Consider the following 202,234-nt stretch of genomic DNA (forward strand, 5'->3'; position numbering starts at 1 on the left):
TATTGAACCGTGCTTCAAGTGACGTTACAAGTGAGGGGGACCAGGTCTCTTTTGAAGACATGTCACAAGGAGATGCTTTTTATAATGACGTCCAAGCAATAGCAGCGCACGATATTACAACCGGATATTCAGATGGAACGTTTGGGCCAAATGATGAAACAACACGTGCTCAGTTCTCTGTATTTCTAGCGAGAACCCTAGATGAATCCTTTATTTCAGATGAGAGTGATGCTCCTGCACAAGAACCAAGCAGTGGAAAATTGGAAGCTCATTTTATTGATGTAGGCCAGGGTGACAGCATTTTTGTAGAATATCCGAATGACCAAACAATGTTAGTCGATGGTGGAACGAAGTCAGATGGTGAGAAAGTCGTTTCTTATTTGCTAGATGAAGGCGTTTCGTCTATTGATTATCTTGTTTCCACGCATCCGGATGCTGACCATATTGGTGGTTTAACAACTGTGTTAGAAGAATTAGAAGTAAACAATGCATTGGGTAGTGGAAAAACGCATACGACAGAAACATATGATGAATATGTGTCTCTTGTGGAGCAGGAAGGGCTTTCCTTAAGCACCCCCACAGAAGGAGCAACACTTGGCATTGATTCGGCAGTTACAACAAAAGTGTTAAATGTAGAACCTTCTTCCAGTGATAATAATGAAGCTTCGGTTGTATTGAAACTCTCTTACGGAGAAAGTGATGTCTTGCTTACTGGTGACGCAGGTGTTGAACAAGAACAGGATATGGTTAATGAATATAATGTGGAAGCTGACATTTTGAAAGCTGGTCACCACGGGTCGAACACATCTAGTAGTGCTCCCTTCATTGAAGAAGTGGATCCAGAAGCTACCATTCTTTCCTATGGTGAAGATAACCAACACGGTCATCCAGTAGAGTCTGTTGTGGATAGGTTACGCAATGCTGGTTCTGATATTTATTCCACCGCTGAAGAGGGAGATATCGTTTTTTCTATCACGGAAGGGGATTATACCGTGACAGCAAGCCCATGGGAAGGTGACGGTACTCCAACTGATGCTCAACCTGAACCAGAGCCAACGCCTCAACCAGATCCGGAACCAGAAGAACCACAAGGTCAAATAAACGTTAATACTGCTGGTTATGAAGAATTGCAAGAAATCACTGGCGTTGGACCTACTATCGCAGAAAACATTATGAACTACAGAGAAGCAAATGGACCTTTTGAGTCCATTGAGGAACTGGATAACGTATCATATATTGGTCCAGCAACTATTGATGAAATGCGGCCGGATGTCACACTCGACTAAGCATCCTTTACAACGACTAGATTATTATGAAGAAGTGGAGCCAGGGCGCTATGACCCCCCTGGCTATTTTTTATTTCATACTGAAGAAAACAAGATAAACACTTCTTGCTAAATTGAACAATAAAAAGAGCAGAGGTTTTCCCTGCTCGACTTATTGATTGAAAGATGAATAAGATTATTTTAAGTACATCTGAAATTGTAAACTTAATAACCACCGGAGATCCCACAAGCAAAATTATTGGTTATCGGCTAACTCATCCCTGTCAGCTGCCCGTGGCGGCTCCTCCATCCATCCGTGTTTGATCATGATTTTAGCTCCACTGTTCGAGAATTTTGCGATTTCAGCCATCAGTCTGCCGTACATAACACCAATATCCCTCCGTGGACTCATCGACATGCCTGTACCGTAATATCCGAGACCAAGGGCGGTTAAGGTAGAAGAATAAAACATCATTTTTTTATCAGAAAACGTATAAATCGTTGAATCTGTGACTTCAGAGTCTAACATCACCGGACTGGGTAAATCATTTTTTTTCAAATAAGATTCAAATACCGCACAGTGTTTTTGAGCAATTTCCTTTCCTTTTATAAAATATTGAGCCACTTCGTCGTTTTGGGCAACTTGGCTGTATCCCATCATCGTAGCAGATCCCAACGCATTTCTTTGGAAATTGGCATAAAGATTCGATATTTCAATCCCTGTTAACGGTCTTCTTTCTCCCAAATATCCAGTTAAAAAACTTTGATCTTTAACATAGTCAAACGATTCTGGTATAGGAAGAGAAGGGGACCTGGTATACAATCCTTTTGACAATAGAACATCATTGGTCCATTTTATGATTTTGTCTGACTCTTTGAGGCAGGTGCTGAAAAAATGATAAATGTCCTCTCTCGTAACCAAGCTGACAGCCATACTGTAATTGGTTAATCCAATTTTTCCTAATTGATTAAGCGTATTTAAATAGTACGTGTCGGTAAATAAACGGGGAGCTGTGACATCAGCGTCTTCTTCCAAGGTAAACCCATGAGGAACTGGATAATTTTCCTCATTAAAAAACTGAGCAATGCTATTAACATGAGACTCAGAAATGTTTTTGGCGTATCGCAATACTTCCTTTATTTCATCATCTTTGACAGTGTTTAATTCGTGCGTCATATGACAAATTGCAGCACTGTCATTCATATATGTCACCCATAATTGTGAAATTTCTACGGAAGTTAATGAAATGTTACGTTTTGACAATGGAATCCCTACTTTTTAAGTGTGTACTTTAGTTATAGCCTGTACAGTTTTTAATACACTTATTCTTATAAAATTATTTTTAATATGAGATGTTACCGCCCGCATACTTATCAAAAAGATGTCAAGCGGTTATGTCATGCTGCATCCTTTTCTTATAAAGACATCTCTATATAAAGGAAGAAACCAGGAGAACAAATACATATAACAACAAAAGGGCAATGAGATTTCCCTGATCGATGTGCTTGAGGAAGATGGCCCGGATGTCGCTGATCTGATTCAGTTGAATATGGAAAAAAAGCAGGTCGCCGCTTTTATGAATGTGCTGGATGAACGTGAAAAAGAAGTCATTGTTTTCCGATTTGGGCTGGAAAACGAAAAAGAGAGAACCCAGCGCGAAATCGCAAAAGAACTCGGCATTTCGCGAAGTTATGTATCACGGATTGAAAAACGCGCCCTTCTTAAATTATTTCAGGAGTTTTATAAACAGCAGAAGTACGGTTCATCGGGAAAAGAAAATAGAATTAATTTTATGAACTGACTTCAAAACAGGACACCTATTTAGGCGCATGTGAATATCATGGAGCTGAAAGCATATCAAGAAAGGATAGGATGTTCATGCAGAACCATCAACACATGCAGTCAGACGAACAGCATACGATAGAGGAGCAGTGCAGGCAGTATATGTATCATGATGTCGTTGTCACATTCCGAGACGGAAGTACGGCAGATGGCATCATCGAGAGTGTAGATAATGAAAACATGCAGATGCTGGTCGGGGAAACGATGATGGAAAACAGCCATGCAGGCGGAGACAGCCGTCAATTCGGCGGAGGATACGGCTACGGGCCGCAGCGGAGGAGATACCGCCGTTTCCGCCGCAGACGGTTTCCTTTGGGAGCTCTGGCCGCCCTTGCTCTGCTGCCGTATGTTACTCCTTATCCATACAGCCCCTATTATCCTTATTACTAAAAAGAAGGAAAAGAAACAAAAGAAGCTCCCTCCGGAAAGAGGAAGCTTCTTTTCAACGCTTTTATAACAGGACAGGCTCTCGTGTGTATTTTCGGCTCTTTGGGTATGTTTCCGCTGCGTAAAAGAGAGCCTTATTTACCCTGATTAATTGACAGCGTCTTTAAGCTGCTTTCCTGGACGGAAGGCAGGGTTTTTCGTTGCAGGGATTTCAATTTCGTCCCCTGTCTGCGGATTACGGCCTTTACGCGCTGCACGTTCGCGGACTTCAAAACTTCCAAATCCAACGAGCTGAATTTTATCGCCTTTTTTTAATGTTTCTGTGATGCTGTCGAATACAGCGTCTACCGCTTTGGAAGCGTCCTTTTTTGAGATGTCTGCCTGCTCAGAGACAGCATTAATCAAGTCTGTCTTATTCATAACATAACTTCCTTTCTTTCCAAGAATATAGAGCCTTTACAATACAAATTTACTTACGAATCCTTGATATGTCAAGTAATGACGGGGAAATTACGCAAAAAATGCGTAAGATTTACGCCTAGTATCGTCAAATGTCATCATTTTATAACCCCTGACAAACAAGGGTTTTACATTTTCAGTAAATCAGAAGCGTGAAGAAGAGTTCTGTTTTCGTTTTTTCTCTTTTAACTGATCCCGGATGCTTGCGTCCCACAGCGTCACACCGGTGTGGTAGGCGGCCCTGGACATCAAATGACCGCCCACCGGCGCTGTAATGAAGACGAATACGACGCCGAGAAGAATGCGGGCACTGTACAGCCCTTCCACCACAGCAAAGAAGAGAAAAGCGGCCACCAGAATGCACATCACACTCAATGTGGAAGCTTTCGTCGCTGCATGGCTTCTTGTATAAATGTCCGGCAGGCGCACCAGACCGAAGGCGCTGATTAAACTTAATACAGACCCTGTCAGCACGATAATACCAATGATCCAGCTGCTAATCTCGTCTGCGCTCAATGACAACACCCTTTTCGATAAATTTAGATAAAGCTACGGTTCCGATGAAAGCAAGAATCCCGAGCAGCAGAAAAACTTCAAGATACGCTGTCGTTTCCTGAATGAGCGAAACGACGGCTACAAGGCTGATCAGGTTGATACCGATCATATCAAGAGCCAGTACCCGGTCCGGCATAGAAGGCCCTTTGGCTACCCTGTACAAGGCAAGAAGGATAGACAGGCTGAGGATGACGGCTGATACGGTAAGCAATCCCTGAATCATGTACGGCTCACCTCCTGAATGGCTTTTTCAAAAGAGTTTCGGATATCCTCTTTTGCTTTGTCGATATCGGGCAGGTGCATCGCATGGATGTACAATGTTTGGTTGTCCGGAGACACATCGACGACGAGGGTTCCCGGGGTCAGTGTGATTAAACAGGACAGCACCGTAACTTCCCAGTTTCTGTGCAGGTCGATATCCATGGCGAAAATACCGGGCTGGATGTTCAGTTTTGGCTGCAGAATCTGCCCGACGACTTCGACAGCCGAGAGGATCAGCTCTTTCAGAAAGATAAAAACAAGTTTCACAACCGCATAAATCCAGCCGATGTAAAAACGCTGTGGAAAGAATCCCCGTAGAAAAAACAGCACAGCCACACCGATGGCATATCCGCTGATAAATGATGCGAATGTCCAGGCATCGTTCATAAACATCCAGATCAGAGCCATAAGAAGGTTAATCATTATCTGAAATGTCATTATCATTACTCCTTTAGCACAGCATCAATATAGATTTGCGGGTCGTGCAGCGTCTGGGCAGCAGTAGCGGCCATTTGATAAACGCTTTCGGCACCGAGGCCGATGAAGGCGGAGACAGCGATGAGAAACGCGCACGGAAGCAGCAGTCCCTTTGTACTGCCGTGTTGATCTGCTTTCTCAAGCCGTATCCTCCCGTAAAATCCGTACAGAAAGATGCGGATCATCGAATAAAGAACAAGCAGACTGGCTGCCATCATGACAGCAATAATGATATACTGCCCGTCTTGTGCTCCCCCCTGAATGATTAACAGCTTTCCGACGAACCCGCTCAGAGGAGGCACACCGACAAGGGCCATGACGGCTGTGAAAAACATCCAGCCGAGCCGCGGATGATGCTTGATCAGACCGCCCATATTCCTTAAATGACTGGTCCCGGCCGCGATAATCATTGCCCCAAGCAGTAAAAAGAGCGCCCCCTTGATGACAATGTCATGAATCAGGTAGAATACCGCACCGGCCATGCCGGTTTCGGTCAGCGTAGAGACACCGAAAAGAACAAAACCGACGGCGACAATGACGTTGTACACGAGTATTTTTTTAACGTCCTGGTGCGCAACCGCCCCGATGACGCCTATCACCATCGTACATGCCGCAAGTACAGCGAGCAGCTGATGGGTGAATCCAGTGTCATGGGTAAAGATAATCGTGTACGTCCGAAATATTGAATACATTCCCACCTTAGTGAGCAGCGCACCAAAAACGGCTGCAATGGCGGACGGCGGAGCGGTGTAGGACGCAGGCAGCCAGAAATACAGTGGAAACAGGGCTCCCTTAAGACCGAAGACAATCAAAAATAATACAGCAATGACAGTCAGTATCGGAGCGTCCGAATCAAGACTCCCGATCCGCTGGGAAAGCTGTGCCATGTTCAGCGTTCCTGTTACGGCGTATAAATAGGCTACCGCAACCACGAAAAACGCGGACGAAATAACGTTTACGAGCACGTATTTAAACGATTCCCGCAGCTGTATTTTTGTGCCGCCATGCACAATAAGTATGTACGACGAAATCAACATCACTTCAAAGAACACAAACAGGTTAAAGATATCTCCGGTAAGAAAGGCGCCCATCACACCGGTGATCAAAAACTGATAAAAAGCGTAAAAGTAGAACTGCTCCCGCTCTTTTCCGATGGTCGACATCGCAAAGATAACAATCGGAAGACTGACGACAGCAGTCGTCGTCGTGAGCAGGGAAGCGAGCATATCTCCGACGAGAACAATTCCAAACGGTGGAGTCCATCCTCCGAGTTCGAGCGTTTGAATACCCCCGTCTCTGACCGTCAGAAGAATAAATACGGTAACAGCGATTAACCCCGCTCCGGAAATCGCGCTCAGCACCCGCTGAAAACGGATCTGCTTCGGCGCGAAAAGCAGCAGTATTCCTGTAAGAAGCGGCAGTAAAATCGGCCAAATCAACAAATTAGTCATAAGAATCCGTTCCTCTCATGTTTTCCGTGTTGTCCGTTCCGTTTTCTTTATACGCGCGGTACCCGAGCACGAGGAAAAACGACGTTACACCAAAGCTGATAACGATGGCGGTTAAAATAAGTGCCTGCGGCAGCGGGTCGGTGTAGGAAGATGCTTCAAGACCAAGAAGGGGCGGGGCACCTGTTTTAAGACCGGCCATGGTTAAAAGCAGGATGTGGGCACCGTGGCTGATGACAGAGGTGCCAATAATGATCCTGATGATATTTTTGGACAGGACGAGATACGTGCCACCCATGAAAAGGATACCGGCTGTGACAGACATTAAGATTTCCATTAACGATCCTCCCCTATGGTCTGAATAATCGTGAGGGTGATTCCAACAACCACGAGATACACCCCGACATCAAAAATCAATGCGGTGGCAAGTTCCAGTTCCCCGAGAACGGGGAAGTGAAAATAGTCGTATGTCTGGGACAAAAACGGAGCGCCAAAGAAAAAGGACCCCATTCCAGTTCCAACGGCTACAAGCAGACCGGCTGCTGTGACAAGTTTAAAATCAACCGGCAGGATTCGTTTCACCGTTTCCAGGTCATAGGCGAGCAGAAGCAGCACAAGGGCGGAACTTGTCATTAACCCGCCGATAAAGCCGCCGCCCGGTTCGTGGTGTCCGTTAAAGAAAAGAAACACCGAAAACATCAGAATAATAAACAGGACGATATTGGCAACTGTCTGCAGTATCACATCATTTGACTTCACAGTTCATCCCTCCCAGCCAGACGGAGTCGGATCATTGTAAATATACCGGCAGCCGCAATGCCGAGAACGAGTATTTCAAGCATCGTATCAAACCCGCGGAAATCCACGAGAATGACGTTGACCATATTCCGTCCACCTGCTTCTTTGTAACTGTATTCCTTGAAAAAGCCGGAGATCGATTCAAACATTCTGGAGCTGCCCGCAGAAATGCCGATCAGGGTGACAGTGATTCCCACAGCGGCGGAAATGATGAAATTACCGGCTTTAAAGCGGAGCGGCTCCAGATTTTTGGCAATCTGCGGCAGATGGTAAAAGCACAGTAGAAACAGTGCGACCGACACCGTTTCAATAATAAGCTGTGTTAACGCAAGATCCGGCGCCCGGAAGATCACGAAAAACAGCGCAACGGTATAGCCTGCGACACCGAGCCCGATAATGAGTGTCAGCCGGGAAGTCGTGAACATCATCACACCGACGGAGGCAACCAGCACAACAACAAGGACGCTTTCATAAATCGTAATCGGAGCCATGCCTGATGTGTCGATGACAAACGCGCCTTTATAAAACATCGTGATCAACAGGGCGGCTGCGACAAACGCGAATATATACACGAGGTAATTCCGGATGAAACCGTTCATATGGGAAGCCATGACTTTCTGAGACAGAACTTCGCCTTTGTTGAGCGTCTGGTCATACAGATTGTTAAACGATAATTTTTCCGGAAAGAGCTTGTACACACCTTTCCATTTTTTCATTCCAAGGTAAAGAAGAATACCGGCAGCGACAACGCCCATCGTCATAAACAGTTCGGTGTTCCAATCGTGCCAGAAATAAATGTCGACCTCGAACTGCTGGCCTTCCTGCAGCAGGGAAGGAAGGATGGAGGCCATGGCAGGCGCGATAATCGTGTAGGACAGCACGTTTGGGAAAAAGCCGATAACGATGACCAGGCTGACGAGCACAATCGGCGCAAGCAGCATGCCAAACGGTGCTTCATGCGGCTTCGTGTCCAGTTTTTCTTTCTGAAGCGGCCCCGCGAATGTTTTGAACACGAGAATCATACTGTAGATAAACGTAAAAACGCTGGCAATCCAGGCTACGACGGGAAACAGGATGCCGAATGTTTCCATATTAAACTGCTGGAACTCGGTAATGTTCACCATCGATGTAAAAAACAGTTCCTTACTTAAAAAGCCGTTGAAAGGCGGCAGACCTGCCATCGAGAAACTCCCGATCGCAGCGATGGTGAAAGTAATCGGCATGATTGTCATCAATCCGCCGAGGTTTCGGATATCACGTGTGCCGGTTTCGTGGTCGACGATGCCGACCATCATAAACAGACTGCCTTTAAAGGTGGCGTGATTGAATAGATGGAACAGCGCAGCCGTTGTTGCGCCGACAAATAAGTTGTTATCAATTTCCTGAAAATGAAAAGCAGCTGCCCCAACGCCGAGCATGGACAGTATCATGCCGAGCTGACTGACGGTCGAATACGCAAGAATTCCTTTTAGATCCGTCTGGCGGACGGCAGAGAATGATCCCCAGAACAGGGTGGTGATGCCAAACCCGGCAACGAGCCAGAGCCATTCCCCGCTGACAGCGAAAACCGGCGTCAGACGCGCAACCAGATAAATGCCGGCTTTTACCATCGTAGCCGAGTGCAAATAAGCACTGACCGGGGTGGGCGCCTCCATGGCATCCGGCAGCCAGATATGAAAAGGAAACTGTGCCGATTTTGTAAACGCGCCGAGCAGAATCGTCAGCATGGCCGGAAGAAACAAATCATGGGACACAATCTCAGACGACGAAGCAATTGTCTCCTGAATGCTGAACGTTCCGGTAATGGAATAAAGCAGCACAAATCCAACGAGCATTGAAAACCCGCCGAGTACTGTAATAAGCATGGATTTCAGGGCACCATATAGTGATTTTTCCCGTTCATACCAATAGGAAATGAGCAGAAAGGAAGAAACACTCGTAATTTCCCAGAACAGGTAGAGCACGATCATATTGTCAGAAAGAACGACACCAAGCATCGCGCCCATAAACATCAATAAAAAAGTGTAGAACGTATGTAAAGATTCTCTTTTTTTTGATAAATAGTATATGGAATACAATACAACGAGTGCGCCAATCCCTGTGATGAGAAGGGCAAACAGCAGTCCGAGTCCGTCTACATAGGCCCGGAAATTAATACCGAGAGAAGGCACCCAGGGAAAGGCCGCCGTAACCGCACCTTCCTGTGACGTTGTCGGTATGTGCTGTAGAAAGTAAATAAACAAAATAGCTGGAACGAAAAGAACAAACCAGCCGGTATGTATAGACGGTATTTTTTTGTACAGCAGGGGGACGAACACAGCAGCGATGAATGGGGCGATGATGGCAAGATGAAGTGCTGTAAACATATAGAACCTCCTTAGCAGTTTACGCGCTGCAAATTCTTTTCACATTATAACTTATATTCAACAGCCGTGCATCTGTCAGCATCTGTTTTTAAAGGGAAACGGGCACTACTGATAAATAGGTAGAAACATGAAAATAAAAATTTTGTGAATGAAAAAACGCCATTCGGTTCATAGTAATAAAAAAAAGAAAAGGAGCACACCATGAAGCAGACTCATCTTTTTCAGGGGGGCGTGTTTTTTCTTCTGTTTCTCTTTATTCTGGCCGGAGGCTGGATGGCTGACCTTTATGTTGAACAAAAACGGATGGAAGCATTCTACACGTACCCGGAAAATTCACAGACCCTGTTATTGTCCGACGAAACTGTCGAAAAAGACACGTTTGCGCCGAGAGAGTACGTAAAAATAAAAAGCCTTTCCGGATAAAATAAACACCGGAAAGGCTTTTTCTGTTCATCTACCGCTACATCGTAATAACTGGTTTCATGCATTTTTCCTGAAGCGAGCGGTTTTTGATTTCCTGTTCAAGCACTGAAATAAAGTCATCATTTAATTGAAGACGCAGGGCTTTTTCATACGCTTCAATCAACAATTCATCCGATAACTGTTTCATAAGAGGGCACGACACCTCCTTGACGGTCTTCCTGTTATTACAACCTGGGTACACGGTCTGCGGGTTGCGCGCAGGTATTTTCCATCAGGAATTTCCAGCGTAATGTAGAAATAGTGTACCATGATGCTGTTGTAAGAACAACCGTTCGTTTTATCCACAGATGCAGTGGATAAGTTGTTTATAATAACTGCGTAACACCTGAAAACCCTTCCTGCTTCAATTTTTTTTATAATAAGAAAGTTATCCACATACGTGCTGGTTCAAAATAATGTCGAAAACTTTTCCAGGGGCGGGTATCGTTTGAAAAAAAACTTTTTTAACGATATACTTTCCATTTAGCAGGTGTTTGTACGGAAAAATTGAGAGGTAAAAGGGTGTACACCGTGATTAAACAATTCATGCCCAATGAGTATCTGTCTTCGGTTTTCGAGTTGAATCTTGAAGATTTAAGCGAAAGGCGGATCAAAGGGATTATTACTGATCTCGATAATACGCTGGTGGAATGGGACCGTCCGGAAGCAACACCGGAACTGCTGGACTGGATGTATTTTGTGAAACAGCAGGGTTTTCACGTCACCATTGTATCTAATAATAATAAAGAAAGAGTCAGTTCTTTTTCGGAGCCGACCGGCATTCAGTTTATCCATTCGGCTAAAAAACCGATGGGTCATGCGTTTCGGAAAGCGTGTCGGAAAATGGGGCTGAAAAAAAATGAGGTAGTGGTGATCGGCGACCAGGTGTTGACGGATGTATATGGTGGAAACCGGGCCGGATTTTATACGGTGCTGGTTGTGCCGATGAGCAAAAGCGACGGACTCTGGACGAAAATCAACCGCAGTCTGGAACGTTTGGTATTACGCCGACTCAAGGAAAAAGGATTGATACAGTGGGAGGAATCAAAGTGAAGGAAGACAAGCTTATATGTCCCGGCTGCGGGGCGGAGATTCAGACCGAAGCCCCGGAAAAACCGGGATACGTGCCTCCGGCAGCGCTGAACAGGGAAGTAGTCGTCTGCATGCGCTGCTTTCGTCTGAAGCATTACAATGAGGTGCAGGAGGTTCCACTCCGAAAAACGGATTTTACGAATCAACTTCATGATCTGGCTAAAGAGAACGCCCTGATTGTAAAAATCGTCGATGCGTTTGACTTTGAAGGAAGCTGGATCCCTGGATTTCAGCGCTATATCGGACAAAATGACGTGCTGCTTCTTGTCAACAAAATGGATCTGCTGCCAAAATCCATTAATGAAAACCGGCTGAAAGACTGGATCCGCAGAGAGGCGAAAGAGCAGGGATTGAAACCGGCAGGTATTATGTTGATGAGCGCGGAAAAAAAACAGAGTGTGGAGGAAGCAGCTGCCAAAATGGATGAATTGCGCGGCGGTAAGGATGTCTATATTACAGGCTGCACCAATGTAGGGAAATCAACGTTTATCAATGCTCTCATTGAAGCGTTCGGCGGAGATGAAGAACAGCATATTACGGCTTCCGGTTATCCCGGCACGACCCTTGATTTAATTGATATCCCGCTTGATGACGGCCGCAGCATGTATGATACACCGGGTATTATTAACGAGCGGCAGATGGCGCACTATATAAGCCGGAGCGATTTAAAAGCCTTGACCCCGTCGAGGGAAATCAAGCCCAGAATTTATCAGCTTGAAGAAAAGCAGACGCTGTTTATTGCCGGACTGGCCAGAATGGATTTCGAGGAAGGCAGTAAAAATTCCTTTGTCGTCTATGTGAACAACGACCTGCTCATCCACCGGACGAAACTGGATAACGCTGATTCATTGTACGAAAATCATAAAGGAGAAATGCTGTCTCCGCCTGGAACCGAAACACTAAAAGAAATGCCGGCGTTAACGAGACATACTTTTCATATAAAACAGCCGAAAATGGATATCGTCATTTCCGGACTTGGATGGATTACGGTCGTTGAACCAGATGCGGTCGTGACCGTTTATGCACCGGAAGGAACAGGTGTCACGATAAGGGAGGCGGTGATTTAATGAGCCGTTTGTTACATGCTGAAAAGATGTATGGAGTGATCGGTCATCCGGTCGGCCATTCCCTGTCACCGCTCATGCATAATGACCAGTTTCAGCACCAGAGTCTGCCCGCGTTTTATCATGCCTTTGATGTGATGCCGGAGTATCTTGGTGATGCCCTGCAGGGACTGAAAGCTCTCGGTGTTTCAGGATTTAACGTCACCGTTCCGCACAAAATCGAAGTAATGCAGTATCTGGACGGACTGGATGAAGAAGCACGTTTAATCGGAGCGGTGAACACTATAGTAAAGGAAGAAAAGGGATGGATCGGTTACAATACAGATGGTGATGGCTACGTTCAGTCGCTGTTGTCAAAGGTCGGTAGTGCGCTTCCTGATTCCAACATACTGGTGATTGGCGCTGGTGGAGCGGCTCGTGCTGTAATAAGCGCCTTGACCGGCCACAAAGCGGAGCAGGTGACGATTACAAACCGAACCTTCTCAAAAGCGGAGGCACTGCAGGAACGAATGGCAGAAAGAGCCGCTGTCTGTGCCCTTCCAACCCAGCAGGCGGAAAAAGAAACGCCGTCTTTTGATATTATTATTAATACGACGTCTGTCGGTATGTCTCCGCAGACCGACCGTATGCCGTGGCCTGTGGACGGCCTAAAGCCGGGTTGTGTCGTGAGCGATCTTATTTACAACCCGCTGAAGACGAAATGGCTCCAGGAAGCCCAAAAAAGAGGGGCGGACATTCTGAACGGTACGGGAATGTTTGTCGGACAGGGAGCCATTGCTTTTGAGAAATGGACAGGAATACAGCCGGATACCAAACGAATGCATAATGTTGTGATGAAACAGCTTGGAGGGAATTAATATGTTGACAGGGAAGCAGAAACGATTTTTAAGAAAGCAGGCGCACGGGCTTAAGCCTGTATTTCAAATCGGCAAGGCCGGTATAACCGATAATCTTGTGAAACAGACGGCGGATGCGCTCGAAGCCAGAGAACTTATTAAAATTAATATGCTTCAAAATTGTATGGAAGATAAACATGATGCTTCCGATTCGCTTGCAGAAGGAGCAGGGGCAGACGTGGTGCAGGTTATCGGAAACACGATTGTTCTGTACAGGGAATCAAGCGAAAATAAAACGATTGAACTGCCGTCCTAGAAGGGATTTATGTTATGAAGAAAAAAATCGGTCTGCTTGGCGGGACGTTTGATCCGCCGCATCATGCGCATCTTATTATCGCCCAGGAAGCTTTGACCATCCTGGAGCTGGATGAAGTATGGTTTATCCCGGTGTATTCACCGCCTCATAAGTCCCGGGATGATATGGCCGGCCCCGGAGAGAGGCTGCAGATGACAAAACTTGCCGCAGAGGGAAACCCCCATTTTTTCACCTCTACTGTTGAACTGGACCGTAAAGGCCCCTCCTACACGCTGGACACGGTAAAACGGCTCAACGAAGAGTATCCCGGTACCGACTTTTATTTCATTGTCGGAGGAGATATGGCCGCCGGTCTTTCATCCTGGAAGAATATTGAGGAATTAATGCAGCGTGTCACTTTCGCAGTTATTGACCGTCCCGGCTGGTCCGCTCCCGTAAGCGGGGACAGCATGTGTCATATTGAAGTTCCTTCCATGGATATTTCATCGACAATGATCAGAGAAAGAATCCAGCAAGGCAGAAATACCAGATATTATCTCCCTGACCCTGTACGGACTTTTATTAAGGAGAATAAGTTGTATGAACAGAAAAGAAGCACTTGAAATGGTAAAGCCTCATTTGACAGAGCACCGCTATACGCATACATTGGGGGTAAGAGATACGGCGCTTACCTTGGCTGAAAAGATGGGGGCCGATCAGGACAAAGCGGAAATAGCAGCTATATTTCACGACTATGCCAAATTCCGCTCTAAAGACGAGATGCGCGGTATTATTAAAGAGCAGCAGTTGGATGAGGATTTCATTCATTACGGTGATGAGCTTCTTCACGCACCGGCCGGCGCCCATCTCGTGAAGAAAGAAATCGGCATTGCCGATGAAGAAATACTGTCTTCGATTTTTTGGCATACTACCGGAAGGCCGGAAATGTCCAATATGGAAAAAGTCATTTTTCTTGCCGACTATATAGAACCAAACCGTAAATTCCCCGGGGTGGAACAGGTAAGGGAAACAGCCGAGAAAGACATGGACGAAGCCATCCGGAACGCGCTTTCCAATACTGTTACCTTTTTACTTCAGAAAAACCAGCCAGTGTTCCCCGGAACACTAAAAGCCTACAACGATATAACGTTTAAAAAGCAGAAAAATAAAGGAGGAAAATGAATGGAAGGAAAAGAACTACTGGAACTGGCCGCAGGTGCTGCCGATGACAAGAAAGCCGAACAGCTCACGGCTCTTGATATGAGAGGTATCTCCCTGGTTGCGGATTATTTTCTGATTGCCCACGCGAATTCGCACAAGCAAGTACAGGCCATTGCCCAGGATATTAAAAAGCAGGCGCAGGAAGCTGGTAAAGATGTGAAGCGACTGGAAGGGTTCAATGAAGCAAAATGGATTCTCATCGATCTTGAAGATGTCATTATTCATTTATTCCATAAAGATGAACGCCCGTATTATAATCTTGAAAAATTGTGGGGAGACGCTTCCACGGTAGAACTGGAAACGGTATCCTCCTGAAAAGAGGCTGAAACATGGTGACTTATGCAGGCTTCGCCCAAGTTTATGACCACTTGATGGAAGAAGCCCCTTATGACGACTGGATCCGCTGGGTCAGCGGGCTCCTGAACATGGAAGATTCCCGGCCGGACAGCATTCTCGATGCGGGCTGTGGAACGGGAACCATCCTCCTTGATCTTCTTGAAAACGGATATGATGTTCAGGGACTGGACGCTTCTGTGGACATGCTTCACGTCGCAGAACAAAAAATCAAAAGCCGGGGGTTTACCCCTTCCTTTTATCATGAAGATATGCGTTCGTTTCGTCTCCCAAAAACTTACGATGCAGTGATTTCTTTTTGTGATTCGCTGAATTATGTGATAGAAGAAACAGACCTGCACCGTACATTCACCGCTTTTTATGAGCACTTGAACGATGGAGGAAACCTCGTTTTTGACGTGCATTCGACCGGATATGTGAAAGAAGTGCTCCAGGATTTCTCGTTTGCTGATGCAGCCGGTGATGCCGCCTACATATGGAATGTCATCCCAACAAACAGAGAGGCGGAGGTCCAGCATGACCTGTCGCTCTTTATCCACCGCGGCGGCAGCACCTATGAACGGTTTGACGAACGCCACCTGCAGCGCACGTTTCCTATTTCGACATATTGTGATGTGCTGGAAGCGTGCGGATTTGAAATCTGCGGCATTTACGGAGATTTCACCTGGAATGCACCGCAGGAAGATGCCGACCGTATTTTTTTTCATGCAAAAAAAGCTGTACAAAACCCCTCCCCCGGTATAAACTTATAAAAAAGCAGGTTATTCTTCTTCAAAGAGTACAGCCATTTCTTCTTTATCTTCTTCGTATTTTTGGTGGGTACGGCCTATCAGTTCTTCAAACATACCACCGCTGAATCTGCTCAGCACCTTCAGTCCTTCTCCCGTTACACCACCTGGTACATTCACTTTTTGGCATAGTTCCGGCAGGCTGTAGTGTTTTTCGGAAAGCAGCCGGCCGTATGCCGTCATCATTTTTTCCGCCAGCATTTCTGCATCATTGTATTCAATCTCTGTCTCTTCCGCTGCCGCATCAATGAAACACTGCAGAAGATAGCTCATAAATGCCGGACCGCAGCTTATGATATCACTGGATACCCGCAGCGTTCTGTCGGTGACCGGGACAGGGTCACTGAATGTTGTGAGCCACTGCCGGAACACCTCTTTTTCTTTTTCCGTCCAATGACTGCCGAAGGTTAAGAGCAGCGGCGCGGTTCCCGTTTTATTCGCGATGGTGGGAACGGTGCGCACGACTCTCCGGGCCGGAAGACGCTCAAGGTCTTCAAGAAGTACCGGGCTGGTGATGGTGGCGAGGATATGTTCCATCGTCAGGTATTTTTTCAGTTCGTTCAGAAGCGGACCGTATTGTTTCGGCCGCACACAAATGAAAACCAGATCCGTGCAGGCGAGCAGTTCTTTAATGCTCCCGGCTGCATGAACGAGTGGGTATGATGCCTGAAAATCACGGTTCCGTTCGTTTGTCCGGTTGTAAATGTATAAGTTCTCCGGCGGCACACTGCTTTGCTGCAGCAAAACGTCAGCAAGCATTCCACCCATGTTTCCGGTGCCGATCAATCCTATATTCTCCATGTTGATCCCTCCTGTTCGTAAACTTCCGCAGTCATTCTGCTTTCCCATCCTATGCGACAAATCTCTTGACTATTCCGCAAAAAATCGAATGAGGTGAAGACTATGGACCGGAATATGATGTATATGATTACAGCAGGAGGCGCTGCTGTCCTTGTACTGCTCGTTTTTCTTTTTCTTTTGTTGTTTGACAAAAACGGGGGCGAAGAAGACACAGAGAGTCAGGATGTGTTCTGGGATGAAGAAGCGGCAGAACCAAAAGATTCAAAGACGTCCGGGGAAAAAGAAATGGCTGAAGGCCCGGTACACGTCGTTATTGATGTGAAGGGGGCGGTGAGAGAACCAGGTGTGTACGAACTGAAAGAGGGACAACGTGTGATAGACGCCATTGATGCGGCAGGAGGTATGATGGAGGAGGCAGATCCTGCAGCAGTGAATTTTGCTGAAAAACTGCATGACGCCATGGTTGTCCGTGTTCCGGAAGAAGGAGAAAATGTTTCTGCAGCGGGATCGGGAGAGGGGGAAAGTGAAAAAGTCCGCATCAACTACGCGGAGGCTGAAGAGCTTGAAGCGCTGCCAGGAATAGGTCCGGCTAAAGCAGCGGCGATTATGGCCTACAGGGAAGAAAAGGGCTTCTTCGAAAAAGCGGAGGATCTGCTGAATGTATCCGGCATCGGCGAGGCATCACTGGAGCAAATGAAAGAGAGTCTGTCCTTTCATTAATCATAATACGTTTTAACTATGTGAATATTTTGATAATATAAAGAGGAACCATAATACGAAAGGGGACATAATAGTGAACGGAGAACAATGGAATCTGGAAACAAAAGCAGTCCATGCCGGCCAGGAAGCAGACCCAACAACCCATGCACGGGCGGTGCCGATTTATCAGACGACCTCTTATGAATTCAAAGACACCGACCAGGCGGCCAATTTGTTTTCCCTGTCGGAGTTCGGGAATATTTATACAAGAATCATGAATCCCACCCAGGACGTGTTTGAAAAACGGATGGCTGAGCTCGAAGGCGGCGTCGGGGCTCTTGCGGCTGCCAGCGGAAGTTCCGCTATCCAGCTCGCAGTGCTCAATATCTGCGGAGCAGGAGATGAAATAGTCGCCTCCAGCGGACTCTACGGCGGCACGTACAATATGTTTGTACATACCCTGCCCAAGTTCGGAATAACCGTTCATCTTGTGGATGGCACCAAGCCTGAAGCGTTTGCCGAAAAAATCAATGATAAGACAAAACTCGTCTTCGGCGAAATGATCGGCAACCCGAACGGGGAAGTGTTTGATATTAAAGCAGCAGCAGATGTCGCCCATTCCCATGACCTTCCTTTGATCGTGGACGCAACGGTTGTTACCCCTGCCCTCTGCCGTCCGTTTGATTACGGAGCTGATATCGTTGTACATTCGGCAACGAAATTTATCGGAGGCCATGGAACGACGCTTGGAGGTGTGATTGTAGACAGCGGACAGTTCAACTGGAACAACGGTAAGTTTCCGGAACTGAGCGAACCCGATCCAAGTTATCACGGTGTTGTGTATACCGAAGCTGTGGGAGAATCAGCGTACATTATTAAAGCACGTGTACAGTTGATGCGCGATCTCGGACCGGCGCTTGCGCCGATGAATTCTTTTCTGCTTCTGCAGGGGTTGGAGACGCTTCACCTGCGCATGGAACGCCACTGTGAAAACGCGGAGAAAATCGTTCATTATCTTGAAAACAGTCCTCACGTGGAGTGGGTGAACTACCCGGGGCAGCCGTCTCATCCAACGTTTGACAAAGCGGAAAAATACCTTCCTAAAGGTAAAGGCGCCATTCTTACATTCGGCATTAAAGGAGGAGTAGAAGAAGGGAAGGCCTTTATCAACGCCTGCCGTCTTCTTTCCCACGTGGCCAACATCGGGGACGCCAAGACGCTGGTCATTCATCCGGGAAGCACCACCCACCAGCAGCTGACCGAAGAAGACCAGAAAGCAGCCGGTCTTAGTCCGGATCTCATCCGGATTTCAGCCGGTATAGAGCATGCTGACGATATTATCGCAGATATTGAGCAGGCACTGGAAACAAGCCAGCAGAACAGGACGTGAAAAACGATACCGTGTGGTTTGTACTGAGTGGTGCAGCCGCCGTCCACCTCATCGTTTCACAAGAAATATGGGTGCTTGGAGCGGCGGCGTGCCCGCTCGTTCTTCTACTGGCAAGAAAGCGCGCTCTGCCGGCTGTTTTGCTGCTGCTTTTGTTCCTGCTGTTTTCCCTTCGAACGGTATGGGCGGAACATGCTCATGAGTCCTCTTTAATGGGAAAAGAATCCGTCATTCAGGGAACAATAGAAGAGGGACCGCACCGCGACGGCAGTCTTGTCCGCTATACACTTCAGATGATTAACCGCGAGAGAGTCCAGGTTCGTCTGATGCTTCAGGAGAAAACCGAAATACCTGTCTCTGCCGCGTACTCTCCAGGGCGTATATGTTCCATCCAGGGAACACTGCGCCGCCCTTCCAAAGCTTCCAACTTTCACGCGTTTGATTACCGGCAGTATTTAAAACAACAGCACACCTACTGGGAGATGAAAGTTGACTCTGTTAAAGACATTCGCTGCAGCGGGAGCAGTCGTACTCCTCCCCATGTATTAAAGACATGGCGGTATGACGGTATTCAGCATATTGATACGGTATTTCCGCAATCTTTGAGAGGTATCGCTGCGGCGCTTTTATTCGGGGAAAGGCATCTCTTGGACGCAGATACAGAAACCGATTATCAATCGCTTGGATTAATCCATCTTCTCGCCGTTTCCGGTCTTCATGTCGGTCTTCTTTCGGCGATGCTCTATTTTCTGCTGCTTAAAGCCGGTATGACAAGGGAGAAAGCGGAATGGATTCTGCTTATACTGCTTCCTATTTACGCTGTATCGGCCGGCGCCGCTCCGTCTGTCCTGCGTGCCGTCAGCATGGTATCGGCGTTTATTATCTGGAACAAAACAGGAAGAAAACGAATCGATCCTTTTTTCGTCCTCTGTTTTGCAGCGCTTCTTTTCTTATGGATCCATCCTTACTACCTCTATCATATCGGCTTTCAGTTGTCCTTTCTAATCAGTGCTTCTCTCCTTCTCTCCAGAACCATCCTGAGTCAAAAAAGTAAATGGAAAGCAGCTGTTTATGTGAGCGTTATTGCACAATGTGCCGGTCTTCCCATTATTTTGTATCATTTTTTTGAGTTTTCGTTTCTCAGTATTTTGCTCAACCTGGTATTCGTCCCCTTTATTTCTGTCATTGTTCTTCCGGGTGTTATCCTATTGTTTGTCCTCTCCTTTTTGAATACGTCTTTGTTTTCGGTGGCGGTGGTTCCATTAGAGGTATCCGTTTCGATGGTCCATCAGCTGCTTGCAGACGTCGGAAGCTGGAATGTGTTTACGTATACGAGCGGAAAACCAGCCCTTGTTGTAACCGGCATGCTGGCGGCTGCTGTTTATTTCTTTTTCCTTCGTCTCGAAGAAAAAAGATCGTACCGAAGGCTTCTTCTTCCGGTTTTGTTCGTCGCTGGTATCCTTACGTTCCAGAAAGTGCTGCCATACATGGACAGTCAGGGCCGTGTCACGATGCTTGATGTCGGGCAGGGGGACAGTTTCCTTGTGGAACTTCCGTATCGCAGGGCTGTATACCTGATAGATACAGGAGGCGTGCCGGAGTTTCCAAAGGAAGAGTGGAAAAAACGGGAGGCGCCGTACGATCCCGGGGAAGATGTTGTCGTACCGTTTTTAAAGGCCGAGGGGATAACAAAGCTTGATAAATTGATTATTACGCATGGAGACATCGATCACTACGGGGGAGCCCGGGCAGTAATTGAAGATATGGAAGTAAAAGAAGTGCTGTACGGGAAGGGCGGGGATTTTAAAAAAGCGGAATCCGCGTTTTTACACGGCATATGGAAACGGGACATCCCTGTTGTGCCAGTGAAGCAGGGCATGGCCTGGGATGAAGCGGGAGGTTCGTTTCAGGTACTCGCGCCACACGGGGATGAACCGGCAGGCAACGAGCGTTCCATTGTGCTTCAGGCGGAGCTTGGGGACAGAAAGTGGCTGTTCACCGGTGATATAGGACGGGAAGGGGAAGAAGAACTGCTTTCTGACTTTCCGGATATAGAAGCGGATATTCTGAAAGTCGGACACCATGGCAGCCGCACGTCCAGCTCCCCGTCCTTTATCGAAGAGCTGGGAATCAAAGCAGCTCTTATCTCCGCAGGACGCTGCAACCGATTCGGTCATCCCCATGAAGAAACACTGAAAACGCTGGAAACAGCAGGAGCACAGATTCACCAGACAGATGAAGCGGGGGCTGTGCAGATTTCGTTCACAAAAGATGGTATCCAATCGCTCCGTACGGCACTGCCGGCCGCTGAACCAAACTGTGAAGAAAGCTGAAAAGCAGCAGAATGCCGGAAAAGAAAAGCTGTCCCCGGATAGACGGGGCAGCTTTTCCTGCGGCGGAATATGAAGCGGGATATAGAGATCCGAGAGAGATCAATACGCACTTTTCGTTATTTTTCGTATTAAAATCCACCTGCTGTTTCAATAACTGTAGCTATTACCATAATTAAAGTGAAAAAAGCAAAAGGCACAACGAAACCGACGACAGAGTCGATCAGGTCATTACGTTTACTCTGTACGTCCCTTTCAAATTCATTCATGACCGATTCCCTCCTTACGCATACACTTCTATTATTATTATAGGACAAGTACAGAAAAAAATCTATATCCGCTGTACGATTCAGTTGGGTCGGGGAAGGATGACCCTGCCGCAGCTGTAAACAGTTGTCACCTATAACCCGCATAGACATAGGATAAACTAAAAAATGAACCCCGGTTATCGTTGATAAAAAGTTGTCCTAGGCCTTTTTATCAACGTTTATAATAAATGGAAAGTGCCATGCGTGCACTTTCCTTTTCCTTCCTTGTTGCGAAAAAAAACGAAGAAGCATAAGATGGAAAGAAACGAACATTCTATAGGGGTGCTGCATGGATGGACTACATTCCGCTGTTGAACGACATTGAAAATCAAAACATTGCGCCGCTTTACTTATTATATGGCACAGAGGCGTACTTCATAACGAATATTATCGAAAAAATAACGGCAAACACACTTGCCGAAGAAGAGCGGGACTTTAATCATTCCGTTTATGATATGAGGGAAGTCCCCGTAGAGACAGCTCTGGAAGAAGGAGAAACACTTCCCTTTTTTGGAGCGGGGCGGGTTGTTGTGCTGAAAAACTGCTATTTCTTAACAGGGTCAAAAGAGAAAGAAAAAGTGGACCATAACCTCTCCTATCTTGAAGAATACATCGACAACCCCCCGCAGGAAACCGTCATGATTTTCACCGCACCGTATGAGAAGCTTGATGAGCGGAAAAAAATTGTCAAAAAGCTGAAAAAGCAGGGAGTTTTTCTGCAGGCTTCTTCCTTCGATGAAAAAAATATGGATGAATGGATCGATCGCTTCTGCCAAACAAGAGATGTGTCCATAACATCCGGAGCGAAAGAGAAAATGATGCAGCTGGCCGGGAAAGATATGTTGATGCTCTCTTCAGAGATGGATAAACTGAATCTGTATGCCGGGGAGCAAAGGCAGATTACAGAAGAGATGGTGGAGGAACTGGTGCCGCGCAATCTCGAGGACAACGTGTTTGAATTGGTGGACCATGTCGTGCACGGGCGGGCGGAGCATGCGTTTCGTATTTACTATGATCTGATGAAACAAAATGAAGAACCGATTAAGATCCTGACCCTTCTCGCCAGGCAGTTCCGAATGATTCTGCACGTGTCTCAATTAAAAAAGACGGGCTACTCCCGTCAGAAAATGGCGTCGAGACTTAAAGTACATCCTTATGCCGTGAAAGTGGCAGAGGAACAGAGCAGAACTTATACAGAGCCAAAGCTGAAAGAGGTGCTTCAGAGGCTGGCGGAAGCGGATGAACGGATAAAAACGGGGAAAATGGACAAATACCTGCAGCTGGAACTCAGTATCGCCGGGCTGGCAGCATAAAAAAACGACTCTGCAGAGGAGTCGTTTTCTTTATTACTGCGCGATTTCGTTGAAACGCTGGTTCATTTTTGACTTGGCTCTTGCGGCTGTGTTCTTATGAATGATCTTTTTGTCCGCAGCTTTGTCCACTTTTTTCGTAGCCAGCGAAAGAAGTTCTTTGGCACCTTCTACGTCCCTGTTGTCCGCCTTCTTGTTGAATTCCTTGATGGCACTGCGCATAGCTGACTTAAAGGCATGCTGTTTGACACGCTGTGATTCATTAACAATCACACGTTTTTTCGCTTGTTTAATGTTCGGCATGATGTCACCTCCCTTGTTTTGTTCCATTTTGCGATTTCTGCAGAGAATGAAACACAAAGGGATTCTATCAAAAAACAGATAGACGTGCAAGACGAATAACAAGCTGATTTAGGTACATACTACATAACAAGGAGTCAGCATGATAGGGAAAGCAGGTGGATGAGATGGAACTGGATATGTCTTCGTACAATGTGCGCACGGATTTGGCAGTGGAAGAAAAAGAACTGCTGGAAGAACGGGAGCTGCAGCGCACTTCCAAACAAGACGTTGATACCGGTATCCGGGTTCACGAAAAAGAAGAAGACGGCGTTACGATTACGAAAGTGACGATTACCGAAACAGGTGCAGAAAACACAGGCAAAGAAGCAGGAGAGTATTTGACCTTTGAAGCGCAGGGGGTCCGCAAACAGGATACGAAGCTGCAGCAGGCTATGGAAGCTGTACTGGCCCGGGAATTTGCGCACTTTTTAAAAAGGCTCGGCATCAAAAAGGAATCTTCCTGCTTGATTACAGGCCTTGGTAATTGGAATGTTACCCCGGATGCTCTCGGTCCTATGGTTGTAGACAAGCTTGTTATTACCCGCCATCTTTTCAAGGAAGCGCCGGAGCAGGTGGAAAATGGTTTTCGTCCGGTCAGCGCTTTTTCTCCTGGTGTAATGGGACTTACCGGGGTGGAAACAAGTGAGCTTATTTCGGCAGCGGTGGAGAAAACCAAACCGGATTTTGTCATAGCCATCGACGCCCTTGCTTCGCGTTCCATAGAACGGGTGAATACAACTATTCAGATGTCGGATACCGGCATTCATCCCGGTTCGGGTGTTGGCAATCAAAGACGCGAGTTAAGCAGGAGAACGCTTGGCATTCCGGTCATTGCGATCGGTATACCGACCGTCGTGGATGCGGTGACCATCACGAGCGACACTATCGATTTTATGCTGAAGCACCTCGGCAGGGAGATGAAAGAAAAAGACGCGCCGGGGGATGCACTGGCGCCTGCTGGTATGGTCTTTGGAGAAAGAAAAGAACTTCACGACGAAGACCTCCCCGCTGACGACGAACGCCGGGCTGTGTTTGGTATGGTAGGCGGGCTGAAAGAACAGGAGAAAAGGCAGCTTATTCAGGAAGTTCTCGCTCCGCTGGGTCACAACCTCATGGTCACCCCGAAAGAAGTCGATGTATTCATGGACAACATGGCCAACGTCGTCGCTGAAGGGCTGAACGCCGCCCTGCACGAAAGCATTTCCCAGGAAAGCACCGGAACATATACAAAATAAAAAAATCTGGATGCAGCTGTCTTCCATAGAAGGCAGCTTTTTCTTTCGTAATCCCCCGTTCTAATCTATCAGCTTTTTCTCATAGAGTAGAACAGGGAGGGAGCAGTATGTGGAACGAGGCAAACCGAAATGAGAAACGTAGTATAGGGACGAGCATCCGGAAATGGGCGGCAGGCATGGCGGGCGGACTGTTGTTTATGCTGTTTTTTATCACCATCCTCACATCCGGGGGACAGGATAATCTATTCTCTTCCAAAAAACTTCATGCGTGGAGCTCGGAGATTCAGCAAAATCTTCTTTTGCCAGCCTTTGTGTTTGAGAACCATTACTTTGAAAGTGCTGTTCCCGATGAAGAAGAAAGCAGACCGGTGCCGACCCTGATGTTTGAATTCTTGACGAGACTGGACTTTCATGAGCCGCGGACGATGCTTGGTATGGAAATACCGGGTTTCGCCCTGTTTGATGGAAATATTGTAGTAGCAGGAGAGGGAACGGATTTTACTACGATGCCGATAGAATCCGCGCCGCCTATGGAAGTGTTGATGAAAGAAAGAGAGGCGGCTGATGATAGACTTCAGGTGCTCGATACACAGGAAGAAACAGAAAACAATGACGCATCCGGCCCCGCTGTTGCCCACATTGTTCACTCCCACAGCCGTGAGTCGTATTACCCGGAGCTTGAGGAAGGGGCGGACAGCGCTTTTCATCAAGATGTGAACATTACCATGGTAGGAAAGCGTCTTGGAAAGGAACTAGAAGAAAGAGGGGTCCAGACGTTTGTGGACACAACCGATATAACACAAAGACTGCATCAAAAGGGATGGACGTTTCCGAGATCGTACGACGTATCCCGCACGGTCATTCAGAATGATAGAAAAGAACATCCGGAGCTGGAAATGTTTTTTGATCTGCACCGTGATTCCCAGCCGCGCGACATTACCACCGTAACCATAAACCAAGAGACAATGGCGAAGACGTTTTTCGTCATCGGAGAGAATCACCCTGACTATGAAAAAAATCTGGCCATGGCAAAAGATTTGAACAGGAGACTGGAAGCCTCTTATCCGGGACTTAGCAGAGGGGTGCTGACAAAAGGCGGGGGCGGTGTAAACGGACGGTATAATCAGGACCTTTCCAAGCAGTCTGTTCTCATTGAAATCGGCGGCGTTGAAAACACCCTCGAAGAAACGTACCGTACGACGGAGGCACTGGCGGAAGTGATCAGCTCCTATCATAAAGACACAAACAAATGAAAGGGTGGCGCGTGATGCGGATACTGACCATAATGCTGGCAGCAGCGGTATTTTTTCTTGTTGGGATGATGACAGGCATACATGTTTCCGAGCAGTACGAGCAGCCGCAGAACAGGCCTTCTTCCTCTGAATTTGAGCAAAAAGACACCGCGGCGGAAGTGGGTCAGAAAGGATCAGATACCACAGCAGAAATGCTTGAACAGCAGAAACGTCTGAAAGAGAAGCAGGAAATCAATGTCTTTTCCGACATCGGAAAAAGCCTGGATGTATTTGCGCCTGCTTCCGAGCCTTCCCGGGAATATTGAAGTGCAGGTTCCCTGTTGATATAATGAAAGTTAGTGTGAGTGAGCGGCAGCCTTTGATTGGAAAGGTGCAGTGTTATAATTAGCAGGAGTGATAATAGCATGAGTGAGGAAAACAGAGAAAGCAGACAGAAAAACATCCGGAACTTTTCGATTATAGCCCATATCGACCACGGAAAATCAACGCTTGCGGATCGCATTCTCGAAACGACCCGTTCGCTGCCGGAACGCGAAATGAAAAATCAGATGCTTGACGCTATGGACCTGGAGCGGGAGCGCGGTATTACCATTAAACTCAATTCAGTCCACTTAAAGTATACCCATACCGACGGGGAAGAGTATACGTTCCATCTTATAGATACACCGGGGCACGTCGACTTTTCCTATGAAGTGTCCCGCAGTCTGGCCGCCTGTGAGGGCGCACTTCTCGTTGTGGATGCCTCCCAGGGAATTGAAGCGCAGACGCTTGCGAACGTTTATCTGGCTGTGGATAACAATCTCGAAATTATACCTGTCATCAATAAAGTGGATCTGCCGAGTGCTGAACCGGAGCGGATCAAAAAAGAAATTGAAGATGTCATCGGGATCGATGCCTCCGATGCGGTATATGCCTCAGCCAAAAGCGGACTCGGAACAGATGAAGTATTAGCGCAGGTGATCGACAAAATACCGGCCCCTGCCGGAAAAAAGGAAAACCCGCTTCAGGCTCTGATTTTTGATTCGATATATGATACATACCGCGGGGTTATTTCCTATATCAGAATTGTGGAAGGCTCCATCCGTCCGGGTGACAAAATTAAAATGATGCAGACGGACAAAGAATTTGAAGTGGCCGAAGTCGGTGTATTCACTCCGAAACCGGTCGCAAGCAAAGAGTTGACCGTCGGTGATGTAGGCTTTTTAATCGCCAACATCAAAAACGTCAGTGATTCCAAAGTCGGCGATACCATTACGCATGTCAATCAGCCGGCGGCACAACCGCTTCCCGGCTATAAAACGATGAATCCAATGGTGTTCTGCGGCATGCACCCGGTGGATGCGAGCGACTACAGCGCACTCCGGGATGCCTTGGAGCGGCTTGAGCTGAACGACAGTTCCCTGCAGTTTGAAGCTGAAAGCTCCCAGGCACTCGGCTTTGGTTTCCGGTGCGGCTTTTTAGGTCTTCTGCACATGGAAATCATTCAGGAAAGAATTGAAAGAGAATATGGCATCAGCCTGATTACGACAGCGCCAAGCGTTATCTACCATGTGTATTTGACGGACGGAGAGCTTATCGAGATTGACAATCCTTCCAATATGCCGGATCAGCAGAAAATTGAGCTCGTCGAAGAGCCGTTTGTAAAGGCAACTGTTATGGTGCCGAATGATTTTGTCGGTGCCGTGATGGAACTCTGCCAGAAAAAACGCGGAGAGTTTACCGATATGCGCTATCTCGATGAAAACCGGGTGAATATCGTGTATTATCTCCCTCTTACCGAAATCGTGTATGACTTTTTCGATCAGTTGAAGTCCAATACGAAAGGGTATGCTTCTTTTGAGTATGAGTTCACCGGCTACAGAGAATCCAACCTCGTGAAAATGGATATCCTGCTAAATGGAGAGCCGGTGGATGCTCTTTCTGTTATTGTCCACCGGGATATGGCTTTTGAACGCGGCAAAGCGATTGTCGAAAAGCTGAAAGACCTGATTCCGCGTCAGCAGTTTGAAGTACCGGTGCAGGCAGCGATCGGAAACAACATCATCGCCCGTTCTACCATTAAAGCGATGCGCAAAAACGTACTTTCCAAATGTTACGGCGGGGACGTCACGAGAAAACGTAAACTTCTTGAGAAACAGAAAGAAGGAAAACGCCGCATGAAGAGTGTAGGTAAAGTAGAAGTACCGCAGGAAGCGTTTATGTCTGTCCTGCGGATGGATGATGACCAATGATGAACGTACAGAAAAAGGTACCTGCATCCCCTGCTTCGATATATGTCCATATTCCGTTTTGCCGGTATATCTGCTTTTACTGTGATTTTAATAAATTTTTTATTGAAAACCAGCCGGTGGATGATTATATTGAACAATTGGACCGGGAAATGAAGCGGGTTCTTCCGGAGACGGCGCCGGTGGATACGGTTTATGTCGGCGGAGGCACGCCGACGGCCCTGGCAATGGATCAGCTGCGCCGGGTACTCCGGGATGTAAAGAAACGAACGGACTCTTCCCGGCCGCTGCGTGAATTCTCGGTTGAAGTAAATCCAGGCGAAGCGGACCGGGCGAAATTGGACATGATGAAAGAAGAAGGAGTCACCCGGCTGAGCATTGGTGTCCAGACGTTTAATGACAGTCTTCTTCAAAAAATCGGGAGGGGTCACTCGGCGGCAGAGGCGGAAGAAACGGTCCGTCTGGCTAGAGAGTCCGGGTTTGACAATATTTCCATCGATTTAATGTTCGGCCTGCCGGAACAGACGATGGCCGACTGGAAAGATACAATCACCCGGGCTGTGCAACTGGATATTGACCATGTCTCTGCTTATTCATTGAAAATTGAAGAAAAAACGATGTTTTACAACTGGTACCGACAGGGTAAAATAAAGCCGCTTCCGGAAGATACGGAAGCGGATATGTACGAAGAACTGGAAGAAGCTCTTGCCGGCGCCGGGTTTTACGCCTATGAAATAAGTAATTTTGCAAAGCCGGGCAAAGAAAGTGAACATAACAAAACGTATTGGCGGAACGAGGAGTATTACGGCTTCGGCGCAGGAGCCCATGGGTACAAAGACGGTGTCCGGTATGCCAACCTCGGTCCGCTTCCCCACTACCTGAAGGCGGTGAAAGCAGGCAGTCATCCGGTAAAAGATACGCACGAAGTGTCGAGAACAGAGAACATCGAAGAGGAGATGTTTATGGGGCTGCGGATGAAAGAAGGAGTATCGGCTGAGCGTTTTAACCGTAAGTTCAACTGTTCCTATTATGATATTTACCCTCAGGCGCTGCAGGAATTGACCGCCGAAGGACTGCTGTATGATTCCGGAAGCGGTCTGCAGTTGACAGAGAAAGGGAAATTACTTGGTAATGAAGTGTTTGCCCGTTTTCTGCTGGATGAAGAAAGCTGAAAAAGCGCTTCTTCTCTACATGGAAAAACATGCTGTTTTATTGACAAACATCATCCCTTTTGATAACTTTACAATAGATTTAGCACTCGGATATCCGGAGTGCTAACAGAGGTGATGTTGTCATGCTGACAGACCGGCAGTTATTCATTTTACAGGCTATTGTAGATGATTATATTCAATCTGCGGAACCTGTCGGATCCCGTAGTCTATCGAAGCAGAGCGGCATGAGCTACAGCCCGGCGACGCTCCGCAATGAAATGGCGGACCTGGAGGAAATGGGCTTTCTGGAAAAACCGCATTCTTCCTCCGGTCGGATTCCATCGGAGCGGGGGTATCGTCACTATGTGGATCATCTGCTGCTGCCCCACCAGCTCTCAAACAGGGAAATTCATGACCTGCGGTCGTTGTTTGCCCGGAGAGTGATGGAAACGGAACAGGTTGTGAAACAGTCGGCGACGATATTGTCTGAATTAACGAGCTATGCTTCCATCGTACTCGGTCCTGAAATTTTCGAGTCGAAAATGAAGCAGGTGCAGATTATTCCGTTAAATGACCGGACCGCTGTAGCTATTCTCGTCACCGATACGGGACATGTCGAGAATCATACCGTTTCGCTTCCGGAGGCGCTGAACAGCAGTGATCTTGAAAAAATAGCAAACATCCTGAATGACCGTCTGCGCGGCGTTCCGCTGTACCAGCTGCAGAATAAGATTACAACGGAAGTAGCCGGGCTGCTGAGGCAGCACATTTCAAGTTATCGTGAGGCGTTGTTATTCACCGAAGAAACTCTTCAGAAAAGCAGTGAAGAAAAGGTCTACTACGGAGGAAAAGCAAATCTGCTTTCCCAGCCGGAGTTCAGGGACGTTGATAAAGTCCGTATGATTTTTGAACTGCTGGAAGAGGATCACACGATGCATGAACTTCTGAAGCCGGAACAGGGTGGATTAATGATACGGATTGGTCAGGAAAATGCGAATCAGGCATTTGAAGACTGCAGTATCATTTCCGCTTCTTATTCCTTTAACGGGAATCCGGTAGGAACCATCAGCATTGTTGGTCCGACAAGAATGGAATATCCACGGGTGATCGGTCTTATCGAGCATTTATCCAGGGATTTGTCGAAAGTATTGACAAACCTGTATACGGACCGCTCCTAGGATCACAGGTCGTTTTTTGGAAATAATTGTGCACAGCGGGAGGTGAACGTATGAAAGAGAATCATACTTCCACGGAAGAAGAGGCGAAGGAAGAAGAGCAGGCGGCATACGAAGACACCGCCGAGGCGGCTGATGCAGAAGAAGCGTCAGTAGAGCAGGAAGATACCGGTGAAGAAGAGCCGGTTGAGGAATCAGAGCTGGAAAAAGCACAGAGAGAGGCCGGCGAATGGCAGGAGAAAGCGCTGCGCGTTCAGGCCGATCTGGACAATGTGCGCCGGAGGGCAAAAGAAGATAAAGAACGGGATGCCAAATACAGGTCCCAGTCTGTTATTGAATCCCTTCTGCCGGTTCTTGACAATTTCGAACGTGCGCTCGATACTGCAGCGGACCAGGAAGAAGACAGTTCCCTGCTGCAGGGCGTTAACATGGTTTATTCCCAGTTATTCGAAGCGCTGCAGCAGGAAGGTCTGGAAATGATCCCGACCGAGGGCGAAACTTTTGACCCTCATCAGCACCAGGCGGTCATGCAGGTCGAAGAAGAAGGGTTTGAATCCAATCAGATTGTGGAAGAACTCCAAAAGGGTTACAAACTGAAAGATAAAGTCATCCGCCCTGCGATGGTAAAAGTGAATGCGTAAAAATTAGAAAAGGTATTATAGGAGGCTGACGAGACAATGAGCAGAATTATAGGAATCGACCTTGGTACAACCAACTCTTGCGTAGCGGTAATGGAAGGCGGTGAAGCACAGGTTATCCCGAACCCGGAAGGAAACCGCACGACTCCTTCTGTTGTAGCGTTTAAAGATGGAGAGCGTCAGGTCGGCGAAGTAGCCAAGCGTCAGGCGATTACGAACGAAAACACTATTCAGTCCATCAAGCGTTACATGGGAACGGACCACACTGTTGAAATCGAGGGAAAAACCTACACGCCGCAGGAAATTTCCGCTATCATTCTTCAGAAACTCAAAGATGATGCAGAAAGCTACCTCGGTGAAACAGTAACCAATGCCGTAATCACCGTTCCGGCCTACTTCAACGATTCTCAGCGCCAGGCTACAAAAGACGCCGGTAAAATTGCCGGTCTTGAAGTAGACCGCATCGTAAACGAACCGACGGCGGCTTCTCTTGCTTATGGCCTGGATAAAGAAGACGATCAGACCATTCTCGTTTACGACCTTGGCGGAGGTACGTTTGACGTATCGGTTCTTGAACTCGGCGACGGATTTTTTGAAGTGAAATCAACGTCCGGCGACAACAAACTGGGCGGGGACGATTTCGACCAGGTTATCATCGACTACCTCGTTTCTGAATTCAAAAAAGAAAACGGCATCGACCTGTCTCAGGACAACATGGCCGTGCAGCGTTTGAAAGATGCAGCGGAAAAAGCGAAAAAAGATCTTTCAGGTGTTGCCCAGACGCAAATTTCCCTGCCGTTTATTACTGCAGACCAAAACGGTCCGAAACATATGGAAATCAGTCTGAGCCGTGCGAAATTCGATGAACTTTCCTCCGATCTTGTGGAAAAAACGATGGGACCTGCCCGTCAGGCGCTAAATGACGCTGACATGAAAGCGACAGACATCGACAAAGTTATCCTTGTCGGCGGTTCGACCCGTATTCCGGCTGTACAGGAAGCCATCAAGAAATTAACCGGCAAAGATCCGCATAAAGGCGTCAATCCAGACGAAGTGGTTGCTCTTGGTGCGGCTATTCAGGCAGGCGTTCTCGCCGGTGACGTAAAAGACGTCGTCCTTCTTGACGTAACGCCGCTTTCCCTCGGTATTGAAACAATGGGCGGTGTGACAACCAAATTGATCGAGCGTAATACCACCATCCCGACCAGCCAGTCGCAGGTATTCTCCACCGCGGCCGACAACCAGCAGACCGTTGATATCCATGTGCTGCAGGGTGAGCGCGAAATGGCCGCCGATAACAAAACGCTCGGCCGCTTCCAGCTGAGTGATATTCCACCGGCTCCACGCGGTGTTCCGCAGATTGAAGTAACGTTTGATATCGACGCCAACGGTATTGTGAACGTACGTGCCAAAGATCTCGGCACAAACAAAGAGCAGTCCATCACCATCACGTCATCGTCCGGTCTTTCCGAAGAAGAAATTGAACAGATGGTTCAGGACGCCGAAGAGAACGCGGAAGCTGACAAAAAACGCAAAGAAGAAGTAGAAGTCCGTAACGAAGCGGACCAGCTCGTCTTCACAACAGAAAAGACACTGGAAGATCTCGGTGAGAGTGTAGATCAATCCGAAAAAGATAACGCTGAAGAAGCGAAGAACAAAGTGAAAGAAGCGCTTGAAGGTGAAGACATTGAAGCTGTACGGACAGCGAAAGATGAACTTCAGGAAATTGTTCAGCAGCTTTCCACAAAACTTTATGAGCAGGCAGCCGAGCAGGCGCAGCAGGCTCAGGATGATGGTGAAGCAGGCGGCAATTCAGGCGATGATGTCGTAGATGCGGATTACGAAGAGGTAGACGATAACGACAAAAACAACAAGTAATTTCCGCCCTTCTGCGCATCACCCCGGCAGAATGACGAAATAGAAAACAGTCTGGATGAGGAGTTGTCCCGAAAGAAAGGTTAAGCTGAGCTTTGCTTAGGGTCAGCTCCTTTCTTTTTTTGTGCCTCTCATTGGAGCGCTCTTGAAGAGAAGAAGACAGGAATGATAAGATAACTCTTATGGATTAGTGAACGGGAGTGAATGAAAACGATGAGTAAACGCGACTATTATGAAGTACTCGGCGTCAGCAGTGATGCCTCTGACGACGAAATAAAAAAGGCGTACCGGAAACTTGCCCGTCAGTATCACCCCGATGTGAACAGTGAAGAAGGCGCGGAAGAGAAATTTAAGGAAGTCAAAGAAGCCTATGACGTGCTGAGCGACTCCCAGAAGAAGGCAAACTATGACCGCTTTGGTCATTCCGAGCCCAATCAGGGATTCGGCGGAGGCGGTGCCGGAGATTTCGGCGGTTTCGGCGATATTTTCGATATGTTCTTCGGGGGCGGCGGCCGCCGGGATCCCAATGCGCCGCGCCAGGGTGCCGACCTGCAGTATACAATGACGCTCAGCTTTAAGGAAGCGGCATTCGGAAAAGAAACCGAAATTGAAATTCCCCGTGAAGAAGAATGCGAAACCTGTGATGGCAGCGGTGCGAAACCGGGAACAAGTCCGGAAACGTGTACCAAGTGCGGGGGAAGCGGCCAGCTGAATATAGAACAGAACACACCATTTGGCCGTGTTGTGAATAGACGCGCCTGCGACCGCTGTCAGGGAACCGGTCAGACCATAAAAGACAAATGTACTACCTGTAACGGACGCGGCAGCATAAAACGCAACAAAAAAATCAAAATCACGGTTCCGGCAGGTGTGGATTACGGCCAGCAGATCCGTGTTGCCGGTGAAGGCGAAGCAGGAGCCAACGGTGGTCCGCCCGGGGATCTATTTGTTGTATTCAATGTGCAGTCGCACGAGTTCTTTGACCGCGACGGCGACGATGTGTACTGTGAAATGCCGCTCACGTTCGCCCAGGCAGCTCTCGGTGATGAAATAGAAGTGCCGACGCTGCGCGGCAAGGTTAAGCTGAAGATTCCTGCAGGAACACAAACCGGAACCAACTTCCGTCTGCGTGGAAAAGGAATCCCGAATGTGCACGGCCGCGGCCAGGGAGATCAGCACGTGAAAGTGCAGCTCATCACACCGAAAAAACTGGATGAAAAACAAAAAGAGCTGATCCGGGAATTCTCTGAATTAAGTGGAGACGACCAGGTGGAAGAACAGCACCAGAATTTTTTTGAAAAAGTGAAACGCGCGTTTAAAGGTGACTAATAATGATCGGCAGAGTCTGAAAAAAATGGAGCTGGTGTGAGTGAAATGGCTGGAGTTTCGAATTCATACAACACAGGAAGCGGTTGAACCGATTTCCAATATCCTGCATGAAAGCGGAGCAAGCGGGGTTGTAATTGAGGACTCCAAAGATTTGTACCGTGACTGGGACGGATCCGAAGATGAAATCTACAACCTGAAAGGGTCGGAGTATCCCGAAGAAGGAGTAGTGCTTAAATCGTACTTTTCAGAAAGCAGCTTCGTCAGAGAAACATTGGAGGAAATTAAACAGTCCATTAACGATCTGCTGCTGCATGACATCGACATCGGACGAAACGAAGTGACAATTACCGAAGTGGAAGAAGAAGACTGGGCTCACGCCTGGAAGCAGTACTACAAGCCGGTAAAAGTGACAGATACTCTTACCATTACACCGTCGTGGGAACCGTATGTTCCTGAAAACAGCAATGAAAAGGTGATAGAACTGGATCCGGGTATGGCTTTTGGAACCGGGACCCATCCAACAACCGTTTTATGCCTCAGTGCTCTTGAACACGAAATCAAGGGTGGAGAAAAAGTCATCGATGTCGGCACCGGCTCCGGTGTGCTGGCTGTCGGCGCAGCCAAATTCGGAGCTGCCGGCGTAACCGCTCTTGACCTGGATCAGACAGCAGTGGAAGCTGCCCGGGAAAACACGGCGGTCAATCAGGTGGAAAACACAGTGACGGTCAAACAGAATAATTTATTGGATCACGAAACGCACCAGGCTGACATTATTGTTGCCAATATACTGGCTGATATTATCATTAGACTCACCTCCGATGCCTGGAAATCTTTGAAGCCGGGAGGTCTGTTCATTACTTCCGGCATTATTTCGGGGAAGAAGAAAGAGGTTATGGACAATCTGGAAAAAGAAAACTTTGAGATACTCCGTACGCAGGACCTGGAGGATTGGACGGCTGTGACAGCCGTAAAAAAACAGGAGCGGGAAGTCCGGGGTGGATGACGTGCAGCGATATTTTGTAGAACCTGAACAAATGTCTGAAGACGAGGTTGAGATTACCGGGGAAGATGTCAAGCATATAGACAAAGTGATGAGACTCCAGCCCGGCAGCCATATCGAATGCCTGAATAACCAGGGGCGCCGAACGCATTGCAAAATCCGGAGCGTAAATAAAGAGTCGATCGAAGCTGACATTATGCAGGATCTCGAAAACAGCCCGGAACTCCCGGTGTATGCTGCGGTTGCTCAGGCTCTGATTAAAGGGGACAACCTTGATTTAGTTGTGCAGAAGGGAACAGAGCTGGGAGTGGGCTCTTTTCTGCTGTTTGCAGCAGGTCGATCTGTGGTAAAATGGGATAGCAGTAAAGTGGAAAAGAAAGTCCAGCGGCTCCGTAAAATTGCCAAAGAAGCAGCGGAACAATCCGGAAGACTATATATTCCGGATGTTTCGTATTATCCCTCCACCGGGGACATGCTCGAGGCGGCCTCCATGTATAATACGTCCCTTTATCTGGATGAGGAAACAGCAAAAAACGGGAAACACGAGACACTAGCGGAGATTTTTTCTTCCCGTCCTCCTTCCATTCTGGCCGTAATCGGTCCGGAAGGCGGCATCAGTCCTGAAGAGGCCCAGACTTTTGATAAAAGCGGCTTCCGCCCTGTGAGCCTGGGACCGCGTATCTTGAGAAGTGAATCTGCTTCTCTTTATTTTCTATCCGCCCTTTCCTACCATTATGAAATATTGAGGTGAACATATATGCCTTCTGTAGCCTTTCATACCCTTGGCTGTAAAGTGAATCATTACGAAACAGAAGCGATCTGGCAGCTGTTCAAAAATGCTGGATATGAAAAAGAAGAATTTGAAAAGAGTGCAGACGTTTATGTAATAAATACTTGTACCGTGACCAACACCGGCGACAAAAAAAGCCGTCAGGTTATCCGCCGTGCGGTACGCAAAAATCCGGAAGCCGTTGTTTGTGTAACGGGTTGTTACGCCCAGACATCGCCTGCTGAGATTATGGACATACCAGGTGTTGATGTTGTGGTCGGCACCCAGGACCGCTCTAAAATGATCGGCTATATTGAACAGTTTAAAAAAGAACGCCAGCCGATTAACGGAGTAGGAAACATTATGAAAACACGGGTTTATGAAGAACTCGACGTTCCCGAATTCACGGACCGTACAAGAGCGTCCCTGAAAATACAGGAAGGCTGCAATAACTTCTGTACGTTCTGCATTATTCCCTGGGCCCGCGGTCTTCTGCGCTCCAGAAAGCCCGAAGATGTCCTGCACCAGGCGCATCAGCTTATAGAAGCCGGCTACAAAGAAATTGTACTGACCGGTATTCATACCGCCGGGTACGGTGAAGACATGAAAGACTATAATTTTGCCGCCCTTTTGAAAGAGCTTGAAAAAGTGGAAGGTCTGAAACGGCTGCGTATTTCCTCCATAGAAGCCAGTCAGATCACGGATGAAGTCATTGATGTCATTGACCGGTCACGAAAAATCGTGAATCATCTCCATGTTCCGCTGCAGTCCGGTTCCAATACGGTGCTCAAGCGGATGAGAAGAAAGTATACGACCCAGTATTATGCCGAGCAGCTCGAAAAACTGAAACAGGCACTTCCGGGTCTTGCTGTCACCACTGACGTCATTGTCGGATTTCCCGGCGAAACAGAAGAAGAATTCCGGGAAACGTATCAATTTATCAGAGACAATAAATTCTCAGAACTGCACGTCTTTCCATTTTCCAAAAGATCTGGTACACCGGCTTCCAAAATGGACGGCCAGGTGGACAGCGAGGTCAAACAGCATAGAGTACAGCAGCTGATTGAGCTGTCGAACCAGCTTGCCAAAGAATATGCCGGTGATTATGAGGACAGAGAGCTTGATGTTATACCGGAAGAAAGGGATGACGAAACGGGGCTTCTTACCGGCTACACATCCAACTACCTCCGTGTTAAATTTGAAGGGTCTGAAGAATTAATAGGTTCCATCGTCAAAGTGAAAATCACAAAAGCAGGATATCCCTACAATATGGGCGAATATATCAGGGAAGCCCGCGAAGAAGAAGACAGAGTGCTTGCATAGCCCGAAGAAAGGATGAAGGATATGAGTTCACTTGCTTCCACTATCGACCACACGCTTTTAAAGCCTGAATCCACTGTCAGACAGATCGAAACGCTGTGCCGGGAGGCAGCAGAGTATGAGTTCGCATCGGTCTGCATCCATCCGTCCATGGTGCCTTCTGCCGTGGAAATCTTGAAAGATACCCCGGTAAAAGTATGTACGGTTATTGGTTTTCCGCACGGGGCAACACTTTCTTCTGTTAAAGCCTTTGAAACAAAAGAGGCGGTAAGACTCGGGGCTGCCGAAGTTGATATGGTAATCAACACAGGGATGCTTAAAAGCGGAAGGGAAGACGAAGTGCGCGGCGATATTGAATCCGTCGTGCAGGCTGCTTCAGATCAGGTGCTTGTGAAAGTGATTATTGAGACAGTTCTTCTAACCGATGAAGAGAAAGAAAAGGCGTGCCGTGCAGCCGTTCAGGCCGGAGCGGATTTTGTCAAAACATCGACCGGATTTGCAGGCGGCGGTGCCACTCTTGAAGATGTGAAACTGATGAAGCGGGTTGTCGGCAATCAAGCGAAAGTAAAAGCAAGCGGCGGTGTCAAAGATCAGCAGACCGCTCTTGCCATGATAGAAGCCGGCGCTGAAAGGATCGGCACCAGTTCCGGTGCTGCGATTGTTTCCGGTGAAAGCGGCACGTCATCCTACTAAACGGGGATGCCTGTATTATAGAAAGTATTGATTTTTCGAATATCATGTTATATAATTTGTGAAAATAGTTGTTTTTTCCATGATGGAAACGGCTGAGTGTCCGCGTGACGGATGGTCGTCGTAATAATCCTGATGGATGAATCAGCTGTACTGGTTGTTTGGAGGGAGGGATTCAGATGGCTGAGACCCGTGTTCGTAAGAACGAGAATATTGATGCTGCTCTTCGCCGTTTCAAGAAAGATCTTTCGAAAGAAGGAACAATGGCGGAAGTTCGTAAGCGCAAGTTCCATGAAAAGCCGAGCGAAAAGCGCAAAAGAAAATCAGAGGCAGCTAGAAAACGTAAATCCTAATTGAAAGAAGGTGCTTCACGCTGCAACTCATGGATCGTTTGAATGAAGATGTAAAACATGCCTTGAAAGCCAAAGATAAAAAAAGGCTTTCCGTTCTCCGGGGCGTCAAATCTTCCCTTCAGAATGAAGCGATTAAAGAGGGCAGGGAGCTGCAGGAGCAGGATGCCTTAAGTGTCCTGAATCGTGAATGGAAACAGCGGAAGGAATCCCTCCATGAGTTTGAAAATGCGGGAAGAAATGATCTGGCAGAAGAGATAGAAACGGAACTTACCATTCTATCTGAATATATGCCCGAGTCATTGTCTGAAGAAGAACTGGATCGTATTGTGCAGGAAACCATTACAGAAACCGGGGCTTCCTCAAGCAGTGACATGGGAACGGTCATGTCTGCCGTCATGCCTAAAGTGCAGGGACGGGCGGATGGAAAACTGGTAAACCAGTTTGTCCGGAATCATTTGACCTGAGAAAAACATTCCTCCGTGTTCGGGGGAATGTTTTTTAAAATGACGGAGAAGGTTTTTGGACAACGTCTGATGATCTAAAGTACCATTGTCGTAGGTGAACTCATCAAAACATGATATAATAAACATAATGACAGCCGGATTTGAAACCGGATAATGATTTGTTCGTATATAAAAGGGAGAACGGCCCGGCCGGCTTAGAGAAAAGGAAACATCAGAGAAAGAGGGAGTCAGATGGTTTATTTCGTGAGAAAATCAGCGGCCGTACTTCTGTCTCTGTTTTTGCTGTTTGCAGCACTTCCAAGCGGTGAAGCCGATGCTTCTGAAAATGATAAGGTGTTCGTCATTCCAGTGGAACAGACGGTGGAAAGCGGTTTGAAAGCGTTTCTTGAACGCGCGGTGGAAGATGCTGAATCAGCGGGTGCCGATCACATCATTTTTGAAATCGATACACCGGGTGGTGCTGTGGATGCTGCAGGCGACATTGCCTCCCTCATAGAGGATGCTTCCGTGCCGACGACAGCGTATGTCGTGGAGGAAGCGATGTCTGCCGGCGCGTACCTTGCGCTCAGCGCTGATGAAATCGCCATGGCGCCTGATACACAGATGGGGGCGGCACAGGTCATTACCGGATCCGGTAATGCCGCGGGTACCAAAGTTCAGTCGAGCTGGGAGAAAAACATGCAGAACGCTGCGGCATTGAACGGCCGTAATCCAGAGTTCGCGCTGGCCATGGCCGACCCTTCTGTTGATCTGCCGGAATACAGCGCCGGAAAAGGTGAATTGTTAACGCTTACGGCATCAGAAGCGGCGGAAGTGAATTATGCGGAGTACACACCTGAAAACAGGGAAGCCCTGCTGCAGGAACTGAATCTTTCCAATGCAGAAGTGCAGGAAATAGAGGTGAGTGCAGCCGAAAAAATCGCGCGCTTTGTAACCAACCCGGTACTTATTCCGATCTTACTGTCTGTTGGAAGTATAGGGCTGATTATAGAGCTTTACTCGCCCGGGTTCGGTATTCCCGGTATTCTCGGTGCATCGTCTCTGGGGCTGTTTTTCTTCGGCCACATGATAGCCGGTTTTGCAGGGTATGAAGCGTTAATTCTCGCCGGCGCAGGTCTGATCCTGCTGGCAGTGGAACTGTTCATCCCCGGTTTTGGTATTTTTGGTCTGCTTGGAGCAGGAGCCTTTATTGCCAGTCTGTTTTTTGCTTCTTATTCCACACTGAACATTGCCGTTTCGATTCTTATTGCGCTCATTCTATCGGTTGTGACCGTTATTATGATGTTTTCGGTCTTTAAAAAACGGGGACCGGTGAAACGTTTTGTGTTGGAAGACTCTGTGACGACAGATGAAGGTTTTATTTCCAATGAAAACCGTCCGGAACTCATAGGACAAACCGGAAAATCATTGACACCTCTCCGCCCTTCCGGTTCCATGCAGATGGGGGATGAAAGGCTTGACGTTGTATCGGAAGGAGGATATATTGAAAAAGGACGAGATGTGAAAATTGTGAAAGCAGAAGGTTCCCGGATTGTCGTGCGTGACATAAACGAATAAAGCTGAAGGAGGTTCTTCCATGGATCCGTCCGTGAATTTGACATTAATTATTGTACTGGTGCTCGCTTTTATTCTGCTGGCGCTCCTGTTTACGTTTGTGCCGATTGCGCTGTGGATTTCCGCGCTGGCCGCAGGAGTGAAAATCGGTATTTTCCAGCTGGTCGGTATGAGACTGCGCCGCGTCATTCCAAAAAGAGTGGTCAATCCGTTAATTAAAGCGGAAAAAGCCGGTCTTCAGATTGAACTGAACAAACTGGAGGGCCATTACCTTGCCGGAGGTAACGTCGACCGGGTGGTTAATGCTCTGATTGCCGCCCAGCGCGCCAACATTGAATTAACGTTTGAGCGTTGTGCCGCCATTGACCTGGCAGGCCGGGATGTACTGGAAGCGGTCCAGATGAGTGTTAACCCGAAAGTTATTGAAACACCGTTTATCGCCGGTGTTGCGATGGATGGCATTGAAGTGAAGGCGAAAGCCAGAATCACCGTTCGTGCCAACATTGACCGCCTCGTCGGCGGTGCCGGGGAAGATACAGTGATTGCCCGTGTCGGGGAAGGCATTGTGTCGACCATTGGTTCGTCCAAAGACCATAAAGCTGTGCTTGAAAATCCGGACTTAATATCTCAGACTGTCCTGAAAAAAGGTCTGGATTCCGGAACAGCGTTTGAGATACTCTCCATCGATATTGCCGACATCGACATCGGCAAAAACATCGGGGCCGGACTGCAGACCGATCAAGCCGAAGCGGATAAAAATATCGCCCAGGCGAAAGCCGAAGAACGCCGTGCGATGGCTGTCGCCCACGAGCAGGAGATGAAAGCCCGCGTCGAAGAAATGCGCGCCAAGGTTACCGAGGCGGAAGCGGAAGTACCGATGGCGATGGCTGAAGCATTCAAAGCAGGTAATCTCGGCGTCATGGACTACATGAACTATCAGAACATCAACGCTGATACAGATATGAGAGGAGCCATCGGCAGGGAAACGAAAGGGAACGATGACGATGGAAGCAGTCAGACTGACAACCCATTGTAATAGTACCAAGGCAGTCACTAAGAAAGGGTGGTCCCTTTGGAAGCCTTGATTGATCTGATTTTCGGAAACATTTTGATACTGGGGGCGGTCATCAGTGGTCTGATTGCCCTGTTCGGCCGGATTTCTGCCGGGAATAATGAATCCAAAGACGGGGAAAAAGGCCGGAATTCCCGGAACAACACCGGCCAGCATCAGAATGGAAAAAGCGAAGAGCCGCCGGACACAAGAACGTCCGGTTCTGTTCCGGAGACAGAACCGGCTGCTTCCCTCTCCCAGCCGGAAAATGGATATGAACAGCAGATGGAAGAATGGAGGAAAAAACAGAAAAGAGCCCATGAACTTACCAATGAAGCCGCCCGATCCTCGAATCCCCTTTCTGCATCTTCGGTTTCCGGTGAGAACCAGGAAAGGACTTCAGGCATTGCCCCCATCACGCCCGAAAATGCGAAACAGGGGGTGCTCTGGGCAGAAATACTCGGTCCTCCCGTTTCCAAAAGAAACAAGCAGCGCGGAACATTCTACGGCCCCCGCAGCCGCCGGTGACACTATACGAAATTCAGCACGTCCGGGAAATAATCCCGGGCGTTTTTTTGTACTGTAACGGGGATACATCCTGAATAACATCATAGGATGTGAATAGGGGTGCAAGAGATGCTGGAACAGTGGAAAAGCTGGCTTACGGAAAAATTAACAGTGCCGGAAGATGTCATTACGGATACGCCCAGGTTGACCATGATTGGTCAGCATCATTTACTTGTGGAAAATCATCACGGGATCCGCAGCTTTTTTGAAAACAGGATTGAGCTTCATGTACTGGATAAAGAGTTGATCATAAAAGGGGAGCAATTTGTCATAAAAAAAATACATCCGGAAGAACTTCTCATTGCAGGGGTTATTGAGGAAATCACCTATGGACAGAGAAAGGAGGGAGGAGCGGATGGGAAAACATAAAGGATGGCTCAGTGTCCGGGTCCGGATGACCGGTGAACGGGTGGAGGACGCTGTAAACGAATGTATCCGTACTTCTCTGGTACTTACAGATGTAAAAAGAGTAGACAGCCGCTGTGCACAATTTTATGTGACGTCAAACAGTTTGGGTACGCTTGAAGATATCGCACATCGCACAGGCTGTACCCTGGAAACAGTGTCGCCTTCAAAAACTGACAGAGTAAAAACCACCGCTACCCGCAGGTGGGGGATGGCTGCCGGACTGGGACTGTTTGTCCTCACTCTATTTCTGCTTTCGAAAATGATTTGGAATGTTAATATTTACGGAGCATCCCCTCCTCTGCAGGATGAGCTTGAAAATCAACTGCAGGAGATGGGGGTGAAACAGGGCGGCTTTCAGTTTCTCGTTCCGGATGCGGACATGATTCAATCCCGGCTGATGGAGGAAGTGGAAGGGGCGACGTGGATCGGTATGCAGCAAAATGGGACAACCTTTCAGTTTGAAGTCGCCCAGCAGTCGCTTCCTGAAGAAACAGACAACCCTTCTCCAAGGCATTTGACTGCTTCCAAAACGGCAGTAATCCAGCGGATTTTCGCCGAGAAAGGCAAACCGGTTGTTCAGGAAAATGAGCTTGTGCATGAAGGCGACCTTCTCATCTCAGGCTATATAGGAGAGGGAGAAGAAACCGAAGCAGTTGGGGCTGCTGGTGAAGTGTGGGGTGAGACGTGGTATGAAGTAACCGTCTCCCTTCCCCGGGAAAGGCTGCAGGAAACGCTGACAGGAAAAGAAGCTTCGGCATTTAAGCTGCGTCTTTTTCAATTAAATCTGCCGATCTGGGGATTCCAGGCAGATGAACAATTCAGCGACCATGTTCTGAATCAAAAAGAGTACCAGCTTTCTGTCTGGAACCGCAGTTTTCCTTTTTCCCTGCGTATTGAAAATTATCAGGAACGCCGGACAACCAGTCAGGACACGGAAGATATCATCACACAAACAAAAAAAGCAGCAACAACAAGAATGGAACGATATCTCCCTGAAGAGGCCAGTATTATATCTGAAAAAATTTTGCACGAGAACGCCCGTAATGGTAAAGTTAAACTAGTTATGCATTATAAAGTACTGGAAGACATCAAATCGGAAACACCGATCATCCAAGGAGAATGAGAAGATTGGCAGAAAAGCACGTCATTGAATTGGAAGTGAAGGATACGAATGAAATGCAGGATTTATTCGGTCCTCATGATATACACCTGAAGCGGATCGAAGAAAAGCTGGATGTTTCCATCACAACCCGAGGCGAATCACTTATTGTGACGGGGGATGCAGAAGCCGCACGGTTAATCGACCAGGTGCTGGATTGTCTGGTACGTCTGTTGCGCAACGGAATCAAGCTTTCAGAAAGAGACGTTATTTATGCGGTTCAGCTTGCCTCCGAAGATAAACTGGATCAGCTTGAAGATCTTTATCAGGAAACGATCGCGGTCAACGTAAAAGGAAAGCCGATTGTTGTAAAAACACTCGGGCAAAAAGAATATGTTGACACGATCCGGAAGAAAGATCTAATTTTTGGAATCGGTCCTGCGGGAACGGGCAAGACATACCTCGCTGTTGTTATGGCGGTAAATGCTCTGAAAGAAGGCGGTGTGAAGAAGATAGTACTGACACGCCCGGCAGTGGAAGCAGGCGAGAGCCTCGGATTTCTTCCCGGTGATTTAAAGGAGAAAGTGGACCCTTACCTCCGTCCGCTTTACGATGCCCTCCATGATATATTCGGCGTGGAACACACCGCCCGTCTGATGGAACGGGGGACTATTGAAGTTGCACCACTTGCCTATATGAGAGGAAGAACGCTCGAGGACGCTTTTGTCATTCTGGATGAAGCGCAGAATACGACCAGAGAGCAGATTAAAATGTTTCTGACAAGACTCGGTTTCGGGTCCAAAATGGTTGTGAACGGCGACCTGACCCAGGTGGATCTTCCGAAAGGACAGCAGTCCGGATTAAAAACGGCTGTCCATATTCTGCAGCACCTTAAAAATATCGGCTTTATTTACCTGCAGCCCAGTGACGTTGTCCGGCACACCATCGTCCAGCAGATCCTTGATGCCTATGAAGAGGCAGAGTCTCCGCGAAGCACCGGAAACCGGGGAGAACGCCCCGGTACAACAAGCGGCGGTCAGGAGGAAAAGAAATGAGTACAGTTGTAGATTTAATTGATGAAACTGAATCGGTCTCAGAAGAACTCCGGAATCTTCTGATGGACGTCCTGAAACAGGCTGCTTCTGCAGAAGGGGTGCCGGAGCAGGCGGAACTGTCTGTGACCTTGACGGATAATGAAACGATACAGGAAATAAACAGTCAGTACCGGGGCCTGGACAAGCCTACGGATGTCATATCGTTTGCTTTGAACGAAGGGGAACAAGACCATCTGCAGGCGGACATGCCGGAACTGCTCGGTGATATCGTCATCAGCCTCGAAAAAGCAGAGGAGCAGGCTGATACATACGGGCACAGTCTGAAAAGGGAAATGGCATTTCTGGCGGTTCATGGATTGCTCCATCTTCTCGGCTATACGCATGATGAGCCGGAACAGGAAAGGAAGATGTTCAGCCGTCAGGAATCGATACTGAGTGACTATGGACTTCAAAGATAGAAATCAGACAAGACGGCGCCGGCTCTCCCGCTCCTTCCGCTGTGCCTGGGCGGGATTGACGCTTGTCGTGCGGCAGGAACAGAATATGAAATTTCATCTTCTGACTGCTGCCGTGGTCATAACATGCGGTTTTGTTTTTTCCATTCCGCTGTTTCACTGGATGATTCTCGTTTTGGTAATAGGAGGTATGTTCGCACTTGAAGTGATGAACACTGCGGTGGAACGGGTGGTGGATATGATCACCGAAGAATATGACCCAGGCGCAGAAAAGGCAAAAGACATTGCCGCGGCAGCTGTTTTTGTATACAGCATTGCTGCTGCTGTCATCGGCATTCTTATTTTTTATCAGCCGGCAGTAAAGTGGCTTTTTTTATAACTAAAGGAGTGAAACAGACATGTCAGATCGAGAAATTATCGATAAAGCGGCTTCAGCCAGGGAGAAAGCTTACGTTCCGTATTCCCGGTTCGGAGTCGGTGCTGCTGTATGGACAGAAGATGGTCAGGTGTTTACGGGATGCAACATAGAAAATGCATCGTACGGCTTGACCAACTGCGCCGAGCGGACAGCGGTCTTTAAAGCAGTCAGCACCGGAGAAAAAAAAATCAGCGGCATCGCCGTCACAGCAGATACACCGGGCCCCGTCGCACCGTGCGGGGCCTGCAGACAGGTTCTGTCCGAATTTTTGGATCAGGATGCCCGTATTATTCTTGCGAACCTCAAAGGGGATGTCAACGTCACCACGATGGCTGCATTGCTTCCCGGAGCTTTTGAAGCGGAGGACATGCATAATGAGTGAAGGATTCAAGTCGGGTTTTGCCGCCATCATCGGCAGACCGAATGCAGGGAAATCCACCCTTTTGAATCATGTCCTCGGCGAGAAAATCGCGATTATGAGTGATAAGCCGCAGACGACAAGAAATAGAATTCAGGGCGTGTACACAAGTAGTGAATCCCAGATTATATTCATCGATACACCGGGGATTCACAAGCCAAAGCACAGACTCGGTGATTTTATGGTGCAGTCCGCTGTTCAGACGCTTCAGGATGTTGATCTTATTCTATTTATTATTGATGCAAACGATCGGTACGGTCCGGGAGAATCGTATATTCTTGAACAGCTTCAACAAGTGTCCACCCCTGTTTTTCTCGTGATGAATAAGATTGATCAGCTTCATCCGGACCAGCTTCTTGAAAAGATTGACAGCTACCGCCGCCGCGCGGATTTCTCGGAAGTTGTCCCCATCTCGGCGCTGCAGGGAAACAACGTCGATACCCTGATTGAACAGATTACCGGATACCTGGAGGAAGGTCCGCAGTTTTATCCGGAGGACCAGCTGACAGACCATCCCGAACGGTTCGTTGTCAGTGAACTCGTGCGGGAGAAAGTCCTGCATCTCACCGAGGATGAGGTTCCTCATTCCATTGCTGTTTACATCGAAGATATGAAAGAACGGGAGGAAGGCGCGGTGTATATTGCCGCGGTTATTGTCGTGGAACGCCCTTCGCAGAAAGGTATTATTATAGGAAAACAGGGCAGTATGCTGAAAGAAATAGGGAAACGGGCGAGACTGGATATTGAATCCCTTCTCGGCTCAAACGTTCACATCGATTTATGGGTGAAAGTTCAAAAAGACTGGCGGAACAGCCGCTTTCAGCTGAATGAGTACGGTTATTCGGATGAGGAGTACTGATAAGGCAAATATTACAGGGCATGTTCTAAAGCGGGGCCAGACATCCTAAGTCTTAAGCAGTCTACACGACAATCCGTGAAAGAAAGGGTGTCTGCCATGCTTGAGAAGGAACTGTTTCCCTGGGACTTATTTTATTTGACCGGAAATATAGATGCTTATCTGCTTACGAAAGAAATGGAACAGCATACCCTGGAAGACAGAGAAGAACATCCCGGGGAGAAACTGGAATAACAGAGCAGGGAAGGACAGCCATGCTGGAAAAAGCGGAAGGAATTGTACTGCGCACGTTTGCATACGGGGAAACCAACAGCATACTCAAAATCTTTACGAGGGAAGCCGGAAAAATATCGGTCATGGCGCGCGGTGCAAAGAAACCCAAAAGCAGTCTGGCCGCGGTCGCCCAGCCGTTTGTGTACGCTTATTTTATATACTACCCTTCAACCGGTATGAAAACACTCAACCAGGGAGATACAATCGATTCATTCCGGGAACTTCGGTATGATATCGTACGGACAGCGTATGCCTCTTATATTGTGGAACTTCTTGATAAACTGACGGAGGAACAGGAAACAAATCCATTTTTATTTGAACTGATTCTCCAGCTTCTGCGGCGTATGAATGAGGAAGATGATGCGGAAGTGCTCGTCCGGATTTTTGAAATGAAAATGACGTCCCAGGCCGGCATTCAACCGGTACTCGAAGAATGCGCGCGCTGCGGCAGCAAAGAGGGGACGTTTCATTTTTCCATCAAGGAGGCCGGATTTTTGTGCCACCGCTGTTTTCACGTGGACGAGCGGAGAATTGCGATTCAGCCGAAAACGGTACAGCTTCTGCGTACTTTTTTTCATCTTGATATCGGCCGTTTTGGTGATATTTCACTCGGGCAAAAGACGAAAGATGAACTCAGACTCGTGCTGGATTCCTATTACCAGGAATATTCCGGCCTCCAGTTGAAGTCAAAACGTTTTCTGGAGCAGATGCAAAGGTGGGAATAAGAGTCCAAAGCACTTGACAAGTACGTATTAAGTTCAGTAAGATGCAATATATGATTAATAGTGCGTCGAAGGAAAGTAGTAATCATTCCTCTGATTCCAAAGCGAGCGCAGGACGGTGTAAGCTGCGTGAATGATGATGATGAAGGCGTTCCGGAGCATACGTATTTCTAAAGCGGCCTGCCGGAAGAGAGCAGGCAAATAGGGTGGAACCGCGGATCATTAAGACCCGTCCCTATATACCCGTCTGGTATATAGGGACGGGTCTTTTTAGGCAGCAAATAAGGCACCTGATCATTGTGTTTCAGGATGCAGCTGCGGCGTCCGGATGCCTGGAAACCCGCGAAACGCGTGTCTACCACAGCACGAAGGTTTCCATCCGGATTTCCACTACCCGGGGCGCGTTTGCTTTTCTTAATAAAAGGAGGCTGGCTTATGAATGTACAGGATATGATTTTAAAGCTCCAGAATTTCTGGGCGGAACAGAATTGCTTGATTATGCAGGCATATGACGTGGAAAAAGGAGCGGGTACGATGAACCCGATGACCTTTTTGCGGAGCATCGGTCCAGAACCCTGGAATACAGCGTACGTGGAACCTTCCAGACGACCGGCGGACGGCAGATATGGTGAAAATCCGAACCGCCTCTATCAGCATCACCAATTTCAGGTGATTATGAAACCGTCGCCTCTTAACATTCAGGAACTGTATTTACGCAGCCTGGAAGAACTCGGGATTGATCCGAAAAAACATGATATCCGTTTTGTGGAAGACAACTGGGAAGCTCCGACACTCAGTGCATGGGGGCTCGGCTGGGAAGTATGGCTCGACGGCATGGAAATCACCCAGTTTACATATTTCCAGCAGGTCGGCGGGATCGACTCGGATCCGGTGGCTGTTGAAATTACATATGGGATTGAACGGATCGCCTCTTACATTCAGGACAAGGAAAACGTGTTTGATCTGACTTGGGTGGACGGCTTTACCTACGGTGATGTTTTTCTGCAGCCGGAGTATGAACATTCCCGTTACACATTTGATGTGGCAGACCATGACATGCTCTTTAAGGAATTCAGCGTGTATGAAAAGGAGGCAGAGCGCGCGTTGGAGGAGAAACTTGTATTTCCGGCCTATGATTACGTGCTGAAATGCTCCCACATCTTTAACCTGCTTGATGCCGGAGGGGCTATATCGGTAACGGAGCGTACCGGTTATATTGCCAGAGTACGAAACCTGGCCCGCAAGTGCGCAGCTGCCTATTATGAAGAACGGGAAAAGCTTGGATTCCCGCTGTTGAAAGAGGAGGGATCAAGTCATGAGTAATCAGCATTTTCTGCTTGAAATTGGAATGGAAGAAATGCCGGCCCGCTTTGTCACCGACGCGATGCAGCAGCTGCAGCAGAAAGTCGGCCGCTGGCTTACAGAAAACCGCCTCGCTTACGAATCCATCGATGCATTTTCCACTCCGCGCCGCCTTGCGGTAAGGGTGAACAACCTGGCCGGTATGCAGGAAGATGTTGTGGAGGAGGCGAAAGGCCCCGCCCGTCAGATTGCACTCGACGAGGAAGGAAACTGGACCAAAGCAGCGGCTGGTTTCGCCCGCGGTCAAGGAGCCGAACTCGATGATCTTTACTTTCAGGACGTCAAAGGCAGTGAATATGTGTTTGTCCGTAAAGAAGAAAAAGGAAAACCGGCGGCTGAACTTCTAAAAGGCATCGATGAAGTCATTACCGGTTTGACATTCCCCAAGAATATGCGGTGGAGTACGTATGATCTCCGGTTTGTACGTCCTATCCACTGGCTGACCGCTGTGCTTGGAAGCGACGTTATCCCGTTTACGATCACGGATGTTGATAGTGGGAGACTGTCCCACGGACACCGGGTGCTCGGCGGCCCCGTAGATATCCCGGACGCCGGATCGTATGAACAGGCTCTTCTGGAGCAGTACGTAATGGCAGAGCCAAAAAGGCGCCGGGAAACGATCCGGCAGCAGCTGCAAGATATGGCCGACAAAGAAAACTGGAACATTCTCATTACCGAGGATCTGCTGGAAGAGGTAAATAACCTCGTGGAATACCCGACGGCTCTTTATGGAAGGTTTGAGGAACGTTTTCTGGAACTTCCGGAAGAAGTACTCATTACGTCGATGCGGGAACACCAGCGTTATTTCCCGGTGGAAGACAAAAACGGACACCTTATCCCTTACTTTGTGACCGTGCGTAATGGAAACGCAGACTACCTGGAAAATGTCCAGAAAGGAAATGAAAAAGTGATCCGGGCGCGTCTGTCCGACGCCGTGTTCTTCTATGAAGAAGACCAGAAACTGACGCCGGACGGGGCAACCGCGAAACTCGATTCCATCGTCTTTCATGAAAATCTTGGAACAATCGGGGACAAAGTCCGCAGAGTCCAGGATCTTGCGTCGTCCTACGGAAGCCTGTTTCAATTGAACGAAAATATGGCTGCCGACACACAAAGAGCAGCGGCCATCTCCAAGTTTGACCTTGTCACGTTGATGGTTGACGAATTTACGGAACTGCAGGGGCTCATGGGAGAAAAATATGCTCTCCTGGCAGGCGAAAATCCGGAAGCAGCTCAGGCAGTCCGTGAACATTACAAACCAAAACACGCCTCCGATGATGTACCGGCCTCGCGTCCCGGAGCGGTGCTTGGACTGGCTGAAAAGATGGACACGATAGCAGCCTGCTTTGGTATCGGACTCATTCCGACCGGATCTCAGGACCCACACGGTCTGCGGAGGCAGGCTGCCGGAGCGGCCCGGATTTTGATGGAACACGAAGTCGCCGTACCGCTTGAAACGTTTGTCCATCAGGCAGTCCATGAAGCTGGAGAAACAGGATTGCTTCAGCAGGACGCGGGCGCGGTAGAAGAAGAAATTCTCTCTTTTTTCCGGCTGCGGCTGAAAACACTGCTCGATGAACAGGGAATCCGGCACGATATCGCGGATGCCGTACTTGAACACCCCGGCAGACAGGTGCGTGAAGTAACAGGAAAGGCAGCGTTTCTGCAATCCATATCAGATGATGCATCGTTTAAGGATACAGTCGAAGCGCTGAGCCGGGTGACCAACATTGCCCGGAAAGCAGAAGACAATCTTGTTGATGTGCAGGAAAATCTGCTGGAGGGTGATGAAGAAGTGCAGCTTTACCATGCTGCCGGGAAACTCGAAGAAGAGCTGACGGATGCACTTGATAAAGCGGACATCCAAACAGCCTACAATCAGCTGGAAGCGTTGAAGCCGTTGATTGATTCCTATTTTGACCACGTGATGGTGATGGCCGATGACGAAGCAGTGAAGAACAACCGTCTGGCTATGATGAAACAGCTTTCATCTGAAATCAGCCGCTTTGCCGATTTCAGGCAGATTGTGTTTTCCTAAAGCAGCCCCCGGCGTTTGAAAAAAGCGGGAACGAAAGGCATTTTGTCCTGCGGCAGCAGCATGGGAAAGAGACATCCGGTTCAAACATCTAAATAGTCATCTTTCACTGAGTAGGATATAATAGAGACAAGAAGCAGACCGCTGCAGGAAAAGAAGCGGCCTAAAGGCGGTGATGATAATCGAACTGTCGGACCGGCAGGAATATATTCTGAATATCGTAAAAGAAAATGGACCAATCACCGGGGAGCACATCGCAGACAGGTTATCGCTGACCCGTGCCACGCTGCGCCCGGATCTTGCCATACTCACTATGGCTGGATTCCTGGACGCCCGTCCGCGGGTGGGCTACTTCTTCACCGGTAAAACAGGGTCACAGCTTTTGACAGAAAAAGTGAAACAACTGACGGTTCAGGATTACCAGTCGATTCCAGTCGTCGTTAATGAATCCCATTCTGTGTATGATGCGGTCTGCACGATGTTTCTGGAAGACGTCGGTACTCTGTTTGTCGTCAATAATCAAGCCGGCCTTGTCGGTGTCCTTTCGCGGAAAGACCTGCTCAGAGCAAGTATCGGAAAGCAGGAACTGGAAGCGATGCCGGTGAGCATTATCATGTCCAGAATGCCCAATATCGCAGTGTGTAAAAAAGACGACCTGCTTATTGAAGTGGCCAACAAACTGATTGAAAAACAGATTGATGCGCTTCCCGTGGTGAAAGAGACAAAAAACCACCAGTATGAAGTGATAGGGAGAGTAACAAAAACAAACATGACAAAAGTACTTGTCGATCTTTCCCATGACCGGTTGGACGGATAGAAAATTTTGACGGCAAGGAGGAGTGGGAATGGAGTCGAATACGAGACAGCGTCCGATTGTATATGTCGTTTCTGATTCTGTCGGGGAAACGGCGGAATTGGTAGTAAAAGCGGCAGCCAGTCAGTTCGGAGAACGCGGCATGGAAATCCGCAGAATTCCTTATGTCGAAGATGAGGGAACCATTGAGGAAGTTATAGAGCTTGCCAGGGAAGTTCAGGCGATGATAGCCTATACCCTTGTCATTCCTGAAAAAAATGATTATCTTTTAAAACGGGCGCAGGAAGAAGGCGTCGAAACCGTCGATATAATCGGGCCGATGCTCGAGAAAATGACGACTGTATCCGGAATGAATCCAAAATATGAGCCTGGACTTGTTTACCGGCTGGATGAAGATTATTTCCGAAAAGTGGAAGCGATAGAGTTTGCCGTAAAATATGATGATGGACGGGATCCCGGTGGTATTCTAAGGGCAGATATTGTTCTGGTAGGCGTCTCAAGGACCTCCAAGACTCCTTTGTCGCAGTACCTGGCACATAAAAGGCTGAAAGTCGCCAATGTGCCGCTCGTTCCGGAAGTGGAGCCTCCGGAGGAATTGTTCAGAATCTCATCAAAAAAGTGCATCGGGCTCACAATCAGTCCGGAAAAACTGAATGATATCCGCACGGAACGGCTGAAATCCCTTGGTTTAAAGGCAGAAGCGAATTATGCCAAACGGGAGCGGATTGAACAGGAACTGGATCATTCACGGAGAGTAATGGATGAGATTGGCTGCACTGTCATTGATGTATCAAGCAAAGCCGTTGAAGAAACAGCGAATTTAATCGCCAATATGTTTCAGAAGAACTGAGCGCCGGAAGAAAGAAGAATTTTTTCCCGGTTCTTCGGCCTTTGTGCTTTACCGGGTATGTAATTGAAAAACCAGGGAATATTTCAATATTAAATATAGATTTTTTTCTTATAGGAAGCAGGATTTTGTACAGGATTGTCGAATGAGAAAGGGTGAATCGTAAATAGCTATTTACACAGATGCCGATGCGTGCCCTGTCAAAGAAGAAATTGATTCATTCGCCTTTGAGCACGGGATTCCATCCTATTTTGTATTCAGCCTTGCCCATGTTTCAAACAAATCATACCACTCCAGCCCGGTCGTTCTCGATAATGAACCGGAAGCAGTGGATGTCTATATCCAAAATCATACTTCACTCGGTGATATTGTCATCACCGGAGATAATGGTCTGGCTGCCATGATGCTCCAAAAAGGAGCAGTGCCCGTTTCCCCGCGGGGCACGATTTTTCGTGAACAGGATATGGATGTACTCTTTATCGGGCGGTATGAAGGAATAAAAGCTAAACGTAAAAAAACCAGAATAAAAGGGCCTCCTCCCATGACGAAAACGGATCGTCTCACATTCGTACAGGCTTTAAAAGAGCTTTACGGGAAGCATAAATAAACAATACAGAAAGGGAAGCTTCCAGGCAGCGGGGAGTTTTAGGGAGCCCGGCACCGGATAAAGCGGGGGATGAAGTGTTGGCAGGTTTAATACCGGAAGAAACAATCACCGAGGTTCAACAGTCTCTGGATATCGTTGATGTGGTAAGTGAACACCTGCAGCTGAAAAAGCAGGGAAAACACTATCTTGGATTATGCCCGTTTCACGGGGAAAAAACACCGTCCTTTTCCGTTTCACCGGACAAACAGCTGTATCACTGTTTCGGATGTGGAGCCGGTGGAAATGCAATAACGTTCGTCATGGAAGTGGAAGGTATTTCCTTTGTGGAAGCAGTGAAAAACCTGGCGGACAAAAGCGGGATTGCTGTTCCGGAAATGGATTCTGTTTCATCCGGTGCAGGAAAAAATGATGAATTACCGTCACAAAATGAGGGACACGAACTGGCGGCCAGATTTTATCATCATGTGTTAATGAATACAGAACAGGGTAAGCAGGCGTATGACTATCTTGAAGCACGCGGGGTTACGGCTGAACTGATGGAACGTTTTCAGCTCGGGTTTTCGCCTGACCAGCCTGAGGTGCTGAAAGGTCTGCTTGATAAACGAGGTTTCGATTTCGATCAGATGAACGAACAGGGGCTTCTCTACCGGACCGAATCGACAGGGGAACTTCGTGATAGATTCCGGAACCGGATTATGTTTCCCATCCGTGATTTGAGAGGCCGGACAGTTGGATTCGGCGGAAGAACACTCGGCGGGGCGGAGCCTAAATATCTGAACAGCCCCGATTCACCATTATTTCATAAAAATGAACTCCTGTATGGATTTGATGTGGCAAGAAAGGCAGTCAGACGAGAGAATGCGGCTGTGCTGTTTGAAGGATATGCCGACGTTATCGCTGCCCACAAGGCGGGTGTTGATAACGGCATGGCATCGCTCGGCACTTCTTTGACAGACAGACAGGCCCAGATTATCCGCCGTAACACCGAGCGTATTATTATCTGCTATGACGGGGATAATGCCGGGCAGGATGCGGCCTGGAGAGCAGGTGAAGTCCTTGAAAAACAAGGACTGAATGTGGAGGCGGCCATGCTTCCCGCCCAGACGGACCCGGATGACTACATTCAGATGTATGGGCCGGATCGTTTCCAAAAGGAAATTATCGAAATGGCTCTCCCTTTTATGAGCTTTAAAATGCAGGCGCTGAAAAAAGATAAAAATCTCCAGGACGAAGGAGATAAGCTCCGTTACATCGAAGAAGTATTAAAAGAGATGACTGCTCTTTCCCGGGCGGTTGAGCGGGATTTTTACCTGAGACAGGTAGCTGATGAATTCTCGCTGTCGCTTGATGCATTGAAACAGGAGCAGTACCGTATCTTTAAAGAACAGGGCGGAAAGAAACATTCTCCCGCAGGCGGAAGAGAACAGGAAAAAGAAGAGAAGCGCCGGGGATTTGACCACTACTCCGGAGCCAGGCTGAATCCGGCTCACCAAAACGCGGAACGGTATCTTCTCGCGCACATGATACATGACAGAGATGCCTGTATGGAAGTACAGGAAAAACTCGGCGGTGAGTTCAACCTGGATCATCATATCGCTCTTGCCGCTCATCTCTATGCCTACTACGGAGAAGGGAACCCGGCTGATACAGGAGCCTTTATCAACCACCTCAATGATCCGGAACTGATAAAGGAAGCATCCGACATCGCAATGCTTGACATTACAGAACACATGTCGGAAAATGAATTAGCTGACTATGTGGACAAGATTAAAAACTATCCAAAATGGGTAGAAATAGAACAAATACACCAAAAGCTGAAAGAAGCTGAACGAAATCAGGATGTTGAACTTGCTGCCAAACTGGGAAATGAAATGATTAACATGAAAAAAGCCTTGAAAAAATAAACTCCTTAGAGTACGATAGGGAGTTATTTTGAATTTTTTCTGGTACACTGCTGAGAATAAATATGGTACATTCCCACGGACACGACACGAGTTCAAAAGAGAAACAGCGGTTTGAAGATTGGAAGGAGGGATCGAGGATGGCTGAAAAACCAACGCGCCCGCTCGCGGAAGGTGAAATGTCGATCGATCAAGTGAAAGAGCAGTTACTCGAAACCGGTAAAAAACGGGGAGTTCTCTCGTATGCTGAAATAACAGAAAAACTGGCGCCGTATGACCAGGATTCAGAGCAGATGGACGAGTTTTTTGAATATCTCGGAGAACAGGGAATTGATCTGCTTAATGAAGGCGAAGAAGTTCCGAGCATGGAACAAGTGGAAAAAGAAGAAGAAGAGCTCGATCTGAATGATCTCAGTGTACCCCCGGGTATTAAAATCAACGATCCCGTCCGTATGTATCTGAAGGAAATCGGCCGGGTCCCTCTTCTTTCCGCCCAAGAGGAAATCACGTACGCCAAACAGATTGAAGAAGGTGATGACGAAGCAAAACGCCGTCTTGCCGAAGCAAACCTCCGGCTCGTCGTTTCCATCGCGAAGCGTTATGTCGGTCGCGGCATGCTGTTTCTTGACCTTATTCAGGAAGGGAACATGGGACTCATAAAAGCCGTAGAAAAGTTTGACTATGATAAAGGATTTAAGTTCAGTACGTATGCTACGTGGTGGATACGTCAGGCCATTACCAGGGCGATTGCGGACCAGGCCAGAACGATACGCATTCCTGTTCATATGGTGGAGACAATCAATAAACTGATCAGAGTGCAGCGTCAGCTTCTTCAGGACCTTGGACGCGAGCCTACTCCGGAAGAAGTGTCCAAAGAAATGGATTTGACCCCGGATAAGGTACGTGAGATTCTCAAAATCGCGCAGGAGCCTGTATCCCTTGAAACGCCGATCGGCGAAGAAGATGATTCCCACCTCGGAGATTTCATTGAGGATCAGGAAGCAACAGCACCATCAGACGCGGCAGCATATGAACTGCTGAAAGAACAGCTTGAAGATGTGCTGGATACGCTGACAGATAGAGAAGAAAATGTGCTTCGTCTCCGTTTCGGTCTGGATGACGGAAGAACCCGTACACTGGAAGAAGTAGGTAAAGTGTTTGGTGTAACCAGGGAGCGGATTCGTCAGATTGAAGCGAAAGCGCTCCGCAAGCTGCGTCACCCGAGCAGAAGCAAACGTCTCAAAGACTTTCTCGATTAAACAAAAATGGATGGATTGCCTTTCGAGCCGCCAGGGGCAATCTTTTCCTGTTTTATACTGAATGCGGCGTGTGGAAACTTCTGCGTCCGGACCGAGGGGAATTCGCATGGATGAACACAGAAGAGACATTGTGATAAAAGAAATAAAATACTGGAAGTCCAATCATTTACTGCCGGATGACTACTGCAATTTTCTGTTAATGCTTTATTCCGAAGGAGAGGAAGCAGAACAAGCAGATGATGAAGCATCTGCTGACCTCGTGTCCGCACCCTTGTATAAGCGGTTTGCAGTCATGCTTGGTGCGGCGGTTGCGGCAGTAATCTTAACATTTATTGTTATTCATTTTACTTCTTTTTCCCTTCTATTGCAAACGCTGTCGCACCTGGTGCTTGCGGCAATTGTCTTCGGTATGGCTTTTTATGCCCGGAAGCAGGACAGCGTCTTGTTTCATCTTCTTATATCAGCAGGCGCTGTCATTCTTTTTGCCGGAAGCACAACGACTGTCATGCGTTTGGAAGAGAACAATGTGCTGCTTTATGTGACGATTCTTTTAAACTGCTCCGTATGGCTTGCCGCGGGCTTTTACACGCGGCTTCCATATCTTTTATGGGCAGGAGGATCGGGTGTTCTTCTCACCGTCTTTACGATATTTATTTTGTAGTCGCCGCGGATATTTGATAACAGTATGACAAAAACTATAAAAGTACGCGCAGAGACTTTTCTTGACAGGCATAATAAAGTAAAATGAAAAGGAATGCACACTTGGTAAAGCAAAGTTCATGTACATAGGTAAAGGGGGAAAAGTCATGAAGGGAAAACCTCTCATTCCGTTTTTTTTGATTGCTGTCGCAGGTCTTGTGCTTACCGTGGGTCTGTCTCTTGTCGGTGTCGGCCAGCAGGCCAGTGAAGGAGAACAGGGCGGAGAAATGGATCCTGTCGCCAGAGGGGAACAGGTCGTGAATGAGAACTGTATCAGCTGTCACGGTGAAAACCTGCAGGGCGGAAGCGGTCCGGCCATTCAAAACGTTGGAAGCGATATGTCGGCCGAAGAAATCGCTAATATAGCCCAAAACGGTGTAGGGGACATGCCGTCCGGTGTCGTTTCATCAGCGGAAGACGCCCAGGCTGTTGCCGAGTATTTACTGTCACTTTCTGAAGAATAAAGAAGGAGGAACTGATGTCCTCCTTCTTTTCCCATGTAAAGAGAGGAATCCATGAAACCATGAATCATGATAACATACCTAAAAGACTACGGGTCGTAGCGGAACACATCCGTGCTGGTTCGGTCATTGCTGATATTGGCACCGACCACGGCGCCGTTCCGATTTTTGCCTTAAAACAGAACCTGGCAGCATCGGCAGCAGCCTGTGACGTAAATGACGGTCCGCTCGCAGCTGCCCGCAGGAACATACAGGAAGAACAACTGGAGGAGTGGATAAGCGTCTGCTCCGGTGACGGCCTTCATGCGCTGCAGGAGGGTGATGACGTTGATACGGTTATCATATCCGGTATGGGAGGTACGCTGATCTCATCCATACTGGAGGACGGCCAAACGATACTGGACGGAGTGGGGCATTTAATTCTTCAGCCTAATATGGGAGCCGTCAACATCCGCCGGTGGTTAAGGACAAATGGATGGAAGCTTGAATCGGAGGATATTATCGAAGAAAACAACCGCATCTACGAAATTCTGACCGCTATTCCCGGTAAAGCCGACAGTCCCTACAGCAGTACTCCTTTGATGAGAGAAGCGGAGATGTTATTCGGTCCTTTTTTGATGAAAGAGCAGAATGATGCTTTTAGAAAAAAATGGACACGTGAAAAAGAGCAATGGAAACGAGTGCTGCACCAGCTGAAAAAAGCAGGGCAGCCCGGACAGGTGGAGGAGAAAAAACAGGAACTGATGAGAAAAATCCGATTGGCAGAGGAGGTCCTTCCTGATGAAAACAGCTGACGGACGAATGATTGCAGAGATTTTTGAAGGGTGGGCGCCGCGCTCTCTTGCGCTGGAAAAAGACAACGTCGGCTTGATGGTCGGAACGTTGAACAAACCGGTACACAGAGTGCTCACAACACTCGATGTGTCCAATGAAGTGGTGGATGAAGCGGTCGAAAAAGACATAGATCTAATCATTGCGCATCACCCTTTAATTTTTAAACCGATGGCGTCGATCGAAACGTCCGGAGGAAAAGGGTCCATTATCGAGAAGTGCATGAAACACGATATCGCAGTATATGCCGCTCATACCAACCTCGATATCGCTGATGGCGGTGTAAATGATATGCTTGCTGACGCTCTTGGTCTTGAAAAAACCGAAGTGCTCGTTCCAATGACGGAAGTTCCTTTGAAAAAATTGACTGCGTTCGTGCCGGAAGGGCATGTCGAATCGGTCCGTTCCGCTCTGGGCGATGCAGGAGCCGGACATATTGGAGATTACAGCCATTGCACGTTTTCGACAGACGGAACCGGCACCTTCATTCCGGGGGATAATACCGATCCGTATCTCGGCACCCGGGGGCAGATGGAATTTGCGCCGGAAACACGCATGGAAACCATCGTTCCGGAAACGATTCTTCCTGACGTTATCAAAGTGCTGGAGAGCGCCCATCCATATGAGGAGCCTGCCTATGACGTGTACCCGCTCGATATACAGGGAGAAGTAATGGGTCTCGGCCGAATCGGTTATCTTTCTGAATCTCATTCGTATGAAGGGTTTATCGAACATGTGAAATCAGCTTTCGGGGTGCGGCATGTCCGCACAGCCGGCCCTGAACCGAGCGAAGTGCGTACTGTTGCCGTACTTGGGGGAGACGGTAACAAGTTCTGGAGCCATGCCCTAAAGCGTGGTGCAGATGTGTACATTACCGGAGACCTTTACTTTCATACCGCGCAAGATGCGGCTCTGGAAGGACTGAACACAATAGATCCTGGTCATCATATCGAACAGATTATAAAAGAAGGGGTCAGACGTAAAATGGAAAGCCTGATCGACATCTCCGTATACGATATCACATTTTACGCCTCCACCATTTCCACCGAACCATTTACATTCCGCTGAAAAAGATGAAGACCGGCTTTCCATAAAGAGAGCCGGTCTTTGTCTTTATTTGGCTTTGCTTTTTACTTTCGGAAGAATTCTTGATGTTTCCACTTTATTTTCGGTATTCCAGGTGGATGGGTCATTTTCGTCGTACTGCTTCAGAAAATCGATAACTTCTTTGGTGATCGGGGTCGGCGTGGATGCGCCGGCGGTTACAGCGATCGTCTCGATTCCTTGCAGCCATGCGAGATTAAGCTCGGTAATATCGGCAATCCGGCGTGCAGGAGTGCCTGCGTTACTCTCGGAAACCTGGGCGAGCCGGTTCGAGTTGTTACTTTTAGGATCACCGACAACAAGCATTAGATCAGCATCTCCGGCCTGTTCTGAGACGGCTTCCTGACGCACCTGGGTGGCCTTGCAGATTTCATTGTTAATTTCAGCGGTTGGAAAACGTTCCAGCGCTGCGTTCATGATATCAGAAACATCCCACTGGCTCATGGTCGTCTGATTGGTGATGGTGATTTTTTCAGTCGGAATCTCAAGTTCCTCGATATCCTCCTTGGTTTCCACCAGATGAACGATATCAGGACCCATGCCTACTGCACCTTCCGGCTCGGGATGACCTTTCTTCCCGATGTAGATGACATGATAGCCTGCTTCTCTATTGCTGCTTATTAATTCATGGGTTCGGGTTACATCCGGGCAGGTTGCGTCCACGGTGGTAAGTCCTTTTTCTTCTGCGAGTTCGCGGACCTCCGGGGAGACGCCGTGAGCAGTGAAAATGACAGTGCCTTTTTCCACCTCTCTCAGTATTTCAAGACGGTTGGGCCCGTCCAGAGAGATAATACCTTCCTCGTCAAACGCTTCGGTCACATGTGTATTATGAACGATCATTCCCAGAATATAAATGGGGCGCGGTAGGTCTACACTTTGGGCAGCCTGTTTTGCGATAACCATTGCATCCACTACACCGTAGCAGTATCCCCTCGGGGCGATCTTAATTACTTCCATAACAGCCTCCTCTGAAACTGATTCTATTTCATCCATATTTTCTTTCTTTCTTCGTTAACGCAGACTATACCACATCATAATTGAATGGGTACACTGACACCATTATACTATTTATCAAGATGGATGTAAAAGAGGAGGCCGCTTCTGATTTGTTATACATAAAGTTTTGGAGCAGGTGTTGTCCCTTTGTCTTCATCCTCGATCCATTCCTGCTTTTCCTCCTGCGAATAGGGTTCTGCATGTTTTGATGACGCAGATCCTGAGGAGGGCGGAGCAGCAGATAACATTTTCAAAAACACAGGCAGCTGACGAACGAGCGGGTAATACTGCTTAATATAGGGAGCGGCAGTTTGAGCCATTCGAAGTGCCTGCTGGACCTTGGGAAGAAGCGTCTGCAGCTCCGGTATTCTCTGTGTAATTGACGGTGGGACAGCTCCCGGAAACCCTCCCGGGACCCCTCCAGCATATGGATACCGCTGGGGCGGAGATGGAGGAGCGGGTGGATGCTCCGGTAAAGGGGCACGTGGATACTCATGAAAAAAACCTGGCATATTGTTCATCCTTTCTCCTTTGGAATGGAAAGCCGCGGCTGTGTTTTTGCCCTGTTTATGATAAAATATGAAGGCATAAAGGCAGTTGTGCAAAGAAGAAGCGAAGATCATTTTTGTATCATGGAAGGCGGATAGACATGAAAGGATTCAAAAGGTTTGAGCTCCCTCCTTTTTTATTGGAAGCTCTCGAAAAGCAGCATATCCATAGGCCGGCTGATATTCAGGAGAGGCTGATTCCGGCTGTTTTGAATAAAAGAGACGTTATAGGACAATCCCAGACCGGCACAGGAAAGACGCTGGCATTTCTACTGCCGCTTGCGGCCCGGATTGACCCGGAAAAACATCACATACAGGCTGTGATAACCGCTCCGACCAGGGAACTGGCTTCCCAGCTTCATCAGGAACTCGTGAAGCTGCTGGAGTACAAAGACGGCACTCCCATTTCTGCCAAAACACTTATCGGCGGCACCGATCGTCAGAAAACAGTAGACAAGTTTCAGCAGCCGCCTCATATTGTGACAGCCACACCCGGACGGCTGAAAGATATGACAGACAGCGGCGTGGTGGATGTCAGCAAAGTGGAAATGCTTGTCGTCGATGAAGCAGACCAGATGCTCGACATGGGATTTATCGAAGAAATTGATCCGGTTGCAGCCCAAATGCCGGAAACACTGCAGATGATGGTATTTTCAGCCACCATTCCGGAGGCGTTGCAGCCGTTTCTTAGAAAATATATGACATCCCCCCGGCATGTACATGTCCGCCCGGAAGAAGCCTCACCGGCTGATATCACTCATTACTTTGTTCCTGTCAGACACCGCAGCCGTACGGAACTGACCATGGAGATCGCAGCACGGCTTCAGCCCTACTTTGCCATTTTATTCACCTCCACGAAAGAAGAAGCGGATGAAGTGGCTGACGCGATGAGCATGAAAGGTATAGAAGCCGATGTACTACACGGGGATATCAGCCCGCGCCGCCGCAAACAGGTCATGCGTAATATTGATAAGCTCGACGTTCAGTATTTGATCGCAACCGATCTGGCGGCCAGAGGTATGGACATTGAAGGGGTTTCCCACATCATCAACCATTCTCTTCCCAAAGAACTCGGCTATTATGTACACCGTGCAGGCCGTACCGGACGGGCAGGTGCTGATGGAGAAGTCTATACCCTCATAGATGAACAGTCCGAATACCCGCGTGTCGCTAAGCTGCAGGATCAGGGTATAACATGTGAATTTCTTGATTTCAAAAAAGGGGAATTCACCCCGATGGATGATCCCCTTCATAAGTCTCTGAAAAAGAAGAACAAACCGTCTGATGCAGGTGCCGGGGTGAAAAAACCGAAGAAAGTGAAACCCGGATACAAAAAGAAAGCAGCACAACGTCCGGCCGGCAGACAAAACAAAAAACGAAGATAATAAGGAGGATACGAAGATGTTAATCGGATCCCACGTGTCCATGAATGGAAAAAAGATGCTTCTTGGCTCCAGTGAAGAAGCATTGTCCTACAATGCTACAGCTATGATGATTTATACAGGTGCCCCTCAGAATACACGCAGAAAAGCCATTGAAGATCTGAACATTGAAAAAGGTAGAGAACACATGCAGGAGCACGGTATAAAAAGTGTAGTGGTGCATGCTCCATATATCATTAATATCGCCAATACGACGAAGCCCGAAACGTTTCAGCTTGGTGTCGACTTTTTACGATCCGAGATAGAACGGACGGAAGCGATCGGCGCAGAACAGATTGTCCTCCATCCCGGGTCCCATGTCGGAGAAGGCGCTGATAAAGGAATCGCCAAAATCATTGAGGGGCTGAATGAAGTAATTGACCCTTCCCAAAATGTGCAGATTGCACTGGAAACGATGGCCGGGAAAGGGTCGGAATGCGGCCGTTCGTTTGAAGAACTGGCAGCCATTATAGAAGGCGTGACGCACAATGATAAGCTGTCCGTTTGTTTTGACACGTGCCATACCCATGACGCCGGTTACGACATTGTTCATGATTTTGACGGTGTATTAACATCGTTTGATAAACAAATCGGCCTCGACCGTTTGAAAGTACTCCATGTAAATGACAGCAAAAATGAAAAAGGAGCGGCCAAAGACCGCCACGAGAACATAGGTTTCGGCTGGATTGGTTTTGAGGCGCTGAAAGATATCGTCCATCATTCTGAATTCGAAAGCATTCCAAAAATTCTCGAGACGCCTTATGTCGGAACAGACAAGAAAAACAAAAAGCCGCCCTACAAACACGAACTGGAAATGCTCGCTGAAAAAACGTTTGACGAAACGATGAAAGATGAACTTCTTTCCCAGTAATTAGTAAAATATAGGGAAAATTCCCTCCCGATAAGGAAAATCCTTTTTTCGGGAGGATTTTCTTTGTGGAAGAGCGAAAATAATACACAAATACATATATCCCGACTGAGCTGCAAAGCCAAAACGGCAGCGGCTTACTACATTGGGCAGGTGCTGTACTGATCGACAACATTCAGCGCCGGCAGATTCTGCGTTTTCTTTTACAACATGTATTGGTTATAAAGCTGTTTGACAGCCTTAAAAGTTCCAGGTGACACTTTCTGCTGGATGGCATCGAATACAGGCTGATGGGTCGATGTGTCATCAAGGCTCCATGGGTGATTCCGCACTGTCTGCAGGATAACTGCTGCTTCCTCCGGCGTCATGGGAACACCAAATACCCGGGCATAGTGAAGGATATCCTCCGGCCGCATTTCGGCTATTTTGTATTTGATCCACTGCTCTTTGAAAGAATTCATGTTTGACACTCCTCATGCATAGAATCTCGTAAAGAACTGCTTCTATATCTATGCAGCAGTCCCGTAAATGTCACCGTATACGTGAATCTTCCATGTAGACAGAAATATACAAATGCTCGTACCGGGAAAAAATTATCCAAAAAATGTAGCAATTATTGAAAATTTTAGTATAATTGAAACCAGGAGCGAACAAGGAGGGGCACCAGGGAATGCATAGATGTATGGAACTGGTTTAATAAGGAGGGGTAACATGAATCAATCACTGCAGACCGTTGACACAAGTGACTTTCAGGAAAAATTTCAAAAGCTCAGGTCAGATGTGATGGAAATTCTACTGTCAGATAGTGGACTAATATTATCCGTCAATGAAACAGCAGCATCCTTCTTTTCCGAGTACGATTCGTTTTTCCGGTACGTACCGTCAAAACGACAGCAGCAGGTGAAGCAGTTTCTGGAGACAGTCAGGCGCCGCGGGGAATGTGAAGGGTTTCCGGTGCATCACTGTTTTCATCAGGACAAGCAGTATGTTCAATACAACGGGGAATGGGCAGAAGGTTACATTCTGTTGAGCGGCCGAAATATGTCCAGAAGTAGATTTTCCATCGAGACTTCGGAACTGTTGCAGCAGTTTGAGCATGCCGGAGCTATTATTAATGGGGATATGGGAATTGAAATGCATAATGAGGCCTTTGAATCATACATGCATCCTGAAACAGAAAACGGACATGGTATTATCCAAAACACAGGATATGAAAATTTATTAAACAGCTCGGCAAAACAGGATGTCATTCCTAAGCTTGTTGAAGAAGTGCTGGAGAAACAAAAGCCCCTTGAACTTGAAGTGAAAAATGATCAGGCGGAAAACTGGCTGTACCTGAAAGGAATCTATTTAGCTGAAACAGACTCCGTCCTTCTTATGATATATGACCTCACGTATGAAAAAAAATACCACCGTCTGCTTACGTATCAGGACCAAATGGAATCGGTTTCCTATTTATCGGCCGGTGTGGCACACGAACTCCGTAATCCTTTATCCGTCATAAAAGGATTTCTGCAGCTATCCTCTCTGACGGAAAGCTTTTATAAATATTCGGATACCATTTTGTCTGAAGTGGAACGAATGAATGAAATCATAGACAACTTTCTCTCTGTGGCCAGGAAAAAAGTTCAAAAAGAGTGGAAGATGCCCGGGGACCTTCTTGACAGCGTGATTGACATGATGCGTTCGGAATGTTTGATGCAGGGAGTATTGTTTGATTATCAGGTTGATCCGGTCGAAGGAGTTATAGAAGTGAACGAGTCGTCTTTTAAACAAATTATATTGAATGCGCTTCGAAACTCGATGGATGCCTTTCCGGACGGGCAGAAAAACAATAAATTTTCCCTGGAAAGCTTCGAACGAAACGGTCATTTGATTATTCAGTTGAAAGATAATGGTCCCGGTATTCCGGCGCATGTCCTTGAAAACCTGGGTAAGCCGTTTTTCACCACAAAAGAGAAAGGGACCGGAGTGGGGATACCATTGTGTAAAAAGATTATGGAAGAACATAACGGCACGTTTGAGGTGGAGAGCGGGTCTGGAAAAGGAACAAACATAAATTTGTCTTTCCCTATTTACCGCGAGGAATAAAAACGGGGATGATAGTACAAGGCGGGCATAACAGACCTCAAAAAGTACGTGCGAGCCCGTCACCACTCTTGTTCTAATGTAAAAATTTAATATTATTCATCCTGATGATCAATAAAGCGGGCGGCGTATTCGAACAGTCTGAGCTGGCTGTTTACAGGTTCTTCACTTTCACCCCGGACCACATAGTGGTATTTACCGTTACTGTCCTGCACCCGGGCTTTTTCATTATCATTCAATGTGATCTCAAGGATTGTCTCGAGCCGTCCCTTCAGCCTGTCATCCAGTATCGGAAACATAATTTCAATACGCTTTTCCATGTTTCTCGTCATCCAGTCCGCCGATGAAAGGAAATAGGATTCTGTCCCATTATGATGAAAATAAAAAATGCGGCTGTGTTCAAGAAATCTGCCTACAATACTGCGGACGCTGATGTTGTCACTGATACCTTCAATACCAGGTCTCAGGCAGCAGATGCCGCGCACGATCAAGTCGATTTTCACACCGGCGCGGGAGGCTTCGTACAGCTTGAGAATGAGTGGTTTATCGGTAAGAGAATTCATTTTGGCAATGATACGGCCGCCGCCGTTTTTCTCGTGATATCTGATTTCATTATCAATATGATGCAGCAGCTCATCGCGGATCTCCACCGGGGATGTGGAAATGTGATTCCATTCCGGCTTCGTGCGGTAACCGCTAAGGTAGTTGAAGAAGTTTGTCGCATCCTCTCCGATATCCTCTCTTGAAGTGATCCATCCCATATCCGTGTATAATTTGGCCGTGGAGTCGTTGTAATTGCCTGTCCCCAAATGGACAAACCGCTCTATCCCACGGGACTGTCTGACAACGAGAGTGATTTTGCTGTGTGTTTTCAGCCCGGTTATCCCGTAAATCACATGAACGCCCGCTTTCTCGAGTTTTTTGGCCCATTGGATGTTGTTTTCTTCATCAAACCGGGCTTTCAGCTCCACGAGTACCGTTACCTGCTTGCCGTTTTCCGCGGCTTCGGTGAGGGCGTGGACAACGGGAGAATCACCGCTTACCCGGTAAAGCGTCTGTTTGATGGCGAGAACGGCCGGATCTTTTGCTGCGGTTGTAATAAAGTCAATAACCGGCTGGAAGGACTCATACGGATGATGAAGAAGAATGTCCTTATTTCTGGCAGCGTTCAGCACATCTGATTCTTCAAGCAGGTCTTCCGGAGGCTGTGGAATCAATGTCTCGTAGACGAGATGCTCTGATTCTTCGGCCATCTGACCGTATAACTGGAAAAGAAATGTTTGATCGAGCGGTCCTCTCAGCCTGTACACATCATTCGGGTGAATTTCGAGTTCCTCCGTCAGATAATGGAGGATCCGCTCATCCATCAAACCAATCTGATATTCAAAACGTACGGCTGCTCCCCATTTCCGTTTTTTCAGTTCTTTCTCAATCTCTACAAGCAGGTCCCTCGCACCTTCCTCGTGGATGGTAAGGTCGGCGTTTCTTGTGATGCGGAACGGGGATACAGAGATAACCTGATAGCCTACGAACAGCTCCCCGATAAATTCGCTGATCACCTGTTCGAGCATGATGAACTGTTTACGGTTCGAAGATGTGCCGGGCATTTCGATGTAACGATTCAGTACGGCAGGAACCTGAACGATGGCAATCTGTTCATTATGTACCTGATTTGTCTCCTTGAGAAGTACAGCCAGGTTGATGGACTTACTCAACAGAATCGGAAACGGCCGGTAAGCGTCCACCGCCAGCGGCGTGAGTACGGGAAAAATGTATTCCTGAAAATAATTGCGGAGATATCCCATCTGCTCTGCGCTTAATTCTTCCATTGTCAAAAATTCAATATGCTCCTGATGAAGAAGAGCGGTTAAGGTTTCCGTGAAAAAATTGTCCTGCAGGTGAACCAGTTCCCTCGTTTTTTCGGTAATGTGTTTAAGCTGCTGTTTCGGGGTCAAACCTGCTTTGTTCTCCGGCTTATTATACCCGGCTTCCACCTGATCTTTCAGACCGGCCACCCGGACCATGAAAAACTCGTCCAGGTTGGAGCTGAAAATGGCGGAAAACTTCAATCGTTCGAGCAGTGGATTCGTTTCATCCAAAGCTTCCTGGAGCACTCGTTCATTAAAAGCAAGCCAGCTCAATTCCCGGTTATTGTAGTAAGCCGGATTGTTCAAATCCGGTTCAAACTGTTCATCAGAAGTCATCATTCGTTCACCTATCCTTACAATACATCATTTCATCTTCACTTTAACATTAAAATGTAAAGGTTTTGTTAAGCTCACTTATAGGATAGAAATGAAGTGCTATTTTTTGTTTCAATATTTTCTCGACGTGCTTTTTGTACTTCTGGCTCTTCATTTCTTCAAAGTAACTGTAAGCATCTTCTCTGCATCCTATGTACAGATCGATGGATTTATCATCATTCTGTACAGCTGAAACATCCTGAACAACCTGACGTTTCGTCCGATCCAGGGCATACGATAATTTCAGAATACTTCCAAGCAGTTCATAGCGTTTGAATTCTTTTTTGGAAACATATTTCTGAAAAGGCGGGGACAGACGTTTCATCCATGCTTTTGACTTGAAAGAGGCAATAAATGCCATGGCGAGCCTTTCAGAATGGGGAACACCATCAATAGAACGGTTTGTTAAAACATAAAACGTATGCTGGCTGCTTGTCTCATGGCTGATGAATTCCCCGATGTAAAGCACCCGTGCGCTTTTTTGCAGGAGTGGGACATTATCGGTTTCTTTCAATTGTCCGGGGATGCTTTCCTCAAGCTCTGCGTACAGCTTCCGGGCAAGACTTCCAACTTCCTGGACGTATTCCTCGTTCATCTCAAATTCCCGGCTCAGCTGAAAAAAGCTTTCTTCTGCCACATCAGGAAGCGAGTTCAATGAATGTTCGCGCAGCAGTTCTTCAAAGAACAATCCTTCACGAAGACCTTTGCTGCTCATCATGAAATAATCAGATTGGAGATAGGAAATCAATTCATGAATGACCCGCACGGCCGGAATAATGACGTCTGCGCGGTCTTTAGAGAGACCTTCCATGTTTTCCCTCTGTTTAAATCCGGCTTTTTCGAAATCCTGTAAGACATCCTGAATATCAGCCGGTGTCATTTCATACTGATGAAGGCCGGAAAGGGGATACTCAGACCGGGCTTGATGAACGAGCGCCATGTTTCTGGCACTTCCGCCGATTCCGATGACAGGAAGGCGGGATGCATCCTGAAGCCAGGGCAGGGATTCAAACTGCCCGCGCAGAAACTCGGAGAGCTTTTTTATATCCTCTTTCTGCGGGTCCCGGCCGGGAAAAAATTTCTTCTTTAACGTCAAGGCACCAAATGGAAAGCTGTGCGTGTGGATGAGGGATTTGTTTTTAAAGAAAGTAATTTCACTGCTTCCGCCGCCGATATCGATGGATATTCCGTCGGCCGTGTCTGTGGAATTAACGACGGCAAGGTAGCCGTAATACGCTTCTTCATCTTCTGAGAGAACACGGATATTCATCGAGGTGCTGTTGTGTATGTAATCCAGAATATCCTGCTGATTGGAAGCATTGCGCACCGCTGCTGTAGCAACTGCTTTTACACGATCCACTCCGTGGTGCATGATAACTTCCTCGAATTGACAGAGGGATTCTTTCAAGATATTCATTCCTTCATCTGTAAGTCTGTTATCGTTATCAATATGGTTATTCAGTCTGGCCACCAGTTTCAGATTCTGCAATTCCCTTGTTCCTGTTTTTTCATCCAATTCGTTAATTACAAGCCGTATGGAGTTGGATCCAATATCAATTACCGCCACTTTTTCTTTCGCTGTCATCATTTGTCCGATATCGCTCCCTGTTATTTAAATCATTTGTAATTTTATGATAAACGGTGCTGAGAAAAAGAACAAGCACGATAAATGTGTTACAGTTTACAATGGAATAAGGTTCTTGTATACTCATTCATATGTAAATCGTAATTATTACGATAGTTAAAAAAGAGAGGGTTCCGCTCATGGTCGATGACCGTATAAATACCATGATAAACATGAATAATATAGTGTTCCAAAGAGGACATCAAACGATTTTAAGTCATGTCGATCTTTCAGTGAAAAAGGGAGAATTTTTAGGGCTGGTCGGTCCTAACGGCTCAGGCAAATCAACGTTGATTCAAATTATGCTCGGACTGCTTGAGCCGGATGGAGGCACAGTTTCGTTATTTGAGCAGCCACTGGAAAAATTCAAACACTGGGAACGAATCGGTTATGTTTCGCAAAAGGCAGCTTCGGTTAATCTCGGCTTTCCGGCAACAGTGTATGAGGTTGTGTCGATGGGGATGTTTTCTAAAGTCGGTCTTTTTCGTTTTCTGAACCGGCACCATAAGAAGAAAATTGATGAAACACTCGAGCAGGTGGGTATGCTGGAGTATAAACACCGTAATATTGGAGAATTATCCGGGGGTCAGCAGCAAAGAGTGTTCATTGCCCGGGCGCTTGTCAGTGAACCGGAAATATTGATTCTGGACGAGCCTACGGTCGGTGTGGACGCTGCCACGGTACAGCATTTTTATCAGCTGTTGTCACGTCTGAACCGGGAGCAGGAGCTGACACTGCTGCTGGTGACCCATGATGTGGGAGTCATGACAAAGTATGTGAGTCATGTGGCCTGCCTGCAGCAGACTCTTCATTTTCATGGCTCAGCTGAAGATTTTGAAGAAAGCGATTTGACGTCCATGTATGGTGAAAATATTGAGATTCTGTCCCATCAGCACGGGGGGCACAGTTAAAAATGGAAGCATTTCTACAATATGATTTTCTGCGGAATGCGTTGATTGCCGGAATACTGATTGGATTCACAGCACCGGTTCTTGGTGTTTTTATAGTAGTGCGGCGTCTTGCCCTGCTTACGGATGCTTTGTCCCATATCACCTTGACCGGTATCGCTTTCCATTTATTTTTGTCCCAGACACTTTCTGTCCTAACGGGGCTCAGTCCGGTTTATATGGGAATGATTTTTGCAGCTGCGGGGTCCCTTTTTATTGAAAAACTGCGCACGGTTTACACCGCCTACCAGGAGCTGGCCGTTCCGATTATTTTATCAAGTGCTATCGGCCTGGGTGTTATTTTTATTTCTTTGGCTGACGGATTTAACCAGGATTTATTCGCTTATTTATTTGGAAGCGTCATTGCTGTGAGCAAAGGCGATCTTGGAGCGGTTACAGGAATAGCAATCTTTGTAACGATTGTGCTTATCCTGTTCTATAAACAGCTTCTTTTTATCGCATTCGATGAAAATCAGGCGCGTGTCAGCGGTATACCTGTAAAAAGCATGAATCTGCTGTTCATTATTATGACAGCTCTAGTTATTGCAACGTCCATGCAGCTTGTCGGCATTCTTCTCGTTTCGTCCTTGATGACACTTCCAGTTGCAGCGGCGCTCCAGGCAGCTAAAAGTTTCCGGCAGATGTTTGTGTATTCCGTTATAGTCGGTGAAGCATCCGTATTGATCGGCATGATTTCGGCATTTTATCTGGATGTTTCGTCCGGCGGAATGATCGTTTTGGCCGCCCTTGTGCTTCTTCTTGCATCCATGTTGTACCGTAAGGCATCGGGAAGAGCTGTTTTTCATCCCGGGCGCCAAAAGGAAGCTGCGGTGGAATAAGTTGCAGTTACAGAGACTTTTCTTTTACAATAATGACAATGAAGATGTGATAAAATCATGGACTTAACATTTTTAGAACGGGGAATCATCGCGGCACTGTGTATAGGAATGATTGCACCGCTTCTCGGTACACTGCTGGCGGTCCGGCGCTCTTCCATTATTGCCGATTCCCTCTCCCACGTGACGTTGACCGGTCTCTCCGCAGGAGTATTGATTGGTGGAACATTCGAATTTTTACCCGTTCACCCGCTTTATACAGGATTTGCTTTTTCTCTTGCAGGTTCGCTTTTCATTGAGAAATTAAGACAGGAATACGCATCGTTTCAGGAACTGGCTGCCCCGATTATTTTATCGGCGGGCATCGGATTGAGTGCGGTTTTTATGAGTTTGGCACCTTCAGGGCAAAATGAGTGGTATGATTATTTATTCGGAAGCATCGTATCGGTCGGGGAAGGCGATCTTCTTTTTATACTTGTCACTTTTTTGGTCTCGGTTGTATTGTTTATCGTTTTTTTCAAAGAACTGGTTTTTGTTTCTTTCGACCAGGAAGGTGCAGCGGTATCCGGGATTCACATGAAAACCATCAATTTTTTGTTTTCCTTTTTAACGGCACTTGTCATTTCGATGTCGATGAAAGTAGTTGGAATTCTTTTGGTCGGAGCTCTTATTGCGCTCCCGGCTTCTGCGGCGCTGCAGCTTGCTAAAAGCTTTCGGGCTCTTGTTCTTTGGAGTATTATTATCGGGGAGGCAGCTGTTATATCGGGCGTCATCGGTTCGTATCATTTAAGTCTTGCGACCGGCGGATCCATTGTCGTATCCGCAGCTTTAATTCTCGGAGCTGTGCTTTTATGGAAGCCGCTTGTACGTATTTTCAGCAGGAGGAATCCATTATGAATGTAAATCAGGCACTTTCGCTTTTAAAGGAAGAAGGATATAAATTTACCGGTAAGCGGGAGCAGATGCTTTCTGTTTTTGCTGAAGAATCACGTTACCTGTCCGCCAAAGAAGTTCTTACCGCTTTACAGACAAATTACCCCAATGTAAGTTTTGACACCGTGTATCGTAATCTGTCCCTTTTTGAAGAGATGGAAATTCTGGAAGTGACAGAGCTTGATGGGGAGCGGCGTTTTCGCTTTCACTGCTCCACAAACCATCATCATCACCACTTGATTTGTTTGGACTGTGGAAAGACGAAACAGGTTGATGCCTGCCCGATGGAATGGATCAGTGACAACAATGACGAAGAATTCGAGGTGACCGGTCACAAGTTTGAAGTGTACGGATACTGTTCTTCCTGTACTGAAGGCGCTGGGGCGTAATGCTGGATTTTGGCAGTGTGCCGGCCGGGCAGGCGGGCATACTAAGACTGCTCTTTCTTTTCATCTGTTCCAAAAGAGCTGATTTTTAAAGAGCAGGGAGGGGCAGCAGCATGGACGAAGATCGTCCAAACCAGCAGGACACCCGGACAATGGAAGAGCAGCAGAAAGAAAAAGGTCCTGACGATGTAGAGGTCGCTGAAGACGATTATACAATGGAAACAGCATCAGAAGTGGCTTCCCCGGGTATTGGAAGCCGTTCCAACCTGAGTGGGTCACAACGGGAAGAAGCGGAACAATACGAAACGATGGAAGCCGATATTACGGATGACTCCATCGGGAAGGGGCTGGGCGTGACAGCTCTGATCTTGAGTATCTGTTCCCTGTTTTTTCTTCCGGTTTTCACAGGCGGTGCCGGTATTATACTCGGCATCTTTGCTGTCAGAAGAGATGCGGCCGCTTTAGGATGGTGGGCTGCCGGAATCGGTGCTTTTTCCATCGCCGTGACGATGTTGTTTGCTCCATTGTTTTAACGGAGAGCGCCTCTGGTGCTTATAACACAAAAAAGCTGTTCCGATGTCATTATCGGAACAGCTTTTTTGTGTTATGCCGAAGGTTTTGTTATACCTGCGCTTCCTGAGCGGCATAATGCTCTTCAGCAATCTTGTCTACTTCTTTTTTCAACTCATCCACCATGATCTCTTCTGGAACTTTACGGATGATTTCCCCGTGCCGGAACAAAAGACCTTCTCCTTTTGCTCCGGCAATACCGATATCGGCTTCCCGTGCTTCGCCGGGACCGTTCACGGCACAGCCCAGAACGGCAACTTTGACTGGTGCTTTGATGGTGGAGATGTATTCTTCCACTTCATTTGCGATGCTGATTAAATCAATTTCAATGCGGCCGCATGTCGGGCACGAAATCAGTGTGGCAGCATTGGAAGCAAGTCCGAACGTTTTCAGAAGCTCGCGGCCGACTTTTACTTCCTCAACAGGGTCGGCACTCAGTGAAATACGAAGAGTGCTGCCGATGCCTTTACTCAAGATGGCTCCAAGACCCGCAGAACTCTTAACAGAACCGGCAAACTGTGTGCCTGACTCGGTAATACCAAGGTGAAGCGGATAGGAAAAGGCCTGAGCGGCTTTTTCATATGCTTCAATAGCTAAATGAACATCCGACGCTTTCATGGAAACAACAATATCATGAAAGTCCAGCTCCTCGAGGATTTTGATATGATGAAGGGCGCTTTCCACCATGCCGTCCGCTGTGGGATAGCCATATTTCTCCAGAATATGGCGTTCCAGTGAACCTGCATTTACGCCGATCCGGATTGGTATCTGTTTTGCTTTTGCAGCTTTTACAACTTCCTCCACTTTCTCACGGGTGCCGATGTTTCCGGGATTGATACGGATTTTATCGGCGCCGCCTTCAATCGCCATCAATGCCATCCGGTAGTCGAAATGGATATCCACGACAAGAGGAATATTGATTCGTTTCTTGATTTCCGGTATAGCTTCAGCCGCAGGAATATCAGGGCAGGCGACACGCACAATCTGGCACCCCGCTTCTTCCAGGCGGTGAATTTCACTTACTGTTGCTTCAATGTCATCCGTTTTTGTCGTTGTCATGCTTTGTACTACTACTTGGTCGTTACCCCCGATGACGAGGTTTCCTACTTTTACCTGTCTTGTTTCTGTGCGGTGGGTGATTTGGCTCATGAATCCATTCGCCCCTTTTTCCTAAAGTATATATCACTTACGGTAACAGTCTTCAATCAATTACTTTAACCAGGATCAACCTTTATTCTATCAGCGTTTTGAATGATTTGGCAAGCAAAGGGGATTAAAAAGACGAGTCCTGCTTTGGTGTGTAAAGTGGAAAACGATACGGGCTGTCCACCTGGATAAGATCCGGTGGAACTCCTTCATTTAATTCTTTGAAATCACGGGTTATTTTATCGACCGGTGCCGGAAGACTTCCGTCGTGCAGTTTTTTTGTTATCGACACGAGGGTCTGGCCGGATTCGACTGTAACTTCTACAGCCCGTCTGTCGTCTATAATGTCTGAGGACGAAGAATTGTCTTCACCCGGGCCTGCCAGAATGCCTTCTGTTAGATCATAATAAACAGAAATGGAAAGTAATATAAAAAGAATAAAGAATAATGTTTTTTTCATTGTTATACTCCTCCGGCTGGACGATAGAATATTTTAGTGTAATGATATGTTCAGGAACAGCGGTTTAGAACGACAGTGGTATATTTAAGTAGTCAAAAAAGGAGAATGGTATATGAGAAGATGGAAAGTTATGATTCTGTCGGCTGCGGCCGCGGTAATGGCGGCAGCAGCTCCAATGTCCTCATCAGCCGCGGAAGGCGATGTCATCGTCACACTGGGAGAAGATTTGAGCGAACAGCAGCGCAGTTCTATTCTTAAGGAAATGCAGGCCGGGGAGAATGCCGAGATTATAACCGTGTCCAATGAAGAAGAACGTCAGTACCTGGGGGAATACCTTGGGGATGAGATAGGCACAAACGCTCTTTCTTCTTCAAAAATAACGATAGCCCCCGACGGAGAAGGTATCACTGTGAATACCAATAACATTACCAAGGTGAGCGAAGGTATGTACGCGAACGCCCTGATTACAGCCGGGGTACAGGACGCCGAGGTATATGTCACTGCGCCGATGGCTGTTTCCGGAACGGCAGGACTGACAGGCCTGATTAAAGCGTATGAAACACAGACCGGGGCGGAAATTTCAGAGGAACAAAAGCAGGTGGCCAATGAGGAAATGGTGAAGACGTCGGAACTTGGTGAGAGCATCGGCACAGAGCAGGCAACTGAGCTTATCACCCGTATCAAGGAGGGGATAAGCAATCAGAATATTGAAACCGAAGAAGATCTGCGCAATTTGATTGAACAGATTGCAGGGGATCTTGGAGTGTCGTTGACAGAAGAAGAAATGAACGGCCTCGTCTCATTATTTGAGCGTATGCAGAATCTCAATATTGACTGGAGTCAGGTGCAGAGTCAGATATCAGATATCCGGAACAATCTTGACGAGTTTTTGAACAGTGAAGAAACACAGTCTTTCATATCCAGTTTTCTGGACTTCATCAACCAGCTGATTGATTCGCTCAGCGGATGGTTCGGAGGAAATGAAGAGAACACAGCATAATATTCATCTCGGCACCGCCTTTATCTGAAGGCGGTGTTTTTATTATAGAACTTATACTTTATGAGTGAAAAATACGGGAGAAAAAGGTAGAATGGAATTGAAACGGTTTATTATTGAAAACGTACAACAGATACAAAATGGTTCCGATGCTTGAAATTTATGCTCGAAAAGGAGCTGATGAATATGGATTGGCTGCAACTGCCCAGTATCGGGTTTCTTGTCGTATTTTTGGGAACGCTTTTCTTAATGGGGGAAATGCTTGTTAAAGCAAAAGGGCTGTTCGCGATTCTCGGCATTGCATTGATGAGCCTGTTTTTCACTTTTCATATCGACGCCGGGGGAAGCATGTGGATTATCATTCTTTATCTTCTCGGTGTAGCATTAATTATTCTGGACGGAAAAGTAATCAGTGACGGCACGATTGCCTTGTTTGGAGCACTGCTTATGGGGCTCGGCCTTGCTGTGCCGACACCATCCATAACATACGGCGTGTTGGTGGTTTTTGGTTACATTGCCGGATTATTTTCGTCCGGACTGTTTCTGAAAGTATTCACCAGCCGCAACCTGTGGTCGAAAATAACACTGAAAGACCAGCTTGGAAGTGAACAGGGATACAACTCTATGGATGATTCCTATAGAGAACTCAAAGGAAAATCGGCTAAAACATTGACACCGTTCCGCCCGACAGGAACGATTATTGTAGAAGGCAGGCATTTCAGTGCAACGAGTGGAGATCAATGGCTCGAAGCAGACGAAGCGGTCACGATCGCGGCCGTTGACGGTACCAAAATATTGGTCCGCCGCAGGGAAGAATATGAAGCAGACAGCAAGTGAGAAACTTTTCTCACTGCTGTCTCTTTTTTTTAGGTACGGGAAGCCTGCTGTAAATCACCGCCAGCCATACAAAGGCAGTAAACCAGTAAAGAATATTCTGCTGATAATCCGGAAACCGGCCGGGAAACAGGTTGACAACTGTCACCACCATCGTCGGCAGCGTTACCGCATAAGCGCACATGATCCAGATCTGCCGGTAGGACAAAGGAACCGGGGATCGTCTCCGTATCATAAGCCCGTAGACCGAAAGAAAGCTGATCCCGATAAATTTTAACGCTGTTGTGAATAAATACATTAATAATATTGTTACCGGAATGAATAAAAAGAGAAGGCCGTCTGCTCCCTGGATTAAAGACGTCATATCATTTTTGGATATGGTGAAACCGCCTGCCATACTGTAAGCAAAAGATCGTTGTTCTGAGCGGGTATTGAGAACAAATTCATCTTCAAGAAAAGCGGTAACCTGTTTTTGTTCTTTGATGACTGCTATGTCCTCCTCGGACAAAGTTCCCTCAGGATCAAACACAATACGCCGCCCGCTGTCGTCTGTCAGGTCTCGAGAAGCGGAATCACCGGAATCGATCGTTCTGCCGCTGATGGTGAAGGCCGGCATATCATCATGGGTAAGGGCGGATTCCAGCTGGTTAATTCCTCCGGTGATGGAGACAGTAAGGGTAATGGCAGCAGGTATACTTGCTGCAATCATAAGAAAAAATATGTAGCCGATTGTTTTACCGATGCTTTTAAAGCGGAACCGGCCGATATATACGGCGGAATAAAGACTTTTTATAAACGTTTGAAGTGTTGTCATTATGCACTCCTTTCTCATCTGCCTGTCTCATTTTACCGCAGTCCGTACGTTCTAAAAACAAATAATATAACTTTCTTTACAATTCTTAATAAAATCTTTACAAAAACTAAATGACATTCATGAAAAAATAAAGTAAAATGCAAAAGGTTTGTCTTAAAAGGGGATTTATAATTTATACAACTGAAGGGATGAAAAGGATTGGAAATTGATGTTCAGACGATCATTTTCTCATTTTTAGGTGGTCTCGGAATTTTCTTGTTCGGTATTAAGTTTATGGGGGACGGTCTTCAGAAAGCAGCAGGAGACCGGTTAAGGGAAATACTGGACAAGTTTACAAGCAATCCTCTGATGGGTGTGCTTGCAGGAATGATAGTTACCATACTCATTCAAACCAGCTCCGGTACTACGGTACTGACAGTCGGCCTGGTAAATGCAGGGTTTATGACACTCCATCAGGCTATCGGTGTCATTATGGGGGCAAACATAGGAACAACGGCGACGGCTTTTATTATCGGTCTTGACATAGAAGCATACGCGCTGCCCATTATGTTTGCTGGTACGGTAATGATATTTTTCCTTAAAAACAAAAAAATCAATAATATCGGTCAGATTCTTTTTGGGTTCGGCGGTATTTTCTACGGTTTGAAATTGATGGGCGAAGGTGTCGCACCCCTTGAAGGATTGGAATCCTTTCAGAACTTGACGGTAAGCATGAGTGAAAATCCGATTCTCGGCGTCATCATCGGTGTAACCTTTACTGTAGCGGTACAAAGTTCTTCGGCTTCCATCGGACTGCTGCAGGAGCTGTATCAGCAGGGAGCCATCATGCTTGATGCGGTCATGCCGGTTCTTTTCGGTGATAATATCGGTACGACAATTACCGCGGTATTTGCAGCTATCGGCGCTTCCGTTGCAGCGAAGCGGGCGGCCTTCGTCCACGTCATATTCAACCTGATTGGAACGACTATCATACTTATCCTGCTCTCGCCTTACACGCTGCTGATGGAAAATGTGCAGGACTGGTTGAACTTGAATGAGCGAATGACTGTAGCGTTTGCCCACGGCATATTTAATGTTTCCAACACGCTGCTGCAGCTGCCGTTTATCGGGCTGCTGGCTATTTTGGTTACAAAACTGATTCCCGGTAAGGATACAGAAATTGAAATGAAAGCCCGGCACCTTGACACGAGCTTCATCGAGCGGTCACCGGGAATTGCACTCGGACAGGCTAAATCGGAAACACTCAGGATGGCTGAGTTTGCTGAAAAAGGTCTGACAGAGTCGCTGCAGTATCTGAAAACAACTCAAAAACGTCATTCAGAACTTACGGTACAGTTTGAAGAAGCGATCAACAATCTTGATAAGAATATAACAAATTACCTTGTGCTCGTATCTGAACAGTCACTGTCGGATGAAAATTCCAGAATGCACTCCGTATTGATGGATACAGTGCGGGATATTGAACGGATAGGCGATCACATGGAGAATATGGTGGAGCTTGTCGATTATCAGCTTACTAATAAAGTGACATTGTCGGAAGAAGCGTACCAGGATCTCGATGAAATGTTCCGTCTGACAATAAACACACTGCAGCATGCAATCAAAACACTTGAAAACGATGATGTGGATGAAGCAAAAGAAGTTGTGAAGCAGGAAGAAGAAATTGACAAGCTGGAACGTAAACTTCGTAAAAAACATATTCTGAGGCTGAATGAAGGAAAGTGTTCCGGATCAGCAGGAATTGTTTTTGTCGATATGCTTAGTAATCTGGAGCGGATCGGTGATCACTCCGTCAATATCGCCGAAGCCGTCCTGGATGAACAGGAAGAATCTTAAAAGAAATGGCCCGGCCCTTCCAGGCCGGGCTTTATAATTGAAAAAAAGGATTGAAAAATCATCTTGACCCGGAGAGGCCAGCGTGATACGATGATTACTGTCGCTGAAGCAAGAGGACATATCAAAACATATTCCACAGTAGCTCAGTGGTAGAGCTATCGGCTGTTAACCGATCGGTCGCAGGTTCGAATCCTGCCTGTGGAGCCATAGGGCGGTGTAGCTCAGCTGGCTAGAGCGTACGGTTCATACCCGTGAGGTCGGGGGTTCGATTCCCTCCACCGCTACCAATTGAATGTTATTTAATTACATGTATTAATCATATGGCGGTTGTGGCGAAGTGGTTAACGCACCGGATTGTGGCTCCGGCACGCATGGGTTCGACTCCCATCAATCGCCCCATTCCATAATGAATCAAAAAGGTTAACGGACCCTTAGCTCAGTTGGTCAGAGCAAACGGCTCATAACCGTTCGGTCGTAGGTTCGAGTCCTACAGGGTCCACCACTTTCTTCTCACCATCATACAGTGGGTGCGTATTTTTCAGATGGAGGAATACCCAAGTACGGCTGAAGGGGACGGTCTCGAAAACCGTTAGGGGCTTTGCGGCCCGCGAGGGTTCGAATCCCTCTTCCTCCGCCATTGCATTTTAAATCTTAAAAAAACATGTTTATCATTTCCACCAAGGTGGTATAGTACGAATGGTGTTCAGAGGAGCGCCATTCATTTTTGTTGAAAAGACAAAATGAATTTGGTAACGTAAGACTTGCCGGATAGGTATTCACGGTTGCACGTCTGAATGCCTTTGCATGAAGGTTGCGTGACAACACGAATCAGCAGACACATAAATTTTTGAAGGAGGAGTTGCATTATGGCTAATCATCAACTACCAGAACTACCTTACGCATTTGACGCTCTCGAACCTCACATTGATGAAGAAACAATGAAAATTCATCATGGGAAACACCACAATACTTATGTGACGAAGCTGAATGGTGCGCTTGAAGGTCATGACGACCTGGCGGACAAAGACGTCAATGAACTAATCAGTGACCTGAACGCTCTGCCTGACAGCATTCGTACAGCTGTCAGAAATAATGGAGGCGGTCATTCCAACCACACTCTTTTCTGGCAGATCCTCAGCCCGAATGGCGGCGGTGAACCGGAAGGAGAACTTGCTGACGCAATCAAGAGTAAGTGGGGAAGTTTCGATGGATTTCAGGAAGAATTCAAAAATACCGCACTCGGCCGCTTTGGTTCCGGGTGGGCCTGGCTCGTTGTGAACAACGGCGAACTTGCAGTGCAGAACACCTTGAACCAGGATTCACCAATCATGGAAGGCAAGACTCCAATTCTCGGCATCGACGTTTGGGAGCACGCCTATTATTTGAAATATCAAAACCGTCGTCCGGAATATGTAGACGCATTCTGGAACCTTGTGAACTGGAATGAAGTAGCGAAACGCTATAAAGAAGCTAAGTAATAAATGAACCGCATGGCTGTCCCTGAAAAAAGGGGCAGCCTTTTTTTGGATCAAACAGCACCGAATTTTGAAGCAGAATGCTGGATAGAATGACCGGCATCTCTACAAAACGCTGCGGCTTGCGATGAAGACAGGACATGCCCGCTCATCCCTTTTTATTGAATAGCCTGCCGCCGCCCGCGGCACAATACGGAGAAGGGCGGTGGGGACATGTTACGTTCGATGACAAAAATGTTTTTAGGAAATGTTCCGGTAACCAAAAATTTATTGATGCTTCTTGTGATTGGAGGATTGTATGCTGTATCCATAGCGCTGTCCAATACATTTGTCAATATTTATTTATGGAAGCAGTCCGGAGAAATCCGCGACATAGCACTATATCAGCTGGCTTCTGTCCTCCTGCAGCCGCCGGCTTTTCTTCTGGCCGGTTATATAGCAAAAAAAGCGGACAGAATCTATACGCTGCGAGCCGGTGTTTTCATTTTAACCGCTTTTTTTCTTGCTGTGCTGATGGCTGGAAAAAATGTAGAAGACCTTCTTTTGTTTCTCGGAGCCCTTCTGGGAATTGGATTTGGGTTTTACTGGCTTGGGTATAATGTGCTCACCTTCGAAATAACAGAACCGGAGACGAGAGATTTTTTTAATGGATTTTCCGGATTGTTAACCAGTTTTGCAGGCATGATCGGCCCCTTCAGTGCAGGCCTTGTAATTACCTGGTTGCCCGAATCAAGAGGGTATCAGGTGATATTTTTTCTATCCTTTTTTCTCTTTATGATGGCTGTCCTTCTGAGCCTGAAAATGAAGCACAGGCATGCCAAAGGTCCGGTTTACTTTAAAAAGGCGGCTGGAGAGATTAGAAAAAATAAAGACTGGAGAAACATTCTGTACGCGCACTTCATGCAGGGGACGAGGGAAGGCGTTTTTGCATTTGTCATCATATTGTGGGTGTACACGGCAACAAACAGTGAACTTGCCTTGGGGACCTACGGGTTTGTGACATCTGCTGTATCATTTCTCGGGTACTTTCTGGTGGGAAGATTTCTTAAGCCGAAGTTCCGGAAACACGCGATCTTTACAGGCGGGGCAATCCTTGTCGGTTCCGTCTTTATCATTGTGTTTCATCCCACATTTCCCCTGCTGATAACGTATGGGATTGTCATCTCGACAGCTTATCCGTTGATGCTGGTTCCCTACGTTTCGCTTACCTACGACGTGCTTGGAAAAGCAGCTGATGCGGGTGCACTTCGTATAGAATATCTTGTAACAAAAGAATGGTTTATTAACATGGGACGGGCGTTTTCCATTATTTTGTTCCTGATAGGCACTGCTCTCTTTCCCGACCGGATTATTATTCCGATTCTTATGGTGGCAGCAGGGGCCGGACATTTTGCGGCGGCGTGGTGCATAAAAAACATTGATACGTCCTTCATTGTTGACAGGAAAAAAGTAAATAGTGGTATGCCGGAAAATGGAGGAGGAGACTCAGTAACATGAGTACTCCTTTTCTTTTTGACCTAAGCAAAAGTGTGCTAAAATATAGAAAGATACAGGAACGGTTACATAACAAAGGGAGAGGAATACAGGTGGGAAAAACGAAATCAGGAAACAGACACGTCCCTTTCCGCTTAAATTTGCTTTTTTTTGCGGTATTTCTTTTGTTTTCACTGTTAATTTTCAGGCTCGGGTATATTCAGATTGTGCAGGGGGATCAATTTGAAAGTGAACTGGAAGCCTCTTCTTCCGAGCAGCAGGCCCGTATTGATGCCCCGCGTGGTTTAATGTACGATCGTAATGGAAATATTGTTGTGGATAACGAATTGGCACTTTCTCTCACATACACGAACAAGCAGTCTGTCTCAACAGAAGAAAGACTTGAGATAGCAGAAGCGCTTGTTGATCTCATTTCGATTGAAACAAAAGAAAATGAAACGCTGGATGATAAAATTGACAAACGCACGAAACAGGATTACTGGATTGCCACTCATCCGGAAAAAGCCAAAAACCTGGTGACCGATGAAGAACGGGCGCAGGCTGAAGAAAATGATGAAAACGAAAATGAAATTTATAATCTGCAGTTGAGCCGGATCAGTGAAAAGCAGTTGTCGTCTCTGGATTCGGAACTGAAAAAAGTATACATCTGGGGGCAGATGGTCAGTGGTTATTATGATACGCCGTATCGTATTAAAAAAGATCTTTCGCGTAATGAAGCCCATCAGATCAGTGAGCGGCTTGATTCGCTGCCAGGGGTGAATATTCTCAGGGATGCCGAGCGCCAGTATTTGTATGAAGATGCCTTTCCAGATTATTTCGGGAATATCGGATCCATCCCCCGGGAACAGCTGGATAAGTACCTGGCTAAAGGGTACGCGCGTACAGACGAAGTGGGAACAAGCTTTCTGGAGAAGCAGTATGAGACGGATCTCCGTGGAAAGAAAGGCACTGTAACAAACGGAAATACGACAAATGGGCGCCGTGGGAATGATTTGGTTCTGTCTATCGATATGGCCCTGCAGCAGCAGGTGGATACCATTGTACAGGAAGAAGTCAATTCCATGAGCGGCAGCTTTATTAACAATCCTAATGCCTATATTGTAATGATGAAGCCGGACACGGGAGAAATTCTGGCGGCCGTGGGGCACCAGAATCAACTTGGTATTACGTCAAATTCCTATGCCATGGGATCCACTGTGAAACCGGCAACGGTTATGACCGGCCTGGAAACCGAAGCTGTCACTCCGCAGACAACGATCATCGACCGGCCGCTGGAACTTCCGTCCACGGAGCCAATCAGCTCTGTGTACAATATGGGACCGGTAAATTATTACGACGCCATTGTACAGTCCTCGAATATTTATATGTCTTACGTAGCGATGAACATGGCAGGATACAATCCGGGAACCGGTCAGAGCTGGTCGAACACAACGTATAAAAAGGCGTTTGATACGTTCCGTTATTACTATTCCCAATTTGGACTTGGGGCGAAAACCGGCATTGATCTTCCTACAGAATCGACAGGTATCACCGGGCCAGTGAACTATCCCGGGAGACTGCTGTATTTAAGCTTCGGGCAGTTTGACACGTATACACCGATGCAGCTTGCTCAGTATGTATCAACGGTTGCAAACGATGGATACCGTATGAAGCCGCGTCTTGTGAAAGAAATCAGACAGCCGAACCCGGACAAACAGCAACTCGGTGCGGTGAAAAAACAATATGAACCACACATTATGAATAAGCTGGATATCAATAATAATTACATCGATATGGTTCAGGAAGCCATGAGAGGTGTGGTTAATCAAAGCAGAGGGTCCGCCTATTCGGAATTCAACGGGGCGGAGTACGCTGCAGCAGGCAAGACAGGAACCGCCGAAGTTTCGGTCCAGCAGGACGGTTCCGGAGATTCCATTGATGGGATCAACCAGGCCTTCATATCCTACGCGCCGTATGATAACCCGGAAGTGACGGCGGCCGTCGTTGTGCCAGGACTGTACGAAAGTTCGAATGTAGCAAAAGTCATCGGAAGAAGAGCGCTCGATGCCTATTTCAATCTGAAAGAAAATCCGCAGGCTCCTGTTCCTGAAGAAAATCAGGAAGAAAACGCAGCAACCGGTGAATAAAAAAGCGGCAGTGTCCCGAAGAATACGGGACCTGCCGTTTTTTTATGATGTGATACGTTGGATGATGTCCTGAATGCTCATGGTATTGTTTAATTTGTACTGTCCGGGCTTGATAGATGATGCGCGGCCGCTTTCTTGAAGCTTCTGCGCAAAAAGAGACTCTTCCTCTATCATCTCCAGCTGCTGCAGGAGCGAAGCAACGTCACCGCTGGTCATTCCCTGTTCAATATGTAAAATGGCCGTTAGCTCGTCTGTCTGCCCGTCTTCAGGCGGCGTGTCTTCTTCCTGGACCGCATTGTATTCGTCCTGTGTCAATACAACATAGCCGTCTGATTCCAGAAAGGAAATGTGCTGCTCCGCGCTGAGGGCGGCCGGATTCGGTGCTTCGGTTGGTTCGCCTGCTTGAGATGAGCTTTCTGCTTCGTTTGGTCCGGGCTGGAGGATAAAATAAGCACCAGCTATGCAGCAGGCGGCAGCAAACCATCCGACAGCAAAAACCTGTATGTTTTTACGGGTCACATCTATCTCTCCTTTTCACGGGTTCCGGACAGCAGCTGCTGTACTTCTTCGGATTTTAATTCCATGGCTGCTGCAATTTCTTCGATGCTCATGTTCTGCTGGTACCATTGATGAGCTTCTTTGACAAGCTCCTCCTTCGAATGACGCCGCACGGAAGGAGAAGACGCTGACAACAGTTCTTCTTCCAGAATGCGCAGCCGTTGTTTCACCTGATACATGTCTCCCATTACCTGCAGGGACATCTGTTCTACTTCGTCATTCCGCTCTTTCTGTTTATCCCCGGCCAAAAATGAAAGACCGAACAAGCACACACTGAGCAGAATGGAAGAAAGAATGACCCATTCCATAACCTTCCTCCTTTCCAACAATCACGTCAGTCATATTATACATGCTTGAACACATATCGAGAATGCTTTCCCCTGATTCCGTCACTTTCTTTACTCAGATGCTTGATACGTTCTGCATTATTTGGTAACATAGTTAGGTATGAATAGAGATTAACAGTTGAGGAGGGACAACCATGCGTGTACAAGTAACAATGGCCTGCACGGAAACAGGAGATCGTAACTACATTACGACAAAAAATAAACGTAAGAATCCGGAACGCATTGAACTGAAGAAATTCAGCCCGCGTTTGAATAAGCACACCCTGCACAGAGAGACCAAATAAGCAGCTGGAGAGACAATCTCCTCTGCTTTTTTTCTTTATAATAGAGCATTTCAGCATAAAAAGGGCATTATAGTAGAGACAGCCGTCAGGTAAAGGTGGAAGAAGATGCACCAAAAAAAAGAGATAAGACGACATATTAGAAATCAGTTTCAACACACTATGCCGGAAAAACGGTACAAGGAGGCTGACGTTGTATATCAGCACCTATTTCAGTCCTCTGTATGGAAAGAAGCTGCCACCATTGCCGTTACGATGTCGACCAGAAATGAAATCGACACGGAACCAGTCATCAAACAAGCATGGAAGGAAAGGAAACGGACGGCGGTGCCGAAAACGAATCCGCTGCATGAAACGATGACGTTTTACCACATCACATCCTTCAAAGAGACGAAACAGGACTTTGCTGGAATATGGGAACCAGAGCCGGACCTTGAAGCGTATGTTTCCTCTTCGGATTTTGATTTGATCATCGTACCTGGAATGGCCTTTGATAAAGAGAAATATCGTATTGGATTTGGCGGCGGGTACTATGACCGCTTTCTTCAGACGGTTGATGCCCCGACTTGTGCTATATTGTATTCTTTCCAGTTTTTTGAACGGATTCCCCGTGAAGACCACGATATCCCTATAGATTTTCTCTGCGTAAGCGATGGAATTTTTTAAAATGAAAACACATAAAACAGCCGCTGGTGCAGAAAATAGAGAAAAAGGAGTGGCTGAATCGTGACTGGAACGACAAAAATCATCCTATTACTGCTGACCGTTTTATTGATCAGCTGTATGCCGAAATCCTTCTTACGGGGTCTGCGCAGAACCGCCATCGCAGCAGTACTGCAGATTCCATTCCTGCGCCGCGCGCTGCTTGGGGCATTCTTACATTAACAAATCACGACGGAAAATGCCGGTTCGCACAGAAAACCCTCGCTATGGTGAGGGTTTTCTGTTTTCATAACAAACTACTGGAGCACCGGCAGGAACACAATGATTCGATAAGAAAACGCTGTACTGCTATAATGAAGAAGAGTGGAGGGAATGAAATGCGCTGGAATACCATATGTTTTGATCTGGATAACACACTCTTCAGTCACGAAGATGCGTTTGAGCAGGCAGTAAAGCATACGTTTTATACGATGTATCAAACGGGCAGTACCGGGAATCCCTTTGCAGAAGTAGATGCAAAAGACTGGTTCCGGACTTTTAAATATCATTCGGATTTGTTGTGGGCTTACTATGAACAAAATAACTGGACACATGACGAGTACCGTAAAAAACGTTTTGACGAGACGATGAAAGCTTTCTCCCTGCCATACGCGCGCGGAGATGCAGAACAATTTCATGAACAGTATGAGAAAGTGGTCGCTGATTTCTGCGTTCCTTTTGAGGGAGTATATGAGCTGCTGGACCGTCTTCTTAAAGAAGGACTGCGGCTTGGGATTATAACGAATGGACGAACAAAAACCCAGCGGAAAAAATGGCAGAAACTGCAGCTTGATAGCTTTATTCCGGAATCACATCTTATTGTTTCGGAAGAAGCAGCCGTGGAAAAACCTGAACGGGAAATGTTCGATTATGCGCTGCAGCAGCTTCAAGGTGAAACTGCAGGATCTCTGTTTATCGGAGATTCCTGGGAGCTGGATGTGCAGGGAGCCATCCATGCGGGCTGGGACGCTGTGTTTCTCAATACGAGGGGGGAAGAACGAACGACGAGTGACGCACCTGCCGCAGAACATAAGTCGTTTCAGGAGACGGCCCGGTTTCTGCTGCAATCCCTCCGTTTGAAAGGGTGAACTGTAGTGGAAGCGATGCATCGATACTGGAAACTGATTTATCATCTGGTCATCAAAGAAGACGCGAGAATTCTTGAAATCAGTCAGGACAGAAAACAGATATGGCTTGAAACAGGAACAAAAAACCAAAAGGCGGTCGTACGCCTTGCCCGGATTGAATACGACTGGATGAACAAGGTCGAACATGATGCCAAAGAGGCGGAGCGGATGTATCAACGTGTCAAGCGTATGGTCCTTGGACGGAACGTCCCCTTTTATAATGTTTATATATCATCCTATCCGCCGGCTGATCTGACCCAGTCTCTGAACAGTTATCCGGCCATGCCCAAGAGCGGTCGGTTTTACCTCATTTCCCGGGATCCATCCGGGCGCATCGCCGAATCGGAGGAACAGGTGCTCAAAGACTTGGGGACACGTTTCACCTGGAGTCCTGCTTTGGAAGATGAATATTCTCACGAAGACTGGGGCCGGTATTACAGAGCGGAAGTAAAAGAAAGACAGGAGAAGCTGGAGAAAGAAGACCGGTCGCTGCTTCTTTTTACGAAACCGAGAATCGTGTATGTAATTCTTGCAGCCATCGTTTCGGTATTTGTATGGATGGAACAGACGGGGGAGAGCACGAATCTGGTGACGCTTATTGAATTCGGGGCGAAATATAATCCGGCGCTGCTTGAAGGAGAATGGTGGCGGCTGTTCACGTCTATGTTTTTGCATATCGGTGTCTTTCATCTGGTCATGAACTCCCTCGCGCTCTTCTACATTGGAGGAGCGGTGGAGCGGATGTATGGAACCCTCCGCTTTCTTATCATCTACCTGACGGCGGGGATTTTTGGTTCTCTGGCCAGTTTTACGTTTAATGAGCAGGTGTCAGCCGGAGCATCCGGTGCCATCTTCGGCTGTTTTGGGGCGCTGTTGTATTTTGGCCTGATCCATCGTGCCTTGTTCTTTCGTACGATGGGGCTGAATGTGCTTTTTATTCTGGGTATCAATCTTGTATTTGGTTTTGTCGTTCCAGCAGTTGATAACGGAGCGCATATCGGAGGACTGGCCGGCGGCTTTCTTGCTTCGGCACTCGTCCACCTGCCAAAGCACGGCCGCAGACGGACCCAGCTTCCCTTTATAATTCTCATACCGGGATTGGCCGCGTGTCTTCTTTGGTACGGTCTGATAAATGAGGACAAACAGGGATCGGCAATGGTGGATGTCCAGCTTGCCCAGCAGTACCTGGAGCGTGATAATGCAGAAAGGGCCCGTCAGATTTTAAACGAAGAAGGAAACAATGGATCCAATCCTTATGTGCCTTTTGTGCTGGGCAATACGTACATGGCAGAGAATCAATACGAGCGGGCCTTATCTTTCTTTCAGGAAGCCATCTCCATCAACGATGAGCTTGCCGAAGCCCATTACAATCTGGCTGTCGCCTATTCGGCGCTTGAACGATGGGAAGAAGCGGAACAATCCCTAAACAGAGCGAAACAGCTGGGCATTGAAAATCAGTCGGAGGACGTGGACGTTAAGAGCATGGAAGAAAGAGTAAATGCAAACCTCCCTTAGGTACTGCTGTAATGAATAAACAGAGATAACCTTTTCTGTTCTTTATTCCAATTTACGAAAGGCATAACTTTTTTTCGTTGTTTCCGTCGTGATGCCGTCACATCCTCTACAGTGTAGTAAACGTCCTGCCATGCTTTTTCCACCGCACGTGGATCAAGGCCGCTGACAGATGGACTCATGTATTGTTTCCAGCGGGTGATCGGAAACAACCTGGATGATTCAGAGAGACCGGCACTGTCTCTGATGAATCGTTTCACGTGCTGTTGCTGCTGATTAATAATGGTGTCCATCATTTTCCCGGCTTTTTTCTCTTCCTCGGAATCCGCCAAGGTGAATGAATGCAGATCCGAAATCGGAGTGTCCAAAACATACAATGAACTGCTGCTCCAGTCGAACGTATAGACTGGAGCATTTTTCATGCTGTAAAAGCCGGCGAGGTCATACCTTCCTGAATCTTCAGAGGGGGTCCGTTTAAGCGCTGTGAGATGGTCATCGCCTTCCAGCCAAGCGGCAGCGCTGTCTTTGACGTATCCATCTTCCAGTAAAATCATCTGTACCTGCTGTTTTTCAGCCGGAGATTTGGTTTTAAGCGTTCCTTTGGATTCCAGCACGTATTCATCATTATCAAGGATGTGGTGGATGGTAATGGTTCCTGTGGTTTTACTGAAATGATGGTCCGGTTCTTCATAGGACGGGTTCTCATGCTTTTCGAAAAAAGAGGCATCCGCTGCAGACGCTGCCGGCATCAGGAAAAGACCGAGAAAAAGACCGAGAAACAGAAAAATCCATTTTTTAACCATAACAATACTCCTGACTACTTGGAGATAGTAAAAGACAGCCGTTTAAAGCAAGTGAAGCTGTTATGTTGAAGTATCTGCACAAAAGCGGCAGTTCATTCCCGATTTTTGTGCATGAGCACCAGAAATTCCGGAGACGATGACCGGTAAGGAAGGAGGGGATAACGATGGCCAATCACAGCATTCCAGTGTCCCGATCTTTGGCCGGTGCTCCCATTTTCCGCTGCAAATTCAGGCGACATTTTAAGACGTAAACTGGTCCCTTTGAAAAAAAGAGACCCTCTGTGTCCGGTAAAGGAGATCCGGATCGAACGGCCTGGGATTAACATCAGAGCACCGGCTTTTACGGAATGGACGGAAAAAGACAGGCATAGGATAAGGATAAAAGCTGTCCAGGGAGGATCCTATGTTTATTACGTTGTTGGAACTAACCGCAGCCGGTATGACATTTGGTGCTGCAGCAATGTATAATCTGCATCACCAGAAGCGGATAACATTGCTCATTTTTTTGTTGTTTGTCTGCACGTTTTATATTGGCTTACTAACAGCCGGGTTTTCATGGCTTCAGACTGCGGAAACCTCTATTCTTTTTGACGTGCTTCGCTTTTTGACGGCTGCAGCGGCGGCCGTGTTCGGTTTTATGTTCTACCTTCCTTATTATGGTTTTTTTCATCAACGTTCCGGGTATTTATGGCTCGCACTGACCCTGCTTTTCTTTTACATCGGCTGGCACGCCGGCCACTGGGCTTCGTCTCTTATGACGGAGCTGCTTTTGATGTTTTTATTTGCAGCAGCATATGTGGCCGGGAATACGTTGCAGAGTATTCTCCATTTTAAAATGAGAGGCCGGTTTTTCGTTCCTTATATTCCGTTTGCAGGTCTGCTTTTCTTTTCTTTGCTTATGTTGCTATAATAGATGTATGAATACGGACTTTCAAACTCTCGCAGATATCAGAAAATGGCTCATACAGTTTCGTACCGTCATATACACCAAAGACCGGCGTATGGACCTTGAGCTTATGGAAGAAGAAGTAAAGGGAGCCCACGAGGCTGGGTTAATGGACAATAAGGACTATACAGCCGCGCTTATGATTATCAAAAACGAATACAGCCGCCTGTGCGATCAGGACAAGGAAGGATGAGAACGCTGCATATGGATGAAAAGTATCTTCTAGGGATTGATGTCGGAGGAACGTCAGTGAAAATCGGCCTGTTTACAGAGAGCGGACAGCAAAAGGAAAAATGGTCGATAGCAACCAATAAAGACAATAATGGTGAACATGTACTGGAGGATATCGCCCGCTCTATTTTAACAAAATGGAACGAACATGGACTGAGTGCTGCGGATGTAAAAGGGGCAGGAATCGGTGTGCCCGGTTTTGTCGATGTGAAAAAAGGAATGATTCAGTTTGCGGTGAACATCGGCTGGGTCGATTACCCGGTTGCTTCTATTCTGTCGGATTTTCTTCAGATTCCGGTCGTTCTTGATAATGACGCGAATCTGGCGGCTGCTGGGGAATACTGGCAGGGGGCTGGAAATGACGCCGCTGATGTCCTGCTGTTAACTTTGGGGACCGGAGTCGGTGGTGGTGTTATCGTTAATGGGGACATTCTGCACGGTGTGTCGGATATGGCAGGAGAAATTGGTCATGTGACGGTCGTTCCACGTAACGGTGCGCCCTGTAACTGCGGGAAAACGGGCTGTCTGGAGACTGTGTCGTCTGCTACCGGAATGGTTCGGATGGCAGAAGCAGAAGCTGTGAAACATCCGGATTCCATGTTATACATAAAAAAACAGCAGACACCGTTAACCGCTCAAATTCTTTTTGAATGTGCAGCTGCCTGCGATGAAACAGCAGCTGCAGTCGTTGATCAATCGATGCATTACCTTGGAATGGCAGCCGGAAACGCGGCCAACGTACTCAACCCGCAGAGAATCGTTATAGGCGGTGGCGTATCAGCCGCCGGTGAGCAGCTTTTGACGCCCCTGCGCTCCCATTACGCTGTACATGCTCTGCCCAGAGTGGCGGACCATACATCTTTTGCCACGGCAGAACTGGGCAATGACGCCGGCATTATAGGCGCTGCATGGCTGGCAAAACATAAAGCGGCATCCGGGGGATTATGACTCTATGAAACAAACCCAAAAAGATTAACAAGCATTGAAGGAGAAGATGACATGAAAGACTACCGCACAGAAAAAGACTTCCTTGGAGAAAAAAATGTACCTGAAGAGGCTTATTACGGTATTCAGACCATCCGGGCGAAAGAAAACTTCCCAATCACCGATTATCCGCCGCATCCTGAGCTGATCAAAGGATTCGGCTATGTCAAAAAAGGCGCCGCCATGGCGAACCGTGATGCGGGCATGCTGAACCGTAATATTGCCGGAGCTGTCATTGAGGCATCAGAAGAAGTCATTGAAGGAAAATTTAATGATCAGTTTATTGTTGATGCCATTCAGGGGGGAGCGGGAACTTCCTTCAACATGAATGCCAACGAGGTGATTGCCAACCGGGCCATTGAAATACTCGGCGGCAACAAGGGGCATTACCTCATGGTCAGTCCCAACACGCACGTGAACATGGGGCAGTCCACCAATGACGCCTTTCCAACGGCCATACATATTGCATGCCTGCACCTGGCCAAGGGACTTACATCTGCTCTGAATCATCTTCTTCAGACACTTGAACAAAAAGAAACAGAATTTGACGATGTCATCAAAATGGGGCGCACCCATTTACAGGACGCGGTGCCGATCCGGCTCGGGCAGGAATTCAGCGCTTACCGCCGGGTTTTGGCAAGAGATCTGACAAGAATCAGACAGTCTGTTGATCACCTCTATGAAATTAACATGGGAGCGACAGCCGTAGGTACGGGGCTGAACGCCAATACGGATTATATCTCAAAAGTTCCTGATTATTTATCGGAATTGACCGGTTTTCCGTTTTACAGTGCTGAAAATCTTGTGGATGCCACACAGAATACCGATGCGTATACCGAATTGTCCGCTGCCTTGAAAGTACATGCCATTAATTTGTCGAAAATGGCAAATGATCTCCGGCTTATGAGTTCGGGACCGCGTACCGGACTGAACGAAATTAATCTACCTTCCAGGCAGCCAGGATCATCCATCATGCCGGGTAAAGTAAACCCTGTCATGTGCGAAGTCATCAATCAGGTTTCCTTCCAGGTTATCGGAAATGACCATACCATCAGTCTCGCGTCAGAAGCCGGACAGCTGGAGCTTAATGTAATGGAGCCGGTGCTTGTTTTTAACCTGCTGCAGTCTCTGTCGGTTCTTCAGAACGGATTAAGTGTTTTCCGCGAACACGGCGTAAGCGGCATTACGGCCAATATTGAACACTGCCGTCATCTGGTAGAAAAGAGTGTCGGCATTATAACCGCCATCAATCCCCACGTTGGATACGAAACGGCGTCCCGTATTGCCAAAGAAGCGATCGACACAGGCAGAAGTGTCCGGGAGATCTGCCTGGAACGCGACATTTTAAACGAAGAAGAACTGGATAGAATTCTCGACTCCAAGGAAATGACGAACCCGGGGATCGCAGGATCGGAATTTCTGTAGCATCACTCTCGACATCAACAACGTCTTTTCGTTCAGGGAGGGAAAGGGAAAAGAATGTTCAAAGGAAATAAGCTCATTGTCCTCCTGCCGCTTACGTTAATGATTTTTCTGTTTATAGGAGGCGGCTTTTATATTAATCAGGCAGAAGAAGTGACAAATGAAAACCTATCGGAAGAAGTTCAGTGGGACAGTACGCTTGAACCAACAGAAAACGGCGCCAGGCTGACAGCATCATGGGAATGGGGACACATGCCCAGTGACGGACTGCACGGAACTGATTATATCGGCATTACGTTTCTGGACGAAAATGGGGAACCTATGACCGGTGATCAGGTGGAACGCGCCGAGCTTCTTCTTGATCTAAATAATGAGGAGGAACGGTCTATAGAACCGGAAACGACTTCAGACGGCGTTCTCTTTGCTGTGCCCAATGAGATGGAGGATAATCAGGCAATTGGGAGCAGCGGAACGATTGATGTCCGTATGAGCTCCAATCCGGAGAATAAACGGGTTGTTATGAGCTATCTTCATACTTGGGAAGAGCATGGCGGCCTGGAAACATCCAATACCCGCTTTTTTGATCCTTCTTTCCATGATAAAAATGGCAGCTCCTTTTACTGGGTCATTGAACACTTTGTCGAACGTGGGCCAAATACAGCAGAAGAGGAATCCGCATGAAAGGCTTATCTTATCAAAACGGCGTTATTTTTATCGGTGCGGAACACGCAGGATGGGCGCAGTGGAACAACAACCGGCCGGAAGCAGACGTTGTTCCATTGACCTTTTCTTCTATAATAAATGTGGCATCCCATGTTTTTCGCTCCATGCCTTTGTGGTATAGGAGTATATGTATGCTTCTTATCTGTGTAATCGTTCTTCCTTATATCGTGCGGTTGTTTACCGGTCTCTCTGTTCCAGGGCTGCCTTTGTACACTTTCTTGTATTTTCTGATGGGCACCCATTTCTTTTTTCCGAAAGAACTGCGTCAGTTTCACGGAGCGGAGCATAAGGTTTTCAGCTTCAAGGGAATCAAAAAAAGGAGGAACCTTTATCGAATCAGAAAGTCTTCGATTACGAACCGCTATTGTTCCACCAATACGGTTGTTCTTTACTTTTTGCTGACGGCGGGAGGGTTTTTAATTTCGCTGCCGTGGCTTCCATGGACGACGGGGCTTGCGGCTGCATCCTATACGGCATTCCCGGCGGCTGCCGTGTTACACCGGATAATACAGTTTCCTTCCATGAAAATTATCCGCGCTCCCGTGCTTTCTCTATCGTATACGGTGCAGCGTCATATTTCGTGCAAGGAACCGGACCGCCGCCATGTAAGGACGGCACTGGAAGCATACAGAGCACTGGCGGAAAAAGAGTTTCCCCATGTTCTGCAGGAGAAAAAGTCTAATCCAACAAAGGAGGATGCTCATATGGCAGTAGTAGATATTACGGTTGTTCCCGTAGGCACAGCTTCGACAAGTATCAGTGAAGATGTTGCCGCTATGCAGCAGGTACTTGACGGTCATTCGGAAAATATCCATTTTCAGCTCACACCAATGGGCACGGTTTTGGAAGGAAAGCTGGAAGACCTGCTGCCGATTGTTAAAGAACTTCATGACATTCCGTTTCAGCGCGGAGCAGGCCGTGTATCCACTAATATCCGGATAGATGACCGGCGTGACAAAGAAAATCACGGCATGGCAGAAAAACTGGCATCGGTGGAGAACAAACAACAGGACACGTCGAATCAGAATGGATAAAATAAAACAATCCGGACGATGCCGCTTCTCATGGCAGGAACGCATCGTCCGGATTGTTATGTAATGTATATCTGTTTTCTTAAAAACTTAGAAAAATGGCTGGGATGGCAGGGTTCGAACCTGCGAATCACGGAATCAAAATCCGATGCCTTACCGCTTGGCTACATCCCAGTTTCAATCATTAGGATGAGCAGAGCGGCAGCATAGTATACAAAATTTTTTTCAAAAAAAAGAAGGAAAATCGAAAACCGTGCCGAATAATAATATTATGTTAATAAAAAGGAAGGTGATGTTTTGGAAAATATGGAACAGGACAGTCAGCGTTTAATCGAGCAGGCGCTGCAGCTGCATGCCACCGATATTCATCTGCAGCCCGGCAGGAAAAGAACACGTCTGTTTTTCCGGATTCACGGACGCTTACGGTTGATGGGCAGTATGAGCATACGGTATGCCGAGAGGTTGACCGCCCATTATAAATTCAGAGCGGGCATGGACATCGGAGAACAAAGGCGTCCGCAGAATGGATCGCTGTCACTGAAATACACGAGTACCCCCGTAAACCTGCGCTTCTCCACGTTGCCGTCATTCCGCCGTGAAAGTCTGGCCGTGCGGCTTCTTCCTCAGCACGAGTATTTTCAACTCTCCTCTTTATCCTACACATCTGATGTAACCTCCCATTTTTCTTCTCTTTTGGATCGACGAAACGGTATGCTGATTTTGACCGGACCAACGGGCTCCGGCAAAACGACAACACTATATGCCTTTTTACATGAACTCACCGGACGCGGCGCACGTATCGTCAGTGTGGAAGACCCGGTGGAAATACAGAATGAATCCTACATTCAGACAGAAGTGAATGAAAAAGCAGGTTTAACGTACAGGGAACTGCTGAAATCTTCTCTTCGTCATGATCCTGACGTATTGATGATTGGTGAAATCCGGGATGAACATACCGCAGCGATGGCTGTCCGGGCCGCTTTGACCGGGCATCTTGTATTAACGACGATGCATGCAGGCTCGGCGCACGGGGCGGTACAGCGTCTGCTGGATTTTGGGTGCCTCCCCTCCGACTTAAGAGAAAATCTGCTCTGTATTACGTCCCAGGAGCTTGTCCCCCGCTACTGTCCGCTTTGCAAAAGACAGCCCTGCTCCATCTACTGTACCCACTACAAACACACCTCCCGTACCGCTTTATTTGATATTCTGACCGCAAAAGAACTGCAGCAATGTCTGGAGGGACGCTCTTCTTCTGTGACAGTATCCAAGCATAATCAATGGGTAAAAGGGTACAGTCTCGGTCTGTTTCAGCCGGATTCCGACAAGGAACAGATGTATGTTTGACCGGCGTGTATGGGTGAAAGAAGCACGGTCCGATTTTTTAATGAAAACGGGAACACTTCTTGAACAGGGATACGCTCTGGAACAAGCACTGCAGCTCTTATCCTGGGAACAGCCGTATCATATAAAAGAGAAAATACTGCGGATGACCGAAGAGCTGAGAACCGGCACCGGATTTCATGAAGTGCTTCACGACCACGGTTTTCCTGCAGATGTTGCGGCATATATTTTCTTTTCAGAACAGGGTGGGTTTTTATCGGAAGGACTGAAAGGAGCGGGAGACCTGTATCAAAAAAGGATAAAAGCGCGGGGTTCGGTGCAGAAACTGCTGCGCTATCCACTTGTATTAATGTGGGTTCTTTTTATGATCGCGGTCGTGATGGTGAATTATTTATTCCCCTCTTTCCGCCAGCTGTTTCAGTCGCTTGATATGGATTTTCCGGTGCTGACAAGAATCATGCTCCAGTTGTTTCAATACGCTCCTTTTGCAGCAGTCATGCTGATTCCGCTGCTGCTGGCTGGTTTTATCTATTACATGCGGCGGTTCCGCCATTTTACGCCTCACCGCCAATACGCCTCTTTATACCGCCTCCCCTGGATAGGTTCCTATCTGAAACTTTTTCTCACGTATTATTTTTCTCTTCAATTCAGCAGCATGCTGAAAGGAGGTGTTTCGATATATGAAGTTTGCCTTGTTTTTGAAAAACAGCACCATTTTCCGTTTTTTCAATTGGAGGGAGCTGATCTGAAACAGAAGCTCAAAGAGGGAAAGACGTTGTATGACGCTGTAGAGGAATCCGGCTGGTACCGCAGTGATATGAAATATGTCATCCAGCACGGGCAGGTTTCGGGAAGACTGGCAGAAGACCTCACTTTTTACAGCGGGCGGATGCTTGAAGTTCTCGAAGAGCGGGTGAATAAAACGGTCATGGTGCTGCAGCCTGTTCTCTTTCTGATCATTGGACTGGTTATTCTGGGAATGTTTTTATCCGTGTTCCTCCCGATGTTTCAGTTGATGAATTCGATGCAGTAGCCGGTAAAAAAACAAAGAAAGAAGGAAAAATAATGCCTCAATCTCTTCCTATCGCTTCTCCTGTTTCGTTTGAGACAAAAATTATCGAACTGGAGAAACGTCTGCAGGCACTCGAAATCAATAAAGAGGAAGATATTTTGACACTGCTCCGCGTACTGGACACGAAAACAACGGAAAGAAGGGGAAGCGCATGAGAAAGAAATGTCAAAACGATTCCGGCTTCACGATGATTGAGATGATGGTCGTCCTGCTTATTATTACTGTTCTCCTCCTTATCGCTGTACCGAATATGGTAAAGAATAATGAAGTGGCGCAGTCCAAGGGTTGTGATGCGACGATCAATATTTTGGAAGCGCAGGCGGGCGCCTACAGGGTGGAACACGAAACGCCAGCGTCAGCGCTCACTGATTTAAAGGAAGGTGGGTATGTGGAAACCATCACATGTCCTGATCAAACAGCGCTGACATTGAATGCAGACGGAACGGTGACGAAGGCGTCAGAGTGAAACATGTTGTAACGGCTGAACAGGGGCACACATTCGTCGAGATGATTCTGGTGCTTGCTGTTCTTTCTATCATGACAGCCGTTCCTGTTCTGCATTTTCAAACCATGTACGATAAAAAACAAATTGATTATTTTCTTGAGGTACTCGAGGAAGATTTACGGGCTGCCCAGCAGCTCGCCTATGCCGATCAGGAATGGATTTATTTCAAGAACACAACAGAAACGTATTCCATGCAGAAAGGTTCGTTTTGGGAGGAACCCCTTCAGACGCGCGAACTGCCTGAAGGGGTGTCGTTTCAAAACAATACCATGGCATTTGAAGATATCGGTTTTAAAAGCAACGGAAATGCCAGAAAGGCGGGCACCGTCTTCATACAGACTCCGCATCAAAGCTATAAACTGGTGGTCCTTGTTGGGAAAGGGAGGATCTACATTGAAAAAAGATGAACAGGGATTTACATTAATGGAGGCTGTCACTGCTTTGGCTCTTCTTTCTCTGTTCTCCCTTGTTTTTCTGCCGCTGTACCACCGCAGCATGGAAGAACAGAAAACGGTCGATGAAGAAAGGACAGCTCTTTATCTGCTCGAAAAAGAAGCTCTGACATCCATTCATCATCAGCCGGGCATTGAATCGGGGGACAGAGAAGGGATCTACGAGTGGTCCAGGCAGTCGAAACACTCCGGCACGAATATCTGCCTGCAGTGGGAGGGGGAAAATGAACGTTCTTATGAAAAATGTCTGTTTTTCCTCTCGTAACCAACGCGGCATGACTCTTATGGAACTTCTTTTGTCCCTGACCATTCTTTTCGTGTGTACCGCCGTACTTGTTCAGGTTCTGCCGTTGTGGGAAAAAAGAGAAGCAACGTCGAAACAGGAGATACAGCTGTTCTTTCAGCAGCTGAAGGAGGATATGAATTATGCCTTTGATCTTGAAACAAAACAGAATGCCTTAATACTGAAAGAATACCGTAATGAGCGGAAATACAGTCTCTCCAGAGGACGAATCATCCGCACGACAAACGAAACCGGGTATGAAATCGTGCTCCAGGATGTGCGCGGCTTCTCTGCAGCTCGAACTCCCTACGGAGCTGATGTGTCTGTGATGGATAAACAGGGAGTGACATGGTCTGGAGTCATCGGAAAAAGACCACTGACAGAAAAGGGGAATGCATTTTGGGTGAAAAGGGAACCATAATGCCGGTTCTGTTGATTGTGTGTTTTCTGTTTGCTTCCTTGGTATTTGTCCAGACAGTGATCTTTGTCAACGAAAAACAAAGCGTGTCCAAGGAAGAACAGGTACTGCAGCTGGAATGGCTGCTGCGAAACGGGGAACAGCGGTGGAGAGAAGAAAAAGGAATGCTATCCGAAAAACAGAATCAGATGTATCGTTTTCCAGATGGTTATGTGACATGGGAACAGGTACAGCTTTTCGATGAGAGCATTCACCTGACTTTGACGGCGGTTACCACTGACGGTCATGAAAGGACAAGGTCTTATTATCTCGAGCCGCAAAAAGCAAAGAAAGAATAAAATCGAACCGGGCAGGTTATCCTTAAAATAGTATACCGGCACAAGGCTGGAAAGGAGGAAGTCCGTGACACCCAATCCCTTTTTAAAATATATCATCAAGGAAGCGGTACAGGCATTGGAAACGAGGGTGGACAGTGGAAAAAAAGAAAAAAAGCGGCACGCCTTTCGGGCGGAACGCATTGGTGTCCGGTGGTTCGGACTTCTTCCCCTTTCTTTTAAAATGGTATGGCAGAAACGGAAAAAATCCTGATGAACCCCCGGCAGCACAAGGGCAAAAAAACGTTTACAATGACTGCGTCCCTCGTATATAATATGAATAGCTATTACTATCCGATAGTTCTGCGATTGTGACAAGGGGGGAAGAACATGGACCGCATGTATCGAATGCTGGGATTCTGGACAGCTGTATTCGCTGTATTGTTCTTTGTGGGCGATATGTTTAATATGGCCGTACTCTTTTTTGCTCAAACCGCTTTCTTTGTAGCTTTGGGGTACATGAAATTGACGGAGCGTATGTACATTTACATTTTTGGAGCCTATTTGACAGTATTTTTTGTCAGCTTCACGTATTATTCCACATTTATTATGGAGCCGGGCTTTCACTAAAGAAGGAAGTGCCCGGAACGTACATACCAAAACGTAGCAGAAGCTGCCCTGTGGGAAAGGGCAGCTTCTTTTTTGCTTCTGCCTGTCTCTAAAAGCCGTTTAAAAAGGGGTTGCTGTCCATTTCCGCGCTGATGGTCGTTGAGGGGCCGTGGCCGCAGGCAACATGGGTGTCTTCCGGGAGTTCGAGCATTTTATCATGCAGCACGTGGAGCAGTTCGGCGTGATCTCCGCCGGGCAGATCCGTCCGGCCGATGGCCCCGGCAAACAGAACGTCGCCGGAGAAAACGGTTTGCAGCGGTCCGCAGTAATAGGAAACGCTTCCCGGGGAATGTCCGGGAGTCTCTATCACCTCAAAAGAAAACGACCCTGCAGAAAGGATGCCTTCTTCTGTAATCAGATGATCGGCTTTAGAAGCGGAAATAGCCCCTCCATCCAGAAACAGGGAAGACCCGTTTTTCTCCGGATTTGTCAGCCAGTCGTCTTCCAAATGATGAACATAGACGGGAACATCATATGTTTCCCGGACGGCGTCGACGGCACCGATATGGTCGAAATGAGCGTGGGTTAACAGCACAGCCTGCGGCTTCAGCCCAAGGGAATGTATTTTGTCGTAGAGTACATCCGCATCGCCGCCGGGGTCAAAAACAACCGCTTCTTTTTTGTCATTATACAGCAGATGACAGTTTGTCTGGATCGGTCCTAATGGTATCGTTTCCCAGTTCATTTTCTCATCCTCCACTTTCAATCAGCGATTTGGGGTTATTTTAACATAATTCCGGCGGAAAAAGCTTAAATTAATGGATGCATGTCTTTAGGAAAAAAGGTATAATATGAACCAACATGAATGTACAAATGAGATTGATTCGATACCCGGGTTATCGAACAGAAGGGGGAGATTTCATGGCTTTTGGAATTACCATGCTCATTGTTGCGATTCTTTGCGGAGTTGCAACGATCCGTGAAATAAAAAGACGGAACTTTTTGGCCTTTGGATTCGCCGGACTCTCTTTACTTGTATTTGGATGGTTTTCCATCATGACAATTTTTGTGAGCGGTTCCCCGGCAGGATAGCAGGTTACAAAGGAAGGCACATAAGACGTTTTGAACAACAAAAAAGCTTCCGATTATCAACTGATAATCGGAAGCTTTTTTGTATGCGTTTTTTACGCCCGTTTTGCAGCGTTATGCATTTATTCCACTTCGACCAATCGCGCTGCAAAATCCGTAAGCAGGGGTTGCTGAATCAACAAAGTTTGCTGATACTGCAAGGATTTTGATCAAATCGCAGGGCATGATACCAAAACCTTTGCATGTGGTGGAGGCAGGAGCGGAAGGCGGTGACATTTGAAGGTTCATCGGCTAAAAGCGGTCACATCGTGTGACCACCGCCGATGCTGGAACATCCTGTTCGTCGAAGCAGCAGCCGAAGATCCTATCAAACGGAGGCGCTCGCGTCCGGAGTCAGATCGGTGCCCGGCAGGATGTGCCGTACTTAACCGAACTTCCTTCAGGGAACAAGCTTAAGGCGCTGCCCGCGGCAAAGAAGACACGATGAGCCCGGCGAATCGATGTCGCCCTTGTGCTCTGGAGTGCAAAGAAGACACGATGAGCCCAGGCGAACCGATGTCGCTCTTGTGCCCGGAGTAAAAACGTCCGCCTGCAGCGGATGCCTCTTTCCCCGGCGTATTCCTAAAGTGGAAACGAGTAATTAAGATAGAGCGGAATCTCCCTCAAACAATACCCCTGTTATCATGGATTCAGGAAGCCATTCAGCAGCCCCTAAGTACTGCGAACGTCCGCCGTGCACTAAAAAAAGAACAATCAGAGGGAAGAGTGGGACAGGTAAAAAAGACCGCTGTTAATAATGTCCACATGAACCGATGGCTGGTATCTGTTTTGGATATCATTTTTTTCTTTTTCATAATCCTCTGTTGGAGCAGATACGGCTTGACTGTAAGTATGAAGCAGCGCCAGTTCCTGAAGCATCTTTTTTTCCGCTTTTTCGGCCCAGTCATCCGGATGATCATCGACAAAGCGCTGCGCTTCGTTCTTAATCCGAAGGAGGCCGCTTTCCACCTGGATAAGCGATGCCATCGGAAACGAATGATCGGCGATGATGGGTTCGAGCTGAAGTGGTCTCAGGTGATCCATCATATGATGAACGAGCTGGCCGTGTATCAGCTGAAGACCGTAAGATAGAATTTTATCTTTGCGCTGATGCGAGACGAAGGAATATTTCACATTAACAACCAGCCAGGGATAGAGAGGAGCCGGTGTCTGTTTTGGTTCATGATGTTCATAGAGAAGAGACCATATTCCTTTGTTCCGGGCGGATTCAAAGATTTGATGAAGCCTTGGCGTTCCAACGTGCAGCCATTCTCCCTTTTTTGCCTGATCTTCTGCTTGTTCTGTGAAAAACGTGAGTGTCATCGGTTCCGGAGTTCCTCCCGTTTTTTTCACGTAATGCCAGTAAAAAGGACGGTTCATCAGCTCCCGGTCCAAAGCCTCTGTCAATTTAATCTGAATGCTGTTATTGGAGCAGTGCTGAATCAATGCACCGTTCGTTTCAAAATACCTGTGGATATACTGCAGGAGTTCATCTGCCAAAACAGTCACCCTCCTTTTTGGCCGGATTCGGTTTCCATTAAAGCATAGAGATGATTGAGTTTCACTTCTATTTCCCGTTCGGATTCCGAATCCTGCATCGTTTCTGTGATATACTGTTCCATCTCTCTGCCGAAACGGGAATCCAAAATGGTGTCAAGCGTACCGATAACATGTTCGAACAACTGGATTTTTTCGTACAGCAGCCGAAGAACATGTTCTTCGATCGTTCGTCTAACGGCCATATTATAAATCTCTACGTCTTTTTCCTGTCCGAGGCGGTGAAGACGGCCGATCCGCTGTTCGAGCCGCATCGGATTCCAGGGAAGATCGTAATTGATGATGGTGCTGCTGAATTGAAGGTTAATTCCTTCCCCGCCGGCTTCGGTGGCAATCATCACTTTAGCCCGGTCACGAAAAATCATCTGCATCCATTCTTTTTTGCTGTGCCTGAAACCACCGCGGAAAGGGACCGATAATATGCCGAACTGCTTGAAATACCATTGCAGGTAAAGCTGCGTCGAGCGGTATTCTGTGAAGAGCACCACTTTGTCATCTGTGTTCTGGATGATTTCAAGTGCTTTTTGAGCCTTACTGTTTATCTCCATGTTCTGAATGCGCTCCAGAAGAGAGATAAACGTCTCTTCGGGAAGTTCTTTCTTCTCGTACATGTTTCTAAGGGTTCCATATGCTGCTTCTTTGCTGCTGCAAGCTTCCCGCAACAGCGTAACCGATGTAAAGCCATGAAACCGGTGCCCGTTTGAGGAAGACAGATTATTAAGGGAATCGTAGAAATGCTGTTCCTGCGGCGTGAATGAAATATAAACAGAATGCACGTTCCGTTTTGTCCACGAAATTTCCGTTTCATCCCTCCGGTTTCGTACCATCACCTGCTGGACAATATGTTTTATTTCCTGTTCTCCTTTTTCTTTGAACAGTTTCTTAAACTCTTTCTGACTGCCGAGGAGACCGGGTTTTAATAGATGGATTAAATGATAAAGCTCCGCGGGATTGTTCTGCACCGGCGTCGCCGTTAACATGAGACAGAACGTTTTTTTTACAAGTCTGGCAAATTCATAGTTTTTGGTTTTAGGATTTTTCAATTTATGAGCTTCGTCGAAAATAACCATGTCATAGTCCTGATTGAGCACAATATCCCTGTGCGGGGGCTGTTTGGCTGTGTCGATGGAGGCAACCACCACGTCCGCTTCTTCCCAGACGTAGTGTTTTCGCTGCACGGCAGCCGGGATCAGGAACTTACTCTGCATTTCCTGTGCCCATTGTCCGGTAAGAGACGCAGGCACAAGAATCAAAGCCTTTTGGACAAGGCCTCTTACCATGTACTCTTTTAAAATCAAACCCGCTTCAATGGTTTTACCGAGTCCGACTTCATCGGCAAGAATCGCCCGCCCGTCCATCTCTTCAAGCACCCGTTTTGCTGTTTGTTCCTGATGTGGATAAAGATCCACACCGGTAATATGACGAAGGCACAGCAGTCCTTCAAAGTCAGGTACCGCCCTCCATTGTTCAGCCTCATAGGCAAGCTGGAACTGTTCCCAGGAAGACAGCTGCTCCTTCTGCCGGATCGTTTGATCGAACAATTCCCAATCCGGATGATAGTTAAGTTCCGCGGTCATTGCAATCGTTCTCCTTTGTGGAACATCATTACAGCTAGTCATGTTCAAACGGAGATGTTTTTATGCACAGGACAGATAGAAGGAGAGGGCAGGGGAGAATGTATGATTGTTAAAAAAAACGCTCAAGGATAAACTCCTTGAGTGTTTTTGAGACGTTGTACTATTTTTTCTTGATTTTGCCTGTCCATTTTTTAAAGCCTTTTTTCAATTGATAGATGTCACTCGTCCCGGCTTTTTTGCGAATGATGCGTGCGGCCTGACGGCTTCGTGCGCCGGATTGGCAGTACAAATAAACAGGCTGGTCATCTCTGATTTCATTTATACGCTGTTTAAGCTGGGAAAGCGGGAGATTGCGTGCGCCCAGAATGTGACCGCCGTTGTATTCACGAGGTTCCCGGACATCGAGCAGTTGTGCTTTCCGGTACCCTTCAATAAATTCTTCCTGTGTCAATTCTGTTAAAAATCCCGGTTTTTTGAAGCGCCGGAACAGAAGTGCTATCAGGATAACGAGCAAAATTCCCCATGAAATCCAGGTTATCGTCACTTTGTCCCCTCCTTTACGTGTACAAGACTACATGGTGTATTATAATAAGGATTATGGATGTAAGCAAAGTTTAATTCTTTCAAAGCCGGGAAACTTTCGATGCACGCAAAGAATTGTTACACTAACCGTATCAAAGTGAAAAGTTTCCAGAGGAAGCGGGGGAGAACATGACAAAAGAAACATGGTACTTCATAGATTCCGGCAGCTGCCCTCCGGCATGGAATATGGCAATGGATGAAATGCTGATGCAGTGGCACAGTGAAGGGAAAATTCCTCCTGTTGTCCGTTTTTATGGATGGAGTCCTGCGACATTGTCTGTCGGTTATTTTCAGAAAGTACATAAAGATATCGATTTTGAGGCGGTCCGAAGACACGGGCTCGGCTTCGTGAGAAGACCAACGGGAGGACGTGGTGTGCTGCATGATAAAGAGCTGACATACAGCGTGATTGTATCGGAAGATCATCCTGAGATGCCGGAAACGGTCACGGAAGCGTACCGCGTGATTTCAGAAGGAATTCTGGAAGGGTTCCGCAAACTTGGACTTCAAGCCGAATTCTCCGTGCCACGTACGAAAGAAGAAGAAGAGTCACTGAAAAATCCAAGATCCGCCGTCTGTTTTGATGCACCGTCCTGGTATGAACTTGTCGTGGAAGGACGAAAAATCGCCGGCAGCGCCCAGACGAGACAGAAGGGCGTTATTTTGCAGCACGGTTCGATCCTTCTCGATATCGAAGAAGACAAACTGTTTGATTTGTTTCAATATTCCAGTGACAGAATCAGAAAACGGATGCAGAGAGGATTTAAAAACAAAGCGGCTGCCATCAATGAGTTGACGGACGCTCCTATAACAATGGAACAGATTTCAAACGCTTTTCATGAAGGGTTCGCCGACGGTTTAAACGTAAACTGGGAGCCTTATACATTAACAGAAGACGAAGAGAAACGTGTACGTGAACTGGCCGCAGAAAAGTATGACACCGACGAATGGAACTACAGGCGCTGAATAAGAGGAAGGAATATAGAAGGAAAAAACCGGCTCGGCAGATAACGGAGCCGGTTTTCATCATGCAGGACTTAAGATAGTTTTCTTTCCTGAAATGTTTTCTGCAGTTCATCGGTCAGCTCGCGTGAGGGCAGTGTTTTTTCGATGGTCCCTGATACGCGGTGGACCGGTACAATTTCATGACTTGTGCTGGCAATAAACAATTCATCTGCACCGCGGAGATCCTCCAGCGTGAAAGCTGATTCTTTGAACGGAATGCCTTTTTCGATGCAGAGCTTTTGAATAAACTGCCGTGTGATTCCTTTTAAAATGTAGTTGTCCGCCGGATGAGTATAAATAACACCGTTTTTCACCATAAAAACGTTTGTCGAAGAGCCTTCGGTAACCGTAGGGCCGCGGTGAAGAAGCGCTTCATGACACCCATTATCCTCAGCACTTCGTTTTGCCATGACATTGCCGAGCAGGTTGATCGTTTTAATGTCACAGCGGAGCCAGCGGATATCTTCGACAGCCCGTAAGGAGATTCCCTGTTCCTGCAGATGGGAAGGAACATCTTCTTCCTTTGTGAACGCGGTGATAACAGGGGTGATCTCCCTGGAATAAAGGTGGTTTCTTTCCTGCACGCCCCTTGTCATCTGCATGTAAATAATCCCGTTATGCACTTTATTGGTCTCGATGAGATGCAGCATATCCTCTTTGATGTTCTCGAGCGGTTTCGGGAAAGGGAGGTCCAGTTCGGCGGCACTTCTTGTAAAACGTTCGAAATGTTCCTCCCACAAAAAAGGTTTTCCGTCGTAAAGACGGATCACTTCATAAATCCCATCTCCGAAATAATACCCCCGGTCCTCAAAAGAAACACCGGCTTCCTCCTGCGGGGTTAACGTGTCATGTATCCATACATACTGCATGTTCATGTCCTCCTGTCTCAAGTGTGTATGATTCAACTGTAACACATACAGCCGTGTAAATAAGACACAAGTGCATGCTCCTTTTTCTTTTTTGCTTCAAATGAAATATCCCGGCTTTGTCCTTCGCTCCACGTTGCTGTATACTAAGAGAGGAAATGTAATGATTCATGTAAATGTTTTGGACGTATTGGAGGAACATTCATGCCTGCACCTACACCCAGTATGGAAGATTACCTGGAACGCATATATAAATTGATGGAAGAGAAAGGGTACGCAAGAGTCTCGGACATCGCTGAAGCTCTTGAAGTACACCCCTCTTCCGTTACGAAGATGGTTCAAAAGCTGGACAAGAAAGAGTATCTTGTTTACGAAAAATACAGAGGACTGGTACTTACAGCCAAAGGAAAAAAAGTCGGAAAACGGCTGGTGTACCGGCACGAACTGCTGGAAGATTTTCTTCGCCTGATCGGCGTGGATGAAACCTTCATATATAACGATGTGGAAGGTATAGAACATCACTTAAGCTGGGAAGCCATCGACCGCATCGGTGATGTCGTGCAGTATTTCGAAGAAAAGGAAGAGAGAGTGCAGACACTGAAGGAGATTCAGCGCAATAACGAATCCTGATTGCAGCACCTGCGCCGTATGTGATACACCGAAGTATTTTGTTCTGTTCACAATTCTAGTTCAACGCCCATACGCTGACATCACAAGTATGACAATAAAGGGTGAGGGCATGAATATAGACGGTGTGTTTGCAGGCGGCGGGGTGAAAGCTTTTGCTTTTATCGGAGCACTACAGGAACTTGAAAAAAAGGAATTCACGTTTGAGCGTACAGCAGGAACCAGCGCCGGTGCTTTGATGGCTGCTTTAATTCAGGCAGGCTATACGGCTGATGAGCTGCGGTCCGTATTTATGCCTCTGCAAAGTTCAACGATAGTGGAAGAGACGTTTGTCAATGAACGCTTCCCTTGGCTTTCCTGGATTTCGGTTTACTGGAAAATGGGATTGTATAAAGGGGATAAGCTTGAGAAATGGATTTATGAACTGCTTGCAGCCAAGCGGATTTACACGTTTCAGGACCTGCCGGAAGGGTCATTGAAGATTATCGCCTCCGATTTGACAGAGGGACGGCTTTTAATTCTGCCGGATGACCTTCCTAAATACGGAGTGGATCCCAAACGGTTCCCCGTGGCACTGGCCGTCAAAATGAGCTGCACGCTTCCTTATATTTTTCAGCCTGTCAAATGGCGTACAAAAAAAAGAAACGTCCACATTATTGTGGACGGCGGTATTCTCAGCAACTTCCCTCTCTGGCTTTTCCGGGATGAAGAAACCGGGCAGTGCCGCAGGCCGGTTATTGGTTTTCAGCTTTCCCCTTCCATGCAGGATGAAAAGCCGTCTCCCAAAATCAAAAATGCACTGCGGCTGTATCAATCCCTGTTTTCTACGATGCGAAAAGCACATGATCTTCGTTATATCTCCAGGCAGCAGGCGAAAAATATTGTGTTTCTTCCTGTAGAGAATATTAAAAGTACGCAGTTTGATCTGGATGTGCTTCAGAAGAAAGAACTGATTCAGATTGGAAAGACGGAAACGGAACAATTTTTGAAACAGAATTTTGAGCCTGTGGATTGAGTAGTTATCCCAATTTCTGAAACTTCCCTGATTGCTGATTCAGCCCAAGACGCAGGGAAAGGAACGGAAGAAAGAGTGTAATCCATATACCGGCTGCTGCGGCATGCAGAAAAACCAGAACGGAGACAGGCGGTAATAGAGTACCCGCTGCAATAATAAGCAAAAGACCAGCTCCTCCGATAACCGCAGTAATCGCTTTTTTATACAGTTCATTGGTCAGCTCCGTCCGGCATTTCAGTCTTTCCACGCTGTAACCAGCACCTGAACCGAGAAGAAGACCCGCATAAAGAGCACCATCCGGAAACAGAAGAAGGAGAGAAGAGGGAAACACCAGGGAAAATGAGAACAGAAATGGTTCCGGCATCGCGGCGATCCAATCCATCGAACGGTATACCACATACACGATAAAGGCGCCGATCAGTCCTCCCATCAGGATGTTTTCCACGGTATGAGAAGTATATAGAAACGTTGTTCCTGCCACAATAAGAATCATACTGAAAGAGAGCCATGTGAATCGTCTGTCCCTGACTTCAAAAAGGAGGTACCCCCAAAACGCCACGGCGGTCTGGACCTGCTTGGCAGGGAATGTAAAACCTCCGTTTCCATCGGGAGGGACAGGAAAAAACATCTGCTTGATGAGACCGTGGAAATAAATACTGAGTGCCAGCACGATAAGAAGTCTGCCCCCTGCCGGCTTATCCATCGTCCAGTATAAAACGGCTGCTATGATTACCAAAAACCAATCATTTGTCATGATTTCCCATACCATAACCATCCTCTCCCCCTTTTGCGCACCGATGGTTTGTAGCGCGCTCCTATGAAAGATAACGGGATTCCATTTTTAATAAACAAAAAACCAGGCTCTGTTTAAAAAAGAGCCCGATTTTTCTTCTTGTTTTTTCTGCCTTCAATAACGGTTAAGTTATGGTCCTTCCGGCGTTTGTTTCCGGTCCGGGGAGGGCGTTTTTGATTCGGCTTATTTTTATTCTGCTGTTTCACTGCTTTTTGATATTTTTTGTCTGAGGCCGCATCCCTGCCATTGGCGGCTTTCGGTCCTGCTGCTTTTTGAAACTGGTTCGCCGAAGTCCGCTTCATGAGCACTCTTGTAAATAAAAAATACAGCCCGACAGCAACCGCTGTGCCAACCAGGATGTATGTCAGGATACCAATCGGGTCTGTAACAAGTTGATAGCCGAGACCGATAACCGCAAGACTGAAAATAACGAGGGGCAGGGGATTGACTGGAAGTCTGGACATAAAATCACCTCCATATATGATAAGCCTTCAGAGAAATGACACCGTTCATATGTGCAGGAATAGTCAGCTGTCTGTCCCTGAATCGTTTGAACATTTTTATTACTTCTATTTTACACGAAACAATCCTTTTCCTCCATAACAGACTTCGTCATAAAATAAATACAGCCTGTAAAAGATAGACCTTATTCATTAACCATTCCCTTTTCTGAAAAAAATACACATGAAATTTCACGTTTACATCCACTTCTCCCGTATGAAAGCACCAAAGTTCCACCATAATAACCATAGGAGGTGGAGCAGTGAACGAAGAATGGATGTACAATCAGAAAGTAGCAGGAATAGGAATTTTTGGAGGAGTGTTATGGAGTCTGATTGGATATGCGGCCTACTTGCTGAATTTTACGGAAATGGGGCCGGCAATGGCTGTGCAGCCGTGGGCTCTACCGCAATGGAAAGAGACGTACCTTGGTCATTTTGCCGGTATAGCGGTCATTGCGCTGCTTTCGGTGTTTACCGCTTTTTTGTATCGTATACTTTTCCAGAAGTGGGAATCTATCTGGCTTAGTGCAGCTTACGGTCTTGTTTTGTGGGTGGTTGTTTTTTATTTTCTTCATCCATTGTTCCCGGATAAAGATCCAATCACGTCCATGGACCTTACCGATCTTGTAACGACCATCTGTCTGTATGTGATGTACGGGGTGTTTATCGGATATTCGGTGTCGTATGAATACAAGATCATACAGCACCACCAGGCTTAAACTATTCAAAAAAAGGGGCTTATGATACACTGAATGGTAACGGTCCGGCAAAAATCGGGAGGGAACATGATGATGAACAGAATAGACAACGTACGAGAAAAACTGCGCGGCCTCAAAGGGGATGCTGTTATAATTGACAGCCCTGCCAACCGCCGTTATATCAGTGGATTTACAGGAACCGCAGGGGCGGCGTTAATTACTCTGCAGAACGCTTATTTTATCACGGATTTCCGGTATGTCGAACAGGCTGAAGCACAGTGCACCGGTTTTGAAGTGGTGCGCCATACTTCTTCTGTTTACGAAAAAGCAGGCGAGCTGCTCAAACAGGAACAGGCCGCAGTCCTTGTTTTTGAAAAGGACCACGTCAGTTATTCAGGCTTCGAGTCACTCCAGCGCAATACAAAAGTCGAGCTGACCCCGGTAAGCGGTCTTTTGGAAGAAATCCGGCTTATCAAAACAGAAGATGAACTGGATGTGCTGCAGAAGGCAGTGGATATAGCAGACCGCGCGTTTGAACACATAGCGTCTTACATAAAGCCGGGAGTAAAAGAGATCGATGTCAGCAATGAGCTTGAATTTTTTATGAGACGCGAGGGAGCTGTTTCATCTTCCTTTGATATTATTGCCGCGTCGGGAGTAAGAAGCGCGCTTCCCCACGGTGTGGCCTCGGAAAAAGAAATCCAGAGCGGTGAGCTTCTGACACTCGATTTCGGCGCCTATTTTAAAGGGTACTGTTCAGACATCACGCGTACAGTAGCGGTTGGAGAGCCTTCAAGCCGTCTCCGGGAAATTTATCAGGTCGTGCATGAAGCACAGCTTAAAGCCCTTGAGGAAATCAAACCTGGTATGACGGGAGTGGAAGCGGACGCCGCGGCAAGGGATCATATCGTAAAACATGGATTTGGAGAATACTTCGGTCACGGCCTGGGACATGGTCTGGGCATGGAAGTCCATGAAGGACCGAGACTTTCTCCCAAATCCAATCAAGTGATTGAACCCGGTATGGTTGTAACTGTTGAACCGGGTGTTTACGTACCGGAAGTCGGCGGCACCAGGATTGAAGATGATATCGTGATAACGGAAGATGGAAACAAAACATTATCAAAATCCCCGAAAGAATTAATGATTCTCGGACAGTAAAAAAGTGAATACACGACAGGTGTGTTATAGTAGAAGAAAAATTTGATTTGGCAGAGATGGAGGAACGAAATATGGTTTCAGTAAATGATTTGAAAACAGGATTAACAGTGGAAGTCGAAGGCGATATCTGGTCGGTTGTAGACTTTCAACACGTGAAACCGGGGAAAGGTGCTGCTTTTGTGAGAACAAAGCTGCGCAGCCTCCGCAGCGGCAACACACAGGAAAAAACGTTCCGGGCCGGGGAAAAAATCAACCGGGCTCATATTGAGAACAGAAGTATGCAGTATCTCTACTCAAGCGGCGATGTGCATACATTTATGGATATGGAGACCTTTGACCAGCTAGAATTGACGAGTGCCCAGATTCAATATGAATTAAACTTTTTGAAAGAGAACATGGAAGTAAAGATCATGTCCTACGGAACGGAAACACTCGGCGTGGAACTGCCGAATAACGTGGAACTTGAAGTTGCTGAAACAGAGCCGGGTATCAAGGGTGATACTGCGTCCGGCGGTACAAAACCGGCTGTCCTGCAGACAGGCTACAAAGTACAGGTTCCTTTCTTCGTCAACGAAGGAGATAATCTTGTCATTGATACAAGAAAAGGTGAATATGTCTCGAGAGCATAGCAGAAAAACCTCCGGCGATTTAATCCGGAGGTTTTTTTATGTCTTAAGAAGGAAGCGTGATATGCTTCACTGGTTCTAGCGGTCTGTTCTGTGAATAAGATGTATAAAAAGCTTTGGAGGACAACCATGGAACAGATTTTCTCCCTCATCCCGGCCCATCTTCACGAACCTTTGTCTTCGATTTCCGGTCAAGATACCGTAGAAGAAATAAGGCTGCGGATTCATCAGCCGGTCGAAGTAACGACCACCTATGGCACAACATTTCTGAGCGATCAAAGCGGAAACCTCTGTGTCATGACAGAAGAGGATATGGAATATACATTGCACCAGCTCAGCGAATATTCCCTCTATGCGTTTCAGGAAGAGATGAAACAGGGGTACATCACGACAAAAGGCGGGCACCGCGTCGGCATCGGCGGTCAGGTGGTAAGAGAGAACGGTGCCATTCAGTCGATGAAGCATGTCCGCTACTTTAATATTAGAAAAGCCGCACATCATCAGGGAGCAGCGCGTCCCTATATCAAACAGCTGCTCGAGACGTGCGGCCATACGCTTGTATTCGGGCCGCCGCAGACCGGCAAAACCACATTTCTGCGTGACTTGGCGCAGTCAGCAAGTGAAGGAGTGCCAAAATGGCGCATTCCATCAAGAAAAGTCGGCATTGTGGATGAACGATCGGAACTTGCCGCCTGTTATCACGGCAGTCCTTCTTTTCCCGTGGGAAGACGAACCGATGTGCTGGACGCATGTCCAAAAGCCGAAGGAATGATGATGATGATCCGTTCCATGAGTCCGGAAATTATCGTGGTGGATGAAATCGGCAGGCAGGAAGACGCTGATGCTGTCATGGAGGCGGTTCACGCGGGTGTCTCTGTTTTCTGCAGCGCACATGCGGGCTCATTTGAGGAATTGAAGCAGAGACCGGTTCTCCGGGAGCTTCTGGATGCGAGTGTGTTCCAGAACGTTCTCCAGCTTCATCGTAAACATGGACAGGTCCGCGCCTTGATGGTGCATGACGATTGAAAGACAGGAGGGGATAGCGGTGAACTGGCTCGGAGCGGCACTTATTCTTACCGCCTGTACGTGGGCCGGTTTTGAATATGCAAAAAAACTGACAGAACGTCCCCGTCAGCTTAGGCAGTTAAGAACAGCATTACAGAGTTTTGAGGCAGAAATAATGTACGGTATGAATCCCCTTCCGGAAGCAAGCCGGAAAATGGCCGGTCAGCTCCCTCCCCCTGTTTCATTTTTGTTCCGCTTTTTTTCGGATTATTTAAAACAGGGGGAACGGAATGTAGATGAAGCTTGGTCGAAAAGCTTGAACCAGGTGTGGCCCCTTACAGCACTTGCTTTTCGGGAAAAAGAAATTCTTTACCAGTTCGGGTCCACTCTTGGAAGACACGAGAAAATGCAGCAGCAGAAACAAATCAGGCTTGCGATGATTCATCTCGAAAAAGAAGAACAAGAAGCAAAAGAAACAGAGAAACGATATGAAAAAATGGCTAAATCGCTCGGATTTCTATCCGGACTTCTGATCATTGTCATGTTTATATAGCGGGTGGTTTTAATTGCAGGAAGGAGGGACAATAGTGGCCTACGATGTAAATACAATTTTTCAGATTGCCGGAATTGGTATTATTGTGGCAATGATTCATACCGTACTCAAACAAATGGGGAAAGAAGACTGGGCACATTGGGTCACCCTCATCGGCTTCGTGGTCGTCCTTTATATGGTCGCTTCCATCATCGATGAACTATTCCAGAAGATAAAGAGTGTGTTTTTGTTTCAGGGATAGGAGGCGGTCGCCGTGGAAGTCATTCAGATCGTCGGTTTTGGACTAATTGCTGTATTTTTAATTATTATCGTGCGGGAGCAGAACCCGGCACTGGCATCGGCTATTGCACTTGCAGCCGGCGGTATGATTTTCCTGTTTGTAACGGTGCCGCTGCAGTCGGCAGTGGAACTGATTGCCACCCTTTCCGGACAAGCCGGCATTAATCAGATGTACATCCAGACCTTGTTGAAAATCATCGGCATTGCCTATCTTGCGGAATTCGGCGCCCATCTGGCCAGAGATGCAGAACTAGAGTCGATCGCTTCCAAAATAGAACTGGCCGGCAAGATGCTCATTATCATGCTGGCGGTACCGATTTTTCAGGTATTGATTGAAACGGTGATGTCCCTGCTCCCAGGCGGCGTCTAAGGATGTGAATGATATGAAAGCGCAGGCTGCGCTGCTTGTATGTCTCATTGTTTCTCTTTTTCTTTATACCGATTCCACCACTGCTGTTACAGGTATAGAAGAAGGCCGGGAAGAGATACAGGATATGAAAGAAGATCAGATAGAGAACGTTAATATATCAGAAATAAGAAAATACTGGGAAAACATTGAAGGGGAGTACGGAGCTTTTTTACCTGAATCACAGAAAGGGTCATTGAAAGAGTTCATCACCGGGGAAAAACAGTTTGCTCCGAAAGAATGGGGCATGGCATTCCTTCAGTATATTTTCCATGAAGTGACCGCCAATGGAAAACTCATGGGAACGCTTCTTATTTTGGCTGTATTCAGCGCTGTTCTTAAAGCGGTACAGAATGCATTTGAAACAGAAGTGGTCAATAAAGCAGCGTACGCTGTTGTTTTTCTCGTTTTTATTGTTATTGCCTTAAACAGCTTCTATCTCGCCATGGATTATGTAAAAGATACGGTGGGAAGCATGGTTCATTTCATGATCGCCCTTCTCCCGTTAATGCTTGCTTTACTTGCAACCAGTGGAGCCGCAGCGTCTTCGGCCCTTTTTCATCCGTTGGTCGTTTTTCTTGTTCAGTCCAGCGGCATGTTGATTGAAAACATTATTCTACCGCTGCTGTTTTTTTCCGCTATTTTAAGCGTTGTAAGCAGTTTGAACGAACACATCAAACTGACGAAACTGGCGGAACTACTCCGCAGGACGGCGATGGGAATTCTGGCTGTTTTTTTCACTATTTTTCTTGGTGTGATATCGGTTCAGGGAGCTACAACCGCTGTAACAGACGGCGTTGCGATCCGGACAGCGAAGTTTATTGCAGGAAATTTTGTGCCGGTCATAGGGAGAGTGTTCACTGATGCTGCGGACACGGCACTTGGTGCTTCTGTTCTGCTGAAAAACACCGTTGGTCTTGCAGGTCTTGCTATTCTGTTTCTTCTTTGCGCGTTTCCCGCCATCAAAGTGCTCGTTATCAGTTTTATTTTTCATTTCACGGCAGCACTGGTGCAGCCGCTTGGTGACGGACCGCTGCTGGAAGCATTGTCGGTTCTCGGGAAAACGGTTTTGTCGATGTTTGCCGCTTTAGCTGCTGTATCCTTTATGTTTTTCCTGGCTCTTACATTGATCGTTGTATCCGGAAATATTTCGTTAATGGTGAGGTGAAGGTATGGACATTTTTCATGAGTGGATCAGTCATTTGATCATCTTTCTGCTGGCTGCTTTTCTGCTTGAATTGCTGCTCCCTTCTTCCTCCTTTCAAAAATACGCAAGGCTTGTTTTATCTTTCATTTTGATGCTTCTTATTATTGAACCGCTGATGTCCTTCACTTCCATTGATGCAGAACAGGAACTGAAAGAAGCTATGGAAGAGTGGCGGAGTGAATCGTTCCCACAGCTGTCGATGGAGGGAGAAATAAACCAACAGAAAAACGAAATAGAATCGGGACAAGATGCATATATTTCAAAACAAGTATCCCGGCAGCTTCAACAGGAGTCGCAGGAAGAAATCAGGAGTAAGTGGGGATGGGAGGTGGAAAGTATATCGGCAGAATCTATGGACAATAACAAAACAGCGTCGTTTTCCGTTGACGTTACGCTTCGAAAAGCGGAGGAAGGAAAAAAAGACAACAGTGTGGTGGATCCGGTTCATATTGATGTAGACAAAGAGGACCGATCACAAAAGAACAGCAGCGGGGATACAGATCAAATCCGTGCATATCTCTCAGAAACATGGGGGATTCCAAAAGAGCAGGTGGAGATTTCGATAGTGGAGGAGGGGGAAAGTGCCGGATAACAAAACCATAACCCCCGTAAAAAAACTAAAACAGTGGCTTGGATCCGGACAAGATACGCCATCCAGGAAATCCTTTCCTTTATACCTTGGTCTCCTTTTACTGGCCGGCATCATTTTCATGGCTACGGGAGCCTTTCACAACGATGGGGAACAGGGTGAATCACCTGCCGGCAGCCCGGCGGAAAGGGAAGAAATAGAAAAAGAAAATTCATCCGGTGCCAAGCGGAGAGAAATAGAAACAGAAATGCAGAAGCGGTTAAAGAGCATGCTGGAAAACATAGCCGGTGTGGAGAACGTGACAGTCATGCTGAATCTTGAAGGAACCGAAAAGAAAGTGTATGAAAAGGACCGTACCATCAGCCAGCAGACTACGAATGAAGAAGACCAGGAAGGCGGAACAAGAGTGCAGGAAGAAGGTACAACCGAAGAACAGACAGTTATCATTCAGCAGGACGGGGAAGAATCGCCGCTGCTTTTGTATAAAGAGAAACCTGAGGCGAAAGGGGTGCTTGTCGTTGCAGACGGTGTGGAAGATCTGGAAGTGAAAGAATGGGTCGTTGAGGCTGTAACGAGAGTACTGGATGTCGCACCTCATAAAGTGTCTGTGTTACCCGATGATCAAATGGAAGGAGAATGATAATGGTATTAAAAAAGCAGACAGTGTGGCTTATGACGATGATCAGTTTAACTATTGTACTGGCGGTTTATTATGTTACGTCACCTGAAGATACAGCCCGGGATAATGAGCAAAATAGTGAACAGGCCGGCGGTCAGGGCCAGGAAGAGGCAGCATCTGTCATGGAGGAAGAAGGGCTGTCTGAATGGCTGTCGGAAGAGGATATGAAAACAGCTGTGGAGGAGAGCGAACCAGAAGGCGGCGGGGAATCAAACCAGCAGCAGACTTCAGAAGAGACGACGGACAACCTTTTCAGTGAATTTCGTATGGAAAGGGATGAATCAAGAAGCCGTCTGCGGGAAGAATATACAGAAACAATTGCTTCGGAAGATTATTCTGCAGCGGAGAAAAGTGAAGCTTACGAAAAACGGGAACAGCTTCAGGAACAGCAGCATCGCGTGAGCACACTGGAGAATATGATACAGGCCGAAGGGTATGAAGAAGCCGTCGTTATTCCCAGGGAAGAACACACCAGGGTTCTCGTTGCAGCAGAGTCGCTTTCCAAAACGGAAGCAGCGGAATTAAACCGGATTGCACATGAACATCTGAACACACAGGATGTCGTTATCGGCCACCGAACAGCCGCACAGAATTAATGGCTTGAAAACCTGTATTTCCATCCCGCCTTGAGCGGATGGCTGCAGGTTTTTCTTTTTGGGCAGGGGGTGGAGGATATAATGAAAAAACAGCGCCGTCATGATATAATTTAGAGGAAGAAGAAAACAGGAATAGTAAAGAAAACGAGGAGAGATTATTCATGGAATGGGCGGATTTAACCGAAGGCGCCAAAGCGGTGCTCGAACAGACGAGAAACATGAAAAATGATCAGATACAGATCGTTGAATTTGAAGTAGGATTTGAGAACAACTACGGAGAGGGAGACAATCAGTACAAGGTTTCCATCCAGGAAGATGATTACGAAAATCTAAAGAGATTTACAAAAGAGAATGAATACGGAGACAAATACCATATGGCCCGTAACAAAAATATCGTAAAAATCATCCTGCTGGAAAACGAAAAGATTCCGGACAATTTATCGGAATTTCCGGTGTTCCGCCAGTATAAATTCGACTACCTCCAAAAGAATGAAGAAACACAGACAGAGGAAGAGCAACCGGAAGAAAATGAGGATGATCAACAGTAACGACAGGTCATTTTTTCCTGAAGCTGAAAAAGGATCCGGAGGTGAAAAGCGTGAGTGAATACCGGACAATTGATCTTGAAGAGGAAAAAAATGAATTGGGTAAAATCGAAATATCCCCTGAGGTGATTGAAGTAATCGCCGGCCTGGCTGCATCGGAGGTGGACGGCGTACACGCGCTTCGTGGTAATTTTGCAGCGGATGTAGCCGAGCGGCTCGGCAGAAAAAATCACGGAAAAGGCGTAAAAGTGGAACTCCAGCAAGATGGAGTGAAACTTGAAGTTTCCCTGCAGCTGCAATACGGTGTGTCCGTTCCGGAGGTGGCTGCTGAAGTCCAGACAAATATTCAACAGGCGCTGCAGACGATGACCTCCATTACGGTAAAAGCCATTGATGTACACGTCATTGGTATTCAGCTGGAGCTGCCTCATGAAGCAGAGCAGCAGGCCTGATAAGGCACGGATTAAAAGAAGGAGTCAACGAAATGAATCGACGTTTAGCAAGACTACGGGCGGTCCAGGTGTTATATCAGATAGATCTGACCCACACATCGTGGGAACAGGCACTGAATAATACGCTTGAGGACGATGAAACAGCAGACGATTATCTGCTGGAAACAGTAAAGGGTACGCTGAACCATGAAACAGCCATTGATGATACCATCAGGGAGCATCTGGAGAACTGGACTCTGGAAAGGGTCGGAAATGTTGACAGGGCTGTGCTCCGTGAAGGGGTTCACGAAATGAAGTATATGGATGATATTCCGCTCCATGTCAGTGTGAATGAAGCGGTGGAAATTGCGAAAGCTTTCGGTGGAGAAGAATCAGGAAAGTTTGTGAACGGCGTGTTATCAAGCATTCTGAAAAGTTACGAGACATGAAGGAGGAACACGTATGACAGCGGAAATAATAAGTGGTAAAGAAGTGGCAGCGAGTCTGCGCGGAAAGATTAAAGATAAAGTCCAGTCTCTCGCTGATACTGTCGTTCCGGGTCTGGCCGTTATTCTTGTCGGCGATAACCCGGCTTCCAGATCTTATGTGAGAGGGAAGGAAAAAGCTTCTGCCGAAGCAGGGATCTATTCAGAACTGACAGAAATGGATGCGGATGTTGCTGAAGAAACGCTTTTGAACAAAGTACAGGAGTATAACGATAACCCGGATATTCACGGTATTCTCGTACAGCTCCCGCTTCCGGAGCACATATCGGAGAAAAAAGTGATTGAAACCATTTCCCCCAAAAAGGATGTGGACGGTTTTCATCCGATTAATATAGGACGCATGATGACAGGCCAGGACGCTTTTCTCCCCTGTACCCCTTACGGCATTATGCAGATGCTGCATTATAAAAACATTTCGGTGGAAGGAAAGCATGCTGTCGTTATCGGGCGGAGCAACATCGTTGGAAAACCTGTCGGACAGATGCTCTTAAATGAACATGCGACGGTTACATACTGCCATTCCAGAACGGCTGATTTAACACACTTCACGAAAGAAGCCGACATCGTTATAGCCGCTGCCGGGAAAGCGGAGTTTATTACGCAGGAATACATCAAGGAAGGGGCTGTCGTCATCGATGTCGGCATGAACAGGAGAGAAGACGGTTCATTGTGTGGAGATGCCGCGTTTGACGACCTGAAAGAAAAGGCATCTTATATTACACCGGTGCCGGGCGGTGTCGGCCCTATGACTATTACGATGCTCCTTTACAACACCCTGCAGTCGGCTGAAAAACATGCTGCAGGGGCAAAGTAGACATGAGTCTGGACGAAAAGTGGCTGACGGTTTCCCAACTCACCACCAGAATTAAAAAAACGATTGAAATGAATGACCAGCTGCAGCAGGTTTGGCTCCGCGCTGAGATTTCCAATTTTAAGAAACACAGCCGCGGTCACATGTATTTCACATTAAAAGATGAAAAAGCCAAAATCTCAGCCGTGATGTTCGCAGGAAATAACCGAAAGTTGAAATTCGTTCCCGAAAATGGAATGAAAGTATTGCTGCAGGGTCATATTTCTGTCTATGAACCATTTGGACAGTATCAGCTCTATGTTCGGGAAATGGAACCTGATGGAATCGGACAGCTCTATATAAGGTATGAACAGCTGAAAAAAAGTCTTGAGGAAGAAGGACTGTTTGCCGAAGAAAGAAAGAAACCACTTCCCGCCGTTCCGAAAGAAATAGCTGTTATTACTTCACCTACCGGGGCTGCAGTAAAAGATATGATGTCGACATTGAAACGAAGGTTTCCCCCCGCCCGGATTACTCTGTTTCCAGTGCTTGTTCAAGGCAGGGAAGCCCCGGCTTCCATTGTCCGCGCGATGGAACAGGCAGAAGAGATGGGTACGTTCGACGTCATTCTTTTCGGCAGAGGCGGGGGATCGATTGAAGAACTATGGGCTTTTAATGAAGAAATAACCGCACGCAAAATCGCGTCATTGTCGACACCGGCTGTATCGGCAGTTGGTCATGAGACAGATTTTACTATTGCCGATTTCACAGCGGATGTACGCGCTGCTACCCCTACAGCCGCGGCAGAACTTGCCGTGCCGGTGCTTTCCGACCTGTTATCCGGTCTCGCGCAGATGAAATCAAGACTGGTACGGGCTCTCCAGGCCGACACGAACAAAAAAAGGGAACATCTTACACGTTTAAATCGTTCTTATGCATTCCGGTATCCTTCCCATCTGTTAAAACAAAAAGAGCAGGAACTGGACCGTATGCTGGAACGAATGAACAAAAGTCTTGAGGGCCGCAAAAAAAACGGAGAAACATCACTGCAGTCTTTGACGGAAAGGCTTCACCGCCGTCATCCGCAGCGCCTTCTTGAAAAAGAAACGGACAGGCTGACTTCCCTTCATGCAAGAGCAGAAAAAGCAGCGGACCGTATGATACAGAATAAGCGCGGAGAGTTTCATCATGTTCTTCAGAAACTGCGCATTCTCAATCCTCTTGACATTATGGAAAGAGGTTATCACGTAGCCTATACAGAAACAGGGACTCTGCTCACGTCTGCTTCCCAGCTGCAAACCGGAGACAATATGACGATGTATCTTCGGGACGGAGAGGTTGAAGCAGGGGTAAAACATGTGAATGATACAACGTTGATGGACAAAATGAATAACAGCAGCGAGGAAGGAGGCAGAAATCGTGAGTGAAGAAGAACATCAGGAAGAAGTATCGTTTGAACAGGCAATGGATAAGCTGGAAAAGATTGTAGAAAAGCTGGAAGAAGGAGAGGTTCCTCTTGAAAAAGCAATAGCGATGTATCAAGAGGGAATGTCCCTGTCCAGCACGTGCCATGAAAAGCTTCGGCAGGTAGAAAATCAGATGGACCGCATCGTGGAAGAAGACGGGGAGATAAAGCCTCTTTCCAACGAGGAGGATACAGAGTGACGCTGACTGAACTGAAACAGTTTATGGACATTCATAAAAAAGAAATTGATGAGCGGATGCCTTCTTATATCGAGAGAATGGAGGGGCCGGGCACGCTGAAAGAAGCCATGGTGTATTCCGTTCAGGCAGGCGGGAAGAGGGTGCGTCCGCTTTTAATGCTGGCAGCGGTGTCTGCCTTCCGTCCTGTGGAAGAACAGGATTATCAGGCGGCCTGCAGTGTGGAAATGGTTCATACATATTCCCTTATACACGATGACCTTCCGGCAATGGATGATGATGATTACCGACGTGGTATGCTTACAAACCACAAAGTATACGGGGAGGCCTTTGCTGTACTCTCCGGGGATGGTCTGCTGTCGAAAGCGTTTGAAATGATCAGCACACTTACCCATGTAGGCGATGACCGGAAGATAAGAATGGTGATGGAGCTGGCCCGGAGTTCAGGACTTGAAGGAATGACAGGCGGGCAGGCAGCCGATCTGGAAGGCGAAAACCAGACACTTGCATTACATGAACTTGAATACATTCATGATCATAAAACAGGTGCCCTTCTTACGTATGCCATTACAGCAGGGGCTGTACTTGGAGGGGCGCCGGAAGAAGATATAAAGAATCTGAAACTGTTTGCAAGAGAACTCGGTCTTGTTTTCCAGATCAGGGATGATATTCTTGACATTGAAGGCGATGAAAGCGAAATGGGGAAAGCGCCCGGAAGTGATGAAGGCAGCAACAAGAGCACGTATCCAAGTCTGCTTTCGATGGAAGGCGCCAAAGAAAAACTTGTGTTTCACGCGGAAAAAGCCAAATCATTCCTTCCCGGATCTTCTTCGTATACATCGCTGTTAAACGATTTTGTCGATTATGTGGCAGAGCGTATACACTAACTGAATCAGTTGTGCGGTTTTTCCGATTCATGGTATAATAAAGTTAACAAAATCGGATGGTGCAGTATTCTAGTCGATTCTCCATTCTCGAGGGCGGGCCTAAAAATCCGCTGAAGGGCATATCGATGAAGTTCCTGGTGTCGGCTCGAGGCGCCCAGCCTTGGGTCGATGCTGGGAGTAAAGGAGTAAGGGCGATCCACAAAGGCATGTGGGCGTGAACCCTTTCGCCGCGGAGGCCTTTTGTAACAAAAGGTAAGACCTGCAATGCGGGCCAGGGGAAGGTCTGCTTGCAGCGTAGCCTGCCTTGAGTGGAGCAGCGGGGAAGAAGGTGGATAGGAAGATAATAACGCTAGGCCGGCGGTTATCTTCCTATTTTCTGAAACCTGCTCTGCAAAAGAGGCTAAGAGAGTGGCACGGAATTGCCGAGGAAAACTCCTAGACTGTTCCAGATGGACGGATGGAGTGGATTGCAGTGTGTTCTAAGTGGCAATCCAGTCTGATGTGCGGTAACGCCATCAACCGGCTTTTAAAGGGAAACCGCCGGAACGGCGACGTTCAGGCAGGCCGGTGGGAAAACCTACTGGACCTAAGACACAATGTTTACGCTTCACTCCGACCATCCGGTTTTTACATACCTTTAGTATAACCAGGGTAGTCAAAAAATATCAGGTGATATGTGAAGATGAATAGTATATGGAAAGAGTCTATACGATGGAGTCGTTTAATTGCCGTTATCACACTGGTGTTAGCGGCGATTTTTTCAATGATTTCCACAGCATTTCTGTCCGGCGTTGGCTGGGCGGTAGGCATGTTTATTGTCTTTGTCATTATAATGACCGGTGTATTTTTTGATATGATCGGTGTTGCGGCGACTGCCGCTTCGGAGAAACCGTTTCACGCCATGGCCGCCAAAAAGCTGCCGGGTGCTTATCATGCTATGCTCGTAACGAGAAATGCTGATAAGGTGGCAAACTTCTGCGCCGACGTTGTAGGGGACATATCTGGGGTTGTCAGCGGTACGGCGGCTTCTGCCGTTGTTCTGCAGCTCACGTTTGCCGCCGGCGCCGGTGACGGCAGCACCCTTCAGTTCGTACTCAACGTTATTTTTACAGCAGTGGTGGCGGCGCTTACAGTAAGCGGTAAAGCCCTCGGCAAAACGTTTGCAATCACAAAATCAACCGCTATTATCTACCAGGTCGGCAGAATCATCTATCTCAGCGAGGAAAAGCTAAAGATAAAAATATTCAAAAAGAAAGAACGAAAAATGAAAAACACTTAATACTCCGAAAGTGAGGGTTCACTTGATGGACGTTAACACGATTAAAGACCCGGCATTTATAAAAGACTGCAGTCGTTCTGATCTGCAGGACCTGGCCGGAGACATTAGGAATTTTCTTATTGAGCAGTTGTCTGTCACAGGTGGCCATCTTGGACCGAACCTGGGAGTGGTGGAACTGACACTTACCCTGCATGCCCTTTTTGACAGCCCAAAAGATAAACTGGTATGGGATGTAGGCCACCAGACATACGTTCATAAAATTCTAACGGGCAGAGCCGGACAGTTCGACACACTTCGGAAGTATCAAGGGTTGTGCGGCTTTCCAAAACGAAGCGAAAGCATTCATGATATATGGGAAACAGGTCACAGTTCCACATCACTCTCAGCTGCTATGGGAATGGCAGTGGCCAGAGACATTAAAGGCACAGATGAACAGGTGGCGGCGGTTATCGGTGACGGCGCTCTGACCGGCGGCATGGCACTTGAAGCATTGAACAACATCGGTCATCAGCAGACAAACATGACCATCATACTCAATGACAATGAAATGTCCATTGCACCGAATGTCGGAGCTCTTCACAGTATTCTGGGACGTCTCAGGACAATGGGCAGGTATCAAAAAGTAAAGGATGACCTTGAATATCTTATCAAAAAAATACCCGCTTTCGGCGGAAGGCTCGCCTCAACAGCGGAAAGGCTGAAAGACAGTCTGAAATATCTTCTGGTTTCCGGCATGTTTTTTGAGGAACTCGGCTTCACGTATTTAGGTCCTGTGGACGGTCACGACTTTGAAGATCTGAATTCCAACATTAAGTATGCCCGGGACACGGACGGGCCGGTCATTGTTCATGTGCTGACGAAAAAAGGAAAGGGATACGGCCCGGCGGAAAAAGATGCCAAAGGAACATGGCACGGACTCGGACCATACAAGATCGAATCAGGCGAAGTTGTGAAAAAACCAGGTCCTCCCGCTTACAGCGCTGTTTTCAGCAGCACGCTGCAGCGCATTGCCGCTGAAGACAGAAGAGTGGTTGCCCTTACGGCTGCGATGCCCGGCGGTACGAAGCTGGATCAGTTCGGGGAAGTATTTCCGGAGCGGATGTTTGATGTCGGCATTGCGGAGCAGCATGCCACAACCATGGCAGGAGGGCTTGCTACACAGGGGATGAAACCGGTGTTCGCAGTTTATTCCACGTTTTTGCAGCGGGGATACGATCAGCTCGTTCACGATGTGTGCAGGCAGAACCTGAACGTATTTTTTGGTATCGACCGGGCCGGCCTTGTCGGTGCAGACGGCGAAACACATCAGGGTGTATTTGATATTGCGTATCTGCGGAGCCTCCCGAATATGAAAATTTTAATGCCGAAAGATGAAAACGAACTGCAGCATATGATTTATACCGCGTATTTGTACGATGACGGGCCGATTGCTGTTCGTTATCCGCGCGGCAACGGTTATGGTGTGGATATGGATGAGGAACTGCAGCAGATGGAAATAGGGAAATGGGAAACGATCCGCGACGGGAAAGACGCGGCTGTTTTGTCCTTTGGAACAATGCTTCCTGTTGCTTTGGAAGCGGCGGAACAGCTGGCAGAAGATAATATTTCCGTGCGGGTGGTCAACGCCTGTTCCGCCAAACCTCTGGACGAAGCCATGCTGAACCGGCTGCATGACGAAAATATTCCGGTACTCACCCTTGAAGAAGCGGCACTGAAAGGCAGCTTTGGAAGTGCTGTGCTTGAGCATTTTCATGATCACGGTCATCACGGCATGGTTGTTGAAAGAATGGGAGTGCCCGATTGGTACATTGAACACGGAAGTGTCCCGGAACTTTACGAAGAAATAGGGCTGACTGCAGAAGAAGTACAGAAAAAAGTACAGTCTCTTCTCCCTAAAAAGCAGAAAAGAGCGTGACGCATGAATAAGGAAAGAATTGACACACTGCTGGTGGAGCAGGGGTTTCTGGATTCGCGCGAGCAGGCGAAACGCGCTGTTATGGCTGGTATCGTACTGGCCGATGATGAACCAGTGGACAAACCCGGCACAAAAATCAGCCGAACAGCAGAGCTTCGTCTGAAAGGCACAGCGCAGCCGTATGTGAGCCGCGGTGGTCTGAAACTGGAAAAAGCGCTGGATGTGTTTCAGATTGAGATGGAAGGAACCGTCTTTCTGGATATTGGGGCTTCCACCGGAGGTTTCACCGACTGCGCCCTGCAGCGGGGAGCGTCTTCCGTCTACGCGGTGGACTCCGGGACTAATCAGCTTGTGTGGAAGCTGCGCAGTAATGAAAAAGTTACCACTCTCGAGCGGTATAATTTCCGTTATGCTGATCCGTCTGATTTCAAGCCGCGCCCGAACCGTGCGGCTGCCGATGTGTCTTTCATTTCCCTGAAACTCCTTCTGACGCCGCTTTCTTCTGTTCTTGCCGAAGACAGCCGGGTGACTCTACTCGTTAAGCCCCAGTTTGAAGCCGGCAGAGAGCAGGTTGGAAAAAAAGGTATTGTTCGTGATCCTGAGGTTCACGAGCGCATACTGTATGACATTACAGAATTTGCGGAGACGACAGGCTTTCACCCTGTGTCGCTTGATTATTCACCAATAACAGGTGGAGACGGGAATATTGAGTACCTGCTGTATCTTGAATGGAAACCCACGTGTCTTCCGGACTCTCACGCGGGCCGTGATATTGAACGGGTGGTGAAGCAGGCTCATGCCGGTTTCGCCCGTTTAAAATAAACGTTTTTCCATTTTCCTGCACTGATTTTTAATCATGTCATTGTATAAATATGAAAAATTGGTTATGATGAACCTGTACTTTAAAAAAGGACAGGCAGGGACTTTACAATGAATAAAGGACAACGACATATTAAAATCAGGGAATTCATTTCCGAATATGATATCGAAACCCAGGATGAGCTGGTCGACCGTCTCAAAAACGGGGGCTACAATGTCACACAGGCAACCATTTCACGTGACATTAAAGAGCTTCATCTTGTAAAAGTGCCGACAGCTGACGGACGCTATAAATACAGTCTTCCGGCGGATCAGCGTTTTAATCCGCTTCAGAAATTAAAACGAGCCATGATCGACAGTTTTATTGGAATTGATCAGACGGAAAATCTGATTGTAATGAAAACACTGCCGGGTAACGCCAATGCCGTAGCGGCTCTCATAGACAACCTGGACTGGGAGGAAATTATGGGAACCATTTGCGGAGATGATACCATTTTAATTATCTGCCGGGAGAAAGATCAGACGAGCGACATGATCGACCGGTTTCTGGATATGCTTTAATTTCATTTGGAGCGGGGTGCTGTCATGCTCGAAGAGGTCACGATAAAAAATTTCGCCATCATTGAAGAACTGACCGTTCGATTCACAGAGGGCCTGACGGTTCTTACCGGGGAAACCGGTGCCGGTAAATCAATCATCATTGATGCCATCGGTTTGTTGATCGGCGGCCGGGGTTCAGTGGACTATGTGCGCCACGGGGAAAGCAGAGCTGAAATCGAAGGACTGTTCCACCTTGATGCTTCCCATCCTGCAAGGGAGGTGCTGGAACAGACAGGTATTGAAATGGAAGAAGATATGCTTATCCTTCGCAGAGACATTACCAATAAAGGGAAGAGCATCTGTAGAATAAACGGCAAACTGGTGACGCTTGCTGTTCTCAGACAGGTTGGTCAGTCGTTGGTCGATATTCATGGACAACACGAGCACCAGGATTTGATGCAGCAGGAAAAACATCTTTCTGTCCTCGACAGCTATGCCGGAAACAAACTCAGGAGTACATACAAGGATTATCTCGAGAGGTACCGAAGGTTCTCAAAGCTGAAAAACGACTGGAGAAAATGGCAGGAAAACGATCAGGAAACAGCAAACCGGCTGGATTTTATCCGCTATCAGTTTGATGAAATCGAAAAGGCGGAACTGGTTCCCGGTGAGGATGAGGAACTGGAGAAAGAAAAACACATTCTTGCCAATGGAGAAAAGCTCTACACCCAGATCGGCCATGCGTATGAAAGTCTTTACGGTGAAGGCAGAGGTTTAGACTGGGCGGGACTTGCTGTCAATCATGCAGAAGAAGCAGCATCGATTGATGAAGACATGAATCCGATTTTAGAATCATTACAGACTACGTATTATACCCTGGAAGAAGCTACGTTTTCGCTGCGTGAAAAGATGGACGCCATTTCTTTTGATCCCGAGCGGCTGAACGAAATTGAAGCCAGGCTTGAAGAGCTGAAGAAACTGAAGCGTAAATACGGAGACACCGTCACGGACATTCTTGCCTTTGCATCCAGGCTGGAAGAAGAAGTGGAGTCATTGTCCAATAAAGAAGAAAAACTGGAAGAAATGGAAAAAGAACTGCATGAAACTGCTCTTGATCTTCAGGCCGAAGCGGATACGCTCACTGATTTGAGAAAACAGGCAGGTGAGAAGCTGGTAGAAGACGTAAAACAGCAGCTTCAGGATCTCTTTATGGAAAATGCTGCTATGGAAGTGCGTGTTACACCTGCTTCAAGTGGAGTATCTTATGAATGGGAGCACGGGAGAACTGTATTTAATGAAAATGGACAGGATAACGTGGAATTTCTGATGGCAGCCAACGCGGGCGAGCCATTGAAGCCGCTGTCCAAAACAGCTTCAGGCGGAGAATTGTCAAGAATCATGCTGGCGCTGAAGACATTGCTCTCCGGGTATCAGAATGTAACAAGTATCATCTTTGATGAAGTGGATACGGGTGTGAGCGGCCGGGTCGCCCAGGCTATTGCAGAAAAAATTTACAATGTATCGACCGGTGCGCAGGTATTGTGCATATCCCATCTCCCTCAGGTGGCTGCTATGGCGGATACCAATTTGTATATCGAAAAAAAAGAGCAGAACGATCGTGTAACGACCAATATCAAACCGCTTGAAGATAGTCGGAAAACGGATGAAATTGCCAGAATGATTTCCGGAGTCGAAGTAACCGAATTGACAAGAGACAATGCCAATGAGCTGTTGTCGATGGCAGAAAAAATCAAAACCAATTCATGAAAAGCCCACCTTTATTGGTCGGCTTTTTTATTCTCTCCCCCTTATAAATCATGTTGCGGGAGGCAACATTAGAACTACAGCAGAACAATAAAAGCGGGGATGAGGAGGAAAGGATATGGATTGGGGGAGAAAAGCGGCAGGGCTTTTTTTATTAGCTTTATTTGCAGCACTCTTAATGAATGATACCGTGCAGTCTTATTTAAAAATACCGAATCAGATTACAACTTTCGAAACAGCCGCAGAATATTTTAAAAAGGCGGAAAAAGATGAGGACTGGAAAGTCACAGATATTACACCTTCTTCGGCAGCTGTGAAAGCAGGCATGCTGCCCGCGAAACGAACGGAAATAAATAAAATTCCTGAGCTTCGTGTGATACCAGGCGGCCAATCGATCGGGGTGAAACTGCAGTCCAAGGGAGTCATGATAATCGGTTTCCACGATATTCTCTCTGATGGCAGGCGTTACTCACCAGCCGAAGAAGCCGGGTTGGAAGCCGGTGATCAAATCATTGAAATGGATGGAGAAGAAATAAAGGATCTCGAAGATGTTGTGAAGATGGTCGATAACAAAGAAAAAAACGAAATAAAAGTAAAGGTAAGACGAAAACAAAAGGTAATCGAAAAAAAGATTCCCCTTCACAGCGAAAAAGACAAAAAGGTAATGGGAGCTTACATCCGCAACGCCGCTTCGGGAATCGGCACGTTAAGTTTTTATGAACCAGACGAAGGAAAATTCGGCGCCCTGGGGCATGTCATAGCTGATGCTGATACAAAAAAACCTATATCTGTTGACAACGGAAAAGTCATGAAGTCAAGTGTCACATCGATTGAACGGGGCAGTGACGGGAAACCGGGAGAAAAACAGGCGTCGCTTTCAAGGGATCAGGAGCCGCTTGGAAACGTGACAAAAAATACGTCTTTTGGGGTGTTCGGCACATTAAGCCCGGATAAATTAAACGAGCGCGAACCTATGCCGGTAGCGTTTGCCGACGAAGTAAAAACCGGTCCGGCAAAGATACTGACGGTGCTGGAAGGAGAAAAAGTCGAGGCTTTTGATATCGAAATTGTACAGTCCATGCCACAGATGAAAGCAGCTTCAAAAGGAATGGTCATTAAGGTAAAAGACGATGAACTCATGGAGAAAACAGGTGGTATTATTCAGGGAATGAGCGGCAGCCCGATCATTCAGAATGGAAAAATTGCAGGCGCTGTAACCCATGTGTTTGTGAATGATTCCTCATCCGGCTATGCGTGCCACATTGAATGGATGCTTGAAGAAGCAGGAATAGATACATTCCAGGAACAGCGCAATAATGCTGCATCGTGATAAAAGAGCCTGGGACAAAACCATTAAATGAATAAAAAATTCCGAACGATTCCGGGGGAGTTGTTCGGAATTTTTGTTCTGCATCGTGCACCGCTCCGTCAAAATCCTTCGCTTTCACTCCAGAGTACAAGCGCGACATCGATTCGCTGGGGCTCATCGTGTCTTCTTTGCCGCGGGCAGCGCTTCAGCTTCTTCATACGGGCTATCACCCGTATGAAGGGATCTTCAGTCGCAGCTCTTCCCGCTGGAGTCGAAGTATTTTGACTACGCTTTATCAGTGCTCTTTCATTTAGAATTTAAAATTGTTCGTGTTCACATTACTATTTTTATTTTTGTCCCAGTCTCTTTTGTTCATTTGTATCATCAGTCGACCAATTATTTTATAGTGGAAAGTATGGTAAACTGAATATGAAAAGATTTTTCGACAAATACATACTTAATACGGGTCAAACGTCGAATAAAGTCGCAAATCAAAGAAATGTAGAGATAACACTTTCTAATCAATTTTTTTAAAGAAATTTGAAAAATTTGAAGGGTTATTGGTATTGTTGTTGAAATAAAATACTGAGAGTGAAACCTTGTAATTAAAATTGAGGAGGTACATGCCAGTGAGTAGTAACATTAAAGTATGTGTGGCCGATGACAACAGAGAATTGGTCGGCCTTTTGAATGAGTACATCGGCGCTCAGGGAGACATGGAAGTGACAGGATATGCGTACAACGGGCAGGAGTGTTTGAAAATCGTAGAGGATTCCAGTCCGGATGTCCTCGTTCTTGACATTATTATGCCTCATCTTGATGGTCTTGCGGTTCTTGAGAAACTGTATACCGCTTCTGCTCCAATGCCTAAAATTATTATGCTGACCGCTTTCGGCCAGGAGGAAGTAACAAAAAAAGCGGTAAACCTGGGGGCCGCTTATTACGTACTTAAACCGTTTGACATGGAGACTCTGATTTCCAACATCAGGGAAGTCAGTCAGGAGCAGATGTCTTCGTTTGTTCCAAATGGCAGTGTTATCAGAGAAACCCCGGAGAAAACGGGAACAGTCAATCTAAGCCAGAGCATTACGAATATTATCCATGAAATTGGCGTTCCCGCGCATATTAAGGGATATATGTATCTGCGCGAAGCCATAACGATGGTGTATAATGATATCGACCTGCTCGGCTCCATTACAAAAGTGCTGTATCCCGATATTGCCAAGAAATATGACACAACTTCCAGCAGAGTGGAGCGCGCCATTCGTCATGCCATTGAAGTAGCCTGGAGCCGCGGCAACGTGGATTCTATATCCCGGATGTTCGGTTACACCGTCAACGTATCCAAAGCCAAGCCCACCAACAGTGAATTTATCGCAATGGTCGCTGACAAATTACGGCTTGAACATATGGTGAGTTGACAAACGTTCGAATCATAAATGATAAGATACCTCCTATTTCTGGGTTCACCCTTGGATAGGAGGTTTTTTTATGGATATTGATTGTGTTCCACAGTCATTTTTTGAAACGAAGAGGGCATCCCCCGCATTTTTCTATTCCTGAATATAGGAATGAAACAGTGCAGCCAGTCTGTCGTTAATCGGTCTCATCTGTTCAATGCGCTCTTTTTCCGGATCATACTGAATGGTGTAGTTCTCCCCATTATAGGTACTGACATACATGTCAAATCCGTGTCTGGATTCCATGTACTGAAACATGTTTTCCCTCCTTTACGAGCCCGTTGTACTAACGTGGCATCTTTCTGTTGCATTTATGCATGTTTTCCCCTGTTTTCTGTCCATACTAGGGAAAGGAGGCGAAAAGAGTGGAAAAATGGACAGGAAGAGCCAAATATCATGAATGGACGAAACAGCTTGCATACGTGCTTAATCCGGGAGAGATTGCGGTCCTTTGCCATGAAGATATCGATGCAGCGGCAGCAGACAGTTTGATTCATGCCGGCGCCGGTGCTGTGCTGAACATAAAAGTTTCCATGAGCGGCCGTATTCCGCAGGATGGTGTGCAGCGTCTGATAGACGAAAACATTCCCGTTTTTGACATACAGACAGAAGGGATCGGTTCGTGTATTCATGAAAGAGACGTTGAAATCCGTGGCAGCAGACTGTTTCTTCTTTACAGCGGCAGGCTTTTGGAAATGGCGCTTCTCATGCGTTATACCGGAGAACGGATAGACAGCTTGAAAAACCAGGCGGAATCAAGGCGGGGAGATTTATTGGAGTCCTTCATGCAGAACAGCCTTGCCCATGCCGGAAGGGAACTGTCGTCCTTTTTGGAGCAGTGGCACGCATGGGAAAGTGGAAGCTTATTCGCCGGCAGAGACGTATGTATTGTGATTCGGGGGGCGGATTATATAAAAGACCTTGATGTTGCAAAGAATTATATTCTTCCGGGAAATACGTGCTGGATTGCGGTAGACGGGGCAGCTGATGGTATGAGGCGCATCGGGATCCAGCCTGATTATATCATTGGCGACATGGATTCTGTCAGTTCGACCTCGCTGCAATGCGGCGCTCAATTATTTGTACATCAGGGACCTCATGGAGAAGCTCCAGGACTTCAAAAGATCAACCGCTGTCATGTGGATGCGGACATGATCCAGTTTACCGGGTTAAGTGAAGACGTTGCTGCAGCGTTCGCGCTGAAAGAAGACGCGTCGAGAATTTATATGGTGGGAGGCCACCGTGATATGGAAGAATATCTTTGCAAAGGAAGAAAAGGGATGGGATCTTCGCTGTTAATGCGGATGCTTGCCGGCAGTCGTTTTATTGATCTAAAGGGGATACATCATGCTGGAAACTGGTATGGTAAAAGGCGGAGGACAAAGGAAAAAACAAAACGCCGGCATCCTTTTCCATTCAGAGAAACAGCAGTGCTCCGCCGATTGGAAGGAGGAAGTTCAAAGTCGTGAATGTCAGTGTCATCATTCCTGCGTTTAATGAAGAACAACATGTTCGAAAAACAATACACGCTGTCCGGAACGGCGGATGGGCCGGCGAGATTATTGGAGTCAACGACGGCAGCAGCGACCGGACCGGGCGGATCCTGGAATATACATGTGATACCGCTGTATCGTTCATAAAGAATCAGGGAAAAACCGCAGCAGCGAAAGCTGGTTGGATGGCAGCCGGTGGAGACGTTATCGTCACCCTCGATGCGGATCTGGGTGAGAGTGCTGTTCATGGTGCCCTGCTGCTGGATCCATTGTATCAAGGCACAGCGGATCTGGTGATTGGAACGGCGCGTTCAAAAAAACGAGAAGGAATGGGATTCCTGAAAAAAAGGGTGCAGCACGCTATGAGAGAGAGGTGCGGCCTTTCTTTAGACATGCCGTTATCCGGGCAGCGGGCTTTTTTCCGGGAGCATCTTGACTTGTTTCATCATGTTCAGGCAGAGCGCTTTGCCCTTGAAACCATGATGAATCTTCATGCACACGAGACAGGCCTGCTGATTCAGGAAGTGGAGGCTCCTTTTTTGCATCAGGGCAAAGGGGCAGGTCTCACCGGATTTATACACCGGGGGAGACAATGGCTGGAGGTGGAACGTTGTTTGAGGAAATACGGACGATCATCCTCTGCTCCGCGGTAATATTTCTTTACTGGGCAGCGGTTTCCCGGTTGTTTCGGTGGATGGAATGGAATGTCAGCAATTACAGAGGACGGACGGTGACATTTTCAGCTGGTGCTTTCCTGCTTCTTTTCGTTTGGCTGTATACATTGTACGGGCGGACGCCGGAAGCAGGAGTATTTTTTGTGTATACTGGTGCCGTTTGGACGGCAGGCTGGATCGATGATATAAAAGGAAGTACGTATCCGAAAGGAATCCAGGGTCATCTCCGATTGATTAAAAACAAAAAAAGGCTTACCACCGGTGTCGTAAAAATAGTCATTACATTACCGGCTTCAGCCTGGGCAGCGGTGTATGCAGGTGAGCAGGCTGCCGGCATAGCAGCTGCTTTTCTGCTGTTTGTTCTTTCTCCTCATGTTTGTAATCTGCTCGATACAAGACCACTGCGGGTATGGAAATGGTCGGCCTGTCATGCTGCGTTGTTTTTGTTTTTTATAAAAGAGGGCGGGGGCGTGCCGTTGTCCGCGGCAGGGCTGGCGCTCATCGGAGGCGCAGCATGGGCTGTGCTTGAAGGGACGGAACGCACTCTTCTTGGAGACAACGGAGCTGCTGCTGCAGGGGCGGCAATGGCGTGGGCAGCCGTCTTCATACTCCCTCTGTTTGTTCAATGGTTTATTATTATTGTCTATGCTCTTCTTACGGTACTTTCAGAATATTTCTCTTTCCACCATGCCATCACCAGGATCCCGCTTCTCGCCGGTTTGGATCAGGCCGGGAGAAAAAAATAGCGGGAATCCGGCTATTTCGATTTTACTCTGCGGCGGATGCCCGGCTTATTATTTTTACGGTCCCGGTGCAGCACGAATCCGGCAATAAACCAGATACCAAATACGAGAAGCAGAAAACCTCCGGTAAACTGCATCCATAGAGCTGGAAACGGGGGATGCTGAATCTGAAATAATGTGTCTCTCATCAGTTTTATTCCCACGACGGACAGGAAGCCCGGTATGACAAGTATCAGTAACGCGATGATGCGCATGGGCATTCTCCTTGTTTGAAACGGGTAATGCATCCTGCTGTACGCAGAATGCCTGCGGCAGAGTCGTCTGCCCTTTTTTCAAATTTATTGTAATGGATGAAAAGCGGCGGCGCAAGTTATAAATGCCTGTACATGAAAGCAGAATAAAATGTTAAAATGAAATACTGAAAAGATGTCCTGCCGAATTGCTGGAAGAAGTCGTTCTAAACATGCTACAGTTTTTACATAGATACATGTAACAATAGAGAAGGAGGGATTGAATTGCCTGAAGAATATGACCTGGTCATAATAGGAGCTGGTACCGGCGGCTATACGGCGGCGGTAAAGGCAGCTCAGGAAGGCCTGAAAACGGCCGTTGTCGAAAAAGATCGGGAAGGAGGAACGTGTCTGCATCAGGGCTGTATCCCGAGCAAATCACTGTTGAAAAGTGCAGAAATGTATACAGAGATGCAGGAAAGCGCCCAATACGGCATTTCCGCCTCCGATGTCACGCTTGAATTCGATAAGGTCCAAGACCGCAAAGACAGTGTCGTGGAACAGCTTCACCGCGGTGTACGTAATCTGATGAACAGGGAAAATATCGATGTCTATAAGGGAACCGGGAGGATACTCGGCCCCTCCATTTTTTCACCAAGAGCAGGAACAGTATCGGTGGAAATGAATAACAGGCAGGAAAATGCCATGCTGCTCCCGAAACATGTTATGATTGCCACAGGTTCAAGACCCAGGCAGCTTGCGGGAATAGAAGCAGATGGAAAAAGCATTCTGACTTCCGATCATGCCCTTCATCTTCGTGAACTTCCGGCTTCACTGATGATTGTCGGAGGTGGAGTGATCGGCGTCGAGTTTGCTTCCATGATGTCTGACTTCGGTGTAGATGTGACTATGGTTGAATATACATCCCGGCTTCTGCCCCAGGAAGACAAAGACATTTCAAAAGAAGTGGAAAAGACTCTTAAAGACAGAGGGGTTCACGTTTATACAAACAGTTCGGTACAGGAGAAAAAGCAATCAGACTCAGGCCGGGTAACGCTGCGTATAGAACAGGATGGAGAAGGGCTTGATCTGACTGCCGAAAAAGTTTTGCTGTGCATCGGCCGCCGGGCAAACATAGAAGATATCGGGATTGAAAATACGGATATTGACACGGAAAACGGCCTTGTCGTAACAGATGAAAAATGCCGTACGAAAGAAACACACATATATGCCATCGGAGACGTACAAAAAGGGATGCAGCTTGCGCACACGGCCTCCCGCGAAGGTATGAACGCGGTGAATGATATTCTGACAGGCAGTTGTGAACCTCTGGACCCAGCCCGGGTCCCAAGATGCACTTACAGCCGTCCGGAAACGGCGTCCATCGGCTGGACCCAGGAACAGGCGGAAGAAAGATACGAATCGGTGAAGACTCCACGTATTCCTTTTCAGGCAATAGGCCGGGCTGTCGTACAGGGGCACACGGATGGTTTCGTGAAACTCATCGTCAATGGAGCTAATGATGATCTTCTCGGTGTTCACATGTTCGGGAGTGGTGTCACCGAGTTAATATCGGAAGCTTCTCTTGCGATGCTCGTGGATGCGGCCAATACGGAGCTGTCCGAGACGATTCATCCCCATCCTTCCCTGTCAGAAATTTATGGGGAGGCTGCACTGGCTGCAGAGAATAAAGCGATACATTTTTAATAAATGAAAACTGGAGGTAATTCATATGTCCTCACCATCAATTGAAAGATTCGGTTTATCAAAAGACCGGGTGCTCTCCATGTATGAAACGATGCTGCTGGCGAGAAAAATCGACGAAAGAATGTGGCTCTTGAACAGAGCCGGCAAGATTCCCTTTGTCGTTTCGTGTCAGGGGCAGGAAGGAGCGCAGGTGGGTGCCGCCATGGCACTTGAAACCGAAAAGGACTACATTCTTCCGTATTACCGGGACCTGGGCCTTGTGCTGCATTTCGGCATGACGCCCGTCGATCTGATGATGCAGGGATTCGCTAAAGCACCGGATCCAAACTCCGGAGGCCGGCAGATGCCCGGCCATTTCGGACAGAAAGAAAACAGAATTGTGAGCGGATCCTCTCCGGTTACGACTCAGCTTCCGCATGCCGCAGGGTTCGGTCTTGCCGCCAAAATGGAGAAAAAAGATTTTGTCACTTTAGTCAGTTTTGGAGAAGGATCGGCCAGCCAGGGAGACTTTCATGAAGGTGCCAATTTCGCCGGCATACATAACCTACCGGTCATTTTTTTCTGTGAGAACAATAAATACGCCATTTCTGTACCGATGGACAAACAGTCCGGCAGTGAATATGTATCGGACCGGGCGGCAGGTTATGGAATGCCCGGCGTCACCGTAGATGGAAACGATCCTCTTGCTGTGTATGAAGCAGTGAAGCAGGCAGCGGACCGCGCGCGCAACGGAGAAGGGCCGACACTTATTGAAACCATGACCTACCGTCTCACTCCACACTCCAGCGACGATGACGACAGCTTCTACCGCTCAAAGGAAGAAGTCGAACAGGCGAAACAAGAAGACGCTGTTCATACTTTTTCTGCATATCTGAAAGAAAACGGCGTATTAACAGAAGCCGGTGAACAGGAGATGCTTGAGCGTATCAAGCGTACAGTGGATGACGCAACAGAACAGGCGGAAGAGGCTCCTTACGGAACACCGGAAAGTGTGCTTGATTATGTATATGCCCAACAGGACGGTGAGCGTAGATGGCAGTGATGACGTATATAGAAGCAGTGACCGCAGCTATGCGCGAAGAAATGACAAGAGATGAGAAAGTATTCGTGCTCGGTGAAGATGTCGGTGCCCGGGGCGGTGTCTTCGGGGCGACGAAAGGGCTTTTTGAAACATTCGGGGAAGAACGGGTTATTGATACACCTCTGGCGGAATCTGCGATTGCAGGTGTTGGTATCGGTGCAGCCATGTATGGGATGAAACCGATCGCTGAGATGCAGTTTGCGGATTTCATGCTGCCGGCTGTCAATCAGATTATCTCGGAAGCTGCGAAGACACGGTATCGTTCCAACAACGACTGGACGAGCCCGATTACCGTTCGCGCTCCGTACGGAGGAGGCGTGCACGGGGCGTTGTACCATTCGCAGTCGGTGGAATCTTTGTTTAATCATGTACCGGGTCTTAAAATCGTCATGCCCTCCACCCCGTATGACGTAAAAGGTCTTCTCAAAGCGGCCGTCCGCGATCCGGATCCGGTTCTGTTCTTTGAGCATAAACGGGCGTACCGCTTAATAAAAGGGGACGTACCTGATCACGATTATACACTCCCGATAGGAAAAGCTGACGTGAAAAAAGAGGGGACTGATGTTACAGTTATCAGTTACGGGCTCTGTCTCCAGTTTGCCATGCAGGCAGCAGAGAAGCTGGAAGATGAAGGGATTTCCAGCCATGTTCTCGATCTTCGCACGGTTTACCCTCTGGATAGGGAAGCAGTGGTGGAGGCTGCTTCCAAAACGGGAAAAGTACTGCTCGTAACAGAAGACAATAAAGAGGGGAGTCTGATGGGTGAAGTGGCCGCTGTTATTGGTGAACACTGCCTGTTTGACCTGGATGCGCCGGTGCAGCGTCTGGCAGGTCCCGATGTACCGTCCATGCCTTACGCTCCGCCGATGGAGAAACATTTTATGATGAACCCGGAAAAAGTGGAAGCAGCGATCCGGGATTTAGCGGAGTTTTAGGAGGAGAATCCCATGTCCGAACAAATCAAGATGCCCCAGCTCGGGGAAAGTGTAACAGAAGGTACGATCACGAAATGGCTCGTTCAACCGGGTGACCGGGTGGATAAATATGATCCTATTGCAGATGTGACAACAGATAAGGTGAACGCGGAAGTACCATCATCGTTTGCGGGCGTTATTCAGGAGCTTGTCGCAGAGGAAGATGAAACCGTTCAGGTGGGAGAGCTGATCTGTTATATCGACACGGGAGAAAAAAGGGAAGATTCCCAAAACGATGACAAACAGGAAACCGCTGGAGAAACGGATCAAAAAGAACCAGAGCCTAAAGAAGAGCAGTCGATGAAAACCCGTTATTCTCCGGCAGTTATGCGGCTGGCACAGGAGAATGATATCGATTTGACCCGGCTGCAGGGGTCTGGACGCGGGGGCCGGATTACACGAAAAGATGTGGAAAACCACATAGCTTCCGCGCCTGCACCAGAACCGGAACCAAAAACAGAAGAGCCGAAAGAAGATCCGGCCCGTTATCCGACGTACAGGACAAAACCACCTGAAGAGATGGAAGCTTTATCTGAGGATAAAGAAATCCCTCTTACCCAGATGAGAAAAGCCATTGCCTCCAACATGGTGAAGAGCAAGGAGGAAATTCCTCATGCCTGGACGATGGTGGAAGTCGATGTTTCCAATATTGTCGCCTACCGGGATCGCATAAAAGACGAATTTAAAGAAAAAGAAGGTTTTTCTCTTACCTTTATGCCCTTTTTCATGAAAGCCATCGTAGAAACGCTTAAAGAGTTTCCGGAGGTAAACTCTGTCTGGGGCGGAGACAAAATCATTCATAAAAAAGATATCAATATTTCCATTGCGGTCGCGGCGGAAGATTCCCTCTATGTTCCAGTTATTAAAAACGCCGACGAAAAAAGCATTAAGGGGCTCGGGAAAGAAGTTTATTCTCTTGCAAAAAAAGCTCGGCTCGGACAATTAAAAGAAGATGAAATGCAGGGCGGGACGTTCACGATAAACAATACGGGTTCTTTTGGATCGGTTCAGTCGATGCCGATTGTAAACCACCCTCAGGCTGCGATCCTCTCCATTGAATCGATTATTAAAAAGCCGGTTGTTGTTCAGGATGATATGGTAGCGATCCGCAGCATGGTCAACCTTTGTCTTTCCCTGGACCACCGCATTTTAGACGGTTTGATATGCGGACGTTTTCTTGCCCGCATCAAAGAGAAGCTCGAAGCATTTCAACTGGACCGGGAGCATATTTATTAGAAATCAGTCCGAGACCTTCAAGCTCTGTTGCTTGTACTGCTTTGAGCTTATGAGCTACAATAATAGGGAATCACTTTGAAAAGAAAGGATGATAAAACATGGATTTTAATTTCTATGTCAATGATATCGTAGGTCCTGCAAGACAAGAGATGGAAGATGCCGGTTACACCCCTCTCGGCACACCGGAAGAAGTCGACAGCACTCTTTCCGAGGATGGAACAACGCTTGTGATGGTCAACTCTGTCTGCGGCTGTGCCGGTGGTATCGCACGTCCAGCGGCCGCTTATATGAAAAACTATGAAAAGCAGCCGGACCGTTTCGTAACTGTATTTGCCGGGCAGGATAAAGAAGCAACAGATACAGCAAGATCTTACTTCACCGGCTATGCTCCATCTTCTCCATCATTCGCTCTGATAAAAGACGGGGAAATCAAACGCATGGTGGAACGTCATGAAATCGAGGGCCACGAGCCAATCGAAGTTGTGCAGCAGCTCGAAAAAGCATTGGATGAACATTGCTGATAAAAACAGGGCCGTCTCAAAAAGGCGGCCTTTTTTAATCGCATCCGGCCGAAAGGGTGTGATTTCAGAGATCAGCTTGCTCTCTGTGCCGGGTGTGTGGTACGATTAGGCATGTCTTGATTTTACATAAAGGACGGAGTAGCGATGAACGAGCTTTACTTAAAGATTCAGGAATACCTGAATATGGATACGGAAATTGAGTTTGAAGAATTTCGTGATTTTTATGAAAAAGTAATGCACTATCTCAATCATGAGCAGCAGGAACCGGATGAAACAGAAATCTGGGAGTCCGTTTTCGTAGTGGAAAGTATTATGTCCAATGCACAAAACCGTGCAAAAACGGCAGAGAAAAATGCGGAGCGGAAAAAGTACAAAAAAATGAGTGAACGGATGAACCTGTATGCCGGTCACTTCACGAAGAAGCTCAACCAGCTTGGATATACCCAGGACGATATTGAACAACGTTTTGATGCCATGCTTGATGAGGGAGTTAAAAAATAAGAAGGCTTCCTGAAGAAAAGCCTTCTTTACATTCATTATTTTCCCTTGACGTTTCATCCACCCTCCGTTATAATGGAATATGTCTTGAATTTGGGACAACAAATAATTGCGCCTATGGTGAAAGGGATATCACTCGAGATTCCGGTTCTCGCATTCCAGGTTCGAATCCTGGTAGGCGCACCACCAATTGATTTCTACATAGGATGAAACGCTGCACATGGGGATTGTGCAGTTTTTTTATGGTACAACATGGCACAAGTAAAGGAGTTCCTATGACTGGGTGGAAGATAGGTTATCGAACCGTAAAAACGTCTGTCGGGGCTGCCCTTTCTATATTTGCCGCGCAGCTGTTGTCTCTTGAATTTTATGTATCTGCCGGAATCATCACCATCCTTTGTATTTCCGTTACAAAAAAGGAATCGGTGAGAGACTCCTGGGAGAGGTTTGTGGCTTGTTTGATCGGGATAGTCTTTGCAGGAGTGATATTTGAAGGACTGGGGTATCATTTCGTATCTATCGCCGTTTTGTTTCTACTGTTTATCCCCACAGCTGTCTCACTCGGCGTAAGACGCGGGGTTGTGACAAGTGCTGTTATCATCCTTCATTTGTATACCTTTGAAAACATCTCCTATTCCATCATTCTCAATGAGATGCTTCTCATCATTATCGGCATAGGAGTAGCACTTGTTATGAACATGTACATGCCGAGCCGGGAGAATGATCTTATCTGGAAACAGGTGCATCTTGAGGATTGTTTCCGAGAAATATGGCGGGAGTTTGCCGCCTACTTAAAAGACGGGGACGTGAACTGGGACGGGAAAGAAATCGCGCAAGCCGCTGCCATCATTGAAGAAGCCAAAGGAATGGCGTTGAATAACATTGAAAATCAATTTCTGCGGAATGATGATTACTTTTATCATTATTTTAAGATGCGGGAAAAGCAGTTTGATGTGATCAAGCGGATTCTCCCGTTTATTTCCTCTCTGGATCAAACCGTGATACAGGGAAGAAAAATGGCTCTTTTTCTTCAGGAACCCAGCGAAGGAGTGTCACCAGGCAATACGGCAGAATATTTTCTCAATCAGCTGCATGAATTAAAAAAGGAAATACAGGAAATGGAACTGCCGAAAACCCGGGAAGAGTTTGAGGTCCGCTCGTCTCTTTTTTATATTATGAATGAGCTCGAATCCTATCTGCTTGTGAAGAGAAGGTTCAAACCGGATTCTGCACGTACACGGTCCGTTTCAGGGAAAAGGCTGAATAGAGACCGCAAAAAGAGGCAGGCTAAGTAAAAAAAGCTGATTACCTGCAGCTTGAAGGTGTGGCTGACATGACAGGAGGACATACACTGCTTTTTATGTTTGTGTTATCGGTATTGTGGCCTTTAAACACGGCTCCGGAAGCCGGGGATCCTTATATTATTATTAATAAAAGCTCCAATACGCTCGCATACATTCATGAAGGTCGTATTGTGGAAGAGTATCCGGTTGCGACCGGAAAAAAAGAGGAGCTGACGCCGGAAGGGGAATTCACGGTCATTGTTAAAGCGGTCCGGCCCTACTACCGGAAAAAAGATATAAAAGGAGGAAGTCCGGATAATCCGCTTGGAAGCAGGTGGATTGGGTTTGATGCGGACAACACGAACGGACGTGTATACGGCATTCACGGAACAAACCGGCCTTCATCGATCGGAGGCTACGTATCAAACGGGTGTGTGCGTATGCGTAATCAGGATGTGAATGAATTATTTGAGAAAGTAGAAAACGGGGTGGACGTGTGGATTGAAAGCAGCACGCAATCCATGGAAGCTCTGGCGGAAAAACGCGGTGTGCTTTATGACAGGAAGCCTTTTTATCTACAGGAAGACTTAAAAAAGCTGTAAAGGGCCCGGAAATCCGGGTCCTTTTATTGTAAAACTGCTTTAAAAGTATGCAGCCGCGCCGGTAAGCACAGTACCAAGGACTAATGTTATAATCATAATGTAAATAATGATACTTTGGAATTTCTTAGGCATTTACATCCCTCCACAGACGAACTCTTTCTTAGTATTGTACTTAATGCCTGGATAAACCTCAACCATGAATTAAAGTGGAATAAATCAATGTCACAGGAGATGAACGAAATGATAAACGAAGAGAGACTTGCTGAAGAAATGATGGAACTGGTCCGGATCGATTCAGAGACCGGTTTTGAACAGGAAATTGCCAAGCATTTGAAAGAGCGTTTCGAATCGCTTGGATGTGTCGTGGAAGAAGACCACGCGGCAGAGGTGACCGGCCATGGCGCGGGGAACTTGATTTGTACGTGGCCGGGGGATGGCAATCATTCAGACGCCGACATGATTTATTTTACGAGTCACATGGATACGGTAACACCGGGAATGAATGTTCGTCCGGTGCTGGAAGACGGTGTGATTAAAAGTGACGGTACGACAGTACTGGGAGCGGATGATAAAGCAGGCCTTGCTGTTATGCTTGAAACGATCCGTTCGATGCAGGAGGAAAACAAACCGCACGGCCCGGTGCAATTTGTTATTACAGTAGGGGAGGAATCAGGTCTTAAAGGAGCAAAGGCGCTTGATACATCATTGCTGCAGGCAAAAATGGGTTATGCGCTGGACAGCGATGGGAGCGTTGGTCATATTGTAACGAGTGCCCCGTTTCAAAGTAAACTGCAGATAAAGGTGAACGGTAGAAAGGCTCATGCGGGTCTTGCCCCGGAAAAAGGAATTTCTGCCATAACGGCAGCCTCGCGTGCGGTCAGCAAAATGCCTCTCGGCCGGATTGATGAAGAAACGACTGCTAACATCGGACGATTCGAGGGAGGCGGACCGACCAATGTGGTCTGTGATGAAGTATCTATCCTGGCAGAAGCCCGTTCGTTATCGGAAGAGAAGCTGAATGCCCAAGTCGAAAAAATGAAAGAAGCGGTACAAAAAGCGGCGGAAAGCATGGGAACCACTGCGGAAGTGGAGGTTACCCTGATGTACAGCGGATATAAATTGAATGTGGAAGACCAGGTTGTCGCCCTTGCCTTCAAAGCAGCTGAAGCAATTGGATTAAAGCCGGAGCTGCTGCAGAGCGGAGGAGGAAGTGATGCCAATATCATAAGCGGCTACGGCATTCCGACTGTTAATCTTGCCGTTGGATATGAACATATTCATACGACAGATGAAAAAATGCCTGTCGCTGAATTGAAGAAACTCGCCGAACTCGTAGGAACCATTATCGAAGAGGCCGCTTCTTTGAACCGGTGATCCAGCGTTTTTATGGAAATTGGGTATTTCATGGCCGTCACATAGAAAGGGGAAGCTGCTTTGAACCGGCTGAAGGAGGCTGGAAATGGAGGAAAAGACCTGGAACGGAAAAATCGTGTTTCATGTTGATATGAACAGTTTCTATGCCAGTGTGGAACAGAACCATGACCCTTCACTGCGGGGACGTCCGCTCGTTATTGCGGGGAACCCCCGGGAACGTAGAGGAATTGTTGTTACTGCAAGCTACGAAGCAAGAAAGTACGGTGTGAAAACAACCATGCCCGTATGGGAAGCCCTAAAAAAATGCCCTGATCTGCTTCTGCGGAAGCCGGACTTTGACAAGTACAGAAAAGCTTCCGCCGGCATATTTGAACTGCTGGAAGAGTATACGGATATCGTCGAACCTGTTTCGATTGATGAAGGATACATGGATGTGACAGAGGCTTTTCATAAAAGGGATGTCGTAAAACTAGCTGAAGAAATTCAGAATAGACTGCAGCGCGAGCTGGGTCTGCCTGCAAGTATAGGGGTAGCTCCGTGCCGGTTTCTCGCCAAAATGGCCAGTGATATGAAAAAGCCGCTTGGCATCACCGTGCTGAGAAAGCGTGATCTTCCCAGGAAGCTGTGGCCGCTCCCTGTAGAAGAAATGCATGGCATAGGAAACAAAACCGCTGAGAAAATGAGGCAGATGCAGATCACAACGATTGGTGAGCTTGCTTTTTCTCCTAAAGAATCTCTGAAAGACCGTTTTGGTGTGAATGGTGTGAAGCTCCATGAACGTGCAAATGGCATTGATCCGCGTCATATTGACCCGGAGGCCGCGAGTGAAGTCAAAAGCGTAGGAAATTCAACAACCATTTCTTATGACGTTACACAAAGGCGGGAACTGCTGGACATTTTGAAAGGTTTATCATCCAAAGTCGAAGAGCGGATGAGACGAAAACAGGTATGCTCCAGTAATATCCAGATAACGATACGATATAAGAACAGAAGAACGATTACAAGAAGCAGAAAGCTGTTAAACCCATTGTGGAATAAAGAAGATATCTACATTGAAGCCGCAGCCCTTCTGGATAAATACTGGGATCATCATCCAGTCAGACTGCTCGGGGTTACGGGGCTCGATGTCATTCCAATAGATCAGGCCTATAAACAGTTGGATCTGTTCACGTATGAACAGGATATACAAAGGGAGGAACTTCATCGTACAATGGCCGGTCTTGAAGAGAAGTTCGGTTCAGAGATTATTTCAAAAGGTTTTCCCGGGCAGAGCGGAAAATAAGGGCATTATGACCGGAGAACTTTGGCGGAATGGGTTCTCCGGAGTTTGTTGTTCCTGCGTTTATTAAAAAATGAAACAGTGATCCGATATAAATAGAGAGATGAAGAAAACGGGGGTGGAAGGATGCAGGCACCTACATATTCATTTTCAGGACGGAGCGGAAGTGGAGCAGCCCGCATGCAGGAAGGAGGAGTCTACCGGGGCCGTATTCTCGAACAAAACAGCAAAGGCGGAGCTCTTTTGGATCTGCAGGGAACGAAAATAAAAGCATCCTTTCAGGGCGGGATGCCGTCGAATAACCAGGTAGCGTTCCAGGTCACAGGTAATAAGGAAGGAGCGCTCCAAGTCCGTGTGTTACAGGAACAATCAGGAGGAAATGCCGTTGCGCTGAAGACGTCGGGCATTTTGAAACAAATGGGGGTGCAGAACCCTTCTGAGGGCATGACAAAAGCCGCCAACATTATGCTTCAGTCCGGGTCACCTCTAACAAAAGACAGTGCCGCTTCTGTGCAGCGGTTTATGGAGCAGGTGGATGGAACACGAGAACAGAAATTAAATACGATTAAAGCAGCTGCAGGTAAAGAAGTGTCCATGACATCAGAGAATCTCCGGAGCATCCATGAAAGCCTGCACAAGAGCAGGCAGACATCGGATTTTATAAATGAATGGACGTCTTCCAAAGCGGGATCGGGCTCGGACGGCGTCCCTCAAATAGAAAAAGTTGTGCAGCGTGCACTGCAGGCAGCATCTGCTTCCCAGAACAAGGAGATACGTGAGGCGGCAGCAGCCATTAAACAGAACTTACAGCAGGGAGGATCCCTGAATCAGGCAGTACAAGCAGTGAAAAACAATATTCTTTCTCATCCGGATCTTTCACGGGAAGCAGCTGCCGCATTGGAAAAAGCAGTACAGGAAGCAGAGTTTTTAGCCGGAACCGGACAAGACAGGCTGATGCAGGCCCTCCAAAACGTTTTGTCGGAGAAACAGGGGGCGGCTTCCGATTCTGATCAGCTGTTCAGGCATATACAGGCGCTTGTATCTTCATCCGTGTCCGGGGCTGACAATCAGGAGCTGCAGCGGGTACTGCAGCAATCCGGCATCAAAAAAAACGATATGAATCGTATGGTAAAGCTGACAGATCAAATGGTGCAGCTGGAAGAATCAGGGCGGGGGCGCCTCGTCAATACTCTGGATCAGTGGACGGGTTCCGGCGCAGCGTCCTCCAGCGAGCAAGGGGGGGCCCCGGCAGCTGGAGTAACCGCAGCCGCCGCTTTCCAGGCAAACGCAGCACAGGCAGCCGCAGAACTACGGGCATCGATTCCTTTGGAGACAAAACCCATGCTGGAAACAACGATTACCAACCGTATGGTGAGAATAACGGATGAATTCCAGCAGATGCAGCAGAACACGATAAAGCAGCTGGAGCAGACCGGTAAAATGCTTGAACAGAACCGTCAGACAGCTCCCCAGGCCAAACAGGTACTTGAAGCAGCGATCCACAAACTGGACCGTTCCATTCTTCGAAGTGATTTTACACTGTTTACAGACATGAAAACGGAACGAAGCATGCTGCAGGCGAGCACCCGTCTCTCAGAAGCCAGGCAGCTGCTGTCAAGCGGGGATGTTAAGTCGGCGTGGAAAGTGGTCGATGAAGTCCGGCAGTCGGTTCAAGCCATGGAGTTCAAAGCGTCGGAGCAGAAAGTGAAACAGGTTATCGCGCGCGAAGAAACGGCCGCCCGGAACATGGGAATGCAGCGGGCCGTTCAGTATACAGCGGATCAGGCACGTGCAGCTCTGCAGGAACCTTCTTCCCGCCAGGTGTTTGAGCTTGTCCGAACGCTCGGTCTCAACCGCGAACAGGAAATAGGTCAGATGCTTACGACGTCCCAAAGACAGCAGTCTCAAAACGTAACTATGCAGCAGAACATGAAAGACGCTCTGATGCAGCTGATGAAACATGAGAACGACAGCAGCCTGCAGCAAAAGTCCAGTCAGGCTCTTTCCAATCTGACAGGCCAGCAGCTGATGAGTAAAACCGACCAGGGAAACAATATGCAGCAGCTGCTGTTTAACCTTCCAGTCCCCATGAAGGAAAACATGGAAGATCTGCAGGTATATGTGCAGGCACGTCAGGATCAGGGAGAAATGGACTGGGAGAACTGCAACCTGTACTTTCTGATTGAGACCCCCTCCCTCGGTGAGACTGGAATCATGGTTCACGCTTTTGACAGACAACTTGCCATCACCCTGAAAAACGACGATCCCGATTTCGAAAAAACAATGGCTCCGCTTGTAGATCAAGCAGCAGAATCGATAAATGAGATAGGCTATAACATTCAGGATATCCGCTACCAGCCTATGTCCACAGCCAGCAGGGAACAAACGGACATTCTGAATCAGAACAACGAATTTGAAGCTGAAGAACGTCCGGAACCAGTGGATCACCCATTTGAAACGATGAAAGGATTCGATTACAAAATATGAGTCATACCGGCTACTTTAATCACATTCAACGGAAGCTGCAGAATGGTCCTTCCGCGGCCGTAATAAAGTATGATGACGGGGAGACTCCCCGAGTCACCGCACGAGGATCGGGGGAAGCAGCCAAACATATTCTTTCCCTGGCTGAAGAAAATAATATATATCTGCAGGAAGACCCCGGACTGCTTGAAAGCCTGCTTGATATGGATCTTGGCGAAAACGTACCGCCCCAGCTGTACTCTGTTATTGCAGAGGTACTTCTTCTAATCGAAGAAATGGAAAGAAAATATTAATTTTCTTTTATGCCCCGCGCTGTGTTACCAGAAACGACAGATATGGTAGAATACTCATAGAATGTCATGAAGGTGTGTAGAAGATGGATATCCAAAAAATTATGCAGACAGGAACTGCACCTCCCTCCAAAAAAGCAAAAGAAGCTCCGAAAACAGGTGTCCAGTTTTCAGAAGTGATGGACAAACGGCGGAATGAAAAAGCTTACGAGCGCTTTACCAAAATGATTCAGGACATTGATGATCAGGGAAAAGCTCTGGCGGAATCTCGAACCGTGGATGAACTGAAAAAGTATAAACAACTGGTAAAAGACTTTATGGAATCCGTGGAACAGGGACTGCATCTTGAAGAAAAACACGGTTTCAACCGTCGTGGACGTACAAAAGTGTATAAAATCGTCGAAGAAGTCGATCAAAAGTTGATGGATTTAACAAATTCCGTGATGGACCAACAGAAATCCGGTATTGATATTTTGGATAAGGTCGGTGAAATTAAAGGACTTCTTGTGAACATGTATGTGTAACCCCGCAGCTGTTTAGAGTCGGGGATTGAATTTTCAGCGTTTTCGATGCCTGCATAAAAGGATCGGATACGCTTTTCTTATAGGTGTTTGAAGATTTCCAGGCACCGTTTCGTTATACATGCTCCGCTTTTTTGATTGCATGGACGGGCGGATGCGTTATAATAAGTGTAAATGAGGTGCCATAAACAATGAGTGTAAACGTACTGTTTTTATGTCTCGGCAATATCTGCCGGTCTCCGATGGCGGAGGCCGTATTTCGTGACAAAGTCAAAAGGGCGGGGCTTGAGAATGTCTTCAGGATTGATTCCGCCGGTGTCGGCCGCTGGCACATTGGAAAACCACCGCATGAAGGAACGCAGAATATACTGGAGCGCCACGGCATTTCGTCAGAAAATATGAAAGCGAGACAGTTGGCAGAAGACGATGGTGCAGCATTTGATTATATTATTGCAATGGATGATAAGAATATGAACGCTCTTTTTGAACAAACGCATGCCTGCCGAAAAAAGATGCTTGATTTTCATCCGGACAGGCAGGGAAAAGATGTGCCGGATCCTTATTTGACCGGCGGCTTTGAAGAAGTGTTTGATCTTATACATACAAGTTCTGCTGGATTGCTGGAATGGATCCGAAAGCGGGAAAATATATGATGGAATTTCTGCAGAAAGCTCTACGGGATGCAGGAGAACAAAGAGAAATAGAAAACGTCAGACAGTTGTCGGGAGGAAGTATCAGCCGGGCCTATCTTGTTGAAACGGTCGAAACGTCCTACTTTATAAAGTGGCACGAGGAAGCACCGGTTGATTTTTTCCGTCAGGAAGCCCTCGGTCTCCAGTTTCTTCAGGAAGCAAAGGCTCTGCCTGTGCCTGACGTGTATACCTGGGGCGAACATTTTATTGTCATGGACGCTGTCACCGGCACAACGAGTGCTCACACGGAAGAAGAACTTGGACATGGAATAGCAGCGCTTCACGCTGTAGAAGGGTCGATCTTCGGTCTCGAAGAAGACAATTTCATCGGTGAACTTCCTCAGATTAACGGCTGGGAAAGTTCGTGGCTGCCTTTTTTACGAAATAAGCGGCTTCTTCCGCAGATTGAACTCGGACGCTCTCTTGGTCGTCTTCAGTCGGAACGTTCACAGAAAGCGTATCGGCTTCTCGATCATTTGCATGAGTGGATTCCGGATCATAACCGTCCGGTGAAACTCCACGGGGATCTATGGGGCGGCAACTGGCTGCCGGGCAGGAAGGGTCATCCCGTACTTATTGACCCGGCTGTCTGGTACGGAGACCAGGAATTTGAACTCGCTTTTACGCAATTGTTTGGAGGTTTTTCCGACAAGGTGTACCGGGCCTATGAAGAGTATCATAAACCAGATCCGTTGTTTGAAGAACGAAAACCGATCTATCAGCTTTATTATCTTCTGGTCCATCTGAATATTTTCGGTGAGAGTTACGGTGGAGCGGTGGATGCTGTATTAAACAGGTATACCCGGTTTTAATGGGATATACAGGCAGGGATCCTTTACAGAAAGCTGGAAGCGGAATGGACGATCCGGGCGGTTTCTCTGCATTTTCCGGTACAATGCGGAACCGGCCGGATTTGTATTCTGCACCGGCCTTTATATTACACGGCCGTCTGCATACAGCGGTCTTTTATCAATCTTCCATATTTGGGTAATTCATTTTGAGTTGTCTCTCCCTCTTTTTGTTCACATATCTCTGTCCTGCTCATAACATGCAGAGAAAGAGAATTGGGCAGAAAGGGGTTATGGATATGTGCGGGATAACCGGCTGGCTTTTCTTTGACAGGGATATGAGACAGCATAGGAAAGAACTGGAGAACATGACAGATACCCTTCGATTCCGGGGGCCGGATGATCAGCAGACGTACCTGGCTGATCATATCGGTTTTGGGCATACGCGGCTCATTATCATAGACCCGGAAGGCGGCAGGCAGCCTATGGCCGAGCATATTAACGGCCGCCGGTTCGTCATCGTATATAACGGTGAACTTTATAATACAGAAGAGGTACGGCAGGAACTGAAAACACGCGGGCATTCCTTCTCTTCTCATTCGGATACTTCCGTTGTTCTGCACGCCTACGCAGAGTGGGGGCAGTCGTGTGTAGACAGGTTAAACGGCATCTTTGCTTTTGCCGTCTGGGATGAAACGGACGAAACACTGTTTCTTGTAAGAGACCGGATGGGAGTGAAACCACTATTCTACACCGAGACAAAAAGTGGATTAATTTTTGGTTCAGAAATCAAAGCCCTGCTTGCCCACCCCGAAGTGGAAGGCGCTGTTGATGAACAGGGACTTCTGGAACTGTTCAGTCTCGGACCTTCCCGTACACCCGGCTGCGGCGTTTACAAAAATATCCATGAAGTGAAACCGGCACATACAGCAGCTATTTCACGAGAGGGAATCAAAACCACCCGTTACTGGAATGTGCGGAGTCTGCCTCATTCAGATTCCATAGAAGATACGGCGGAAGCGGTGCGCCACTACCTTCATCAGGCTGCTGTCAAACAACTCGTATCGGATAAACCGATCAGCACCTTTTTATCCGGAGGGCTTGACTCCAGTGCATTAACGGCCTTTGCTGCAAAGCATCATAAAGAGGCACTTCGGACATTTTCCATTGATTATGAAGACAATGATAAATACTTTAAAGCGGATATGTTTCAGCCGGACAGTGACAGCTATTACATTAATCAGATGACAACAGACTTCGGCACGGCGCATCATTACGAAGTACTGCCGGTTGACACCCTGGCTGAAAAGCTGGAAGAAGCCGTATATGCCAGGGATCTTCCTGGAATGGCGGATATTGATTCTTCGCTGCTATGGTTTTGCGGACGGATTAAAAAGCACGCATCCGTTTCTTTATCCGGGGAATGTGCTGATGAAATATTCGGCGGGTATCCATGGTTTTATAAGCAGGAACTTCTGGACCGGGAAGGTTTTCCGTGGATGGACTCTCTCCATGAACGGCAGTCCCTGCTGCATCCGGACTGGAGGAAAAAGCTTGATCTGAAGGAATATGCCTACCAGCGTTATAAAGAAACGATCGAGGCAGCGCCCCTTTCCGGGGAGGAAAACAGTGTGGAAAAAGCGCATAAGGAAATGTCCTGGCTGAACATGCAGTGGTTTATGCAGACGCTTCTGGAAAGAAAAGACCGTATGAGTATGAGGACCGGACTTGAAGTAAGGGTACCTTTCGCGGATCATGAGCTGGTACAGTATGTCTGGAATATTCCCTCGGACTGGAAAAGACTTGGGGACACAGAAAAAGGTATACTGCGCAGAGCGCTTGAGCCTGTTCTTCCAAAGGATGTATTGTACCGCAGGAAGAATCCGTACCCCAAAACCCATCATCCCCGCTATACAGAAATTGTGACTTCAATGCTAAGAGATGTTCTTCATGATAAGAATGCTCCGCTGCATGAATTGATGGATCCAGAGCAGCTGAAAGAACTCATCTCTGGAAATTCATCCATTTCCCGCCCGTGGTTCGGCCAGCTCATGAAAGGTCCGCAGCTGCTCGCCTATTTCTACCAAGTCAATAAGTGGCTGGAAACCTATGATATTAAAATTAAATAAGAGCTGAAACGGCGTCAAAACTGTTTAAAAAGAGAATGAGACAAAACCTTTATAAGATAGAAGAATACCGAACGATTTTTTCGAATCGTTCGGCATTCTTCGTTTCTAAGATAAACCGCTGCGCCAAAATGCTTCGCTTTCACTCCAGAGCACAAGGGCGACATCGATTCGCTGGGGCTCATCGTGTCTTCTTTGCCGCGGGCACGGCTCAAGCCTCCTCGGAAGAAAACCGCTTCCTGCGGGGTCTTGAGACTCGTGCTGTTCCCGCTGGAGTCGAAGCATTTTGGCTCCACTACTATACAGTTCTTGAATAACACCGCAAGACATTCGAGTTCTCTGCCACCTATTTTACTTTTGTCCCACTCTCTTCTGTGTCAAAACAAATTATTGGACGAGCAGGAAGGGAACCTGTATAAATGAATCATTACGTATTGCCCTCTTTGACCGTTGTGATATAAGATAAAAACACAACACAAAAAGCGCATGTCAGATGAGGCGGAGACAAAGAGGGCAATCGATCCTCAGAAAGAGGTGGGAACCCATGTTAAAAAAGTTTTTACAACGTCATGATACAAAGACAGTAGTCATCACAGCTCCGGTTACAGGGACTTACATCGACCTCAAAGATGTCCCCGATCCTACTTTTTCCGAAAAAATGATGGGGGACGGCTTTGCGGTGGAACCGAAAGAGGGCAGACTTTTGTCCCCGGTTAAAGGAAGGGTGCTTCAGGTGTTTCCAACGAATCAGGCCGTCGGCATTAAATCCGATGAAGGACTGGATATTCTGCTTCATATCGGTCTTGAGACGGTGGATAGACATGGGGAAGGATTTCATGTCCATATAAGAGAAGGCCAGCAGGTGGAAGCAGGGGAGCTGCTCATCGATTTTTCACTTGAACAAGTCGGAAAACGGGCGAAAAGTGCTGTCACTCCGCTTATCCTGACAGAAAGTTCGCAGATTGCCGCGATGGAATACAAGGAAGCATCGGAAGTAACGGCAGGCGAGACGGAAGTGATAAACGTGACAGTGAAATAAACATGGGTTATTCCGGATTGAACCGGTATGACATAAATGGAGAGGTCGACATGATTGTGCAGAAAGTCTTAAACCATAACGCAGCGGTGGTCATGGATCACGAAGAAGAGAAAGTTGCCATAGGTTCCGGTATTGCTTTTCAGAAAAAGAAGCATGATATCATCGATCCGGAAAAAATCGAAAAACTTTTTGTCCTTTCCCGGAATCAGGATTCAACGTTCACTGATCTTCTTGAAAAAGCCGGCGAATGGGAAACCGATATCATTCAGGATCTGGTATACTGGATGGAACAGCAGCTGGATCTCTATCTTGATAATCATTCCTATGCTCTTTTGTTTGATCATTTGATCCATCTGCTGAAACGTCTTTCTGAAGGCTCTCATATCGTGAATTATCTGCTGGAGGAAATTCAGACGCTGTATCCGGAAGCATTCCGTTCAGCGGAAAAAGCAGTCCAGAGACTCACCTGGAATTCCGGTTACGAGATATCCTACGATGAAACAGGTTTTCTGGCGCTGCATCTTTATGCCGCCGGCCGGAATAAAACATCGCCTGCCGGTTTAAAAGAGCATACCGCTGTGCTGCACCGGATGATTACAATCATGGAAGAGTCGCTGCATACCATGTTTCCCCGGCGTACCCTGGCTTATGAAGGTCTTATCAATCACCTGAACGTAGCAGTCCAGGCGGCGGAGCACAAGGAAGAGCTCATGAAAGCCCCGCTGGATATGGTGAACATGATGAAAGAGAAGTATCCGGAAAGCTGTGAAGCTGCCCGGCAGGCAGTACTGGTACTGAAAAAGGAAAAAGAACTGACTATCCCTGAAGATGAGAGTGTTTACATAGCCATGCACCTGCAGAGGCTTTTGAACAAGAAAAACCGCTGAAATCCGGCTGCTGGTGAAAAACTTCAGGTGCCCGGCAGAGATAGTCAATATGGCATTCATATGCTATACTGGTGGTTATGATTTGACTAGTACAACTGCACAACACAGCACGCCAAGGGAGGGATGCTTTGTGGTTTCTCAAGTGAAACTATACGACACAACACTGCGCGACGGCACGCAGGGAGAAGGAATCAGTTTGTCGGTGGATGATAAACTGAAAATCGCCCAAAAACTTGACCATCTCGGTGTGAAATATATTGAAGGCGGATGGCCGGGAAGTAATCCAAAAGATATGAATTTTTTTGAAGAGGCAAAAAACTTATCTTTTCATTCAGCGGTCATTACGGCTTTCGGTAGTACGAGAAAACCCGGCGTAGAAGCAGAGAATGACCCCAATCTGCAGAGAATTCTTGAAAGTGGAGTGGAAGCAGCGGCGATATTCGGAAAAGCATGGGATTTCCATGTTGAAAAAGCACTGCAGACCTCTCTCGATGAAAATATTTCCATGATTTATGATTCCATTCGTTTCCTGAAGGAAAAAGGGATGGAAGTCATATTTGATGCGGAACATTTTTTTGATGGGTATAAACATAACCAGGACTATGCTCTAAAAGCGCTTACTGCGGCGGAGGAAGCAGGAGCCGATTGTCTTGTTCTCTGTGACACGAATGGCGGATCACTGCCGTCTGAAATAGCCGACATACTGAAGGTCGTGCATGCCCGTACTACCATTTCCACAGGGATTCACTGTCATAATGATGGAGAGCTTGCAGTAGCCAATACACTTGAAGCCGTAAAAGCCGGAGCAGACCATGTGCAGGGAACCATTAATGGGTACGGGGAGCGGTGCGGCAATGCCAATCTTATTTCCATTATTCCGAACCTTCAGATGAAGATGGGAATCCCTTGTCTAAAAGAGGAGAAACTCCCCCAGCTCACAGAAACTGCTGTCTATGTTCATGAACTGGCCAATCAGACACCGCCGGACAGCCAGCCTTTCACCGGCAAAAGCGCGTTTGCCCACAAAGGCGGCATGCATGTCAGTGCCGTGTTGAAACATCCTGAAACCTATGAACACATTGAACCTGAAAAAATCGGTAATGAACGGAGAGTGCTTGTTTCCGAATTGTCCGGACAGAGCAATCTGATGTTCAAGGCGGAAGAACTAGGCATTCCGCTGGATAAAACGGACCCCGCGGTGAAAGAAATCATGGAAAAAATGAAACAGATGGAGCACCAGGGCTATCAGTACGAAGCAGCGGAAGCTTCGTTCGAGCTGTTAATCCGGAACGGACTCGGTGAAAACCATGATTACTTCTACCTTGATCATTTCAAAATCATTGCTGAGAAAGAGAATGAGGGCGCCATCAGCACAGAAGCGCTCGTTAAGATGGATATACAGGGAGAAAAAGTAATGACGGCCGCGGAAGGAAATGGCCCGGTCAATGCGCTCGATTATGCACTCCGCAAAACGATAGGCGAATACTATCCGCTCGTTCATGAAATGTACCTGTCAGACTATAAAGTGCGTGTCCTTGATGAAGCAGAAGCGACCGCTTCCACTGTCCGGGTATTGATTGAGTCATCGGATGGAAAAGAAACGTGGAGTACCATCGGTGTTTCCGGAAATATTGTGGAAGCCAGCTGGCAGGCTCTTGTCGACAGCATCCGTTTTTATTTTATGAAACACGCCGATCGGCTGCAAAAGCTGGAATCACAGCCGGTACACCCCGGACCCGGTCTGCAGAACCATTAATGTAAACAATGGAACAGCGGGAGAAGCATAGAGATTGTCCCAACAGAAAGATCCCGAATGTGCTGCTGCAGCATTCGGGATCTTTGTTCGGGGCTTCAGAAAAATAGAAGGGGTCTGCCGTAATGTTTTAATTCGCCGTTCCAGTCGGAATCCGGTCAATGAAAGTGATCGTGAGAATAGCCAGAGCAAAGCAGTACAGAGCAAAATAGAGCAGCCTTCCACTGTTAAGAAAATTGATCAGCCAGACAATCCCGATCCATGACGTGACAAAAGACGCCGCAAAGGCAATAAGAAGCGGCAAAGTGCCGATGGAAGCCATCCCTCCGACACTCAGGTCTTCAAACGCAAGAACAGAAGAACCGGCAATAACCGGAATAGAGAGTAAAAACGAATAACGGACCGCTGTTCTCCGGTTCAGTCCGGCATACAAAGCAGCAATTAACGTACTTCCGGAACGGGAAATACCTGGTATGACAGCTATTGTCTGCGCAAGTCCTACGATAATGCTGTCCATAAACGTCATCTCTGATTCTGTACGGTTTCCTGTCTCATGAACTCTTTCAATCAAGATGAGAAATACGCCGGTAAGTGCCAGAGCTGCAGCGATAAAGACCGGTGTCTTCATTGTGCCGGCCAGGGCGTCTTCCAGGAAGATACCGAGAATTCCTGTAATGAAAGTAGCTGCTATAATGTACAGCCCGAAGAAAAATTCGGCTCTGTCACCGGCGCGGCGTTTCCTTATGTAACGAAAAAAAGTACGTGTCAACTGAATGCAGTCGCGCCGGAAATACAGCACCACCGCAACAATGGAACCAAGGTGAAGGATAACTTCAAACGACAGCCCCGGAAACGTACGGCCGAAAAGAAACTGGGCAATAATAATGTGGGCGGTGCTGGATATAGGCAGGAATTCTGAAATTCCCTGTACAATACCGAAAATAAGTGCTTCCAGTATACTCATAGATTCCACTCCTTACGGGATAAAGTCCGAAAATAATCCCTTGTTAGTTTAGCAGAACATCATGAAACAGGAAAGATAAAATTAGACGGCGGTTGATTCGACAACACTCCGTCCTATTCCTATGATAGGAATAGGACAGGCATGCTGGTAAAATAGAGACAGGGATCTGCATCACGACAGGAATGGAGGATAAAAAAAGAGATGCTGCAGCGCAAATATATTACAATGCTTGTTCTCGGAGTAAGTGTGTTGGCGGTTGCCTATGTATTGTTTTCCAGTATTTCGTTTCAGAAAGTAGGTGCTGATATTGGTAATGCCGCGCCCCGTTTTGAACTTCCGATGTATAACGGGGAAGAGGGGAGTTTGTCTGACTATGAAGGGGATGTCATTGTTTTAAACATGTGGGCGTCCTGGTGTGGACCTTGTACAGAAGAGATTCCAGCTTTGATGGAATTTCAGGAGTCTTACCGGGACCGGGGAGTGACCGTTCTGACCGTTAACATGAATTCATTTGAGCGGAATCAAAAAGAACCGCGGAACTTTGTCGAAACGTATAATATGACCCGCTCTCCCGCTATGATTGATAAGGAGGGGAAAGTAGCGGACCTTTACAATATTCAGCGGCTCCCAACAACATATATTATCGGGCGGAACCGGACGATTGTGGACAAAACGGTCGGACCGGTGGAAGTTGATGATCTGGAGGAACTGGTGGAAAGTGAACTGTAACCGCACGGCAAAATAGAGGAAATATAAAGCTGGACATAGCGTATAGTAATACGGGGTGATGTATCTTGTACACAGCGCTTACGGTAAAGGTCACAGCAGTTCTCGAGAGAACCACAGATTATCAGAAGCTTAAAACAGATGGAGGATCCGGCCGGGCGTATTTGTATTTATGCTCCTTTCCTCCCGTGGAGGAGGGAGACGATGTGAAAGTCAACACCACTGCTTCGATGCTCCGTCTTGGCACAGGGGGGTGGGATATTGTCCTGTCCACCAGTCACAACAACTATGTACTCCCTGGGCACGGGCATATTATGAAAGCCCGGTACACACCGTTTCAGCACAGTGTTCTTTCTGTCGATGATCCAAAACATCCGGATTACGATGTTTTTAATCAGCCGCTTTCACTGAAGAGGACACCTGTTCTTCTGGCTGAGCTTCACAGCATGCTTCCTATTCTGCTTAGTGCTGTTTCGATGCTGAATGAAAGGCTGAGCATAGGGGTGGTCCTTTCGGATGAAGCGTCTCTGGCGGCCGGCTTGAGTGATCATATGACGGAGTGGAAACAAAAGAGAAATGTGTGGGTGGTTACGGCCGGACAGGCATTCGGAGGTTCTGCGGAGTCGGTGAATGTCGTAAATGCGATGCAGTGGCTCGTCTTGAAAAAAAGGGTGGACCTTGTGATCCTGTCGATGGGGCCCGGTACAACAGGAACCAATACGCCGTATGGCTTCAGCGGCATGGTACTGGCCGAGTGGGCCAATCTGATTGGTTCATTGGAAGGGAATGCGCTCTGGATTCCGCGTCTTTCTTTTCGTGCACAGCGGACACGTCATTACGGAGTGAGCCATCATACGACTACTCCGCTGCACGTTTTTACCTATGCCCCTTCTACTCTCGTTCTGCCGGTGCTGACAGGGCAGAAAAGGATGTATGTGAAAAAGCAGCTTCACTTTCTGCATGAGAATACCCGGGTAACCATAGTGGAAGAAAATATCGACGACTGGTTCAACACGTGGCTTGGGTGGTATGAACAAAATCGAAAGACGCTTTATTCCATGGGCGCCGGTATCACCGGTGATCCTGATTTTATAAAAGGCGTTCTGGCACCGCTTGCTTATATTTTTCGAAAACAGGAGGTAAATGAAGATGGATTATGAAGAGAAAACATTACATAAGGAATCAATATATAACGGGAAGATTATCGATGTCCGGGTACATGATGTAGAGCTCCCGGACGGCCGGACGGGAAAGCGCGAAGTGGTGAATCATCCCGGAGCGGTGGCCGTTATCGCAAAGACTCCATCCGGCAGCATCATCATGGTCCGACAGTACCGGAAAGCATTGGAAAAAGAATTGTTTGAAATTCCGGCAGGGAAGTTGGAGCCCGGCGAAGATCCTGAACTTTCTGCCGCTAGGGAACTGGAGGAAGAAACAGGGTACCGCGCAGAAGGGCTGAGAAAAACAGCCTCCTTTTACACGTCCCCCGGATTTGCGGATGAAATCATTCATCTTTATGAAGCCGAACGGGTCGTCGAAGGGCAGACATCAACCGATGAGGATGAGTTTGTAGAATTGGTGGAAGTATCGCTCGAGGAAGCGCAGCAGTTAATCAAGGAAGAAAAAATTCATGATGCCAAAACGATGTACGCGGTGCAGCATCTCATGCTGGGCCGAGGCTGAATGATAGAATGGGTAATAGAAGAGTCTCCCTGGTCATAGAGTATAACATGTCCGAAAAGCAGGGAGGCTCTTTCTTTTATGATAGAATCGTTGCATGAATATCTTCGCAGGCATTGGCTGGAATATCGTTCGCTGTACTGGTTTTCCATTGTACTGCTTTTTATGGGCGTTATGTTTGGTGCCGTTCTCGTGAACAGTCTCGCCATGGATTTGAAAAATGACCTGAATGGATTTGTCAGTCAGTTTTTTTCGCAGTTTCGGGAAGGGGCGGACATGGCTCCCCATCATATATTTCTGCAGAGCCTGTCACGCCATGCCGGGTATCTGATACTCATGTGGGTTCTCGGGCTTTCTGTGGCCGGTGTTCCTTTTATTCTGATCCTGTTGTTTTTAAAAGGTGTCGTTTCTGGATTTACAATAGGATTTCTCGTACAGCAGATGGGTAGCGGCGGTTTTTTCCTCGCATTCTCGTCGATCTTTCTGCAGAATGTGATTATCATACCCTCCTATATCATTATGGCTGTTATTTCGATCAGTATTTCACTGAGCATGATTAAACACCTGTTCCAGAGGAAAAAATCGGTACATGTGCCGCGTGTACTGTTAAAATCAGCGGCTGCGGCTGGATGTCTGCTTCTCGGTATATGCGGCGCAGCAGCGGTGGAAGGGTATGTTTCGCCGGTTTTGATTAAGAATGTTTTAAACTGGGTTCAGTGATAATTATTATCACTTTATAATTAATATAAAATAATTTCTGTTATCATTATCAATTGACACCTTTCTTGAAAATCACTATAATTTATTATAGTTGATGTCAGGGGAGGTTCATGATGGAACAGCGTATTGATCGAATTAAAAAACAGCTTCATTCTCAAAGCTACAAGCTTACACCGCAGCGGGAAGCGACAGTCCGTGTACTTCTGGAGAATGAGAAAGACCACTTGAGCGCAGAAGATGTTTATCTGCTTGTCAAAGAAAAAGCCCCGGAAATCGGCCTTGCCACGGTATACCGCACACTGGAACTGCTTAATGAGCTGGAAGTCGTCGATAAAATTAATTTTGGCGACGGGGTGTCAAGGTATGATCTCCGCAAGGAGGGCGCCGACCATTTTCACCATCACCTTGTCTGTATTGAATGCGGATCGGTAGATGAAATCCAGGAAGATCTTCTCGGTGACGTTGAAAAAGTAGTGGAAGCGAATTGGAATTTCAGAATAAAAGATCACCGTCTTACGTTTCACGGCGTCTGCCACCGCTGCATAGAACAGGAAAAAAACAGCGGAGAACATGTGAATAAAGAAGCCAATAAGGCATAATAAAAACCTTTTCGCCGGGAAGAGGTTTTTATTTTTTAGGTATAATCTTTCTTTCTTTCAGAGAAGATGTTTATGAGATTGAAAGAAAGGAAGATTGTCCATGAGGAAAGCCTTGTCACATATCATGGAGGCATTTAAAATTTTTATTATTTTCAGTGCGTGCCTTCTCACCTTTTACTATGGTATTATATGGTTGAGTGAAACGTATGAAGGGGATGACCGGCTCCGCAAAACGGAAACGGACGCTAGGCAGGTGCTTGGTGATGATGCTTATCTGCCCGTCTGTAACCGGGAAAAGGATGGGAACGCAGTTGAAGACGGATCTACTCGATTTTATTCATTACTGTCAAGTGGAAAAGGGGCTTGCTGACAATACCCTCCGCTCGTATGAGAGGGATATTGGGCAGTACATTGATTATCTTTTGGAACATAACATCACACAGGTGCAGCATATCGAACGTTCTTCGATCGTGGCATTTTTGCACCACTTAAAAGAAAACGGACGTTCTTCGTCCACGATTTCAAGAACTATTTCTTCTATCCGGGCTTTTCACCAATTTCTGCTCCGGGAACAGAGAACGGTAAAGGATCCTTCTGAACTCATCGAACTTCCTAAAACCGGAAAAAAACTCCCGGACGTGTTATCAACCACCGATATAGAGGCTCTTTTGACCGAAGCCGCAGGGACAAGCTCTTTTGCCAAACGGAATAAAGCCATGCTTGAATTGATGTATGCCACCGGTCTCCGGGTCAGCGAGCTGTGCAGTCTGGAAACCGGGGATATTCATCTGCAGATGGGCTTTGTACACTGTCTCGGAAAAGGGAATAAAGAACGCATCATTCCGCTTGGTAAAGCGGCCGCCGATGCTGTTGAAGAATATGTGCAGAAAGCAAGACCGGCGTTAATGAAAAAGAAAAGGCATGATGTGCTGTTTGTTAATCATCATGGAAACAAGCTCTCCAGGCAGGGGTTCTGGAAAATACTGAAGGAATCGGCGGCGAAGGCGGGAGTTGAGAAGTCGTTGACCCCCCATACACTGCGCCATTCCTTTGCGACCCATCTTCTGGAGAACGGAGCGGACCTGAGAGCTGTACAGGAAATGCTGGGACATGCGGATATTTCCGCTACACAGATATATACGCATGTCTCCAACCGGAAACTGAAAGACGTATATCTGCATTATCATCCCAGAGCGTAACGAAGAAAAGAGAGGAGCATGTACATGACAAACGAATCATTTCAAAGAATATTTCTGATTGTGATGGATTCCGTTGGTATTGGAGAGGCCCCGGATGCTGCAGAGTACGGGGACGCCGGAGCGGATACCCTCGGTCATACTGCCGCGCACCGCGGCGGGCTTAAGATGACGGAGATGGAACAGCTCGGTCTTGGAAACATAAAAAAAGCAGAAGGTATCAAACCGGTGGAGTATCCGGCGGCGTCATACGGGATCATGCAGGAAGCTTCAAACAGCAAGGACACCATGACCGGCCACTGGGAAATCATGGGGCTCCATATCCGTGAACCGTTCCGTACGTTCCCGGATGGTTTTCCAAGTGAACTCGTACAGCAGTTGGAAGAGGTATCAGGACGAAGCGTTATTGGGAACAAAGTGGCTTCCGGCACGGAAATTATTAAGGAACTTGGGGAAGAACATATGGAAACCGGGGCGTTAATTGTATATACGTCTGCGGATTCAGTTCTGCAGATTGCCGCCCATGAAGAAATAGTACCGGTGGAAGAGCTTCACCGTATATGTGAAAAAGCAAGGGGACTTACTTATGACGCTCCTTATATGATCGGCAGAGTGATTGCAAGGCCGTTTATCGGCAGACCCGGAGCGTTTGAGAGGACATCTAACCGCCACGATTATGCGCTTAAACCATTTGGCCGCACCGTGATGAATGAATTGAAAGACGCCGGTCTCGACAGTATCGCTATCGGCAAGATAAGTGACATTTATGACGGAGAAGGCATCACAGAAGCGGTACGGACAGAATCCAACTCGGATGGTATGAATAAAATAACCGAATCCGCGAAAGAAGATTTTCACGGGATCAGCTTTTTGAACCTGGTGGATTTTGATGCAAAGTACGGACACCGCCGCGACCCCGACGGCTACGGACAGGCTCTGGAAGAGTACGATTCCCGTCTCCCGGCGCTCTTGGATGAGCTCCGTGAGGATGATCTCCTTATCATTACCGCGGACCACGGCAATGATCCCGTTCACCACGGTACTGACCACACCCGTGAACTTGTTCCGCTCCTCGTCTATACAAAAAGGGCGGCGCACGGAGATGATCTGGGGCGTCGGATGACGTTTGCCGACATTGGTGCCACCATCGCGGACAACTTCGGAATTACACTGCCTGAACATGGGGAAAGTTTCCTGCAGCAGGTACATCAATCAGGAGGGGAATAATGACATTGACAAGCCTTTTGGAAGAAGCATCTGACTACCTCCGCGGACAAATAAATGCAGCACCGAAGACGGGGCTTATTCTCGGCTCCGGACTTGGAGTGCTGGCTGATGAAATAGAAGATCCGGTAAAAATCCCATACGAAAATATTCCCGGGTTTCCGGTGTCTACTGTAGAGGGGCATGCCGGACAGCTTGTCGCAGGAACGCTGGAGGGCCGGGAAGTAATTGCCATGCAGGGCCGGTTTCATTATTATGAAGGCTACACCCTGCAGGACGTAACGTTCCCGGTGCGGGTCATGCGCCGTATCGGCGTAGAAAATCTGCTCGTCACCAATGCCGCGGGCAGTGTGAATGAAACCTTTTCCCCCGGCAATTTGATGGTCATTAAAGATCATCTGAATCTGCTCGGGGATAACCCTCTCATCGGACAAAACGATGAATCTACCGGCCCGCGTTTTCCTGATTTGTCATCGGCCTATTCCAAAGAACTCATAGAGACAGCGGAGTCCGCTGCCTCCTCCCTTGGAATCACTCTGCAGAAGGGGATTTACGCTGCCAACACAGGACCGGCCTATGAAACACCGGCTGAAGTGAAGATGATCCGGACACTGGGTGCGGATGCGGTAGGCATGTCCACTGTTCCTGAAGTGATCAGCGCAAACCATGCAGGAATGAGGGTTCTTGGTATATCATGTCTTTCGAATATGGCGGCAGGCATCCTGGATCAGCCGCTCAGCCATGATGAAGTTATCGAAACAACGGAAAAGGTACGCGGAGATTTTCTGCAGCTGATGAAAGAAATTATTGGACGACTGGAAAAAGGAGACGAATAACATGGAAGAACTGGCAAAAAAAACGCAGGAAGCCGCCGCTTATCTTCAGGAGACCATCACTGTCAATCCGGATATCGGCTTGATTCTCGGCTCCGGACTTGGTGATCTCGCTGAGGAAATAGAGAACGCCGTGAAAGTCGATTATGAAGACATTCCCCATTTTCCGGTCTCAACCGTTGAAGGTCATGCCGGCCGTCTTGTGGCGGGTACGCTGCAGGGGCAGAACGTGATCGCCATGCAGGGACGGTTTCACTACTATGAAGGGTATTCCATGCAGGAAGTAACGTTTCCGGTCCGTGTCATGAAAGCGCTCGGAGCACGCTCGCTGATTGTGACCAATGCCTGCGGCGCCATGAACCCGTCGTTCAGACCGGGAGATCTGATGGTCATCGAAGACCATATAAATCAAACCGGATCAAATCCACTGCTCGGCCCGAATGATGAAAGTCTGGGACCGCGGTTTCCGGATATGAGCCGGGCTTATGACAGCGATTGGAAACAGACAGCCGTGAAAGCCGCGGAACATCTTAGATTCTCTCTGCAGAAAGGAGTATATACCGGAATTTCCGGCCCTTCCTTCATGACAGCTGCAGAACTTATTATGCTGCGCCGGCTGGGAGGCGATGTGGTAGGTATGTCCACCGTTCCCGAGGTGATCACCGCCAACCACGCCGGATTGAAAGTGCTCGGTATATCCTGCATCACAGATATGGCTGTCGGCGAAGAAATCGAAGGGGTGTCCCATGAAGAAGTGATGGAGACCGCATCCCGTACGAAACCCCGTTTTATTTCTCTGGTCAAGGAGATACTGACTTCGAACTCCTCTATATAACGAAGGAAAGGTACGGTGCTGACGATGAGAATGGTTGATATTATTTCCAGGAAAAGAGATGGGTTTGAGCTTTCCAATGAAGAAATCACCTGGTTTGTTCAAGCCTACAGCAACGGAGACATTCCTGATTATCAGGCTTCCGCTTTTGCGATGGCCGTTTTTTTCCAGGGAATGACGCAGAAGGAAGCGGCTGCGCTAACGATAGAAATGGCAGGATCGGGAGACCAGCTCGATTTATCGGCAATTGATGGAATAAAAGTAGATAAGCATTCGACAGGCGGAGTAGGAGACAAAACAACGTTGATCCTTGGTCCTCTCGTTGCAGCGCTTGATATTCCGGTTGCCAAAATGTCAGGACGGGGACTTGGTCACACGGGAGGAACGATTGATAAACTGGAGGCTTTTGAAGGGTTCCGTACGGAAATGGACCAGGAGGATTTCGTTCATCTCGTTAATAAGAATAAGCTCGCCGTTGCCGGGCAGAGCGGGAATTTGACACCCGCCGACAAAAAACTGTATGCACTCCGGGACGTCACAGGTACAGTGAATTCGATTCCCCTTATAGCCAGTTCCGTAATGAGTAAAAAAATCGCTGCCGGTGCGGATGCGATTGTGCTCGACGTGAAGACGGGGTCGGGCGCTTTCATGGAAAGTCTCGAGGAAGCAAAAAAACTGGCATATGCCATGGTGGATATCGGGAATTCACTGAACCGAAGAACGATGGCTGTTATTTCCAATATGGATCAGCCTCTCGGGCATTTTGTCGGCAATGCCCTGGAAGTCAAAGAAGCTGTGGAGACGCTCCGCGGGAACGGACCGGAGGATCTGCACGAATTAAGTGTTACTCTGGCATCCCACATGGCTGTCCTAGGCGGAAAAGCAACGGATGAAAAAGAAGGTCGAAAGCTTGTAGAAAGCGTGCTGAACGACGGCACCGCGCTTGAAAAAATGAAACAGTTCGTGCAGAGTCAGGGAGGCAATCCTGCTCCAATCGACAATTCTGACCTGTTTCCCGCAGCAGAAAAGCAGGCAGCGGTTACGGCACAGGAAAGTGGATACGTGAGCCGGATGCAGGCAGCAAGAATCGGTCAGGCTGCGATGATGCTTGGGGCAGGACGCGCATCCAAAGATGACGAGATTGACTATGCGGCAGGTATTGAACTGAAAGCAAAAATCGGGGATTATGCCGCGGCAGGAGACACACTCGCAGTTATCCATGCCACTCAGGCTGACACAACGTCAGCCGCTGACATGATCCGGCAGGCCTACAGCTTTTCCCCGCAGCAGGTGAAAAAACCAGCGCTGATTTACGACTCCATTTAAACGATTAAGTTTTAGATCTTCAGGATGACTATCCTGAAGATTTTTTTGTATATACGAAGAAATCATTGGAAATACTAAAACTGAAACGGAATTGGGAGGTGACTGGTTTTTGGGAAATAATGGAATAGTGAAATGGATACCAGCCGTTGCAGCAGCTGCCATTCTTTTTGCCAGTGGTGAAGCCAAAGCGCAGTTTGAGGATGCAGCCGAAGACGCGGTATCTGCTTACGTGATAGAAGCGGGCACAGGTCAGGTGTTGTATCAAAAAAATGAAACAAAGCAGCTGCCGCCGGCCAGCATGACAAAAATCATGACGATGCTTTTAATTATGGAGGCACTTGAAGAAGGAGAGATACAGCTTGATGATAAGATCCGGGCTAGTGAAAAAGCAGCTTCGATGGGTGGATCGCAGATCTTTCTTGAAGAGGGGGAAACCATGACAGTCGATGAGATGCTCAAAGGTATCGCCGTGGCTTCAGCAAATGATGCATCTGTCGCGATGGCCGAACATATTGCCGGATCGGAAAAAGCTTTTATTGAAAAAATGAATGAAAAAGCAGAAAGTCTGGGCCTTGAACATACCAATTTTCAGAACACGACCGGACTGCCGGCAGAGGATCATTATACATCGGCGGAAGATTTGGCTGTAATCAGCCGTGAACTGCTGCAGCACGAGAAAATTCTGCAATATACCGGAAAGTATGAAGATTACTTAAGAAAGGGAGAAGAGAACGAATTCTGGCTGGTCAACACGAACAGACTGGTCCGCCATTATGAAGGCGTGGATGGGCTGAAAACCGGATACACCAAAGAAGCCAGGTACAATCTGACAGCCACAGCTCAAAAGAAAAACATGAGAATCGTTACCGTAGTGATGGGAGCGGATTCCCCGAAAGAAAGAAACCAGATTACTGCCTCGCTGCTTGATGATGCATTCGGGAAATATGAATATCACGCTCTTGCCAAAGAAGGGGATACCGTAACGTCAGTGCCTGTGGAAAAAGGAAAACACACTAATGCAGAAGCGGTTCTTAAGGGAGATGCGGGTGTTGTCCTCCGCAAAGGTCAGGATGCCGGAACTATTACCGAAGACATAACCGCTGAAAGAATTGTGACAGCTCCTGCTTCTTCAGGAGAACAGGTCGGAACGATTCGGTACTTTCATGATAATGACCTGTTATCCGAATCGGATCTTGTTTTAAAAGAAGATGTTGAGCCGGCGGGTTGGACGGAATTGTTCGGCCGAACTCTGCAGAGGATGATGGGAAACGTATCCTGAGGGATTTTTTAACGAAATAACACTAGTTTTGTCAGGCGTGAAGGAAAAGGGAAACTGGTTCAAGAACAGAGCAGTGAACCATTCTAATTACGTGGACTGGAGGGGAGAAAATGAGTCTTACCGTTAACATGGAGCAGGTAGGTGATGTGATGTGCATCCGCCTGAGCGGGGAACTTGACCATCATTCATCAAGAGAACTCCGAGGGCAGGTGGAAGAGCACATGGAACAATACCGCCCGCATCATATCGTGTTGAATCTGGAGGAGCTTACGTTTATGGACAGTTCGGGGATCGGAGTTATTCTCGGACGGTACAAACAGATTCGAAAACTGGGAGGAGAAATGGTCGTATGTTCCATTTCAGCACCGGTGAAGAGACTTTTTGAATTGTCCGGACTGTTTAAAATTCTGCGGCTCGAACACAGGGAGACAGATGCACTACGGATATTGGGGGTAGCCTGAGGATGAAAAATGAGATGAAACTGGAATTCTCCGCATTAAGTGAAAATGAGGCATTTGCAAGGGTGAGCGTAGGTGCCTTCGCGGCTCAGCTCGACCCGGATATGAACGAACTGACGGAATTGAAAACGGTCGTGTCTGAGGCGGTAACCAATTCCATTCTCCATGGATATGATGAGAATCCGGCCGGAACGATCCGTGTTCTGGTAAAGATCGAAACCGACTCGATCGAAATCACCATCAAAGACGATGGAGGCGGAATCGACAATATTGAGCAGGCAAAAGAACCACTGTATACAACGAAGCCGGAAATGGAACGGTCCGGGATGGGATTTACGATTATGGAGAATTTCATGGATGAGGTCGAAATTATTTCAGAGCCTGGAACCGGGACAACGGTTTACCTGAAAAAAAGGCTGGCCGGTGCCCGTACACTCTGCAATTAAGGGGACTCTGCATGAATACTAAACTGGAAAAACAGCAGCCTCTGCAGGATGATAAAATCAGAGGGTTGATAGAGAAAAGCCATGATGGAGACCAGGAAGCAAGAGATGAGATTGTCCATCACAATACGAGACTTGTCTGGTCTGTCGTCCAGCGTTTCATCAACCGGGGATATGATCCGGAAGATTTATTTCAAATCGGTGTGATCGGATTAATCAAATCGGTTGATAAATTTGATCTTTCGTATGATGTGAAGTTTTCCACGTATGCGGTCCCGATGATTATCGGTGAAATTCAGCGTTTTATCCGGGACGATGGTACGGTAAAAGTGAGCCGTTCCTTAAAGGAATTGAATAACCGTGTCCGGAAAGCCAAAGAAGAACTGACCAAGGAAATGGGAAGATCCCCCGGTCTGAATGAGATCGCAGAAAAGCTCGACGTGCCTTCCGAGGAGATAGTGTTTGCGACGGAGGCTGCAAGGTCTCTTTCTTCCCTTCATGAAACGATATATGAAAACGACGGGGATCCTATCACACTGATTGATCAAATTGCGGATCAAAAAGACAGCAGATGGTTTGATCAGCTTGCAGTGAAGGAAATTGTGGAACAGCTTGAAGAACGAGAACGGGTGATTGTATATCTCCGTTACTATAAAGACAATACGCAGTCGGAAGTCGCCCTGCGGCTTGGCATATCGCAGGTACAGGTATCACGTCTTGAAAAGCGAATACTTGAAAAGATGAAAAGCCAGTTATCGGAATGATGACTGGCTTTTTTCGTATAGCATGAACCGGAGGCTGTCATACTAAGCCAAAGGAGAGAATGGAGATGGCTCATAGCATATATCTGCAATTTTTTTCACCAGGTCCCGTGCTGATGGGGGATCATCTGCTTGTGAAAGACGTTGCACGTGTTGAAGGCAAAAAAGAGATCGTGTCGGAGGTTTTGAATGTTGGAGTGCATCAGGTGACAGCACAGGACAAACATCACATTGTGATCGATGGATTGACCGTGCTTGCCCGTATCCATTCGGTATATCCGGACCTTGAGGTGAATATTCTCGGGAGGCCGCAGGTTGTGGTCGATATCCATTCGGGACGCCGGCAGACGAAGCTTATTCCGGTTCTGCTCGTCTGGTTTCTGCTCTTTACCGGAGCGGCTCTGGCCATTATGAATTTTCATGAAGATGTAAGTATGCTGGCGGTGCATCAGACGATCTATCAGCTGATTACCGGAAAACATCTGGAACAGCCGCTGCTTCTGCAGATTCCTTATTCCTTCGGCCTTGGACTTGGGATGATTTTGTTTTTTAACCGTCTCTTTAAAAAAAGACTGAATAAAGAACCGAGTCCACTGGAAATCGAAATGTTTCAATACCGTCAGGACATGGAAGAATATGCAGCGGAAACGAAGTCTGACCGGAGTTCAAAATGGCCGTCGAAGTCCTGATTATCATCTTCGTAGGTATAAGCGGCGGGCTGGCGGTTGGAAGCGGATTTGTCGCCTTTATTTCCGTTCTCGGAATAATACCAAGGCTGGTGCAGCTGACCGGTACCAAATCAGCTGTACGGTCGTACGAACTGGCAGTAACAGGCGGCGGGGTTTTTGGGACAATCGCCGTTCTTCATCCGATCCGGTTCTCTTTACCCGGCCTTTTAACGGTCCCTGTCGGTCTTGCTGCGGGGATTTTTGTCGGTATGCTGGCTGCAGCGTTAACAGAGGTGCTGAATGTATTTCCTATTCTTGCGAAAAGGGTCGGGATGGAACATAACGTCATGAGTCTAGTGATGGCCATCGTTCTTGGCAAAATAGCGGGATCGTTATTTCACTGGCTTATTTACGTGTCGCTCTCATTCTAATGAAGAAGGGGTTACTAATATGCGCAGAGGAAAATGGATATTCCGGAACAAACCGGATGCGATGGATATGGAGAAACACGGAGTACCGGCCGAAGAAACCGATAGTACAGGTATTTCACCGCAGATTGAAGAAAATGAAGAGATCATTAAAGAAAGAGTCGGTATAGGGTTGAGTTTTGATACAGGCGTCCGCAGACTGCACATATTAGGGCGGGAAATTCAGATTTATTACGTAACCGGCCTTGTTGATATGGAGGCGGTAACCGAACTCCTGAAAGAACTTATGAAAGTGGAAGCCAGAGGACGGGATACGCCCTATGTCAGAGAAGCGGTTGAAAATCATCTGACGGAAGTACAGGTGGATTATAAAGACAATCTTGAAGAATGTATTATCGAAATGTTATCGGGGCTTGTGTTTATTCTTATTGATGGAGAAGAACGGGCCCTGGTCGTCGATGTGCGTAATTATCCGGGTAGAAGCCCGAAAGAACCGGATAATGAAAAAGTCGTTCGGGGAGCACGAGATGGCTACACGGAAAACATCATCGAAAATACAGGGTTAACGAGAAGAAGGGTGAGAGATGAAAGACTCCGCCATGAAATTATGAGGGTTGGCGTACGTTCGAAAACCGATATCTGTATTTCCTATATTGAAGACATTGCCGATCCCGACATGGTGAATATTGTAAAGAAAGAACTGGAATCAATCAATGTGGACGGTTTAACGATGGCTGATAAAGTAGTGGAGGAATATATTGTTGACCAGGGGGCCAATCCGATGCCTCTTGTCCGTTATACGGAGCGGCCGGATGTTGCTGCGGTTCATTTATTTGAAGGACATATCGTTATTATTGTAGATGCTTCACCAAGCGTTATCATTACACCCACTACTTTTTTTCATCATGTGCAGCACGCCGAAGAATACCGGCAGGCACCGTTTATCGGCACGTATCTGAGATGGATTCGTTTTTTCGGCATGTTTGCTTCTCTTTTCATTCTTCCATTGTGGCTGCTTGTCGTACTCGAACCGCGGCTGCTGCCGGATCAGCTGAATTATATCGGTCCGACGGAAGATTCCAATGTGTCGGAGTTCATGCAGATTGCCATCGCCGAAGTTGGGATAGAATTAATGAGGATGGCGGCAATCCATACTCCGTCCCCGCTTGCAACGGCTCTCGGACTTGTTGCTGCTTTATTGATCGGAGAAATAGCTATAGAAGTGGGGCTGTTCACCTCTGAAGTTATTTTATATGTTGCGCTTGGGGCGATTGGAACATTTGCTACACCCAGCTATGAGCTTGGGATTGCATTGAAAATATTCCGGTTCATTCTCTTGATTGCGGTAGTCTCTTTTCAGGCTGTAGGCTTTGTCATCACAACCACTGCCCTGTTCCTGTTCCTTGCCTCGATCCGGTCGTTAAGCAAACCGTATTTGTGGCCGTTTCTGCCGTTTGACGGCAAGGCGCTTTGGCAGGTTCTTATCCGCACAACTGTTCCCAATCTGCGCCGGCGCCCCGGAATCGTGAACCCGCAGGATAAAATCCGGCAGCATCCGAAAGCATGACGGGCAGGAGAACAGTTTTTCTTTTTCTCCTTCTTAAATGATGCTAAAATGTAATCATTCATTGTTGCGTAGAAGGAGAGAACGAGTCATGTATCTACACGGAACCAGTCGAATTAATAAAGACGGGCGGCTCGAGATCGGCGGGGTGGATACGACCCGGCTTGCCGGTGAATACGGCACGCCTGTTTATGTATATGATGTTACGTTGATGAGAGAAAGGGCAAAGGGGTTTCAGCAGGAATTTGAAAAGGCGGAGGTTCCCTATCAGGTCGCCTATGCAAGCAAAGCATTCAGCTGTATAGCTATGGTGCAGCTGGCCGCGGAGATGGGATTGAGTCTTGATGTTGTGTCGGCCGGTGAAATGATAACAGCGGCAAAAGCGGACTTTCCGATGGAGCGGGCACACCTGCACGGGAACAATAAAAGTTATGATGAAATTGCCCTTGCGCTGGAACTCGGTGTCGGCTGCATCGTTGTCGATAATTTTCACGAATTATCGATGATTCAAGAGCAGGCACGAAAGAATAACCGGACAGTTCAGGTGCTGCTCCGCACAACGCCTGGAGTCGAAGCCCACACCCACGAGTATATTTCCACTGGTCAGGAAGATTCGAAGTTCGGATTTGATCTGCAGAGCGGACAGGCCGATCAGGCGATCGCCGCGCTGCAGGACGATCCTTTTATAAACCTGAGGGGAATCCACTGCCACATCGGATCCCAGATTTTTGATACGGACGGCTTTGTGCTGACGGTGCAAAAGTTATTCGCCGAGTTTAAGCGGTGGAGGGAAGAATATGATTTTGTGCCGGAAGTATTCAATGCCGGCGGCGGATTCGGCATACGCTACGTAGAAGGCGACGATCCGCTGGAACCTGAGAATTATGTCAAAGATCTTATTCTCGCCGTTAAAAAGGAAGCAGCCGATGCAGACATGGCTGTACCGGAAATATGGATAGAGCCGGGCCGCTCCATCAGCGGTGATGCTGGAACGACGCTTTACACGGTGGGGTCTAAAAAGAATATTCCCGGAGTGCGTAACTACGTATCGGTAGATGGAGGAATGACAGATAATATCCGGCCGGCGCTTTACAATGCGGAATACGAAGGTGTTCTTGCCAATCGTGCCGGTGAAAAGGCTGACAGCCGGACAGCTGTAGCCGGCAAATGTTGTGAGAGCGGTGATATGCTGATGTGGAATCTCCCTCTTCCGGAGACAGAACCCGGGGATATCCTGGCAGTTTTCTGTACAGGCGCCTATGGATTTGCCATGTCAAGCAACTACAATCGTTTCACCCGGCCTCCCGTCGTTTTCGTTGAGGACGGAGAAGCGGACCTGGTTGTACAGAGAGAATCGCTCGAAGATCTGCTGAAAAATGATCTTCCCCTCCGGTTGAAAGAAAAGATTTGATAAACGCTTTATCGAAGCGTGGGATAATACATGCCGGGTCTGCCCCTTCGATGTGAGCTTTTGGCGGAAAAAAAGCAGTCCGGTTCAAATAGTTGACGGTTCTGTTTCAGGCAGTATAAAATCAGAATATAATATGAAACGGTTTGGTTACGTTGTAACCACTTCGGGGTGGGGTGAAATTCCCAGCCGGCGGTGATAAGGCAGTTTTGCTTTTTAGTCCGCGACCCGCAGAGGATCTGCTTCTGCGGTGGACCTGGTGAGAATCCGGGACCGACAGTGACAGTCTGGATGGGAGAAGAAAAGCCGTGTTCAAAGCCGGAACGAAACCGGAAATATTGGTGTGTGTCCTTAATTGGCAGGCATCATGTGCGTTGATGCACCAGGTCGTTCGGCTTGTAAATGAACAATGCTTATTTTCGTATGTTACCACCCTGAAGACGTATGCCGTTTTCAGGTTTTTTATTTTAAGAGAAAAGAGGCAATCGGTATGACGGATGAAGAATATATGGATCTTGCTCTTCACCTGGCGGAAAGCACAAAAGGGCAGACATCCCCGAATCCATCTGTCGGCGCTGTTGTCGTGAATAACGGGATGATAGCCGGAATGGGTGCGCATCTGAAGGCAGGGGAAGAGCACGCAGAAGTTCATGCATTGCAGGAAGCAAAAGAGAAAGCAGAAGGGGGAACCATGTATGTGACCCTGGAGCCGTGCTCCCATACCGGAAAAACCCCTCCCTGCGTGGAGGCAATCATAAACAGCGGTATCCGCCGGGTAATTATTGCAACACTTGATCCGAATCCTGAAGTAAGTGGAAGTGGAGTAGAAAAACTCCGGCAGGCAGGCATTGAGGTGTCAATCGGTGCAGGAAAAGACCGGGCGGATTGGCTGAACCGGTATTTCATGCATTTCATGAAAACCGGCATGCCGTATGTGACACTGAAAACTGCTGTGTCTCTGGATGGTAAAACGGCTACCGCCACCGGCGAAAGCCAGTGGATAACAGGCGGGGAATCGCGAAAAGACAGCCACCGTCTCCGGCATAAACATGATGCCATTCTGGCGGGTATCGGAACCGTGCTTCATGATGACCCGTCACTAACGGCAAGGGCTGAAAACGGGGGTTCACAGCCTGTCCGTGTGGTGCTCGACCACCACCTGCGTATACCACTTGAAGCATCCATGCTGCAGGATGAGATGGCTCCGGTATGGATTTTCTGCGGATCGGACGCATCTGAAGAAAAAAAACGGATGCTGGAACAAACCGATGCTGTTATCTATCAGGTAGAAGAGGCAGAGGTGCATCTTGAAGAGGTACTGACCATTCTGGGAAACAAAAGTATCCTCTCTGTATTTGTCGAAGGAGGATCTGAGATTCACGGAAGGTTTGTAGAAGAAAAACGGTTTCAGGAGTTTGTTTCCTATACGGCACCTGTACTGATCGGGGGCCGCTTCGCACCGACAGCTGCCGGCGGGGAAGGCATTACACGTTTGAATGAAGCCCCGCGTCTTGAAGTGCGTTCGGTGGAACAACTAGGCAGTGACATTAAAGTAACAGCAGTCCGAAAAGGGGAATGAATCATGTTTACCGGTATTATTGAAGAAACAGCTGTTGTCCGGAGTATACAAAAAGCATCGGAAACGATGGTGCTCACCCTTCAGGCACCGAAAATAATGGAGGATATAAAAAGCGGGGACAGCATATCTGTGAACGGCGTCTGTCTGACAGTGACCGGATTCAGGGAGGATTCATTTACCGTGGATGTTATGCCGGAAACGATGCATGCCACCAGCCTGAACGTGCTTGAAGAAGGAGCACGGGCGAATGTAGAACGGGCGCTGCAGGCGTCACAGCGATTCGGCGGTCATTTCGTGAGTGGTCATGTCGATGCTGCGGGAGTAGTGGAAGCTGTGTCCCCCTATGAAAATGCGTATTACGTAGACATTTCCATGCCGGCTGCCATTTTTCATTACATGAGTAAGAAAGGTTCTGTCGCTTTGGACGGCATCAGCCTCACGATTTTTGAAGTAAATGATCATGATAAAACGATCACACTTTCACTGATTCCCCATACGTGGCAGGAAACAACGATGAGTGAAAGAAAAATAGGTGATCCCGTCAACATCGAAGCTGACATGCTGATGAAATACACAGAAAGGCTTCTCGCTGCCCGGTTCGGTGAAGATCAGCGCATTCCGGATGAAAACAAGTGAAAGATCACGGATCTCCATTATCCTTAAACAGGATAGGAAGATAAAAAGAAGGTGAAAGTGATGGCAGAAGAAAAAGAGTTTGATCCAATTGAAGAAGCGATTTATGAGTTGATGCAGGGACGTACAGTCATCGTGTGTGATGATGAAGACAGGGAAAATGAAGGGGACTTCGTTGCGCTGGCCGACCGGATCACACCGGAATCTATCAACTTTATGATAACGTACGGCAGAGGACTTGTCTGTACACCGATTACCGAAGAACGCGCGGATGAACTCGAGCTGCAGCCGATGGTCGATCAGAACACCGATCCACATGGCACGGCTTTTACTGTCAGTATTGACCATGAGTCTGCGAAAACAGGCATATCGGCCGGAGAACGTGCTCTTACTATCCGCGAGCTGATGAACCCGCGTTCAAAAAGCCGGCATTTTAAGCGTCCGGGTCACGTGTTTCCGCTGATAGCCAAGAAAGGCGGGGTGCTGCGCCGGGCCGGTCACACCGAAGCAGCGGTGGATCTGGCCGCGTTATCAGGGGCCGAACAGGCAGGAGTCATCTGTGAAGTAATCAAGGAAGATGGAGAGATGGCAAGAGTGCCGGAGCTGCGGGAAATAGCGGATGAACATCAACTTAAGATGATTACGATAAAAGATTTGATTCAGTACCGGCACAAAAAAGATAAACTGGTGCAGAAGGAAGCAGACATTAAACTTCCAACTGAATTTGGAGACTTCCGTGCGGTCGGCTATACGTCTGTAGTAGACGATAAAGAAAGCATTGCTCTTATTAAAGGACAGCTTATCCCGGGAGAGCCTACACTGGTGAGGGTGCACTCCGAATGCCTTACCGGAGATGTGTTCGGTTCCCACCGCTGTGACTGCGGTCCACAGCTGCAGGCGGCACTCCAGCAGATTGAAAAAGAGGGCAGAGGTGTTCTTCTTTACATGCGTCAGGAAGGACGCGGTATCGGATTAATCAATAAGTTGAAAGCTTATGAACTGCAGGAAGAAGGATATGATACAGTGGAAGCCAATGAAAAACTCGGTTTTAAACCCGATTTGCGGGACTACGGCATCGGTGCCCAGATCCTGCGCGATCTGGGGATATCCCAAATGCGTCTGTTAACGAATAATCCGCGTAAAATTACGGGATTACATGGATACGGACTGGAAGTGTCGGAGCGGGTTGCTCTGGAAATGCCTTATAATAAAAACAATGAAAATTATATGCGGACAAAATATTCTAAAATGGGGCATATGCTCCATCTATAAAAGGGGAGAAACCATTGGGACAGATTTACGAAGGAAATGTAAATGGAACAGATTTGACGATTGGAATAGTAGTCGGACGCTTTAACGATTTTATTACCGAAAAACTTCTTGAAGGCGCAAAAGGGGCTTTGAAAAGACACGGCACGGCAGAGGAGAATGTTGATACCGCCTGGGTGCCGGGCGCATTTGAAATACCGTTTGCCGCGCAGAAAATGGCGGCCTCCGGGAAATACGATGCCATTATAGCCATTGGAACGGTTATCAAAGGATCGACGCCCCATTTTGATTACGTCTGCGCCGAGTCGGCGAAGGGAGTAAGCCGGGTTTCTCTTGATTACAATCTTCCGGTCATTTACGGTATTCTGACGACGAACACTATTGAACAGGCGGTGGAACGTGCGGGCACAAAAGCAGGAAATAAAGGGGCGGAAGCAGCATCATCCGCCGTTGAGATGGCTAACCTTGATAAAAACCTTCAAAAAGGGTAAACTATGACCGATATCACCTGAACATGGCGGGAAACCGCCATGTTTTCTCATGAAGCTGGCATAACTTCTATAGTTGTGTTACATTTGGGCGGTAGTTCATGCAAGAAATGCATAGGCTGAATTAGATAAGAAAGTCATACATGCAGTTTGAAGGATCCGGATTCACTCTTTTTAAAAAAAGAGGATGAAGTATAATGAGAGGGAAGAAACACACACTCTCTCTAATAAGGGATGATGTCAATGTTTATCAAGTTCAAGTCAGCTTATAAAAAAATCGCGATGGGGCTCTTGTCTTACATGCCGGAAGAAAAGGAAGTCAAGAAACTTCAGGAAACGATGCAGTATTATGAAAATGAAGAAAACTGGCAGCTCTACCTTTGGAAAGAACAGGAAGACATTGTTGGTGTGATGGGACTGTATTTTCATGAAGACGGTTCTGCTGAGTTGAAGCATATCTGTGTTAATCCTTCCTACAGGGAAGAAGGCATCGGAAAAAAGATGGTTCTGACGATGAAAGACCGTCTTGAAGGCAGCCTTACCGGATGTGAGGAGACAGAAGACTTTCTCGATACATGTGAAGAGAAAGATTCCCGGGATGATAAAGGAAAAACAGGGGAAGCAAGTGGATAAATCCATGTACAGGGCTGTTCCGGATACAATCCGGAACGCTTTTTATATGTTTCGTTTCTTATGCAGGCGTGTTTCGGGATCAGCCGTTCCGTGGCGCAGAATATGCCGGTGGATAAGCTGTTGATCGCTCATATCGCTTGGCTGCTGCCAGTTAACCCCGCGCCGTTCACATTCGGCAGCACACCACTTTATAAGTTCCGGATCCATCAGCGGCAGATTCATATCCTCAAAAGGCTGGTTGTTTTTTGCATCAGCAAGGTGTTTTTCGACAAGCCGGCAGAGAATTTCCGCATGCACACCCAGATCAAAAAGCTGTTTCCTGTTTTTTTCGATGATGCTGCGGGCGCTGGTCCATATTTTGACGGCGCCTTTTTTGTTTTTGCGGCGGTAATGATAAAGTCCCACGGCAGTTTGGATGAGCCCTACCCACACACTGGTCCGGTTTTCAAAGTCGTGTTCTTTCCAATGCTCCTCCAGTATTTCGTGGCATTCAAAATAATCACGAAAGCCGTGAAACTGAACAAGAAACTGAATATAGGCTTGGGGATACATTGTTACCCTTCCTTTTTGCAGAAGTGTTGTTTTCCATTAGTATAGCATGGACGGTTGCTTTTCTTCATTCGAAAGTCGCTATGCCTGAAGGAAAGGGGATATGATATAATGAACAGCAGTATGATGGGAAAGGATTCATCTTATGAAACGATACAGTGTACACATAGATACTTTTCAGGGGCCGCTGGATTTACTGCTTCATCTGATTCAGCAGGCGGAAGTTGATATTTACAATATTCCAGTGGCCGAAATCACAGAGCAGTACCTTCATTACGTACAGACGATGCAGGAGCTTGAACTTGATATTGCGAGCGAGTATCTTGTGATGGCTGCGACACTTTTGGAGATAAAAAGCCAGATGCTGCTGCCGGGTGAAGACAATCCGGGCGAAGATGCGTACTTGGAAGAGGAAGATCCGAGAGAAGAACTGATGAGCCGGCTTGTAGAGTATAAGAAATACAAAGAGGCTGCGGTAGAACTTCGTGAAAAAGAACAGGAAGGATCCGGACGTTATGCGAAAGGGTCTTCGATGGATGATGAAGCACTCGAGGAGAAATTCGCTGCGGCCGTTCCGGAGAACCTTTCTTTATTTGATATGCTTGATGCCTATCAAAAGCTGAAAGAACGTGTGCGCTACCATGCGCCTAAAGAAACGAAAATAAAAGGAGAGGAAGTAACGATTGAAGATCGTATGACGTCGATTCTTTCTTTTCTCGAGAAACAGGAAAACGGCAGTACATTTATTGAACTGTTCCCTTCCGGAGAACGTTCCCATATGGTTGTCTCCTTTCTGGCTGTGTTGGAGTTAATGAAACACAGGCAGGTTACGTGTGTACAGAAAGACAATTTTGAAGAGATTATCGTATACCAGACAGAGGAGGAGCTCGTCCATGAATGAAGAAAGCTATCAGCATATACTGCAGGGGCTGCTGTATGTCTGCGGGGATGAAGGCCTCGAGCTTCAGGACGCTGCCGGAGTTCTGGAACTGACCGAAGAAGAGACAAAGCATCAGTTGAACCTTCTTAAGCAGTCGATGGGAGAAGCTGTACCGGGACTGCAGATTCAGCGTTTCGGAAGCCGGTTTCAGCTTGTCACGGCGGACAGCATTGCCCCGTACATTGAAAAACTCGCGGAAGGCCCCAGACAGGCTAAATTATCCCAGGCAGCCCTTGAGACGCTTGCGATTATTGCCTATAACCAGCCTATTACGCGGATCGAAATTGATGATATCCGCGGAGTCAAGTCGGAAAGAGCCGTTCAGACTCTCATACATAAAGCGCTCGTCCAGGAGAGCGGGCGCGCCCAGGCTCCCGGACGTCCGATTCTTTATAAAACGACAGAACGTTTTCTGGAGCACTTTAACATTTCTTCGCTCGAGGAACTGCCAGCGCTCGAAGAAGACACAGAAGAACCTTCCACGGAGGAAGCAGACCTGTTCTTCAAAGAACTCGAAACAGAGAATCAGGAAGATCCGGGCTCGTCGTACAACACAATATAAAGCGGGTATTCCCCACTCCATTCAGCATAGAGGACCCGGTTAATGTCCGGGATGTTTCTCGTCTGCAGACGCTCGAGAACGTCTCGTTTTGAGATGTTGGATTCTGTAATATTGTCTTCCACCCATTCTCCGTCCAGTATAACGGCCAGTGGCAGGCTCGACGGCGGTCCCGGATCCACCTTTACGTCCGTTTTGAGGGCGGAGGAGGCGTGTGGTTTTTTCATCACATTTACCGTCCCGTTTGCTTCCAGAATCGCATAGTGCACATCCTGCATGGAGAATACGTCTTTGTCTCTAAGTAAATGCTGCAGCTGATTCAAATCGAGTCTGTTTCTGCGGAGGACGTCATAATCCAGCTGTCCCTCCCGGATAACAATGGCCGGTTTTCCTTCGAGCATGCTTCTGGTTTCTTTTTTCTTCTGTGTAATCCTTTCCACAATTCCGACAAGCACCGCCCATAATGTGACGGCGTACAGGATGTAATGAAGACCTATTTCGTCGTCGTATATCGCGTTTCCAACCAATTCCCCCATAACAATGGATGAAATGAAATCAAATGGTGTTAATTGGTTGATCTGTGTTTTGCCAAGTGCTTTCGTTATAACTAAAAGTGCAAAGAAGCCAATTGTCAATTCCACTGTCAGCTGTAAGAAATGAACCACCATGGCGTCCTCCCCAAAGCCGGATACTTTTTCTCCATGATTAGTCTGTCCTAATGGAGAGAAAAATACGCTCCGGTTAGTGGAAGTGGTAAAGCAGCTCATCCAGTTCATTCACGAGGTTTCGGGAGGCAGCCTGAAGCTCTTCGACTTCACTGTGCCCGCTGCCTGACTGATCCTTTCGAAAAACAGTACGGATTCTCCCGTTTTCCGTTTTCCAGTACGCTTGCACGTATGCCTGATAAGCCTCGAACAACTGCATCATCTTTTGTGCTCGTTCCGGACCGAACAGTCTATCCAGATACTCAACCTTGAAGCCGGAGGTCGTCGGTGTGTAATGGACAGCCTGCGGATGTGGTCCCTTTGTCTGTTTATACACGGTATTGCGGATCTCCAGTGCTTTCATGTGCAGTTGATGACGCACTTCTTCTTTTTCTTCTTCCATCTCTTTATCGGTGAACATTTCCTGCATGGTTTCAAGACGGACTGTTACCGCCTTCTGATGGCTTTCCAGCTTCTTTATTCTCTGCCATTGAAAAAATAACAGCGTAAAGACAACCAGCAGCAAAAATAGCAGCATCCATTTAATGAACACTCGGATCACCTCTTTCTTCTTCCATACATATCGGTGTACATAAAAACGGGGTTTCCATTTCATACTATAAAGGCACGATGTCATGGAAGGAAGAGAAAAATGAAAAAATTCGTCTGCCGACTCATAAAGCCGGCTCTGCTCATTGCTGTCCTGGTCTCATTTGCCGCAGGGTGTGCAGGTAATGAAGAGTCTTCTTTGACCAACATGTCCACTGGTACGAATCATCCTGAAAAACTGCTTGAGAACATGGAGGAAGTAACATCTGCCCAGTCAGTGTTGGAAGGAAAGAATCTTTACGCAGGAGTAACCGTGACGCAGTGGTCCAGACTGAGGCTGGAATCGATACGAAAAAAAGGACACGCTCTATTGAAAAAGCATTATCCCAAAAAGACTGTTCACTTTTCGACGGATTACAAAGTGTGGCTCGAATTAAAAAGATTCAAAGAAGATATCCAAAAGAAACACGTTCACGGAAAAAAACGAAAAAAAAGGTTAACAAACATTGAAGAGCATATGAAAGGATAAAGGGTGCTGCTGATGAGTGACAAGACAAATTATAAACAAAATCAAGCCTACCAAACATTTGCGAAACAGTCGGAACCCTCTATACCGGTTCTGTTCAATTGTATAAAAGCCTTTTTGATCGGCGGTCTGCTCTGCACATTCGGTCAGGGAATCCGCTCCTTATTTATTCATTTTTTTGATTTTAATGAGCAGACAGCATCGGACCCGACCATTGCTGTGTTAATTCTTCTTTCGGTACTTTTGACCGGGTTCGGGGTGTATGACAAAATAGCGCAGTTTGCCGGAGCCGGAACGGCGGTGCCGGTGACCGGGTTTGCAAACTCCATGGCAAGTGCTGCCATAGAATACCGGACGGAAGGATTGGTACTTGGAGTTGGATCCAACATGTTCAAACTGGCTGGTTCAGTTATCGTATTCGGTACGGTCGCGGCATTTCTTATCGCTCTTATTAAAACAATATGGATGCAGGTTACGGGGGGTTCACTATGATTCAGGGAAGTCGTACGTGGGTGTTTCCAGGAAAGCCTGTTATAGAAGCAGCCGGAGTTGTAGGGGGCCCTTTTGAAGCAAAAGGCTATCTGGCACGGGATTTCGACCAACTGTTTGATGATATATGGCTGGGGGAGTCTTCTTTTGAAAATGCCCAAAAAAAATTAATGGAAGAAGCCTCATGGACAGCCATGGCGAAAGCCACGAAGAATCCGGAAGATATACAGTTTGTTCTGGCAGGGGATTTAATCAATCAAATGACAGCGACTAATTTCGCGTGCCGAAGTCTCGGGATACCATATCTTGGATTGTTCGGCGCCTGTTCCACGTCGATGGAAGGTCTTGCGTTGTCTGCTCTTTTAATTGAACACCAGGAGGCGGATTACGTTCTTACCGGTTCGGCCAGTCATAATGCTGCTGTGGAAAAACAGTTCCGTTATCCAACCGAATACGGAGCGCAGAAGCCGCCGACAGCACAATGGACAGCTACGGCGGCGGGTGCCGCTGTGATTGGGAGGGGGGAAAACGGGCCTGCTGTAAGTGCCGCAACGATTGGGAAAGTCATCGATCGCGGGTTGACGGATCCTTATAACATGGGGGCTGCCATGGCGCCTGCGGCAGCAGATACAATAGAAGCGCATTTCACCGATTTGAACCGTGATCCATCCTATTATGACTACATCATTACAGGGGATTTGGGACGAATCGGCCTGCCGATTATGAAAGAACTTCTACGGCAGCGGGGAATAAACGTAACCGATGAGCAGTGTTTAGACTGCGGCGTGATGCTTTACAAAGAAGAACAGAATGTACAGGCCGGGGCCAGTGGTTCCGGGTGTTCCGCCTCTGTCGTTTACGGTACGATACTTAACCGCATGAAAAGAGGGGAAATAACCCGGGTCCTTGTTGTGGCGACAGGGGCACTGTTAAGTCCACTCTCGAGCAGACAGAATGAGTCCATACCTTGTATCGCCCATGCGGCGGCTATCGAACAGAAAGGAGGAAAGCTGCCATGATGTATGTCTGGGCTTTCATTGTAGGCGGGTTGATCTGTGTCATCGGTCAGCTTTTGATGGATATAGTAAAATTGACACCGGCTCACACGATGACTGTTCTCGTCGTATCAGGAGCTGTACTGGATGGAATCGGCTTATATGAACCACTCGTTGATTTTGCAGGAGCCGGAGCCAGTGTGCCGATAACAAGTTTTGGGAATTCACTCGTCCACGGAGCAATGGCCGAAGCAGAGCAGAACGGTATTATCGGCGTGATAACCGGGATTTTTGAAGTAACGAGTGCCGGGATATCGGCAGCGGTTATTTTCTCTTTTGCAGCTGCTCTTCTTTTTAAACCGAAAGGATAAATAAGCCGTCACTGTGGTACTGCTGCATCCCTTTGTTATTCTTCCCATCATAATACTTTGAAGCCGGAATAGATATGATGATAAGAAATGGACAAGGAAGATGGGATGGATATGAAATGGTGCAGGGCAGCCGTTCTGCTGTTACTGTTGGGAATCTTTCCTTTAACGGCAGCGGCGGATAATACAGAAGGGGTCGATACATCAGCGGAAGCGGCATTACTTATGGAACAGCAGAGCGGCAGAGTGCTGTTTGAGAAGCAGGCACACGAAAAGCAGAATATTGCAAGTATAACGAAAATCATGACTGCTGTATTGGCACTGGAGTCGGGAAAGTGGAAGCAGTCGACGAAAATCAGTGAGAATGCATACGGCGTAGAGGGATCTTCGCTTTATCTGAAACCGGGCGAAACCATGACGCTGAAAGACTTGACGACGGGTCTGATGCTTCGTTCAGGTAATGATGCGGCGGTGGCAGTGGCAGAGTTTGTAGGGGGGAGTACCGAAGGATTCGTCTATATGATGAATGAAAAAGCTCATGATATCGGAATGGAAAATACCCAATTTGCAAATCCGCATGGTCTTGATGAAGGCGGTGACCATTACTCCACAGCCTATGACATGGCGCTTCTCATGAGGTATGCGATGCAGAAGGAACGATTCAGGGAAGTAACCGGACTCAAAACGTACGAAGCGCCGCAGCCCGGCAACGGAAAAAGGGTGTGGAAAAACAAAAATAAACTCCTCACCTCCATGTATGAATACACAACGGGCGGAAAAACAGGATACACCAGAAGCGCGGGGCGGACTCTCGTATCGAGTGCAAGAAAAAATGATATGGGTCTGATAGCGGTCACACTGGATGCTCCTTCCGACTGGAAAGACCATATTTCCATGTTTGAATGGGGATTCTCCTCCTTTGAGCTCTTTCAACTCGGGAAAGCGGACGAAACGTTAAACAGCGGATACCGGGAGAATGGGAGATTGTTTCTGCCAAGGGATTTTTACTACCCGTTGAAAGAAGACGAAAGAAATGACGTATCGCGGTCGGTCTCCTTATCAGAGCAGGACAACCATTATCCAAAAGGAATATCGGCGGCTGGAAAAATAACCTGGACGCTCGAAGACCAGCCGATTCACAGTATGCCCGTGTTTATCGATCAACCGGAAGAAAAGAATCAGGGATGGTTCCGCACGTTTTATGAATGTGTGCAGATGTTCATGGGGGGGCGGTAAACGGTGGTACACTATATCTGGATGTTTCTCCTTGGAGCCGGTATTGTAACAGCCATGTTTAACGGACGGATGGACGAGGTGTCGGAGGCTTTGTTCACAGGGGCGGAAGACGCGGTGACACTCTGTTTCGGCCTGATCAGCGTGATGGTATTCTGGCTGGGCATTATGAATGTGGCCAGACGCAGCGGACTTCTCGATACGTTTACGACCTGGCTCCGGCCGGCTGCGGTGCGGTTGTTTCCTGATATACCGCCCGATCATCCTGCTATGGGATATATTCTCTCCAATATGACAGCCAATTTGATGGGTCTTGGCAATGCCGCCACACCTATGGGAATTAAAGCAGTGAAAGAAATGAAAAAAATCAATGACAATAGAGACGAAGCCAGCCGCTCGATGATCACATTCATGGCATTAAACACGGCAGGACTGACCTTGATACCAACTACCGTCATTGCGGTCAGGATGAATTATGGTTCGTCGGAACCGGCCGAGATAGTTGGTGCAGCCATTCTTGCCACCGGCTGTTCCACAGCCTGTGCGCTTGTGATCGATCGGTTTTTTCATATTCGGCGAACCCGTAAAGGGAAGGGATAACTATGGGTTGGATGAACACGGTGTCAATCTGGGTGGTGCCAATGCTGCTGCTCGCTGTTATCCTTCACGCGGCATTGAAGCAGGTCCCGGCGTATGATTCGTTTGTGGAAGGCGGCAAAGACGGCTTTCAAATGGCAGTTTCGCTGATCCCCTATCTTGTCGGCATGTTAACAGCGGTATCGGTTTTCCGGGCGTCCGGTGCTATGGACCTCCTCATTCAGGCAATAGCGCCGGCCCTTGCACTGGTGGGAATGCCTGCTGAAATTGCTCCTCTGGCGATGATACGCCCGATTTCCGGAACAGGTGCGCTCGGAATGATGAGTTCGCTGCTCGAGGAGTACGGACCCGATTCTTTTATCGGCCGACTCGCCTCAACGATGCAGGGTAGCACGGATACGACGCTGTACGTGATCACTATTTATTTTGGAGCGGCAGGTGTGAAACATATCGGTGACGCATTGAAAGTAGGACTGGCTGCCGACGCTGCCGGCGTGGCAGCATCCGTCTTTATCGTCAGCATGATTTTTTTATAATCAGGGGGCTGTGTCAAAAGATGCAGCTCCTTTTTAGTCATATAGAAAGTTCACCCCAGGCAGAAGCGGAAGGCGGCGACAGTTGAAGGTTCATCGGCTAAAAGCGGTCACGTCCTGTGACAACCGCCGATGCTGGAACATCCTGTTCGTCGAAGCAGCAGCCGAAGATCCCATCAAACGGAGGCGCTCGCGTCGGGAGTCAGATCGGCGCCCGGCAGGATGTGCCGTACTTAACCGATCCTCCTTCAGGGAACAAGCTTGAGGCGCTGCCCGCGGCAAAGAAGACACGATGAGCCCCGGCGAATCGATGTCGCCCTTGTGCTCTGGAGTGCAAAGAAGACACGATGAGCCCCGGCGAATCGATGTCGCCCTTGTACTCCGGAGTGCAAGCGTCCGCCTGCAGCGGATGCCTTAACTTTAAACGGTTTTTGATACAGCTCCTATTTTGTATTCTGTGGGGAGGGTTGGTACTGCGGCACTTGTGAAACGAGGTTCAGATGGGTAAGATGGAACATGAGGTGAAAAAGATGGAAAGACTTCAGAAAGTTATAGCAGACGCAGGCGTGACATCACGCAGAAAAGCAGAAGGATTAATTGAAGATGGAAGGGTGAAAGTGAACGGGAGCGTTGTAAAGGAACTGGGCACGAAAGTAACGCCGAATAAAGATACAGTTGAAGTTGACCACGTTCCGATTGACCGGGAAGAGCCCGTTTATTACTTGTTTTACAAGCCGAAACAGGTCATTTCAGCGGTCAGTGATGATAAGAACCGGAGTGTTGTAACGGACTATTTTACAGATGAAACAAAACGGATTTTTCCAGTCGGCCGCTTGGATTATGATTCGTCCGGGCTTCTTCTGATGACAAATGACGGAGAGTTCGCCAATCAGTTGATGCATCCGAAAAACAAGGTATTTAAAACTTACATTGCAAAAGTCAGGGGAAAGCCATCCAAAGAATCGCTGCACCGCCTGCAGACAGGCGTCGAACTCGATGGCAGAAAAACCGCCCCCGCCAAAGTCAAAATTAAATCGACGAGTATAAAAACGAATTCCTCCATTGTAGAAATAAGCATACATGAAGGAAGAAACCATCAAGTGCGTAATATGTTCGAAGCGGTCGAACATCCGGTCATAAAACTAAAACGGGAGAAATACGGACCACTGACACTTGAAAACCTGCGCCCCGGAGAAAAGAGAAAGCTGAAACCGGTCGAAGTAAAACAGCTGAAAGAGATCGCTGTCACATAAGTGTCATAATCAGGTCCTTATACAAGAACCAATGACAGCGTTATAATGAGCACAGAGTGCACAATCCGGCATACGGGAAAAGGGGGGTGTTTTGATGGAGAAAGTGAAATGCGAATGCGGCCATTTGAATCCCTACGGTACCCACCTCTGTGAATCCTGCGGAAAGCCGTTGGATGAAAGGGATAAACAGGCCTCCATGGTGGACATGCGTTATGAAGGGGTGGCCAGGCGTTCGCAGACGTACAACAAAACAGTGGTTGATAAAATATGGAACTTTTTTTCCTCGGTAAAAGTAGGAGTTACCATCATTGTATTAACGCTGATCGCCTCCTCTATCGGGACGATTTTTCCTCAGGAAATGTACATACCCGGTAATGTGGACCCGGCTCAGCACTATGAGGAAGAATACGGAATTCCCGGACTTATTTATTATACCCTCGGTTTTCATAATCTTTACGGATCCTGGTGGTACATGGCTCTTATTGCAGGACTCGGTATTTCCCTTATTATAGCCAGTCTGGACCGGGTCGTACCATTATACCGCGCCCTCAAAAAACAAAAAATATCGCGCAATGAGGGTTTTCTGAAAAGACAGCGCCTTTTTGGTGTCACAGAAACAGAGCAAGCAGAAGATGTGCTCGAACAATCAAAAGAGCACTTACGCAGAAAACGCTACAATGTGAAAGTAGAAGATGGAAGTCTGCTGGCTGAGAAAAATCGTTTTGCCAGGTGGGGCCCCTATATCAACCATATAGGTCTTATTCTTTTTTTAACGGGATGTATGCTCCGCTTTTTCCCGGGCATGTACGTGGATGAGCTGGTCTGGGTAAGAGAAGGGGAAACGCAGGCGGTTGCAGGTACAGAACGCGAGTATTATGTTAAGAATGAAGAATTTTTTATCGAAACATATGATGAAAACGATGAAACATTCGGTCCGGCTCTGGAGCGCGCCGGCGGAAACCAGATTAAAACCTATCAGACGAATGCCGTACTTTATAAAAGCAGCGGAGGGACAGTTGGAACAGAACCGGAACTGACGAAAGTGAAATCGGACAGTATCGAGGTGAATCATCCGCTTCGTTTTGATGATTATGCCCTTTATCAATATGACTACAAACTGAATGAGCTGAACGTCATGTCACTTTCCATGAATAACCGGGAGAGCGGGGAAAAAATCGGCACTATTGATATCGATCTGTTTGACCCCGAGGGAGAATATGACCTTGGAAACGGATACCGGGTCGTCATAGAATCGTACTTTCCGAACTTCGAATTTGATGAGAATGGGGAGCCTTCTACGATCTCTGATATTCCGGACAACCCTGCCTTCATCTTCCGGATGTTTTCACCAGAGCACCCGGATGAAGGGGAGTACAGTTTTGTCGCCATCCGGAGCAATGAAGATATATTTGGTGAAAATACGTATGAAATGTCTTTTGAAGGTGTTGAAACAAAAAACGTAACAGCGCTGAAGGTGCGTAAAGACCACACACTGCCATTTTTAATCGCCGGCGGAAGTATTTTCATGATTGGTCTGATTCAGGGGTCCTATTGGTCGCACCGACGCATCTGGCTGCGCAGGTTTGGAAATGAACTGTGGGCGGCCGGCCATACGAATAAACACTGGGCTTCGATGAAAAAAGAGTTTCAGGCACTGTCCGAAAAAACCGGTATGACAGTGCCGGAGGACAAGCAGGCGAAGAAAGCAATGGAGGAGCACACCTCCGATGGAAGGGATGACAATAATGGTCGAACTTAGTTCAAACCTGTTATTTGCCGCTTTTTTTCTTTATCTGGCAGCAACCATATGTTTCTCCGTAAGTGTTACAGGTAGAAAATGGCGGGACAAACAGGGAGAGGTGACAGGCAATCGTCTCGGTACGGTCGGTTACGCTGCAGCATGGATTGGTTTTGTGCTGCAGGCCGGCTATTTTTTCACAAGATGGATCGCAGCCGGCCACGTTCCGGTCAGCAATATGTTTGAATACACGACGTTTCTCGGGATGGCTCTCACGATTGCATTTCTTATCCTGTACGGTATCTATAGAACGGCCGTCCTTGGCATGTTCACGATGCCGATTGTCATGTTAATTATTGCTTTTGCCTCGGTGTTTCCAACGGAAGTGGAACCGCTCATCCCAGCGCTGCAGAGCAATTGGCTGAAAATCCATGTGACCACGACAGCACTTGGCCAGGGACTTTTATCGATTGGGTTTGCTGCCGGGCTCATCTATCTTATACGTACACTTGATTTTACAAAACGCGGAAAGAAAGTGTTCTGGCTGGAGACGATTATGTACAGTCTCCTCAGTCTCGTCAGTTTCATTTTAGTGCGCTACATCTTCCGCTTGTTTGACTATGAAGCTGTCTTTACGTATGTGAATGAAAACGGTGAACAGGCCGAGATGGTGTACTATCTTCCGGCGCTTGTTGGACCGAATGAAGCAAGTCTCCAGACACAGGGGGCTTTGGAGCCGATTTTGACCATGCCCGCCTGGATACGAAGCGATGACGCCAATACGGTCATCTGGTCCCTGGCTGCCGGACTGGTTCTTTATATACTGTTAAGGCTGATTCTGCGCAAACCTCTCGGCGCCGTTCTGCAGCCGCTTTTGAAAAACATAAATCCGGATACAGTGGATGAAGTCAGCTACCGGGCGATTGCAATCGGATTTCCGGTATTTACGCTTGGCGGCCTGATATTTGCTATGATATGGGCGCAGATAGCGTGGACACGGTTCTGGGGCTGGGACCCCAAGGAAGTGTGGGCGTTGATTACCTTTCTTTTTTATGCAGCTTATCTTCACCTGCGGCTGTCAAGGGGCTGGCACGGAGAACCCTCCGCCTGGCTTTGTGTGATAGGTTTTGTTATTATCATGTTTAACCTGGTGTTTGTTAACCTTGTCATCGCAGGCCTTCATTCTTATGCATGACGCTTAGTGGCAGACAGGAGCTGCTAAAGCATGTTATACAATCTGCTCGGCAGGAGGTATGAAATAATGGACAGAGAATCAAAAGTACTCGTGGTGGATGATGAAGACCGGATCCGCCGGCTTTTAAGAATGTATTTGGAACGGGAACAGTTTATCGTGGAAGAAGCGGAAAATGGAGAAGAAGCACTGGATTTGGCGCTTCACAACGATTACGACGTCATTCTGCTGGATTTAATGCTTCCGGGAATGGACGGAGAAGAAGTATGCCGTGAAATCCGCAGATCCAAAGCAACACCGATTATCATGCTTACTGCCAAAGGGGAAGAAAGTAACCGGGTGCAGGGGTTTGAAGTCGGCACTGACGACTATATTGTTAAACCATTCAGTCCAAGAGAAGTGGTACTTCGGGTAAAAGCTATTCTGCGGCGGGCATCGGCGACGAAATTTCTGCAGACCGAAACACAGACGAAAGATGTATTGGTGTTTCCCCATCTGACCATCGATAATGATGCTCATCGTGTCACTGTAAACGAAGAAATTATCAGCTTGACTCCGAAAGAATACGAACTGCTTCTCTATCTTGCACAGGCCCCGGATAAAGTCTTTTCAAGAGAGCAGCTTCTTAAAGATGTGTGGGATTATGACTTTTTCGGCGACCTGCGGACGGTGGATACCCATGTAAAGCGACTCCGTGAGAAACTCAGCCGCGTGTCGGAGGAGGCTGCCGATATGATTTCCACCGTGTGGGGTGTAGGGTATAAGTTTGAGGCTGCTGCAGACGAATGATCTGGCGCAGTGTTGTCGGAAAACTGTGGGGAACCATTCTGCTTCTTGTCTCAGCAGTGCTTGTATTATTGACAGTACTGCTGCTTCAGTTTTTTGAACGATTCCACATTACAGAAGCAGAAGAGCAGTTAACCAATCATGCCAATGTCATGGTGTCACTGCTTGAGGGAGACAACAATCCCGAAAGTGCCCGTGATACCGTTGAACATATGGCGGATTCCTACAATTCATCTGTTGTTATTTTAGAGAATGGAAACCGGTGGGAATACCCGGATGAAGAAGCAGGGGTGAATCTTCCTGTTTCTCTTTTTGAAAGTGAACCGAGACTGGCACCGGTGCAGCATGACCGGGAGACAGTCGCCACACATGGAAACTTTCCCATACAGGAAAATGGAGAGCAGGTGCAGCAGGAGATTTTTGTCGTCGGTGTCCCTTTTGTTTCCTCAGACGGGCAGGAAGGATCTCTTTACCTGTACCAGTCACTCGACATCATTGAGGATACTACCGGGGAAACGAAACAGATCATTCTGCTTTCCGCTGGTATTGCCATCATCCTTACGACTATTTTCGCCTTCTTTTTGTCATCGCGGATTACGGCACCCCTTCGAAAAATGAGAGAACTTGCCCTCAATGTTTCCAAAGGTGATTTTGAAACGAAAGTACCGATTATGACAAATGACGAAATCGGTCAGCTCGGCAACGCCTTTAATAAAATGAGACGTGAACTGAACCGCAATATTACGGCGCTTAATCAGGAAAAAGAACAACTGAGCCGTATTCTGACCAGTATGGCGGACGGCGTCATCACGGTCGACCGGAAAGGGTCGATTGCTCTCACGAATCCACCGGCCCATTATTTTCTACAGTCCTATCACTACGAAACCGGTGCACCCGATCCACAGGACCGGCTGCCAAAAGAAGTGAAAAAGCTGTTCCAGAAAGTTGTGACGCTGGAAGAAGAACAATGGATAGAAATGGACGTGCAGGGCAGAAGTTACGTCGTTTTGATGACCCCGCTGTATGATGAAGAATTTGTGCGCGGCGTCGTGGCGGTCATCCGCGATATGACCGAAGAACGTATGCACGATAAACTCCGAAAAGATTTCATCGCCAACGTGTCGCATGAATTACGGACGCCGATTTCCATGCTGCAGGGCTACAGCGAAGCGATTGTCGATGATGTCGCGGGAAGTGAAGAGGAAAAGCAGGAAATCGGACGCATCATTTATGATGAATCGATGCGGATGGGGCGTCTTGTTAACGAACTGCTGGATCTGGCAAGAATGGAAGCCGGTTATACCCAGCTTGACAGGCAGTGGGTTGATGTCGAATCGTTCGCAGACAAGGTATTTAAAAAGTTTCAGGGACCGGCCCGGGACGCTGAGGTCCACATGCAGATTGATAAACGCCTCGAGCGCAGTCAAGCCTGGTTTGACCCGGACAGGCTTGAACAAGTGATGACCAATCTGATTCACAATGCCATCCGGCACACCGGCGATAACGGCGAAGTTCAGGTAGTGGTTAAAACGGACGCGTCCGAGATGAGCGTAGAGATCCAGGACACAGGTTCGGGTATCCAGGAAGAAGATCTTCCTTATGTGTTTGAACGCTTTTATAAAGCAGATAAAGCAAGGACACGCGGAAACGGTGGAACCGGTCTGGGTCTTTCTATTGCGAAGAATATAGTGGAAGCACATGAGGGGGAGATTTCTGCAAGAAGCAGGAAAGATAAGGGGACTATATTCCGGTTTACAATCCCCGCTTCCACTGAAGAATAATGGAAAGGCAGTGTTAGGAGGACAAACGTGAAGGCTTGGTTTGAAGAACATTTTCAGGAAGATTATCTGAAAGTATATGATCATCGGGACGAAGAGAAAGCGGCGGATGAACTCCACGATATTATGAGTTATATCCCCCTTGAAAGAGGAATGAAAGCCATTGACCTCTGCTGCGGAAACGGCCGTCATGCCCGCTATATGGCAGCAAAGGGCATTCACGTTACAGCTCTTGATTTATCACCTGTTTTACTGAAAAAAGCCATTGATCTGACATCCGGTCTACCGGTGCAGTATATGCGGGGGGATATCCGTCATATTTCCGTCAAACAGGAATATGACGCCGCTTTTAATCTGTTCACCAGTTTCGGCTACTTTGTGGAGGATCATGAAAATGAACTGGTGCTTGTCAGGGCGTCGGAAGCACTGAAAGACAATGGATGGTTCTGTATCGATTACTTAAATCCTGTGTATACGGCTGCCAACCTCGTTCCCTTTGACTCCACCGATAAGAATGGTTTTACCGTCACACAGCGGCGCTTTATCGAAAGTGGGTTTATACACAAAAAAATATCGATAGAAGAAGCCGGCTCCAGACGGGAGTACCGGGAACGGGTCAAAATGTATGAAAATAGTACATTAGAACAAATGATCCGGCAGAATGGGTTTGAAATCGAGTATTTATTTGGAGATTATGATGCCTCTCCTTTTTGGGAACAATCATCGCCGCGGCAGATTTTTATCTGCCGGAAACGGCCGGACTTCCAATAAAAAGGTTGTTCCCCCTCGATATTTTATTCATTTTCTTATATACTAAACAGGATATAAAACTAAATCACGATGTGAAGAGGTCATTTTCTGCCACAGGAAATGTTAAAAGGGAAACCGGTGAAACTCCGGTACGGTCCCGCCACTGTAAGCATGACAAGCCGCGGCTGTAGAATCCACTGTTGAATGGAACGGGAAGGAAACTGCGGAAGATGTAAGTCAGGAGACCTGCCTTTTCATACGGTGAAATCTTCGAGGAAAGGGACCGCCGGTGATACATGCAGCCCGTCCTACGTGCGTTGTTTTGCAGCCGTTTTATGCGCTCTCCCTGAAATCAGGGGGAGTTTTTTAATAAAAAAAAGGAAGAGAAGGAGGGACAGCATTGAAACAACGTATTCTGCCCGGTTTCTGTTTGATGCTTGTTTTGATAACAACAGGATGCAGTACAGGAGAAAACGCAGAAGAGGCACAGACCAGCGGGGAAAACGAACAAACAGAAAAAGAAGATTCTGGTTCAGAAAATGATGCGTTCCCTGTTGAAATAACAGATGCAGCGGATGAAACAGTAACGCTTGAAAAAGAACCGGAACGCATTGTCAGTATGATACCCAGTAACACTGAAATCGCCTATAAGCTCGGTCTCGGCGAAGAGATCGTAGGCGTTTCCGATCACGCCGATTACCCGGAGGAAGCAGTGGGAAAGGAAAAAATAGGAGGACTTCAATTCAACGTCGAAAAAATCATTTCCCTTGAACCGGACCTGGTGCTCGCGCACGCCTCATCCCTTCAGCAGTCCGAACAGGGACTCGAGCAGATAGAAGAAGCAGGGATCAATGTCCTTGTAGTCAATGAGGCGGCGTCTTTTCAGGAAACATATGACTCCATCAACATGATCGCAAAGGCAGCCGGTGCACAGCAGGAAGCACAAAATATCATATCATCGATGAAAACTGATGTAGAGAATCTGCGGGAACAGGCATCCAGCATCTCCGAGGAAGAGAAAAAAACAGTCTGGATGGAAATTCAGCCGCCGCCTGATATTTACACGACCGGAAGCGGTACGTTTCAGCATAAGATGCTCCAGCTCATTCATGCCAAAAACGCCGCAGCCAGTGAAGAAGGTTGGCTCCCTTATACGACAGAAGATGCCGTGAAACAAAGTCCTGAAGTGATCATCACGACGTACGGCCAGTCTGTGGAAGGTAATCCGGCAGCACAGATAAAAAACCGGAAGGGGTGGAGCAGCGTTCCTGCTGTTGAGAACGGCGACATTTACAATGTAAACAGTAACCTTGTCAGCCGTCCCGGTCCCCGTCTGGTTGAGGGGGCAGAGAAACTGGCGGAGCTGATTTATCCTGATGTTTTCAACGAATAAAGCCTGGACAAGCGTTGGGATCGGGGTATGCTTTGCAGTTTTAAGTATATGGATGGGTGTTTCCGTCGGCAGTGTGGCTGTTCCGCTCCCGGTCAGTGCCGAAATTCTGGGGCGTACCGTTCTCGGATTTGACATGCCGGCACACATCTCTGACACTGATGCAGCCATCATTACCGATATCAGGTTACCAAGGGTCGTTCTCGCAGCTCTTGTCGGTGCTTCGCTTGCCGCTGCAGGTGCAGCGTTTCAGGGACTTCTCCAAAATCCGTTGGCCGATCCGTATACGCTCGGGGTTTCTTCCGGCTCGGCATTGGGAGCGGTTATCGTTCTCTACACGGGATTTACGATTCCGCTCACAGGGTCGTTTACCCTCCCGATTATAAGCATTGGGACCGGTGGACTGACTCTGTTATTCATTTTGACATTTGTGCGGTGGATTGAACCGCAGATGCGGACGGAAACCCTTATTCTTGCCGGGGTGATTGTTAGTTCGTTTCTCGGCGCCTGTTTGTCGCTCATCATTGCGCTCACCGGTGACGAACTGAGACAGATTATAAGCTGGCTGATGGGAAGTGTATCGATGAGGGGATGGGACTACGCAGGGCTTCTGCTGCCCTTCTTACTCACCGGCAGTATCCTTTTGCTTATGAATATGAAAGAACTGAATGCGCTTGTGTTTGGTGAAGAAACGGCCCGTACGCTCGGGGTTTCTCCGGAGCAAAGCCGGATGATGGTTCTCGGGGCAGCCTCTCTTCTTACCGGTGCTGCAGTTGCAGTATCTGGTACGATAGGTTTTGCCGGGCTGGTCGTACCTCATATCGTCCGCCTTCTCACCGGTCCTGATCACCGGCTTGTGCTTCCTGTTTCGATGCTCGGCGGAGCGGGTTTTCTTGTTTTAACCGATCTTGCGGCCCGGACCGTCATCGCCCCTGTCGAACTTCCCATCGGCGTGATTACAGCTGTCCTGGGGGCCCCTGTATTTGGTTTTCTTTTGTATCAGCAGCGCCGCTCAAAACAGAGGAGATAAATAATGCTGGAAGTAAAAGAACTGCAGGGTGGTTACAACGGTGTGTCCATCCTGGAACATATTGAATTTCATGCAGAGCCTGGAGAGGTGATTGGTGTTATCGGGCCGAATGGAAGCGGCAAGTCAACGCTTCTTAAAATGCTGTACAGGGAGATGAAGCCGCTTTCGGGAAACATTTTTCTGAACAAACAGCCTCTCCATGCCCTCACACAAAAACAGATCGCTTCGCAGCTGGCTGTTCTCCCGCAGCAGGAAGGATACATTTTTTCCTACACGGTGTTTGATGTGGTGGAGCTGGGGCGTTATCCATATCAGAAAGGATGGTTCGGCCAGCGCAGCAGCAACGATCTGGCCGTGATAAAGGAGGCCATGCGTCAGACTAACGTCGAACACCTGGGTCAAAGGACACTCGATCAACTGAGCGGAGGGGAAAAGCAGCGCGTGTTTCTGGCGAGAGCAATGGCGCAGGAACCCCAATGCCTGGTGCTGGATGAACCGACCAATCATCTCGATATTGCTTATCAGATGCATCTTTTTGATACATTGAAACGCTGGGCGGTAAAAAGAGGAATGACAGTCATTGCAGCAATTCATGACCTTAATCTTGCCGCTTTATATAGTGACAGGCTGCTGCTCTTGAACGATGGGAGACAGGAGTGTCTGGATACCCCGGGGATTGTCCTTGCGAAGGAGCGGATGGAGAAGGTATATGGAACGTCCTTTTCCTATGTGTTTCATCCATCCTTCCCGCGTCCGCAGTTTATGCTCGAACCGGAACGATTTTCAAAGCCGCATGGCAGCCCTTTATTTACCGGTATCATCAAAGAAGAGCGGGAAGGTCAGCCGTGCCTTTCTTCCTCTATATACTGGAAAACATTGTCGACTTCCGCAGATGCCGGAGGGTTCGGCTGGAGCAGAACGTTTCCCCTTTTTCCTGAAAAAGAACGGGCAGGCATCACACATCCAAGTCGACGAGAATGTTTTGCTGGCAAAAGCACAAACGGTCATATACTGATGTATGCAGCCATTACCGCAGAAAAAACAGATAATCGCAGGACGGACTGGATTCCTGCATATGGAGAGGTCTTTTTATTTATCGATACATGGTTGAACGAAGCCCGGATGGCGTCCGTACTCGCTGATGCAGCGGAAGCAAAAGGACAGGTAAAAGGCAGCCTTGATAACGGTGGAACACCGGTATTCGATGGTGGTATAACAATCACCATTTGTATTCCGGAAGATGGACCAACCGCAGAATCTCTGTCCGACATACGACGTGCTGCAGCAGAAGTCGTATATGACCGGCTGTCCAGAGCGGGTGGTGCAAAGTGGCAATGATCTGAAACGAACAAAAGGAGTGTTGAGATGGTGAGACTGTATACGAGAAGCGGAGACAAAGGCCGGACGAGAGTGATCGGTGGGACAAGAGATAAAGATGACATCAGAGTGGAGGCATATGGAACGTGTGATGAACTGAATGCTTTTACCGCCAAAGCAGAAGCAGTCCTGGATAAGCAGCTGTTTCCGGATATCGCAGCAGAACTCACCCGTATCCAGCATGAATTGTTCGACTGCGGTAGCGATCTTGCTTCCGTCAAAGAGGATGCCGTGTGGAAAATGGATGATCAGCCTGTTTCCCGCCTCGAGAAAAGCATTGATGTTTATACAGAGGAAGCGCCGGAGCTTCAGCGGTTCATCCTGCCGGGCGGATCTTCAGCGGCCGCTGAACTGCATATCTGCAGAACGATTGCGCGGAGAACGGAACGGATCATTACAGCACTGGCCAAAGAAGAAACCATGAATGGTGAGGTGCTCACCTATATAAACCGCCTGTCCGATTACTTTTTTGCGGCAGCGCGGGTTGTCAATTCGAGAATGAACGTTGCTGATGTGGAATACGAACGGAGTGCGGTCGTTTTCCGCGCTCACCATGACAAAACATAGGCATACAATTTGCGGCACCGCTTGGTCTATGCTGCATCGTAAAAAGGAGTCATAAAGACAGACAAGCCGTCATATGCTTATAGTGGCATGATACTTCACATCAAAAAATGGAGGTTATCCATATATGTCATATGTACAACGGTTTATACTCGTCGGCTTTTTTACATTGTTTCTCGCGCTGCTCTTCTTTTTTATCGGTGCTTCGTCCATGTATGCTTATCAAGGAGACGAGGACTACATATGGCCGGTGGACGGCGGCGGGGTGTTGACCGACACGTTCGGCTCAAGACAGGGGAACCATGATGGAATAGATATTGCCGCTGCAACCGGCACCCAAGTGATAGCTGCCGCAGATGGCGAAGTTACGCGCTCGGATTACTCTTCTTCGTACGGGCATGTTGTCATGATACAGCATCATGATGACTCAGAGACCGTGTATGCCCATTTGTCAAAAAGATCAGTGAAAGACGGAGAAAAAGTGGAACAGGGAGAAACGGTCGGGGAAGTTGGAAACACAGGACGATCCCGCGGTGCTCATCTTCATTTTGAACTCCATTTCGGACAGTGGAACCCGGAAAAAACCTACGCCTCCGATCCGCTTCCTGTTTTAAAACAGGACAACCATGCTTATGCCGCGTCAGATAATAACCGAACAGCAGAAATAGCAGGCATGATGAGTAACGCAGAAAAAGAGACGGATTCGTTCAGCTACACGATAGAAAAAGGGGACACCCTTTGGGATTTGGCCCGCACGTATGACACAACTGTAGAAGCGCTTCAGGACAAAAATGACATCGAAGGGTCTTTAATTTATCCGGACCAGGAGATCATCATTCCCTGAATCTAAGAAACGCGTGCGTCTTTGGCGGAAAAATATGATAGAATAACGTCAGCAGGTTGTGACAATAAGAGCAGCAAAGGAAGCATGAACAGATGAGAAGTTCCAATCCGCCGAAAGACTTTCACCTGAATACGTCCTTTTTAATGTGGCTCAACCAGCAGGAAGATAAGCAAAAGAACGAAGAGTGGATGCTGGACGTCTTTTTATTCTTTCTGACCAAGTTTTCCCGGCATGAATCTATACGTCTCGATCATCACGATTTTCTTCATCAACGTTTCTGGAAAGGGATGGAAGACGTGTTGGAGTATCAACTGATGAGCAGACGAAAAAAACCAAAAGACATCGTGCTGTATCAGTTTATAGAAAATGTGGCTTTGACGGAAAACTGGATACGTAAAGAAAATAACCACGCCGTCATGAACGAACAGGGGCGGCAGTTTCTCGCCTTAACGAGGAAAAATCAGTGGAACCGGATCCTAGCCTATATCTGGCCGGACCCTTGAATAAGGCATAGATAGAAGTTCCCCCTGGGCGGTTTTTATCCAGGGGGAAGAGAAAGCGTCATGATGCAGTGTTCTTTGTTACACTTCGATTTTGTCGGCCCGCTTAATTTCTTCAATAGATGTCAGGTGATTCACGACATCTTCACCGGCCTCTTTGTCGACAGCGAGCATCATGATCGCATCGCCGCCTTCTTCTCTCCGGCCGACCTGCATAGTGGCGATATTGACATCGTGTTCGCCGAGGAGTTGTCCCATTTTTCCAATGACCCCGGGTCTGTCGGAATGCTGAATATAAATCAAGTGGCCGGTCGGGTAGAAATCGACGTTAAAGTCATTAATCCGGACGATGCGCGGTCCGTATTCTTTGACGTAGGTGCCGTGAATCGTGAAGTGACGGTTTTCCCCGCGTACTGTTGCCTGCATCAGATTGGAGTAGCCAAGCGCGTTTGTATGATGCTTTTCTCCGTATGTGATGCCGCGTTCTTTTGCGATAACGGACGCGTTGACGTCATTGACAGGGGCATCAATTCTTGACTGGAGAAAGCCGGCAACAAGAGAACGCGTTAAGACGGATGTTTCGAGTTCCGTAACTTCTCCGCTGTAATGTACATCAATGTCCTGTACCGGAGTCTTCATGCTCTGGGATAAAATATAACCCATTTTTTTGGAAAGTTCATAGTACGGCTGCAGCGTTTCGAATTTTTCTTTCGACATTGTCGGGAGGTTGATTGAATTCAGCGCAGGCAGTCCCTTTAAAAACTGCAGTACTTCCCCGGATACCTGTTCCGCTACATTCAGCTGTGCTTCTTTTGTAGAAGCGGCGATGTGCGGCGTTGTGATAACGTTGCCGAGGCTGACGAGTTTATTGTCCTGAGCCGGTTCCTCCTCAAACACGTCCAGCGCCGCGCCCCCGGCATTCCCGCTTTCCAGATGTTCATAAAGGGCTTCTTCATCAATGATACCGCCGCGGGCACAGTTAATGAGAAGAACGCCGGGCTTGGTTTTTCCGATGTTGTCCCGGTTGATAAGCCCTTTCGTATCTTTTGTCAGCGGAGTGTGGACGGTAATAATATCTGCACTTTCGAGTACTTCATCGAGTGTGCCGGTCTCTACGCCGAGCTTTTCCGCACGCTCTTCGGTAAGAAAAGGATCGTACACGAGCAGGGATAAATCAAATCCGCGGGCCCGTTTTGCGATTTCGGATCCGATCCGGCCAAAACCGACGACACCGAGCGTTTTGCCGCGCAGTTCCACGCCCTGAAATGCTTTACGGTTCCACTCCCCGCCCTGGATGGAAGCATCCGCCTGCGGTATATTTCTGGCAAGGGACATCATCATGGCAAAAGTATGTTCCGCGGTGGATATTGTGTTACCATCCGGAGCATTTATGACTACAATGCCTCGTTTGGTGGCCGCGTCTATATCAATATTGTCGACGCCTACACCAGCCCGGGCAATAATTTTAAGGTTTGTCATCTGATCCATGATTTCCGGGGTCACCGTTGTACCACTTCGTACGAGAAGGGCATCGTACGTATCCTGATCATCCACGTCTTTTACATTCTGCTGGATGCACTCAATCTGATCCTGACCGAGGAGGGGGGCCAGACCTTCCTTGCTCATCGCATCCGATACGAGAATCCGTGCTTTTGTCTTCAATTCCTCTTCTGCTTGTTTTTCTGCTGCAGGTTGCTGCATCATCTCTCTCCACTCCTTCACCTGTAATAAAATCATAGCGTCACAGTTAAATACAGCCTTAGGGAAAACCTATAAAAAAAACTCCCTGCCCACACGAATAAATTCGCAAGGGGCGGAAGTTTCCGCGGTGCCACCCTTTTTTAAGCATTCTTCATACTTCTCAGGGAGCCAAAGCTCCAAGGTAACGGATTATCCGTCCGCTTCTAATCTCGTTCAAAGCGGCTGCTCAGAAGTGCTCTCGGAAAAGAGGCCATACCGGTTTCCAGCTGTTCCGGCTCTCTGGGATGGACCTGCAGTTCTTCGTTCTTCGTCCCGGCATTATCATCCAACTGTGTACTCATCAAGGACAAGTGTCCTTCATTTAGTGATTGTTAATGTATCATAGGAGGGTGGGAAAGTCAATATACTTTGAATAAATGATGAGCTGCTCAGGGAGGTGGACATAACTTGTTCGAATACACTGTGAAACAGGGGGACACCCTTCGTAAAATAGCGTCGCGTTTTCAAATGAATGCAGAACAGCTGCTTTATACAAATAATTTGACGCTCCGTACCTATCTGGATCAGGGCATGACGATTTTCATTCCGGATACAATACGAAAAGATCATTCACGACTGGAAAAACCAAAAGGCTGTATTCATGAATATGGATGGAGGGAACTGGAAAAAGACAGGGGGAGGCTTCCATCGTCCATCCGTTCGGGACAGATAGGCACTTCTGTACGTGGAAAACCAATATGGCTTTTTTGTGCCGGCAATGGCCCGAAGAAAATATTTCTTTCCGGTTCCTGGCATGGAAATGAATGGCTGAATACGTGGCTGTTAATGGTTTTTCTTCATCAATTGGCATCAAAGAAAGAAAACGGAGAGAAATGGTATGGGATAGATCCTGAAATGATTTTTCAGGATACGACCCTCTATGTGGTCCCGCTCGTTAATCCGGACGGGGTGGAAATTGTTCAGGAGGGGGCGTCTATTCTGGAAGAAGAGCACGAAGAAGTATGGCAGATCAACGGGGAAGTGAACGATTTCCGTCACTGGTCCGCGAACGTGCGCGGAGTGGATTTAAATCATCAATGGCCGGCTGGATGGAAGGAGGAAGCTGCCGGTTCACCTATCCGTCCTTTTCCAAGACATTACGGTGGAGAAGCTCCGCTGACAGAACCCGAAGCAAAAGCTGTGTACCAGCTCAGCATGGAAGAAGAGTTTTCACATGTGCTGGCGCTTCATTCCCAGGGAGAAGAGGTATACTGGGGGTATAACGGTCTGGAACCAGAGGAGAGCGGGGAGCTGGCAGGACGTCTTGCTGCGGCAGCGTCATTTCGACCGGTGAAGCATGCCGGCAGCAGCGCCGGCTACAAAGACTGGTTCATTAAAACATTCCGAAGACCCGGGTTCACCATTGAAACAGGAGTGGGGGTGAATCCGCTGCCCCCGGAAGCCTCATCCAGAATCTGGGTTACAGGAGTGCCGCTTCTTCTGGAAAGCCTGACGTTTCCCGATTTCACGAAAAAAGGGCGCGGACATAACAGTCTTTAAACAGGAATAGAGGCTGCAGCGGCTCTGTGGACACTACATTGCCCGGCCGCCTGCTTAGTGTCCACGGAAGTAGTGTTCGTGGACATTGGAACTCTTTGCATCCACAGCTGGTGTCCATTAATTTCCGCCGGCACCCACTGATTCCCGGTTTCAGCGGCGTAGTGTCCACTAATGCACCGATAATAGGGAGCCACGACTGGATGGCCGAATGTACTTCACTGAACTAACGGACATGCGCTGCAAAAGGGCGCTTGTCCTCCATAGAACAAAGGCGGCATCAAAAGCCGCCGCCTTCCGTTTTTACCCATGGCTGCATTCTCTATATCACAGAAAAGGAATCTGGGACAAAAGTAAAATAGGCGGAGGAAAACACGAATGTTTTGCGGCGTTGTTCAAGAGCCGCATAGCAGCGGAGTCCAAATGCTCCGGCTTCTGCTCAGAACAGCACGAGTCACGGGTGCCCCGCAGGAAGCAGGGTACCCGTGACGTACTTCCACAGGATAATGGCGTTTAAGGCGGCACCGGATACTCTAAAGTGTCTTATGAACTATTCATCCTACTTTTCACGCAGCGACGCGAACTCTTTGTTGCGTCGGCCCGTTCATTTTCCTGCTAAACGGAACCTGGATTCGTTCATGACGACGTTTACGGGGGAACGAAACCCTCTAAAGTGCTTTA

The 202,234-nt window shown here is 47.5% G+C and carries 225 protein-coding genes, 7 tRNA genes, 1 pseudogene, 2 riboswitches and 1 other annotated feature (1 of these 236 only partly in view); of the genes and pseudogenes, 192 read left to right on the top strand and 41 right to left on the bottom strand.

The window, feature by feature from the left end:
• Window positions 1-1,286 carry the 3' portion of an S-layer homology domain-containing protein gene (locus tag BM124_RS03285; protein WP_170840934.1) on the top strand. 394 nt of this gene lie to the left of the window's left edge, so only the last 1,286 of its 1,680 coding nucleotides appear in the window; its start codon lies off the left edge, out of view; it ends in the stop codon at window positions 1,284-1,286.
• A gap of 235 nt (window positions 1,287-1,521) precedes the next feature.
• On the opposite strand, the gene BM124_RS03290 is transcribed toward BM124_RS03285, so the two are convergent.
• On the bottom strand, window positions 1,522-2,529 hold the full coding sequence (locus tag BM124_RS03290; RefSeq protein WP_342028583.1) for a DUF3231 family protein: 1,008 nt from the start codon (window positions 2,527-2,529) through the stop codon (window positions 1,522-1,524).
• Between the two features lie 208 nt (window positions 2,530-2,737).
• Here BM124_RS03290 and BM124_RS03295 point away from each other — a divergent pair.
• Both BM124_RS03295 and BM124_RS03300 read left to right on the top strand, forming a co-directional pair.
• A pseudogene (locus BM124_RS03295) lies at window positions 2,738-3,067 on the top strand (sigma-70 family RNA polymerase sigma factor); the annotation flags it as partial.
• 77 nt (window positions 3,068-3,144) lie between these two features.
• On the top strand, window positions 3,145-3,498 hold the full coding sequence (locus BM124_RS03300; RefSeq protein WP_170840935.1) for a hypothetical protein: 354 nt from the start codon (window positions 3,145-3,147) through the stop codon (window positions 3,496-3,498).
• A gap of 144 nt (window positions 3,499-3,642) precedes the next feature.
• Here the strand turns inward: BM124_RS03300 and BM124_RS03305 are convergent, their stop codons facing one another.
• The 8 genes from BM124_RS03305 to BM124_RS03340 all read right to left on the bottom strand — a co-directional run bounded on the left by BM124_RS03305 (window position 3,643) and on the right by BM124_RS03340 (window position 9,859).
• Window positions 3,643-3,915, bottom strand: coding sequence for an HU family DNA-binding protein (locus BM124_RS03305; RefSeq protein WP_093335244.1), 273 nt, complete (start codon window positions 3,913-3,915; stop codon window positions 3,643-3,645).
• 183 nt (window positions 3,916-4,098) lie between these two features.
• Window positions 4,099-4,470, bottom strand: a complete 372-nt coding sequence (gene mnhG, locus BM124_RS03310; protein ID WP_093335245.1) for a monovalent cation/H(+) antiporter subunit G — start codon at window positions 4,468-4,470, stop codon at window positions 4,099-4,101.
• Window positions 4,451-4,732, bottom strand: coding sequence for a Na(+)/H(+) antiporter subunit F1 (locus BM124_RS03315; protein ID WP_093335246.1), 282 nt, complete (start codon window positions 4,730-4,732; stop codon window positions 4,451-4,453). The genes mnhG and BM124_RS03315 overlap by 20 nt, the downstream gene beginning before the upstream one ends.
• Window positions 4,729-5,208 carry a Na+/H+ antiporter subunit E gene (locus BM124_RS03320; RefSeq protein WP_093335247.1) on the bottom strand — a complete coding sequence of 160 codons (480 nt, stop codon included), beginning with the start codon at window positions 5,206-5,208 and terminating at the stop codon, window positions 4,729-4,731. Before BM124_RS03320 ends, BM124_RS03315 begins: the two co-directional genes overlap by 4 nt.
• A 5-nt stretch (window positions 5,209-5,213) precedes the next feature.
• Window positions 5,214-6,698: a Na+/H+ antiporter subunit D gene (locus tag BM124_RS03325; protein WP_093335248.1), complete on the bottom strand. Its 1,485-nt coding sequence runs from the start codon at window positions 6,696-6,698 to the stop codon at window positions 5,214-5,216.
• Window positions 6,691-7,032 carry a Na(+)/H(+) antiporter subunit C gene (locus BM124_RS03330; protein WP_093335249.1) on the bottom strand — a complete coding sequence of 114 codons (342 nt, stop codon included), beginning with the start codon at window positions 7,030-7,032 and terminating at the stop codon, window positions 6,691-6,693. The genes BM124_RS03325 and BM124_RS03330 overlap by 8 nt, the downstream gene beginning before the upstream one ends.
• Window positions 7,032-7,454, bottom strand: a complete 423-nt coding sequence (locus BM124_RS03335) for a Na(+)/H(+) antiporter subunit B (protein ID WP_093335250.1) — start codon at window positions 7,452-7,454, stop codon at window positions 7,032-7,034. Before BM124_RS03335 ends, BM124_RS03330 begins: the two co-directional genes overlap by 1 nt.
• On the bottom strand, window positions 7,451-9,859 hold the full coding sequence (locus tag BM124_RS03340; RefSeq protein WP_093335251.1) for a Na+/H+ antiporter subunit A: 2,409 nt from the start codon (window positions 9,857-9,859) through the stop codon (window positions 7,451-7,453). The genes BM124_RS03335 and BM124_RS03340 overlap by 4 nt, the downstream gene beginning before the upstream one ends.
• A gap of 201 nt (window positions 9,860-10,060) precedes the next feature.
• Here BM124_RS03340 and BM124_RS03345 point away from each other — a divergent pair, with 201 nt between their 5' ends.
• Window positions 10,061-10,282, top strand: coding sequence for a hypothetical protein (locus tag BM124_RS03345; RefSeq protein ID WP_093335252.1), 222 nt, complete (start codon window positions 10,061-10,063; stop codon window positions 10,280-10,282).
• Between the two features lie 37 nt (window positions 10,283-10,319).
• Here BM124_RS03345 and BM124_RS03350 read toward each other — a convergent pair whose 3' ends face one another.
• Window positions 10,320-10,469: a sporulation histidine kinase inhibitor Sda gene (locus BM124_RS03350; protein WP_093335253.1), complete on the bottom strand. Its 150-nt coding sequence runs from the start codon at window positions 10,467-10,469 to the stop codon at window positions 10,320-10,322.
• Between the two features lie 386 nt (window positions 10,470-10,855).
• Between BM124_RS03350 and BM124_RS03355 the strand changes: the two genes are divergently transcribed.
• The 8 genes from BM124_RS03355 to BM124_RS03390 are packed head-to-tail and all read left to right on the top strand — an operon-like array spanning window position 10,856 to window position 15,935.
• Complete coding sequence (locus BM124_RS03355; RefSeq protein ID WP_093335532.1) at window positions 10,856-11,374, top strand: YqeG family HAD IIIA-type phosphatase; 519 nt, start codon at window positions 10,856-10,858, stop codon at window positions 11,372-11,374.
• Entirely contained in the window at window positions 11,371-12,480 is a 1,110-nt protein-coding gene (yqeH, locus tag BM124_RS03360; RefSeq protein WP_093335254.1) for a ribosome biogenesis GTPase YqeH, read from the top strand. Before BM124_RS03355 ends, yqeH begins: the two co-directional genes overlap by 4 nt.
• Window positions 12,480-13,334 (top strand): shikimate dehydrogenase, encoded by an 855-nt coding sequence (gene aroE, locus BM124_RS03365; RefSeq protein ID WP_093335255.1) that lies wholly within the window; start codon window positions 12,480-12,482, stop codon window positions 13,332-13,334. Before yqeH ends, aroE begins: the two co-directional genes overlap by 1 nt.
• A gap of 1 nt (window position 13,335) precedes the next feature.
• Window positions 13,336-13,629 carry a ribosome assembly RNA-binding protein YhbY gene (yhbY, locus tag BM124_RS03370; RefSeq protein ID WP_093335256.1) on the top strand — a complete coding sequence of 98 codons (294 nt, stop codon included), beginning with the start codon at window positions 13,336-13,338 and terminating at the stop codon, window positions 13,627-13,629.
• Window positions 13,630-13,643: 14 nt separating this feature from the next.
• Window positions 13,644-14,231 (top strand): nicotinate-nucleotide adenylyltransferase, encoded by a 588-nt coding sequence (locus BM124_RS03375; RefSeq protein ID WP_093335257.1) that lies wholly within the window; start codon window positions 13,644-13,646, stop codon window positions 14,229-14,231.
• Complete coding sequence (gene yqeK / locus BM124_RS03380; protein WP_093335258.1) at window positions 14,209-14,790, top strand: bis(5'-nucleosyl)-tetraphosphatase (symmetrical) YqeK; 582 nt, start codon at window positions 14,209-14,211, stop codon at window positions 14,788-14,790. Before BM124_RS03375 ends, yqeK begins: the two co-directional genes overlap by 23 nt.
• Window positions 14,791-15,144, top strand: a complete 354-nt coding sequence (gene rsfS, locus BM124_RS03385) for a ribosome silencing factor (RefSeq protein ID WP_093335259.1) — start codon at window positions 14,791-14,793, stop codon at window positions 15,142-15,144.
• Between the two features lie 14 nt (window positions 15,145-15,158).
• A complete protein-coding gene (locus BM124_RS03390) occupies window positions 15,159-15,935 on the top strand; it encodes a class I SAM-dependent DNA methyltransferase (protein ID WP_093335260.1) in 777 nt (258 codons plus the stop codon).
• A 9-nt stretch (window positions 15,936-15,944) separates the two neighbouring features.
• Here BM124_RS03390 and comER read toward each other — a convergent pair whose 3' ends face one another.
• Window positions 15,945-16,772, bottom strand: a complete 828-nt coding sequence (gene comER / locus BM124_RS03395; protein ID WP_170840936.1) for a late competence protein ComER — start codon at window positions 16,770-16,772, stop codon at window positions 15,945-15,947.
• A gap of 102 nt (window positions 16,773-16,874) precedes the next feature.
• Here comER and BM124_RS03400 point away from each other — a divergent pair, with 102 nt between their 5' ends.
• The 3 genes from BM124_RS03400 (at window position 16,875) to BM124_RS03410 (ending at window position 21,191) form a co-directional block, all read left to right on the top strand.
• A complete protein-coding gene (locus BM124_RS03400; RefSeq protein WP_093335262.1) occupies window positions 16,875-17,492 on the top strand; it encodes a helix-hairpin-helix domain-containing protein in 618 nt (205 codons plus the stop codon).
• Between the two features lie 70 nt (window positions 17,493-17,562).
• Complete coding sequence (locus BM124_RS03405) at window positions 17,563-18,861, top strand: homocysteine synthase (protein ID WP_093335263.1); 1,299 nt, start codon at window positions 17,563-17,565, stop codon at window positions 18,859-18,861.
• Window positions 18,858-21,191, top strand: coding sequence for a DNA internalization-related competence protein ComEC/Rec2 (locus BM124_RS03410; RefSeq protein ID WP_093335264.1), 2,334 nt, complete (start codon window positions 18,858-18,860; stop codon window positions 21,189-21,191). Before BM124_RS03405 ends, BM124_RS03410 begins: the two co-directional genes overlap by 4 nt.
• Window positions 21,192-21,319: 128 nt before the next feature.
• Here the strand turns inward: BM124_RS03410 and BM124_RS03415 are convergent, their stop codons facing one another.
• Window positions 21,320-21,457 (bottom strand): YqzM family protein, encoded by a 138-nt coding sequence (locus BM124_RS03415; protein ID WP_093335265.1) that lies wholly within the window; start codon window positions 21,455-21,457, stop codon window positions 21,320-21,322.
• A 332-nt stretch (window positions 21,458-21,789) separates the two neighbouring features.
• Between BM124_RS03415 and holA the strand changes: the two genes are divergently transcribed.
• Complete coding sequence (holA, locus tag BM124_RS03420) at window positions 21,790-22,809, top strand: DNA polymerase III subunit delta (protein ID WP_093335266.1); 1,020 nt, start codon at window positions 21,790-21,792, stop codon at window positions 22,807-22,809.
• 33 nt (window positions 22,810-22,842) lie between these two features.
• Here the strand turns inward: holA and rpsT are convergent, their stop codons facing one another.
• On the bottom strand, window positions 22,843-23,109 hold the full coding sequence (gene rpsT, locus BM124_RS03425; protein ID WP_093335267.1) for a 30S ribosomal protein S20: 267 nt from the start codon (window positions 23,107-23,109) through the stop codon (window positions 22,843-22,845).
• 164 nt (window positions 23,110-23,273) lie between these two features.
• On the opposite strand from rpsT, the gene gpr reads away from it, so the two are divergent.
• The 38 genes from gpr (at window position 23,274) to BM124_RS03615 (ending at window position 59,388) form a co-directional block, all read left to right on the top strand.
• The gene (gene gpr, locus BM124_RS03430; protein ID WP_093335268.1) at window positions 23,274-24,383 is read left to right on the top strand and encodes a GPR endopeptidase; all 1,110 of its coding nucleotides are present in this window, start codon (window positions 23,274-23,276) and stop codon (window positions 24,381-24,383) included.
• 107 nt (window positions 24,384-24,490) lie between these two features.
• Window positions 24,491-25,636 carry a stage II sporulation protein P gene (gene spoIIP / locus BM124_RS03435; protein WP_093335269.1) on the top strand — a complete coding sequence of 382 codons (1,146 nt, stop codon included), beginning with the start codon at window positions 24,491-24,493 and terminating at the stop codon, window positions 25,634-25,636.
• Window positions 25,633-25,941 (top strand): hypothetical protein, encoded by a 309-nt coding sequence (locus tag BM124_RS03440; protein ID WP_212634933.1) that lies wholly within the window; start codon window positions 25,633-25,635, stop codon window positions 25,939-25,941. Before spoIIP ends, BM124_RS03440 begins: the two co-directional genes overlap by 4 nt.
• A gap of 99 nt (window positions 25,942-26,040) precedes the next feature.
• Window positions 26,041-27,867: a translation elongation factor 4 gene (lepA, locus tag BM124_RS03445; protein ID WP_093335271.1), complete on the top strand. Its 1,827-nt coding sequence runs from the start codon at window positions 26,041-26,043 to the stop codon at window positions 27,865-27,867.
• Window positions 27,864-29,036: a radical SAM family heme chaperone HemW gene (gene hemW, locus BM124_RS03450; protein ID WP_244504212.1), complete on the top strand. Its 1,173-nt coding sequence runs from the start codon at window positions 27,864-27,866 to the stop codon at window positions 29,034-29,036. Before lepA ends, hemW begins: the two co-directional genes overlap by 4 nt.
• Window positions 29,037-29,158: 122 nt before the next feature.
• Window positions 29,159-30,193: a heat-inducible transcriptional repressor HrcA gene (gene hrcA / locus BM124_RS03455; RefSeq protein WP_093335272.1), complete on the top strand. Its 1,035-nt coding sequence runs from the start codon at window positions 29,159-29,161 to the stop codon at window positions 30,191-30,193.
• A gap of 50 nt (window positions 30,194-30,243) precedes the next feature.
• Window positions 30,244-30,831, top strand: coding sequence for a nucleotide exchange factor GrpE (grpE, locus tag BM124_RS03460; RefSeq protein WP_093335273.1), 588 nt, complete (start codon window positions 30,244-30,246; stop codon window positions 30,829-30,831).
• A gap of 36 nt (window positions 30,832-30,867) precedes the next feature.
• Complete coding sequence (dnaK, locus tag BM124_RS03465; RefSeq protein ID WP_093335274.1) at window positions 30,868-32,706, top strand: molecular chaperone DnaK; 1,839 nt, start codon at window positions 30,868-30,870, stop codon at window positions 32,704-32,706.
• 210 nt (window positions 32,707-32,916) lie between these two features.
• Window positions 32,917-34,032, top strand: coding sequence for a molecular chaperone DnaJ (dnaJ, locus tag BM124_RS03470; RefSeq protein WP_093335275.1), 1,116 nt, complete (start codon window positions 32,917-32,919; stop codon window positions 34,030-34,032).
• A 40-nt stretch (window positions 34,033-34,072) separates the two neighbouring features.
• Window positions 34,073-35,035, top strand: coding sequence for a 50S ribosomal protein L11 methyltransferase (prmA, locus tag BM124_RS03475; RefSeq protein ID WP_170840937.1), 963 nt, complete (start codon window positions 34,073-34,075; stop codon window positions 35,033-35,035).
• Window positions 35,028-35,783: an RsmE family RNA methyltransferase gene (locus tag BM124_RS03480; RefSeq protein ID WP_093335276.1), complete on the top strand. Its 756-nt coding sequence runs from the start codon at window positions 35,028-35,030 to the stop codon at window positions 35,781-35,783. Before prmA ends, BM124_RS03480 begins: the two co-directional genes overlap by 8 nt.
• A 6-nt stretch (window positions 35,784-35,789) precedes the next feature.
• The gene (mtaB, locus tag BM124_RS03485; protein WP_093335277.1) at window positions 35,790-37,124 is read left to right on the top strand and encodes a tRNA (N(6)-L-threonylcarbamoyladenosine(37)-C(2))-methylthiotransferase MtaB; all 1,335 of its coding nucleotides are present in this window, start codon (window positions 35,790-35,792) and stop codon (window positions 37,122-37,124) included.
• A gap of 21 nt (window positions 37,125-37,145) precedes the next feature.
• Entirely contained in the window at window positions 37,146-37,814 is a 669-nt protein-coding gene (gene deoC / locus BM124_RS03490) for a deoxyribose-phosphate aldolase (RefSeq protein WP_093335278.1), read from the top strand.
• A gap of 176 nt (window positions 37,815-37,990) precedes the next feature.
• A complete protein-coding gene (rpsU, locus tag BM124_RS03495) occupies window positions 37,991-38,164 on the top strand; it encodes a 30S ribosomal protein S21 (RefSeq protein WP_090925731.1) in 174 nt (57 codons plus the stop codon).
• Between the two features lie 20 nt (window positions 38,165-38,184).
• Window positions 38,185-38,628, top strand: coding sequence for a GatB/YqeY domain-containing protein (locus BM124_RS03500; protein WP_093335279.1), 444 nt, complete (start codon window positions 38,185-38,187; stop codon window positions 38,626-38,628).
• Between the two features lie 231 nt (window positions 38,629-38,859).
• Window positions 38,860-40,185 carry an NfeD family protein gene (locus tag BM124_RS03505; protein ID WP_093335280.1) on the top strand — a complete coding sequence of 442 codons (1,326 nt, stop codon included), beginning with the start codon at window positions 38,860-38,862 and terminating at the stop codon, window positions 40,183-40,185.
• 19 nt (window positions 40,186-40,204) lie between these two features.
• Complete coding sequence (gene floA, locus BM124_RS03510; RefSeq protein ID WP_093335281.1) at window positions 40,205-41,218, top strand: flotillin-like protein FloA; 1,014 nt, start codon at window positions 40,205-40,207, stop codon at window positions 41,216-41,218.
• Window positions 41,219-41,254: 36 nt separating this feature from the next.
• Window positions 41,255-41,761 (top strand): hypothetical protein, encoded by a 507-nt coding sequence (locus tag BM124_RS03515; RefSeq protein WP_093335282.1) that lies wholly within the window; start codon window positions 41,255-41,257, stop codon window positions 41,759-41,761.
• A gap of 108 nt (window positions 41,762-41,869) precedes the next feature.
• The gene (gene yqfC, locus BM124_RS03520; RefSeq protein WP_093335283.1) at window positions 41,870-42,169 is read left to right on the top strand and encodes a sporulation protein YqfC; all 300 of its coding nucleotides are present in this window, start codon (window positions 41,870-41,872) and stop codon (window positions 42,167-42,169) included.
• Window positions 42,156-43,331 (top strand): sporulation protein YqfD, encoded by a 1,176-nt coding sequence (gene yqfD, locus BM124_RS03525; protein WP_170840938.1) that lies wholly within the window; start codon window positions 42,156-42,158, stop codon window positions 43,329-43,331. The genes yqfC and yqfD overlap by 14 nt, the downstream gene beginning before the upstream one ends.
• 5 nt (window positions 43,332-43,336) lie before the next feature.
• On the top strand, window positions 43,337-44,362 hold the full coding sequence (locus BM124_RS03530) for a PhoH family protein (RefSeq protein WP_093335285.1): 1,026 nt from the start codon (window positions 43,337-43,339) through the stop codon (window positions 44,360-44,362).
• A complete protein-coding gene (gene ybeY, locus BM124_RS03535; protein ID WP_093335286.1) occupies window positions 44,359-44,820 on the top strand; it encodes an rRNA maturation RNase YbeY in 462 nt (153 codons plus the stop codon). Before BM124_RS03530 ends, ybeY begins: the two co-directional genes overlap by 4 nt.
• Entirely contained in the window at window positions 44,804-45,196 is a 393-nt protein-coding gene (locus tag BM124_RS03540; RefSeq protein WP_093335287.1) for a diacylglycerol kinase family protein, read from the top strand. Before ybeY ends, BM124_RS03540 begins: the two co-directional genes overlap by 17 nt.
• A gap of 19 nt (window positions 45,197-45,215) precedes the next feature.
• Window positions 45,216-45,617, top strand: a complete 402-nt coding sequence (locus tag BM124_RS03545) for a cytidine deaminase (protein WP_093335288.1) — start codon at window positions 45,216-45,218, stop codon at window positions 45,615-45,617.
• Window positions 45,607-46,512 carry a GTPase Era gene (gene era, locus BM124_RS03550; RefSeq protein WP_093335535.1) on the top strand — a complete coding sequence of 302 codons (906 nt, stop codon included), beginning with the start codon at window positions 45,607-45,609 and terminating at the stop codon, window positions 46,510-46,512. The genes BM124_RS03545 and era overlap by 11 nt, the downstream gene beginning before the upstream one ends.
• Window positions 46,513-46,608: 96 nt before the next feature.
• Complete coding sequence (locus tag BM124_RS03555) at window positions 46,609-46,743, top strand: YqzL family protein (RefSeq protein ID WP_093335289.1); 135 nt, start codon at window positions 46,609-46,611, stop codon at window positions 46,741-46,743.
• Between the two features lie 20 nt (window positions 46,744-46,763).
• On the top strand, window positions 46,764-47,507 hold the full coding sequence (gene recO, locus BM124_RS03560; protein WP_093335290.1) for a DNA repair protein RecO: 744 nt from the start codon (window positions 46,764-46,766) through the stop codon (window positions 47,505-47,507).
• 56 nt (window positions 47,508-47,563) lie between these two features.
• Window positions 47,564-47,744: a binding site (T-box leader), on the top strand.
• 195 nt (window positions 47,745-47,939) lie between these two features.
• Window positions 47,940-48,827, top strand: a complete 888-nt coding sequence (gene glyQ / locus BM124_RS03565; protein WP_093335291.1) for a glycine--tRNA ligase subunit alpha — start codon at window positions 47,940-47,942, stop codon at window positions 48,825-48,827.
• A complete protein-coding gene (glyS, locus tag BM124_RS03570; protein WP_093335292.1) occupies window positions 48,820-50,904 on the top strand; it encodes a glycine--tRNA ligase subunit beta in 2,085 nt (694 codons plus the stop codon). The genes glyQ and glyS overlap by 8 nt, the downstream gene beginning before the upstream one ends.
• A 172-nt stretch (window positions 50,905-51,076) precedes the next feature.
• Entirely contained in the window at window positions 51,077-51,718 is a 642-nt protein-coding gene (gene ccpN / locus BM124_RS03575) for a transcriptional regulator CcpN (protein ID WP_093335293.1), read from the top strand.
• A 28-nt stretch (window positions 51,719-51,746) separates the two neighbouring features.
• Complete coding sequence (locus BM124_RS03580; protein WP_093335294.1) at window positions 51,747-52,565, top strand: pyruvate, water dikinase regulatory protein; 819 nt, start codon at window positions 51,747-51,749, stop codon at window positions 52,563-52,565.
• 208 nt (window positions 52,566-52,773) lie between these two features.
• On the top strand, window positions 52,774-53,169 hold the full coding sequence (locus tag BM124_RS03585) for a DUF188 domain-containing protein (protein WP_280139708.1): 396 nt from the start codon (window positions 52,774-52,776) through the stop codon (window positions 53,167-53,169).
• 77 nt (window positions 53,170-53,246) lie between these two features.
• Window positions 53,247-55,073: a DNA primase gene (gene dnaG / locus BM124_RS03590; protein WP_093335296.1), complete on the top strand. Its 1,827-nt coding sequence runs from the start codon at window positions 53,247-53,249 to the stop codon at window positions 55,071-55,073.
• A 137-nt stretch (window positions 55,074-55,210) separates the two neighbouring features.
• On the top strand, window positions 55,211-56,329 hold the full coding sequence (rpoD, locus tag BM124_RS03595; RefSeq protein ID WP_026700327.1) for an RNA polymerase sigma factor RpoD: 1,119 nt from the start codon (window positions 55,211-55,213) through the stop codon (window positions 56,327-56,329).
• 106 nt (window positions 56,330-56,435) lie between these two features.
• Window positions 56,436-56,990, top strand: a complete 555-nt coding sequence (locus BM124_RS03600; RefSeq protein WP_093335297.1) for a hypothetical protein — start codon at window positions 56,436-56,438, stop codon at window positions 56,988-56,990.
• Between the two features lie 145 nt (window positions 56,991-57,135).
• The gene (locus tag BM124_RS03605; protein WP_093335298.1) at window positions 57,136-57,492 is read left to right on the top strand and encodes a c-type cytochrome; all 357 of its coding nucleotides are present in this window, start codon (window positions 57,136-57,138) and stop codon (window positions 57,490-57,492) included.
• Window positions 57,493-57,551: 59 nt separating this feature from the next.
• Window positions 57,552-58,283 (top strand): tRNA (adenine(22)-N(1))-methyltransferase, encoded by a 732-nt coding sequence (locus tag BM124_RS03610; protein ID WP_170840940.1) that lies wholly within the window; start codon window positions 57,552-57,554, stop codon window positions 58,281-58,283.
• Window positions 58,267-59,388 carry a Nif3-like dinuclear metal center hexameric protein gene (locus BM124_RS03615; RefSeq protein WP_425288521.1) on the top strand — a complete coding sequence of 374 codons (1,122 nt, stop codon included), beginning with the start codon at window positions 58,267-58,269 and terminating at the stop codon, window positions 59,386-59,388. The genes BM124_RS03610 and BM124_RS03615 overlap by 17 nt, the downstream gene beginning before the upstream one ends.
• Window positions 59,389-59,433: 45 nt before the next feature.
• On the opposite strand, the gene BM124_RS03620 is transcribed toward BM124_RS03615, so the two are convergent.
• Window positions 59,434-60,381, bottom strand: a complete 948-nt coding sequence (locus BM124_RS03620; protein ID WP_093335301.1) for a 4-hydroxy-3-methylbut-2-enyl diphosphate reductase — start codon at window positions 60,379-60,381, stop codon at window positions 59,434-59,436.
• A 152-nt stretch (window positions 60,382-60,533) separates the two neighbouring features.
• Window positions 60,534-61,043, bottom strand: a complete 510-nt coding sequence (vrrA, locus tag BM124_RS19460) for a VrrA/YqfQ family protein (RefSeq protein ID WP_093335302.1) — start codon at window positions 61,041-61,043, stop codon at window positions 60,534-60,536.
• A gap of 26 nt (window positions 61,044-61,069) precedes the next feature.
• Here vrrA and BM124_RS03630 point away from each other — a divergent pair, with 26 nt between their 5' ends.
• The gene (locus BM124_RS03630) at window positions 61,070-62,353 is read left to right on the top strand and encodes a DEAD/DEAH box helicase (RefSeq protein ID WP_093335303.1); all 1,284 of its coding nucleotides are present in this window, start codon (window positions 61,070-61,072) and stop codon (window positions 62,351-62,353) included.
• Window positions 62,354-62,369: 16 nt separating this feature from the next.
• Window positions 62,370-63,260, top strand: coding sequence for a deoxyribonuclease IV (locus BM124_RS03635; RefSeq protein WP_093335304.1), 891 nt, complete (start codon window positions 62,370-62,372; stop codon window positions 63,258-63,260).
• Window positions 63,261-63,460: 200 nt separating this feature from the next.
• On the opposite strand, the gene BM124_RS03640 is transcribed toward BM124_RS03635, so the two are convergent.
• Complete coding sequence (locus BM124_RS03640) at window positions 63,461-63,718, bottom strand: DUF2624 family protein (protein ID WP_093335305.1); 258 nt, start codon at window positions 63,716-63,718, stop codon at window positions 63,461-63,463.
• A gap of 250 nt (window positions 63,719-63,968) precedes the next feature.
• Here BM124_RS03640 and BM124_RS03645 point away from each other — a divergent pair, with 250 nt between their 5' ends.
• Window positions 63,969-65,348: a sensor histidine kinase gene (locus BM124_RS03645; RefSeq protein ID WP_170840942.1), complete on the top strand. Its 1,380-nt coding sequence runs from the start codon at window positions 63,969-63,971 to the stop codon at window positions 65,346-65,348.
• Window positions 65,349-65,440: 92 nt separating this feature from the next.
• Here BM124_RS03645 and BM124_RS03650 read toward each other — a convergent pair whose 3' ends face one another.
• Both BM124_RS03650 and ppx read right to left on the bottom strand, forming a co-directional pair.
• On the bottom strand, window positions 65,441-67,549 hold the full coding sequence (locus BM124_RS03650) for an RNA degradosome polyphosphate kinase (RefSeq protein ID WP_139217062.1): 2,109 nt from the start codon (window positions 67,547-67,549) through the stop codon (window positions 65,441-65,443).
• A 49-nt stretch (window positions 67,550-67,598) separates the two neighbouring features.
• On the bottom strand, window positions 67,599-69,176 hold the full coding sequence (gene ppx / locus BM124_RS03655) for an exopolyphosphatase (RefSeq protein ID WP_093335308.1): 1,578 nt from the start codon (window positions 69,174-69,176) through the stop codon (window positions 67,599-67,601).
• Between the two features lie 209 nt (window positions 69,177-69,385).
• Here ppx and BM124_RS03660 point away from each other — a divergent pair, with 209 nt between their 5' ends.
• From BM124_RS03660 to BM124_RS03680, 5 genes are all read left to right on the top strand, one after another.
• Window positions 69,386-70,123 (top strand): metal ABC transporter ATP-binding protein, encoded by a 738-nt coding sequence (locus tag BM124_RS03660; RefSeq protein ID WP_244504214.1) that lies wholly within the window; start codon window positions 69,386-69,388, stop codon window positions 70,121-70,123.
• 2 nt (window positions 70,124-70,125) lie between these two features.
• Window positions 70,126-70,998 carry a metal ABC transporter permease gene (locus BM124_RS03665; RefSeq protein WP_093335311.1) on the top strand — a complete coding sequence of 291 codons (873 nt, stop codon included), beginning with the start codon at window positions 70,126-70,128 and terminating at the stop codon, window positions 70,996-70,998.
• 57 nt (window positions 70,999-71,055) lie between these two features.
• Window positions 71,056-71,892: a metal ABC transporter permease gene (locus tag BM124_RS03670; protein WP_093335313.1), complete on the top strand. Its 837-nt coding sequence runs from the start codon at window positions 71,056-71,058 to the stop codon at window positions 71,890-71,892.
• Window positions 71,889-72,317, top strand: a complete 429-nt coding sequence (locus BM124_RS03675; protein WP_093335315.1) for a Fur family transcriptional regulator — start codon at window positions 71,889-71,891, stop codon at window positions 72,315-72,317. The genes BM124_RS03670 and BM124_RS03675 overlap by 4 nt, the downstream gene beginning before the upstream one ends.
• 110 nt (window positions 72,318-72,427) lie before the next feature.
• Complete coding sequence (locus BM124_RS03680; RefSeq protein WP_093335316.1) at window positions 72,428-72,847, top strand: DUF4190 domain-containing protein; 420 nt, start codon at window positions 72,428-72,430, stop codon at window positions 72,845-72,847.
• Between the two features lie 88 nt (window positions 72,848-72,935).
• Here the strand turns inward: BM124_RS03680 and ispG are convergent, their stop codons facing one another.
• Both ispG and BM124_RS03690 read right to left on the bottom strand, forming a co-directional pair.
• A complete protein-coding gene (gene ispG, locus BM124_RS03685; protein WP_093335318.1) occupies window positions 72,936-74,033 on the bottom strand; it encodes a flavodoxin-dependent (E)-4-hydroxy-3-methylbut-2-enyl-diphosphate synthase in 1,098 nt (365 codons plus the stop codon).
• 124 nt (window positions 74,034-74,157) lie between these two features.
• Window positions 74,158-74,490: a hypothetical protein gene (locus tag BM124_RS03690; RefSeq protein WP_093335320.1), complete on the bottom strand. Its 333-nt coding sequence runs from the start codon at window positions 74,488-74,490 to the stop codon at window positions 74,158-74,160.
• 112 nt (window positions 74,491-74,602) lie between these two features.
• Here BM124_RS03690 and BM124_RS03695 point away from each other — a divergent pair, with 112 nt between their 5' ends.
• Together BM124_RS03695 and BM124_RS03700 are read left to right on the top strand one after the other, a co-directional pair.
• The gene (locus BM124_RS03695; protein WP_425288507.1) at window positions 74,603-75,490 is read left to right on the top strand and encodes a DUF1002 domain-containing protein; all 888 of its coding nucleotides are present in this window, start codon (window positions 74,603-74,605) and stop codon (window positions 75,488-75,490) included.
• A gap of 183 nt (window positions 75,491-75,673) precedes the next feature.
• Complete coding sequence (locus tag BM124_RS03700) at window positions 75,674-76,324, top strand: NfeD family protein (protein ID WP_093335321.1); 651 nt, start codon at window positions 75,674-75,676, stop codon at window positions 76,322-76,324.
• Between the two features lie 10 nt (window positions 76,325-76,334).
• On the opposite strand, the gene BM124_RS03705 is transcribed toward BM124_RS03700, so the two are convergent.
• Window positions 76,335-77,135, bottom strand: coding sequence for a DUF1189 domain-containing protein (locus BM124_RS03705; RefSeq protein WP_170840943.1), 801 nt, complete (start codon window positions 77,133-77,135; stop codon window positions 76,335-76,337).
• A 204-nt stretch (window positions 77,136-77,339) separates the two neighbouring features.
• Here BM124_RS03705 and BM124_RS03710 point away from each other — a divergent pair, with 204 nt between their 5' ends.
• The 9 genes from BM124_RS03710 to BM124_RS03750 all read left to right on the top strand — a co-directional run bounded on the left by BM124_RS03710 (window position 77,340) and on the right by BM124_RS03750 (window position 84,066).
• The gene (locus BM124_RS03710) at window positions 77,340-78,971 is read left to right on the top strand and encodes a Na/Pi cotransporter family protein (RefSeq protein WP_170840960.1); all 1,632 of its coding nucleotides are present in this window, start codon (window positions 77,340-77,342) and stop codon (window positions 78,969-78,971) included.
• 132 nt (window positions 78,972-79,103) lie between these two features.
• Window positions 79,104-79,178: transfer RNA gene (locus tag BM124_RS03715), tRNA-Asn, on the top strand.
• A 3-nt stretch (window positions 79,179-79,181) separates the two neighbouring features.
• Window positions 79,182-79,258 (top strand) — tRNA-Met (locus tag BM124_RS03720).
• Between the two features lie 36 nt (window positions 79,259-79,294).
• Window positions 79,295-79,370: transfer RNA gene (locus tag BM124_RS03725), tRNA-His, on the top strand.
• Between the two features lie 26 nt (window positions 79,371-79,396).
• Window positions 79,397-79,473: transfer RNA gene (locus BM124_RS03730), tRNA-Ile, on the top strand.
• A gap of 42 nt (window positions 79,474-79,515) precedes the next feature.
• Window positions 79,516-79,608: transfer RNA gene (locus BM124_RS03735), tRNA-Ser, on the top strand.
• A 229-nt stretch (window positions 79,609-79,837) separates the two neighbouring features.
• Complete coding sequence (locus BM124_RS03740; RefSeq protein ID WP_093335327.1) at window positions 79,838-80,449, top strand: superoxide dismutase; 612 nt, start codon at window positions 79,838-79,840, stop codon at window positions 80,447-80,449.
• A 210-nt stretch (window positions 80,450-80,659) separates the two neighbouring features.
• Window positions 80,660-81,943 (top strand): MFS transporter, encoded by a 1,284-nt coding sequence (locus tag BM124_RS03745; protein WP_244504215.1) that lies wholly within the window; start codon window positions 80,660-80,662, stop codon window positions 81,941-81,943.
• Window positions 81,944-82,104: 161 nt separating this feature from the next.
• Entirely contained in the window at window positions 82,105-84,066 is a 1,962-nt protein-coding gene (locus BM124_RS03750) for a penicillin-binding transpeptidase domain-containing protein (RefSeq protein WP_244504216.1), read from the top strand.
• Window positions 84,067-84,108: 42 nt separating this feature from the next.
• Here BM124_RS03750 and BM124_RS03755 read toward each other — a convergent pair whose 3' ends face one another.
• A complete protein-coding gene (locus tag BM124_RS03755; RefSeq protein WP_093335329.1) occupies window positions 84,109-84,585 on the bottom strand; it encodes an MltG/YceG/YrrL family protein in 477 nt (158 codons plus the stop codon).
• 2 nt (window positions 84,586-84,587) lie between these two features.
• Window positions 84,588-84,932, bottom strand: coding sequence for a hypothetical protein (locus tag BM124_RS03760; RefSeq protein ID WP_093335330.1), 345 nt, complete (start codon window positions 84,930-84,932; stop codon window positions 84,588-84,590).
• Window positions 84,933-85,105: 173 nt separating this feature from the next.
• Here BM124_RS03760 and rpmG point away from each other — a divergent pair, with 173 nt between their 5' ends.
• From rpmG to BM124_RS03780, 5 genes are all read left to right on the top strand, one after another.
• On the top strand, window positions 85,106-85,255 hold the full coding sequence (gene rpmG, locus BM124_RS03765; RefSeq protein WP_090925779.1) for a 50S ribosomal protein L33: 150 nt from the start codon (window positions 85,106-85,108) through the stop codon (window positions 85,253-85,255).
• Between the two features lie 105 nt (window positions 85,256-85,360).
• A complete protein-coding gene (locus BM124_RS03770; protein ID WP_093335332.1) occupies window positions 85,361-85,918 on the top strand; it encodes a 5-formyltetrahydrofolate cyclo-ligase in 558 nt (185 codons plus the stop codon).
• A 60-nt stretch (window positions 85,919-85,978) separates the two neighbouring features.
• Window positions 85,979-86,137, top strand: a complete 159-nt coding sequence (locus BM124_RS18755; RefSeq protein WP_170840944.1) for a hypothetical protein — start codon at window positions 85,979-85,981, stop codon at window positions 86,135-86,137.
• A 155-nt stretch (window positions 86,138-86,292) separates the two neighbouring features.
• Window positions 86,293-87,042, top strand: a complete 750-nt coding sequence (locus BM124_RS03775) for an HAD family hydrolase (RefSeq protein WP_170840945.1) — start codon at window positions 86,293-86,295, stop codon at window positions 87,040-87,042.
• Between the two features lie 15 nt (window positions 87,043-87,057).
• Complete coding sequence (locus BM124_RS03780; protein ID WP_244504230.1) at window positions 87,058-88,596, top strand: rhomboid family intramembrane serine protease; 1,539 nt, start codon at window positions 87,058-87,060, stop codon at window positions 88,594-88,596.
• On the opposite strand, the gene BM124_RS03785 is transcribed toward BM124_RS03780, so the two are convergent.
• Window positions 88,593-89,396: a hypothetical protein gene (locus BM124_RS03785; protein WP_093335336.1), complete on the bottom strand. Its 804-nt coding sequence runs from the start codon at window positions 89,394-89,396 to the stop codon at window positions 88,593-88,595. The genes BM124_RS03780 and BM124_RS03785 overlap by 4 nt on opposite strands.
• 403 nt (window positions 89,397-89,799) lie before the next feature.
• On the opposite strand from BM124_RS03785, the gene BM124_RS03795 reads away from it, so the two are divergent.
• The 6 genes from BM124_RS03795 to BM124_RS19575 are packed head-to-tail and all read left to right on the top strand — an operon-like array spanning window position 89,800 to window position 94,736.
• Window positions 89,800-90,306, top strand: a complete 507-nt coding sequence (locus BM124_RS03795) for a hypothetical protein (RefSeq protein WP_093335339.1) — start codon at window positions 89,800-89,802, stop codon at window positions 90,304-90,306.
• Window positions 90,307-90,313: 7 nt separating this feature from the next.
• Window positions 90,314-90,535, top strand: coding sequence for a YqgQ family protein (locus BM124_RS03800; protein ID WP_093335341.1), 222 nt, complete (start codon window positions 90,314-90,316; stop codon window positions 90,533-90,535).
• Window positions 90,532-91,521, top strand: coding sequence for an ROK family glucokinase (locus BM124_RS03805; RefSeq protein WP_244504217.1), 990 nt, complete (start codon window positions 90,532-90,534; stop codon window positions 91,519-91,521). The genes BM124_RS03800 and BM124_RS03805 overlap by 4 nt, the downstream gene beginning before the upstream one ends.
• A gap of 51 nt (window positions 91,522-91,572) precedes the next feature.
• The gene (aspA, locus tag BM124_RS03810) at window positions 91,573-92,982 is read left to right on the top strand and encodes an aspartate ammonia-lyase (RefSeq protein WP_093335343.1); all 1,410 of its coding nucleotides are present in this window, start codon (window positions 91,573-91,575) and stop codon (window positions 92,980-92,982) included.
• Between the two features lie 54 nt (window positions 92,983-93,036).
• A complete protein-coding gene (locus BM124_RS03815; RefSeq protein WP_093335345.1) occupies window positions 93,037-93,660 on the top strand; it encodes a hypothetical protein in 624 nt (207 codons plus the stop codon).
• Window positions 93,657-94,736, top strand: a complete 1,080-nt coding sequence (locus BM124_RS19575) for an MTH1187 family thiamine-binding protein (protein ID WP_093335347.1) — start codon at window positions 93,657-93,659, stop codon at window positions 94,734-94,736. Before BM124_RS03815 ends, BM124_RS19575 begins: the two co-directional genes overlap by 4 nt.
• Window positions 94,737-94,832: 96 nt before the next feature.
• Here the strand turns inward: BM124_RS19575 and BM124_RS03825 are convergent.
• A tRNA-Gln gene (locus BM124_RS03825) sits at window positions 94,833-94,907 on the bottom strand.
• 132 nt (window positions 94,908-95,039) lie between these two features.
• Here BM124_RS03825 and comGA point away from each other — a divergent pair.
• The 10 genes from comGA (at window position 95,040) to BM124_RS03870 (ending at window position 99,748) form a co-directional block, all read left to right on the top strand.
• Window positions 95,040-96,077 (top strand): competence type IV pilus ATPase ComGA, encoded by a 1,038-nt coding sequence (comGA, locus tag BM124_RS03830; RefSeq protein ID WP_244504232.1) that lies wholly within the window; start codon window positions 95,040-95,042, stop codon window positions 96,075-96,077.
• Complete coding sequence (gene comGB, locus BM124_RS03835; protein ID WP_093335350.1) at window positions 96,070-97,107, top strand: competence type IV pilus assembly protein ComGB; 1,038 nt, start codon at window positions 96,070-96,072, stop codon at window positions 97,105-97,107. Before comGA ends, comGB begins: the two co-directional genes overlap by 8 nt.
• A 32-nt stretch (window positions 97,108-97,139) precedes the next feature.
• Window positions 97,140-97,301 carry a hypothetical protein gene (locus tag BM124_RS18760; RefSeq protein ID WP_170840947.1) on the top strand — a complete coding sequence of 54 codons (162 nt, stop codon included), beginning with the start codon at window positions 97,140-97,142 and terminating at the stop codon, window positions 97,299-97,301.
• Window positions 97,298-97,612 carry a competence type IV pilus major pilin ComGC gene (gene comGC, locus BM124_RS03840; RefSeq protein ID WP_093335351.1) on the top strand — a complete coding sequence of 105 codons (315 nt, stop codon included), beginning with the start codon at window positions 97,298-97,300 and terminating at the stop codon, window positions 97,610-97,612. The genes BM124_RS18760 and comGC overlap by 4 nt, the downstream gene beginning before the upstream one ends.
• A complete protein-coding gene (comGD, locus tag BM124_RS03845) occupies window positions 97,609-98,058 on the top strand; it encodes a competence type IV pilus minor pilin ComGD (protein WP_093335353.1) in 450 nt (149 codons plus the stop codon). The genes comGC and comGD overlap by 4 nt, the downstream gene beginning before the upstream one ends.
• Window positions 98,045-98,368 carry a prepilin-type N-terminal cleavage/methylation domain-containing protein gene (locus BM124_RS03850; protein ID WP_093335354.1) on the top strand — a complete coding sequence of 108 codons (324 nt, stop codon included), beginning with the start codon at window positions 98,045-98,047 and terminating at the stop codon, window positions 98,366-98,368. The genes comGD and BM124_RS03850 overlap by 14 nt, the downstream gene beginning before the upstream one ends.
• Window positions 98,328-98,807 (top strand): competence type IV pilus minor pilin ComGF, encoded by a 480-nt coding sequence (locus BM124_RS03855; RefSeq protein WP_093335543.1) that lies wholly within the window; start codon window positions 98,328-98,330, stop codon window positions 98,805-98,807. Before BM124_RS03850 ends, BM124_RS03855 begins: the two co-directional genes overlap by 41 nt.
• Window positions 98,786-99,142: a competence type IV pilus minor pilin ComGG gene (gene comGG, locus BM124_RS03860; RefSeq protein ID WP_170840948.1), complete on the top strand. Its 357-nt coding sequence runs from the start codon at window positions 98,786-98,788 to the stop codon at window positions 99,140-99,142. The genes BM124_RS03855 and comGG overlap by 22 nt, the downstream gene beginning before the upstream one ends.
• 64 nt (window positions 99,143-99,206) lie before the next feature.
• Window positions 99,207-99,392 (top strand): YqzE family protein, encoded by a 186-nt coding sequence (locus tag BM124_RS03865; RefSeq protein ID WP_093335357.1) that lies wholly within the window; start codon window positions 99,207-99,209, stop codon window positions 99,390-99,392.
• Between the two features lie 116 nt (window positions 99,393-99,508).
• Complete coding sequence (locus tag BM124_RS03870) at window positions 99,509-99,748, top strand: DUF2626 domain-containing protein (RefSeq protein ID WP_093335359.1); 240 nt, start codon at window positions 99,509-99,511, stop codon at window positions 99,746-99,748.
• Window positions 99,749-99,836: 88 nt separating this feature from the next.
• Here the strand turns inward: BM124_RS03870 and BM124_RS03875 are convergent, their stop codons facing one another.
• A complete protein-coding gene (locus tag BM124_RS03875; protein WP_093335360.1) occupies window positions 99,837-100,472 on the bottom strand; it encodes an MBL fold metallo-hydrolase in 636 nt (211 codons plus the stop codon).
• Window positions 100,473-100,648: 176 nt separating this feature from the next.
• Here BM124_RS03875 and BM124_RS03880 point away from each other — a divergent pair, with 176 nt between their 5' ends.
• On the top strand, window positions 100,649-100,819 hold the full coding sequence (locus BM124_RS03880; protein WP_093335361.1) for a DUF2759 domain-containing protein: 171 nt from the start codon (window positions 100,649-100,651) through the stop codon (window positions 100,817-100,819).
• 750 nt (window positions 100,820-101,569) lie between these two features.
• On the opposite strand, the gene BM124_RS03885 is transcribed toward BM124_RS03880, so the two are convergent.
• The 3 genes from BM124_RS03885 to BM124_RS03895 form a co-directional block, all read right to left on the bottom strand.
• A complete protein-coding gene (locus tag BM124_RS03885) occupies window positions 101,570-102,355 on the bottom strand; it encodes a YqhG family protein (RefSeq protein ID WP_170840949.1) in 786 nt (261 codons plus the stop codon).
• A gap of 5 nt (window positions 102,356-102,360) precedes the next feature.
• On the bottom strand, window positions 102,361-103,989 hold the full coding sequence (locus BM124_RS03890) for a DEAD/DEAH box helicase (RefSeq protein ID WP_093335364.1): 1,629 nt from the start codon (window positions 103,987-103,989) through the stop codon (window positions 102,361-102,363).
• Between the two features lie 160 nt (window positions 103,990-104,149).
• Window positions 104,150-104,533 (bottom strand): rhodanese-like domain-containing protein, encoded by a 384-nt coding sequence (locus tag BM124_RS03895; RefSeq protein ID WP_093335366.1) that lies wholly within the window; start codon window positions 104,531-104,533, stop codon window positions 104,150-104,152.
• A gap of 167 nt (window positions 104,534-104,700) precedes the next feature.
• Between BM124_RS03895 and BM124_RS03900 the strand changes: the two genes are divergently transcribed.
• Window positions 104,701-105,537: a lipoate--protein ligase family protein gene (locus tag BM124_RS03900; protein WP_093335367.1), complete on the top strand. Its 837-nt coding sequence runs from the start codon at window positions 104,701-104,703 to the stop codon at window positions 105,535-105,537.
• Window positions 105,538-105,608: 71 nt separating this feature from the next.
• On the opposite strand, the gene dat is transcribed toward BM124_RS03900, so the two are convergent.
• A complete protein-coding gene (dat, locus tag BM124_RS03905; RefSeq protein ID WP_093335368.1) occupies window positions 105,609-106,445 on the bottom strand; it encodes a D-amino-acid transaminase in 837 nt (278 codons plus the stop codon).
• A 201-nt stretch (window positions 106,446-106,646) separates the two neighbouring features.
• Between dat and mntR the strand changes: the two genes are divergently transcribed.
• Window positions 106,647-107,072, top strand: a complete 426-nt coding sequence (gene mntR, locus BM124_RS03915; protein ID WP_093335371.1) for a transcriptional regulator MntR — start codon at window positions 106,647-106,649, stop codon at window positions 107,070-107,072.
• Window positions 107,073-107,181: 109 nt separating this feature from the next.
• Window positions 107,182-108,084 carry a patatin-like phospholipase family protein gene (locus BM124_RS03920; protein ID WP_093335373.1) on the top strand — a complete coding sequence of 301 codons (903 nt, stop codon included), beginning with the start codon at window positions 107,182-107,184 and terminating at the stop codon, window positions 108,082-108,084.
• A gap of 4 nt (window positions 108,085-108,088) precedes the next feature.
• Here the strand turns inward: BM124_RS03920 and BM124_RS03925 are convergent, their stop codons facing one another.
• Complete coding sequence (locus BM124_RS03925; RefSeq protein WP_093335374.1) at window positions 108,089-108,859, bottom strand: phosphatase PAP2 family protein; 771 nt, start codon at window positions 108,857-108,859, stop codon at window positions 108,089-108,091.
• 92 nt (window positions 108,860-108,951) lie between these two features.
• Complete coding sequence (locus tag BM124_RS03930; RefSeq protein ID WP_093335376.1) at window positions 108,952-109,341, bottom strand: SA1362 family protein; 390 nt, start codon at window positions 109,339-109,341, stop codon at window positions 108,952-108,954.
• A 299-nt stretch (window positions 109,342-109,640) separates the two neighbouring features.
• On the opposite strand from BM124_RS03930, the gene BM124_RS03935 reads away from it, so the two are divergent.
• The 25 genes from BM124_RS03935 (at window position 109,641) to spo0A (ending at window position 131,047) form a co-directional block, all read left to right on the top strand.
• On the top strand, window positions 109,641-110,099 hold the full coding sequence (locus tag BM124_RS03935) for a YqhR family membrane protein (RefSeq protein WP_244504218.1): 459 nt from the start codon (window positions 109,641-109,643) through the stop codon (window positions 110,097-110,099).
• A 72-nt stretch (window positions 110,100-110,171) separates the two neighbouring features.
• Entirely contained in the window at window positions 110,172-111,239 is a 1,068-nt protein-coding gene (locus tag BM124_RS03940) for a M24 family metallopeptidase (RefSeq protein WP_093335547.1), read from the top strand.
• Window positions 111,240-111,310: 71 nt separating this feature from the next.
• A complete protein-coding gene (gene efp, locus BM124_RS03945) occupies window positions 111,311-111,868 on the top strand; it encodes an elongation factor P (protein WP_093335378.1) in 558 nt (185 codons plus the stop codon).
• A 126-nt stretch (window positions 111,869-111,994) separates the two neighbouring features.
• The gene (spoIIIAA, locus tag BM124_RS03950) at window positions 111,995-112,891 is read left to right on the top strand and encodes a stage III sporulation protein AA (protein WP_170840950.1); all 897 of its coding nucleotides are present in this window, start codon (window positions 111,995-111,997) and stop codon (window positions 112,889-112,891) included.
• Between the two features lie 19 nt (window positions 112,892-112,910).
• Entirely contained in the window at window positions 112,911-113,423 is a 513-nt protein-coding gene (gene spoIIIAB / locus BM124_RS03955) for a stage III sporulation protein SpoIIIAB (RefSeq protein WP_244504219.1), read from the top strand.
• A 34-nt stretch (window positions 113,424-113,457) separates the two neighbouring features.
• Window positions 113,458-113,664, top strand: a complete 207-nt coding sequence (gene spoIIIAC / locus BM124_RS03960; RefSeq protein ID WP_026700262.1) for a stage III sporulation protein AC — start codon at window positions 113,458-113,460, stop codon at window positions 113,662-113,664.
• A gap of 12 nt (window positions 113,665-113,676) precedes the next feature.
• Window positions 113,677-114,072, top strand: coding sequence for a stage III sporulation protein AD (gene spoIIIAD / locus BM124_RS03965; protein WP_093335382.1), 396 nt, complete (start codon window positions 113,677-113,679; stop codon window positions 114,070-114,072).
• Window positions 114,073-114,085: 13 nt separating this feature from the next.
• Complete coding sequence (gene spoIIIAE, locus BM124_RS03970; RefSeq protein ID WP_093335384.1) at window positions 114,086-115,276, top strand: stage III sporulation protein AE; 1,191 nt, start codon at window positions 114,086-114,088, stop codon at window positions 115,274-115,276.
• 4 nt (window positions 115,277-115,280) lie between these two features.
• Complete coding sequence (gene spoIIIAF / locus BM124_RS03975) at window positions 115,281-115,907, top strand: stage III sporulation protein AF (protein ID WP_093335385.1); 627 nt, start codon at window positions 115,281-115,283, stop codon at window positions 115,905-115,907.
• Window positions 115,897-116,544, top strand: coding sequence for a stage III sporulation protein AG (gene spoIIIAG, locus BM124_RS03980; protein WP_093335387.1), 648 nt, complete (start codon window positions 115,897-115,899; stop codon window positions 116,542-116,544). The genes spoIIIAF and spoIIIAG overlap by 11 nt, the downstream gene beginning before the upstream one ends.
• Before the next feature lie 2 nt (window positions 116,545-116,546).
• Window positions 116,547-117,179 carry a SpoIIIAH-like family protein gene (locus tag BM124_RS03985; RefSeq protein ID WP_170840951.1) on the top strand — a complete coding sequence of 211 codons (633 nt, stop codon included), beginning with the start codon at window positions 116,547-116,549 and terminating at the stop codon, window positions 117,177-117,179.
• 161 nt (window positions 117,180-117,340) lie between these two features.
• Window positions 117,341-117,727 carry a hypothetical protein gene (locus tag BM124_RS03990; RefSeq protein WP_093335390.1) on the top strand — a complete coding sequence of 129 codons (387 nt, stop codon included), beginning with the start codon at window positions 117,341-117,343 and terminating at the stop codon, window positions 117,725-117,727.
• Window positions 117,728-117,777: 50 nt separating this feature from the next.
• Window positions 117,778-118,176 carry an Asp23/Gls24 family envelope stress response protein gene (locus tag BM124_RS03995; RefSeq protein ID WP_093335391.1) on the top strand — a complete coding sequence of 133 codons (399 nt, stop codon included), beginning with the start codon at window positions 117,778-117,780 and terminating at the stop codon, window positions 118,174-118,176.
• Between the two features lie 32 nt (window positions 118,177-118,208).
• On the top strand, window positions 118,209-118,604 hold the full coding sequence (gene nusB, locus BM124_RS04000; protein WP_093335393.1) for a transcription antitermination factor NusB: 396 nt from the start codon (window positions 118,209-118,211) through the stop codon (window positions 118,602-118,604).
• 13 nt (window positions 118,605-118,617) lie between these two features.
• A complete protein-coding gene (folD, locus tag BM124_RS04005) occupies window positions 118,618-119,475 on the top strand; it encodes a bifunctional methylenetetrahydrofolate dehydrogenase/methenyltetrahydrofolate cyclohydrolase FolD (RefSeq protein WP_093335394.1) in 858 nt (285 codons plus the stop codon).
• Between the two features lie 2 nt (window positions 119,476-119,477).
• Window positions 119,478-120,878 carry an exodeoxyribonuclease VII large subunit gene (gene xseA / locus BM124_RS04010; protein WP_093335396.1) on the top strand — a complete coding sequence of 467 codons (1,401 nt, stop codon included), beginning with the start codon at window positions 119,478-119,480 and terminating at the stop codon, window positions 120,876-120,878.
• On the top strand, window positions 120,871-121,116 hold the full coding sequence (gene xseB / locus BM124_RS04015) for an exodeoxyribonuclease VII small subunit (RefSeq protein WP_093335397.1): 246 nt from the start codon (window positions 120,871-120,873) through the stop codon (window positions 121,114-121,116). Before xseA ends, xseB begins: the two co-directional genes overlap by 8 nt.
• Window positions 121,113-122,000, top strand: coding sequence for a polyprenyl synthetase family protein (locus BM124_RS04020; protein ID WP_093335399.1), 888 nt, complete (start codon window positions 121,113-121,115; stop codon window positions 121,998-122,000). Before xseB ends, BM124_RS04020 begins: the two co-directional genes overlap by 4 nt.
• A 682-nt stretch (window positions 122,001-122,682) precedes the next feature.
• On the top strand, window positions 122,683-123,279 hold the full coding sequence (locus tag BM124_RS04025; protein WP_093335400.1) for a hypothetical protein: 597 nt from the start codon (window positions 122,683-122,685) through the stop codon (window positions 123,277-123,279).
• 25 nt (window positions 123,280-123,304) lie between these two features.
• The gene (dxs, locus tag BM124_RS04030; RefSeq protein WP_093335402.1) at window positions 123,305-125,194 is read left to right on the top strand and encodes a 1-deoxy-D-xylulose-5-phosphate synthase; all 1,890 of its coding nucleotides are present in this window, start codon (window positions 123,305-123,307) and stop codon (window positions 125,192-125,194) included.
• A gap of 3 nt (window positions 125,195-125,197) precedes the next feature.
• Window positions 125,198-126,016, top strand: a complete 819-nt coding sequence (locus tag BM124_RS04035; protein ID WP_093335404.1) for a TlyA family RNA methyltransferase — start codon at window positions 125,198-125,200, stop codon at window positions 126,014-126,016.
• Between the two features lie 108 nt (window positions 126,017-126,124).
• Window positions 126,125-126,574 (top strand): transcriptional regulator AhrC/ArgR, encoded by a 450-nt coding sequence (gene ahrC / locus BM124_RS04040; RefSeq protein ID WP_093335406.1) that lies wholly within the window; start codon window positions 126,125-126,127, stop codon window positions 126,572-126,574.
• Window positions 126,575-126,598: 24 nt separating this feature from the next.
• A complete protein-coding gene (gene recN / locus BM124_RS04045; protein WP_093335407.1) occupies window positions 126,599-128,320 on the top strand; it encodes a DNA repair protein RecN in 1,722 nt (573 codons plus the stop codon).
• 115 nt (window positions 128,321-128,435) lie between these two features.
• Window positions 128,436-129,647: a SpoIVB peptidase gene (gene spoIVB / locus BM124_RS04050; protein WP_093335409.1), complete on the top strand. Its 1,212-nt coding sequence runs from the start codon at window positions 128,436-128,438 to the stop codon at window positions 129,645-129,647.
• Window positions 129,648-130,255: 608 nt separating this feature from the next.
• Window positions 130,256-131,047 carry a sporulation transcription factor Spo0A gene (gene spo0A / locus BM124_RS04055; protein ID WP_244504220.1) on the top strand — a complete coding sequence of 264 codons (792 nt, stop codon included), beginning with the start codon at window positions 130,256-130,258 and terminating at the stop codon, window positions 131,045-131,047.
• 132 nt (window positions 131,048-131,179) lie between these two features.
• Here the strand turns inward: spo0A and BM124_RS18765 are convergent, their stop codons facing one another.
• Window positions 131,180-131,344 carry a hypothetical protein gene (locus BM124_RS18765; protein WP_170840952.1) on the bottom strand — a complete coding sequence of 55 codons (165 nt, stop codon included), beginning with the start codon at window positions 131,342-131,344 and terminating at the stop codon, window positions 131,180-131,182.
• Window positions 131,345-131,451: 107 nt separating this feature from the next.
• Here BM124_RS18765 and steA point away from each other — a divergent pair, with 107 nt between their 5' ends.
• From steA to BM124_RS04070, 3 genes are read left to right on the top strand one after another with little or no spacing between them, the layout of a single operon-like run.
• Window positions 131,452-132,555, top strand: a complete 1,104-nt coding sequence (gene steA, locus BM124_RS04060; protein ID WP_093335412.1) for a putative cytokinetic ring protein SteA — start codon at window positions 131,452-131,454, stop codon at window positions 132,553-132,555.
• Window positions 132,552-133,232, top strand: coding sequence for a glycosyltransferase family 2 protein (locus BM124_RS04065; protein WP_170840953.1), 681 nt, complete (start codon window positions 132,552-132,554; stop codon window positions 133,230-133,232). The genes steA and BM124_RS04065 overlap by 4 nt, the downstream gene beginning before the upstream one ends.
• Window positions 133,190-133,999: a hypothetical protein gene (locus tag BM124_RS04070; RefSeq protein WP_093335415.1), complete on the top strand. Its 810-nt coding sequence runs from the start codon at window positions 133,190-133,192 to the stop codon at window positions 133,997-133,999. The genes BM124_RS04065 and BM124_RS04070 overlap by 43 nt, the downstream gene beginning before the upstream one ends.
• 11 nt (window positions 134,000-134,010) lie before the next feature.
• On the opposite strand, the gene BM124_RS04075 is transcribed toward BM124_RS04070, so the two are convergent.
• Window positions 134,011-134,250 (bottom strand): DUF2627 domain-containing protein, encoded by a 240-nt coding sequence (locus BM124_RS04075; protein ID WP_244504221.1) that lies wholly within the window; start codon window positions 134,248-134,250, stop codon window positions 134,011-134,013.
• Window positions 134,251-134,511: 261 nt separating this feature from the next.
• On the opposite strand from BM124_RS04075, the gene lpdA reads away from it, so the two are divergent.
• From lpdA to BM124_RS04120, 9 genes are all read left to right on the top strand, one after another.
• Window positions 134,512-135,933 (top strand): dihydrolipoyl dehydrogenase, encoded by a 1,422-nt coding sequence (gene lpdA / locus BM124_RS04080; RefSeq protein WP_093335417.1) that lies wholly within the window; start codon window positions 134,512-134,514, stop codon window positions 135,931-135,933.
• A 25-nt stretch (window positions 135,934-135,958) separates the two neighbouring features.
• Window positions 135,959-136,975 (top strand): thiamine pyrophosphate-dependent dehydrogenase E1 component subunit alpha, encoded by a 1,017-nt coding sequence (locus BM124_RS04085; protein ID WP_093335419.1) that lies wholly within the window; start codon window positions 135,959-135,961, stop codon window positions 136,973-136,975.
• Entirely contained in the window at window positions 136,966-137,949 is a 984-nt protein-coding gene (locus BM124_RS04090; protein ID WP_093335420.1) for an alpha-ketoacid dehydrogenase subunit beta, read from the top strand. Before BM124_RS04085 ends, BM124_RS04090 begins: the two co-directional genes overlap by 10 nt.
• 12 nt (window positions 137,950-137,961) lie before the next feature.
• On the top strand, window positions 137,962-139,224 hold the full coding sequence (locus BM124_RS04095; protein ID WP_093335422.1) for a dihydrolipoamide acetyltransferase family protein: 1,263 nt from the start codon (window positions 137,962-137,964) through the stop codon (window positions 139,222-139,224).
• Between the two features lie 98 nt (window positions 139,225-139,322).
• Window positions 139,323-139,745 (top strand): BrxA/BrxB family bacilliredoxin, encoded by a 423-nt coding sequence (locus tag BM124_RS04100; protein ID WP_093335423.1) that lies wholly within the window; start codon window positions 139,323-139,325, stop codon window positions 139,743-139,745.
• Window positions 139,746-139,889: 144 nt separating this feature from the next.
• Window positions 139,890-140,246 carry a hypothetical protein gene (locus BM124_RS04105; protein ID WP_093335425.1) on the top strand — a complete coding sequence of 119 codons (357 nt, stop codon included), beginning with the start codon at window positions 139,890-139,892 and terminating at the stop codon, window positions 140,244-140,246.
• Window positions 140,247-140,354: 108 nt separating this feature from the next.
• A tRNA-Arg gene (locus tag BM124_RS04110) sits at window positions 140,355-140,429 on the top strand.
• 89 nt (window positions 140,430-140,518) lie between these two features.
• Window positions 140,519-141,538, top strand: a complete 1,020-nt coding sequence (locus tag BM124_RS04115; protein ID WP_093335426.1) for an aromatic acid exporter family protein — start codon at window positions 140,519-140,521, stop codon at window positions 141,536-141,538.
• Between the two features lie 38 nt (window positions 141,539-141,576).
• Window positions 141,577-142,128, top strand: a complete 552-nt coding sequence (locus BM124_RS04120) for a L,D-transpeptidase (RefSeq protein ID WP_093335428.1) — start codon at window positions 141,577-141,579, stop codon at window positions 142,126-142,128.
• 39 nt (window positions 142,129-142,167) lie between these two features.
• On the opposite strand, the gene prli42 is transcribed toward BM124_RS04120, so the two are convergent.
• Entirely contained in the window at window positions 142,168-142,260 is a 93-nt protein-coding gene (gene prli42 / locus BM124_RS18770; RefSeq protein ID WP_170840954.1) for a stressosome-associated protein Prli42, read from the bottom strand.
• Window positions 142,261-142,368: 108 nt separating this feature from the next.
• On the opposite strand from prli42, the gene BM124_RS04125 reads away from it, so the two are divergent.
• The 11 genes from BM124_RS04125 (at window position 142,369) to cimA (ending at window position 155,364) form a co-directional block, all read left to right on the top strand.
• On the top strand, window positions 142,369-143,502 hold the full coding sequence (locus tag BM124_RS04125; protein WP_093335429.1) for a M20/M25/M40 family metallo-hydrolase: 1,134 nt from the start codon (window positions 142,369-142,371) through the stop codon (window positions 143,500-143,502).
• Between the two features lie 85 nt (window positions 143,503-143,587).
• The gene (locus BM124_RS04130; RefSeq protein WP_093335431.1) at window positions 143,588-144,784 is read left to right on the top strand and encodes a DNA polymerase IV; all 1,197 of its coding nucleotides are present in this window, start codon (window positions 143,588-143,590) and stop codon (window positions 144,782-144,784) included.
• 123 nt (window positions 144,785-144,907) lie between these two features.
• Window positions 144,908-147,268, top strand: a complete 2,361-nt coding sequence (locus BM124_RS04135; RefSeq protein WP_093335432.1) for a hypothetical protein — start codon at window positions 144,908-144,910, stop codon at window positions 147,266-147,268.
• Entirely contained in the window at window positions 147,265-147,558 is a 294-nt protein-coding gene (locus tag BM124_RS04140; RefSeq protein ID WP_093335434.1) for an EscU/YscU/HrcU family type III secretion system export apparatus switch protein, read from the top strand. The genes BM124_RS04135 and BM124_RS04140 overlap by 4 nt, the downstream gene beginning before the upstream one ends.
• A gap of 83 nt (window positions 147,559-147,641) precedes the next feature.
• Window positions 147,642-148,079: a YaaR family protein gene (locus tag BM124_RS04145; protein WP_093335435.1), complete on the top strand. Its 438-nt coding sequence runs from the start codon at window positions 147,642-147,644 to the stop codon at window positions 148,077-148,079.
• A gap of 188 nt (window positions 148,080-148,267) precedes the next feature.
• Window positions 148,268-148,729: a low molecular weight protein-tyrosine-phosphatase gene (locus tag BM124_RS04150; protein ID WP_093335437.1), complete on the top strand. Its 462-nt coding sequence runs from the start codon at window positions 148,268-148,270 to the stop codon at window positions 148,727-148,729.
• Window positions 148,702-149,580 (top strand): fructosamine kinase family protein, encoded by an 879-nt coding sequence (locus BM124_RS04155; protein WP_244504222.1) that lies wholly within the window; start codon window positions 148,702-148,704, stop codon window positions 149,578-149,580. Before BM124_RS04150 ends, BM124_RS04155 begins: the two co-directional genes overlap by 28 nt.
• Window positions 149,581-149,855: 275 nt before the next feature.
• Window positions 149,856-151,685 carry an asparagine synthase (glutamine-hydrolyzing) gene (gene asnB / locus BM124_RS04165; protein WP_093335440.1) on the top strand — a complete coding sequence of 610 codons (1,830 nt, stop codon included), beginning with the start codon at window positions 149,856-149,858 and terminating at the stop codon, window positions 151,683-151,685.
• A gap of 541 nt (window positions 151,686-152,226) precedes the next feature.
• The gene (locus BM124_RS04170) at window positions 152,227-152,721 is read left to right on the top strand and encodes a PTS sugar transporter subunit IIA (protein WP_093335442.1); all 495 of its coding nucleotides are present in this window, start codon (window positions 152,227-152,229) and stop codon (window positions 152,719-152,721) included.
• Between the two features lie 50 nt (window positions 152,722-152,771).
• Window positions 152,772-153,608 carry a PRD domain-containing protein gene (locus tag BM124_RS04175; RefSeq protein WP_170840955.1) on the top strand — a complete coding sequence of 279 codons (837 nt, stop codon included), beginning with the start codon at window positions 152,772-152,774 and terminating at the stop codon, window positions 153,606-153,608.
• A 130-nt stretch (window positions 153,609-153,738) separates the two neighbouring features.
• A complete protein-coding gene (cimA, locus tag BM124_RS04180; protein ID WP_170840956.1) occupies window positions 153,739-155,364 on the top strand; it encodes a citramalate synthase in 1,626 nt (541 codons plus the stop codon).
• A 127-nt stretch (window positions 155,365-155,491) separates the two neighbouring features.
• Here cimA and BM124_RS04185 read toward each other — a convergent pair whose 3' ends face one another.
• Entirely contained in the window at window positions 155,492-156,325 is an 834-nt protein-coding gene (locus tag BM124_RS04185) for an undecaprenyl-diphosphate phosphatase (RefSeq protein WP_093335448.1), read from the bottom strand.
• A 201-nt stretch (window positions 156,326-156,526) separates the two neighbouring features.
• Between BM124_RS04185 and BM124_RS04190 the strand changes: the two genes are divergently transcribed.
• The 24 genes from BM124_RS04190 to BM124_RS04305 all read left to right on the top strand — a co-directional run bounded on the left by BM124_RS04190 (window position 156,527) and on the right by BM124_RS04305 (window position 177,072).
• Window positions 156,527-157,054: a TlpA family protein disulfide reductase gene (locus tag BM124_RS04190; RefSeq protein ID WP_093335449.1), complete on the top strand. Its 528-nt coding sequence runs from the start codon at window positions 156,527-156,529 to the stop codon at window positions 157,052-157,054.
• A gap of 161 nt (window positions 157,055-157,215) precedes the next feature.
• On the top strand, window positions 157,216-158,211 hold the full coding sequence (locus BM124_RS04195) for a DUF3866 family protein (protein WP_280139709.1): 996 nt from the start codon (window positions 157,216-157,218) through the stop codon (window positions 158,209-158,211).
• Window positions 158,201-158,734: an NUDIX hydrolase gene (locus BM124_RS04200; RefSeq protein ID WP_425288516.1), complete on the top strand. Its 534-nt coding sequence runs from the start codon at window positions 158,201-158,203 to the stop codon at window positions 158,732-158,734. The genes BM124_RS04195 and BM124_RS04200 overlap by 11 nt, the downstream gene beginning before the upstream one ends.
• A 78-nt stretch (window positions 158,735-158,812) precedes the next feature.
• Window positions 158,813-159,451: a stage II sporulation protein M gene (gene spoIIM, locus BM124_RS04205; RefSeq protein ID WP_093335456.1), complete on the top strand. Its 639-nt coding sequence runs from the start codon at window positions 158,813-158,815 to the stop codon at window positions 159,449-159,451.
• Window positions 159,452-159,564: 113 nt separating this feature from the next.
• Complete coding sequence (gene fur / locus BM124_RS04210; protein ID WP_093335458.1) at window positions 159,565-160,050, top strand: ferric iron uptake transcriptional regulator; 486 nt, start codon at window positions 159,565-159,567, stop codon at window positions 160,048-160,050.
• Between the two features lie 124 nt (window positions 160,051-160,174).
• Window positions 160,175-160,420, top strand: coding sequence for a DUF4227 family protein (locus tag BM124_RS19650; protein WP_170840958.1), 246 nt, complete (start codon window positions 160,175-160,177; stop codon window positions 160,418-160,420).
• On the top strand, window positions 160,362-161,249 hold the full coding sequence (gene xerD, locus BM124_RS04220) for a site-specific tyrosine recombinase XerD (protein WP_093335462.1): 888 nt from the start codon (window positions 160,362-160,364) through the stop codon (window positions 161,247-161,249). The genes BM124_RS19650 and xerD overlap by 59 nt, the downstream gene beginning before the upstream one ends.
• A gap of 24 nt (window positions 161,250-161,273) precedes the next feature.
• Window positions 161,274-162,473, top strand: a complete 1,200-nt coding sequence (deoB, locus tag BM124_RS04225) for a phosphopentomutase (RefSeq protein ID WP_093335463.1) — start codon at window positions 161,274-161,276, stop codon at window positions 162,471-162,473.
• On the top strand, window positions 162,473-163,306 hold the full coding sequence (locus BM124_RS04230) for a purine-nucleoside phosphorylase (RefSeq protein ID WP_093335465.1): 834 nt from the start codon (window positions 162,473-162,475) through the stop codon (window positions 163,304-163,306). The genes deoB and BM124_RS04230 overlap by 1 nt, the downstream gene beginning before the upstream one ends.
• A gap of 1 nt (window position 163,307) precedes the next feature.
• On the top strand, window positions 163,308-164,138 hold the full coding sequence (locus BM124_RS04235) for a purine-nucleoside phosphorylase (RefSeq protein WP_093335467.1): 831 nt from the start codon (window positions 163,308-163,310) through the stop codon (window positions 164,136-164,138).
• Window positions 164,139-164,162: 24 nt separating this feature from the next.
• The gene (locus BM124_RS04240; RefSeq protein WP_093335551.1) at window positions 164,163-165,461 is read left to right on the top strand and encodes a pyrimidine-nucleoside phosphorylase; all 1,299 of its coding nucleotides are present in this window, start codon (window positions 164,163-164,165) and stop codon (window positions 165,459-165,461) included.
• A gap of 109 nt (window positions 165,462-165,570) precedes the next feature.
• The gene (locus BM124_RS04245) at window positions 165,571-166,740 is read left to right on the top strand and encodes a D-alanyl-D-alanine carboxypeptidase family protein (protein WP_244504224.1); all 1,170 of its coding nucleotides are present in this window, start codon (window positions 165,571-165,573) and stop codon (window positions 166,738-166,740) included.
• A gap of 110 nt (window positions 166,741-166,850) precedes the next feature.
• Complete coding sequence (gene spoIIAA / locus BM124_RS04250; protein WP_093335468.1) at window positions 166,851-167,201, top strand: anti-sigma F factor antagonist; 351 nt, start codon at window positions 166,851-166,853, stop codon at window positions 167,199-167,201.
• 2 nt (window positions 167,202-167,203) lie between these two features.
• A complete protein-coding gene (gene spoIIAB, locus BM124_RS04255; protein ID WP_093335470.1) occupies window positions 167,204-167,644 on the top strand; it encodes an anti-sigma F factor in 441 nt (146 codons plus the stop codon).
• Between the two features lie 11 nt (window positions 167,645-167,655).
• Complete coding sequence (sigF, locus tag BM124_RS04260; RefSeq protein WP_093335471.1) at window positions 167,656-168,405, top strand: RNA polymerase sporulation sigma factor SigF; 750 nt, start codon at window positions 167,656-167,658, stop codon at window positions 168,403-168,405.
• Window positions 168,406-168,470: 65 nt separating this feature from the next.
• The gene (locus BM124_RS04265) at window positions 168,471-169,091 is read left to right on the top strand and encodes a stage V sporulation protein AA (protein WP_093335473.1); all 621 of its coding nucleotides are present in this window, start codon (window positions 168,471-168,473) and stop codon (window positions 169,089-169,091) included.
• A complete protein-coding gene (locus BM124_RS04270; RefSeq protein ID WP_093335475.1) occupies window positions 169,073-169,501 on the top strand; it encodes a stage V sporulation protein AB in 429 nt (142 codons plus the stop codon). Before BM124_RS04265 ends, BM124_RS04270 begins: the two co-directional genes overlap by 19 nt.
• 67 nt (window positions 169,502-169,568) lie before the next feature.
• Complete coding sequence (locus tag BM124_RS04275; protein ID WP_093335554.1) at window positions 169,569-171,065, top strand: spore germination protein; 1,497 nt, start codon at window positions 169,569-169,571, stop codon at window positions 171,063-171,065.
• Window positions 171,066-171,153: 88 nt separating this feature from the next.
• Complete coding sequence (lysA, locus tag BM124_RS04280) at window positions 171,154-172,473, top strand: diaminopimelate decarboxylase (protein ID WP_093335477.1); 1,320 nt, start codon at window positions 171,154-171,156, stop codon at window positions 172,471-172,473.
• 155 nt (window positions 172,474-172,628) lie between these two features.
• Window positions 172,629-172,777, top strand: a riboswitch (FMN riboswitch).
• A 183-nt stretch (window positions 172,778-172,960) separates the two neighbouring features.
• The gene (gene ribD / locus BM124_RS04285) at window positions 172,961-174,049 is read left to right on the top strand and encodes a bifunctional diaminohydroxyphosphoribosylaminopyrimidine deaminase/5-amino-6-(5-phosphoribosylamino)uracil reductase RibD (protein WP_093335478.1); all 1,089 of its coding nucleotides are present in this window, start codon (window positions 172,961-172,963) and stop codon (window positions 174,047-174,049) included.
• Between the two features lie 3 nt (window positions 174,050-174,052).
• A complete protein-coding gene (locus BM124_RS04290; RefSeq protein WP_093335480.1) occupies window positions 174,053-174,685 on the top strand; it encodes a riboflavin synthase in 633 nt (210 codons plus the stop codon).
• Between the two features lie 60 nt (window positions 174,686-174,745).
• Entirely contained in the window at window positions 174,746-175,954 is a 1,209-nt protein-coding gene (locus BM124_RS04295) for a bifunctional 3,4-dihydroxy-2-butanone-4-phosphate synthase/GTP cyclohydrolase II (protein ID WP_093335482.1), read from the top strand.
• 14 nt (window positions 175,955-175,968) lie between these two features.
• The gene (ribH, locus tag BM124_RS04300; protein WP_093335484.1) at window positions 175,969-176,442 is read left to right on the top strand and encodes a 6,7-dimethyl-8-ribityllumazine synthase; all 474 of its coding nucleotides are present in this window, start codon (window positions 175,969-175,971) and stop codon (window positions 176,440-176,442) included.
• A 240-nt stretch (window positions 176,443-176,682) separates the two neighbouring features.
• Window positions 176,683-177,072, top strand: coding sequence for a GNAT family N-acetyltransferase (locus BM124_RS04305; RefSeq protein ID WP_093335485.1), 390 nt, complete (start codon window positions 176,683-176,685; stop codon window positions 177,070-177,072).
• A 42-nt stretch (window positions 177,073-177,114) separates the two neighbouring features.
• On the opposite strand, the gene BM124_RS04310 is transcribed toward BM124_RS04305, so the two are convergent.
• A complete protein-coding gene (locus BM124_RS04310) occupies window positions 177,115-177,624 on the bottom strand; it encodes a DUF309 domain-containing protein (RefSeq protein ID WP_093335487.1) in 510 nt (169 codons plus the stop codon).
• A gap of 142 nt (window positions 177,625-177,766) precedes the next feature.
• Between BM124_RS04310 and BM124_RS04315 the strand changes: the two genes are divergently transcribed.
• Window positions 177,767-178,522 (top strand): segregation/condensation protein A, encoded by a 756-nt coding sequence (locus BM124_RS04315; protein ID WP_093335488.1) that lies wholly within the window; start codon window positions 177,767-177,769, stop codon window positions 178,520-178,522.
• Complete coding sequence (gene scpB, locus BM124_RS04320; RefSeq protein ID WP_093335490.1) at window positions 178,515-179,123, top strand: SMC-Scp complex subunit ScpB; 609 nt, start codon at window positions 178,515-178,517, stop codon at window positions 179,121-179,123. Before BM124_RS04315 ends, scpB begins: the two co-directional genes overlap by 8 nt.
• Here scpB and BM124_RS04325 read toward each other — a convergent pair.
• On the bottom strand, window positions 179,087-179,788 hold the full coding sequence (locus tag BM124_RS04325; protein ID WP_093335491.1) for a DUF421 domain-containing protein: 702 nt from the start codon (window positions 179,786-179,788) through the stop codon (window positions 179,087-179,089). The genes scpB and BM124_RS04325 overlap by 37 nt on opposite strands.
• 73 nt (window positions 179,789-179,861) lie before the next feature.
• On the bottom strand, window positions 179,862-180,377 hold the full coding sequence (locus BM124_RS04330; protein WP_093335493.1) for a hypothetical protein: 516 nt from the start codon (window positions 180,375-180,377) through the stop codon (window positions 179,862-179,864).
• Window positions 180,378-180,476: 99 nt separating this feature from the next.
• On the opposite strand from BM124_RS04330, the gene BM124_RS04335 reads away from it, so the two are divergent.
• From BM124_RS04335 to BM124_RS04425, 19 genes are all read left to right on the top strand, one after another.
• Complete coding sequence (locus BM124_RS04335) at window positions 180,477-180,902, top strand: hypothetical protein (RefSeq protein WP_093335495.1); 426 nt, start codon at window positions 180,477-180,479, stop codon at window positions 180,900-180,902.
• Between the two features lie 12 nt (window positions 180,903-180,914).
• Window positions 180,915-181,391: a stage V sporulation protein AC gene (gene spoVAC, locus BM124_RS04340; protein ID WP_093335497.1), complete on the top strand. Its 477-nt coding sequence runs from the start codon at window positions 180,915-180,917 to the stop codon at window positions 181,389-181,391.
• Window positions 181,388-182,407: a stage V sporulation protein AD gene (gene spoVAD / locus BM124_RS04345; protein WP_093335498.1), complete on the top strand. Its 1,020-nt coding sequence runs from the start codon at window positions 181,388-181,390 to the stop codon at window positions 182,405-182,407. The genes spoVAC and spoVAD overlap by 4 nt, the downstream gene beginning before the upstream one ends.
• Window positions 182,404-182,754: a stage V sporulation protein AE gene (spoVAE, locus tag BM124_RS04350; protein ID WP_093335500.1), complete on the top strand. Its 351-nt coding sequence runs from the start codon at window positions 182,404-182,406 to the stop codon at window positions 182,752-182,754. The genes spoVAD and spoVAE overlap by 4 nt, the downstream gene beginning before the upstream one ends.
• A 105-nt stretch (window positions 182,755-182,859) precedes the next feature.
• Complete coding sequence (locus tag BM124_RS04355; RefSeq protein ID WP_093335501.1) at window positions 182,860-183,987, top strand: D-alanyl-D-alanine carboxypeptidase family protein; 1,128 nt, start codon at window positions 182,860-182,862, stop codon at window positions 183,985-183,987.
• Between the two features lie 3 nt (window positions 183,988-183,990).
• The gene (locus tag BM124_RS04360) at window positions 183,991-184,584 is read left to right on the top strand and encodes a nucleoside recognition domain-containing protein (protein WP_093335503.1); all 594 of its coding nucleotides are present in this window, start codon (window positions 183,991-183,993) and stop codon (window positions 184,582-184,584) included.
• A 2-nt stretch (window positions 184,585-184,586) separates the two neighbouring features.
• Window positions 184,587-185,117, top strand: coding sequence for a spore maturation protein (locus BM124_RS04365; protein WP_093335504.1), 531 nt, complete (start codon window positions 184,587-184,589; stop codon window positions 185,115-185,117).
• A 527-nt stretch (window positions 185,118-185,644) separates the two neighbouring features.
• The gene (locus BM124_RS04370) at window positions 185,645-186,367 is read left to right on the top strand and encodes a pseudouridine synthase (protein ID WP_093335555.1); all 723 of its coding nucleotides are present in this window, start codon (window positions 185,645-185,647) and stop codon (window positions 186,365-186,367) included.
• Between the two features lie 94 nt (window positions 186,368-186,461).
• The gene (gene resB, locus BM124_RS04375; protein WP_093335506.1) at window positions 186,462-188,126 is read left to right on the top strand and encodes a cytochrome c biogenesis protein ResB; all 1,665 of its coding nucleotides are present in this window, start codon (window positions 186,462-186,464) and stop codon (window positions 188,124-188,126) included.
• Window positions 188,113-189,300, top strand: coding sequence for a c-type cytochrome biogenesis protein CcsB (gene ccsB, locus BM124_RS04380; protein WP_093335556.1), 1,188 nt, complete (start codon window positions 188,113-188,115; stop codon window positions 189,298-189,300). The genes resB and ccsB overlap by 14 nt, the downstream gene beginning before the upstream one ends.
• Before the next feature lie 66 nt (window positions 189,301-189,366).
• Entirely contained in the window at window positions 189,367-190,086 is a 720-nt protein-coding gene (locus BM124_RS04385; RefSeq protein WP_093335507.1) for a response regulator transcription factor, read from the top strand.
• Entirely contained in the window at window positions 190,083-191,864 is a 1,782-nt protein-coding gene (locus BM124_RS04390) for an ATP-binding protein (RefSeq protein ID WP_093335509.1), read from the top strand. Before BM124_RS04385 ends, BM124_RS04390 begins: the two co-directional genes overlap by 4 nt.
• 27 nt (window positions 191,865-191,891) lie before the next feature.
• A complete protein-coding gene (locus BM124_RS04395; RefSeq protein WP_093335510.1) occupies window positions 191,892-192,632 on the top strand; it encodes a class I SAM-dependent methyltransferase in 741 nt (246 codons plus the stop codon).
• 60 nt (window positions 192,633-192,692) lie between these two features.
• A riboswitch (cobalamin riboswitch) is annotated at window positions 192,693-192,879 on the top strand.
• Window positions 192,880-193,044: 165 nt separating this feature from the next.
• On the top strand, window positions 193,045-194,004 hold the full coding sequence (locus BM124_RS04400) for an ABC transporter substrate-binding protein (protein ID WP_093335558.1): 960 nt from the start codon (window positions 193,045-193,047) through the stop codon (window positions 194,002-194,004).
• The gene (locus BM124_RS04405) at window positions 193,988-195,031 is read left to right on the top strand and encodes a FecCD family ABC transporter permease (RefSeq protein ID WP_093335511.1); all 1,044 of its coding nucleotides are present in this window, start codon (window positions 193,988-193,990) and stop codon (window positions 195,029-195,031) included. Before BM124_RS04400 ends, BM124_RS04405 begins: the two co-directional genes overlap by 17 nt.
• 3 nt (window positions 195,032-195,034) lie before the next feature.
• Entirely contained in the window at window positions 195,035-196,369 is a 1,335-nt protein-coding gene (locus tag BM124_RS04410; protein WP_093335513.1) for an ABC transporter ATP-binding protein, read from the top strand.
• A 30-nt stretch (window positions 196,370-196,399) separates the two neighbouring features.
• Window positions 196,400-196,975, top strand: coding sequence for a cob(I)yrinic acid a,c-diamide adenosyltransferase (locus tag BM124_RS04415; RefSeq protein WP_093335559.1), 576 nt, complete (start codon window positions 196,400-196,402; stop codon window positions 196,973-196,975).
• A gap of 124 nt (window positions 196,976-197,099) precedes the next feature.
• Window positions 197,100-197,816, top strand: coding sequence for a peptidoglycan DD-metalloendopeptidase family protein (locus BM124_RS04420; protein WP_093335514.1), 717 nt, complete (start codon window positions 197,100-197,102; stop codon window positions 197,814-197,816).
• Window positions 197,817-197,908: 92 nt separating this feature from the next.
• Window positions 197,909-198,319: a hypothetical protein gene (locus BM124_RS04425; RefSeq protein WP_093335516.1), complete on the top strand. Its 411-nt coding sequence runs from the start codon at window positions 197,909-197,911 to the stop codon at window positions 198,317-198,319.
• 78 nt (window positions 198,320-198,397) lie between these two features.
• On the opposite strand, the gene serA is transcribed toward BM124_RS04425, so the two are convergent.
• Window positions 198,398-200,020: a phosphoglycerate dehydrogenase gene (gene serA / locus BM124_RS04430; protein ID WP_093335517.1), complete on the bottom strand. Its 1,623-nt coding sequence runs from the start codon at window positions 200,018-200,020 to the stop codon at window positions 198,398-198,400.
• A 200-nt stretch (window positions 200,021-200,220) separates the two neighbouring features.
• Window positions 200,221-200,358, bottom strand: a complete 138-nt coding sequence (locus BM124_RS19655; protein ID WP_425288518.1) for a hypothetical protein — start codon at window positions 200,356-200,358, stop codon at window positions 200,221-200,223.
• Between the two features lie 106 nt (window positions 200,359-200,464).
• Between BM124_RS19655 and BM124_RS04435 the strand changes: the two genes are divergently transcribed.
• Window positions 200,465-201,556: a M14 family metallopeptidase gene (locus tag BM124_RS04435; protein WP_093335519.1), complete on the top strand. Its 1,092-nt coding sequence runs from the start codon at window positions 200,465-200,467 to the stop codon at window positions 201,554-201,556.
• The last annotated feature ends 678 nt before the right edge of the window (window positions 201,557-202,234 follow it).

Source organism: Salibacterium halotolerans (assembly GCF_900115625.1).
Lineage (GTDB): Bacteria > Bacillota > Bacilli > Bacillales > Marinococcaceae > Salibacterium > Salibacterium halotolerans.

Bases quoted from the DNA above. Each gene is read 5' to 3' on its own strand.
- BM124_RS03300 (WP_170840935.1), top strand. From the start codon at position 3,145: ATGCAGAACCATCAACACATGCAGTCAGACGAACAGCATACGATAGAG.
- BM124_RS03305 (WP_093335244.1), bottom strand. From the start codon at position 3,915: ATGAATAAGACAGACTTGATTAATGCTGTCTCTGAGCAGGCAGACATC.
- BM124_RS03315 (WP_093335246.1), bottom strand. From the start codon at position 4,732: ATGATTCAGGGATTGCTTACCGTATCAGCCGTCATCCTCAGCCTGTCT.
- BM124_RS03320 (WP_093335247.1), bottom strand. From the start codon at position 5,208: ATGACATTTCAGATAATGATTAACCTTCTTATGGCTCTGATCTGGATG.
- BM124_RS03325 (WP_093335248.1), bottom strand. From the start codon at position 6,698: ATGACTAATTTGTTGATTTGGCCGATTTTACTGCCGCTTCTTACAGGA.
- BM124_RS03330 (WP_093335249.1), bottom strand. From the start codon at position 7,032: ATGGAAATCTTAATGTCTGTCACAGCCGGTATCCTTTTCATGGGTGGC.
- BM124_RS03340 (WP_093335251.1), bottom strand. From the start codon at position 9,859: ATGTTTACAGCACTTCATCTTGCCATCATCGCCCCATTCATCGCTGCT.
- BM124_RS03345 (WP_093335252.1), top strand. From the start codon at position 10,061: ATGAAGCAGACTCATCTTTTTCAGGGGGGCGTGTTTTTTCTTCTGTTT.
- BM124_RS03350 (WP_093335253.1), bottom strand. From the start codon at position 10,469: ATGAAACAGTTATCGGATGAATTGTTGATTGAAGCGTATGAAAAAGCC.
- aroE (WP_093335255.1), top strand. From the start codon at position 12,480: ATGAGCCGTTTGTTACATGCTGAAAAGATGTATGGAGTGATCGGTCAT.
- yhbY (WP_093335256.1), top strand. From the start codon at position 13,336: ATGTTGACAGGGAAGCAGAAACGATTTTTAAGAAAGCAGGCGCACGGG.
- BM124_RS03375 (WP_093335257.1), top strand. From the start codon at position 13,644: ATGAAGAAAAAAATCGGTCTGCTTGGCGGGACGTTTGATCCGCCGCAT.
- yqeK (WP_093335258.1), top strand. From the start codon at position 14,209: ATGAACAGAAAAGAAGCACTTGAAATGGTAAAGCCTCATTTGACAGAG.
- rsfS (WP_093335259.1), top strand. From the start codon at position 14,791: ATGGAAGGAAAAGAACTACTGGAACTGGCCGCAGGTGCTGCCGATGAC.
- BM124_RS03390 (WP_093335260.1), top strand. From the start codon at position 15,159: ATGGTGACTTATGCAGGCTTCGCCCAAGTTTATGACCACTTGATGGAA.
- comER (WP_170840936.1), bottom strand. From the start codon at position 16,772: ATGGAGAATATAGGATTGATCGGCACCGGAAACATGGGTGGAATGCTT.
- BM124_RS03400 (WP_093335262.1), top strand. From the start codon at position 16,875: ATGGACCGGAATATGATGTATATGATTACAGCAGGAGGCGCTGCTGTC.
- BM124_RS03415 (WP_093335265.1), bottom strand. From the start codon at position 21,457: ATGAATGAATTTGAAAGGGACGTACAGAGTAAACGTAATGACCTGATC.
- holA (WP_093335266.1), top strand. From the start codon at position 21,790: ATGGACTACATTCCGCTGTTGAACGACATTGAAAATCAAAACATTGCG.
- rpsT (WP_093335267.1), bottom strand. From the start codon at position 23,109: ATGCCGAACATTAAACAAGCGAAAAAACGTGTGATTGTTAATGAATCA.
- gpr (WP_093335268.1), top strand. From the start codon at position 23,274: ATGGAACTGGATATGTCTTCGTACAATGTGCGCACGGATTTGGCAGTG.
- spoIIP (WP_093335269.1), top strand. From the start codon at position 24,491: ATGTGGAACGAGGCAAACCGAAATGAGAAACGTAGTATAGGGACGAGC.
- BM124_RS03440 (WP_212634933.1), top strand. From the start codon at position 25,633: ATGAAAGGGTGGCGCGTGATGCGGATACTGACCATAATGCTGGCAGCA.
- lepA (WP_093335271.1), top strand. From the start codon at position 26,041: ATGAGTGAGGAAAACAGAGAAAGCAGACAGAAAAACATCCGGAACTTT.
- hemW (WP_244504212.1), top strand. From the start codon at position 27,864: ATGATGAACGTACAGAAAAAGGTACCTGCATCCCCTGCTTCGATATAT.
- hrcA (WP_093335272.1), top strand. From the start codon at position 29,159: ATGCTGACAGACCGGCAGTTATTCATTTTACAGGCTATTGTAGATGAT.
- grpE (WP_093335273.1), top strand. From the start codon at position 30,244: ATGAAAGAGAATCATACTTCCACGGAAGAAGAGGCGAAGGAAGAAGAG.
- dnaK (WP_093335274.1), top strand. From the start codon at position 30,868: ATGAGCAGAATTATAGGAATCGACCTTGGTACAACCAACTCTTGCGTA.
- dnaJ (WP_093335275.1), top strand. From the start codon at position 32,917: ATGAGTAAACGCGACTATTATGAAGTACTCGGCGTCAGCAGTGATGCC.
- mtaB (WP_093335277.1), top strand. From the start codon at position 35,790: ATGCCTTCTGTAGCCTTTCATACCCTTGGCTGTAAAGTGAATCATTAC.
- deoC (WP_093335278.1), top strand. From the start codon at position 37,146: ATGAGTTCACTTGCTTCCACTATCGACCACACGCTTTTAAAGCCTGAA.
- rpsU (WP_090925731.1), top strand. From the start codon at position 37,991: ATGGCTGAGACCCGTGTTCGTAAGAACGAGAATATTGATGCTGCTCTT.
- BM124_RS03505 (WP_093335280.1), top strand. From the start codon at position 38,860: ATGGTTTATTTCGTGAGAAAATCAGCGGCCGTACTTCTGTCTCTGTTT.
- floA (WP_093335281.1), top strand. From the start codon at position 40,205: ATGGATCCGTCCGTGAATTTGACATTAATTATTGTACTGGTGCTCGCT.
- yqfC (WP_093335283.1), top strand. From the start codon at position 41,870: ATGCTGGAACAGTGGAAAAGCTGGCTTACGGAAAAATTAACAGTGCCG.
- yqfD (WP_170840938.1), top strand. From the start codon at position 42,156: ATGGGAAAACATAAAGGATGGCTCAGTGTCCGGGTCCGGATGACCGGT.
- ybeY (WP_093335286.1), top strand. From the start codon at position 44,359: ATGAGTACAGTTGTAGATTTAATTGATGAAACTGAATCGGTCTCAGAA.
- BM124_RS03540 (WP_093335287.1), top strand. From the start codon at position 44,804: ATGGACTTCAAAGATAGAAATCAGACAAGACGGCGCCGGCTCTCCCGC.
- BM124_RS03545 (WP_093335288.1), top strand. From the start codon at position 45,216: ATGTCAGATCGAGAAATTATCGATAAAGCGGCTTCAGCCAGGGAGAAA.
- BM124_RS03555 (WP_093335289.1), top strand. From the start codon at position 46,609: ATGCTTGAGAAGGAACTGTTTCCCTGGGACTTATTTTATTTGACCGGA.
- recO (WP_093335290.1), top strand. From the start codon at position 46,764: ATGCTGGAAAAAGCGGAAGGAATTGTACTGCGCACGTTTGCATACGGG.
- glyQ (WP_093335291.1), top strand. From the start codon at position 47,940: ATGAATGTACAGGATATGATTTTAAAGCTCCAGAATTTCTGGGCGGAA.
- glyS (WP_093335292.1), top strand. From the start codon at position 48,820: ATGAGTAATCAGCATTTTCTGCTTGAAATTGGAATGGAAGAAATGCCG.
- ccpN (WP_093335293.1), top strand. From the start codon at position 51,077: ATGATAATCGAACTGTCGGACCGGCAGGAATATATTCTGAATATCGTA.
- BM124_RS03580 (WP_093335294.1), top strand. From the start codon at position 51,747: ATGGAGTCGAATACGAGACAGCGTCCGATTGTATATGTCGTTTCTGAT.
- rpoD (WP_026700327.1), top strand. From the start codon at position 55,211: ATGGCTGAAAAACCAACGCGCCCGCTCGCGGAAGGTGAAATGTCGATC.
- BM124_RS03600 (WP_093335297.1), top strand. From the start codon at position 56,436: ATGGATGAACACAGAAGAGACATTGTGATAAAAGAAATAAAATACTGG.
- BM124_RS03605 (WP_093335298.1), top strand. From the start codon at position 57,136: ATGAAGGGAAAACCTCTCATTCCGTTTTTTTTGATTGCTGTCGCAGGT.
- BM124_RS03610 (WP_170840940.1), top strand. From the start codon at position 57,552: ATGAATCATGATAACATACCTAAAAGACTACGGGTCGTAGCGGAACAC.
- BM124_RS03620 (WP_093335301.1), bottom strand. From the start codon at position 60,381: ATGGAAGTAATTAAGATCGCCCCGAGGGGATACTGCTACGGTGTAGTG.
- vrrA (WP_093335302.1), bottom strand. From the start codon at position 61,043: ATGATCTTCGCTTCTTCTTTGCACAACTGCCTTTATGCCTTCATATTT.
- BM124_RS03630 (WP_093335303.1), top strand. From the start codon at position 61,070: ATGAAAGGATTCAAAAGGTTTGAGCTCCCTCCTTTTTTATTGGAAGCT.
- BM124_RS03635 (WP_093335304.1), top strand. From the start codon at position 62,370: ATGTTAATCGGATCCCACGTGTCCATGAATGGAAAAAAGATGCTTCTT.
- BM124_RS03640 (WP_093335305.1), bottom strand. From the start codon at position 63,718: ATGAATTCTTTCAAAGAGCAGTGGATCAAATACAAAATAGCCGAAATG.
- BM124_RS03645 (WP_170840942.1), top strand. From the start codon at position 63,969: ATGAATCAATCACTGCAGACCGTTGACACAAGTGACTTTCAGGAAAAA.
- BM124_RS03650 (WP_139217062.1), bottom strand. From the start codon at position 67,549: ATGACTTCTGATGAACAGTTTGAACCGGATTTGAACAATCCGGCTTAC.
- ppx (WP_093335308.1), bottom strand. From the start codon at position 69,176: ATGATGACAGCGAAAGAAAAAGTGGCGGTAATTGATATTGGATCCAAC.
- BM124_RS03660 (WP_244504214.1), top strand. From the start codon at position 69,386: ATGAATAATATAGTGTTCCAAAGAGGACATCAAACGATTTTAAGTCAT.
- BM124_RS03665 (WP_093335311.1), top strand. From the start codon at position 70,126: ATGGAAGCATTTCTACAATATGATTTTCTGCGGAATGCGTTGATTGCC.
- BM124_RS03670 (WP_093335313.1), top strand. From the start codon at position 71,056: ATGGACTTAACATTTTTAGAACGGGGAATCATCGCGGCACTGTGTATA.
- BM124_RS03675 (WP_093335315.1), top strand. From the start codon at position 71,889: ATGAATGTAAATCAGGCACTTTCGCTTTTAAAGGAAGAAGGATATAAA.
- BM124_RS03680 (WP_093335316.1), top strand. From the start codon at position 72,428: ATGGACGAAGATCGTCCAAACCAGCAGGACACCCGGACAATGGAAGAG.
- ispG (WP_093335318.1), bottom strand. From the start codon at position 74,033: ATGAGCCAAATCACCCACCGCACAGAAACAAGACAGGTAAAAGTAGGA.
- BM124_RS03690 (WP_093335320.1), bottom strand. From the start codon at position 74,490: ATGAAAAAAACATTATTCTTTATTCTTTTTATATTACTTTCCATTTCT.
- BM124_RS03695 (WP_425288507.1), top strand. From the start codon at position 74,603: ATGAGAAGATGGAAAGTTATGATTCTGTCGGCTGCGGCCGCGGTAATG.
- BM124_RS03700 (WP_093335321.1), top strand. From the start codon at position 75,674: ATGGATTGGCTGCAACTGCCCAGTATCGGGTTTCTTGTCGTATTTTTG.
- BM124_RS03705 (WP_170840943.1), bottom strand. From the start codon at position 77,135: ATGACAACACTTCAAACGTTTATAAAAAGTCTTTATTCCGCCGTATAT.
- BM124_RS03740 (WP_093335327.1), top strand. From the start codon at position 79,838: ATGGCTAATCATCAACTACCAGAACTACCTTACGCATTTGACGCTCTC.
- BM124_RS03745 (WP_244504215.1), top strand. From the start codon at position 80,660: ATGTTACGTTCGATGACAAAAATGTTTTTAGGAAATGTTCCGGTAACC.
- BM124_RS03760 (WP_093335330.1), bottom strand. From the start codon at position 84,932: ATGGAATGGGTCATTCTTTCTTCCATTCTGCTCAGTGTGTGCTTGTTC.
- rpmG (WP_090925779.1), top strand. From the start codon at position 85,106: ATGCGTGTACAAGTAACAATGGCCTGCACGGAAACAGGAGATCGTAAC.
- BM124_RS03770 (WP_093335332.1), top strand. From the start codon at position 85,361: ATGCACCAAAAAAAAGAGATAAGACGACATATTAGAAATCAGTTTCAA.
- BM124_RS03775 (WP_170840945.1), top strand. From the start codon at position 86,293: ATGCGCTGGAATACCATATGTTTTGATCTGGATAACACACTCTTCAGT.
- BM124_RS03780 (WP_244504230.1), top strand. From the start codon at position 87,058: ATGCATCGATACTGGAAACTGATTTATCATCTGGTCATCAAAGAAGAC.
- BM124_RS03785 (WP_093335336.1), bottom strand. From the start codon at position 89,396: ATGGTTAAAAAATGGATTTTTCTGTTTCTCGGTCTTTTTCTCGGTCTT.
- BM124_RS03795 (WP_093335339.1), top strand. From the start codon at position 89,800: ATGTTTATTACGTTGTTGGAACTAACCGCAGCCGGTATGACATTTGGT.
- BM124_RS03800 (WP_093335341.1), top strand. From the start codon at position 90,314: ATGAATACGGACTTTCAAACTCTCGCAGATATCAGAAAATGGCTCATA.
- BM124_RS03805 (WP_244504217.1), top strand. From the start codon at position 90,532: ATGAGAACGCTGCATATGGATGAAAAGTATCTTCTAGGGATTGATGTC.
- aspA (WP_093335343.1), top strand. From the start codon at position 91,573: ATGAAAGACTACCGCACAGAAAAAGACTTCCTTGGAGAAAAAAATGTA.
- BM124_RS03815 (WP_093335345.1), top strand. From the start codon at position 93,037: ATGTTCAAAGGAAATAAGCTCATTGTCCTCCTGCCGCTTACGTTAATG.
- BM124_RS19575 (WP_093335347.1), top strand. From the start codon at position 93,657: ATGAAAGGCTTATCTTATCAAAACGGCGTTATTTTTATCGGTGCGGAA.
- comGA (WP_244504232.1), top strand. From the start codon at position 95,040: ATGGAACAGGACAGTCAGCGTTTAATCGAGCAGGCGCTGCAGCTGCAT.
- comGB (WP_093335350.1), top strand. From the start codon at position 96,070: ATGTTTGACCGGCGTGTATGGGTGAAAGAAGCACGGTCCGATTTTTTA.
- BM124_RS18760 (WP_170840947.1), top strand. From the start codon at position 97,140: ATGCCTCAATCTCTTCCTATCGCTTCTCCTGTTTCGTTTGAGACAAAA.
- comGC (WP_093335351.1), top strand. From the start codon at position 97,298: ATGAGAAAGAAATGTCAAAACGATTCCGGCTTCACGATGATTGAGATG.
- BM124_RS03855 (WP_093335543.1), top strand. From the start codon at position 98,328: ATGAACGTTCTTATGAAAAATGTCTGTTTTTCCTCTCGTAACCAACGC.
- BM124_RS03870 (WP_093335359.1), top strand. From the start codon at position 99,509: ATGGACCGCATGTATCGAATGCTGGGATTCTGGACAGCTGTATTCGCT.
- BM124_RS03875 (WP_093335360.1), bottom strand. From the start codon at position 100,472: ATGAACTGGGAAACGATACCATTAGGACCGATCCAGACAAACTGTCAT.
- BM124_RS03880 (WP_093335361.1), top strand. From the start codon at position 100,649: ATGGCTTTTGGAATTACCATGCTCATTGTTGCGATTCTTTGCGGAGTT.
- BM124_RS03890 (WP_093335364.1), bottom strand. From the start codon at position 103,989: ATGACCGCGGAACTTAACTATCATCCGGATTGGGAATTGTTCGATCAA.
- BM124_RS03900 (WP_093335367.1), top strand. From the start codon at position 104,701: ATGACAAAAGAAACATGGTACTTCATAGATTCCGGCAGCTGCCCTCCG.
- dat (WP_093335368.1), bottom strand. From the start codon at position 106,445: ATGCAGTATGTATGGATACATGACACGTTAACCCCGCAGGAGGAAGCC.
- mntR (WP_093335371.1), top strand. From the start codon at position 106,647: ATGCCTGCACCTACACCCAGTATGGAAGATTACCTGGAACGCATATAT.
- BM124_RS03920 (WP_093335373.1), top strand. From the start codon at position 107,182: ATGAATATAGACGGTGTGTTTGCAGGCGGCGGGGTGAAAGCTTTTGCT.
- BM124_RS03925 (WP_093335374.1), bottom strand. From the start codon at position 108,859: ATGGTTATGGTATGGGAAATCATGACAAATGATTGGTTTTTGGTAATC.
- BM124_RS03930 (WP_093335376.1), bottom strand. From the start codon at position 109,341: ATGTCCAGACTTCCAGTCAATCCCCTGCCCCTCGTTATTTTCAGTCTT.
- BM124_RS03940 (WP_093335547.1), top strand. From the start codon at position 110,172: ATGAACAGAATAGACAACGTACGAGAAAAACTGCGCGGCCTCAAAGGG.
- efp (WP_093335378.1), top strand. From the start codon at position 111,311: ATGGTTTCAGTAAATGATTTGAAAACAGGATTAACAGTGGAAGTCGAA.
- spoIIIAA (WP_170840950.1), top strand. From the start codon at position 111,995: ATGGAACAGATTTTCTCCCTCATCCCGGCCCATCTTCACGAACCTTTG.
- spoIIIAE (WP_093335384.1), top strand. From the start codon at position 114,086: ATGAAAGCGCAGGCTGCGCTGCTTGTATGTCTCATTGTTTCTCTTTTT.
- spoIIIAF (WP_093335385.1), top strand. From the start codon at position 115,281: ATGGACATTTTTCATGAGTGGATCAGTCATTTGATCATCTTTCTGCTG.
- BM124_RS03985 (WP_170840951.1), top strand. From the start codon at position 116,547: ATGGTATTAAAAAAGCAGACAGTGTGGCTTATGACGATGATCAGTTTA.
- BM124_RS03990 (WP_093335390.1), top strand. From the start codon at position 117,341: ATGGAATGGGCGGATTTAACCGAAGGCGCCAAAGCGGTGCTCGAACAG.
- nusB (WP_093335393.1), top strand. From the start codon at position 118,209: ATGAATCGACGTTTAGCAAGACTACGGGCGGTCCAGGTGTTATATCAG.
- folD (WP_093335394.1), top strand. From the start codon at position 118,618: ATGACAGCGGAAATAATAAGTGGTAAAGAAGTGGCAGCGAGTCTGCGC.
- xseA (WP_093335396.1), top strand. From the start codon at position 119,478: ATGAGTCTGGACGAAAAGTGGCTGACGGTTTCCCAACTCACCACCAGA.
- BM124_RS04025 (WP_093335400.1), top strand. From the start codon at position 122,683: ATGAATAGTATATGGAAAGAGTCTATACGATGGAGTCGTTTAATTGCC.
- dxs (WP_093335402.1), top strand. From the start codon at position 123,305: ATGGACGTTAACACGATTAAAGACCCGGCATTTATAAAAGACTGCAGT.
- BM124_RS04035 (WP_093335404.1), top strand. From the start codon at position 125,198: ATGAATAAGGAAAGAATTGACACACTGCTGGTGGAGCAGGGGTTTCTG.
- ahrC (WP_093335406.1), top strand. From the start codon at position 126,125: ATGAATAAAGGACAACGACATATTAAAATCAGGGAATTCATTTCCGAA.
- recN (WP_093335407.1), top strand. From the start codon at position 126,599: ATGCTCGAAGAGGTCACGATAAAAAATTTCGCCATCATTGAAGAACTG.
- spoIVB (WP_093335409.1), top strand. From the start codon at position 128,436: ATGGATTGGGGGAGAAAAGCGGCAGGGCTTTTTTTATTAGCTTTATTT.
- BM124_RS18765 (WP_170840952.1), bottom strand. From the start codon at position 131,344: ATGTTTCAGTACATGGAATCCAGACACGGATTTGACATGTATGTCAGT.
- BM124_RS04075 (WP_244504221.1), bottom strand. From the start codon at position 134,250: ATGCGCATCATCGCGTTACTGATACTTGTCATACCGGGCTTCCTGTCC.
- BM124_RS04085 (WP_093335419.1), top strand. From the start codon at position 135,959: ATGTCCTCACCATCAATTGAAAGATTCGGTTTATCAAAAGACCGGGTG.
- BM124_RS04090 (WP_093335420.1), top strand. From the start codon at position 136,966: ATGGCAGTGATGACGTATATAGAAGCAGTGACCGCAGCTATGCGCGAA.
- BM124_RS04095 (WP_093335422.1), top strand. From the start codon at position 137,962: ATGTCCGAACAAATCAAGATGCCCCAGCTCGGGGAAAGTGTAACAGAA.
- BM124_RS04100 (WP_093335423.1), top strand. From the start codon at position 139,323: ATGGATTTTAATTTCTATGTCAATGATATCGTAGGTCCTGCAAGACAA.
- BM124_RS04105 (WP_093335425.1), top strand. From the start codon at position 139,890: ATGAACGAGCTTTACTTAAAGATTCAGGAATACCTGAATATGGATACG.
- BM124_RS04115 (WP_093335426.1), top strand. From the start codon at position 140,519: ATGACTGGGTGGAAGATAGGTTATCGAACCGTAAAAACGTCTGTCGGG.
- BM124_RS04120 (WP_093335428.1), top strand. From the start codon at position 141,577: ATGACAGGAGGACATACACTGCTTTTTATGTTTGTGTTATCGGTATTG.
- prli42 (WP_170840954.1), bottom strand. From the start codon at position 142,260: ATGCCTAAGAAATTCCAAAGTATCATTATTTACATTATGATTATAACA.
- BM124_RS04125 (WP_093335429.1), top strand. From the start codon at position 142,369: ATGATAAACGAAGAGAGACTTGCTGAAGAAATGATGGAACTGGTCCGG.
- BM124_RS04130 (WP_093335431.1), top strand. From the start codon at position 143,588: ATGGAGGAAAAGACCTGGAACGGAAAAATCGTGTTTCATGTTGATATG.
- BM124_RS04135 (WP_093335432.1), top strand. From the start codon at position 144,908: ATGCAGGCACCTACATATTCATTTTCAGGACGGAGCGGAAGTGGAGCA.
- BM124_RS04140 (WP_093335434.1), top strand. From the start codon at position 147,265: ATGAGTCATACCGGCTACTTTAATCACATTCAACGGAAGCTGCAGAAT.
- BM124_RS04145 (WP_093335435.1), top strand. From the start codon at position 147,642: ATGGATATCCAAAAAATTATGCAGACAGGAACTGCACCTCCCTCCAAA.
- BM124_RS04150 (WP_093335437.1), top strand. From the start codon at position 148,268: ATGAGTGTAAACGTACTGTTTTTATGTCTCGGCAATATCTGCCGGTCT.
- BM124_RS04155 (WP_244504222.1), top strand. From the start codon at position 148,702: ATGGATCCGAAAGCGGGAAAATATATGATGGAATTTCTGCAGAAAGCT.
- asnB (WP_093335440.1), top strand. From the start codon at position 149,856: ATGTGCGGGATAACCGGCTGGCTTTTCTTTGACAGGGATATGAGACAG.
- BM124_RS04170 (WP_093335442.1), top strand. From the start codon at position 152,227: ATGTTAAAAAAGTTTTTACAACGTCATGATACAAAGACAGTAGTCATC.
- BM124_RS04175 (WP_170840955.1), top strand. From the start codon at position 152,772: ATGATTGTGCAGAAAGTCTTAAACCATAACGCAGCGGTGGTCATGGAT.
- BM124_RS04185 (WP_093335448.1), bottom strand. From the start codon at position 156,325: ATGAGTATACTGGAAGCACTTATTTTCGGTATTGTACAGGGAATTTCA.
- BM124_RS04190 (WP_093335449.1), top strand. From the start codon at position 156,527: ATGCTGCAGCGCAAATATATTACAATGCTTGTTCTCGGAGTAAGTGTG.
- BM124_RS04200 (WP_425288516.1), top strand. From the start codon at position 158,201: ATGGATTATGAAGAGAAAACATTACATAAGGAATCAATATATAACGGG.
- spoIIM (WP_093335456.1), top strand. From the start codon at position 158,813: ATGATAGAATCGTTGCATGAATATCTTCGCAGGCATTGGCTGGAATAT.
- fur (WP_093335458.1), top strand. From the start codon at position 159,565: ATGGAACAGCGTATTGATCGAATTAAAAAACAGCTTCATTCTCAAAGC.
- BM124_RS19650 (WP_170840958.1), top strand. From the start codon at position 160,175: ATGGAGGCATTTAAAATTTTTATTATTTTCAGTGCGTGCCTTCTCACC.
- deoB (WP_093335463.1), top strand. From the start codon at position 161,274: ATGACAAACGAATCATTTCAAAGAATATTTCTGATTGTGATGGATTCC.
- BM124_RS04230 (WP_093335465.1), top strand. From the start codon at position 162,473: ATGACATTGACAAGCCTTTTGGAAGAAGCATCTGACTACCTCCGCGGA.
- BM124_RS04235 (WP_093335467.1), top strand. From the start codon at position 163,308: ATGGAAGAACTGGCAAAAAAAACGCAGGAAGCCGCCGCTTATCTTCAG.
- BM124_RS04240 (WP_093335551.1), top strand. From the start codon at position 164,163: ATGAGAATGGTTGATATTATTTCCAGGAAAAGAGATGGGTTTGAGCTT.
- spoIIAA (WP_093335468.1), top strand. From the start codon at position 166,851: ATGAGTCTTACCGTTAACATGGAGCAGGTAGGTGATGTGATGTGCATC.
- spoIIAB (WP_093335470.1), top strand. From the start codon at position 167,204: ATGAAAAATGAGATGAAACTGGAATTCTCCGCATTAAGTGAAAATGAG.
- sigF (WP_093335471.1), top strand. From the start codon at position 167,656: ATGAATACTAAACTGGAAAAACAGCAGCCTCTGCAGGATGATAAAATC.
- BM124_RS04265 (WP_093335473.1), top strand. From the start codon at position 168,471: ATGGCTCATAGCATATATCTGCAATTTTTTTCACCAGGTCCCGTGCTG.
- BM124_RS04270 (WP_093335475.1), top strand. From the start codon at position 169,073: ATGGCCGTCGAAGTCCTGATTATCATCTTCGTAGGTATAAGCGGCGGG.
- BM124_RS04275 (WP_093335554.1), top strand. From the start codon at position 169,569: ATGGAGAAACACGGAGTACCGGCCGAAGAAACCGATAGTACAGGTATT.
- lysA (WP_093335477.1), top strand. From the start codon at position 171,154: ATGTATCTACACGGAACCAGTCGAATTAATAAAGACGGGCGGCTCGAG.
- ribD (WP_093335478.1), top strand. From the start codon at position 172,961: ATGACGGATGAAGAATATATGGATCTTGCTCTTCACCTGGCGGAAAGC.
- BM124_RS04290 (WP_093335480.1), top strand. From the start codon at position 174,053: ATGTTTACCGGTATTATTGAAGAAACAGCTGTTGTCCGGAGTATACAA.
- BM124_RS04295 (WP_093335482.1), top strand. From the start codon at position 174,746: ATGGCAGAAGAAAAAGAGTTTGATCCAATTGAAGAAGCGATTTATGAG.
- BM124_RS04305 (WP_093335485.1), top strand. From the start codon at position 176,683: ATGTTTATCAAGTTCAAGTCAGCTTATAAAAAAATCGCGATGGGGCTC.
- BM124_RS04310 (WP_093335487.1), bottom strand. From the start codon at position 177,624: ATGTATCCCCAAGCCTATATTCAGTTTCTTGTTCAGTTTCACGGCTTT.
- BM124_RS04315 (WP_093335488.1), top strand. From the start codon at position 177,767: ATGAAACGATACAGTGTACACATAGATACTTTTCAGGGGCCGCTGGAT.
- scpB (WP_093335490.1), top strand. From the start codon at position 178,515: ATGAATGAAGAAAGCTATCAGCATATACTGCAGGGGCTGCTGTATGTC.
- BM124_RS04325 (WP_093335491.1), bottom strand. From the start codon at position 179,788: ATGGTGGTTCATTTCTTACAGCTGACAGTGGAATTGACAATTGGCTTC.
- BM124_RS04335 (WP_093335495.1), top strand. From the start codon at position 180,477: ATGAAAAAATTCGTCTGCCGACTCATAAAGCCGGCTCTGCTCATTGCT.
- spoVAC (WP_093335497.1), top strand. From the start codon at position 180,915: ATGAGTGACAAGACAAATTATAAACAAAATCAAGCCTACCAAACATTT.
- spoVAD (WP_093335498.1), top strand. From the start codon at position 181,388: ATGATTCAGGGAAGTCGTACGTGGGTGTTTCCAGGAAAGCCTGTTATA.
- spoVAE (WP_093335500.1), top strand. From the start codon at position 182,404: ATGATGTATGTCTGGGCTTTCATTGTAGGCGGGTTGATCTGTGTCATC.
- BM124_RS04355 (WP_093335501.1), top strand. From the start codon at position 182,860: ATGGATATGAAATGGTGCAGGGCAGCCGTTCTGCTGTTACTGTTGGGA.
- BM124_RS04365 (WP_093335504.1), top strand. From the start codon at position 184,587: ATGGGTTGGATGAACACGGTGTCAATCTGGGTGGTGCCAATGCTGCTG.
- BM124_RS04370 (WP_093335555.1), top strand. From the start codon at position 185,645: ATGGAAAGACTTCAGAAAGTTATAGCAGACGCAGGCGTGACATCACGC.
- resB (WP_093335506.1), top strand. From the start codon at position 186,462: ATGGAGAAAGTGAAATGCGAATGCGGCCATTTGAATCCCTACGGTACC.
- ccsB (WP_093335556.1), top strand. From the start codon at position 188,113: ATGGTCGAACTTAGTTCAAACCTGTTATTTGCCGCTTTTTTTCTTTAT.
- BM124_RS04385 (WP_093335507.1), top strand. From the start codon at position 189,367: ATGGACAGAGAATCAAAAGTACTCGTGGTGGATGATGAAGACCGGATC.
- BM124_RS04390 (WP_093335509.1), top strand. From the start codon at position 190,083: ATGATCTGGCGCAGTGTTGTCGGAAAACTGTGGGGAACCATTCTGCTT.
- BM124_RS04400 (WP_093335558.1), top strand. From the start codon at position 193,045: ATGCTTGTTTTGATAACAACAGGATGCAGTACAGGAGAAAACGCAGAA.
- BM124_RS04405 (WP_093335511.1), top strand. From the start codon at position 193,988: ATGTTTTCAACGAATAAAGCCTGGACAAGCGTTGGGATCGGGGTATGC.
- BM124_RS04410 (WP_093335513.1), top strand. From the start codon at position 195,035: ATGCTGGAAGTAAAAGAACTGCAGGGTGGTTACAACGGTGTGTCCATC.
- BM124_RS04420 (WP_093335514.1), top strand. From the start codon at position 197,100: ATGTCATATGTACAACGGTTTATACTCGTCGGCTTTTTTACATTGTTT.
- BM124_RS04425 (WP_093335516.1), top strand. From the start codon at position 197,909: ATGAGAAGTTCCAATCCGCCGAAAGACTTTCACCTGAATACGTCCTTT.
- serA (WP_093335517.1), bottom strand. From the start codon at position 200,020: ATGATGCAGCAACCTGCAGCAGAAAAACAAGCAGAAGAGGAATTGAAG.
- BM124_RS19655 (WP_425288518.1), bottom strand. From the start codon at position 200,358: ATGAGTACACAGTTGGATGATAATGCCGGGACGAAGAACGAAGAACTG.